This window comes from Achromobacter sp. JCM 18799 (assembly GCF_055395645.1).
Genome location: NZ_AP043866.1, coordinates 5602438 through 5827060 on the forward strand (window position 1 = coordinate 5602438; position 224623 = coordinate 5827060).

Annotated in this window: 208 protein-coding genes, 2 tRNA genes, 1 pseudogene, 1 riboswitch and 1 other annotated feature (2 of these 213 running past the window's edge); of the genes and pseudogenes, 99 read left to right on the forward strand and 112 right to left on the reverse strand. The window is 66.5% G+C overall.

Annotation, left to right across the window (positions count from 1 at the left end; translation table 11 throughout):
• Together ACZ5YA_RS26435 and ACZ5YA_RS26440 are read left to right on the forward strand one after the other, a co-directional pair.
• Positions 1-30, forward strand: partial view of a VOC family protein gene (locus ACZ5YA_RS26435; RefSeq protein WP_251877913.1) — the 3' portion only. Its footprint begins 513 nt before the window's first position; the window shows 30 of its 543 coding nt (coding positions 514-543); its start codon lies beyond the left edge, outside the window; it ends in the stop codon at positions 28-30.
• Entirely contained in the window at positions 27-1046 is a 1020-nt protein-coding gene (locus ACZ5YA_RS26440) for a fumarylacetoacetate hydrolase family protein (RefSeq protein WP_464091436.1), read from the forward strand. Before ACZ5YA_RS26435 ends, ACZ5YA_RS26440 begins: the two co-directional genes overlap by 4 nt.
• A gap of 12 nt (positions 1047-1058) precedes the next feature.
• Here the strand turns inward: ACZ5YA_RS26440 and ACZ5YA_RS26445 are convergent, their stop codons facing one another.
• The 3 genes from ACZ5YA_RS26445 to ACZ5YA_RS26455 form a co-directional block, all read right to left on the reverse strand.
• The gene (locus ACZ5YA_RS26445; protein WP_059373689.1) at positions 1059-1346 is read right to left on the reverse strand and encodes a hypothetical protein; all 288 of its coding nucleotides are present in this window, start codon (positions 1344-1346) and stop codon (positions 1059-1061) included.
• A 109-nt stretch (positions 1347-1455) separates the two neighbouring features.
• Entirely contained in the window at positions 1456-1875 is a 420-nt protein-coding gene (locus ACZ5YA_RS26450) for a hypothetical protein (RefSeq protein WP_059373688.1), read from the reverse strand.
• Positions 1872-2312: a Fur family transcriptional regulator gene (locus ACZ5YA_RS26455; protein ID WP_054457561.1), complete on the reverse strand. Its 441-nt coding sequence runs from the start codon at positions 2310-2312 to the stop codon at positions 1872-1874. Before ACZ5YA_RS26455 ends, ACZ5YA_RS26450 begins: the two co-directional genes overlap by 4 nt.
• Positions 2313-2416: 104 nt before the next feature.
• On the opposite strand from ACZ5YA_RS26455, the gene ACZ5YA_RS26460 reads away from it, so the two are divergent.
• Together ACZ5YA_RS26460 and ACZ5YA_RS26465 are read left to right on the forward strand one after the other, a co-directional pair.
• Positions 2417-3199 (forward strand): helix-turn-helix domain-containing protein, encoded by a 783-nt coding sequence (locus ACZ5YA_RS26460; RefSeq protein ID WP_118932622.1) that lies wholly within the window; start codon positions 2417-2419, stop codon positions 3197-3199.
• A 187-nt stretch (positions 3200-3386) separates the two neighbouring features.
• Entirely contained in the window at positions 3387-4250 is an 864-nt protein-coding gene (locus tag ACZ5YA_RS26465) for an alpha/beta hydrolase (protein WP_419342237.1), read from the forward strand.
• A gap of 12 nt (positions 4251-4262) precedes the next feature.
• Here the strand turns inward: ACZ5YA_RS26465 and ACZ5YA_RS26470 are convergent, their stop codons facing one another.
• Positions 4263-4724 carry a YkgJ family cysteine cluster protein gene (locus tag ACZ5YA_RS26470; protein ID WP_059373686.1) on the reverse strand — a complete coding sequence of 154 codons (462 nt, stop codon included), beginning with the start codon at positions 4722-4724 and terminating at the stop codon, positions 4263-4265.
• Positions 4725-4964: 240 nt separating this feature from the next.
• Between ACZ5YA_RS26470 and ACZ5YA_RS26475 the strand changes: the two genes are divergently transcribed.
• Complete coding sequence (locus ACZ5YA_RS26475) at positions 4965-5570, forward strand: DNA-3-methyladenine glycosylase I (RefSeq protein WP_054457558.1); 606 nt, start codon at positions 4965-4967, stop codon at positions 5568-5570.
• A gap of 19 nt (positions 5571-5589) precedes the next feature.
• Here the strand turns inward: ACZ5YA_RS26475 and ACZ5YA_RS26480 are convergent, their stop codons facing one another.
• The gene (locus ACZ5YA_RS26480; protein WP_464091437.1) at positions 5590-7512 is read right to left on the reverse strand and encodes an LTA synthase family protein; all 1923 of its coding nucleotides are present in this window, start codon (positions 7510-7512) and stop codon (positions 5590-5592) included.
• Positions 7513-7858: 346 nt separating this feature from the next.
• Between ACZ5YA_RS26480 and ACZ5YA_RS26485 the strand changes: the two genes are divergently transcribed.
• Positions 7859-9946 (forward strand): AsmA family protein, encoded by a 2088-nt coding sequence (locus ACZ5YA_RS26485; RefSeq protein WP_464091438.1) that lies wholly within the window; start codon positions 7859-7861, stop codon positions 9944-9946.
• 3 nt (positions 9947-9949) lie between these two features.
• Here ACZ5YA_RS26485 and ACZ5YA_RS26490 read toward each other — a convergent pair whose 3' ends face one another.
• Both ACZ5YA_RS26490 and ACZ5YA_RS26495 read right to left on the reverse strand, forming a co-directional pair.
• Complete coding sequence (locus tag ACZ5YA_RS26490) at positions 9950-11539, reverse strand: sensor domain-containing diguanylate cyclase (RefSeq protein WP_251877901.1); 1590 nt, start codon at positions 11537-11539, stop codon at positions 9950-9952.
• A gap of 4 nt (positions 11540-11543) precedes the next feature.
• The gene (locus ACZ5YA_RS26495) at positions 11544-12161 is read right to left on the reverse strand and encodes a TetR/AcrR family transcriptional regulator (RefSeq protein ID WP_464091439.1); all 618 of its coding nucleotides are present in this window, start codon (positions 12159-12161) and stop codon (positions 11544-11546) included.
• A gap of 115 nt (positions 12162-12276) precedes the next feature.
• Between ACZ5YA_RS26495 and ACZ5YA_RS26500 the strand changes: the two genes are divergently transcribed.
• Together ACZ5YA_RS26500 and ACZ5YA_RS26505 are read left to right on the forward strand one after the other, a co-directional pair.
• A complete protein-coding gene (locus ACZ5YA_RS26500) occupies positions 12277-13023 on the forward strand; it encodes a 3-oxoacyl-ACP reductase family protein (protein WP_251877899.1) in 747 nt (248 codons plus the stop codon).
• A 152-nt stretch (positions 13024-13175) separates the two neighbouring features.
• Positions 13176-13251, forward strand: a tRNA-Lys gene (locus tag ACZ5YA_RS26505).
• Positions 13252-13557: 306 nt separating this feature from the next.
• On the opposite strand, the gene ACZ5YA_RS26510 is transcribed toward ACZ5YA_RS26505, so the two are convergent.
• From ACZ5YA_RS26510 to ACZ5YA_RS26535, 6 genes are all read right to left on the reverse strand, one after another.
• A complete protein-coding gene (locus ACZ5YA_RS26510) occupies positions 13558-14586 on the reverse strand; it encodes a M14 family metallopeptidase (RefSeq protein ID WP_223283375.1) in 1029 nt (342 codons plus the stop codon).
• On the reverse strand, positions 14567-15355 hold the full coding sequence (locus tag ACZ5YA_RS26515; RefSeq protein WP_251877897.1) for a maleate cis-trans isomerase family protein: 789 nt from the start codon (positions 15353-15355) through the stop codon (positions 14567-14569). Before ACZ5YA_RS26515 ends, ACZ5YA_RS26510 begins: the two co-directional genes overlap by 20 nt.
• A 14-nt stretch (positions 15356-15369) precedes the next feature.
• Complete coding sequence (locus ACZ5YA_RS26520) at positions 15370-16353, reverse strand: Bug family tripartite tricarboxylate transporter substrate binding protein (RefSeq protein ID WP_464091440.1); 984 nt, start codon at positions 16351-16353, stop codon at positions 15370-15372.
• An 84-nt stretch (positions 16354-16437) separates the two neighbouring features.
• Positions 16438-17643, reverse strand: a complete 1206-nt coding sequence (gene metC / locus ACZ5YA_RS26525) for a cystathionine beta-lyase (protein WP_118932633.1) — start codon at positions 17641-17643, stop codon at positions 16438-16440.
• Between the two features lie 105 nt (positions 17644-17748).
• Complete coding sequence (locus ACZ5YA_RS26530; protein WP_464091441.1) at positions 17749-19320, reverse strand: rhodanese-like domain-containing protein; 1572 nt, start codon at positions 19318-19320, stop codon at positions 17749-17751.
• A gap of 72 nt (positions 19321-19392) precedes the next feature.
• Positions 19393-19929, reverse strand: coding sequence for a cysteine dioxygenase family protein (locus ACZ5YA_RS26535; protein ID WP_410469190.1), 537 nt, complete (start codon positions 19927-19929; stop codon positions 19393-19395).
• A gap of 150 nt (positions 19930-20079) precedes the next feature.
• Here ACZ5YA_RS26535 and ACZ5YA_RS26540 point away from each other — a divergent pair, with 150 nt between their 5' ends.
• The 10 genes from ACZ5YA_RS26540 (at position 20080) to ACZ5YA_RS26585 (ending at position 29862) form a co-directional block, all read left to right on the forward strand.
• The gene (locus ACZ5YA_RS26540; RefSeq protein WP_118932635.1) at positions 20080-20940 is read left to right on the forward strand and encodes a LysR substrate-binding domain-containing protein; all 861 of its coding nucleotides are present in this window, start codon (positions 20080-20082) and stop codon (positions 20938-20940) included.
• A gap of 552 nt (positions 20941-21492) precedes the next feature.
• On the forward strand, positions 21493-22083 hold the full coding sequence (locus tag ACZ5YA_RS26545) for a cysteine dioxygenase family protein (protein WP_276310543.1): 591 nt from the start codon (positions 21493-21495) through the stop codon (positions 22081-22083).
• A gap of 8 nt (positions 22084-22091) precedes the next feature.
• Positions 22092-23282, forward strand: a complete 1191-nt coding sequence (gene metC, locus ACZ5YA_RS26550) for a cystathionine beta-lyase (protein WP_464091442.1) — start codon at positions 22092-22094, stop codon at positions 23280-23282.
• A gap of 45 nt (positions 23283-23327) precedes the next feature.
• Positions 23328-24890 (forward strand): rhodanese-like domain-containing protein, encoded by a 1563-nt coding sequence (locus tag ACZ5YA_RS26555; RefSeq protein WP_464091443.1) that lies wholly within the window; start codon positions 23328-23330, stop codon positions 24888-24890.
• Between the two features lie 65 nt (positions 24891-24955).
• Positions 24956-25768, forward strand: a complete 813-nt coding sequence (locus ACZ5YA_RS26560) for a transporter substrate-binding domain-containing protein (RefSeq protein WP_118932638.1) — start codon at positions 24956-24958, stop codon at positions 25766-25768.
• 39 nt (positions 25769-25807) lie between these two features.
• On the forward strand, positions 25808-26503 hold the full coding sequence (locus ACZ5YA_RS26565; RefSeq protein WP_464091444.1) for an amino acid ABC transporter permease: 696 nt from the start codon (positions 25808-25810) through the stop codon (positions 26501-26503).
• Positions 26504-26506: 3 nt separating this feature from the next.
• Positions 26507-27199, forward strand: a complete 693-nt coding sequence (locus ACZ5YA_RS26570; protein ID WP_118932640.1) for an amino acid ABC transporter permease — start codon at positions 26507-26509, stop codon at positions 27197-27199.
• A gap of 21 nt (positions 27200-27220) precedes the next feature.
• Positions 27221-27946, forward strand: a complete 726-nt coding sequence (locus ACZ5YA_RS26575) for an amino acid ABC transporter ATP-binding protein (protein WP_118932641.1) — start codon at positions 27221-27223, stop codon at positions 27944-27946.
• Between the two features lie 51 nt (positions 27947-27997).
• Positions 27998-28876: a LysR substrate-binding domain-containing protein gene (locus tag ACZ5YA_RS26580; RefSeq protein WP_118932642.1), complete on the forward strand. Its 879-nt coding sequence runs from the start codon at positions 27998-28000 to the stop codon at positions 28874-28876.
• Between the two features lie 329 nt (positions 28877-29205).
• Positions 29206-29862 carry an HAD family hydrolase gene (locus tag ACZ5YA_RS26585; protein WP_118932643.1) on the forward strand — a complete coding sequence of 219 codons (657 nt, stop codon included), beginning with the start codon at positions 29206-29208 and terminating at the stop codon, positions 29860-29862.
• Positions 29863-29904: 42 nt separating this feature from the next.
• Here the strand turns inward: ACZ5YA_RS26585 and ACZ5YA_RS26590 are convergent, their stop codons facing one another.
• On the reverse strand, positions 29905-30384 hold the full coding sequence (locus ACZ5YA_RS26590; RefSeq protein ID WP_118932644.1) for an Lrp/AsnC family transcriptional regulator: 480 nt from the start codon (positions 30382-30384) through the stop codon (positions 29905-29907).
• Positions 30385-30549: 165 nt separating this feature from the next.
• Between ACZ5YA_RS26590 and ACZ5YA_RS26595 the strand changes: the two genes are divergently transcribed.
• From ACZ5YA_RS26595 to ACZ5YA_RS26620, 6 genes are all read left to right on the forward strand, one after another.
• Positions 30550-31344, forward strand: coding sequence for an HpcH/HpaI aldolase family protein (locus tag ACZ5YA_RS26595; RefSeq protein ID WP_464091445.1), 795 nt, complete (start codon positions 30550-30552; stop codon positions 31342-31344).
• 43 nt (positions 31345-31387) lie between these two features.
• Entirely contained in the window at positions 31388-32590 is a 1203-nt protein-coding gene (locus tag ACZ5YA_RS26600; RefSeq protein ID WP_118932646.1) for a pyridoxal phosphate-dependent aminotransferase, read from the forward strand.
• A 30-nt stretch (positions 32591-32620) separates the two neighbouring features.
• Positions 32621-33805: an acetylornithine deacetylase gene (gene argE, locus ACZ5YA_RS26605; protein ID WP_464091446.1), complete on the forward strand. Its 1185-nt coding sequence runs from the start codon at positions 32621-32623 to the stop codon at positions 33803-33805.
• A gap of 41 nt (positions 33806-33846) precedes the next feature.
• Positions 33847-35163: an MFS transporter gene (locus tag ACZ5YA_RS26610; RefSeq protein WP_191295198.1), complete on the forward strand. Its 1317-nt coding sequence runs from the start codon at positions 33847-33849 to the stop codon at positions 35161-35163.
• A gap of 221 nt (positions 35164-35384) precedes the next feature.
• A complete protein-coding gene (locus ACZ5YA_RS26615; RefSeq protein ID WP_059371515.1) occupies positions 35385-36032 on the forward strand; it encodes a YiaD family glycine zipper/OmpA-like lipoprotein in 648 nt (215 codons plus the stop codon).
• A gap of 68 nt (positions 36033-36100) precedes the next feature.
• On the forward strand, positions 36101-36421 hold the full coding sequence (locus ACZ5YA_RS26620) for a 4a-hydroxytetrahydrobiopterin dehydratase (RefSeq protein ID WP_059371723.1): 321 nt from the start codon (positions 36101-36103) through the stop codon (positions 36419-36421).
• Here ACZ5YA_RS26620 and ACZ5YA_RS26625 read toward each other — a convergent pair.
• From ACZ5YA_RS26625 to ACZ5YA_RS26650, 6 genes are all read right to left on the reverse strand, one after another.
• Positions 36418-36906 (reverse strand): MarR family winged helix-turn-helix transcriptional regulator, encoded by a 489-nt coding sequence (locus tag ACZ5YA_RS26625; RefSeq protein WP_251877869.1) that lies wholly within the window; start codon positions 36904-36906, stop codon positions 36418-36420. The genes ACZ5YA_RS26620 and ACZ5YA_RS26625 overlap by 4 nt on opposite strands.
• Entirely contained in the window at positions 36903-37130 is a 228-nt protein-coding gene (locus ACZ5YA_RS26630) for a hypothetical protein (protein ID WP_059371517.1), read from the reverse strand. The genes ACZ5YA_RS26625 and ACZ5YA_RS26630 overlap by 4 nt, the downstream gene beginning before the upstream one ends.
• Complete coding sequence (locus ACZ5YA_RS26635) at positions 37127-38752, reverse strand: FAD-dependent oxidoreductase (RefSeq protein ID WP_464091447.1); 1626 nt, start codon at positions 38750-38752, stop codon at positions 37127-37129. Before ACZ5YA_RS26635 ends, ACZ5YA_RS26630 begins: the two co-directional genes overlap by 4 nt.
• A 126-nt stretch (positions 38753-38878) precedes the next feature.
• Entirely contained in the window at positions 38879-39577 is a 699-nt protein-coding gene (locus ACZ5YA_RS26640; protein ID WP_059371519.1) for a DUF6776 family protein, read from the reverse strand.
• A gap of 147 nt (positions 39578-39724) precedes the next feature.
• Complete coding sequence (murU, locus tag ACZ5YA_RS26645; protein ID WP_280015420.1) at positions 39725-40411, reverse strand: N-acetylmuramate alpha-1-phosphate uridylyltransferase MurU; 687 nt, start codon at positions 40409-40411, stop codon at positions 39725-39727.
• Complete coding sequence (locus tag ACZ5YA_RS26650; RefSeq protein ID WP_059371521.1) at positions 40411-41451, reverse strand: aminoglycoside phosphotransferase family protein; 1041 nt, start codon at positions 41449-41451, stop codon at positions 40411-40413. The genes murU and ACZ5YA_RS26650 overlap by 1 nt, the downstream gene beginning before the upstream one ends.
• Before the next feature lie 169 nt (positions 41452-41620).
• Between ACZ5YA_RS26650 and ACZ5YA_RS26655 the strand changes: the two genes are divergently transcribed.
• The 3 genes from ACZ5YA_RS26655 to rsmA are packed head-to-tail and all read left to right on the forward strand — an operon-like array spanning position 41621 to position 46374.
• The gene (locus ACZ5YA_RS26655) at positions 41621-43981 is read left to right on the forward strand and encodes an LPS-assembly protein LptD (RefSeq protein WP_464091448.1); all 2361 of its coding nucleotides are present in this window, start codon (positions 41621-41623) and stop codon (positions 43979-43981) included.
• Positions 43978-45564: a peptidylprolyl isomerase gene (locus ACZ5YA_RS26660; RefSeq protein WP_464091449.1), complete on the forward strand. Its 1587-nt coding sequence runs from the start codon at positions 43978-43980 to the stop codon at positions 45562-45564. The genes ACZ5YA_RS26655 and ACZ5YA_RS26660 overlap by 4 nt, the downstream gene beginning before the upstream one ends.
• A gap of 18 nt (positions 45565-45582) precedes the next feature.
• Positions 45583-46374 (forward strand): 16S rRNA (adenine(1518)-N(6)/adenine(1519)-N(6))-dimethyltransferase RsmA, encoded by a 792-nt coding sequence (rsmA, locus tag ACZ5YA_RS26665; RefSeq protein WP_118932411.1) that lies wholly within the window; start codon positions 45583-45585, stop codon positions 46372-46374.
• A 54-nt stretch (positions 46375-46428) separates the two neighbouring features.
• On the opposite strand, the gene ACZ5YA_RS26670 is transcribed toward rsmA, so the two are convergent.
• Complete coding sequence (locus ACZ5YA_RS26670; RefSeq protein ID WP_464091450.1) at positions 46429-47571, reverse strand: glycerate kinase; 1143 nt, start codon at positions 47569-47571, stop codon at positions 46429-46431.
• Positions 47572-47677: 106 nt separating this feature from the next.
• Between ACZ5YA_RS26670 and pyk the strand changes: the two genes are divergently transcribed.
• Positions 47678-49120 (forward strand): pyruvate kinase, encoded by a 1443-nt coding sequence (gene pyk, locus ACZ5YA_RS26675; RefSeq protein ID WP_054457531.1) that lies wholly within the window; start codon positions 47678-47680, stop codon positions 49118-49120.
• A gap of 54 nt (positions 49121-49174) precedes the next feature.
• Here the strand turns inward: pyk and ACZ5YA_RS26680 are convergent, their stop codons facing one another.
• A complete protein-coding gene (locus tag ACZ5YA_RS26680) occupies positions 49175-50404 on the reverse strand; it encodes a nucleoside recognition domain-containing protein (RefSeq protein ID WP_280015423.1) in 1230 nt (409 codons plus the stop codon).
• A gap of 153 nt (positions 50405-50557) precedes the next feature.
• Between ACZ5YA_RS26680 and ACZ5YA_RS26685 the strand changes: the two genes are divergently transcribed.
• On the forward strand, positions 50558-52804 hold the full coding sequence (locus ACZ5YA_RS26685) for an acyl-CoA dehydrogenase (protein WP_464091451.1): 2247 nt from the start codon (positions 50558-50560) through the stop codon (positions 52802-52804).
• Positions 52805-52842: 38 nt separating this feature from the next.
• Here the strand turns inward: ACZ5YA_RS26685 and def are convergent, their stop codons facing one another.
• From def to glyQ, 8 genes are read right to left on the reverse strand one after another with little or no spacing between them, the layout of a single operon-like run.
• Positions 52843-53376 (reverse strand): peptide deformylase, encoded by a 534-nt coding sequence (gene def, locus ACZ5YA_RS26690; protein WP_059371527.1) that lies wholly within the window; start codon positions 53374-53376, stop codon positions 52843-52845.
• Between the two features lie 33 nt (positions 53377-53409).
• Positions 53410-53805, reverse strand: a complete 396-nt coding sequence (gene gloA, locus ACZ5YA_RS26695; protein ID WP_054457526.1) for a lactoylglutathione lyase — start codon at positions 53803-53805, stop codon at positions 53410-53412.
• A gap of 12 nt (positions 53806-53817) precedes the next feature.
• Positions 53818-54960: a 2-aminoethylphosphonate--pyruvate transaminase gene (locus ACZ5YA_RS26700; protein ID WP_251877857.1), complete on the reverse strand. Its 1143-nt coding sequence runs from the start codon at positions 54958-54960 to the stop codon at positions 53818-53820.
• Positions 54961-54980: 20 nt separating this feature from the next.
• On the reverse strand, positions 54981-55976 hold the full coding sequence (locus ACZ5YA_RS26705; RefSeq protein WP_118932408.1) for a M48 family metallopeptidase: 996 nt from the start codon (positions 55974-55976) through the stop codon (positions 54981-54983).
• Positions 55963-56691: a lysophospholipid acyltransferase family protein gene (locus tag ACZ5YA_RS26710; protein WP_059371529.1), complete on the reverse strand. Its 729-nt coding sequence runs from the start codon at positions 56689-56691 to the stop codon at positions 55963-55965. The genes ACZ5YA_RS26705 and ACZ5YA_RS26710 overlap by 14 nt, the downstream gene beginning before the upstream one ends.
• A gap of 4 nt (positions 56692-56695) precedes the next feature.
• Positions 56696-57235: a D-glycero-beta-D-manno-heptose 1,7-bisphosphate 7-phosphatase gene (gene gmhB, locus ACZ5YA_RS26715; RefSeq protein WP_118932407.1), complete on the reverse strand. Its 540-nt coding sequence runs from the start codon at positions 57233-57235 to the stop codon at positions 56696-56698.
• Positions 57232-59370, reverse strand: coding sequence for a glycine--tRNA ligase subunit beta (glyS, locus tag ACZ5YA_RS26720; protein ID WP_118932406.1), 2139 nt, complete (start codon positions 59368-59370; stop codon positions 57232-57234). The genes gmhB and glyS overlap by 4 nt, the downstream gene beginning before the upstream one ends.
• Positions 59371-60282: a glycine--tRNA ligase subunit alpha gene (gene glyQ, locus ACZ5YA_RS26725; RefSeq protein ID WP_059371532.1), complete on the reverse strand. Its 912-nt coding sequence runs from the start codon at positions 60280-60282 to the stop codon at positions 59371-59373. It lies immediately after the preceding gene.
• Between the two features lie 277 nt (positions 60283-60559).
• Here glyQ and ACZ5YA_RS26730 point away from each other — a divergent pair, with 277 nt between their 5' ends.
• Positions 60560-61327, forward strand: coding sequence for a crotonase/enoyl-CoA hydratase family protein (locus tag ACZ5YA_RS26730; RefSeq protein WP_059371533.1), 768 nt, complete (start codon positions 60560-60562; stop codon positions 61325-61327).
• 78 nt (positions 61328-61405) lie between these two features.
• Positions 61406-62929, forward strand: coding sequence for a fumarate hydratase (locus ACZ5YA_RS26735; RefSeq protein ID WP_054457515.1), 1524 nt, complete (start codon positions 61406-61408; stop codon positions 62927-62929).
• Between the two features lie 210 nt (positions 62930-63139).
• Here ACZ5YA_RS26735 and ACZ5YA_RS26740 read toward each other — a convergent pair whose 3' ends face one another.
• Genes ACZ5YA_RS26740 through ACZ5YA_RS26750 form a run of 3 tightly spaced genes read right to left on the reverse strand, consistent with a single transcriptional unit; the run spans position 63140 to position 66154 of the window.
• Positions 63140-64375, reverse strand: a complete 1236-nt coding sequence (locus tag ACZ5YA_RS26740) for a CaiB/BaiF CoA transferase family protein (protein ID WP_118932404.1) — start codon at positions 64373-64375, stop codon at positions 63140-63142.
• Complete coding sequence (locus ACZ5YA_RS26745) at positions 64372-65232, reverse strand: MaoC/PaaZ C-terminal domain-containing protein (protein ID WP_464091452.1); 861 nt, start codon at positions 65230-65232, stop codon at positions 64372-64374. Before ACZ5YA_RS26745 ends, ACZ5YA_RS26740 begins: the two co-directional genes overlap by 4 nt.
• A 7-nt stretch (positions 65233-65239) precedes the next feature.
• A complete protein-coding gene (locus tag ACZ5YA_RS26750; RefSeq protein WP_464091453.1) occupies positions 65240-66154 on the reverse strand; it encodes an SDR family NAD(P)-dependent oxidoreductase in 915 nt (304 codons plus the stop codon).
• A 149-nt stretch (positions 66155-66303) separates the two neighbouring features.
• Between ACZ5YA_RS26750 and ACZ5YA_RS26755 the strand changes: the two genes are divergently transcribed.
• The gene (locus tag ACZ5YA_RS26755; protein WP_059371537.1) at positions 66304-67203 is read left to right on the forward strand and encodes a LysR family transcriptional regulator; all 900 of its coding nucleotides are present in this window, start codon (positions 66304-66306) and stop codon (positions 67201-67203) included.
• A gap of 128 nt (positions 67204-67331) precedes the next feature.
• Complete coding sequence (locus tag ACZ5YA_RS26760) at positions 67332-68327, forward strand: tripartite tricarboxylate transporter substrate binding protein (protein WP_118932417.1); 996 nt, start codon at positions 67332-67334, stop codon at positions 68325-68327.
• On the opposite strand, the gene ACZ5YA_RS26765 is transcribed toward ACZ5YA_RS26760, so the two are convergent.
• The 5 genes from ACZ5YA_RS26765 to ACZ5YA_RS26785 are packed head-to-tail and all read right to left on the reverse strand — an operon-like array spanning position 68324 to position 73443.
• Positions 68324-69286: an NAD(P)H-dependent flavin oxidoreductase gene (locus ACZ5YA_RS26765; protein WP_464091454.1), complete on the reverse strand. Its 963-nt coding sequence runs from the start codon at positions 69284-69286 to the stop codon at positions 68324-68326. The two genes, ACZ5YA_RS26760 and ACZ5YA_RS26765, sit on opposite strands and share 4 nt — an antisense overlap.
• A gap of 19 nt (positions 69287-69305) precedes the next feature.
• Positions 69306-70280, reverse strand: coding sequence for a Bug family tripartite tricarboxylate transporter substrate binding protein (locus tag ACZ5YA_RS26770; RefSeq protein ID WP_059371540.1), 975 nt, complete (start codon positions 70278-70280; stop codon positions 69306-69308).
• Positions 70281-70337: 57 nt separating this feature from the next.
• Complete coding sequence (locus ACZ5YA_RS26775; protein ID WP_464091455.1) at positions 70338-71858, reverse strand: class I adenylate-forming enzyme family protein; 1521 nt, start codon at positions 71856-71858, stop codon at positions 70338-70340.
• 11 nt (positions 71859-71869) lie between these two features.
• Positions 71870-73042 carry a thiolase gene (locus tag ACZ5YA_RS26780; RefSeq protein WP_251877841.1) on the reverse strand — a complete coding sequence of 391 codons (1173 nt, stop codon included), beginning with the start codon at positions 73040-73042 and terminating at the stop codon, positions 71870-71872.
• The gene (locus ACZ5YA_RS26785; protein WP_464091456.1) at positions 73039-73443 is read right to left on the reverse strand and encodes a Zn-ribbon domain-containing OB-fold protein; all 405 of its coding nucleotides are present in this window, start codon (positions 73441-73443) and stop codon (positions 73039-73041) included. The genes ACZ5YA_RS26780 and ACZ5YA_RS26785 overlap by 4 nt, the downstream gene beginning before the upstream one ends.
• Before the next feature lie 196 nt (positions 73444-73639).
• On the opposite strand from ACZ5YA_RS26785, the gene ACZ5YA_RS26790 reads away from it, so the two are divergent.
• From ACZ5YA_RS26790 to paaG, 3 genes are read left to right on the forward strand one after another with little or no spacing between them, the layout of a single operon-like run.
• Positions 73640-74830 (forward strand): acyl-CoA dehydrogenase family protein, encoded by a 1191-nt coding sequence (locus ACZ5YA_RS26790; RefSeq protein ID WP_464091457.1) that lies wholly within the window; start codon positions 73640-73642, stop codon positions 74828-74830.
• A 35-nt stretch (positions 74831-74865) separates the two neighbouring features.
• Positions 74866-75978: an acyl-CoA dehydrogenase family protein gene (locus tag ACZ5YA_RS26795; protein WP_251877835.1), complete on the forward strand. Its 1113-nt coding sequence runs from the start codon at positions 74866-74868 to the stop codon at positions 75976-75978.
• On the forward strand, positions 75975-76796 hold the full coding sequence (gene paaG / locus ACZ5YA_RS26800; RefSeq protein ID WP_464091458.1) for a 2-(1,2-epoxy-1,2-dihydrophenyl)acetyl-CoA isomerase PaaG: 822 nt from the start codon (positions 75975-75977) through the stop codon (positions 76794-76796). The genes ACZ5YA_RS26795 and paaG overlap by 4 nt, the downstream gene beginning before the upstream one ends.
• Before the next feature lie 16 nt (positions 76797-76812).
• On the opposite strand, the gene ACZ5YA_RS26805 is transcribed toward paaG, so the two are convergent.
• The gene (locus tag ACZ5YA_RS26805) at positions 76813-77706 is read right to left on the reverse strand and encodes a LysR family transcriptional regulator (RefSeq protein ID WP_059371546.1); all 894 of its coding nucleotides are present in this window, start codon (positions 77704-77706) and stop codon (positions 76813-76815) included.
• 150 nt (positions 77707-77856) lie between these two features.
• Between ACZ5YA_RS26805 and ACZ5YA_RS26810 the strand changes: the two genes are divergently transcribed.
• From ACZ5YA_RS26810 to ACZ5YA_RS26825, 4 genes are read left to right on the forward strand one after another with little or no spacing between them, the layout of a single operon-like run.
• A complete protein-coding gene (locus ACZ5YA_RS26810; protein ID WP_059371547.1) occupies positions 77857-78687 on the forward strand; it encodes an HTD2 family dehydratase in 831 nt (276 codons plus the stop codon).
• The gene (locus ACZ5YA_RS26815; RefSeq protein ID WP_118932395.1) at positions 78684-79877 is read left to right on the forward strand and encodes a CaiB/BaiF CoA transferase family protein; all 1194 of its coding nucleotides are present in this window, start codon (positions 78684-78686) and stop codon (positions 79875-79877) included. The genes ACZ5YA_RS26810 and ACZ5YA_RS26815 overlap by 4 nt, the downstream gene beginning before the upstream one ends.
• The gene (locus ACZ5YA_RS26820; protein ID WP_059371549.1) at positions 79874-80707 is read left to right on the forward strand and encodes an HpcH/HpaI aldolase/citrate lyase family protein; all 834 of its coding nucleotides are present in this window, start codon (positions 79874-79876) and stop codon (positions 80705-80707) included. The genes ACZ5YA_RS26815 and ACZ5YA_RS26820 overlap by 4 nt, the downstream gene beginning before the upstream one ends.
• Positions 80708-80739: 32 nt before the next feature.
• On the forward strand, positions 80740-81636 hold the full coding sequence (locus tag ACZ5YA_RS26825; protein ID WP_059371550.1) for a sugar kinase: 897 nt from the start codon (positions 80740-80742) through the stop codon (positions 81634-81636).
• Positions 81637-81640: 4 nt separating this feature from the next.
• Here the strand turns inward: ACZ5YA_RS26825 and ACZ5YA_RS26830 are convergent, their stop codons facing one another.
• Genes ACZ5YA_RS26830 through hda form a run of 4 tightly spaced genes read right to left on the reverse strand, consistent with a single transcriptional unit; the run spans position 81641 to position 84891 of the window.
• A complete protein-coding gene (locus tag ACZ5YA_RS26830; RefSeq protein ID WP_280015437.1) occupies positions 81641-82126 on the reverse strand; it encodes a 2-amino-4-hydroxy-6-hydroxymethyldihydropteridine diphosphokinase in 486 nt (161 codons plus the stop codon).
• A 3-nt stretch (positions 82127-82129) separates the two neighbouring features.
• Positions 82130-83494, reverse strand: coding sequence for a polynucleotide adenylyltransferase PcnB (gene pcnB / locus ACZ5YA_RS26835; RefSeq protein WP_059371552.1), 1365 nt, complete (start codon positions 83492-83494; stop codon positions 82130-82132).
• Complete coding sequence (locus tag ACZ5YA_RS26840; protein WP_059371553.1) at positions 83495-84193, reverse strand: HAD family hydrolase; 699 nt, start codon at positions 84191-84193, stop codon at positions 83495-83497. It abuts the gene before it with no gap.
• Positions 84190-84891: a DnaA regulatory inactivator Hda gene (hda, locus tag ACZ5YA_RS26845; protein ID WP_059371554.1), complete on the reverse strand. Its 702-nt coding sequence runs from the start codon at positions 84889-84891 to the stop codon at positions 84190-84192. The genes ACZ5YA_RS26840 and hda overlap by 4 nt, the downstream gene beginning before the upstream one ends.
• Before the next feature lie 357 nt (positions 84892-85248).
• Here hda and purM point away from each other — a divergent pair, with 357 nt between their 5' ends.
• The gene (gene purM, locus ACZ5YA_RS26850) at positions 85249-86298 is read left to right on the forward strand and encodes a phosphoribosylformylglycinamidine cyclo-ligase (RefSeq protein WP_054457472.1); all 1050 of its coding nucleotides are present in this window, start codon (positions 85249-85251) and stop codon (positions 86296-86298) included.
• A gap of 60 nt (positions 86299-86358) precedes the next feature.
• Here the strand turns inward: purM and miaA are convergent, their stop codons facing one another.
• Positions 86359-87327, reverse strand: a complete 969-nt coding sequence (miaA, locus tag ACZ5YA_RS26855; RefSeq protein WP_464091459.1) for a tRNA (adenosine(37)-N6)-dimethylallyltransferase MiaA — start codon at positions 87325-87327, stop codon at positions 86359-86361.
• 2 nt (positions 87328-87329) lie between these two features.
• Positions 87330-89288, reverse strand: coding sequence for a DNA mismatch repair endonuclease MutL (gene mutL, locus ACZ5YA_RS26860; protein WP_059371556.1), 1959 nt, complete (start codon positions 89286-89288; stop codon positions 87330-87332).
• Between the two features lie 102 nt (positions 89289-89390).
• Between mutL and ACZ5YA_RS26865 the strand changes: the two genes are divergently transcribed.
• Positions 89391-90029 carry a VTT domain-containing protein gene (locus ACZ5YA_RS26865; RefSeq protein ID WP_118932392.1) on the forward strand — a complete coding sequence of 213 codons (639 nt, stop codon included), beginning with the start codon at positions 89391-89393 and terminating at the stop codon, positions 90027-90029.
• 100 nt (positions 90030-90129) lie between these two features.
• Here ACZ5YA_RS26865 and ACZ5YA_RS26870 read toward each other — a convergent pair whose 3' ends face one another.
• Positions 90130-91515, reverse strand: a complete 1386-nt coding sequence (locus tag ACZ5YA_RS26870; protein WP_464091460.1) for an N-acetylmuramoyl-L-alanine amidase — start codon at positions 91513-91515, stop codon at positions 90130-90132.
• On the reverse strand, positions 91443-91982 hold the full coding sequence (gene tsaE, locus ACZ5YA_RS26875; protein WP_118932391.1) for a tRNA (adenosine(37)-N6)-threonylcarbamoyltransferase complex ATPase subunit type 1 TsaE: 540 nt from the start codon (positions 91980-91982) through the stop codon (positions 91443-91445). The genes ACZ5YA_RS26870 and tsaE overlap by 73 nt, the downstream gene beginning before the upstream one ends.
• Before the next feature lie 163 nt (positions 91983-92145).
• Between tsaE and fumC the strand changes: the two genes are divergently transcribed.
• Positions 92146-93543, forward strand: a complete 1398-nt coding sequence (fumC, locus tag ACZ5YA_RS26880; RefSeq protein ID WP_059371558.1) for a class II fumarate hydratase — start codon at positions 92146-92148, stop codon at positions 93541-93543.
• A 65-nt stretch (positions 93544-93608) separates the two neighbouring features.
• On the opposite strand, the gene ACZ5YA_RS26885 is transcribed toward fumC, so the two are convergent.
• Positions 93609-94508 carry an AEC family transporter gene (locus ACZ5YA_RS26885; RefSeq protein ID WP_118932390.1) on the reverse strand — a complete coding sequence of 300 codons (900 nt, stop codon included), beginning with the start codon at positions 94506-94508 and terminating at the stop codon, positions 93609-93611.
• 240 nt (positions 94509-94748) lie between these two features.
• On the opposite strand from ACZ5YA_RS26885, the gene ACZ5YA_RS26890 reads away from it, so the two are divergent.
• A complete protein-coding gene (locus ACZ5YA_RS26890; RefSeq protein WP_059371560.1) occupies positions 94749-95741 on the forward strand; it encodes a tripartite tricarboxylate transporter substrate binding protein BugE in 993 nt (330 codons plus the stop codon).
• An 86-nt stretch (positions 95742-95827) separates the two neighbouring features.
• Here ACZ5YA_RS26890 and ACZ5YA_RS26895 read toward each other — a convergent pair whose 3' ends face one another.
• Positions 95828-96733, reverse strand: coding sequence for a LysR family transcriptional regulator (locus ACZ5YA_RS26895; protein ID WP_118932389.1), 906 nt, complete (start codon positions 96731-96733; stop codon positions 95828-95830).
• 125 nt (positions 96734-96858) lie between these two features.
• Between ACZ5YA_RS26895 and ggt the strand changes: the two genes are divergently transcribed.
• On the forward strand, positions 96859-98616 hold the full coding sequence (gene ggt, locus ACZ5YA_RS26900) for a gamma-glutamyltransferase (RefSeq protein WP_464091461.1): 1758 nt from the start codon (positions 96859-96861) through the stop codon (positions 98614-98616).
• Between the two features lie 12 nt (positions 98617-98628).
• Here ggt and ACZ5YA_RS26905 read toward each other — a convergent pair whose 3' ends face one another.
• Genes ACZ5YA_RS26905 through ACZ5YA_RS26915 form a run of 3 tightly spaced genes read right to left on the reverse strand, consistent with a single transcriptional unit; the run spans position 98629 to position 102499 of the window.
• Positions 98629-99756: a CaiB/BaiF CoA transferase family protein gene (locus tag ACZ5YA_RS26905; RefSeq protein WP_464091462.1), complete on the reverse strand. Its 1128-nt coding sequence runs from the start codon at positions 99754-99756 to the stop codon at positions 98629-98631.
• Between the two features lie 11 nt (positions 99757-99767).
• The gene (locus ACZ5YA_RS26910) at positions 99768-100751 is read right to left on the reverse strand and encodes a Bug family tripartite tricarboxylate transporter substrate binding protein (RefSeq protein ID WP_059371564.1); all 984 of its coding nucleotides are present in this window, start codon (positions 100749-100751) and stop codon (positions 99768-99770) included.
• Positions 100752-100798: 47 nt separating this feature from the next.
• Positions 100799-102499, reverse strand: coding sequence for an acyl-CoA dehydrogenase family protein (locus tag ACZ5YA_RS26915; RefSeq protein ID WP_118932386.1), 1701 nt, complete (start codon positions 102497-102499; stop codon positions 100799-100801).
• Between the two features lie 125 nt (positions 102500-102624).
• On the opposite strand from ACZ5YA_RS26915, the gene ACZ5YA_RS26920 reads away from it, so the two are divergent.
• Together ACZ5YA_RS26920 and ACZ5YA_RS26925 are read left to right on the forward strand one after the other, a co-directional pair.
• Complete coding sequence (locus ACZ5YA_RS26920; RefSeq protein WP_059371566.1) at positions 102625-103527, forward strand: LysR family transcriptional regulator; 903 nt, start codon at positions 102625-102627, stop codon at positions 103525-103527.
• Between the two features lie 253 nt (positions 103528-103780).
• Positions 103781-105448, forward strand: coding sequence for a SulP family inorganic anion transporter (locus ACZ5YA_RS26925; RefSeq protein WP_059371567.1), 1668 nt, complete (start codon positions 103781-103783; stop codon positions 105446-105448).
• A gap of 33 nt (positions 105449-105481) precedes the next feature.
• Here the strand turns inward: ACZ5YA_RS26925 and purU are convergent, their stop codons facing one another.
• From purU to ACZ5YA_RS26955, 6 genes are all read right to left on the reverse strand, one after another.
• Positions 105482-106336, reverse strand: a complete 855-nt coding sequence (gene purU, locus ACZ5YA_RS26930; protein WP_059371568.1) for a formyltetrahydrofolate deformylase — start codon at positions 106334-106336, stop codon at positions 105482-105484.
• A gap of 79 nt (positions 106337-106415) precedes the next feature.
• Positions 106416-107525, reverse strand: a complete 1110-nt coding sequence (locus ACZ5YA_RS26935) for an NAD(P)/FAD-dependent oxidoreductase (RefSeq protein WP_251877812.1) — start codon at positions 107523-107525, stop codon at positions 106416-106418.
• A complete protein-coding gene (locus ACZ5YA_RS26940; RefSeq protein ID WP_059371570.1) occupies positions 107522-108046 on the reverse strand; it encodes a flavin reductase family protein in 525 nt (174 codons plus the stop codon). Before ACZ5YA_RS26940 ends, ACZ5YA_RS26935 begins: the two co-directional genes overlap by 4 nt.
• 38 nt (positions 108047-108084) lie before the next feature.
• Entirely contained in the window at positions 108085-108714 is a 630-nt protein-coding gene (pdxH, locus tag ACZ5YA_RS26945) for a pyridoxamine 5'-phosphate oxidase (protein WP_059371571.1), read from the reverse strand.
• Positions 108715-108819: 105 nt separating this feature from the next.
• Entirely contained in the window at positions 108820-109482 is a 663-nt protein-coding gene (locus ACZ5YA_RS26950; protein WP_059371572.1) for a gamma-glutamylcyclotransferase, read from the reverse strand.
• 2 nt (positions 109483-109484) lie between these two features.
• Complete coding sequence (locus ACZ5YA_RS26955) at positions 109485-110693, reverse strand: MFS transporter (protein ID WP_118932384.1); 1209 nt, start codon at positions 110691-110693, stop codon at positions 109485-109487.
• 409 nt (positions 110694-111102) lie between these two features.
• Here ACZ5YA_RS26955 and ACZ5YA_RS26960 point away from each other — a divergent pair, with 409 nt between their 5' ends.
• From ACZ5YA_RS26960 to ACZ5YA_RS26975, 4 genes are all read left to right on the forward strand, one after another.
• A complete protein-coding gene (locus ACZ5YA_RS26960; protein ID WP_464091463.1) occupies positions 111103-112287 on the forward strand; it encodes an efflux RND transporter periplasmic adaptor subunit in 1185 nt (394 codons plus the stop codon).
• 1 nt (position 112288) lies between these two features.
• A complete protein-coding gene (locus tag ACZ5YA_RS26965; RefSeq protein WP_251877789.1) occupies positions 112289-114247 on the forward strand; it encodes a MacB family efflux pump subunit in 1959 nt (652 codons plus the stop codon).
• Between the two features lie 5 nt (positions 114248-114252).
• Positions 114253-115674: an efflux transporter outer membrane subunit gene (locus ACZ5YA_RS26970; protein WP_464091464.1), complete on the forward strand. Its 1422-nt coding sequence runs from the start codon at positions 114253-114255 to the stop codon at positions 115672-115674.
• Between the two features lie 432 nt (positions 115675-116106).
• On the forward strand, positions 116107-116937 hold the full coding sequence (locus ACZ5YA_RS26975; RefSeq protein ID WP_059371576.1) for a tRNA threonylcarbamoyladenosine dehydratase: 831 nt from the start codon (positions 116107-116109) through the stop codon (positions 116935-116937).
• An 8-nt stretch (positions 116938-116945) separates the two neighbouring features.
• On the opposite strand, the gene ACZ5YA_RS26980 is transcribed toward ACZ5YA_RS26975, so the two are convergent.
• The 3 genes from ACZ5YA_RS26980 to ACZ5YA_RS26990 are packed head-to-tail and all read right to left on the reverse strand — an operon-like array spanning position 116946 to position 119010.
• The gene (locus ACZ5YA_RS26980; protein WP_059371577.1) at positions 116946-117257 is read right to left on the reverse strand and encodes a non-heme iron oxygenase ferredoxin subunit; all 312 of its coding nucleotides are present in this window, start codon (positions 117255-117257) and stop codon (positions 116946-116948) included.
• A gap of 17 nt (positions 117258-117274) precedes the next feature.
• Positions 117275-117748, reverse strand: a complete 474-nt coding sequence (locus ACZ5YA_RS26985; protein ID WP_059371578.1) for an aromatic-ring-hydroxylating dioxygenase subunit beta — start codon at positions 117746-117748, stop codon at positions 117275-117277.
• A 2-nt stretch (positions 117749-117750) separates the two neighbouring features.
• Positions 117751-119010, reverse strand: coding sequence for an aromatic ring-hydroxylating dioxygenase subunit alpha (locus tag ACZ5YA_RS26990; RefSeq protein WP_464091465.1), 1260 nt, complete (start codon positions 119008-119010; stop codon positions 117751-117753).
• 210 nt (positions 119011-119220) lie between these two features.
• Here ACZ5YA_RS26990 and ACZ5YA_RS26995 point away from each other — a divergent pair, with 210 nt between their 5' ends.
• Entirely contained in the window at positions 119221-120123 is a 903-nt protein-coding gene (locus tag ACZ5YA_RS26995) for a LysR family transcriptional regulator (protein WP_059371580.1), read from the forward strand.
• Here the strand turns inward: ACZ5YA_RS26995 and ACZ5YA_RS27000 are convergent.
• The 3 genes from ACZ5YA_RS27000 to uvrA all read right to left on the reverse strand — a co-directional run bounded on the left by ACZ5YA_RS27000 (position 120120) and on the right by uvrA (position 127753).
• The gene (locus ACZ5YA_RS27000; RefSeq protein ID WP_059371581.1) at positions 120120-120752 is read right to left on the reverse strand and encodes an aminotransferase class IV family protein; all 633 of its coding nucleotides are present in this window, start codon (positions 120750-120752) and stop codon (positions 120120-120122) included. The two genes, ACZ5YA_RS26995 and ACZ5YA_RS27000, sit on opposite strands and share 4 nt — an antisense overlap.
• A gap of 96 nt (positions 120753-120848) precedes the next feature.
• A complete protein-coding gene (locus tag ACZ5YA_RS27005) occupies positions 120849-121985 on the reverse strand; it encodes an aminodeoxychorismate synthase component I (protein ID WP_464091466.1) in 1137 nt (378 codons plus the stop codon).
• Between the two features lie 5 nt (positions 121986-121990).
• A complete protein-coding gene (gene uvrA / locus ACZ5YA_RS27010; RefSeq protein ID WP_464091467.1) occupies positions 121991-127753 on the reverse strand; it encodes an excinuclease ABC subunit UvrA in 5763 nt (1920 codons plus the stop codon).
• A 242-nt stretch (positions 127754-127995) separates the two neighbouring features.
• Here uvrA and ACZ5YA_RS27015 point away from each other — a divergent pair, with 242 nt between their 5' ends.
• The 4 genes from ACZ5YA_RS27015 to ACZ5YA_RS27030 all read left to right on the forward strand — a co-directional run bounded on the left by ACZ5YA_RS27015 (position 127996) and on the right by ACZ5YA_RS27030 (position 130734).
• On the forward strand, positions 127996-128781 hold the full coding sequence (locus ACZ5YA_RS27015; protein WP_059371584.1) for an IclR family transcriptional regulator: 786 nt from the start codon (positions 127996-127998) through the stop codon (positions 128779-128781).
• A gap of 22 nt (positions 128782-128803) precedes the next feature.
• Complete coding sequence (locus ACZ5YA_RS27020) at positions 128804-129454, forward strand: bifunctional 4-hydroxy-2-oxoglutarate aldolase/2-dehydro-3-deoxy-phosphogluconate aldolase (protein WP_464091468.1); 651 nt, start codon at positions 128804-128806, stop codon at positions 129452-129454.
• Complete coding sequence (locus ACZ5YA_RS27025) at positions 129447-130379, forward strand: sugar kinase (protein ID WP_118932378.1); 933 nt, start codon at positions 129447-129449, stop codon at positions 130377-130379. The genes ACZ5YA_RS27020 and ACZ5YA_RS27025 overlap by 8 nt, the downstream gene beginning before the upstream one ends.
• Before the next feature lie 226 nt (positions 130380-130605).
• The gene (locus ACZ5YA_RS27030) at positions 130606-130734 is read left to right on the forward strand and encodes a hypothetical protein (RefSeq protein WP_006226408.1); all 129 of its coding nucleotides are present in this window, start codon (positions 130606-130608) and stop codon (positions 130732-130734) included.
• Between the two features lie 92 nt (positions 130735-130826).
• Here ACZ5YA_RS27030 and ACZ5YA_RS27035 read toward each other — a convergent pair whose 3' ends face one another.
• Positions 130827-131795, reverse strand: a complete 969-nt coding sequence (locus tag ACZ5YA_RS27035) for a LysR family transcriptional regulator (RefSeq protein WP_464091469.1) — start codon at positions 131793-131795, stop codon at positions 130827-130829.
• 223 nt (positions 131796-132018) lie between these two features.
• Between ACZ5YA_RS27035 and ACZ5YA_RS27040 the strand changes: the two genes are divergently transcribed.
• Positions 132019-132954, forward strand: a complete 936-nt coding sequence (locus tag ACZ5YA_RS27040) for a glycosyltransferase family 2 protein (protein ID WP_280016754.1) — start codon at positions 132019-132021, stop codon at positions 132952-132954.
• Positions 132955-132987: 33 nt separating this feature from the next.
• On the opposite strand, the gene ACZ5YA_RS27045 is transcribed toward ACZ5YA_RS27040, so the two are convergent.
• The 14 genes from ACZ5YA_RS27045 to ACZ5YA_RS27110 form a co-directional block, all read right to left on the reverse strand.
• Complete coding sequence (locus tag ACZ5YA_RS27045; RefSeq protein WP_059371589.1) at positions 132988-133740, reverse strand: ABC transporter ATP-binding protein; 753 nt, start codon at positions 133738-133740, stop codon at positions 132988-132990.
• Positions 133740-135533 carry a branched-chain amino acid ABC transporter ATP-binding protein/permease gene (locus tag ACZ5YA_RS27050; RefSeq protein ID WP_059371590.1) on the reverse strand — a complete coding sequence of 598 codons (1794 nt, stop codon included), beginning with the start codon at positions 135531-135533 and terminating at the stop codon, positions 133740-133742. Before ACZ5YA_RS27050 ends, ACZ5YA_RS27045 begins: the two co-directional genes overlap by 1 nt.
• A complete protein-coding gene (locus tag ACZ5YA_RS27055; RefSeq protein ID WP_059371591.1) occupies positions 135530-136570 on the reverse strand; it encodes a branched-chain amino acid ABC transporter permease in 1041 nt (346 codons plus the stop codon). The genes ACZ5YA_RS27050 and ACZ5YA_RS27055 overlap by 4 nt, the downstream gene beginning before the upstream one ends.
• A 311-nt stretch (positions 136571-136881) precedes the next feature.
• Complete coding sequence (locus ACZ5YA_RS27060; RefSeq protein ID WP_118932375.1) at positions 136882-138033, reverse strand: ABC transporter substrate-binding protein; 1152 nt, start codon at positions 138031-138033, stop codon at positions 136882-136884.
• Positions 138034-138221: 188 nt separating this feature from the next.
• Positions 138222-138950 (reverse strand): SDR family NAD(P)-dependent oxidoreductase, encoded by a 729-nt coding sequence (locus ACZ5YA_RS27065; protein ID WP_464091470.1) that lies wholly within the window; start codon positions 138948-138950, stop codon positions 138222-138224.
• Between the two features lie 62 nt (positions 138951-139012).
• Positions 139013-139798 (reverse strand): cyclase family protein, encoded by a 786-nt coding sequence (locus tag ACZ5YA_RS27070; RefSeq protein WP_059371594.1) that lies wholly within the window; start codon positions 139796-139798, stop codon positions 139013-139015.
• Positions 139799-139841: 43 nt separating this feature from the next.
• A complete protein-coding gene (locus tag ACZ5YA_RS27075) occupies positions 139842-141083 on the reverse strand; it encodes an SDR family NAD(P)-dependent oxidoreductase (RefSeq protein WP_464091471.1) in 1242 nt (413 codons plus the stop codon).
• Positions 141080-142246, reverse strand: a complete 1167-nt coding sequence (locus tag ACZ5YA_RS27080; protein WP_059371596.1) for a thiolase family protein — start codon at positions 142244-142246, stop codon at positions 141080-141082. Before ACZ5YA_RS27080 ends, ACZ5YA_RS27075 begins: the two co-directional genes overlap by 4 nt.
• Positions 142243-143877, reverse strand: a complete 1635-nt coding sequence (locus tag ACZ5YA_RS27085; RefSeq protein WP_306634077.1) for an AMP-binding protein — start codon at positions 143875-143877, stop codon at positions 142243-142245. Before ACZ5YA_RS27085 ends, ACZ5YA_RS27080 begins: the two co-directional genes overlap by 4 nt.
• A gap of 9 nt (positions 143878-143886) precedes the next feature.
• Complete coding sequence (locus ACZ5YA_RS27090) at positions 143887-144378, reverse strand: aromatic-ring-hydroxylating dioxygenase subunit beta (RefSeq protein ID WP_059371598.1); 492 nt, start codon at positions 144376-144378, stop codon at positions 143887-143889.
• The gene (locus ACZ5YA_RS27095) at positions 144375-145694 is read right to left on the reverse strand and encodes an aromatic ring-hydroxylating dioxygenase subunit alpha (protein WP_059371599.1); all 1320 of its coding nucleotides are present in this window, start codon (positions 145692-145694) and stop codon (positions 144375-144377) included. The genes ACZ5YA_RS27090 and ACZ5YA_RS27095 overlap by 4 nt, the downstream gene beginning before the upstream one ends.
• A gap of 23 nt (positions 145695-145717) precedes the next feature.
• Entirely contained in the window at positions 145718-146695 is a 978-nt protein-coding gene (locus tag ACZ5YA_RS27100; protein WP_059371600.1) for a PDR/VanB family oxidoreductase, read from the reverse strand.
• 26 nt (positions 146696-146721) lie between these two features.
• Positions 146722-148266 carry an indolepyruvate oxidoreductase subunit beta family protein gene (locus ACZ5YA_RS27105; protein ID WP_464091472.1) on the reverse strand — a complete coding sequence of 515 codons (1545 nt, stop codon included), beginning with the start codon at positions 148264-148266 and terminating at the stop codon, positions 146722-146724.
• A 13-nt stretch (positions 148267-148279) separates the two neighbouring features.
• Entirely contained in the window at positions 148280-150502 is a 2223-nt protein-coding gene (locus ACZ5YA_RS27110; protein ID WP_464091473.1) for a thiamine pyrophosphate-dependent enzyme, read from the reverse strand.
• A 369-nt stretch (positions 150503-150871) separates the two neighbouring features.
• On the opposite strand from ACZ5YA_RS27110, the gene ACZ5YA_RS27115 reads away from it, so the two are divergent.
• The 6 genes from ACZ5YA_RS27115 to ACZ5YA_RS27140 all read left to right on the forward strand — a co-directional run bounded on the left by ACZ5YA_RS27115 (position 150872) and on the right by ACZ5YA_RS27140 (position 157098).
• Positions 150872-151369 (forward strand): MarR family winged helix-turn-helix transcriptional regulator, encoded by a 498-nt coding sequence (locus tag ACZ5YA_RS27115; protein WP_054457381.1) that lies wholly within the window; start codon positions 150872-150874, stop codon positions 151367-151369.
• 189 nt (positions 151370-151558) lie between these two features.
• Positions 151559-153130, forward strand: a complete 1572-nt coding sequence (locus ACZ5YA_RS27120; RefSeq protein ID WP_059371603.1) for an ABC transporter substrate-binding protein — start codon at positions 151559-151561, stop codon at positions 153128-153130.
• 84 nt (positions 153131-153214) lie between these two features.
• Complete coding sequence (locus ACZ5YA_RS27125; protein WP_059371604.1) at positions 153215-154204, forward strand: ABC transporter permease; 990 nt, start codon at positions 153215-153217, stop codon at positions 154202-154204.
• The gene (locus tag ACZ5YA_RS27130; RefSeq protein WP_059371605.1) at positions 154204-155118 is read left to right on the forward strand and encodes an ABC transporter permease; all 915 of its coding nucleotides are present in this window, start codon (positions 154204-154206) and stop codon (positions 155116-155118) included. Before ACZ5YA_RS27125 ends, ACZ5YA_RS27130 begins: the two co-directional genes overlap by 1 nt.
• Positions 155119-155125: 7 nt before the next feature.
• The gene (locus ACZ5YA_RS27135) at positions 155126-156106 is read left to right on the forward strand and encodes an ABC transporter ATP-binding protein (RefSeq protein ID WP_464091474.1); all 981 of its coding nucleotides are present in this window, start codon (positions 155126-155128) and stop codon (positions 156104-156106) included.
• A complete protein-coding gene (locus ACZ5YA_RS27140; RefSeq protein WP_118932369.1) occupies positions 156103-157098 on the forward strand; it encodes an ABC transporter ATP-binding protein in 996 nt (331 codons plus the stop codon). Before ACZ5YA_RS27135 ends, ACZ5YA_RS27140 begins: the two co-directional genes overlap by 4 nt.
• 58 nt (positions 157099-157156) lie before the next feature.
• Here ACZ5YA_RS27140 and ACZ5YA_RS27145 read toward each other — a convergent pair whose 3' ends face one another.
• Both ACZ5YA_RS27145 and ACZ5YA_RS27150 read right to left on the reverse strand, forming a co-directional pair.
• Positions 157157-157714 carry a hypothetical protein gene (locus tag ACZ5YA_RS27145; RefSeq protein WP_464091475.1) on the reverse strand — a complete coding sequence of 186 codons (558 nt, stop codon included), beginning with the start codon at positions 157712-157714 and terminating at the stop codon, positions 157157-157159.
• 137 nt (positions 157715-157851) lie between these two features.
• Positions 157852-158649 (reverse strand): AraC family transcriptional regulator, encoded by a 798-nt coding sequence (locus ACZ5YA_RS27150; protein WP_251877767.1) that lies wholly within the window; start codon positions 158647-158649, stop codon positions 157852-157854.
• Positions 158650-158749: 100 nt separating this feature from the next.
• Between ACZ5YA_RS27150 and ACZ5YA_RS27155 the strand changes: the two genes are divergently transcribed.
• From ACZ5YA_RS27155 to ACZ5YA_RS27170, 4 genes are all read left to right on the forward strand, one after another.
• The gene (locus tag ACZ5YA_RS27155) at positions 158750-159670 is read left to right on the forward strand and encodes a DMT family transporter (protein ID WP_251877765.1); all 921 of its coding nucleotides are present in this window, start codon (positions 158750-158752) and stop codon (positions 159668-159670) included.
• A gap of 108 nt (positions 159671-159778) precedes the next feature.
• Positions 159779-161452: an energy-dependent translational throttle protein EttA gene (ettA, locus tag ACZ5YA_RS27160; RefSeq protein WP_059371610.1), complete on the forward strand. Its 1674-nt coding sequence runs from the start codon at positions 159779-159781 to the stop codon at positions 161450-161452.
• A gap of 123 nt (positions 161453-161575) precedes the next feature.
• Positions 161576-162109: an isochorismatase family protein gene (locus ACZ5YA_RS27165; protein WP_059371611.1), complete on the forward strand. Its 534-nt coding sequence runs from the start codon at positions 161576-161578 to the stop codon at positions 162107-162109.
• Between the two features lie 191 nt (positions 162110-162300).
• Positions 162301-162525 (forward strand): glycine zipper 2TM domain-containing protein, encoded by a 225-nt coding sequence (locus ACZ5YA_RS27170; RefSeq protein ID WP_059371612.1) that lies wholly within the window; start codon positions 162301-162303, stop codon positions 162523-162525.
• Between the two features lie 98 nt (positions 162526-162623).
• Here ACZ5YA_RS27170 and minE read toward each other — a convergent pair whose 3' ends face one another.
• The 4 genes from minE to ACZ5YA_RS27190 form a co-directional block, all read right to left on the reverse strand.
• The gene (minE, locus tag ACZ5YA_RS27175) at positions 162624-162881 is read right to left on the reverse strand and encodes a cell division topological specificity factor MinE (RefSeq protein WP_006217654.1); all 258 of its coding nucleotides are present in this window, start codon (positions 162879-162881) and stop codon (positions 162624-162626) included.
• A 3-nt stretch (positions 162882-162884) separates the two neighbouring features.
• Positions 162885-163700 carry a septum site-determining protein MinD gene (minD, locus tag ACZ5YA_RS27180; RefSeq protein ID WP_041652327.1) on the reverse strand — a complete coding sequence of 272 codons (816 nt, stop codon included), beginning with the start codon at positions 163698-163700 and terminating at the stop codon, positions 162885-162887.
• Positions 163701-163841: 141 nt separating this feature from the next.
• A complete protein-coding gene (minC, locus tag ACZ5YA_RS27185; RefSeq protein WP_118932365.1) occupies positions 163842-164717 on the reverse strand; it encodes a septum site-determining protein MinC in 876 nt (291 codons plus the stop codon).
• A 160-nt stretch (positions 164718-164877) separates the two neighbouring features.
• Positions 164878-166644: a glutamine--tRNA ligase/YqeY domain fusion protein gene (locus tag ACZ5YA_RS27190; RefSeq protein ID WP_059371614.1), complete on the reverse strand. Its 1767-nt coding sequence runs from the start codon at positions 166642-166644 to the stop codon at positions 164878-164880.
• A 136-nt stretch (positions 166645-166780) separates the two neighbouring features.
• Here ACZ5YA_RS27190 and ACZ5YA_RS27195 point away from each other — a divergent pair, with 136 nt between their 5' ends.
• Together ACZ5YA_RS27195 and ACZ5YA_RS27200 are read left to right on the forward strand one after the other, a co-directional pair.
• Positions 166781-168124: a cytochrome ubiquinol oxidase subunit I gene (locus tag ACZ5YA_RS27195; protein ID WP_059371615.1), complete on the forward strand. Its 1344-nt coding sequence runs from the start codon at positions 166781-166783 to the stop codon at positions 168122-168124.
• Positions 168121-169173 carry a cytochrome d ubiquinol oxidase subunit II gene (locus ACZ5YA_RS27200; RefSeq protein WP_059371616.1) on the forward strand — a complete coding sequence of 351 codons (1053 nt, stop codon included), beginning with the start codon at positions 168121-168123 and terminating at the stop codon, positions 169171-169173. The genes ACZ5YA_RS27195 and ACZ5YA_RS27200 overlap by 4 nt, the downstream gene beginning before the upstream one ends.
• 30 nt (positions 169174-169203) lie before the next feature.
• Here the strand turns inward: ACZ5YA_RS27200 and recQ are convergent, their stop codons facing one another.
• Together recQ and ACZ5YA_RS27210 are read right to left on the reverse strand one after the other, a co-directional pair.
• Entirely contained in the window at positions 169204-171033 is a 1830-nt protein-coding gene (gene recQ / locus ACZ5YA_RS27205) for a DNA helicase RecQ (RefSeq protein ID WP_464091476.1), read from the reverse strand.
• A gap of 94 nt (positions 171034-171127) precedes the next feature.
• Positions 171128-172432, reverse strand: a complete 1305-nt coding sequence (locus ACZ5YA_RS27210; RefSeq protein ID WP_059371618.1) for a fimbria/pilus outer membrane usher protein — start codon at positions 172430-172432, stop codon at positions 171128-171130.
• 217 nt (positions 172433-172649) lie between these two features.
• On the opposite strand from ACZ5YA_RS27210, the gene ACZ5YA_RS27215 reads away from it, so the two are divergent.
• The 5 genes from ACZ5YA_RS27215 to ACZ5YA_RS27235 all read left to right on the forward strand — a co-directional run bounded on the left by ACZ5YA_RS27215 (position 172650) and on the right by ACZ5YA_RS27235 (position 178181).
• Positions 172650-173351, forward strand: coding sequence for a response regulator (locus ACZ5YA_RS27215; RefSeq protein WP_054457345.1), 702 nt, complete (start codon positions 172650-172652; stop codon positions 173349-173351).
• Positions 173351-174931, forward strand: a complete 1581-nt coding sequence (locus tag ACZ5YA_RS27220; protein WP_464091477.1) for a sensor histidine kinase — start codon at positions 173351-173353, stop codon at positions 174929-174931. Before ACZ5YA_RS27215 ends, ACZ5YA_RS27220 begins: the two co-directional genes overlap by 1 nt.
• An 88-nt stretch (positions 174932-175019) precedes the next feature.
• Positions 175020-176093: a Holliday junction branch migration DNA helicase RuvB gene (ruvB, locus tag ACZ5YA_RS27225; RefSeq protein ID WP_054457342.1), complete on the forward strand. Its 1074-nt coding sequence runs from the start codon at positions 175020-175022 to the stop codon at positions 176091-176093.
• A 109-nt stretch (positions 176094-176202) separates the two neighbouring features.
• Positions 176203-177168, forward strand: coding sequence for a threo-3-hydroxy-L-aspartate ammonia-lyase (locus ACZ5YA_RS27230; RefSeq protein ID WP_059371621.1), 966 nt, complete (start codon positions 176203-176205; stop codon positions 177166-177168).
• A 104-nt stretch (positions 177169-177272) separates the two neighbouring features.
• On the forward strand, positions 177273-178181 hold the full coding sequence (locus tag ACZ5YA_RS27235) for a complex I NDUFA9 subunit family protein (protein ID WP_251877763.1): 909 nt from the start codon (positions 177273-177275) through the stop codon (positions 178179-178181).
• Between the two features lie 7 nt (positions 178182-178188).
• Here the strand turns inward: ACZ5YA_RS27235 and ruvA are convergent, their stop codons facing one another.
• The 6 genes from ruvA to ACZ5YA_RS27265 all read right to left on the reverse strand — a co-directional run bounded on the left by ruvA (position 178189) and on the right by ACZ5YA_RS27265 (position 183711).
• On the reverse strand, positions 178189-178761 hold the full coding sequence (ruvA, locus tag ACZ5YA_RS27240; RefSeq protein WP_013391723.1) for a Holliday junction branch migration protein RuvA: 573 nt from the start codon (positions 178759-178761) through the stop codon (positions 178189-178191).
• Positions 178762-178886: 125 nt separating this feature from the next.
• Entirely contained in the window at positions 178887-179435 is a 549-nt protein-coding gene (gene ruvC / locus ACZ5YA_RS27245; RefSeq protein WP_054457336.1) for a crossover junction endodeoxyribonuclease RuvC, read from the reverse strand.
• Complete coding sequence (purH, locus tag ACZ5YA_RS27250) at positions 179435-181024, reverse strand: bifunctional phosphoribosylaminoimidazolecarboxamide formyltransferase/IMP cyclohydrolase (RefSeq protein WP_251877761.1); 1590 nt, start codon at positions 181022-181024, stop codon at positions 179435-179437. The genes ruvC and purH overlap by 1 nt, the downstream gene beginning before the upstream one ends.
• Positions 181025-181125: 101 nt before the next feature.
• On the reverse strand, positions 181126-181365 hold the full coding sequence (locus ACZ5YA_RS27255; RefSeq protein WP_006217670.1) for a helix-turn-helix domain-containing protein: 240 nt from the start codon (positions 181363-181365) through the stop codon (positions 181126-181128).
• Positions 181366-181401: 36 nt separating this feature from the next.
• The gene (gene dusB / locus ACZ5YA_RS27260) at positions 181402-182427 is read right to left on the reverse strand and encodes a tRNA dihydrouridine synthase DusB (RefSeq protein WP_054457331.1); all 1026 of its coding nucleotides are present in this window, start codon (positions 182425-182427) and stop codon (positions 181402-181404) included.
• A 114-nt stretch (positions 182428-182541) separates the two neighbouring features.
• The gene (locus tag ACZ5YA_RS27265) at positions 182542-183711 is read right to left on the reverse strand and encodes a UbiH/UbiF/VisC/COQ6 family ubiquinone biosynthesis hydroxylase (protein WP_464091478.1); all 1170 of its coding nucleotides are present in this window, start codon (positions 183709-183711) and stop codon (positions 182542-182544) included.
• A 79-nt stretch (positions 183712-183790) separates the two neighbouring features.
• Between ACZ5YA_RS27265 and ACZ5YA_RS27270 the strand changes: the two genes are divergently transcribed.
• Positions 183791-184264 carry a TM2 domain-containing protein gene (locus tag ACZ5YA_RS27270; protein ID WP_059371627.1) on the forward strand — a complete coding sequence of 158 codons (474 nt, stop codon included), beginning with the start codon at positions 183791-183793 and terminating at the stop codon, positions 184262-184264.
• A 16-nt stretch (positions 184265-184280) separates the two neighbouring features.
• On the opposite strand, the gene ACZ5YA_RS27275 is transcribed toward ACZ5YA_RS27270, so the two are convergent.
• Entirely contained in the window at positions 184281-185624 is a 1344-nt protein-coding gene (locus tag ACZ5YA_RS27275; RefSeq protein ID WP_464091479.1) for an aminopeptidase P N-terminal domain-containing protein, read from the reverse strand.
• Between the two features lie 121 nt (positions 185625-185745).
• A riboswitch (yybP-ykoY riboswitch) is annotated at positions 185746-185939 on the forward strand.
• 52 nt (positions 185940-185991) lie between these two features.
• Between ACZ5YA_RS27275 and ACZ5YA_RS27280 the strand changes: the two genes are divergently transcribed.
• Positions 185992-186996 carry a sodium:calcium antiporter gene (locus tag ACZ5YA_RS27280; protein WP_118932898.1) on the forward strand — a complete coding sequence of 335 codons (1005 nt, stop codon included), beginning with the start codon at positions 185992-185994 and terminating at the stop codon, positions 186994-186996.
• A gap of 109 nt (positions 186997-187105) precedes the next feature.
• On the opposite strand, the gene ACZ5YA_RS27285 is transcribed toward ACZ5YA_RS27280, so the two are convergent.
• On the reverse strand, positions 187106-187405 hold the full coding sequence (locus ACZ5YA_RS27285; RefSeq protein WP_124260367.1) for a hypothetical protein: 300 nt from the start codon (positions 187403-187405) through the stop codon (positions 187106-187108).
• Positions 187406-187433: 28 nt separating this feature from the next.
• Between ACZ5YA_RS27285 and ACZ5YA_RS27290 the strand changes: the two genes are divergently transcribed.
• The 4 genes from ACZ5YA_RS27290 (at position 187434) to ACZ5YA_RS27305 (ending at position 193123) form a co-directional block, all read left to right on the forward strand.
• Positions 187434-187784, forward strand: coding sequence for a hypothetical protein (locus ACZ5YA_RS27290; RefSeq protein ID WP_280016535.1), 351 nt, complete (start codon positions 187434-187436; stop codon positions 187782-187784).
• A gap of 421 nt (positions 187785-188205) precedes the next feature.
• Positions 188206-191004 carry a magnesium-translocating P-type ATPase gene (gene mgtA, locus ACZ5YA_RS27295; protein WP_464091480.1) on the forward strand — a complete coding sequence of 933 codons (2799 nt, stop codon included), beginning with the start codon at positions 188206-188208 and terminating at the stop codon, positions 191002-191004.
• 52 nt (positions 191005-191056) lie between these two features.
• Positions 191057-192160: a porin gene (locus tag ACZ5YA_RS27300; RefSeq protein ID WP_059371633.1), complete on the forward strand. Its 1104-nt coding sequence runs from the start codon at positions 191057-191059 to the stop codon at positions 192158-192160.
• Positions 192161-192247: 87 nt separating this feature from the next.
• Positions 192248-193123: a cytochrome c oxidase assembly protein gene (locus tag ACZ5YA_RS27305; RefSeq protein ID WP_118932896.1), complete on the forward strand. Its 876-nt coding sequence runs from the start codon at positions 192248-192250 to the stop codon at positions 193121-193123.
• A 31-nt stretch (positions 193124-193154) separates the two neighbouring features.
• On the opposite strand, the gene ACZ5YA_RS27310 is transcribed toward ACZ5YA_RS27305, so the two are convergent.
• Positions 193155-194003 carry a MerR family transcriptional regulator gene (locus ACZ5YA_RS27310; protein WP_059371635.1) on the reverse strand — a complete coding sequence of 283 codons (849 nt, stop codon included), beginning with the start codon at positions 194001-194003 and terminating at the stop codon, positions 193155-193157.
• A 221-nt stretch (positions 194004-194224) separates the two neighbouring features.
• On the opposite strand from ACZ5YA_RS27310, the gene ACZ5YA_RS27315 reads away from it, so the two are divergent.
• Both ACZ5YA_RS27315 and ACZ5YA_RS27320 read left to right on the forward strand, forming a co-directional pair.
• On the forward strand, positions 194225-195640 hold the full coding sequence (locus ACZ5YA_RS27315) for an NAD(P)/FAD-dependent oxidoreductase (RefSeq protein WP_464091481.1): 1416 nt from the start codon (positions 194225-194227) through the stop codon (positions 195638-195640).
• An 84-nt stretch (positions 195641-195724) separates the two neighbouring features.
• Positions 195725-197170, forward strand: a complete 1446-nt coding sequence (locus ACZ5YA_RS27320; protein ID WP_059371637.1) for an amino acid permease — start codon at positions 195725-195727, stop codon at positions 197168-197170.
• A gap of 28 nt (positions 197171-197198) precedes the next feature.
• Here ACZ5YA_RS27320 and galU read toward each other — a convergent pair whose 3' ends face one another.
• A complete protein-coding gene (gene galU, locus ACZ5YA_RS27325; RefSeq protein ID WP_059371638.1) occupies positions 197199-198050 on the reverse strand; it encodes a UTP--glucose-1-phosphate uridylyltransferase GalU in 852 nt (283 codons plus the stop codon).
• Positions 198051-198107: 57 nt separating this feature from the next.
• Between galU and ACZ5YA_RS27330 the strand changes: the two genes are divergently transcribed.
• The gene (locus tag ACZ5YA_RS27330; RefSeq protein ID WP_059371639.1) at positions 198108-199634 is read left to right on the forward strand and encodes a M48 family metalloprotease; all 1527 of its coding nucleotides are present in this window, start codon (positions 198108-198110) and stop codon (positions 199632-199634) included.
• Between the two features lie 25 nt (positions 199635-199659).
• On the opposite strand, the gene ACZ5YA_RS27335 is transcribed toward ACZ5YA_RS27330, so the two are convergent.
• The 4 genes from ACZ5YA_RS27335 to ACZ5YA_RS27350 form a co-directional block, all read right to left on the reverse strand.
• Positions 199660-200760 carry a YheT family hydrolase gene (locus tag ACZ5YA_RS27335; RefSeq protein ID WP_118932892.1) on the reverse strand — a complete coding sequence of 367 codons (1101 nt, stop codon included), beginning with the start codon at positions 200758-200760 and terminating at the stop codon, positions 199660-199662.
• 17 nt (positions 200761-200777) lie between these two features.
• A complete protein-coding gene (locus tag ACZ5YA_RS27340; protein WP_054449940.1) occupies positions 200778-201200 on the reverse strand; it encodes a YybH family protein in 423 nt (140 codons plus the stop codon).
• Positions 201201-201237: 37 nt separating this feature from the next.
• Positions 201238-201459, reverse strand: coding sequence for a zinc-finger domain-containing protein (locus ACZ5YA_RS27345; RefSeq protein WP_059371641.1), 222 nt, complete (start codon positions 201457-201459; stop codon positions 201238-201240).
• Positions 201460-201536: 77 nt separating this feature from the next.
• Positions 201537-202457, reverse strand: coding sequence for a branched-chain amino acid transaminase (locus ACZ5YA_RS27350; RefSeq protein ID WP_059371642.1), 921 nt, complete (start codon positions 202455-202457; stop codon positions 201537-201539).
• 196 nt (positions 202458-202653) lie between these two features.
• Between ACZ5YA_RS27350 and ACZ5YA_RS27355 the strand changes: the two genes are divergently transcribed.
• The 3 genes and pseudogenes from ACZ5YA_RS27355 to ACZ5YA_RS27365 all read left to right on the forward strand — a co-directional run bounded on the left by ACZ5YA_RS27355 (position 202654) and on the right by ACZ5YA_RS27365 (position 205531).
• Complete coding sequence (locus tag ACZ5YA_RS27355; protein WP_059371643.1) at positions 202654-203403, forward strand: AzlC family ABC transporter permease; 750 nt, start codon at positions 202654-202656, stop codon at positions 203401-203403.
• Positions 203400-203736 (forward strand): annotated as a pseudogene (locus ACZ5YA_RS27360) (AzlD domain-containing protein). The gene ACZ5YA_RS27355 and the pseudogene ACZ5YA_RS27360 overlap by 4 nt, the downstream one beginning before the upstream one ends.
• A gap of 322 nt (positions 203737-204058) precedes the next feature.
• Complete coding sequence (locus tag ACZ5YA_RS27365) at positions 204059-205531, forward strand: DEAD/DEAH box helicase (protein ID WP_464091482.1); 1473 nt, start codon at positions 204059-204061, stop codon at positions 205529-205531.
• A gap of 81 nt (positions 205532-205612) precedes the next feature.
• On the opposite strand, the gene ACZ5YA_RS27370 is transcribed toward ACZ5YA_RS27365, so the two are convergent.
• Positions 205613-205996, reverse strand: coding sequence for a thioredoxin family protein (locus tag ACZ5YA_RS27370; protein WP_059371644.1), 384 nt, complete (start codon positions 205994-205996; stop codon positions 205613-205615).
• A 63-nt stretch (positions 205997-206059) separates the two neighbouring features.
• Here ACZ5YA_RS27370 and ACZ5YA_RS27375 point away from each other — a divergent pair, with 63 nt between their 5' ends.
• The 3 genes from ACZ5YA_RS27375 (at position 206060) to ACZ5YA_RS27385 (ending at position 208748) form a co-directional block, all read left to right on the forward strand.
• Positions 206060-206869, forward strand: a complete 810-nt coding sequence (locus ACZ5YA_RS27375; RefSeq protein ID WP_054449954.1) for an EI24 domain-containing protein — start codon at positions 206060-206062, stop codon at positions 206867-206869.
• A gap of 34 nt (positions 206870-206903) precedes the next feature.
• Positions 206904-207719, forward strand: a complete 816-nt coding sequence (locus ACZ5YA_RS27380; protein ID WP_059371645.1) for a competence/damage-inducible protein A — start codon at positions 206904-206906, stop codon at positions 207717-207719.
• A gap of 168 nt (positions 207720-207887) precedes the next feature.
• Entirely contained in the window at positions 207888-208748 is an 861-nt protein-coding gene (locus ACZ5YA_RS27385; RefSeq protein ID WP_059371646.1) for an IclR family transcriptional regulator, read from the forward strand.
• Between the two features lie 80 nt (positions 208749-208828).
• Here ACZ5YA_RS27385 and ACZ5YA_RS27390 read toward each other — a convergent pair whose 3' ends face one another.
• On the reverse strand, positions 208829-209806 hold the full coding sequence (locus tag ACZ5YA_RS27390) for a tripartite tricarboxylate transporter substrate binding protein BugD (protein ID WP_059371647.1): 978 nt from the start codon (positions 209804-209806) through the stop codon (positions 208829-208831).
• A gap of 381 nt (positions 209807-210187) precedes the next feature.
• On the opposite strand from ACZ5YA_RS27390, the gene phaP reads away from it, so the two are divergent.
• Positions 210188-210766 (forward strand): TIGR01841 family phasin, encoded by a 579-nt coding sequence (phaP, locus tag ACZ5YA_RS27395; protein ID WP_059371648.1) that lies wholly within the window; start codon positions 210188-210190, stop codon positions 210764-210766.
• Between the two features lie 148 nt (positions 210767-210914).
• Here phaP and ACZ5YA_RS27400 read toward each other — a convergent pair whose 3' ends face one another.
• From ACZ5YA_RS27400 to ACZ5YA_RS27420, 5 genes are all read right to left on the reverse strand, one after another.
• Positions 210915-211955, reverse strand: coding sequence for a quinone-dependent dihydroorotate dehydrogenase (locus ACZ5YA_RS27400; RefSeq protein ID WP_059371649.1), 1041 nt, complete (start codon positions 211953-211955; stop codon positions 210915-210917).
• Positions 211956-212022: 67 nt separating this feature from the next.
• Positions 212023-212760, reverse strand: coding sequence for an arginyltransferase (locus tag ACZ5YA_RS27405; RefSeq protein WP_059371650.1), 738 nt, complete (start codon positions 212758-212760; stop codon positions 212023-212025).
• A gap of 42 nt (positions 212761-212802) precedes the next feature.
• Entirely contained in the window at positions 212803-213576 is a 774-nt protein-coding gene (aat, locus tag ACZ5YA_RS27410) for a leucyl/phenylalanyl-tRNA--protein transferase (RefSeq protein ID WP_464091483.1), read from the reverse strand.
• Positions 213573-214154: an NUDIX hydrolase gene (locus ACZ5YA_RS27415; RefSeq protein WP_059371652.1), complete on the reverse strand. Its 582-nt coding sequence runs from the start codon at positions 214152-214154 to the stop codon at positions 213573-213575. Before ACZ5YA_RS27415 ends, aat begins: the two co-directional genes overlap by 4 nt.
• A gap of 10 nt (positions 214155-214164) precedes the next feature.
• Positions 214165-215097 (reverse strand): LysR family transcriptional regulator, encoded by a 933-nt coding sequence (locus ACZ5YA_RS27420; RefSeq protein ID WP_464091484.1) that lies wholly within the window; start codon positions 215095-215097, stop codon positions 214165-214167.
• Between the two features lie 130 nt (positions 215098-215227).
• On the opposite strand from ACZ5YA_RS27420, the gene ACZ5YA_RS27425 reads away from it, so the two are divergent.
• Together ACZ5YA_RS27425 and ACZ5YA_RS27430 are read left to right on the forward strand one after the other, a co-directional pair.
• Positions 215228-215629, forward strand: a complete 402-nt coding sequence (locus ACZ5YA_RS27425; RefSeq protein WP_059371654.1) for a DoxX family protein — start codon at positions 215228-215230, stop codon at positions 215627-215629.
• Between the two features lie 96 nt (positions 215630-215725).
• A complete protein-coding gene (locus ACZ5YA_RS27430) occupies positions 215726-216190 on the forward strand; it encodes a nuclear transport factor 2 family protein (RefSeq protein ID WP_059371655.1) in 465 nt (154 codons plus the stop codon).
• A 9-nt stretch (positions 216191-216199) separates the two neighbouring features.
• Here the strand turns inward: ACZ5YA_RS27430 and ACZ5YA_RS27435 are convergent, their stop codons facing one another.
• Both ACZ5YA_RS27435 and ACZ5YA_RS27440 read right to left on the reverse strand, forming a co-directional pair.
• On the reverse strand, positions 216200-216790 hold the full coding sequence (locus ACZ5YA_RS27435; protein WP_118932886.1) for a DUF2946 family protein: 591 nt from the start codon (positions 216788-216790) through the stop codon (positions 216200-216202).
• Between the two features lie 2 nt (positions 216791-216792).
• Positions 216793-217116 (reverse strand): hypothetical protein, encoded by a 324-nt coding sequence (locus ACZ5YA_RS27440; protein WP_054451291.1) that lies wholly within the window; start codon positions 217114-217116, stop codon positions 216793-216795.
• Between the two features lie 240 nt (positions 217117-217356).
• On the opposite strand from ACZ5YA_RS27440, the gene ACZ5YA_RS27445 reads away from it, so the two are divergent.
• Positions 217357-218331: a D-2-hydroxyacid dehydrogenase family protein gene (locus ACZ5YA_RS27445; protein ID WP_251877746.1), complete on the forward strand. Its 975-nt coding sequence runs from the start codon at positions 217357-217359 to the stop codon at positions 218329-218331.
• A complete protein-coding gene (locus ACZ5YA_RS27450; RefSeq protein ID WP_251877744.1) occupies positions 218328-218786 on the forward strand; it encodes a hypothetical protein in 459 nt (152 codons plus the stop codon). Before ACZ5YA_RS27445 ends, ACZ5YA_RS27450 begins: the two co-directional genes overlap by 4 nt.
• 107 nt (positions 218787-218893) lie before the next feature.
• Here ACZ5YA_RS27450 and ACZ5YA_RS27455 read toward each other — a convergent pair.
• Positions 218894-218967 (reverse strand) — tRNA-Cys (locus ACZ5YA_RS27455).
• Between the two features lie 315 nt (positions 218968-219282).
• Here ACZ5YA_RS27455 and ACZ5YA_RS27460 point away from each other — a divergent pair.
• Both ACZ5YA_RS27460 and ACZ5YA_RS27465 read left to right on the forward strand, forming a co-directional pair.
• Positions 219283-220640, forward strand: a protein-coding gene (locus ACZ5YA_RS27460) for an IS3 family transposase (RefSeq protein ID WP_115282932.1) whose coding sequence is annotated in 2 segments (ribosomal slippage) — positions 219283-219784 and positions 219784-220640 — 1359 coding nt in all. Because the reading frame shifts where the segments join, the coding sequence is not laid out codon by codon here.
• A 78-nt stretch (positions 220641-220718) separates the two neighbouring features.
• Positions 220719-221944, forward strand: a protein-coding gene (locus ACZ5YA_RS27465) for an IS3 family transposase (protein ID WP_109842673.1) whose coding sequence is annotated in 2 segments (ribosomal slippage) — positions 220719-221004 and positions 221004-221944 — 1227 coding nt in all. Because the reading frame shifts where the segments join, the coding sequence is not laid out codon by codon here.
• Positions 220997-221113 (forward strand) — a sequence feature (AL1L pseudoknot). It overlaps the preceding gene by 117 nt.
• Before the next feature lie 245 nt (positions 221945-222189).
• Here ACZ5YA_RS27465 and ACZ5YA_RS27470 read toward each other — a convergent pair.
• Entirely contained in the window at positions 222190-222690 is a 501-nt protein-coding gene (locus tag ACZ5YA_RS27470) for a DUF305 domain-containing protein (protein WP_003098996.1), read from the reverse strand.
• Between the two features lie 450 nt (positions 222691-223140).
• On the opposite strand from ACZ5YA_RS27470, the gene ACZ5YA_RS27475 reads away from it, so the two are divergent.
• From ACZ5YA_RS27475 to ACZ5YA_RS27485, 3 genes are all read left to right on the forward strand, one after another.
• Complete coding sequence (locus ACZ5YA_RS27475; RefSeq protein ID WP_003120040.1) at positions 223141-223887, forward strand: hypothetical protein; 747 nt, start codon at positions 223141-223143, stop codon at positions 223885-223887.
• Positions 223888-224005: 118 nt separating this feature from the next.
• Positions 224006-224218: an AlpA family transcriptional regulator gene (locus ACZ5YA_RS27480; RefSeq protein ID WP_042992898.1), complete on the forward strand. Its 213-nt coding sequence runs from the start codon at positions 224006-224008 to the stop codon at positions 224216-224218.
• A gap of 42 nt (positions 224219-224260) precedes the next feature.
• Positions 224261-224623 carry the beginning of a ParA family protein gene (locus ACZ5YA_RS27485; RefSeq protein ID WP_042992897.1) on the forward strand. The gene runs 513 nt beyond the window's last position, so only the first 363 of its 876 coding nucleotides appear in the window; the start codon lies at positions 224261-224263; its stop codon lies beyond the right edge, outside the window.

The following is a 224623-nucleotide window of genomic DNA, read 5'->3' on the forward strand; positions in this document are numbered from 1 at the left end:
GTCGCGGCGGCGCCGGGGAGGCTGGCATGAGCAAGCTTGCTTTGCCATTGCGCGTGGCAACGCGCAGGAACGGCACGCGTGACGGCGAGCTGATGCTGGTGAGCCCGTCGGGCCTGCGATGGATATCCGCGGGGAGCTGCGCCGCTACGCTGCAAACCCTGCTGGATGATTGGGACGCGCTGGCGCCGCAGCTCGCCCGCCACGCGCAGGAGCTCGACGCCGCCGAGTGGGCGGGAGCGGGCGCGTTCGACGCCAGCCAGTGCATGGCCCCGTTGCCACGGGCCTATCAGTGGGCGGATGCCTCCGTCTACCGCAATCATGCGCGCTTGATCTACCAGTGGCGCCGGGAGCCCATCCCGCCGCGCTACGAAGAGGAGCCGCTGGTGTACCAGGGCGGGTCGGACGTGATGATCGGGCCGCAGGACGCCATCGTGGCGATCGACGAGGCCCATCAGGTCGACCTGGAAGCCGAGGTCGCCGTGATCACCAAGGATGTGCCCATGGGCACCGATGCCGCCCGGGCCGCCGATTTGATCGCGCTGGTGGTCCTGCTCAATGACGTGTCCCTGCGCGGGCTGATTCCGGGTGAGCTCTCCAAGGGCTTCGGCTTCTACCAGAGCAAGCCGGCGACCAGCTTCGCGCCTATTGCGGTGACGCCGGACGCGCTGGGCGCCGCCTGGAAGGATTGCATGCTGGACCTGCCCGTGCGCATCGAAATCAACGGCGAGCGCTTCGGCGAGCCCCACGCCAATAGCGAAATCGTCTTCAACTTCGCCCAGATCATCGCGCACCTTGCCAGAACGCGCAGCCTGGCGGCGGGCAGCATCGTCGGCGCGGGGACCATCAGCAATGCGGATCCGGGCGCGGGCAGCGCCTGCATTACCGAGGCGCGGGTTCGTGCCCAACTCGACGGTGTGCCCGAAGCGCAGCTGCCGCCCTATCTGCGGCATGGCGACCGCGTCCGCATCTTGGCGCGCGGACCAGATGGCGAGGCGCCGTTCGGCGCCATCGACCAGCGTGTGGAAATCGCGGGAAGCGGGCGCTGACGGTTGGGGATTTCAGGACAGGGTGCGCGCCGGCATGGCCGACAGATCATGCAGATTGAGGCCGCAGCTGCGGGCGCGCTCCGCCATCAATTCACTGTGCGCCAGGGCGCGCCGGCTTTCCTCCAGCAACACGTCGAGCTGTTCCTGCAGGGTGGCCGCCATGGTCCAGGAGCGTTCTGCGAACCGGGCCGAGAAGCTGTCGGCACAGGTCTTGCAGATGGCTGCGCCGTTTTGTTCAAGCAGCGGGGCGCCTTGCGCAAGCGTCGATTGGCAAAAAATGCAGGCGAGTGCGCGGTTCATGCTGGGCGGCCGGTCCTGGGTTGAGGGGGCGCGCTACCCGGCGGGTACCAGCGCCTTGACATCAATGGACAACGGCGCTGGCGGCCAACTCTTAAATCGACGGAGCCTTCTAGTCCACGATAAAGCCCCCCGGGCCGGACTGGCCGAGCAGTTCACGGGCGCATTGCGCCGCCTGGCCGGCGGTGGCCACGGCCAGGAATGGCACGCCGAAGGCGCGGGTCATTTTTTCGCCGCGTTTGCGGATCTTGTCCAGCGCTTCGGCATTGCCCTCCACGGCGATGAAGGCCCGGCAACGGGCCTTCAGGCGCGGCATGTTGGCGGTCTGCCATTCGATCATGGCCTTGCGGTCGGCCTGGCCGGCTTCCTGCCGCATGTCGGGCACGACCATGACGAAGCTCTGGGGGTTGTCCACCAGCATCTCCATTTCGCGTATCCAGCTGGCGGAATAGCCGTCGGGCGCGCCGCCATGCCTGGACGTGACGATGGGAAACTGGGATAGGTCGTGGAAGAAAAACTGTTCGTGGTTCATTCGAATTCTCCGTGAGGAAGGGCGGCGGCGTTCTTGCCGCAGCCGCAGTGGCCGTAAAGCACCAGGCTGTAGGAGTCCAGCAGGAAGCCGCTGCGCTTGGCGATCTTCCGGACCAGCTGGCCCATGGCCGGGTCGCTGGACTCCAGGATCCGTCCGCAATCGGTGCAGACCAGATGGTCGTGGTGTCCCTTGTCGTTGAGCTCGTACACGGTGGTGTGGGCGTCGAGCTGAGTTCGTTTGAGCAGGCCGGCGCCTTCAAGTTGCGTGATGACGCGATAAACCGTGGCCAGGCCGATGTTGCTGCTGTCCGAGAGCAGGTTGCGGTAGATGTCGGCGGGACTCATGTGCAGGCCGGCATGTTGATAGAAGAGATCCAGGATCTTCATGCGCGGGAAGGTGGCCTTGATGCCGGCATGGCGCAGTCTTGAGTGGTCCATGGGAGGTTTTCCTTGCGTGGCTGATATCCAGGTGAGAATGATGTACATTTCCAACTGGGCCCGCTCACCGGAAACCGTCAACCTGTAGCTCAAACCTGCCAACCATGCTTCACGTGGCCGTGGCGCCTCCCCTGCCGGACGTATTGCTGACGCCGTTCAGCGTCCAGGGACGGCGTGAATCCAAAGGCATTGCCGTACCTTCTCATGTCCATGACGAGGGCATGCTAGTGCTCGTGCACGAAGGGCTGGTACTGGTGCAGGCGGGCGCCCAGGTTTGGACGGTGATGCCGGGCAGCCTGGGCTGGATTCCGCCGGGCGTGCAGCACGGCGCACGCTGGTTCGGCGAAGCGCGCGGGTCCTTCCTGTATGTGCGCCGCGATGCCTGCGACCGCCTGCCGGACCGCTGCCGCTCCTGGCCCGCGTCCAGGCTGATCGAAGCCCTGATGGACCGCTTTACCTCGGTCCAGCCGAACACGACGTTGTCTCCCGCCTACCAGGAACAGTTGTTCGACGTGCTGCTGGAAGAACTCAAGCAGCGCGAGCATGAACCCGTGCTGTTGCCCATGCCTGCCGATCCGCGTTTGCAAGATCTGGCCAATACGCTGCTGGACCGGCCCGATGACACCGCCGGCATCGATGAGTGGGCGCAGCGCCTGAGCATGTCCTCGCGCACATTGATGCGCCGCTTCCGCCAGGAAACGGGCGTCACGCTGGGGCAATGGCGCCAGCAGGCGCGCTTGTTGCGCGCCTTGGAGCTGCTTTGCCGCGGCGGCTCCGTCACCGAGGCCGGCCTCTCTGTGGGTTACGAGAGCACCAGCGCCTTCATCGGCAGCTTCCGCGCCGCCTTCGGCGTGACGCCCACGCGCTATCTGGCTGAACGCGAGTAGCGCGGCCCCGGCCCGCGGGCTTTACGGATTTTCACGGTTCTCCGACAGTTTTGCCGATCTTCCCGGACACCCCCTGCCTAGTATGACGCCAGGGTCGGACAGGCCTTTTCGTCCTGCCCGCCATGCTTCAGGGGTGTTTCATGAATGACTTGTTTTTATTGGCGTTGCCGCCGGCCAGGAGCGCGCCGTGAGCCAGCAACGCGTTGGCGCGCTGCTTATCCACGGCTTGGGCGGCACCGAATTCGACATGGGCGCCATGCACAAGGTGCTGGCGCGCGCCGGGGTCGAACCCCACGGCGTGACCTTGCCCGGCCATGCCGGTTGTCCGGAAGATCTGCTTGATGTGACGGTCGAGGACTGGATGGCGGTGGTCACGCAGCGCTATCGCGAACTATGCGCGCAATACGAGGTGCTGCACGTGATCGGCATGTGCCTGGGCGCCTTGCTGGCGGTGGAGCTTTGCAAGCGCGAATCGCACGCGCGCGGCGCGCTGGTATCGCTGTCCGCGCCAGTGTTCCTGGATGGGTGGAGCACCCCCTGGTACCGGGCCGTGCGCTATCTGGCGTACCGTCTGCCGGGCCTGCGGCGGCGGATCCGGGTGCGCGAGGAAGATCCATATGGCGTCAAAAGTGAACTGGTGCGCGCCTTCATCAAGGCAGGCTTTGCGCGCGGCGACGGGTTCCATTACCAATGGGTGCCGCTGGCCTGCGTGCGCCAGGTGGACCGGCTGCGCGCCATGGTCCGGCGCGGGCTGGAGCGCATGCGCTGCCCGACCCTGATCATGCACGCGGAAGAGGATGAACTGACCAGCCCGCGCTCAGCCCGCTTTCTGGAGCAGCGTATTGCCCAGTCGACGGTGGTGATGCTGCAGGACAGCTATCACATGATCTGCGTGGACCAGGAGCGCGAACGGGTGATGCGCAATGTGCTGGGCTTTCTGGGCAAGGATCCGGACATCGTCCGCATGCGCAAGCGGGTTCCGGCGCCCGCCGCCGACGTTTGCTCCGGGCAGGCGATGCTGGCGCAGGCCAGCCATTCCTGCGCCGGCTGAAAACCCGCTGCCTCAGGCCGCGGCGGGCTGGTTGGGGTGCAGGGGGCCTTGCGGATCGTTCTCGGCGTCCGGCCGGGGCGGCACCGGGGCCAGGCCCAGCGCCAGGCGCAGGCGCTGGCAATCCGGATTGGGCGAGCCGTCCGGCATCCAGATGTCGAATTCCCGGCATGGCGTGGGGCGATTTTCATAGATGGCGCAATGAATGCCGGGCTGGCCGAGTTCGCCACGCAGCGAGATGCAGCGGCCGCCGCCGGTTTCCGTACCCTTCATGCAGGCGCGCAGCGGGCTCATCTGGGTCACCAGTTCCACCGGCACATGGCCGCCGTTCTCGCCGGCCAGTTCGCCGCAATAGAACGACACCCTGAAATGCGCACAGCATGCCCCGCAGTCCAGACAGGGGTTGGCGGCCGGGTCATCGCCAGCCAGGACGGCAGGCGAGACGAAGGAAATGAGAGAGGACTCTAGCAGGGACATGGCGCGCGGAAGGCTGAAAACCTGTCCAGGCCCCGGCTGGCTCGCAAAACGGGCCCGCATGACGCAGACCCCCCGTACAGCGCCGGGACGCGCGCGGACAGGGCCGGCGCGGGATCAGGGCTGCAAATAGTAGCGGGATATGATCGGCGGCCGCCATGCTTTTTTTGCGCATGGGCGGACTTTTATCGGGGACGTTGCTGCGGTAGCATCGGTAGCCCCGATAGCGCCCAGGAGCCTGCCTTGAACGCCAATACCGAATCCCCCGACGGTCTGATCCGTTGCGGCTGGGTGGACACCTCCGCCGAGTACATGGCCTACCACGACACCGAATGGGGCTACCCCGAGGGCGACGACCGGGCGCTGTTCGAGCAGCTTTGCCTGGAGGGATTCCAGTCGGGGTTGAGCTGGCGCACCATCCTGTCCAAGCGCGACGCGTTTCGGCGCGGCTTCGCCAACTTCGAGCCCGCGAAAGTGGCGCGCTTCGGCGAAAAAGAGGTGCTGAGGCTGCTGGACGACGCCGGCATCGTGCGCCATCGCGGCAAGATCGAAGCCGTGATCAACAATGCCGCCCGCGCGCTGGAAATGATCGAGCGCGAAGGCTCGCTGGGCGCCTACCTGTGGCGTTTCGAAGCCCCGAAGGGGGCGCCGTCGACCCGCGGCGCCTCGACGTCGGCGCAATCCGAGGCCTTGTCCAAGGCGCTGAAGAAACTGGGCTGGAAGTTCGTCGGGCCCACCACCGTCTATGCATTCATGCAGTCGGTGGGCATGGTGAATGACCACAGCCCTGATTGCCATTGCCACGCCGCCAGCGAGAAAGCCCGCAAGGCATTCAAGCGGCCGGCGTAGCGGCCGCGGGGCAGGGAGCTCAGGCGGCAGGCTTGTCGCCGGGGGCGGATGATGCGCCAGCCTGTTCCGGCAGGCTGTAGCGGCCTTCGCGATAGGCCCAGCTGGGCCACAGCGCGTGCGCAAGCGCCTCGGCGGCGAGCTCCGGGTCCAGCGGCACGGGCGCGTATTCCTCGGGTGCCGTGTAGCGATATTGCAGCGGCGTCTTGTTGGGCGCCATCACCAGCAGCTCGTCTTCCTTCAGATAGCCGTAGGTGTTGTCGTACTGCATGATCGCCCGGCCCGGCGTGCTGCGGGTGAGGTCGTGGCCGATCATGGGGTGCTCGGTGTCCACGCCTATCAGCGACAGCAGGGTCGGCGCCAGGTCGATCTGGCTGATCAGGCGGTCGTCGCGGCGCGGCTCGATGCCGGCGCCCAGGATCACGGCCGGAATATGGAAGTGGCGCACGGGCACCAGGCTGGCGCCGAAGACGCGGGAATCATGATCCGCCGCTATCAGGAACACGGTGTTTTCCCAGTACGGCGAGGCCTTGGCGCGTTCGAAGAAGCGGCCCAGCGCCCAGTCGGCGTAGCGCACGGTGTTTTCCACGGTGGCCGGGTTGCCGTCGGTCTGGATGCGGCCTGCCGGGTACTCCCAGGGCGAATGGTTGGACACGCTGAAGGCCAGCGTGAAGGTGGGCTGGTCGCCATCTTCGCGCAGCAGCCGGTCCAGCTGATTGAACATGTCTTCGTCCGACGCGCCCCAGGTGCCGACAAAGGCCGGGTCCACGAAATCGGGCCGATCCACGATCTGCTTGAAGCCGTTGCCCAGGAAGAAGCCCTTCATATTGTCGAAGTGCGATTCGCCGCCGTAGATGAAGCGCGAATGGTAGCCATGGCGTCCGAGCAGATCGGCCAGCGAGAAGAAGCCGCGCTGCGAGCGCGGCAGCTTCAGTACCGCCTGGGCGGGAGTGGGCAGAAAGCCAGTGACCACCGCTTCGAGCCCGCGCACCGAGCGGGTGCCGGTGGCATAGGCGCGGGTGAAGGTCCAGGCCTCGCGCGCGAGGGCGTCCAGTTCCGGCGTCAGGTCGGCGCCGCCCAGGCCGGCGCAATATTGCGCGCCCAGGCTTTCTTCCAGGATGATCACAAGGTTCAGCGGCCGCGCCGTCTTGCGCGTGGCCACCTGGCGGTGCAGGCTGGGGTAGTCGGGGTTGGCGGGCGGGTTGGGCAGGCCGGCTTGGGCCAGCACCGTCCCGTGCATCTTGTCGTCGTCCATGCCGCCATATACGGCCGAGGCGGACTTTTCGTTCTTCATGCTGTAAATGGCGTAGAACACGTTGTAGAGCGAGTTCAGCGCCAGCGTGTTGAGCATGCCGTCCGAGCTGTAGGCGACCGAGGACGGGTTGATCGGGCGGTGGCCCAGCGTGCCGCGGATGGCCAGGATGACGATGGCGAGAATGGCCAGGCTGGCCAGCGGCATCTGCCACCAGCTCAGTTGCGCGTCGGGCTGGGCGTGGCCGAACAGGCCGTAGGCGCCCCAGCCGATGAGGGCCACCACGGCAAGGCCGCCCACCAGCGCGCCCTTGTAGCCGCGCCAGAGCATGCCGGAGACTTCGCGCGGATGCTTCAGGTATTCGACGAACAGGCGGTTGGGGCGGGAGTCGTATTCCAGGATGAAGGGCGGAGTGGCGACTTCCAGAAAGGCCAGCAGGATGAAGGCGACCAAGTACCAGTAGCCGGCCAGCGTGGCGGCCAGCGGGATGTGGCCGAACAAGGGCGACAGCACGGCCGGCAGCGCCGCCAGCACGGCGATCTGGTGCGCATCGATGCGCAGCCCTCCCAGCAGCAGGGGGATCAGCCCCCCGGCATCACGCACGCGCTTGGACTGCCAAGCGGCGAGAGCCAGGCGACTGAGCGTCAGCAGCGCAAATGCCGCCACCACGAAAATCAAGGTCGAATGCCGCATCGGGCCTCCAGGTTGTTCTGCTGCCCGGTCCGAGGGGCCGGGGTCTGTCGTTCAGGCATTTGAGCGTTGCCGGCGTCGAAAATTCGGTAGGCGCCGATGCCTGGGTCACATTTCGCCGCGCGAAGCTATTTCGTTTTGTAACCGGCCGCCACGGGGCCAGGCACGCGCCATGCTGGGCAAACCCCGGCTGGCGCGTGCCGGGTGGCGCTGCCTGGAGAGCCTGGCGAGGAAAAATCCGCACACATTATGGGGCCGGAAAGCCTGGCCGGCGCCGCAGGCCGCGATACCCTTGACGGTAACGAGGGCCGGCAGCGGTACGCCGGCCGCAATGCCAAGGATAATAACCATGACGCGCTCAGGAAAAATAGCGATCGGGATTGTAGGGGGAGCGGCGCTCCTCGTGGCGGTACTGGTGGCCGTGATCGCCACCTTCGACTGGAATCGCGCCAAGCCTTTCATCAATGAGCGGGCCAGCGCCGCGGTCGGGCGCTCCTTCGCCATCAACGGCGATCTCAGCGTCAAATGGACGCGCGAACCCGACGAGGGCGGCTGGCGGGCCTGGGTGCCATGGCCGCATGTCATTGCCAACGATATCTCCGTGGCCAATGCGCCCTGGGCCAAGGCGCCCCAGTTCGCAACCCTCAAGCGCGGCGAGTTCAGCCTGGCGCTCCTGCCGCTGCTGCGCCAGCGCGTGGTCATCCGCCGCATCCAGCTGACCGAACCCGCCGCCGATCTGCAGCGCCTGGCCGACGGCCGCGCCAACTGGGAGTTCACGCTGCCAGAAACCGGCGAGCCTTCGCCCTGGGTGCTGGACATCAATGAGATTGGCTTTGACAAGGGCCGGGTGGCGCTGATGGACGAAGTTCTCAAGGCGGACCTGACCGTGCTGGTCGATCCCCTGGGCAAGCCGGTGCCGTTCGCCGACGTGGCCGGGGCAGCCTTTGCAGCGGAAGAGGGCGGGGCCGCACCGTCGCCGCGCGACTACGTATTCGGCTGGAAGCTGGACGGCAAGTTCAAGGGCCTGGCCACCAAGGGCGAAGGCAAGGTCGGCGGCATGCTGGCCCTGCAGGACGCCAGGCAGCCTTTTCCTGTGCAGGCGGACGTAACCATCGGCGGTACCCGGGCTTCAATCGTGGGAACCTTGACCGATCCGGTCAACCTCGGCTCGCTGGATCTGCGTTTGAAGTTGTCGGGCGCGTCCATGGCGCAGCTATATCCGCTGACGGGCGTCACGCTGCCGGACACGCCGCCGTATTCCACCGACGGCCACTTGGTGGCCAAGCTGCGTAATCCCGGCGGGGCGGTGTTCGACTACAAGGATTTCAACGGCAAGGTGGGTAACAGCGATCTGCATGGCGACATCAGTTTCGCATTGGGCATGCCCCGGCCCAAGCTGACCGGCAAGCTTTCCTCCAAACAGTTGCGCATGGAGGACCTGGGGCCGCTGATCGGCGTGCCATCGGGCAAGGTTGCGGGCGCCGAAACGGACAAGGCCAAGGACGCGCCGGCCAAGCCGAAGGGGGGCAAGGTGCTGCCCACGCAGGCATTCCGTACCGACCGCTGGCGTGACATGGATGCCGACGTTGCGCTGGATGCCGGCCGCATCGTGCATGACAGCAAGCTGCCGCTGTCGGACCTGTCCGTGCACCTGGTGCTGCAGGATGGCAAGCTCACGCTGGAACCGTTGCGCTTCGGCATGGCTGGCGGCAATATCAATTCGACCATACGGCTGGATGGCTCCGGCTCGACCCTGACCGGGCGTGTGGACATCAGCGCGCGCCGCTTGCGGCTCAAGCAACTCTTCCCCTCCACCGCCGCCATGCAGAAAACGCTGGGCGAGCTGAATGGCGACATGGCGCTGAGCGGCGCGGGGAACTCGGTCGCAGCCCTGCTGGGCACCGCGACGGGCGATGTGAAGATGCTGGTCAACGATGGCGTCATCAGCCGCAGCCTGATGGAGATCGCGGGACTCAACGTGGGCAACTACGTCGTCTCCAAGCTGTTCGGCGACGACGAGGTGAAGATCAATTGCGGCGCGGCCGACCTGGAAATGAAGAACGGCGTGATGACGCCGCGCGTGTTCGTGTTCGACACCGAGAACGCGCTGATCAGCATCACCGGCACGGCTGACTTCAAGAACGAGAAGATGGACCTGGACATCACTCCGGACAGCAAGGGCTTCCGCATCTTCTCGCTGCGCTCTCCCTTGTATGTACGGGGCACCTTCGGCTCGCCGGACGTGGGGGTACATGTGCTGCCCCTGGCGGCGCGCGGCGCGGGCATGGTGGCCCTGGGCGTACTGCTGACGCCGGCCGCCGGGTTGCTGGCGCTGGTTGCGCCCAGCACCACCGACGACAATGCCTGCGGTCCCTTGCTGAAGCAGATGCGCGTGCCGCCCAAGGCGCCGCCGCCCGCTCCGTCCAAAGGCAAATAGAGCTCAGGCCGGCGAGGCCCGGCGCGCTCCGGCCTGGGCGTCGTCGTCCGCGACGCAGACGGCGTCGCGGCCGTGGTTCTTGGCGTAGTAGAGCGCCTGGTCGGCGCGTTGCAGTACGGCGTCCAGCGTCGCGCCATGCGCGGGGTAGGCCGCTACTCCCGCCGAAATGGTGAAGGGCGTGGCGACGGCGCCCGGCTCGGTGGCAATGCGCTGACGCAGCCGCTCCACCAGGGCGATGGCGGCTTCCAGGGGGGCGCCGGGCAGCAGCATGACGAACTCCTCGCCGCCGGCGCGCGCCACGGTGTCGCCGCTGCGCGAACCGTCGCTCATCAGCTTGGCCAGGGATTGCAGCGCGCGATCGCCTTCCGCGTGGCCGTAGCGGTCATTGATGTGCTTGAAGTGGTCAATGTCGATGACTACGGCCGCCACCGGCTGTTTCTCGGCTTGCAGCAGCGCCAGCGCCTCGTCCATTCCCCGCCGGTTCAAGAGGCCTGTCAAGGTATCGGTAGTGGTTTCACGGCGCAGGTCGCGGATTTTGTGGTGGATCGAGGACAGCCCCGCCAGCAGCGCGCGCTTGAGTTGCGCGGCTTCAAAGTACCAGGAGCGCACGTTGCGGATGCGATCCGCTGAATCCGCGTTCTGCATGTGCTTGGCGATGCCGGCCAGTTCGCCTAGCGGCCGGGCGATCCAGCGCGACAGCAGCCAGATGGAGGCCACTGAAAGCAGCAGCAGCGGCAAGGTATGGAGAGCGGTGGTCAGAAGCAGATCGCCCAGAGGTTGCAAGGTCGCGTCGACGTGGCGTTGCGCGATGATGCTCCAGCCCATGCTGGGCACTGGCGCATAGCCCGTCAGCAACGCGTGGCCGTCGTCGTCGGTGAAGCGCATTTCGCCGGTTTCGCCTCGCAAGGCGGGGGCGAACGCGTCGGATTTGGAGACGCTCTGTCCCAAGCGGCCGGGGTCGGGGTGATAGATCAGGGTGCCGTTGCGATCGATGACGTAAAGAGAGGAGTCGCCGCGGTAGAAGTGCTGGCTCAGCAGGTGATCCAGCATGTTGTGCTCATGCAGGTAGAGCGTGCCGCCGAGAAACCCCAGATAGCGGTGGTCGGCCGAGAAAATCGGGTGGGTGTACAGGATCAGCCAGCGGTTCTTGAGGTCCATGAACGGGGCGCTGACCGTCGGGTGCAAGGTCGCCTGCGCGCGGCTGACGGCCTCGCTGTTCAGTTGCTGGCCCAGCAACGCGCGGTCCGAGGTCGATGCCGCCAGTACCGTGCCTTGTGGCGACACGACAAACGTGGAGTTGAACTGGCCGAGCTGCCGTTCCTGGCGCTGCGTCTCGGCCGCCATGTGTTCGGGATGCACTTCCATGTCGGCCAGCATCTCCGCGCTATACGACAGATAGTTCCTGAGGTCGGTCAGGAACACGTCGGTCACGGAAGCCAGCTTGGAGGCGTAGGCCTGGTTGAGTTCCAGCGCGGTGCGCAGCAGAAGATCACGCTGCACCAGGTAACTGGCATGCAGGCTGCCCATCAGCGCGAGCAGAACCGACAGCAAGCTGATCCACAGGATGAGATGCCGCAGGTTGATCCGGAACATGGCGTTATCCGTTAGGTATGCTTTCGGTCAGCGCGTCCCAGGCTCTCATCGCCTGTCTGGCCACGGCTTGCAAGGTCTTGCGGCTGGCGCCGTCGCGCGCCTGGATCGACATGCCATGCAGCATGGTGGTGTAGAAGGCGGCCAGGCTCTTGAGATCGACGCCGGCGGGCAGTTCGCCATCGGATGCGCCAGCATTGAGGCGGGCCAGGATGCGGCTTTGCATGTCGCGGCGGTTGTCGCCCAGGAAGTCGCCCACGCCGGCCTGATTCACGCAGCCTGCCGGCGCGCTCAGCACGATCATGCAGCCCGACGGCGTACCCGGTGCGGTGAAGCGTTCTGCGGAAGCCAGCAGCATGGATTGGATGGCTTCGCGCGCCGTGGGCGCTTCTTGCAGCGCGCGTCGCGCCGAGCTGCCCTCGGTTTCGCGGTAGAGCTCCACCGCTTCGCGGAATAGTCCTTCCTTTGAGCCGAATGCGCCGTAAAGGCTGGGCGAATTGATGCCCATCGCCGCCGTGAGGTCGGTCAGCGATGCTCCGTCATATCCCTTCGACCAGAAGACGTCCATGGCCTTGCGCAAGGCCTGGGCACGATCGAAGTTCCTGGGGCGCCCACGTTCTGCCATGGGCGTGATTTTACTCGTCAGAGAATTTTGTGGTGGTCGATAAAAAAATAGTTGACGGACGTCAATGCGCTCGGCGAATATATTTGTACTGATCACTACAAATATGGATATCGCAATGCCGAATCTGACTGGAAAAATTGCCTTCGTCACCGGCGGCAGCCGGGGGATCGGGGCCGCCATCGTGCGCCGCCTCGCGGCCGATGGCGCCGACGTGGCTTTCACTTATGTGAGCGCTTCCTCGGCCGCCGGCGCGCAGGCGCTGGTACGCGAACTGTCGGTGGACGGGCGCCGCGCGCTCGCCATCCAGGCAGATGCGGCGGACGCGTCCGCGGTTCGCGGCGCGGTCGACCGGGCCGTCGCCGAACTGGGACCGATAGACGTGCTGGTCAACAACGCCGGCATCTTCCTGACCGGCACGATCGGCGAAACCAGCCTCGACGACTACGAGCGCACCATGGACGTCAACGTTCGCGCGCCGTTCGTCGCCATTCAAACGGCACAGGCGTCCATGCCGGACGGCGGACGCATCATCAACATCGGCAGCTGCCTGGCAGGCCGCGCGGGCCGCGCAGGCGTTGCGCTGTATGCCGCCAGCAAGTCCGCGCTGGTCGGCCTGACCCAGGGCCTGGCGCGCGACCTGGGCGCACGCGGCATTACCGCCAATGTGGTGCACCCCGGCCCGATCGACACCGACATGAATCCCGCCGACGGCGCGCATGCGGCGGACCTGGTGGCGGTACTGTCCCTGCCGCACTACGGCGAGGCGCGTGATATCGCCGGCATGGTGGCGTTCCTGGCCGGGCCGGAAGGGCGCTACGTCACGGGCGCGAGCCTGTCGGTGGATGGCGGATTTGCGGCTTGAGGCAGGCCTGGGAAAAGTTTTTTCCCAGGTGACTTGCACAAACCCAAAAAGCTGCATATAATCTTTCTTCTTCGCACTACACACATAACGAAACGCAGCGGCAGCGAACTAAAAAACGCGCAGCAAAGCGGACGAAACTGAGTGAAGTTGCAGGGCTGTTAGCTCAGTTGGTAGAGCAGCGGACTCTTAATCCGTAGGTCGAGTGTTCGAGCCACTCACAGCCCACCAGAATTCATAATGAAATCAACGCCCTAGTCGCTAAGCGACTAGGGCGTTTTTCATTACCCCGCCGAGTTTGACCAAAACTTGACCATGGCGCATGAGCTGCAAGGAGGCTTGGCGCCAGGCGTGCATGGCGCTTCACCATATCGATGGTTTCCCAGCCCCAAGTTCTTTCAGCATCAGGAGCGGGATGCCATGGGAATAGGCGAGAGCCGGCCCGATGCGAAGAATGGTCAGTAGTACAGGCAGCTCTTGGCGGAATGCGGCCGGTGACCGCAAACGCATCCGTGCCATCAAGATGAAGCGTGGCGCTTATCGTGCAATATTAGTTTCGACTTCCTCCCATTCTCGCGCGACAAACGCGGCGCGCTCGCCCGTGTGCACGACGGGATCACGGCGCAAGCCGATGACCACGGCATCATGCGCAAGCTCGATTCTCTCGAGTGGATTGCCGTGCAGATCCATGGTCGCGCCAAGCAGGCTGCCGGCCGGCAGCGTGACGCCGGCTTCGACCGCCGGCATGAACAGGCCGCCATGCGCAAAGGTCAACCAGCCGCGCCGGGTCACGCGTCGCACGCGCTTTGCGACGAAGTCGTCGGCCTGACCGTCAAGGATTCCCAGGCGTGCAGCCAGCCGGGCGAAACCGCGCTCGGCCTGGTCGACGTTGGCGATCTCGCAGCGGCTGCCTCCTCCCAGTTCCAGCATGAATGCGGGTATACCCAACGCCAGGCACTGATAGTCGAGTGCGCCGGCGATATTGCCCGGCAGTTCACCCTTGCCACCCACATCCATGCGGCAGGCGACGTTGGGTTCGAACAGCGCAATCAGATCCAGTAGCGCCTCTTCAGACAATGGACTGTCCGGATGCACCTTGTAGACTGCGTAGACCCGTGAATCGAATAGCGCGTTCATGGTGTGCAGGTTGATCAGCAGGTCGGCGGTGCCGCGGATCTCCTGCATCAGTGCATGTGCCAGCCGCTCGGAGATCAGGCCGCCGGGGTTGCCGGGATAGCATTGGTCGAGATCGAGATCGTCATATGGATTGCGTTTCCGACGGCTGTCCAGTGCGTGGGGATTGGCCGTGGGAGTGACCACCACATTGCCGCTCATGGTGGCTGGGTCCAGGCTGCGCGCGAAGCGCAGGGCCGCCAGGATGCCGTTGATCTCATCGCCATGGACCTGCCCATTGAGCCATAGCGTTTTGCCTGGTCGGGCACCACGAATGGCTACGAAAGGCAGCTCCACGGCCATGCCGGATGCCATGGTCCCCACGTCGATCGCGCCCTGCTTGAGCGCGGGGCCCGAAAAATCAGAAAGAAAATCACGGATGACGCCCATCATGGTTCCTTGTATCGAAAGTGGTAGAAAAGTGCGCGCGCTCGGGCAGTGCCTGCCGGCCGAGCACGCCAATCGCTGGGGTATCGCCGGCGACGCCCGCCAGTCGTAGGCCCGCCCAGGCCGTGGCGGTATTCGACGAAAAAACGGGCACGCCCAGATCGGCTTCTAGTGCTTCGATCAGACCTAGCGTTGGCATATTGGTGCAACTCAGGAAGACAGCGTCAGCGCGACGCGCGTCGTCGGCGCGTGCCATCAGACGCTGGTACACCGTGCTCTCGTCCAATCCGCGTATGGCATTGCCGTCGCGACATTCCAGGGTGTCGTAGTGGCTGGCGTCGACGCCGTGAAATGCCAGGAATTCGGCCTCCTGGCGAGTGATCGCGTCGGGATATGGCGCCAGCATGTGGAGTCGACGCACGGTCAGGGCGCTGCATGCCTGTAATAGCGCGCTGGCGGTCGTGATGGCCGGGCACCCGGTGGCTGCGCGGATCCGCGCAGCGGCATCGTCATGCCTGTCATGTCCTGCCAGGAAGGTCCCGGACGTGCACGCAAACACATACGCCCGCGGGCTCGTGTCGCGCAACGCGGCCAGCGCCGCGTCGACACCGCGATGCAGCGTCAGCAGAGACTCGGCCGATAGCGCCGCGCCGTCGCGATGCAACCGCTGGAAATGGAAGCTGGCATCGGACTGCCCCAACCGGGGATACTCGACTTCACAGGTGATATTGCCTTCCGGCAGTAGCACGCCGATGCGCGCGACGGGACGAATCATGCGAGCCTCCGCCCTTAATCCAGCTTCAGGTTCATTGCCTTGATCAGCTGCGACCACTTGGCTGTATCGCCGGCAACGAATTGGGCAAAGGCGGCGCTGTCCATGGCGGGCGGTAGCTCGACCATCTGGCTCTTGAGCTTATTCACCAAGGCTGGCTCGGCCAGGGCTGCCTGTATCTTGTCGTGCAGCCACTGCACCGCTTCGGGAGGTGTGCCGGCGGGCGCGAAGAAACCATACCAATTGATGGCTTCGTAGCCCGGTAGCCCCGATTCCGCGACCGTCGGTGTATCCGGCAGCAAAGTCGAACGCTTGCCGCTGGTGACTGCCAGCAGCTTGATCTTTCCTGCGTTCACATTCGCCATCGCAGACGTGTCGACAAACATATAGTCGACGCGCCCGCCCATCAAGTCGATTAATGCCGGGGTCGAGCCTTTATACGGCACGTGCAGGGCGTTAATTCCAGCCATCTGGGCGAACATGGCGCCCGCGAGGTGCAGCGAGGTCCCCGTGCCCCCGGAACCATAGGTGAGCTTGCCCGGATTCTGCTTGCTGTAGCTGATCAGTTCGGCCACTGTGGTGAACGGCGCATCCGGCCTGGCCACCAGCAGGATGGGCATCTGCACGCCCATGGCCACGGCCTGCAGGTCTTTCGCGGGATCGTAGCTGAGCGAGCGGTAGGCGCTCGGGGCAATACTGATATTGCCCGGACTGCCCATCACGAACTGGTATCCGTCCGCCTTCGAACGAGCGATCGCACCTACGCCGATGATGCCGCCCGAGCCGGCACGGTTCTCCACGACGATGCTCGCCCCTGTGCTCTCGGTGATCTGCTGCGCGTAGAGCCGGCCGACCACGTCCACGCCGCCTCCGGCGGGGAACGGTACGGTGATGGTGATCGGCTTTTCCGGATAGGCGGCGCGGACCTGGGCTGCGCCTCCGAAGTAGGCTGCTACAGCGCAAGCGGACACGGCGAGCAGTCTGGAATAGGCATTTCTCATGGTTTTCTCCTTGTGTGTGTATGCGCTCGCCGTATGCGAGTGCTTGTCGCGACCGGACGGACGCTCGGCAGCCGTGGACGCGCGCTATTTCGCCAGAGCCGCCTGTTCGAAGCCCTGTGCGAGATCCTCGATGAGATCGGCCGGATTCTCGAGGCCGATGTGCAAGCGCACCACCGGCCCGTGGCCGCTCCAGTCTGTGACGCTACGCGCCTGGGTGAGGTGCGCGCCTGTGACCAGGCTCTCGTAGCCTCCCCAGGATGCACCCAAGCCGAACAGCCGCAGGCTGTCGATGAAGCGGTCAACGTTGGCTTGAGGTGTGCCTTCGGGCAATTCGAAAGACACCAGTCCATTGGTGCCTTGGCAATCGCGCAGCCACAATTCATGTCCGGGATGCGACGGCAGGGCTGGGCAGAATACCGTCCGCACCGCCGGCTGCTCCAGCAACCACTTCGCCACCGTCAGCGCGTGCTGTTCATGCATTTGGAGACGCGCTGCCAGGGTACGCATGCCGCGCAGCACCAGCCACGCATCGTCGGGGCTGACAGTCATGCCGAAGGCATCGCAGCGCTCGGCTAGCGCGCCCCAGGCTGCTTCGGTCGTAGCCACGGTTCCCATCATCACGTCCGAATGGCCGGATAGGTACTTGGTCGCGGCCATCACCGAAACGTCCGCGCCCAGCAGCAACGGCCGGTACTGGTAGCCCGATCCCCAAGTGTTGTCTGCCACCACGATCGCGCCGCGTTCGTGCGCCATGGCGGCGAGTGCGGGCAAGTCGCACATTTCGTAGACCAGCGAGCCGGGGCACTCGGCGTAGAGCATGCGGGTGTTGGGACGCATCTTCGCCTCGGCATCGCTGCCGTCGGCTGCGAAGAAGGTGTACTCGATACCGTAGGGCTGCAGGAACTGCTGCGCCATGTGCCGCACCGGTTGATAGGCGCTGTCGGTCAGCAGCACGTGATCGCCGGGCCGCAGGTAACTCAGCAGCGTCATGCCGATGGCCGCCAGTCCGGTCGGGAGCAGGCGGGTGCGGTAGGCACCCTCCAGTTCGCTGACTGCGTCCTCCAGCGCGAAGGTGGTGGGCGTGCCGCGGGCGCCGTAGCTGAAGATGCGTTCCTGGCCCCGCCGCTCGCGCATTTCGCGCTGGTGAGCGGTATTTTCGAAGACGACCGTGCTGGCACGCACGATCGACGGGTTGACGGCCGTGCCACCGATGTACGCCGGGGCCTTTCCAGTGTGGGACAGGCGGGTTTGCGTACTCCATTTCCTGGACAGAGAGTGTTCGTCTTTCATCGTGAAACCATCTGGACTGACGGGGTTGACAGAGATCGGATCGGGAAGAAGATCGTGCGCATGATGTTGCTACCTGCCGGTTATGGCAGCCATGCGTGGCGTGGGTTAGTTGGCGGCGGGTGGCAGGCGGAAGGCCGCCAATTCCCGCTCGTCGAGCAGGGGTACCAGACCGGTTTCCCAGGCCAGGTATTGGCGGGCCGCCTCCTTGTTGCCATCGTGCCGGTCGTGCACAAAGAACAGGTAATCAAGGCATGCTTCATCCGATGGGCGATCAGGGCTCGATTCGACCGGCATGGCCGCCTGCTGCCAGGCGCCCATGCCGCCCTCGAGCAGCAGCGGTGCCTGGGGAAGTTCCAGCGAAGCCCATTGCGCCAGCGCGGCCTCGTCCGCGACCAGCACGATCTGGCGGGGTTCGGCTACGAGGTCGCGCGCCAGGTTTGGGCGGATCGACCAGCGCGCGCCGGGTATGTGCGCGGCCCGGTAGCGCATGCCTGGGCGCAGGTCCACCACCGCCACGTCCTGCCGTTGCAGGCGCCGCGCCAATTCCGGAACCGAGATGCTGGCCAGCGCCGGAGCGGGCGGGCTTGCTTCGACATCCAGCGCCAGGCCGCTGTTCAGCCCGCCGGCCAGCACGCAGGCGTCATGGCCCATCTGGCGCAGCCAGCTCGCAACTACGGGCGCGCGCACACCGTCGCTGTCGAAGAGCACCAGGCGCGCGCCGCGCACGCCGACATACTGGTCGCTCGCCTGCATCAATTGGCCGCCCGGCGTATGCTGCGCGCCCTGTAGCGATCCGGCCTTGAACTCTTCCGGCGTGCGCACGTCGCAGAGAAAGAGGGAACGTCCGACGTCCTGGAACCAGGTCCTTACGGTTGGCGCGTCCACGTAGGGCACGTCGAAGCGCGCCGCCAGGGCCCGGGCCTGCGTCTGCAGGGACTGTCCGCCGGAGTCGTCGGCATAGCGCCGGGTTCCACCATGCTCGAGCGGCAGGTCTGCCAGATACCAGCCCTGCGTGCCGTTTTCCAGCGCGTAGATTGGGTTGGGAACACCTAGGTTGATCAAGGTCTGCGCGCCGATGATCGAGCGCGTCCGGCCGGCGCAATTGATGACGATAGGCGTCGACTCGTCGGGCGCCAGGTTGCGGATGCGATAGGCCAGCTCGCCGTTTGGGCAGCAGATGGCGCCAGGAATATTCATCTTGCCGAACTCCGACACGGGACGCCCATCCAGCACCACCAACGGCGCTCCCTCGGCCTGTTTCTGCGCCAACTGCCGCGCGGTGATACGGGGTGTCCGATAGACGTGTTCTGCGAGCTCGCCGAAAGTCTTGGATGGCAGGTTCACGCCGGCGAACAATTGATAGCCCGCCCCGCGCCAGGCGCGGGTGCCGCCTTCCAGAATGGCGACCTGCGTGTAGCCCAGCGCCTCCAGGCGCAGGCGCGCGCGCTCGGCCACGCCCGCGCTGCCGCCTTCGCCTCCGTCATACACCACGACGCGAGCCTGCTTGCGCGGCACCAGGCGTGCAATCTCCAGCTCCAGCCGGCTATAGGGCAGCGAGGTCGCATAGAACAGGTGCGATTCGCCGTATTGGCCATGCTCGCGCACATCGAGCAAGGCGATCTCCCTGCCATCGTGCAGCCAGGATTTGAGGGTGGAAGCGGAAACGGAAATAGGCATGAAGGGAGTCGGTAGATGGAGGCAGAGTGATGCACTGACGCGCACGCACGCGGTGGAGATCCGGTGCTGCGCTCAGCGGCGTGTCTGTACGCCGATCGGCATGGTCCGGTAGGTGCCAGTTTCCAGGTCGTAACTGACGCGCTCGTTCAGGGTTTCCAGCGCTCGGCCATACACGTGTAAATGGCGAATGATTTGCGCGCCGCGGATTTCCACCGAATGGATATCGTTGGGCATCAGCGCGATGCCCTGTCCCGGCGTCACCATCACCATCTCGGTCTCGCGCAGCGTTCCGACGCCGGGCACCGTACCGTCGTCGGAGCGTTCATAGACGCGGTTGTGCTCGCTACCCTCCACGGCGGCGATACAGGCCCAGGTCGTGTGATTGTGTGGCGCGATGCGTTTGACGGGGCGCATCACATTGAGATACAGCGCGTAGCTATGGTCTGGATCCTCGGCGATCAGATAGCGTGCCTGGTGCTCGCGGGCCTCGGGAGCTGGGTAATCGGCGGGTTGCCACAGATCTCGCCGTGCCGCGAGATCCAGCAACTGGTGCAATACCGCGTCCAGGTTTTCGCGCGTGGCTGGACCGGCGCCGATGGCACTCCTCATGGCGGAAACAGCCGAGGCCACGGCTTGTTCTCGTCGCTCAGCAATGTTGTTCAAGACGGGCTCCTTCTGGTCGTTGAAGGCCAATTTAGTCCCGCGCCCGATGTCAAACAATCTGGGGAGTTCAAGTTAATACTTCAATATAATTAAAGTATGGACATGCTTGATCTGGAACTTCTGCGGACTTTGGCGACCATCGCGAACAAAGGCAGCTTCGCCGCGGCTGCGTTGCAGCTCGGGCGCACGCAGTCCACCATCACGCAGCAGATGCAGCGCCTGGAAGACAAGGTTGGTCATGAACTATTCGAGAAACAAGGGCGGCAGAAGCGCCTGACCGATCATGGCCGGCGTCTGCTGGGCTATGCGCTGCATATGCTCGCGATCCATGACGAGGCGCTTAGAAATTTGCAGCACCGGCAGGTTCAGGGCCTGGTGCGCATCGGCGCGCCCCACGACACGGCCGACACCATGCTGCCACCCGTGCTGCAGGAAATTGCATTGAATTTTCCCGGCATGCAGTTCGATCTCCATGTCGGGCGCAGCCCGTTCCTGATGGAATCGCTCAAGCAGGGCGAGATGGACATGGTGATCTCCAACCGCGAGGACGAGGCCTTCGAGGGCTTTGTCCTGCGCTCCAGCCCCACCGTCTGGTTGTGCGGCGCCAACTATGCGCACGATCCGTTCAAGCCCATACCGCTGGTGATGGCGGACGGCCCGAGCATCTTTCGCCGGCTGGCCTGCGAAGCCCTGGACACCGCCGGCATTCCCTGGACGCCCAGCCATACCTCGACCAGCCTGGTCGGCATCCGCGCGGCGCTGCGCGCCGGACTGGGCGTCACGGCCCGCGGTGTGGAGCAGCTCGATCCGGGTCTGCGCGTGCTGGGTGCAGGCGACAACATGCCGCCGCTGCCGGACCTGGTCTATAGGCTCTACATTCGCAGCCACGTAGTCAATCCGGTGATCCGGCAGGTCTTCGAGAGCCTCCAGGCCCGCGTGCGCTTCAGCGGCGCGTAGTGGCTCACGCAGCTCAAAGAACAGCGGCGGGCCTCAAATCTCAGGCGCAATAGCGCGTCGCTGCGGCTACATCACGGGCCGCGTTCGATACCGCGCCGGAAATGTACTGCTCTCGGTTCTTCGCCAAACAACAGAGCGCTTGTCTGGCAGACAGCATCGAGATGTCGGCGCAGTACCAGTACAGAGCGTTGCTTCCACCAGTTCAGCAAAAATCAGCACGCTTACTGATTTAGAGCGAATTTCAACTAGTTCAACCTTCGCTGGAGATCGTCCGATTTCCCTGTACGTCCACTGCAAAGCCCCACCTCAAAATCCATTACGGTTCCTGCACAATCACAGGGCTGTCATCGGTGGCAAATTCGCTGTCAACGATCTAGTACTTACCCTTACCGAAAGAAATCAAGCGCTCGCGGCGCTGGCTCTCTCACTCTATGACGACAGGCAATCCATTAGCTTTTTCAATACATTTTCCTGCAACATTAATTTGAATGGCTGGGCATGGCTCTTTAAGATCGGCTGCAACTCATACGCCGTTCTACAAGGAGATTCGCAATGCCGCAGCAAAAAAACCCGGGATCGGAACAGATCGGCACCACCATCGAACAGGTCAAGACGCTGTTCAGCCAAGAAGGTGAAAACCGGGCGACGTTGGAAAAAACGCTGTCCAAACTGATCGGTCTGGCCGCAAACAAAGACTGGTGGGACGAGTCGCACTACCCGGCGCCTGAAGCCGGTGAGCTGCAGGCCCGCTACCTGATCCAGGAAGATGCCGACAAGTCGTATGCGCTGTACCTGAACGTCATGCGCCCGGGCAAAAAAATCGTGCCGCATAACCATACGACCTGGGCATGTATCGCCGCGGTCGAAGGCGTGGAGCTGAACTACACCTATGATCGCAAGGATGACGGCAGCGAGCCCGGACGCGCGCAGCTGGAAAAGACCGGCACCGTGGTAGTCGAGCCAGGAAGCGGCATTGCGCTGATGGCCGATGACATCCATGCCGTACATATCGAAGGCCAGGACGTGATCCGTCATCTGCACTTCTACGGCCGCGCGCTGGAAACGCTGGATCGCCGCATCTCCTTCGATTTGGAGAATGGCACTTGCCAGCAAATGGCTATCGGCGTGCAAACCCGCAAGTGAGGCGCGCCATGCTCAAGGATCAGACCACGCCTGCGCAAGAAGATGGCTTCAACACTCGTCTGCTGCGCGCGGGCCGTCCCCATCAAGGCTGGGTCAACACGCCCGTCACGCGTGCGAGCACCTATGTGTTTAACAGCGTGGGCGAATGGCGCGACACGCGTCAGCGGCGCGACCAGGAACGCCTGGCCTCGTACGGCGCACGCGGCACGGACAGCACCTATGCGCTGGAAGATGCCCTGGTCCTGTTGGAAGGCGGCTATCGCGCCAAGGTCTTCCCGACCGGTCTGGCGGCCATCGCCATGGTATTCCTGGCCTATCTAAAGTCCGGCGACCACGTGCTGATCACCGACGGCGTCTACGAGCCGGCACGCGCACTGTGTGCGCAAAGCCTGTCTCGCCTGGGCATCACGCACAGCTTCTATCGTCCGGATGGCAGTGATCTGGCCGAGAAGATTCAGCCCAATACGCGCATGATCTATGCCGAGAATCCCAGCTCGTTGATCTATGAGCTGATGGATTTGCGCAAGGTGTCGGCGCTGGCCAGGCAGCATGGCTGCCTGCTGGTTGTCGACAACACGTGGGGCTCTGGCATTCTGCATCAACCGCTGGCGCTGGGAGCAGACATCTCGCTGATGGCGGCCACCAAGTACCTTAGCGGCCATGCCGACATCATGATGGGTACCGTGGTCACTACCAAGGAAGTCTGGCAGGAGATGGAGACGGTGCAGGTCAACTATGGCCAGACTGTCGGCGCCGATGACGCCTGGCTGATGCTGCGCGGCCTGCGCACACTGCCAGTACGCATGCGCACTCACCAGGAAAACATGCTGCGGGTGGCCGATTGGCTGCGCAATGATCCACGCGTCGCCCGCGTCTACGCCGCAGGCTTGGCCGAGGGCGAGCAGGCCGGGATCTTCCAGCGCGATTTCAAGGGCAGCAATGGCCTGGTATCGGTGGAATTCAAGGCGGATATCACCGCACGGCAGATGGAGGCCATGATCGACGCGCTGCGCCTTTTTGGCATTGGCGCATCCTGGGGCGGATTCGAGAGCCTTGTTGTTCCCATGAATATGGTGTCGGCGCGCAGTCTGTCGGACTGGAAGGCGCGCGGGGCCATGTGCCGCTTTCACATCGGCCTAGAGGAACCGGCGGACATCATCGCGGACCTGCAACAAGCCTTCGACGCCCACCTTTCCTAGCTGTGTCGCCAGCTGCGGCCGGCATCCTTCCTTTCTGTAGAACCCATGGCAACCAACCACACTATTCGCGCACGCGAAGACGCCGCCACGCTCAAAGACTGGCTGCATGACGGTCAGGAAATCGCCTTGCTGGACGTGCGCGAACACGGTCAGTACGGCGAAGCCCATCTTTTTTACGCTGTCAACGCTCCCTATAGCCGCCTGGAATTCGAAGTGGCCCGCCTCGTACCGCGCAAGACCACCCGTGTTGTCGTCTACGACAACAATGACGGTGTCGCCGAGCGCGCCGCCCAGGCGTTGCGTCAGCAGGGCTATACCCAGGTAGGCGTCCTCGATGGCGGCGTGCAGGCCTGGGACGCGGCGGGCTACGCCCTCTTTGCGGGCGTCAACCTGCCCAGTAAGACCTTTGGCGAACTCGCCGAGCACGAGCTGCACACGCCGGCCATCGGCGCTGAAGAATTGAACCGCCGTATCGCCGCTGGCGAAAACCTGGTGGTGTTGGACGGACGGCCGTTCACCGAATACCAGAAGATGAGCATTCCAACGGCGACCTGCTGCCCGAACGGGGAGCTTGCCCTGCATATCGATACGCTCGTGCCGGATGAGAGCACCACCATCGTTATCAATTGCGCCGGCCGGACGCGCAGCATCATCGGCGCGCAGACACTGATCAATCTGGGCGTGAAGAACCCGATCTACGCGCTGGAAAACGGCACGCAGGGCTGGTATCTGAAAGACTATCCGCTGGATCAAGGTCAGAGCCGCCGCCACGCGATCGACGCCGCGCCGCTGACACTGGACCGGGCGCGCGCGCGCGCGCAAGCACTGGCCGCCCGTCACGGCATACCCAACATCAAGCCCGAAAAGCTTGCTTCCTTGCTAGCCGATCCCGAGCGCAGTACCTACGTCTTTGATGTGCGTACGCCGGAAGAATATGCCCAGGGTACCTATGCCGGCGCAGCTCATGCCGCAGGCGGCCAGTTGATCCAGGCCACCGACCAATACGTGGGCACGCGCAATGCGCGGTTGGTTCTGGTCGACAGCGAAGGCGTGCGCGCTCCCGCCGTCGCCAGCTGGTTGCGCCAACTGGGCTGGGAAGTCTATGTGCTAGACGCAGTTGCCGGTGGCGCGCCGGTATCGGCCGACGCGCAGGTCGAAAATCGACTTGCTCGAGTGGACAGCAAGACAGCAGCTCGTCTGCGCGATGAAGGCGCGGCATTGGTCGATGTGCGGCCCAGCATGAGCTATCGAGCAAGCCATATCGACGGCGCTCGCTGGAGCATACGCAGCCGCGCCGAGGCGCTGAATGGCGTCACCGTGCTTGTGGCCGACGATGCCCGCGTGGCTGAGCTGTATGCCCGCGAGCTGGCCGGCAGCGGCCCGCTCTACTTCTTGCTGGATACGCCGGCGCAATGGCAGGCCGCAGGCCTGCCGCTGGCCGAGACGCCGAATCTTCCGTCCGACGCAGAGTGCATTGATTTCCTGTTCTTCGTGCATGACCGCCATCACGGCAACAAGGCCGCGGCTATCAAGTATCTGGAATGGGAAACCAATCTAGTCAACCAGATCGACGCGCGCGAACGTGCGGCATATCGCTTTCAACCCTGACGTTTCCATCCCTCGGCGCGGGACACGATTCTCGCGCCGTTACGCATAAACCAAGGAGAAAACCCATGAAACCCGTCGTCGCCATCGCTCTTGCACTGTTGGCCACCGCCGCTCACGCCGGTGACTTGAATGATGTGAAGAGCAAGAAACAGTTGGTCTGCGGCACGCAAAGCGCCAGCGAACCCTATGCCTACCAAGACCCGGCCACGCGCAAGTTTGTAGGCTACGACGTTGATATATGCCAGGCGCTGGCCAAAGGCCTGGGCGTGGAGCTGGTGCATAAGCCGCTGTCTACCGAAGCCCGAATTCCGGAGCTGAAGATGGGCCGCGTCGATGTGGTGGCGGGCTCCATGGCCTATTTGCCAGAACGCGCCGCGCAGGTGGACTACAGCGTCCAGTATCTGCAAGGCAATATCAAAGTGTTGGTGCGCAAGGACGACAAGCTCGGCACGCTGGCGCAGCTGGAAGGAAAACGCATCTGCGCCAGCAAGGGATCGTCGTCGGCCGCCATTGCCGGGCGCGTGCTGGCAAAGTCGCAGATCGTGACGTATCAGGATCTGGCCACCTGCTATCTGGGCCTGCAGAACGGCAAGGTGGACGGCATCTCGGCCGGCGAACTGACGCTCAAGCGATTTGAAATCGAGTCGGCGAAATCTGGCAGCGCCGCGACGCTGATCGATGAACCGCTGTTCACCGAGCGCATGGGCGTAGTGGCTTCCAAGGGCAATACCGCACTGATCGAGGCCATCAATAAAGTCATCAGCAAGATGGATGGCGATGGCGAACTCGACGCCATCTATGCCAAGTGGCTGGGCAAAGACTCGATTTACCAGTTGACTCGCAAGTTCAAGGTCGAACCTGTTGCTCTTGCCAATTGAGGATGAATCGGCGGCTCGCGAGAGCCGCCATCGCTGCATATGGATCTGAACATCTCTTTCTTGTTGCATGGGCAATATGGCGCCCTGCTGCTGTCAGGGCTCATGACCACGTTGCTGGTATTTGCCCTCGCCTGGGTGCTCGGCATGACGCTGGCGATCGCTATCGTGCTGTTGCGCGCCATCCCCTTCAAACCGCTCGACGCACTGATGTCGCTGTTCGTCGAATACCACCGCAATGTGCCCACCGTGGTGCAGATTATGGTGTGGTACTTCGGCATTCCGCAACTGCTGCCGCCCGACATCCGCGCCTTCGTCAATGCCAGCAACACCGAGATCCTGTTTGCGGTGGTGGCCTTGTCGCTCAATGTCAGCGCCTATATGTCGGAGGATCTTCGTTCCGGTCTCAAGGCCATCCCGGCCGCGCAGATCGAAGCCGGACGATCCATTGGCTTGAGTTTTCTGCAGGCCATGCGTTACGTCGTGCTGCCACAGGCCTTGCGCATCGGTCTGCCGCCGCTGGTCAACCGATCGCTGATCCTGTTCAAAGACACCAGCCTGACTATGGTCATCGGTGTGGCTGAGCTGACCTATCAGGCCAAGAACATCGACAACCTGACCTTCCGCACCTTCGATGTCTTCGCCGTCACCACGCTGATTTACCTGCTGTGCTCGATCACCATCATGCTCATCGGCAGCCGGGTCGAGAAGGCCTATCCATCGGCTTACCAGGGGTAAAGCATGCTGGAACTACTGCATAAATACGGCACGATGTTCATGGTGGGATCCTGGCCCAATGGCCCCCTGGGCGGTTTTGCAGCCACGCTGCTGCTGGCCGTTCTGGGCCTGGCGCTGGCCTTCCCGATTGCGGTGCTGCTTGGTTTTGCCCGTATCGGACCCTACCGCGTGCTGCGTATTCTGGCGACCTGCTGGGTCACGGCGTTTCGCGGCGTCCCGCTCATCATGATCATCTTCTGGGCCTATTTCGCCGTGCCGATGGTCACAGGCATGACGATCTCGCCGTTCAAGACCGCCCTGGTGGCCATCGTGCTGTACGAAAGCGCTTTTCTGGCGGAAATCGTGCGCGCCGGCCTGCAGGGCCTGCCGCGCGGCCAGACCGAAGCGGCGCGTTCGGCCGGCCTGTCGTACTGGCAAAGCATGCGATTTGTCATCCTGCCGCAGGCGCTTGTCAACATGATTCCGTCGCTGGTAAGCCAGTTTGTATCGACCATCAAGGCGACCTCCATTGTCTATGTCATCGGTGTCGAGGAAGTCACGTTCGTCGGCCAGCAGATCAACAGCATCGAACTGACGTCTGCGTTGCAAACCTATCTGATCCTGGCGGGCATCTACTTTGTCATCTGCCTGGCCTTGTCCAAGCTGGCCAAGCGCATCGAATCACGCATACAACGCCGCCGCCTGGGTCTGGCGTAAGCAGCGATAAGGGGAAAAGACATGATCGAAATGAAGAACGTCAACAAATGGTATGGCGACTATCACGCTCTCAATGACGTCAACGGCCGTATCGAGAAAGGCGAGGTGCTGGTGGTTTGTGGGCCGTCCGGCTCGGGCAAGTCCACCATGATCCGCACGCTCAATCGTCTGGAGTCGATTCAGAAAGGCGACATCACCATCAATGGCGCCAGCATCTACGACCGCGAGTCGGATCTGAACAAGCTGCGTGCCTCCATTGGCTTTGTGTTCCAGCAGTTCAATCTCTTTCCGCACTATTCGGTGCGCGAGAACATCACGCTGTCGGCGCGCAAGGTGTTTGGCATGCCGACGCGCGAGGCCGACCAGATGGCCGAAGCGCTGCTGGCCAAGGTTGGCTTGGCGCACAAGATAGACGCCATGCCCATCAATCTGTCGGGCGGCCAGCAGCAACGCGTTGCGATTGCGCGCGCGCTGGCACAACGCCCGCCAGTCATACTGTTTGACGAGCCGACTAGCGCGCTGGACCCCGAAATGGTGTCCGAAGTGCTCAATGTCATGAAGACTCTGGCTTCCGAGGGCATGACCATGGTGATCGTCACCCATGAAATGGATTTTGCGCGCGAGGTCGCTGATCGCATCTGGTTCATGGATGCCGGGACCATTCTGGAAGACAGCACACCCGAGGCCTTCTTCACGGCACCCAGGCATCCGCGTGCCTGCAAGTTCCTGGAGGATGTGCGTCATTGATCCAGATGAGGCAGGCGCGCCATATTCCGGCTGTCACGTCAAGGAAAGTCCATGCGCAATCTGGATCTGGAGCTGCTGCGCACTCTGGTGGCTATCGCCGAACACGATTCATTCTCCGCTGCGGCGGAAAGTCTGCACAAGACCCAATCTGCTGTTACGCAGCAGATGCTGCGCTTGGAGAGCCTGGTCGATCTACCGCTGTTTGAAAAGCGCGGCCGCAATAAGCGGCTGTCCAGCCATGGCGAAAAGCTGGTCACGTATGCACGCCATATGCTGGCCATGAATGATGAAGCTCTGCGCTCGTTGCAAGACAGTCTGCTCGAAGGCGAGTTGCGTCTGGGGTCGCCGCACGATGTGGCCGACAGCATTCTGCCCAGCCTCTTGATCCATGTGGTGCGCACCTTCCCTCGCATCAAGCTGGAAATCCGGGTGGACCGCAGCCCCAATCTGATGACGGCCTTGCGTAAGGGTGAGGTGGATCTGGCAGTGTCGACTCGCTTTGATCAGGAGTTCGAAGGCGTGGTCTTGCGCACTTCCCCCACGGTATGGCTGTGCTCGGCAGACTACGTGCACGACATCAACGCTCCCTTGCCGCTGGTGCTTGCCGATGAGCCGAGCATTTTTCGCCGCATTGCGCTCAATGCGCTGGAGCAATCACAGCTACGCTCGCAAACCAATTATGTTGCGCCCAATCTGGTGGCCATCAAGGCCGCCTTGCGTGCGCGCCTTGGCATCACTGCGCGCAGCGTGGAACTGCTGGGCTCGGATATGCGGGTGCTGGGAGAGAAAGAGGGGTTGCCCCGGCTGCCCGATGTCAATTACTACCTTTGGATACGGCGGGATCACATCAACCCCTTGACCCGCCACGTCTACAACATGCTGAAGTCCAATCTGCGGCTGTCGTCCAATAGCGACGAGCAGAGCGGCTAGTACTCGTTGGCGCGTAGCGCCATCTCCACAGTTTCGGCCGGCTTGCCCAGACGCTGCGCAAAGACCGGCTACAGACCTGCGCCATCGCCCGCTTGGAAATGGCCGCTGTCGACCGGATCGCGGGCAGAGACAAGGCCTCCTTGAACCCCGCCATGGGCAGATACAGGCCCGCGATACGGTCGCCAATGAACAGATTGCCAATGGGGCTGTCAGTAAACCAGGTAGGCGGATCGCTTAAGTCACGGCTTAACACAGGGTAAACGTCCGCTGAATCACGGCGGAGTTGATGTTCTTTATAGTGGACTCGTTTCCAACCGAGAGAGCCACGCATGTCCAGTCCCGCTGCCATACCCGCCTATCCCCGGGCTGTGTTGTTCGACCTGCTGACCGCCTTGCTCGACTCCTGGACCATATGGAATCGCGCCGCCGGTTCCGAGGCCGCCGGGCGGGCGTGGCGCGCGGAATATCTGCGGCGCACGTATGGCTGCGGCGCTTATCAGCCCTACGAACAGCTGCTGCGGGAGGCCGCGTCCGCGGTTGGTTTACCCGCGACGGCGCCGGACGCGCTGGAGGCTGGCTGGGACGAGTTGCCCGCCTGGGATGGCGCTCGCGAATTGCTGCAGGCCTTGCGGCCGCATTGCCGCCTGGCCGTGGTTACCAATTGCTCTGCGCGTCTCGGGCGCCGAGCCGCGAGCCTGCTGGGCGTGGACTGGGACGTGGTGGTGACGTCGGAGGAGGCGGGCTACTACAAGCCCGATCCGCGTCCTTATGAACTGGCGTTGGCGCAGTTGCAGGTGCAGCCCGCCCAAGCCGCGTTCATTGCAGGTTCTGGCTACGACATGTTCGGCACCAGCAAGGTCGGCCTGCGCACGTATTGGCACAATCGCGTGGGGCTGGCGTTGCCGGAAGGCGCGGCGCGGCCGGAACTGGAGTCCGCGCGGCTGGAAGCGGCGCTGCCGTGGCTGGAGCGATTCAACGCCGCCTGACGGCAAGCCACTGCGCACCGCACTGCCCGCCAGTTGCGCGCCTCAAGCCGCTGGCAAGGAAATCGCATCCCCCAGCCCCTTGACCTCCTTCAGCACGAACGAGGTGTAGACCTCCTTCACGCCTGGCAGCGCACCCAGCACGTAGCGCGCCAGGTCGCCGAAGGCGTCGAGGTCGCGGGCGATGACGGTCAGCTGATGGTCGTAGCGGCCCGAGACGCAGTGGCAGGAGAGCACTTCCGGTACCTGCCTGACGGCGTCCTCGAACGCCTTGACGTGTTCAGCGCCCTTCATGTCCAGGGAAATCCAGACGAACGCCGTCACGCCGAAGCCGAGCTTCTTGACGTCGACTTCGGCCCGATAGCCGCGGATCACGCCTTCGTCTTCCAGGCGCTTGACCCGGCGCCAGCAGGGCGAGGGCGTGAGCGATACGCGCTCGGCCAGGTCGGCGCTGGACAGGCGTCCGTCGGCCTGCAGGGCGGCCAGGATTTGCAGGTCGGTGGGGTCGAAATTCTTGCTTTGCACGATTCTTCCAAGAAATTGAAGGTTTCGCTAATTTCAATCCAAAATATTACACATTAGCGTCGAAATTTCGGAAATCTTCGCGATTCCGCTCCGGTATCTTTGTTTGGCTGTTGGAGGGGGCGTCGACACCAGGAATGCTCCCCGTTTGAACACTATGGAGCAGACATGAAAGATCCGAATCCGATCCGCAAGGCGCTGTTGGCCCTGGAGCCTTCCGAGGGCTGCTGGCTGACCCTGGCGAGCCCGGCGGTGGCCGAGGCGATTGCGCATTGCGGCTTCGACTGGCTGGTCGTCGACATGGAGCATGCGCCCAATGATGTGGCGGGCCTGACGGCGCAACTACAGGCCATCGACTCGGCGCGCGCGCATGGCGCCACCGCGTATCCGGTCGTGCGGGTGACGGTGAACGATGCGGCGCTGGTCAAGCGCGCCATGGATTGCGGCGCCCGGACGGTCATATTCCCGAACATCGACACGGCCGACGACGCTTGCAACGCCATCGCCTCGATGCGTTTCCCGTCGGCAGGCAATGGCGGCGTGCGTGGCGTGGCCGGCCTGGTGCGGGCGGGCATGTACGGACAGGACCCCACCTACGTCAAGCTGGCCAATGAACAGGCCTGCGCGATCCTGCAGATCGAGTCGGCGCAGGCGGTGCGCAACGTCGAAGCCATCGCCGCGCTGCCGGGGGCGGACTGCTTGTTCGTGGGCACGGCCGACCTGGCGGCCAGTCTCGGTCGCCTGGGCGACATGACCCACGTCGAAGTCCGCGAGGCCGTCGACCGCGTGATCGCGGCCGGCAAGGCGGCGGGCAAGGCCGTCGGCATCTTCGCCAACGATCCCGAGGAAGCGGCGCGCTACCGCAAGCTGGGCGTGCAATTCATCGCCTTGCATTCCGATGTGGCCTGGCTGGCCCGGGGCGCCCGCCAGGCGCGCGCGCAGTTCGACGCCGCATGCCGCTGAGCCGGCGGCGCGATCACTTTCATCTGGTACGACAGGAACAGGCATGAATACAGCAGTATCTTCCGGCGGCTTCAGCTCGACGGCGCGCGCCAGCGTGCAGACTTTGCGTTCGTCGCAGATCCGCGAGGTCGCCAATGCAGGCATGGGCCGCGCCGACGTGCTGCCGTTCTGGTTCGGCGAGCCCGACGAGCAGACCCCGCCCGCGTTTCGCGATGCGGCCATCGCCCACATTGCGTCGGGGCAGACGTTCTATGTGCAGACCCTGGGCGTGCCCGCGCTGCGCGAGCGCCTGGCGGCCTACGTCAGCGGCCTGCATGGCCGGCGCGAAGTCGACAATATCGCGGTGACCAGTTCGGGCACGTCGGCGCTGATGACCGCGGTGCAGGCCATCGTGGGCGCGGGCGATCACGTGGTGGCCGTGACGCCCCTGTGGCCCAATCTGGTGGAAATGCCCAAGGTGCTGGGGGCGAGCGTGACGACCGTGCCGCTGTCGTTTTCCGAGAGCGGCTGGCGCCTGGACCTGGATGCCTTGCTCGCCGCGTTGACGCCGGACGTGCGGGCGCTGCTGGTGAACTCGCCGAACAATCCGACGGGTTGGGTGATGAATGCGGAGCAGCAGCGTGTCGTGCTGGAGCACTGCCGCAAGCACGGCATCTGGATCATCGCCGACGATGTCTACGAACGCTATTACTACGAAGGCGCCGTGGCGCCCACCTTCCTGGACATCGCGGCTCCAGACGACCGCGTGGTCAGCTGCAATTCGTTTTCCAAGGCCTGGCTGATGACGGGCTGGCGCGTGGGCTGGGTGGTGGTGCCGCGCGGCCTGCTGCCGGAAATCGGCAAGCTGATCGAATACAGCAACACCTGCACGCCGGGTTTCGTGCAGACCGCCGCCTTGTGCGCGCTTGAACAGGGCGAGCCCGTCATCGCGCGCACGGTGCAGCGGCTGCGGCTGGCGCGCGACCACCTGGCATCGAAGCTGTCGCAGGTGCCCGGGGTTGAACTGGCCGGCGCGGCGCCGGGAGCGATGTACACCTTCTTCCGCATCCGCGGCGTGTCTGACAGCCTGGCGTTCTGCAAGGACCTGGTCGTGCGCGGCGGGCTGGGCCTGGCGCCGGGCATGGCGTTCGGACCCGAGGGCGAGGGCTATCTGCGCTGGTGCTATGCCAGCGCGCATGAGCGGCTGGATGAAGGCGTGGCTAGACTAGCGCGCTTTCTGGATGCGGCGCGGGGCAAGGCTGCCTGAGCGCCAGGCCTCAACCTTAGGGTGCGACCCATGAATACTGCAGAGCTTCCCCGTTCCCTGGAATGGATAGAACGGCTGGTGCGTTTCGACACGACCAGCCGCCTGTCCAATCTGGGTCTGATCGAAACGGTGCGCGACCACCTGGCCGCGGCCGGGCTGGCTCCCAGGCTGATCTACAACGCCGACGGCAAGAAGGCGAATCTCTTCGTGACTGTGCCTGCCGCGGACGGCGGCACCCAGGGCGGGGTGGTGCTGTCCGGCCATACCGATGTGGTGCCGGTGGACGGCCAGGCCTGGAGCAGCGATCCGTTCGCGCCTGAAGTGCGCGACGGCCGCCTGTACGGCCGTGGCACCTGCGACATGAAGGGCTTCATCGGCGTGGCGCTGGCCATGCTGCCGTCGTTCACGTCGCGGCGGCTGCGCGTGCCGCTGCACCTGGCGCTGAGTTATGACGAGGAGGTGGGCTGTCTGGGGGCGGACGCCATGCTGCGTGAATTGGCCAAGCTGGATATCCGCCCGGATAGCTGCATCGTGGGCGAGCCCACCGAGATGCGCGTCATCTCCGCCCACAAGAGCAGCAACCTGTACCGCTGCACCGTGCATGGGCACGCCGCGCATTCTTCGCTGACGCCGCGCGGCGTCAACGCGATCGAATATGCGGCGCGCGCCATCTGCCACATCCGCGACATGGCCGACGGCCATCGCCAGAACGGCCCCTTCGATCAGGATTTCGAGGTGCCGTACACGACTGCCAACACCGGCACGATCTCGGGCGGCCTGTCCGTCAACACGATTCCGGACCGCTGCCAGTTCGAGTTCGAATTCCGCACCATCCCGGGCGTGCTGGCGCCAGACGTGATCGGCGGCCTGCGTCGCTACATCACCGGCGAACTGCGCGACCGCATCAAGGCGGAGAACCCGCAGGCCGATATCGAACTGGAAGCGCTGGCCGAGGTGCCCGGTTTCGATACCGCCGCGACCGCCGAGATTGCGCAGCTGGCGCAGGCGCTGACCGGCGCGCGCGGCACCGAGAAGGTGGCGTACTGCACGGAGGCCGGCCTGTTCCAGCGGGCCGGCATGACGGCGGTCATCTGCGGCCCCGGCAACCTGCAGCAGGCGCACCGGCCGGACGAGTATGTCGCGTTGTCGCAGATCAGCCTGTGCGAACAGTTCATGGAAAAGCTGGCGGGCCATCTCGAGATGGCCCGGCAATGAGTTGAATCGATAGTTACTCTTCAAAAAAAACAGAGGGAAAAATGGCTTATTCGGAGAAGACAACCTGGAATGCGGCGGCCGCCGGCCGTAGCAAGGCGGCGCCGGCGGGCGACCGGCGCGCCCAGGCGCGGCGCGCGGTGATTGCCGCATCCATCGGCAATGCGCTGGAGTGGTTCGACATGATCGCGTATGGCACGTTCGCGCTGATCATTGCCAAGCTGTACTTTCCGTCCGCCAGCGAGAGTTCCTCGCTGCTGCTGGCGCTGGCCACCTTCGGCGTGTCGTTCCTGATGCGGCCGCTGGGCGCCATCGTGCTGGGCAGCTATGCCGACCGGGCGGGCCGCAAGGCGGCGCTGACGGCGTCCATTTTCCTGATGATGATAGGCACGCTGATCATCGTGGTGGTGCCCACGCATGCGCAGATCGGCGTGGCAGCATCGATCATCATCCTGGTCGCGCGCCTGATCCAGGGCTTTTCGGCGGGCGGGGAATTCGGCAGCGCGACGGCCTTCCTCATCGAGTATGCGCCGGACCGGCGCGCCTACTACGCCAGCTGGCAGGTCGCCAGCCAGGGCGCGGCGATCCTGCTGGCCGCCTTGTTCGGCGCGGTGCTCAATGCGACGCTGACCCAGGCCCAGCTGGAAAGCTGGGGCTGGCGCATTCCGTTCGTGTTCGGCCTGCTGATCGCGCCGGTGGGCTACTACATCCGCCATCACATGGATGAAACACCGGAGTTCAGCGCGGCAGAGGCGTCGGCCTCGCCGCTGAGCGACATGTTCGCGGGGCAGAAACTGCGCCTGCTCGTTACCGTCGGCTTCGTGGCGCTGGGCTCGGTGGGCAATTACCTGGCCCTGTACATGCCCACGTACTCGATCCGCCAGCTGGGTCTGCCGCCTACCATCGGCTTTCTGGCGACGCTGGTCACGGGCGTCATCATGACGGTCGGCGCGCCTTTCGTCGGCACCCTGGCAGACCGGATCGGGCCCGCGCGCATCATGACGGCCGCGGCCCTGGCGACCGCGCTGCTGTGCTACCCCTTGTTCTATTTGCTGGTGTCGTATCCGACCGTGGGCGTGCTGATGATCGTGCAGGTCATCCTGGGCGTCCTGGCGACGGCGTACTTTGCGCCCATGCCAGCGCTGATGTCCGCCATCTTCCCGGTGCAGGTGCGCACCACCGGCCTGTCCCTGGGCTACAACATTGCCGTGACGATCTTTGGCGGCTTTGCGCCGTTCATCCTGACCTGGCTGATCGCGACCACCGATTCCAAGCTGTCGCCCAGCTACTACCTGCTGGCCATTGCGCTCATGGCCATGGTGTCGCTGAACGTGGCGCGCCGGACTTTCCAGCAGCGCTAGGCGGCCAGCGCCGGCCTGCTCACCGGAGGCCGGCTCCGCTGCGAGCGGAATGTAGCCTATTGTTGCGCGGCGCGGCGCGGCCGCTAGCTGTCACGGCTGGCGGCCGCGCCATTTTTGCCATCCTCCGGGCAATACAAAATGTTGCCTGTCTCCCGCCCCGCGCTTGCTAGCATGATCTGGCCGGAATGATCCGGCGCACCGACGGGATAGTGGAGGTTTCCATGAACTCAAGAACAATATTCAACCGGATCGCCGTGGTCGCGGCGTCGGGGGCTTTGCTGGCGGGTTGCGCCACGCAGCAGCAGACCAATACCGCAGTGGGCACGGGCGCCGGCGCGGCGATCGGCGCCGGTATTGGAGCCCTGGTGGGCCATGGCACGGGCGCGGCCATCGGCGCCGGCATCGGCGCGGTGGCGGGCGGCCTGGTCGGCTACAACTGGAAGGTCGTCAAGGAAGACGTGCAGAAGTCGGGCGCTTCGTCGCTGGGCATCGACGTGGTCGAAATGCCCGATGGCAGCCTCAAGGTCAACATTCCCAGCGGCGTGTCGTTCGATACCGACAAGACGCAGCTCAAACCCGCGTTGCTGCCGGTGTTGGACAGCGTCGCGCGCTCGCTCAACCAGCATCCTGAACTGCGGGCCAAGGTGGTCGGCCATACGGACAGCACGGGCGCCCTGGCGCACAACCAGACGCTGTCGGTCAATCGCGCCAAGAGCGTGACCGACTACCTCAGCAAGCAGGGCGTGGCCGCGGGCCGCCTGACTGTCGAGGGCCGCGGGCCGAACGATCCGATCGGCGACAATGCGACCGCCGAAGGCCGTGCGCTGAACCGCCGCGTGGAGATCTACCTGTACGCGGTCCAGCAGTAAGCCTGGGCCAGCCCAGTGTCCGAGGCGGCTGGCGCGATGCGCCGCCGCCTGTTTTTTTGGAGTCCGTCATGAGCATGTTCCCTCCCGCCCGCATCGGCACCGATATCGCCGTGGCCGCCTTGTCTGGCTGGCAGGCCGTGGCGATGCGCGACGCCATCGAAAAGCGCTTCCGCTTCCCCAATTTCAATACGGCATTCGGCTTCATGACGCGCGTCGCCATGTTCGCGGAGAAGCTGAACCATCATCCGGAATGGACCAACGTCTACAACCGCGTGGACGTGACCTTGACCACGCACGACGCCGGCGGCGTGACCGAGCTGGATGTGCGCATGGCGCAGTTCATGGACGAGGCGGCAGCGCAATTGGGCGCCACCGCGCCCAAGGCTTAGGGCGCGTTTTGCGGCGGCGTGGGCGGGAGCGGGTCTTCCGCGCTGTCCGCGTCAGGCTGCAAATGGCTGTTCACGCGGTCCAGCATGTCGCCCAGCAGGCGCTGCTCGTCGGCGCTGAGGCAGCCGAAGATTTCTTCATTGCGGCGGGCGATCAGGTCGATGACGCGCTGATATTGCGCCAGGCCGTCCGGGGTGGGCGCCAGCACCACGCCGCGCCCGTCGGAGGCGGACATGGTTTTTTCCACCAGGCCGCGGTCCACCAGGGCCTGCGCCGAGCGACTGGCTTGGCCTTTGTTCAGATTGGCCGCCCGCGCCAGGTCGTTGACCGACAAGGGCGCGTAGCGGCCGATGGCCGCCAGGCAGCGGGCCTCGCCCAGAGGAATCCCGCAAGCTTCCAGATAGGCGCGATTCGTGTCCCTGTCCGTGATCTTGTTGAGCACGTGCAGGCGGTAGGTCAGGAATCGTTCGAGGGCGGGCGGGTTCACGTCGGGCGGGCAGGTTCGGAGGCGGAGTAGTGTGCCACAGGGCCGTTGGCCAGGCAGGCGGCTTCCGCCTGGGCCAAAAGCGTGGCGGCGTCGCGCGTATCGCTCAAGCGGGCCAGTAGCGACAGGCTCAGGATCGACAGGAAGAGCGATGCCTGTTCCTCGCCGACGCGCGTCAGGGTCTGCGCCATGGCGGTATAGATCTGGTCCAGTTCATCGTTGTTCATGCTAGCTCTTCCTTGTGCGCGTCGCGTGCGATCGAGGGGTAGTAGGGCTTGAGCGCGGCGCGCAGGGTGGCGGCCGACGGGGCGGTCCAGCGTCCCAGCACGTAGCCGTCAGGCCGCAGCAGGTAGACGGTGCCGGCTTGCGCGCCGTAGCGCTGGCTTAGCTGTCCGTGCGGGTCCTGCAAGGCGTCATCGCCCGTCTTCAGCACGCGCAGCGGCTGGGGGGCATCGCGGGTGGCGGCAGCCAGGGCGTCCAGTTCGGCCGCCAGCCGGGCGTCGGGAGCCAGCGACAGCGCGACGAAGCCGGCGCCAAAGCATGCGCTGAGGTGCAGCGGCGCGCCGTGATCGTGCAGCAGCGCTTCGGGCGCAGGCTGGCCGGGCGCGGCGGCCGTGCCGGCTTGCGGCGCGCCGTCATTCAGGTTCAGCGGCGAGGCATCGTAGGAGATGGGCGCCGACTGCCGCGGGTTGATCAGCTGACGCACCCGCTCATCCGACAGCGCCAGGCGCAGGGCGGCCTCGCGCATCAGGCGAAAGCCGAAGTCCGGCGGGGCCATGAACTCGGTGCTCTTCGCGCCGTAGGCCAGGTTCTGGCGGGTGGCGTGGATGCGCTCCACGCTGTAGCTGTCCAGCAGGCTGTCGGAGGCCTGGCCTCGCAGCACCCAGGCCAGCTTCCAGGCCAGGTTGCCGGCGTCGTCCAGCCCCGAGTTCAGGCCCCGTACACCGAAGATAGGCACCAGGTGGGCGGCATCGCCGGCGAACAGCACGCGTCCGTGGCGGTAGCTGTCCAGCGTCAGGCACTTGGCGTTATAGATCGAGATCCACAAGGGCTTCCAGGGTGCGGTCTCGCCGATCATGTCCAGATGGCTTTGCACGCGCGGCAGCACGTTCTCCGGCTTGACGGCCTCTTCGGGGTCTTCGTCGTCGCGGATCTGGTAATCCACCCGCCACACATTGCCGGGCTGGCGGTGCATGAGCAGGGTGGAGCCGGGATTGGAGGGCGGATCGAACCAGGCCAGGCGCTCCACGGGGCGGCTGGACTCCTGTTCGATGTCGACGATGACGTAGCGTCCTTCGTACTGCATGCCTTCCAGCTTCAGGCCCATGGCCTCGCGCACGGTGCTGCGGCCGCCGTCGCAGGCGATCAGCCAGTCGGCGCGCACGGTCTGACGGCCGCCTTCGATGTCCACTTCGGCCGTGACGCCGTCCGCGTCGGCGCGCAGGCCGGCAAGCCGCGCCGACCAGCGCAGTTCGGCCAGTGCCGGATGGCGCTGCATGGCCTGATGCGCGTACTCCTCGACGGCGTACTGCTGGATGTTGACCATGGGCGCATAGCGCTGCAGCGGATCGTGCGGCATCTCGAAATGCAGGACCTCGCTGTTGCGGAAGTAGCTGCGGCCGCCGGTCCAGGCCAGGCCGGTGGCCGTCAGGGGCCGGTCGGCGCCGACCCAGCCCATGATTTCCTGCGACCGCCGCGAGATGCAGATGGCGCGGCTGCCGCTGCAATAGTCGTCGTCCGCCTCCAGCGTCAGCGAGGCGATGCCGTATTCGGCCAGCAGGGCGGCCAGCGTCAGGCCGACGGGGCCGCCGCCGGCGATCAGGACGGGAACGTGCGCGGGGAGCGGCATGTTGTCTCCAGGGATTGGTTGTTTGCGCAACTATATTATTAAGAGGTTGCGTGCGCAACTATATTTTTTGGGCAAGAAAAAACCCGCCGGATCAGGGCGGGTCTTGGTGATTGCGCGGCGTATCTATCAGTTGCGCACGTAGTAGATGCGCATCGCCTGCTGCTTCTGGGCGCCGTCCATTACGCGCAGCACCACGACCTTGGCCGTGAAGCCGTCGGGCAGCTTCAGCTGGCCCAGCGCGTAGTCGTAACGGTCGACGTTCAGGGCGGGGCCTTCCGGCGTGACGGTGGCGGCGCGGCCGTTGGGGTAGGTACCGTCGATGGAGAAGGTCAGCGTGCCCTTGAACGGCGCGCCCTGGCGGTCCTCGCGCATGACCAGCACCTGGTAGTCCAGCAGGCCGGGCGCGCGCTTGAAGGTGGCAGAGCGGATGCCCAGGTTGCCGCCGCGCGGATCGGCCGGCATGGCGTCCTGGAACAGCACCAGTTCCTTGTTCAGCGTTTCGATCTTGCTGCGGGCTTCAGCAAGGTCGGAAGTCAGCTTTTCATGGCCGGACTTGTTGGCGTCGCGTTGTTGCGTGGCTTCCTCGAGCTGGCTTTGCAGGCGCTGGCGTTCCAGGTTGGCGGTGCTCAGTTCGCTGTGCAGCTGCTCGGACTGTTCCACGGTCAGGCGTTGCGGGCCGTAGTTGGTCTGCAGGAAGAGCACGCCGCCGGCGCCCAGGGCGATGCCCACCAGCAGCAGGACCAGCCAGCGCGGCATGCGGCGCGTGCGTTGGCCGGGCTGGTACACGGAGGGCTTGAATACAGCCCGTTGCGATCTTCCAAACATCCCCATTCCTAGAAAACTTCCTGTGTGTTTGCTCGCCCGCGCGCTGCGCGCGCAGGTCAAAGCGCTAGAGAATACCCCGTTAGCCGGGACCGTTGGGTGCGCGGACAAGCCTGGTTGCGCACCTTGATATTGTGAAATATGTGGGTGTCAGCGGACCCGGCGGTTGAGCTCGGCGTCCAGGTCCGCCAGCCGCTGCGGCGTGCCGACATCCGTCCATTCGCCTGCGTGGCGCGCGCCGCGCGCCAGGCCGCGGGCCATGGCCTGCCGGAGCAAGGGCGCCAGAGGCGCCGCCGCGCCCCGGGGGACGTCGGCGAACAACGAGGGATGGTAGACGCCGATACCCGCAAAGGTCAAACGAGGTTCGCCCTGGGCATGCACGCTGCCGTCGGCAGCCAGGCGGAAATCGCCGGCCGGATGCTGGGGCGGGTTGTCCACCAGCAGCAGCCAGGCGCCACTCCCGGGCAGGGCGCGCGCCAGGCCGGTGGCCGCGGCGGGATCCCAGTCGCACCAGACGTCGCCGTTGACGACCAGGAAGGGCTCGTCGCCGAGCAGCGGCAGCGCCTGGACGATGCCGCCCGCGGTTTCCAGCGCGGAGACTTCGGCCGAATAGCGGATCCGCACGCCATGCGCGCTGCCGTCGCCCAACGCCCGTTCGATTTCGTGGCCGAGCCAGGCGTGGTTGATGACGATGTCGCGGATGCCTGCGGCCGCCAGCCGCCGCAGGTGCCAGACGATCAGCGGCTGGCCGCCCACGGACAGCAGGGGCTTGGGCAAGCGGTCGGTGAGGGGGCGCATGCGTTCGCCGCGTCCCGCGGCGAGGATCATGGCCCGCATCAGAACGTGTACCCGACACTGACCTGGCGGTTTTCCAGCTGGTCCAGCAGGCGCAGCAGGGGCGTGAAGACGCCATAGCGCTGGGCCACCTGGCGGACATAGCCGCTGACGCGCGGCATGTGGGCCTGGTAGTGCGCCTTGCCGTCGCGATGATGCAGCCGGGCGAACACGCCCAGGATGCGCAGGTTGCGCTGCAGGCCCATCCACTCGTAGGCGCGGTGGAATTCGGCGAAATCCGAGTCCACCGGCAGGCCGGCCGCCCGCGCCATTTCCCAGTAGCGGATGGCCCAGTCCAATTGCTGGGGTTCTTCCCAGGTCGTGCGGGCATCCGTCACCAGGGAGGCCAGGTCATAAGTGATGGGGCCGGCCAACGCATCCTGGAAGTCGATGATGCCCGGGTTGGGGCCGTACTGCGGCCGGTCGCAGACCATCAGGTTGGGCGAATGGTAGTCGCGGTGCACCAGCACCTGGGCCTGTCCGCCGTTGCTGGCGGACAGCAAGGCAAAGATCTTTTCCAGCGCGTTTGCGGTCTTGTCGTCCAGCGTCACGCCGTGATGCTTCTGCACGTACCACTCGGGGAAAAGCTTGAGCTCGTCGGCCAGGCGGGCGGTGTCATAAGCGCCCAGGCCGGCAGTGGAGGCCTGCTGCAGGCGGACCAGGGCGGCCAGGGCCTCGCGATACAACGTCTGCAGTTCGCTGTCCGGCAGTCCGGCCTGAATGCGCTGGTAATAGGTCTGTTCACCCAGGTCGGACAACAGCAGCAGGCCCTGGTCCAGATCCTGTTCCAGCACGGCGGGCACGTTCAGGCCGACATCCGCCAGCAAACGGTCCACGTGCAGGAAGGGGCGGCAATCCTCGTGCGCGGGCGGGGCGTCCATGACTATCAAGGTGCGTACGCCGGCGTCCAGCCTGAAATAGCGGCGGAAGCTGGCGTCGGCGGACGCCGGGCGCAGCGTGTCGATGGCCAGGTTCAGGCTGGCGGGCAGGCCGCCCAGCCAGTGGCGGATCTGCTCCAGGCGGGGGTCGTGATCGTTTTTCAAGGAAGATCCGTGTCAGAAAGGCAATATTGCTGAGAATTGTGTCCCGGGCACATAAGTCTGGGCCTATGGCGCGGCTTCTCTATAATACCGGCTCGTTTCCGTTAGCATTGGCCCTTCGTGGGTGCCGGTGTCGCGTTCCCACCATCGTCAAAAAGGGCTGTTTTCACTCGTGCGCAAGGTTCGATGGTTGATCCTCTCTGCTGTCAGTGTCGCCGCCGGAGCCGTCCAGGCCCAAGGCAGCCAGGGCAGCGCTCCCGCCGCGTCGTCGACCTCGGCGACTCCCGTGTTGCGCACTTCGCCGGGCTTGCGGATCCACCGCTTGCCGGACGACAGCATTCCCGCCTTCATGGAGGCGGACACCATCGATGGCGATCCTGATTCGGATCTGACCCTGACCGGCAACGCCCAGGTGCGCCGCATCGACAGCGTGATCAAGGGCGACCGCATCAACTACCGCAAGGACACCGGCGAAGTCGACGTCCAGGGTAGCGCGCGCATGATGCGCGACGGCACCCTGGTGATCGGGCCGAGCGCCAAGTTCAACGTCGACAAGTCCTCGGGTGAGGTCGAAAAGCCCAATTTCTGGATGGGCGCCAACGGCGGCTTTGCCGTCGCCGAGCATGCGGACATCTTCAGCCGGTCGCAGATGCGGCTGCAAACCGTGACATACAGCGGCTGCGCCTGCGAAACGCCGTCCTGGTACATCAAGGCCAAGACCGTCGACATCGACTTCGACGAAAACGAAGGCGTGGCGCGCAGCGGCGTGCTGTATTTCAAGGACGTGCCCATCCTGGCGTCGCCTTATATGACCTTTCCGGTCAAGAAGGAGCGCAAGTCGGGCTTCCTGATGCCGACGTATGGCACGACCAGCCAGGGCGGTCTCGATTTTTCGATTCCGTATTACCTGAATCTGGCGCCGAACTATGACCTGACCGTGCAGCCGCGCTACTTCTCCAAGCGCGGGCTGCAGATGGGTGGGGAGTTCCGCTACCTCGGCAATTCTTACAGCGGCATCCTGGACGGCGCCTACCTGCCCAACGACAAGCTGACCGACAGCGACCGTTGGATGTACTGGTGGCGCCACATGCAGATTCTGCCCAACGGCTTCTATGCCGACTGGGACATCGCGAAGGTGTCGGATGACAACTATTTTCGCGATATTTCCCAACTGGGTCTGAATCAGGCTTCGACAACATACCTGCCACAACGCGCACGCGTGGGCTGGTCGTCCGCGTCCGGCTACTGGAGCGGGTACGCTCAGGTCTACAAATACCAGACGCTGCAAGATCCCGATGCGCCGCTTGCGCCGCCGTACGACAAGGAGCCGGAACTCTTCTTCCGAGGCGCCCGCTATGACTGGGGCGGTTTTGACGTCGATTGGAGTTCCACCGCGGTGCGCTTCCGCAGGTCGCTCTTCGAAGGACAACGACTCGGACCGAACGGCGACCGCTTCCAGACCTATCCGACAGTTTCATACCCCATCGTCAAGCCTGGCTGGTTCATCGTTCCCAAGGCAGGCGTCAATTACACCCAGTACAACACCGACTGGTACAACCTCAGCCCGGGGACGCCGCGTTCGCAATCCCGTTCGGTGCCGATCCTGTCCCTGGATTCGGGGTTGGTCTTCGAACGCGACACCTCGCTGTTCGGCAAGGCATCCACGCAGACCCTGGAGCCGCGTCTGTACTACCTGTACGTGCCGTACCGCGACCAGTCCAAACTGCCTGTCTACGACACCTCTTTGGCTGATTTCAGCTTTTCGCAGGCGTTCGAAGAGAACATCTATACCGGCGGCTGGGACCGCATCGCCAACGCCAACCAACTAACCGCGGCGTTGACGACGCGCTGGCTGGACGCCAACACCGGTTTCGAGCGCATGTCGCTGGGCATCGCGCAGCGGCTGTACTTTGCAGACCAGAAGGTCACGTTGCCTGGCGAGGTACCGCGCGAGAATGTGCGTTCAGATTTCCTTCTGGGCGCGAGTGCGGCCCTGACCGATACGCTAAGCACCGAGATCGCCGCGCAATACAACCCCTACGACAGCAACTGGTCGCGCGGCCTGGTCAGCGCGCGCTGGTCGCCGCAGCGCTTGACGACGGTGGCCGTGTCGTACCGCTACCAACGCGATCCTCAACCCGGCGTCCAGTATCAGGCGCAGGGGCAGAACCAGGTGAGCCTGGCCATGCAGTGGCCGTTCTCCAAGCGCTGGTACGGCGTCGGGCGGGTGGACTACTCGCTGCGCAACGGTCCGTCCAGCACGGTGGCCGGCACAACGGATTCGCCACGTGTCACGCAGGCCATCGCCGGCCTGGAGTACAAGGGAGATTGCTGCTGGGTGGGCCGCATGGTCTACCAGCGATATGCGGTCTCCGCCACGGACGCCAACTCGGCACTATTCTTCCAGCTTGAGCTGACCGGTCTGGGTTCCCTGGGAACCGACCCGATGAATCTGCTGAACAGAAGTATCCCCGGCTACTCGCGCATTACGCCGCCTGTGCCCACCGGGACCACATTTGAAAGGTATGAATGATGCGTAGGTTGCACTCTTTGCGCCGCCTCTCCGGCAATGCGCTGCTATTGGCCGTGTGCGCCGGCTTGCCCCTGGCCCATGCGGCCGAGCAGGGCGGCAAGGCCGCGAACAATGGCGCCAAGCCGAATTCCGCTGCGCAAAAAAACGCCGCGCCCGCGCCGCAGCGCGAGCAGTTCGTCGACGGGATTGCCGCAGTCGTGGACAAGGACGTGATCACGCTGCGCGAACTGCGCGATGCGTCCTTGCGCATTTCAGGCGAATTGAAGTCCCGCGGCATCCAGGTGCCCGATGACCAGACCCTGCAACACCAGGTGTTGCAACGTCTGATCATGGAGCGCGTGCAGCGCCATGAGGCGGATCGCCTGGGCATACGCGTGGATGACGCGCAAATCGACCAAGCGATCCAGACCATTGCGTCCCGCAATAAGATCAGCGTGGCTCAGTTGCGCCAGGAAATCGAAAAGTCCGGCACCAGCTGGGACGGCTACCGCAAGGCGCTGCGCGATGAGATCCGCACGGATCGCCTGCGCCAACGCGCGGTGGATTCCACCATCGTGATTTCGGATGCCGAAGTCGACGCCTTCCTGAAGGATCAGCGCCGCAATCCGGCATTCGGCGCGGCGCCGCAGGCGGCCCCGCAACCGCAGGCTCAGCCGCAGCCAGAACCGCAGCAGGCAGCCGCGCCCTCGGGCCCGATGCTCTATGCCCTGGCCCAGATCCTGGTGCGCGTGCCTGAAGGTTCGTCGCCCGAGCAACTGGCCGCGCTGCGCAAGAAGGCCGAAGGCCTGCTGGCGCAAGCCAAGCGCGGCGACGACTTCGCCAGCCTGGCTGCCGCGGCCTCGGACGGCCCCGAAGCCCTGCAAGGCGGCGTCATGGGCGTGCGCCCGCTGGACGGCTGGCCCGACCTGTTCGTACAGGCCGTCGGCAACTTGCAGAAAGGCCAGGTCAGCGGCCTGATCCAGAGCGGCAACGGTTTCCACATCATCAAGGTGATGGACCGCGGCACCGCCCAGCCGGCGCCCGCCCGCACTGCCCGCGCCCCGGCGCCGGCCCAGGCGCCGCAACCCGCAGCCGCGCCGGCGCAGGCGCCTGCGCATCAAGGTCCGGTGGAAGTGATGCAGACCCGCGCACGCCACATCCTGATCAAGACCTCCACCGTCATGAGCGACGAAATGGCGCGTCAGCGCCTGGAGCAGGTGCGCCAGCGCCTGGTGAGCGGCGGCGCCAAGTTCGAGGACATGGCGCGCCAGTATTCGCAGGATGCGACCGCTCCGCAAGGTGGCGAGCTGGGCTGGTTGAACCCGGGCGAAACCGTGCCGCCGTTCGAGGCCGCCATGAATGCCCTGAAGCCGGGTGAAATCAGCCAGCCGGTGCAATCGCCTTTCGGCTGGCACCTGATCGAAGTGGAAGAGCGCCGCCAGCATGACGCCACCGACGACATGGCCCGCATGAAGGCGCGCCAGATTCTGTTCGAACGCCGTGCCCAGCCCGCTTTCGAGGATTGGCTGGAGCAGCTGCGTGCCCAGGCGTACATCGACAATCGTCTGGAAAAGCAGCAGAAGATCCAGCAGAACAACCGCTAAACGCATTACAGGCTTTACATGTCCCAGCACCAGGCGCGCAAGCGCTTTGGCCAGAACTTCCTGACCGACGAGAGCGTGGTCGAGTCCATCGTCCGGGCGGTTTCGCCCGCCCGCGACGATACCGTAGTCGAGATCGGCCCGGGCTTGTCCGCGCTTACCCGGCCGTTGCTCGAACGCCTGGATCACTTGACGGCGGTCGAGATCGACCGCGACCTGGCGGCGCGCCTGCGCAAGCAGTTCGACGCCAGCCGCCTGACCGTGGTCGAGGCCGACGCGCTGACGGTGGATTTTTCCCAGTTCGGACCCGCGCTGCGCGTGGTGGGAAACCTGCCCTACAACATCTCCAGCCCGCTGCTGTTCCATCTGATGACCTGGGCCGATCACGTCCGCGACCAGCATTTCATGCTGCAGCGGGAAGTGATCGACCGGATGGTCGCGCAGCCCGGTTCGGGCGACTTCAGCCGCCTGTCGGTGATGCTGCAGTCGCGCTACCGTATGCACAAGCTGTTCGACGTGCCGCCGGAAGCCTTCGATCCACCGCCCAAGGTGGTGTCGGCGATCGTGCGCATGGTGCCCTTGCCGGCGGATCGTTTGCGTCCGGTCAGCGAGCGGGCCTTCGAAACGGTGGTGGCGCGGGCATTCTCGCAGCGGCGCAAGATGCTGCGCCGGGTGCTGGCGGACTGGGCGCCGCAAGTGCCCTGGGAAGCGCTGGACATCGCGCCCACGGCGCGCGCCGAGGATATTTCGGTGGACCGGTATATCCGCCTGGCCGATGCGCTGGTGGCGGCCGGCGTGCTACAGGCCGAGTGACGTCGGACCCCGAAATCAAAAAGCCCGCGCAAGCGGGCTTTTTTACGCGGATGCCTATAGCATGCGTTTCTGCGCGCTCATCCATAGCTGCATGACGTCGCGGGCGCGGTCGGCCAGCAATTTCTCGGCGTCGGTGAGCGCCTGCTGCAGCGTGATGGGGCCCGGCGCCAGGCTGAAGGCGGCGCTGATGCCGCAGGCGTGCAGCGCTTCGTAGCCTTCGCCGAGCGAGCCGGCCAGCGCCACCACGGGCACGCCGGCGCGCTGCGCGATTTTTGCCACGCCGGCAGGGGTCTTGCCGCGCAGGGTCTGCGCGTCCATGCGGCCTTCGCCCGTGAACACCAGGGTCGCACCCTCGACCGCCTGGGCCAGGCCGCCCAGTTCCGCCACGATCTCAACGCCGGGCCGGAATTGCGCATTGAGGAAAGCCTTGGCCGCGAATCCCAGGCCGCCCGCCGCGCCCGCGCCCGGGTGGTCGCGGTGATCGGCCCCCAGGTGCTTGGCGCACACGTCGGCGAAATTCGTCAGCATCTGATCCAGGACCAGCACCTGTTCAGGCGTCGCGCCCTTTTGCGGGCCGAATACATGCGAGGCGCCCTGCGGACCGCACAAAGGGTTGTCCACGTCGGAGGCGATGTCGATGCGGATCCCGGTCAGGCGCGGGTCGAGGCCGCGGGTGTCGATGCTGGCCAGCTTGCCCAGGGCGCCGCCGCCGGGCGGCAGGCTGCGGCCATCCGCGTCCAGCAGGCGCACGCCCAGGGCCGTCAGCATGCCCGCGCCCGCGTCGTTGGTGGCAGAGCCGCCCAGGCCCAGGATGATGCGCGTGGCGCCCGCGTTCAGGGCGGCCAGCATCAGTTCGCCCACGCCGTGGCTGCTGGCGCGCATGGGATCGCGCTTGGAAGGCGCGATCAGTTCCAGACCCGCTGCCGCAGCCATCTCGATCACCGCCGTGCCGTCCTCCAGCAAGCCCCAGACGGCGTCGACCTTGTAGCCCAAGGCATCGTTCACCGTCAGCTGGCATTCCTTGCCGCCGGTCGCAGCGAGCACGGCTTCGACCGTGCCTTCGCCGCCGTCGGCCATCGGAATGCATACCGTGTGGGCGCCGGGAACAGCGGCCTTCACGCCGCGGGCAATCGCTGCTGCGGCATCGGGAGCGGACACGCTTTCTTTGAAAGAGTCGGGGGCGATGACGATTTTCACGGGTTCAGTCGAGCTCGTTTTTCGGTTGAGGTGATGCCCATGATACCTGCGCGGGCGCGGCCGGCGTACCATAGCGTTTTTGTTGTTTTAGCGAGAGTGGATCGTCATGCCCGTATTGCGCCGCACCAAAATTGTCGCCACCCTGGGACCTTCGACTTCGACGCCTGAACGCATAGAAGCGCTGATCCGCGCGGGCCTGGACGTGGCCCGCCTGAACTTCTCGCACGGCAGCGCGGACGACCATCGCGAGCGCGCCCGCATGGTGCGCGAGATCGCCGCCAAGCAGGGCCGCTTCGTCGCCATCATGGGCGACCTGCAAGGCCCCAAGATCCGTATCGCGCGCTTCAAGGACAAACTGGTCCAGCTGCAGATCGGCCAGCCGTTCACGCTGTCGCGCGTGCATCCCAAGGAAGAGGGCACGGCCAGCATCGTGGGCATCGATTACCCCGAACTGGTGCAGGACTGCCGCGTTGGCGACGAGCTGCTGCTGGATGACGGCCGCGTGGTGCTGGTGGTGGACAGCGTCGAAGGCGACGAGGTCCACACCACCGTGACGGTGGGCGGTCCACTGTCGAACAACAAGGGCATCAACCGCCGCGGCGGCGGCCTGTCCGCGCCCAGCCTGACCGACAAGGACCGTGTTGACATCAAGCTGGCCGCCGAGATGGAACTTGACTACGTGGCCGTGTCGTTTCCGCGCTATGGCAGCGATATCGACGAGGCGCGCACGCTGCTGGCGGCCGCCGGCAGCCAGGCCTGGATCATCGCCAAGATCGAACGCGCCGAAGCCGTGGCCGACGACGAAGCGCTGGACGCGCTGATCCGCGCCAGCGACGGCGTGATGGTGGCGCGCGGCGACCTGGGCGTGGAAGTGGGCGATGCCGAACTCGTCGGCATCCAGAAGCGCATCATCCAGCACGCGCGCACCCTGAACAAGGTCGTCATCACCGCGACGCAGATGATGGAGTCGATGATCTCCAGCCCCATGCCCACGCGCGCCGAAGTGTCCGACGTGGCCAACGCGGTGCTGGACTACACCGACGCCGTCATGCTGTCGGCGGAAAGCGCGTCGGGCCAGTATCCCGTGGAAACCGTGCAGGCCATGGCCCGCGTTTGCCTGGGCGCGGAAAAGCACCCGACCTCGACCAAGTCGCATCACCGCCTGGGCGAGACCTTCACGCGCTGCGACGAGACCATCGCGCTGGCGGCCATGTACGCGGCCAATCATTTCCCCGGCGTCAAGGCCATCATCTCGCTGACCGAAAGCGGCCACACGCCGCTGATCATGTCGCGCATCCGCTCGGGCGTGCCGATCTACTGCTACAGCCCGCACAGCATCACACAAAACCGCGTGGCCATGTTCCGCGGCGTCTACACGATTCCGTTCGCGCCGTCGGACTACGAGCCTGCCGATTTGAGCAACGCCGCCATCGATGAACTGCGCAAGCGCAACCTGGTGCAGACCGGCGACTGGGTGATCCTGACCAAGGGCGACTTCTACCGCGACAGCGGCGGCACCAACGGCATGAAGATCCTGCTGGTGGATTGATACGGCGGGGCGGGGAGCGCCACCCTGGCGCTTCCCGCCGCCGCGCGGCGGCTTTCAGCCGAAGAACCAGTAGCACACGCCGATGGCCGCCAGCACGCCGGCCAGATCGGCGATCAGGGCGCAGCCCACCGCGTGGCGCGCCCGCAATATGCCCACCGATCCGAAATACACCGCCAGCACGTAGAAGGTGGTTTCGGTGCTGCCTTGCACCACCGCGGCCAGCAGCGCGGGGAAGCTGTCCACGCCGAAATGCGTCATGGTTTCCAGCATCATGGCGCGCGCCGCGCTGCCCGAGAAGGGCTTGACCAGGGCCGTCGGCAAGGCGTCCACGAAGCGCGTGTCCCAGCCGGCCTGCACCGCCAGCCAGCGGATGCCGTCCAGCAGGAAATCCAGCGCGCCCGAGGCGCGCAGCACGCCCACCGCGCACAGCATCGCGACCAGATAGGGCAGCAGGCTCTTGGCAATGTCGAAGCCTTCCTTGGCGCCTTCGATGAAGGCCTCGTAGACCGGCACCTTCTTCCAGGCGCCCGCCACCAGGAAGGCGATCAGGATGCCGAACAGGACCAGGTTGCCCAGCAGCGACGACAGCGAGGCGATGGCCGCCGCCGACATGCTGGCCAGCAAGGCCATGAATCCGCCCATGAGCAGCGCCGCGCCGCCCAGCCAAAGCATGACCACGGGATCGATGAGGCGCAGCCGCTGGCAGGCCGCCACGGCCAGGAACCCGGCCAGGGTCGATGCGCTGGTGGCCAGCAGAATGGGCAGGAACACCAGCGTCGGGTCCGGCGCGCCTTGCTGCGCGCGGAACATGAACAGCGTCACCGGTAGCAGGGTCAGCGATGAGGCATTCAGCACCAGGAACAGGATCTGCGCATTGCTGGCGGTTTCGGGCGTGGGATTGAGCGACTGCAATTCGCGCATGGCGCGCAGCCCGATGGGCGTGGCGGCATTGTCCAGCCCCAGGCCGTTGGCGGCGAAGTTCAGCGTGATCAAGCCGATGGCCGGATGGTTGCGCGGCACCCCGGGCATCAGGCGCGCGAACAGCGGACCCAGCAGGCGCGCCAGCTTTTCCACCAGCCCGGCGCCCTCGGCGATGCGCAGAAAGCCCAGCCACAGCGTCAGCGTGCCGAACAGCAGCACCATCACTTCCACCGACACGCGGGCCATGTCGAACAGGCTGGCGACCATCATGCGGAAGACTTCGGGGTCGCCGATGACCAGCCAGCGGTACAGCGCCGCCGCGGCCGCGGTAAGGAAAAAGCCCAGCCAGAGTTTGTTCAGCATGCGGAGACTGCCCGGATAGCGATGGATTGCGCGCTGCGCGCCGAGGCCCATTGTCGCAGAGTCGGCAGGCCGCAGCTTGGCCCGGCGCCGCCAATTCTGGTACTTTGACCTGATACGCCCTGGGGCCTGGGGCCATAACAGTGAGGAACACTCATGGACTTCAATGCGTGGCGCCGGCGCCGCATCTCGGAACCCGCTTACCGCTGGGCGCGCAACGCGCTGCCCGCCATGTCGGCGACGGAGCGCGAAGCCATCGAGGCCGGGGACACCTGGTGGGATGCGGATCTGTTCACCGGCAATCCCGACTGGCGCAAGCTGCTGGACGTGCCGGCAGCCACGTTGACCGCGGACGAGCAGCGCTTCATAGATGGCCCGCTGGCACGGCTTTGCGCCATGCTGGACGAATGGGACATCACCTGGAACCGGCGCGACCTGCCGCCCGAGGTATGGGACTTCCTGAAGGCCGAACGCTTCTTCGGCATGATCATTCCGCGGCGTTACGGCGGCCTGGGCTTTTCACCCTACGCGCACTCCGAGGTCGTGCGGCGCATCTCGGCCTATTCCATTACCGCGGGCGTGACCGTGATGGTGCCCAACTCGCTGGGGCCGGGCGAACTGCTGATGCAGTTCGGCACCCCGGCGCAGCGCGACTACTGGCTGCCGCGGCTGGCGGACGGGCGCGAGGTGCCTTGCTTCGGCCTGACCAGCCCCGAGGCCGGCTCGGACGCCGCGTCCATGGTGGACACGGGCGTGGTCTGCCGCCAGGTGGTCGACGGGCGCGAACTGATCGGCATCCGGCTCAACTGGCACAAGCGCTACATCACGCTGGGGCCGGTGGCGACCGTGCTGGGCCTGGCTTTCAAGCTGTCGGACCCCGACGGCATCCTGGGCGGCGCCAAGGACATCGGCATATCGGTCGCGCTGGTGCCGACCGAAGCGCCCGGCGTGGAGATCGGGCGCCGCCACCTGCCCGCCATGCAGGTCTTCCAGAACGGCCCCAACCGCGGACGCGACGTGTTCGTGCCGCTGGATGCGCTGATCGGCGGCGCAGAACGCGCCGGCCATGGCTGGCAGATGCTGATGAGCGCGCTGGCGGCGGGGCGGGGCATTTCCCTGCCTTCGCTATCGGCCGCCGCCGCCGCGATGTGCGCGCACACCACGGGCATGTATGCCCGAGTGCGCGAACAGTTCGGCATTCCCGTGGGCAAGTTCGAAGGCGTGCAGGAAGGGCTGGCCCGGCTGGCTGGCAATGCCTATCTGGTCGAAGCCGCCCGGCGCCTGACCTGCGCCGCGCTGAACCAGGGCGTCAAGCCGGCGGTGGTCTCGGGCATCATGAAGTACCACGCCACCGAGCGCATGCGCGGCTCGGTCAACGACGCGATGGACATCCATGCCGGCCGCGCCGTCATCGACGGTCCCAGCAACTACCTGGGCGCGCTGTACCGCGCCGTGCCCATCGCCATCACGGTCGAGGGCGCCAACATCCTGACGCGCAACCTGATCATCTTCGGCCAGGGCGCGATCCGCGCCCACCCTTACCTGATGCCGGAAATCCTGGCGCTGGGCAACCCCGACGAAGACCGCGGCATGGAGGTCTTCCACGACGTGTTCTGGCGCCATCTGCGCCACACGGGCATCAACGCGCTGCGGGCCATCGGCCGCGCCTGGACTGGCGGAGTGCTGGCGCCTGCGCCTTCATCCGGCCCCGTGGCCGGCCACTACCGGCGGCTGGGCCGCTATGCCTCGGGCTTCGCGCTGCTGGCCGATGCCACGCTGGCGCAACTGGGCGGGGGGCTGAAGCGCCGCGAGATGATCTCCGCCCGTCTGGGCGACATTCTGTCCGAGCTGTATCTGCAGTCGGCGGTGCTCAAACGCTGGGAAGACGAGGGCCGCAAGCACGACGACCTGCCGCTGGTGCATTGGTGCCTGGAGCAGGGCTACGCCAGCATCGAGAAAAGCATGGACCAGGTCTTGCGCAACCTGCCGGGCCGCGTGTTGTCATGGGGGCTGCGCGCCGCCATCCTGCCGTTGCGCCTGGCCAAGGGGCCGAGCGACGCCTTGACGCGGGAATGCGCGGAACTGCTGCTCAAGCCTTCGCCCACGCATGTGCGCCTGGCGGCCGACCTGCATCGCGAGGCCGGCGCCGCCGGCGACGATCCGGTGGGTCTCCTGACCCGCGCCTTCGCGTTGGCGGACGCGGTGCAGCCGCTGCGCGACCGCCTGCGCCAGTCCGGCGTGCGCGATTGGCGTGAAGCCCACCAGCGCGGCGCCATTACCGACGCGCAGGCGGCCTCGCTGCAAGAGGCCGAAGCGCTGGTGTCGCGGGTGTTGCAGGTGGACGATTTCGCGCCTGAAGAGCTGTCGCCGCAGGCCGCCAAGGCGGGTTCGGGAGAGGCGTAGGGAAGAGACGCAAGCTCCCGCAAGGCGGGAGCAAGGTCTTAGTCGTCCTGGTTCGGATCCATGTCGGGGAACAGGATTTCAGTGAACCCGAATTTGCTGAAGTCCTGGATGCGCGACGGGTAGAGCCGGCCGATCAGGTGGTCGCATTCGTGCTGCACCACCCGGGCGTGAAACCCCTCGGCCTCGCGCTCGATGAGCTGGCCGTAGGGATCGCGCCCGCTGTAGCGGATGTGGCGGTAGCGCGGCACCACGCCGCGCAGGCCCGGCACCGACAGGCAGCCTTCCCAGCCGTCTTCCATTTCGTCAGACAGCGGCGTGATGACCGGATTGCACAGAATGGTCTGCGGGACGGCGGGCGCGTCCGGATAGCGCTCGTTGCGGTCGAAGCCGAAGATCACCAGCTGCAGGTCCACGCCGATCTGCGGCGCGGCCAGGCCCACCCCTTGCGCGGCGGCCATGGTTTCGAACATGTCGTCGATCAGCGCGTGCAGTTCGGGCGTGTCGTAGCGTTCCACGGGCGCGGCCACGCGCAACAGCCGCGGATCGCCCATTTTCAGGATGGTGTGGATCATGGAATGTCTTCCTGGCGTCGGCCGCGCGGGGGCTCAGTCCTGGCGGCCCTTTTTCTGGATGAACTCGATCTTGTAGCCATCGGGGTCTTCGACAAAGGCGATGACGGTCTTGCCGTGCTTCATCGGGCCGGCTTCGCGCGTGACCTTGCCGCCTTTTTCCTTAACCTTGTCACAGGCCTCGTAGGCGTTGTCGACTTCCAGGGCGATGTGGCCGTAGCCGGTGCCCAGGTCGTACTTGTCCGTGTCCCAGTTGTGGGTCAGTTCGATGACGGCGCCTTCGGATTCGTCCTGGTAGCCGACGAAGGCCAGCGTGAACTTGCCCTCGGGGTAGTCATTGCGGCGCAGCACGCGCATGCCGAGCACGTTGGTGTAGAAGTCGATGGACTTGTCGAGGTTGCCGACTCGCAGCATGGTGTGGAGCATACGCATGGGATGTTTTCCTTAAGCGGTGAGGGGGAGCGGGAAGAATCCGCCGCTGCCGGCGGCTTCCCGGGTGATGCCGATGTCGCGCAGCGCGCCGCCCATGGCGTCGACTGCCTGCCGCATCTGGTCGGGCCCGAAGGCGCCGATGCAGCCGACCCGGAACGAAGGTTGTTCGGTGTTGTAGAAGTTGCTGAGCACGTAGCCGCGGCGCTTGAGGGCGTCCACGAACAATTGCAGGTTCCAGGTCGGCGCGTCAGGGGCGCGGACGTTGACGACGATGGGGCCCTGCAGGGCAGGCGTCAGGTAAGGCGCCAGGCCCAGCTCCCTGACGCCATCATATAGCGTGCGCATGTTGGCTGTGTAGCGTGCCAGGCGGGCCTCGCGGCCTTCTTCGCGGTGCAGTTCCAGCGCCACGGCCAGCGCCGCCAGCGTGGGGGCGGGCGGCGTGAAACGCGGGCCGGCATTGGGCTGCAGGCTTTGCTGGTAGATGTCGGCCAGGTCCAGCGACCAGCTGCCGGCGACGCCGCGCGCCGCTTCCAGGCTGTCGCGCCGCGCCACCACGAAGGCGGCGCCGGGCATGCCTTCCAGGCACTTGTTGGCGGTCAGCACCACCGCTTCCACGGCGGGCAGGGCGCGCAGCTCCAGGGGCAGCGCGCCGAAGGCGGACACGGCGTCGACGATGACGCGGCGGCCGAGCCCGTGCGCGATGCGCGCGAGTTCAGGCACGTCATGGCAGATGCCGCTGCCGGTTTCGCTGTAGACCAGCGCCAGGTGCGTGAGCGTGGGATCCTGTTCCAGGGCGTGGGCGACCGCCAGCGGATCGATCCGCTCGGTGGGGCCGACGGGCAGCGGCACGGCGACGCGGCCGGCATCGCCGGCCAGCTTTTGCAGGCGGGCGGCGTAGGCGCCGGTGGAGGGGGCCAGCAGGCGACCGCCGGCGGGGATGAAGCTGCGGATCGCGGCTTCCACCGCGAAGTGGCCGCAGCCCGGCAGCGCCAGCGCGGCATGCTCGTCGGGCGACGCCAGCGCCGCGCGCAGCACGCCATCGCAGACCTGCCGGTAGGTCTGGCGGAAATCGTTGTCCCACGGCGCATAGTCTTGCGCCATGGCGGCCTTCACCCGCGCGTCGGTCGTGACCGGGCCCGGAATCAGCAGCAACATTTTCGTGTCTCCAGAATGCCTCAGAACTGAGGCAAGGATGCGGGGTCGTGACGCCGCAGGATGTTCTTGGCGTCTTCGAAGTCGGGCAGGATCTGCCCCACTTCGCGCCAGAAGTCCTGACTGTGGTTCATTTCGCGCAAATGGGCAAGCTCGTGCGCGATGACGTAGTCGATGATGGCGGGCGCGAAATGGATCAGGCGCCAGTTCAGCATGATGTTGCCGTCGCTGGTGCAGGAGCCCCAGCGGGTGGCGGCCGAGGATAGGCGCCAGCGTTGGATCTTCAGGCCGCTGACCTGCAGGAAGTGGGCCAGGCGCGCGCCGAACCAGGCGCCGGCGCGCTGTTGCAGCCAGGCCTGGGCCGAATCGCGGATGCGGCCCTGGTCCGCCGAGGATGGCAGCGCCAGCCACAAGGTGTCGCCATCCTGCGGGGCGTCGGCGTCGCCCGACAGGTTGGCCTGGCGGCTGTCGCCGCCTACGCCGATCACAATGCGCTTGCCCAGGTAGGGCAGTTCGCCGCCCGCCTGCCAGCGCGTGTGCGCCATGGCAAGCTGCTGCTTGCGGGCGTGCCATTCGCGCAGCTTGGTGAGGATCCAGCGGGCTTTCTCGCGCACGGCGTCGTCCACCTGCGTCAGCGTGACCCAGTTCGGGGCGGTGACGCGCAAGCCGTCGTCGGTGATCACGAAGCCGATGCTGCGGCGGCGCGAGCGCAGCAGCACGAAGCCGATGGGCTGCTGCTCGGTCGAGACTTCGCGCCAGCGCGCGCCGGGCGGCAGCGGGTCGGGGCAGGGCGTGGGGACGAGCGAGGCCGCGTTGGGCGACAGCGTCAGCAGCGGTTCGCCCGCAGGGGCGGCAGCCGGGGGCAGATCGGGGAAGAGGGGCTTGGGCGCGGCCGGCTTGGGCGCGGCCGGCTTAGGTGCGGCCGGAGCCTTCGGCGCGGCGTTCAGCGGCGGCGCGCCCGTGGGCGCGTCGTGCTGCTGTTCGTCGAACAGGAGTTCGAGCTGATCAGTGCTGGCCATACCTTTCTGGATTGAGACGCCGCATTTCCCCTTCGATCCAGTCCTGAACCTTTTTGTTCAGTTCCTCGGGGGAGAGTCCCTTGGATTCTATCGCGGGACCGATGGACACGGTAACCATGCCCGGATACTTCACAAAGGCGTTGCGGCGCCAGCATTCGCCGGCATTGTGCGCCACCGGGATGACGGCGGCGCCGGTGCGCGAGGCCAGCAGCGCGCCGCCCATCTTGAAGCGGCCGGTCTTGCCGGGCGGCACGCGGGTGCCCTCGGGAAACAGCAGGGGCCAGCGGCCTTCGTCCAGGCGCGTCTGGCCTTGCTTGACCACCTGGTCGAAGGCATCGCGACCCTTGGCGCGGTCGATCGGGATCATGCGCAGCAGCGCCAGGCCCCAGCCGAAGAACGGCACCATGTGCAGTTCCTTCTTGTAGACGAAGCAGACTTCGCGCGGCATGTGGGCGGGGAAGAACAGCGTTTCCCAGGCCGATTGATGCTTGGACAGCAGCACCGCCGGGCCGTCGGGCAGATTTTCCCAGCCCTTGACCTGCCAGCGGATGCCGCAGAAGAAGCGCGCGCCCCAGATGGCCAGGCGCGGCCAGCCCACGGTCAACTTATAGCGCCAGTGCAGCGGCAGCGGCGCCCACAGGATGCAAGCGAACGCGTAGGGGATGACCGTGACGGCCAGGAACAGGAAGTACAGCAGCGAACGTAGGCGGGCCATCGGATCAATGGTCCTGCAGCAGCGCGTCGACCACGGCCGACAGATCGTCGCAGACGCGGGTATTGTCCGGCAAGCCGCCCTTGGCCAGCGTCTTCTTGCCATTGCCGCTCAGCACCAGCCAGGGCGAGCAGCCGACCGACGACGAGGCCTGCAGGTCGCGCAGCGAATCGCCCACCGCCGGCACGCCGGCCAGGTCGACGTCGTAGCGGTGCCCGATCTGTTCGAACATGCCGGGCTTGGGCTTGCGGCAGGCGCAGTTGTCATCGGGGCCGTGCGGGCACATGAAGACCGCGTCGATACTGCCGCCTGCGGCGGCCAGTTCGCGGCGCATCTTGGTATGGATGGCCGTCAGCGTGTCCATGTCGAACAGGCCGCGCGCCAGACCCGACTGGTTGGTGGCGACCACCACCTTCCAGCCCGCCTGCGTCAGCCGGGCGATGGCGTGCAGGCTGCCGGGCAGGGCGATCCATTCGTCGGGATTCTTGACGAACGAATCGCTGTCCTGGTTGATGACGCCGTCGCGGTCTAGGATGATGAGCTTCACTGTGCCAGCCTGGAGATGTCAGCGACCTGGTTCATCAGGCCATGCAACTGGCCCAGCAGGGCCAGCCGGTTGGCGCGCACGGCCGGGTCCTCGGCCATGACCATGACGTCGGCAAAGAAGGCGTCCACGGGTTCGCGGACCTGGGCCAGCGTGCTCAGGCTGCCGGCGAAGTCGCCCGCGGCCAGTTGCGCCTCGGCCTTGGGGCGCAGCGCGGACACGGCGGCGGCCAGCGCCTTTTCGGCCGGTTCCACCAGCGCGGCGTCGTTCACCGCGCCGATCTCGCCTTCGGCCTTCTTGAGCAGGTTGCCGATGCGCTTGTTGGCGGCGGCCAGGCTGGCGGCCTCGGGCAGCAGCGCGAAGGCGGCGGCAGCGCGCACGCGCTCGGCCACCTGGTGCAGCGGCGGGGTCAGCGCGATCACGGCTTCGACGGCGTTGCGGTCGAAGTCGTTGATCAGCTGGTTACGGTAGCGTTCGTAGATGAAGGCGCGGACCTCGGCCAGCGTGTCGGCGGGAATCTTGCCGGCGGGGAAGGTCCCTGCGGCCAGTTGCAGCAGGCCGTCCAGCGACAGGGGGCCGGCCGAGCTGATCTTGAGCCAGCCGCCTGCGGCCAATTGCTCGAACGCGCTGATCAGGCCCAGCGCGGCGCGGCGCAGGCCGAAGGGGTCGCGTTCGCCGGTGGGCGCCAGGCCGATGGCCCAGATGCCGACCATGGTTTCCACGCGCTCGGCGATGAACAGGATGGCGGCGGTCAGCGATTCAGCGGTGACGGGCGCGTCGTAGCGGTTGCGGTACTGCGTGCGCAGAGCCTGCACCACGCTGTCGGGCTCGCCGTCGCCGGCCGCGTAGTAGGCGCCCATGACGCCTTGCAGCTCGGGGAATTCGCCCACCATGTTCGAGCCCAGGTCGGCCTTGGCCAGCATGGCTGCGCGGTCGGCGGCGGATACGTCGCCGCCCAGTTGTTCGGCCACGCCGCGGGCGATGGCGCGCACGCGCTCCACGCGTTCGAGCTGGGTGCCCAGCTTGTTGTGGTAGACGATCGAGCCCAGTTGTTCGACGCGCGCCGCCAGCGGGGTCTTGCGGTCGGTTTCAAAGAAGAACTGCGCGTCCGCCAGGCGCGGGCGCACCACGCGCTGGTTGCCTTCGACGATGTTCACCGGATTGTCGGTGCGCATGTTGCTGACGATCAGGAAGCGGTGCGTCAGGCGGCCGCTGGCCGGATCGAACAGCGGGAAGTACTTCTGGTTCAGCCGCATGGTCAGGATCAGGCATTCCTGCGGCACTTGCAGGAACTGCTCTTCGAACTGGCCCACGTAGACGGTGGGGTGTTCGACCAGGGCCGTGACTTCGTCCAGCAGCGCGGCCACTTCGGGATCATCGCCCAGGGTGGCGTTCAGGCGGCCGGCATGGTCGAGCAGCTGGCGCTGGATCTCGTCGCGGCGGCCTTCGAACGAGGCCATCACGCGGCCCTTTTCGGCCAGGGTGGCGGCATAGGCGTCGGCGTCGGCGATGGACACGGGACCCGCGCTCATGAAGCGGTGGCCCAGCGTGTCGCGGCCGGCGGCCAGGCCCAGCGCGGATACCGGCACCACGTCGGCGCCGAACAGCGCGACCAGGCCGTGCGCCGGACGCACGAACTTGACGGTGGTGACGCCGTCGGCCAATTGGTAGCGCATGACCTTGGGAATGGGCAGGCCGTTGATGGCGGCGTCGATGCCTTCCTGCAGGCCGGCTGCCAGTTGGGCGCCGGGAGCGGTGCCGCGGGCGACCAGGTAGTCCTGCTTGCCGTCGGATTCGCGTTCCAGGGTAGCCAGATCGATGTTTTCCAGGCCCTTGGCGGCCAGCTTTTTCTGCAGCGCGGGGGTAGCCTTGCCGTCTTCGGTCAGGCCGATCTTTACCGGCATCAGCTTTTCGGCATAGGGCTGGTCGGGCGCCTGCGCCAGCACGGCGGACAGGTGCACGGCCAGGCGCCGCGGCGTGGAATACGCGGTGGCGGCGCAGCCGGCGGCCAGCAGGCCGTGGCGCTCCAGCGTGGCGCGCACGCCTTCGGCGAAGGCCTGGCCCAGCTTCTGCAGGGCCTTGGGCGGAAGTTCTTCGGTCAGCAGTTCGACCAGCAGCGGGCGGATGTTCGTCGTCATTTATGCAGCCTCCCCGGCGGCCTTGTCGCGGCCCAGCATGGGAAAGCCCAGTCGTTCGCGGGAATCGTAATAGGCCTGCGCGACGGCGCGCGACAGGTTGCGGATGCGGCCGATGTAGGCGGCGCGCTCGGTGACGCTGATCGCGCCGCGCGCGTCCAGCATGTTGAACGTATGCGCGGCCTTCAGCGCGGCCTCGTAGGCGGGCAGCGCCAGCGGCACGTCCATCAGGCGCTTGGCCTCGGCTTCATAGTCGTTGAAGTGCGAGAACAGCATCTCGGCCGACGAATGCTCGAAGTTGTAGGTCGACTGCTCCACCTCGTTCTGGTGAAACACGTCGCGATACAGCACGCGGTTGCCGTTGGCGCCTTCGGTCCAGACCAGGTCGTACACGCTTTGCACGTCCTGCAGGTACATGGCCAGGCGCTCCAGGCCGTAGGTGATTTCGCCGGTGGTCGGCGTGCAGTCCAGGCCGCCCACTTGCTGGAAGTAGGTGAACTGGGTGACTTCCATGCCGTTCAGCCAGACTTCCCAGCCCAGGCCCCAGGCGCCGAGGGTGGGGTTTTCCCAGTCGTCCTCGACGAAGCGGATGTCATGCTGGGCCGGGTCGATGCCCAGCGCCTTGAGCGAGCCGATGTACAGGTCCAGAATTTCTGGGGGCGCGGGCTTCAGCACCACCTGGTATTGGTAGTAGTGCTGCAGGCGGTTGGGGTTTTCGCCGTAGCGGCCGTCCTTGGGGCGGCGCGAGGGCTGCACGTAGGCGGCGCGCCAGGGCTCCGGACCGATCGCGCGCAGGAATGTGGCGGTATGCGAGGTGCCGGCGCCGACTTCCATGTCGTAGGGCTGCAGCAGGGCGCAACCCTGCTTGTCCCAGTATTCCTGGAGCGTAAGGATGATTTGCTGAAAGGTGAGCATAGGATTCTTGGAATTCGGCCGCCGGGCAAGGCTTGCCCTGGGCGTGGGAAACCCGACATTTTAACTGGCCCGGGGCGGTCCGGTTCCCGAATGCCGGGCGGACGGTTACATCTAGGACTTCTGGGCGGTTCACAAGGGGGACAGTGTGCCGCTGGTGGACGCCGCGCGGGCCTGTCGCTGCGCCTGGAAACCAATGATCGTATGATTCCAGGTTGCGTACCAAGTCTTATATAAAACCCGGAACCCGATTCCGAGAATTCCCGGAAGGAGCAGTCCCATGTCAGACCTGATCAAGGTAGAAGTCACCGACGGCATCCAGATCATCACGATCAACCGTCCCGAGGCCAAGAACGCCATCAACCTGGAAACCGCGCAGGCCATGGCCGCGGCGCTGGACCAGCTGGACAGCCGCGACGACATCCGCATCGGCATCCTGACGGGCGGCGGCGGCACGTTCTCCTCGGGCATGGACCTGAAGGCCTTCGCCAAGTCGGGGCAGCGTCCCTACGTGGAAGGCCGCGGCTTCGCCGGCCTGAACGAGCGGCCCCCCAAGAAGCCGCTGATCGCGGCGGTGGAAGGCTACGCACTGGCTGGCGGCTGCGAAATGGCGCTGGCTTCCGACCTGATCGTGGCCGCCAGCAACGCCAAGTTCGGCCTGCCTGAAGTCAAGCGCGGCCTGGTGGCCGGCGCCGGCGGCATGCTGCGCCTGCCGCGCCGTCTGCCGTACCACATCGCCATGGAAGTGATCCTGACGGGCGAAATGTTGACGGCCGAGCGCGCCTACTCCTTCGGCCTGGTCAACCGCATCACCGAGCCGGGCGCCGCCCTGGCTGGCGCGCTGGAACTGGCCCGCGCCATCGTCGAGAACGGCCCGCTGGCGGTACAGACCGCCAAGAGCATCGTGGCGCAGTCGGGCGATTGGGACCAGGCCAGCATGTTCGACCAGCAGCGTCCGCTGATCGCCCACATCTTTTCGTCGGCCGACGCGAAGGAAGGCGCGACCGCCTTCGCCGAGAAGCGCAAGCCCGTGTGGCAAGGCAAATAAAATAGGCATCAAGCACCCGCGCGCGGCCGGTCCTGCCGGCCGCGTTTTCACGTTACCCATCTATACCCGCATATCGCCATGTCAGTCATCATTAAAGAAGAAGACTTCATCCAGTCGATAGCCGATGGCATCCAGTTCATCAGCTACTACCATCCCGTCGACTACATCCGCCACCTGGCCCGCGCCTATGAGCGCGAGGAAAGCCCCGCCGCGCGCGACGCGATGGCGCAGATCCTGACCAACTCGCGCATGTGCGCCGAGGGTAAGCGTCCGCTGTGCCAGGACACGGGCATTGTCAACGTCTTCCTGAAGGTCGGCATGGGCGTGCGCTTCGAGACCAAGCGCACCCTGCAGGAACTCTGTGACGAAGGCGTGCGCCGCGGTTATCTGAACCCGGACAATCCGCTGCGCGCTTCGGTGCTGGACGATCCGCTGTTCGCGCGCAAGAACACGCGCGACAACACGCCCTGTATCCTGCACGTCGAGCTTGTCCCGGGCGACAAGGTCGACGTGCAAGTCGCTTCGAAGGGCGGCGGTTCGGAAAACAAGTCGAAGTTCGCGATGCTGAATCCGAGCGATTCGCTGGTGGACTGGGTGCTCAAGACGGTGCCGACGATGGGCGCGGGCTGGTGCCCGCCGGGCATGCTGGGCATTGGCGTCGGCGGCACGGCCGAGAAGGCCATGCTGATGGCCAAGCAGTCGTTGATGGAAGACATCGACATGTACGAGCTGCTGGCCCGCGGTCCGCAGAACAAGCTGGAAGAGCTGCGTATCGAGCTGTATGAGAAGGTCAATGCGCTGGGTATCGGCGCGCAGGGCCTGGGCGGCCTGACGACGGTGCTGGACGTGAAGATCAGCACGTTCCCCACGCACGCGGCTTCCAAGCCGGTGGCGATGATCCCGAACTGCGCGGCGACGCGTCATGCGCACTTCGAGCTGGACGGCTCGGGTCCGGCGCGCCTGGATCCGCCGTCGCTGTCGGAGTGGCCGGAAGTGCATTGGGCGCCGGACTACAACAAGTCCAAGCAGGTGGACCTGAATACGCTGACCAAGGAAGAAGTGGCCAGCTGGAAGCCGGGTCAGACGCTGCTGCTGTCGGGCAAGATGTTGACGGGCCGCGATGCGGCGCACAAGCGCATCCAGGACATGCTGGCCAAGGGCGAGCCGCTGCCGGTGGATTTCAAGAATCGCGTCATTTACTACGTGGGTCCGGTGGATCCGGTGCGCGACGAAGTGGTCGGCCCGGCGGGTCCCACGACCGCTACGCGCATGGACAAGTTCACCGACATGATGCTGGAGCAGACGGGCTTGATCGCGATGATCGGCAAGTCGGAACGCGGTCCGGTGGCGATCGAATCCATCAAGAAGCACAACTCGGCTTACCTGATGGCGGTGGGCGGCGCGGCCTACCTGGTGTCGAAGGCTATCCGTGGCGCCAAGGTGCTGGGTTTTGCGGACCTGGGCATGGAAGCCATCTATGAGTTCGACGTGAAGGACATGCCGGTGACCGTGGCGGTTGATGCTCAGGGTACCTCTGTCCATACCACGGGGCCCAAGGAATGGCAGGCCAAGATCGGGAAGATTCCTGTCGCTGTGGCTTGATTCCGTAGGTTGTGAGAAAAACGGCTGCCAGGGGACTGGCGGCCGTTTTTTTTTGGCTTTAGTGCCTGGTGCTTCGTAGGCCGCCCGGGCGGCCGATAAAGACATACGTGATTTATTTGATTGTGATGGTGTTCGCTTGCGCGAACGCCCACATCTCCAGCCTCCGCTACACGGCAGCCAAACCTCCGCCTCACCCCGCGCGCAACCTGCTCATCCCTCCTTCCTCAATCCCGCGCAAAACGCCGCAATCGCTTCTGGCGTCTTCCCCAACACCTCCCGCAGCACTTCCTCCGTATGCTCCCCAAGCAGCGGCGGCGCGCGGCGGTACTCGACCGGCGAGGCCGACAGCCGCAGCGGGCTTGCCGTCACCGCCGCCACGCCGCCCGCCGGATGCGGCATGTCGCGGCGCAGCTGCCGCGCCTGCGCTTGCGGATGCGCCTGGGCCTGCGCGATATCGTTGATCGGCCCGCAAGGCACGCCCACGGCCTCCAGCCTGGCGATCCAGTCGTCGCGTTTGCCCTGGCGCATGATCTCGGTCAGCAGGCCGACCAGCAGTTCGCGGTTGGCCAGGCGCATGCGGTTGGTGGCGAAGCGCGGGTCGTCGCCCAGTTCGGGTGCGCCGATGGCACGGCAGTATGCGCGGTACTGCGATTCATTGCCCGTGGCCACGATCAGGTGGCCGTCGCTGGCGGCGAACACCTGGTAGGGCACGACGTTCTGGTGGGCGTTGCCGGCGCGCTGGGGTGCCACGCCGGAGTTGAAGTAGTTCGAGTTCTGGTTGGCCAGCAGGGCGACGTGGCTGTCCAGCAGGGCGATGTCCAGGTGTTGGCCCAGGCCGCTGTTGTGGCGTTCCTGCAAGGCGGCCAGGATCGCGACGGTGGCGTACATGCCGGTGATGATGTCGGTCACCGCCACGCCGGCCTTCTGTGGCCCGCCGCCGGGCAGGTCGTCGCGTTCCCCGGTGATGCTCATGAGGCCGCCCATGCCCTGGATCATGAAGTCGTAGCCAGGATGCTGCGCGTAGGGGCCGTCCTGGCCGAAGCCGGTGACCGAGCAATAGATCAGGCGCGGATTGATCTGCTTCAGGCTGTCGTAGTCCAGGCCGTACTTGGCCAGCCCGCCGACCTTGAAGTTCTCGACCAGGATGTCGCTGGCGGCCGCCAGTTCGCGGATCAGCGCGGCGCCTGCGGGCGTGGCCATATCGGCTTCCACCGAGCGCTTGTTGCGGTTGGCGCTGAGGTAATAGGCGGATTCCTCGGTGTCCTGGCCGTTGCCGTCCTTGAGGAACGGCGGACCCCAGGCGCGGGTGTCGTCGCCCACGCGGGGGCGTTCGATCTTGATGACGTCGGCGCCCAGGTCGGCCAGGTTCTGCGTGCACCAGGGGCCGGCCAGGATGCGCGATAGATCCAGTACGCGGATGCCGGTCAATGCGGGCGCGCGGGTCATGGCTTCAGCTCCGCGGTGCCGTGGCTCATGACCACCACGCCGCGTTCTTGCGCGCGGGCCTGGAAGCGGAGCTGGCCGCCGGGCAGGCGCCAGATGTCGCACTGCAGGGTTTCGCCGGGATACGCCGGCGCCGAGAAGCGCGTGTTCAGGCTGACCAGGCGCGAGGCGTCGTAGCCGCAGCAGCTTTTGACGATGGCGTGCGCCGCCACGCCGTAGGAGCACAGACCGTGCAGGATGGGTTTGGGGTAGCCGGCCTGGCGCGCGACCTCCGGGTCCGCGTGCAGGGGATTACGGTCTGCATTCAGGCGGTACAGCAGCGCGGCATCGGGCGGAATGCGTAGCTCGCAGCGCAGGTCCGGTTCGCCGTCGGGCGCGGCGGGTAGGGGCTCTGGGCTGCTGTCTCCCTGGCCGAAGCCGCCGTCGCCGCGGCAGAAGGTGCTTTGGCGCAAGGTGGCGAGGCAGGCGCCGTCTTCGCCATGCAGGGTGCGCTCGGTGATGATGATGGCGCCCTTGTCGGCGCCCTTGTCGATCACGTGCGTGTTGCGGCTCCTGCCGGTGACCACGCCGGCTGCGGGCAGGGGCGCATGCATGGTCAGCCGCTGCTCGCCGTGGACCACGCGTACCCAGTCGATGCCGGCGCGCGGGTCCTGGACCCAGAAGCCCGGATAGCCCAGCACCACGCTCATGGTGGGAAAGGACTGCAAGCCCTTTTCGTACACGTAGCGCAACTGTCCGGTGTCTTCGGGGTCCTGCCCCAGGCCTATGCCCAGGGCGTACAGCATGGTGTCTTTTTCGTCGTAGCGCTGACGCACCTCGTCGAAGCGCCAATTCTTCACGGTTGCGTAGTCCAGGGGCATGGCGGCCTCAGATGGGATCCCAGTCGATGACGTCGGGCGAGCGCTCCAACGCGTAGAAGTGCTTGCGCATGGCGGGCACGGCGATCTCGGCGATGCGCTCGGGCGTCCAGCCTTCGCCGTGGTGCACGGTGCGCAGCGGGCGCGGTTGGCTCATCAGCATGATCTCGTTGGCGCGCACCGCGAAGATCTGCGCGGTGACCTCGCTGGCGGCGTCGCTGGCCAGGTAGACGGCCATGGGCGCAACCTTGCCGGCTTCCATTTTCTTCAGCTTTTCGACGCGGGCCTTTTCTTCGTCGGTCTCGGCGGGAATGGGGCTGGTCATGCGGCTCCATGCGAACGGCGCGATGCAGTTGGAGCGCACGTTGTAGCGCGCCATGTCCAGGGCGATGGATTTCGACAAGGCCACGATGCCGAGCTTGGCCGCCGCGTAGTTGGCCTGCCCAAAGTTTCCGATCAGTCCGGACGTGGAGGTCATGTGCACGAAGGCGCCGGACTCCTGTTCGCGGAAGTAGGGCGCAGCCGCGCGGCTCATGAAGAAGGAGCCGTTGAGGTGCACGCCCAGCACCTGGCTCCATTCCTCTTCGCTCATCTTGTGGAAAACCCGGTCGCGCAGATTCCCGGCGTTGTTGACCACGGCATCGATGCGGCCGAACGCGTCTATCGCCGTCTGCACGCAGCGGCTGGCGCTGTCGTACGCGGCCACGCTGTCGGTGTTGGCGACGGCCTGGCCGCCGGCCGCGACGATCTCCTTGACGACCGCTTGCGCGGGACCCTCCGCGCCGCCTTCGCCGGTGAGCGAGACGCCGATGTCGTTCACCACCACCTTGGCGCCAGCCTGCGCCATGGCCAGCGCAATGCTGCGGCCGATGCCGCCGCCCGCGCCCGTCACGATCACCACTTTTCCGGAAACTATGCCGCTCATTGAAGCTGACTCCTGTGCTGCGGCGCGCGCGCCGTGTGGAAAACAGTTCCGCATCAAACGCCCTGGTTTGAGGGGATGCACCATGGTAGATTCGACGAGGCATGCGAAGAATTCAAAATTAGATATGCCCCCCTTCTGCGTGGTGGAACATGAGACACGATCTGACGGACCTGCGTTTGTTTCTGAACGTGGGGGAAACACTCAATCTGACCCGGGCTGCGGAACGCACCTTCCTGTCCCTGCCGGCGGCAAGCGCGCGGGTGAAGAACATGGAAGAGGCCTTCAAGGCCAGGCTGTTGGTGCGCATGGCCACGGGCGTGGCGCTGACGCCGGCGGGTGAAGTGCTGCTCAAGCATGCGAACGCCGTGTTCCGGCAGCTGGAATGCTTGAATGCGGACCTGCAACCCTACGCCAGCGGCTTGAAGGGCCGCTTGCGCCTATTGGCCAACACCACGGCCACCAATTCCTTTCTGGCCGACGCGCTGTCCACGTTTCTTGCGGAAAACCCGGATGTGGATGTGGAGCTGGAAGAAAAGATTTCCGGCGATATCGTCATTGCCATACGCGCAGGTCAGGGAGACCTGGGGCTGGTGGCGGGCAACATCGACGTGTCGGGCCTGGACGTCACGCCGTTGTTCCGCGATGAACTCACCGTGGTGACGTCGCTGGACCATCCGCTGGCCGCGTCGGAGTCCGCGCATTTCGCCGACCTGCTGGACGCGTATCAGTTCGTCGGCATCCATCCGGACAGCGCCATCCAGACCTTCCTGGAAGACATCGCCAGCGGCCTGGGCAAGCGCATCTGCCAGCGCGTGCACGTGGGCAGCTTCGAAGCCGTGTGCCGCATGGTGGAGGCGGGCGCGGGGATCGCGGTGGTGCCGCGCGCCTGCGCGGCGCGCTACAGCCGTCCGGACGCGCTGCATGTGCTCAAGCTGGACGATCCCTGGGCGTTGCGCGACCGCCTGCTGTGCCGTCAGCGTGGACGCGATCTGCCCAGTTTCGCGGAGTGCTTCATCGAACACGTGCAGCGCGCGGCGCGCGGCCTGTAGCGCCTCCCGAAGAGGGGCTTTTGCAAATGTGTAGCGGCGGCTCCGCAGGTTCGGCAAATAATAAAAAAGGCGTCAGGCAGCAGTCCTAGAGCTTGGCCGCCCATAAAACCGAGAACCAGGAGACTGCCGTGACCGATCTACTACGCCGCCGCGCCGTTGCGCGGCTGGGCGCCGCATGCGCTGCCGCCGCGGTGCCCGCGCTGTTCCCCAGGCTGGCCCGCGCCGCCGCCTGGCCTGCGCATGCCGTGAATTTCATCGTGCCGTTTCCTGCGGGCGGTCCCGTGGACACGACCGCGCGCTTCACCACGCAGCCGCTGGGACAGCTGTGGTCGGTGCCCACGGTGGTGGACAACAAGTCGGGCGCCGGCGGCATCGTGGGCGCGCAGTTCGCGGCCAAGTCCGAGCCCGACGGCTACAACTATTTTTTCGCCTCCATCCACCATGCGGTGCTGCCCAGCCTGCGCGGCAATCTGAGCTACGACATTACGCGGGACTTCGTGCCGGTCGGCATGGCGGCGGTGTTTCCCATCGTGCTGGTGGTGAACGCGACGCTGCCCGTGAATTCGGTCAGCGAGCTGATCGCCTATGCCAAGGCCAACCCGGGCAAGCTGTCGTTCAGCTCGTCAGGCACGGGCGGCGGCACGCACCTGGCCGGCGAATTGTTCAACGCCATGGCCGGCGTGCGCATCCAGCACGTACCCTACCGCGGCAGCGCGCCCGCCATGCAGGACCTGCTGGGCGGACAGGTGCAGGTGATGTTCGCCGATGGGCCTTCCGCCGTGCCGCATCTGAAGGGCGGCAAGGTGCGAGCGCTGGGCGTGGGAAACCCCACGCGTTCCAGCATGCTGCCCGACGTGGCGACGATCGCCGAGTCCGGCCTGCCGGGCTACGAGGCGTACTCGTGGAGCGGCGTGATGGCGCCCAAAGGAACGCCGCCCGACATCGTCAAACGCGTGAATGCGGATTTGGTGAAGGTGCTGTCGGATCAGGCCACCGCGCAGAGCATGATCGCAGCGGGCGCCGAACCCAAGCCCGGCACTCCAGAGCAATTCGGCGAGTTCGTGCGTGATGAAATCGCCAAATGGCGCGACGTCATCAAGACGGCCAATATCAAGCTGGACTAGAACCGGCGCAGGGCGTCGCGCGCGGCGAGATACTCGGATTCCAGCTGATCCACCAGCATCGCGGCGGGCAGGATCTCCTGCGCCGCGCCCACGCCCTGGCCTGCGCTCCACACATCCTTCCAGGCCTTGGGACGCGAGCTCTTGTCCATGTTCGCGGGCGGGGCCACGCCGTTCCTGGCAAGTTCCAACGGATCCAGCCCCGCCGCCTGGATGCTGGCCGACAGGTAGTTCGCGGGCACGCCCGAGAAATAAGGCGTGTAGGTCACGTCCGCCGCCTGCGCCTGCAGCACCATTTCGCGATAGGCGTCGCCGGCCAGCGATTCCCGCGTGGCGATGAAGCGCGTACCCATGTAGGCGAAGTCGCAGCCCAGCACCTGCGCGGCCAGGATGTCCTTGCCGTGGCTGATACAGCCGGACAGCGCCAGCGGGCCGTCGTAGAAGGCGCGGATCTCGTTGATCAGCGCGAATGGACTTAGCTGTCCCGCATGGCCGCCCGCGCCTGCCGCCACCAGGATAAGGCCGTCAACGCCGGCGTCCAGCGCGCGCTTGGCATGCCGCACGTTGGTGACGTCGTGGAACACCAGCCCGCCGTAGCCGTGCACGGCGGCCACCACGGCTTCGGGGGCATGCAGCGAGGTGATGATTAGCGGCACGCGCCGCTCGGCGCAGATGGCCAGGTCGCCCTGCCAGCGCGGATTGCTGGGGTGGACGATCAGGTTGACGCCGTAGGGCGCGATCGTGGCGTCTGGCGCAGCCTGGCGTTTCGCGGCCAGGCCAAGTTCGATGCGTGTGAGCCAATCGTGCAGCTGTTCCTGCGGGCGGGCGTTGAGCGATGGAAAGGTGCCGATGATCCCCGCCGCGCATTGCGCCACCACCAGGTCCGGTCCGGAGACCAGGAACATGGGGGCGCCGATGACGGGCAGGCGGGTCTGGGCGTGCAGCGCGAGCGGGGGATTCATCTGGATGCTCCGGTAGTACTCAATTGGCCTGGATGTTGGCGCTCTGGATGACGTCGGACCACAAGGCGTATTCACGGTCGATGCGTGATTGCAGCGCCTTGGAGTCGCCGGTGTTGATGGTGTAGCCGCCATCGGTCATGGCCTGGCGGAAGGCCGGATCGCTGGAGACTTCGTTCAACGCGCGGGTCAGGCGGGCCGCGACGGCGTCGGGCAGCTTCTTCGGCCCCACCAGCGCGTACCAGCCGACCACCTCGTAGTCCTTCATGCCGGCTTCGACCATGGTGGGCACGTCGGGCAGTTCGGGGTTGCGGGTCTTGGAGGTGACCGCCAGGGCGCGCGCCTTGCCGCTCTTGACGAAGGGGATGGCGGTGCTGGTGATGTCGAACATGAAGGTGATCTTGCCGCTGATCACGTCGACCATGGCGGGCGAGTTGCCGCGGTAGGGCACGTGCAGCATGGGTACGCCCGCCTGCTTCTTCAGCAGCTCGGCCGACAGGTGGTTGGACGCGCCGATGCCGGCGGAGCCGAAGGACACGGCGTCGGGATGGGCGCGGGCGTAGGTGACCAGTTCGCCGACGTTCTTGGCGGGGATCTGCGGGCCGATCAGCAAAACGTTGGCGTAGTCCACCACCAGTCCGATCAGCGAGAAGTCCTTGCGCGGATCGAACAGCGTGCTGCGCTGGACCAGCGGCGACATGGTGAGGGTGGGGCTGGCGGCGAAGCCCAGCATGTAGCCGTCGGGCGCAGCCTTGGCGGTGGCGTCAGAGGCGATCATGCCGCTGGCGCCGGCGCGGTTTTCCACCACCACGGACTGGCCCAGCTTGTCGCCCAGGTACTTGGCGAAGACGCGGGCGGTGGTGTCGACGGGGCCGCCGGGGGCGTAGCCGACCAGCAGCCGGATGGGGCGTTCGGGATAGGCGTCGGCCCAGGCGTTAGAAGCCGTGGCGAGCGTCGCCGTGGCGGCGGCCGCGGCGAGCAGGGTCTTGATGTTCACGCTGTAGTCTCCTTGTGGGTAAGTGGCGGGTCGTGCAGCGGAACAGCGGGTCCGCGGCTACGCCAGCCTTTCTTTCAGCGGCTGCTTGAGGATCTTGCCGCTGACGGTGGTGGGAATGGTGTCGATGGGGATGATGCGGGCGGGCCGCTTGTACGGCGCCAGCTGCGCGCGCAGATGCAGCATCAGCAGGTTGGTGTCCACGGTGGCGCCGGGCAAGGGCTCGACGAAGGCGATGACTTCTTCGTTTTGATCGGCGGTGGGGCGGCCGACCACGGCCGACAGGCGCACGCCGGGGAACGCGTTGATGACGGACTCGACTTCCAGCGGATAGACGTTGAAGCCGGAGCGGATGATCAGGTCCTTGGAACGGCCCGCGATGTACAGCGCGCCCTGTTCGTCGACGTAGCCGATGTCGCCGGTGTTGAGCCAGCCGCCGGGCAGCAGCGCCTGCGCGGTTTGTTCGGGATTGCGGTAGTAGCCCAGCATGACGCCCGGACCGCGGATCAGGATGTCGCCGCGCTCTCCCGGCGCGGGCTTGCCGCCGTCGGGGCTGCCGATGCGCATTTCCACGCCTTCGACGGCGTGGCCGGCCGAGCAGTCGCTGCGCGGCGCATCGATGCGGGTGACGAACATGGATCCCGCGTATTCGGTGATGCCGTAGCCGTGATGCATGGCGACGCCGAAATAGCGCTCGGCATCGCGCTTGAGCGTGGGGTCCAGCGCCGCGCCGCCCGTGTACAGGTAGCGCAGGGCCGGCGCTCGCAGTTCCGCGCGTGGGGGCGCCACCGCCATCATGCGGCTGAACATGGTGGGCACGCCCTGCAGGATGCTGACGCCCGGATGCGCCAGGGCCTTGAAGGCGTCGGCGGCGTCGAAGCGGCTGCGCAGCACCAGGCTGGCGCCGGCGTGCACCGTGGCCATCAGCACGGTGGCGATGCCGAAGATGTGCGACATGGGCAGCGCGGCGTAGCCGATGTCCTGCGGCGTCAGGCGGCGCGAGGCGGCTGACACGCGGGCAAAATGCAGCAGGCCGCGATGCGGCACGAGGACCCCCTTGGGGGCGCCCGTGGTGCCGGACGTATAGATCACGGTGGCCACTAAGGCGGCTGAATCGCCGGTCTCGGCTTGCGTGGGGCTGTCCGCACGCGCAGCCTGCACGCCGGGTCCCCAGACGTCGGGATCGGCGTCGGTGGCGCCGGCATGCTCGGCATGGGCTGCGGCGGCGTGCGAGACGCCGCTGGTGTAGAGCAGCAGTTCGGGTTGCGCATGAAGACGGATGGCGTCGATCTCGCGCGTGGACAGGCGTGCGTTCACGCCCACGGGCCAGGCCCCGGCCGCGCTGCAGGCAAACAGCGCTGCGATCATGGCCGCGCAGTTTTCACCCGCGATCAGCACGCGATGCCCTGGACGCACGCCCTGTTCTTCGAGCCATGCGGCCGCGGCCTGTACGCGCCGCCAGAACTGCGCGTAGCTCAGTCTGCCGCCGCCCTCCTCGTATAGAAAGGTGGCGTCGGGCCGCTGGTCGGCTTGCTGCGCCAGCAATTGATGGATGCGGGTAAGAGGGGCTGCCGGGGACATGGTTGCGTCGTTCAAAGCGTGGCCTGGGTTCCCAGGATGGCGGTGGATTGGCTGGACAGGGTGCCGCCGTTGCCGTGCACCAGGGCCAGGTGCGCGTCGGCGATCTGGCGCACGCCGCATTCGCCGCGCAGCTGGCGGACGGCTTCGATCATGATGAAGACGCCGTACATGCCGGGATGTACGCAGCACAGCCCGCCGCCGTTGGTGTTGACTGGCAGCGTGCCGCCCGGCGCGATGGCGCCATTGGCGATGAAGTCCTTGCTTTCGCCCTTGGCGCAGAAACCCAGGTCTTCCAGGAACAGCAGGGTGTTGATGGTGAAGGCGTCGTACAGCTCCACCACGTCGATGTCCCGGGGCGCAACACCCGCCATCTCGAAGGCCCGCTTGCCGGATTCGGCCGCGGCGGTCACGGTCAGGTCTTCCATGGATGAGATCTGCCGGTTCCAGACCGCGGTGGCGTTGCCCAGCACATAGACGGGCGGGCGCGGCAGGTCGCGGGCGCGCTCGGCGCGCACCAGCACGTAGGCGCCGGCGCCATCGGTGACCAGGCAGCAGTCGCGCACGCTCAAGGGGTCGGACACCATGCGCGCCGAGAGGATCTGCTCCAGCGTGGCGGGTTCGCGCAACTGCGCTTCGGGATTGAGCTGGGCCCATTGGTTGGCGGCCAGCGCCACCTGCGCCAGGTGTTCGCGGCGCGTGCCGTACTGATGCATGTGGCGCGCGGCCGCCAGCGCGTAGGACGACAGGGGGCTCAGCGGCTCGTAGGGCGTTTCGTACGGCTGCGGATCGAACTGCTTGCGCACCCGGCCGATCTCGGCGCGGCTCAAGCTGGAGGTGCGTTGCGTGCTGCCATAGCAGACCAGCACCGCGTTGCACTGGCCGGAAGCCAGCGCGTGCAGCGCCGGCAGCAGGTGCGCGACGAAGCTGGAGCCGCCCAGCATGGTGCTGTCGATGAAGCTGGGGCGGATGCCCAGGTGTTCGATCACCGGCATGGCCCACATCGGCGCGGCCACGCTGGCGGTGCAGATGCCGTCGATGTCGCGCATGGTGAGGCCGGCGTCCGCCACCGCGCGCTGCGCCGCCTGCACCAGGATTTCCATTTCGGTGTAGCCCGCGGCCTGGCCCAGGCCCGCGTGGCCCACGCCGGCCACCGCCACGGCGCCGCGCAGATCGTTCAGCGTCATTGCGCCTCCTTGTTGGGTACGAAGACCAGGAGGCCGCGGCCATCCTGCTGCGCCACCTGCGCGCGCACCGCCATGCCGATGCGCACGGCATCGGGCGCGACGCCCTCCACCCGGCTCATCAGCCTGACGCCCTCCCGCAGATCGATCAGCGCCACGTTGTAGTCGCCGCCCGCCTCGGGCTTGCGGCGCACCACGGTGGTGGAATAGACCTCGCCGCGCCCGTCGGGCGCGGTCCAGCCGAGTTTGTCCGCGCCGCAATGCGGGCAGATCATGCGGGGGTAGAACACGGCGCGGTCGCAGCCGGCGCAATGCTGGATGAGGAAGCGGCCTTGGTCCAGCGCCTGGCGGTACTGCGCCTCTACGCCTTGCGGCGCGCCGGCCTGCAGATCGGGAACGGTCATGATGCCTACGGGTTCCAGTGGATGACGCTTGCAAGTGTCCGCACTGGCGGCGGCTTCGGCCATTCTTCATTGCTGAAGCTGGCCTTCCGCCGGCCCGTAGTGGGACGCCCTATGTCCTGCGCGAAGCCCGTCTTCGGAAGAGGCAGATTGTCCGGCGTGCCGGACCGTGGCTAGATACCGCAAAAGGAGCCCGACCATGAACCTGACCTGGACGCCGCAGGAGCGGCTATTCCGCGAAGAAGTGCGCGCCTTCGCCACGGACAAGCTGCCGCAGGACATACGCGGCAAGGTGTTGCGCCACCAGCGGCTGGAGCGCGAGGACTACGTGCGCTGGCACAACATCCTGGCCGACCAGGGCTGGGGCGCGCCGAACTGGCCGGTCGAGCACGGCGGCACCGGCTGGAACGCACTGCAGCGGCTGATCTTCGAGGTGGAATGCTTCAAGGCCGGCGCCCCGCGCCTGTTGCCTTTTGGCCTGTCCATGATCGGCCCGGTCCTGATGAAGTACGGCAGCGCCGAGCAGCAGGCGCGCCTCCTGCCGCGCATCGTCCGCGTGGAGGACTGGTGGTGCCAGGGCTACTCCGAGCCGGGTTCGGGGTCCGACCTGGCTTCGCTGTCGACCCGCGCGGTGCGCGATGGCGACGAGTACGTCGTCAACGGCCAGAAGACCTGGACCACGCTGGCCCAGTACGCCGACTGGATGTTCTGCCTGGTCCGCACCGACCCCGAGGCCCGCGCGCAGCGCGGCATTTCGATGCTGCTGCTGGACATGCGCTCGCCAGGCGTGACCGTGCGTCCCATCCGCACGCTGGACGGCGGGCACGACGTGAATGAGGTCTGGCTGGAAAACGTGCGCGTGCCCGTGGCCAACCTGGTAGGCGTGGAGAACCAGGGCTGGACCTATGCCAAGTACCTGCTGGGCCACGAGCGCACCGGCATCGCCGGCCTGGGCCATTGCCACCGCGAATTGGGCGTGCTCAAGCACATGGCGGTGCAGGCGCGGTCCCGGGGCAGGCCCCTGTTGGAGGACAGCCGGTACCGCGACCGCATTTCGCGCATCGAGGTGGACATCATGGCGCTGGAGATGCTGCTGCTGCGCGTGGCCTCCAGCAACGACGGCACGCCCGGGCCGGAAGCCTCCGTGCTGAAGATCCGCGGCTCCGAGATCCAGCAGGACCTGGCGATGCTGCAGATGGAGGTGGCGGGACCGGACGCCTGGCCCTATGACCCCGATTGGCTGCAGGCTGACAAGGGATATTGCGGGCCAGGGCCGGAATTGGCGGCTGCGGCCGGCGCCGGCTATGCCGACATGCGCAAGACCTCGATCTACGGCGGCACCACCGAAGTGCAGAAGGGCATCATCGCCCGCCTGGTGCTGGGCCTGTAGGCCCGGCCTCGCGCAACCCGACAGGAAGACGACGCATGGATTTCATCTATACCGAAGAACAGCGCATGCTGGCCGACAGCCTGCGGCGCCTGGTGGACCAGGAATGGACGCACGCGCGCCGCCGCGCCCGCCAGGCGGCGGGCAAGCTGGATGCGGATGCCTGGGCCGCATTGGCCGAACTGGGCGTTTTGGGTCTGACCATCCCGCAGGATTTTGGCGGTTTCGGCGAAGTGCCGGCCAGCCTGCTGCCGGTGCATGTGGAGCTGGGCCGAGGGCTGGTGTCCGAGCCTGTCATCCCCAGCGCGGTCATGGGCGCGGCGCTGCTCGACGCCTGCGGCGGCGAAGCGCGCGGCCTGTGGCTGCCGGCCATCGCCTCGGGCGACGCCATCGTCAGCGTGGCGTACCAGGAGCCCGGGCGCCGCTACGACACCGATCCGCGCGATTGCCGCGCCAGCAAGGCCGCCGATGGCTGGCGGCTGGACGGCGTCAAACATCTGGTCTGGCACGGCGCGGCGGCCACCGCCTGGCTGGTCAGCGCGCGCGGCGAGGAGGGCGAGACCCTGTTGCTGGCCGTGCCGGCCGATACGGCGGGCGTGCGGATCACGGATACGCCCACGCTGGACGGCGCGCGCTGCGCCCGGCTGGACCTGAACGCGGTCAGCCTGCCGCGCGCAGCCCTGCTGGCGCAAGGGGCCGCCGCCGACCAGGCCCTGGCGCAGTCCCTGCAGTGGGGCACGGCCGCGCTTTGCGCGCATGCCGCGGGCGCAATGGAGCGGTTGCTGGAAATCACCGTCGACTACCTTAAGGCGCGCAAGCAGTTCGGCCAGCCGCTGGCCTCGTTCCAGGCCTTGCAGCATCGCCTCGCGGAAATGCTGGTGGCCAAGGAACTGGCTTTGTCCATGGCTTACGTGGCGGTGGCGGCCCTGACCGAAACCGACGCCGCGCAGCGCCGCCGCATGATCGCCTCGGCCAAGCTGGAAGCCGCGCGCGCCGGACGCCTGGTGGCGCAACTGGCGGTGCAGCTGCATGGCGGCATGGGCATGACCGACGAGCTGGACGTGGGCGATTACTTCAAACGGCTGACCGTCGTCGACCAGCTGCTGGGCGATACGGCCGAACAACTGGCAGTGTTGGAGGAACTGGCATGAGCGCGGCGTCGACGACCCAGGGCGAAGGCGGCTACACACAAATCCGATTTACGTTGGAGCGGGGCGTGGGCCTCATCACGCTGAACCGGCCCGACCGGCTGAACAGCTTCACGGAAGTCATGCATGCCGAGCTGGCGCGGGCGCTGGATGCCGTGGAGGCCGACAGCAGCCTGCGCGGACTGATCATCACCGGCGCGGGGCGGGGCTTTTGCGCGGGCCAGGACCTCGGCGAACGCAAGCCCGCGGAGGACGGCGCGCGCCGCGACCTGAGCCTGATCCTGGAGCAATGCTACCGGCCGCTGATCACCCGGCTGCGCAACCTGCCGGTGCCGGTGGTGTGCGTGATGAACGGCGTCGCGGCCGGCGCGGGCGCCAGCCTGGCGCTGGCTTGCGACGTGGTATTCGCGGTGGAGTCGGCGCGCTTCATTCAGGCCTTCAGCAAGATCGGCCTGCTGCCGGATGCCGGCGGCACCTGGTTCCTGCCGCGGCTGGTGGGTTCCGCGCGGGCCATGGGCGCCGCGCTGTTCGGCGAAGCGCTCAGCGCCAGGCAGGCGGAAACCTGGGGCCTGATCTGGCGCGTGGTGCCAGACGAGGCGCTGACGGATACGCTGGCCGAAGTCGCCGATACCTTGGCGGCGGGCCCCACGCGCGCCTATGCGGCCACCAAGGCCGCGCTGCACGCCTCCAGCGGCAACACGCTGGCGCAGCAATTCGATCTGGAATGCCGCTTGCAGCGCGAACTGGGCTACACCGACGACTACCTGGAAGGCATGCGGGCGTTCGCGCAGAAGCGTCCGCCGGCATTCACCGGTACCTGAGAGTGGCGGCTCGCTGTCAGGGCGTCCGCGCCGCCTGGATCTGCTCGATGAGTTCGCGCGCGCAGCCCGGCAGGGCGTCGATGTCGCGCACCAGCAGCTTGCGTTCGCGCACCACCCAGGGCTCGTCCAGCTCGACCACGCGCAGCTTCATGTCGGCGCCGTAGCGCCGCGCGGCGGAGTCGGGGATGACGCCGATGCCCACGCCCGCCTGCACCATCCGGCAGATGGAGTCGAAGCTGTAGAGCTGGATGCGCTGGGGCAGGCGCTGGCCCACCTGTTCCAGCTGGTCGCGCAGGAAGGCGACCAGGGTGGAACCTTCGTGCATGGTGATGAAGGGATAGCGCACCGCCTCGGCCAGCTTGATCTTTTCCTGATCCTGCAAGGGATGGCCGTTGGGCACCACCAGCACCAGCTTGTCGGTGCTGAAGTGGACGGTCTGCAATTCGGGCGCATCCACCGGGCCGGCCACGATGCCCAGGTCGGTGGTGCCGTCCAGCACGCCGCGCACGATGTCGCGGGTCAGGCGTTCCTGCAGGTCCACGGTGACGCCGGGGTGGCCGGACAGGAACTGCGCCAGGATGTCCGGCATGAATTCCGTGACCGCCGTGGTGTTGGCGAAGATGCGGATGTGGCCGGCGTCGCCGTCGGCCTGCTCCTGGAAGTCATGTTTCAGGTGGTCCACCTGGCGCATGATGACCCGCGCATGCTGCAGCAGCTTCTGGCCCGCGGGCGTGATTTCGACGCCGCGGCTGTCGCGGTACAGGAGACGGGTATTGAGCTGGTTCTCCAGCGCCTTGATGCGCACGCTGACGGCCGCCAGGGACAGGTGGGCCCGCTTGGCAGCCTGGGTCAGGCTGGGGGATTCGGCGATGTGGATGAACAGGCGTAGGTCGGCGAGGTCGAAGTGCATGGGCCATATATTACGGCGCGAGGCGTCGGGCCGGGAGGCGGGCGTGCGATTCAGGCAGCGCAAACCCCGCCTTGAGCAAAAACGAATTCACAAGCGGGACGGCTTGCGGGCATGCTTCAGTCTGTAAAAACCCCAGCAGAGGATATCGGCATGACATCTACAGATCCGGCCGCCTGGATCGGCAGCGGCGAGCGCAAGGCGGACGCCATGGATCCCGGCCACGCCGCGCGCATCGCGGCCACCCTGGGCGGCCCGGCGCCGGTCCAGGGCGATGCCTTGCCGCCGCTGTGGCAATGGGCGTTCTTCATTTCCACGGTGGGCATGGACGGGCTGGGGACGGATGGCCATCCGGCGCGCGGCGGCTTTTTGCCGCCGGCCCAGGACCGCAACCGCATGTGGGCAGGCGGCCGGGTCGAGTTCCGCCGGCCGCTGTTGGTCGGCGTGCCCGCCGAGCGCGAGTCCACGGTGGTCGACGTCAAGGAAAAGGCGGGGCGCACCGGCGCGCTGTTGTTCGTGACCGTGCGCCACGAGTTCCGCCAGGAAGGCGAAGTCGCCATCCACGAAGAGCAGGACATCGTCTACCGCCAGCCGACCCCGCCCAAGCTCACGGGCAGCGAGCCCGCGCCGCAGGCGCAGTGGCGCGATACCGTCGAGCCGTCGCCGGTGCTGCTGTTCCGCTATTCGGCGGTGACCTTCAACGGCCACCGCATCCACTACGACCATCCCTACGTCACTGGCACCGAGGGCTATCCCGGATTGGTGGTGCACGGCCCGCTCATCGCCACCGAGATGGTCGCCGCCTTCACCCGCGCTCATCCGCAGGCGCGCCTGACCCATCTGTCGTATCGCGGCCTGCGCCCGCTGATTGCGCCTGCTCCCTTCCAGGTGGCCGGCCGCTTGACCGAGCCGGGCGTGGCCCAGCTCTGGGCCGAGCAGGACGGCACGCTGGCCCACCAAGCTGAACTGAGGTTTACAGAATGAGCATAGAGGCCCCCCGTCCCCTGGACGGCATCACCGTCGTCAGCCTGGAGCACGCGATCGCCGCGCCGTTCTGCACCCGCCAGCTGGCGGACATGGGCGCGCGCGTCATCAAGATCGAACGTCCCGGTGGCGGGGATTTCGCCCGCGGCTACGACGAACGCGTGCGCGGCCTGTCCTCGCATTTCGTCTGGACCAACCGGTCCAAGGAAAGCCTGACGCTGGACCTCAAGCGCGAGGAGGCAGGCGGCGTCATGGAGCGCCTGCTGGAAACGGCCGACGTGCTGGTGCAGAACCTGGCGCCCGGCGCCGCCGCGCGTCTGGGCCTGTCGTTTGATGCCCTGCACAAGAAGTATCCGCGGCTCATTGTCTGCGACATCTCGGGCTACGGCGAAGGCGGACCCTACCAGGACAAGAAGGCCTACGACCTGCTGATCCAGAGCGAAAGCGGCTTCCTGTCGGTGACCGGCACCAAGGACGATCCGGTCAAGGCCGGCTGCTCCATCGCCGACATCGCCGCCGGCATGTACGCCTATTCCGCGATCCTCAACGCACTGCTGCTGCGGCAGAAAACGGGCCTGGGCAGCCGCCTGGACGTTTCCATGCTGGAGAGCATGGTGGAGTGGATGGGCTTTCCCATGTACTACGCCTTCGACGGCGCCGCGCCGCCCGTGCGCGCGGGCGCGGCCCACGCCTCCATCTATCCCTACGGTCCGTTCCCGGTGGGCGACGGCGCCACCATCATGCTGGGCCTGCAGAACGAGCGCGAATGGCGCGTGTTCTGCGCCCAGGTGCTGCGGCAGGCGGAGCTCGCGGAAGACCCGCGTTTCATCTCCAATTCGCTGCGCACCGCCAATCGCGACGACCTGCGCGCGCTGATCGTGGCCGCCTTTGCCGACCTGTCCATCGAACAGGTGACGCAACGGCTGGAGGACGCGCAGATCGCCAATGCACGCGTCAACGACATGGCCGGCGTCTGGGCTCATCCGCAGTTGCAGGCCCGCGGCCGCTGGAGCCAGGTGGACAGTCCCGCAGGCGAACTGCCCGCGCTGCTGCCTCCGGCCAGCAGCAACGCCTTCGCGCCGCGCATGGCCGCGGTGCCCGCGGTGGGCCAAAACACCGATGCGGTGCTAGCATCATTGGGATACGCGCCCGATCAGGTGGCGCAGTTCCATGCATCGGAGGTCGTGTGACGCATCCCGTTGTCCGTAGCGCGCTGTTCGTGCCGGCGTCGCGCCCCGAGCGCATCCCCAAGGCGCTGGCCGCGGGGGCCGATGCCGTCATTGTCGATCTGGAAGACGCGGTGGAGCATCTGGCCAAGGCGGCCGCGCGGGAAGCGCTGTGCGATTTCCTGGGGACGAATCCGCGTGCGCGGCTGTGGGTGCGGATCAACGATGCCTCCACCTCCTGGCACGACGACGACCTCAAGGCCTGCCGCGGCAAGCCCGGGGTCGCCGGCGTGCTGCTGCCCAAGGCCGAGAGCCTGGCGCAGGTGCGCCACGTGGTTCAGGCGGGCCTGCGGGTGATTCCCATCCTGGAGACCGCCCAGGGCATCCTCAACGCCGCGGAAGTCGCCGCCACGCCCGGCGTGGAGCGCCTGGCATTCGGCAGTCTGGACTACGGCCTGGACATGGGGTTGACGCCCGATACGCCGGGAGCGCAAACCGTGCTGGACCAGGCGCGCGTGCAGGTGCTGCTGCACAGCCGCGCGGCCGGGCTGGCGCCCGCGCTGGACGGCGTGTTTCCGGGCATCCAGGACCAGGCCGGGCTGGCGCATGCCGCCGCCCGCGCCCAGCAGATGGGCTTTGGCGGGATGCTGTGCATCCACCCCAGCCAAGTGCCGGTGATCCACGCCGCCTTCGTGCCCGCGGCGCAGGAGCTGGCCTGGGCGCGCCGCGTCATCGCCACGCACCGCGATACCGCGGCCGGCACCTTCATGCTGGACGGCAAGATGGTCGACGCCCCGGTCATCGCGCGCGCGCGGCTGGTGCTGGCGCAGGCGGGCGAAACCTCCGGCTTCTAGGCCGGATCCGATCACTCCTTTCCGGCAGGTCTATGAGCGAAGCGCTCTTCATCGGACACACTTATATCGACGTCACCGTGCTGGCGGACGAATGGCCCACGGGCGATGAAAAAAGCGTGGCGCGCGATTACGCCGTGTCCTTCGGCGGCAATGCGGTGACGGCCGCGTTCGCCTGCGCGCGGCTGGGGACGCCGCCAGATCTGATCTGTTCGTTGGCATCGGACTGGCTGGGCCACATGTACACGGACATGGCGGCGGCGCACGGGGTGTCGCTGCATGCGCGCAAGGTGGGCCGCTCGTCCCTGTCCTTCATCATGCCCAATCACGGCAAGCGCGCCATCGTGCGCGCGCGCGACGTGGACTACCTGAACGACTTTCCGCGGCTGGATATCGGCGGCTACCGCGTCCTGCACCTGGACGGCCATCAGCCCGACGCCGCCTTGCATTACGCGCAGGCCTGCCGGCAGGCGGGCGTGCTGACCTCGCTGGATGGCGGCGGCGTGCGCGAGAACACCGACGAGCTGCTGCGTCACATCGACGTGGCGGTCTGCGCGGAGCGCATGTGCGAGCAATTGGGGCTTGCGCCGTCAGGCCTGCTGGAACTGCTGAAGGCGCGCGGCTGCCGTATTGGCGCGGTCACCATGGGCGAACGCGGCATGCTCTGGTATGACGAGACCGGAACGGTGGATGTCCTGCCTGCGCTGGACGTGCCGGCCGCCAGCATCGTCGACACTTCGGGGGCCGGGGATGTGTTCCACGGCGCCTACGTCTGGTCCTATCTGAACCGGCCGGAGCTGCCCTGGGTAGAGCATTTCACCTTCGCGCGCGCGGCTTCGGCCCACAAGATCCAGCATCTGGGCAATGAAGCGGGCCTGCCGCAGGTCGAGGACGTGGAGCGCGCGTTGATGGCCTACGCGCCGAAGGATTGAACGCCTAGCTGGCGATGCGCGCTATCGGCTGGTCGTGGATCGCGGCGATCCAGTCGTCGATGGGCTTGCCTTGCAGCGTCAGGCCGGGGGCCAGGTCGCGCAAGGGCAGCAGCACGAAGGCGCGCAGGTGCATGCGGGGGTGGGGCAGCGTCAGCCGCTCATGGTCCAGCACGGTGTCGCCATACAGCAGCAGGTCCAGGTCCAGCGTGCGCGGCGCATTCTTGTAGGGGCGCTCGCGGCCATGCCGGTTTTCCAGCGCCTGCAGCGCGTCCAGCAGCTCTAGCGGGGCCAGATGCGTGTCCAGCGCCGCCACGGCGTTGACGAAGTCGGGGCCGGAGGCTTCGACCGGCGCGCTGCGGTAGAACGGCGATGCCGTCACCGCCGCGATGCCGCCGGTTTCCTGCAATTCAGCCAGGACACTGCGCAGCGTGGCTGCGCCGTCGCCCAGATTGGCGCCCAGCGCGACGTAGGCGCGCACAGGAGCGGTCATGACTCAACCCGCTGCGGGCGGCGTGCCACGCGACGGCGAACGGCGCGGACGGCGGCGCTTGCGCGGGGCGGAGGGGGCGTCCCCGGCATCGCGCGGCTGGCGAGACACCTCTTCGATCATCTCGCTGCGGATGACGTCGTCGGCGTTGGCCAGGTCCATCCACCATTGCGCCAGCACGCTGTCGAACTCGCCGGCCGCGGCGCGCAGCTGCAGGAAGTCGCAGGCGGCACGGAAGCGCGGCTGTTCGATCATGCGGTAGATGGTCTTGCCCATGCGGCGCTCGAAGCGCGGCTGCATGAACCAGATCTCGCGCATGTCCGACGAGAAACGGCGCTGGATGGCGAGCTTTTCGGTCTGTTCGTCCAGCACCGAATCGGCGGCTTGCGACAGCGCGGGAATGGTGTGCTCGCCTTGGGCGCGCAATTGCTTCCAGCGCGCTTCCACTTGCTGCCACAGCAGCGCGGCGAACAGGAAGCTGGGGCTGATGGTCTTGCCCGAGCGCACGCGCGCGTCGGTGCGTTCCAGCGCAAGCTCCACGAAATGCTCGCCGCCGGGCTGTTCCAGCACCACGTCCAGCAAAGGCAAGAGCCCTTTGTGCAGGCCGTCGGCGCGCAGTTGGCGCAGGCAGTCCATGGCATGGCCGCAGGTCAGCAGCTTGAGCATTTCGTCGAACAGGCGCGAGGCCGGCACGTTTTCGATGAGCTCGGCCATGGTGCTGATGGGCTGGCGCGTGGCCGGGTCGATGGTGCCGTTCAGCTTGGCGGCGAAGCGCACGGCGCGCAGCATGCGCACCGGGTCTTCGCGGTAGCGTTTGACCGGGTCGCCGATGATGCGGACCTGGCGCTTTTTCAGGTCGGCCACGCCGTTGTGGAAGTCGATGACTTCCTCGTTGTGCGGGTCGTAGTAGAGCGCGTTCATGGTGAAGTCGCGGCGCGCCGCGTCTTCTTCGTGCGAGCCGAACACGTTGTCGCGCAGGATGCGGCCGTGCTCGTCGGTCTCCTGATCTTCCGAGGCGGGTGCGCGGAAGGTGGAGGTTTCGATGATTTCCTGGCCGAAGACCACGTGCACCAGCTGGAAGCGGCGGCCGATGATGCGGGCGCGGCGGAACAGCGGACGGATCTGTTCGGGCGTGGCGTTGGTGGCCACGTCGAAGTCCTTGGGCTCCAGGCCCACGATCAGGTCGCGCACGGCGCCGCCGACGATGTAGGCGTCATAGCCGTGCTGGCGCAGCACCTCGCAGACCTTGATCGCGTGGCGCGATACGTTGCGGCGGTCGATGCCGTGCTTGTCGCGCGCGATGCGCAACGGCCCCCGGGCTGCCGGCGCGAATAGTCGGCCGACGAATTTTTTTATGGTTTCAGTGATCATTTAGGACTTCGAATCTTCCATGTGGTCGAACAAGTCGATCACCTGCCAGCCGCGCTCCTGGGCGATGCCGCGCAGGGTGGGGCTGGGGTTGGCTGCGATCGGGCGGGTCACTTTCTCCAGCAGGGGCACATCGTTGACCGAATCGCTATAGAAAAACGATTCCGAAAAATCCGCAAGCCCCAATCCCATGCCGGCCAGCCAGTCGTTGACGCGCACCACCTTGCCTTCCTTGAAGCTGGGCGTGCCCAGGATGCGGCCGGTGTAGCGGCCGCGCAGGTATTCCGCGTCGGTCGCCACGAGGTGGGGCACGCCGAAGGCGCGGGCGATGGGCGCGGTGACGAAGCTGTTGGTGGCCGTGACCACGGCGCACAGGTCGCCGGCTTCCAGGTGCGATTGCACCAGGTCGCGCGCGGCGGGCGTCATGGATGGGCGGATCACTTCTTCCATGAAGGTTTCGTGCCAGGCCGCCAGGTCGTAAGGCGTGTGCGCGGCCAGCAGGCCGAGCATGAATTCGGCGGCCTGCTCGGCGGTGAGCTCGCCGCGGTTGTAGCGATCCATCAGATCGTCGTTCTGGCGGCGGGCTTCGGCGGGATCCCCGGCGCGGCCCGTGCGAGCCAGGTAGTCGGCCCATTGATAGTCGCTATCCAGCGGCAACAGGGTGTGATCCAGGTCGAACAGGGCGAGACGTCGGGAGGTCATGTGCGTTGTGAATCAGGATCTGCGAGCATGGCCCGCAGTAGAGGCAGGGTGATGGGACGGCCGGTGGCCAGGGAATAGCGGTCCAGCGCGTCGATCAGCGCCGCCAGCTTGCGGATGTCGCGCTCATGGTGCGTGAGCATCCAATTGATGATTTCAGGCGCCAGGTGCATGCCGCGGTCGGCCGCCTGGGCCGACAGGGCGGCCAGCTTGTCGGCGTCGGACAGCGGATCCAGGCGGAAAACCAGGTCCCAGCCCAGGCGCGTGCGCAAGTCCTCGCGCAGCGGCATCGACAGCGGGGCGCGGTCGCCGGCCAGCGCCAGCGCGAAGGCGCGGCCGGTGGCGGCGGATTCGCGCCAGCGGTTGTAGAGCGCGAACAGGGCGGCCTGGCGGCTGTCGTTCATGCGGTGTACGTCGTCGACCGCCACGAACTTGGGCATGGGCGACTTGGAATCGGCTTCGGCCAGGCGGCGCAGCATGTTTTCGCCATTGTTGGCGTCGATATAGACGGCGTCGGGGCGGGCGGTCAGCGCGCGCAGCAAATGGCTGCGGCCGCAGCCCGCGGCGCCCCAGATATACAGGGCGCGGCCGGGAAGCAGCGCGCGCACTGCCGCCAGCGCTTCCCCGTTGGGGCCGGCGATATAGTTGTTCAGCGATGGCGCTGGCGCGGGGAGAACGTCAAGCAGCAGCTGGCGGTTCATGGGAGCTTACAGGGTGCCGAAACGAGGCGGGTAGTACGGGTCAATACGGCTACAGGTCAAAACAACAGGTCAAAACGTCACTGGCCCCGGGGTTTCCACCACGGGAACCGGCAAAATCAATACCGGCCAACCCTACACTTTAAACCACCTGGGGCCAGGGTGTCGCGTCGACGGGCCTGGACTGGCTTGGGTTTGCGCCGACCCGGCCCCGCTTGCCCGCCCTGGCCGGGCGAGCCGGCGCGGTCCCTGTCCGGAGCGCTTTGGCGGCGCCGATCCCTGCTAGTCCCCGCAACATCGTAAAATGCAGGGCGTTCCACCAAAATCCCAGCAATTGTTACATACCCCACGGCATTTCTCATGACGAATCAACCTACCGCCCCTATGACCTACCGCGATGCCGGTGTCGACATCGACGCAGGCGACGCCCTGGTCGACCGTATCAAACCGCTTGCGGCGCGCACCATGCGTCCCGGGGTGCTGGCCGGTATCGGCGGCTTTGGCGGCTTGTTCGAAGTGCCGAAGTCGTACAAGGAACCCGTGCTGGTCTCGGGCACCGACGGCGTGGGCACCAAGCTGCGCCTGGCGTTCGACTGGAACCGCCACGACACCGTGGGTATCGACCTGGTCGCCATGAGCGTCAACGACATCCTGGTGCAGGGCGCGGAGCCGCTGTTCTTCCTGGACTATTTCGGCTGCGGCAAGCTTTCGGTGGATACGGCGGCGGCCGTGGTGGGCGGCATCGCCAAGGGCTGCGAATTGTCGGGCTGCGCGCTGATCGGCGGTGAAACCGCAGAAATGCCGGGCATGTATCCGGACGGCGAGTACGACCTGGCCGGTTTCGCGGTGGGCGCGGTGGAAAAGTCCGCCATCATCACGGGCCAGTCGATCAAGACCGGCGACGTGGTGCTGGGCCTGGCTTCCAGCGGCGCGCACTCCAACGGCTATTCGCTGCTGCGCAAGATCCTCGAACGCGCCAACGCCAAGCCCGACGACGATTTCCACGGCCAGCCGATGGTCGACGTGGTCATGGCGCCGACGCGCATCTACGTGAAGCAGGTGCTGGCCGCCCTGGCCAAGCATGGCACCAGCATCAAGGGCCTGGCCCACATCACGGGCGGCGGCTTGCTGGACAACGTGCCGCGCATCCTGCAGCCCGGCCTGTCGGCCAAGCTGCACCGCGCCAACTGGGAAATGCCCAAGCTGTTCCAGTGGCTGCAAGAGCAGGGCCAGGTCGAGGACACCGAGATGTACCGCGTCTTCAACTGCGGCATCGGCATGGTGCTGGTGGTGGACCCGGCGCAGGCCGAAGCCATCGCCGCGACGCTGCGCGAGCAGGGCGAGACCGTCAGCACGCTGGGCGAGATCGTCGAGCAAAAGGAAGGCATGGCGCAGACCTTCGTGGTGTAAGCCTGGCCGTCTGCAATGAAAACCGCGCCTCGGCGCGGTTTTTTTTGTGCCTGCGTCCGCCTAGCCGCGTCCCGCCAGCGCCACGGCCATCGCGTCGATGGTCTGCGCCACGGCATCCGCCGCCAGGCAGTCCGCGATGACGCGCTCGGGCTGCGCGCGCAGCCAGGTGATCTGGCGCTTGGCCAGTTGGCGCGTGGCGGCGATGCCTTGTTCGCGCGCGGTGGCCAGGTCAACCTCGCCGTCCAGGTGCGCCCACATCTGCCGGTAGCCCACGCAACGGACCGAGGGCAGGCCAGTGTGCAGGTCGCCTCGGGCGCGCAGGGCGCGGACTTCGTCGAGCAGGCCGCGCTCCAGCATGGCGTCGAAGCGTTGTTCGATGCGGGCATGCAGCGCGGCGCGGTCGGAAGGTTCCAGGCTGATGGTGAGGTACTGGTTACCCGTCGCGTCGCGCGGACGCTGGCTGCGCAGCAGCAGGGCGGACATGGGCTGGCCGGACAGCATGCAGATCTCCAGCGCGCGCTGGATGCGCTGGCTGTCGTTGGGCGCCAGGCGCGCGGCGGTGACGGGATCCAGCTGCGCCAGTTCGGCATGCAGCGCGGGCCAGCCCTGAACGGCGGCGCGCGCTTCCAGTTCGGCGCGTAGCGCCGGATCGGCCTGCGGCAGATCGTCCAGGCCGTCGCGCAGCGCCTTGTAGTACATCATGGTGCCGCCCGCCAGCAGCGGGATGCGGCCGCGCGCGCGGATCTCGTCTATCAGGCGCAGCGCGTCGGCAACGAAGTCGGCGGCGGAGTACGACTGGATGGGGTCGAGGATGTCCAGCAGATGCTGCGGCACCAGCGCCTGTTCCTCGGGCGAGGGCTTGGCCGTGCCGATGTCCATGCCGCGATAGATCGTGGCCGAATCGACGTTGACGATTTCCAGCGGCCAGCGCTCGGCCAGCGCCAGGGTGGAAGCGCTTTTGCCGGCCGCGGTGGGGCCGGCCAGGCAGATGACCAGCGGCGCCGCGGTGGGGAAGGAGGACGGCGACAAGCTTATTGCCCACGCAGGAAGAGCTTGTCCAGGTCGGACACCGACCACTGGATCCAGGTGGGGCGGCCGTGATTGCACTGGTCGGCGCGTTCGGTGGCTTCCATCTGGCGCAGCAGCCCGTTCATTTCTTCGATGGTGAGCTTGCGGTTGGCGCGCACGGAACCGTGGCAGGCCATGGTGGACAGCAGTTCGTTGCGCTGTTCGGTCAGCAGGCGCGAAACGCCCACGGCGCCCAGGTCGCGCAGCACGGCGCGGGCTAGCGTTTCGATGTCGCCGCGGGCCAGGATGGCCGGCACCGAACGCACCGCGATCGAGGTGGGGCCGGAGGGACGCATTTCGAAGCCGAGTTCGTTCAGCTGTTCTTCGTATTCCTCGACCAGCGCCACGTCTTTTTCCTGGGCATGGAACACCACGGGCACGAGTAGATCCTGGCGCGGCAGGCTGCGCGCGTCCAGGGCTTGCTTGAGCTGTTCGTAGACCACCCGCTCGTGCGCGGCATGCATATCCACCAGCACGATGCCGCGGCGGGTCTGCGCCAGGATGTAGATGCCGTGCAGCTGCGCCAGCGCCATGCCCAGCGGATGTTCTTCGTCCGCGGGCAGGACGGCGGCGGGAGCCGGCGCGGGTTCGCGCAGCGGCGCGGTCTTGGCGGCTGAGTCGTCATCCAGCGGGCGGTAGAGCGATTGCCAGTCCGCGGCCGGAATGCCGGCGGGTTCGGCATGCAGGCGGAACGGCACCTGGGTGTGCGGGCGCTGTGGCGCGGGCGATGGACGCAAGCCGTAGGACGATGGTGAGCTGGCGCCGTTGTAGGCGGGCCGGGGCGCGTCCGCCATGGGCCGGGGGCTGGCGGCTGGCGTGTAAGGCGTCGCTTGCGCGGCGGCGTCAGACGTTGCGGCGGCGGGCCGGGCCACGGTTTCGAAGCCGGCATCGTCCGCGTCGTCGTTTTGCGCGGCGGGCGTCGCGGCGGACGCGCCGCCGGTCTGCGCCAGCGTCTGGCCGACCGCATGCGAGACGAAGCGATGCACCGCGCCGCTGTCGCGGAAGCGGACCTCGTGCTTGGCAGGGTGCACGTTCACGTCCACGGCGGCCGGGTCGATGTCCAGGAACAGCACGTAGGCGGGCTGGCGGTCGCCATGCAGCACGTCGGCGTAGGCGGCGCGCAGGGCGTGGCTGACGGTGCGGTCGCGCACGTAGCGGCCGTTCACGTAGAGATACTGGCGGTCCGCGCGGGCGCGGGCCGCGGTGGGGCGGGTGATCATGCCCGCCAGGCTGACCGTGCCGACGGAATGCGACAGCAGCAGGCCGTGTTCGGCGAATTCCGCGCCCAGCACGTCGCGGATGCGCTGCGGCGGTTCGGCGGGCAGCCATTGGCGCTGCGCGCGGTCGTGATGGAACAGGCGGAAGGCGATCTGCGGATGCGCCAGCGCGATGCGCTCCATGGCATCGACGCAATGGCCGAACTCGGTGGCCTCGGAGCGCAGGAATTTGCGGCGGGCCGGCACGGCGTCGAACAGCTGGCGCACGTCCACCGTGGTGCCCGGAGGACCCGAGGCGGGGCTGACCTGCATGCTGCCGGCATCGATCTGCCAGGCATGCTCGCCGTCGCGGGTGCGGGAAATGATGGTGACCTGGGCCACGGACGCGATGGAGGCCAGCGCTTCGCCGCGGAACCCCATGGATGCCACCGATTCCAGCTCGTTCAAGGAGCGGATCTTGCTGGTGGCGTGGCGCGCCAGCGCCAGCGGCAGCTCTTCGGGCGGAATGCCGCCGCCGTCGTCGGTCACGGCGATGCGGCGTATGCCGCCGCCTTCCAGGCGCACTTCAATGGCGCGTCCGCCGGCGTCGATGGCGTTTTCGAGGATTTCCTTGAGCACGGATGCCGGCCGCTCGATCACCTCGCCGGCGGCGATCTGGCTGATCAGCAGGTCGGGAAGCGCAAGAATGGAGCGGCGTTCGGTCATGTGGCTGGCGTTCAGGTATGGCTATGTGGACGATTTTAGCGTCATGGGCGGGTGGGCTATAGTCGCGGACTGATATCCCATTCCGCTGGCAGGGTTGCTTCAATGCTCGAATTTTTCAATATGGTGCTCCACATCGACAAGACGCTCGGCGTCTGGGTCGCGCAGTATGGCGTGTGGGTGTACCTGGTGCTGTTCCTGATCGTTTTTGCGGAGACGGGGCTGGTCGTGCTGCCCTTTCTGCCGGGGGACTCGCTGCTGTTCATCGCGGGCGCGTTCGGCGCCACCGGGCATATCGATCCGATCCTGATGGGAGGGCTGCTGATTGTCGCCGCCATCACCGGCAATACGGTGAACTACTTCATCGGACGCTATATCGGGCCGCGCGTGTTTTCGATGAATCTGCGCTTTCTGGACCGCGGCGCGTTGATGCGCACGCACGCGTTCTATGAAAAGCACGGCGGCAAGACCATCGTGATGTCGCGCTTCATTCCGGTCGTCCGCACCTTCGCGCCCTTTGTCGCGGGCGTGGCCGACATGCCGCAGTCCCGCTTCCAGCTGTTCAACATCCTGGGCGCGCTGCTGTGGGTGGTGAGCCTGGTGGCCGCGGGCTACTTCTTCGGCAACATCCCGCTGGTGCGCGAACACCTGAACACCATCGTGCTGCTGGGCCTGGCCGCCGCCATCGTGCCGGTGATCGGGGCGGGCCTGTTCAAGCTGATCAAGGCCAAACGCGGCGCGTGAAGCGCCGCGGCGTACGCTGCGGCACACGCGTCAAACCAGTGAAAAGGGCGTTGCGCCGTGAAGCGCAACGCCCTTTTTTATGCGGCGGCAGCCGTCGCCGTCAGCTCACATCGCCCAGCCGCGCCAGCGGCGGATTGGCGGTGAAGTAACGCTGGATGCCCGTCATCATGGCCTGCGCCAGCTTGTCCTGATGCGAGGTGCTGCGCAGCAGGGCTTCTTCCTGCGGGTTGCTGATGAAGGCGGTTTCGACCAGCACCGAAGGAATGTCCGGCGCTTTCAGGACCGCGAAGCCGGCCTGCTCGACGCTGTTCTTGTGCAGGCGGTTGATCTTCTTGATTTCGTCCAGGAAGGCGCTGCCGACCTTGAGCGAATCGTTGATCTGGGCAGTGGTGGACAGGTCCAGCAGCACCTTGGTCACCTGGCGGTCGTGGCTGCCGAGGTTGACGCCGCCGATCAGGTCGGCCGCGTTTTCCTTGTCCGCCATCCAGCGCGCCTGGGCGCTGGTGGCGCCGCGCTGCGACAGCGCGAACACCGACGAGCCGTTGGCCGAAGGCTTGATCCAGGCGTCCGCGTGGATCGAGATGAACAGGTCCGCGTGCACACGGCGCGCCTTCTGCACGCGCACGTGCAGGGGCACGAAGTAGTCGTCGTCGCGCGTGAGATAGGCGCGCATGTAGGGCTGGCTGTCGATCAGCGCCTTCAGGCGCCGGGCGATGCGCAGCACCACGTCTTTCTCGCGCAGGCCGCTGCTGCCGATGGCGCCCGGGTCTTCGCCGCCATGGCCGGGGTCCAGCGCGATGGTGACCATGCGCTGCTTGCCGCGGCCGGCGGTGGCGGGCGGAGGCTTGGGCGCGGTGGGCAGCGGAGGCGCCGGCTGCTGGCCGCGCACGCGCGGCGGCTCGGGCGGATCGGCGCGGGTCACCGGGTTGCGCTGGATGTCTTCCAGGATGCGGGCCAGCGGGTCGTCCACATCGGGGCCGGTCTGCTTGTTCAGGATCGCGACCAGCGGATCCTGGGCGATCTTCGGGTACAGGTCCAGCACCAGGCGGTACTGGTAGTCGGCCACGGGCTTGAGCGTGAACACCTGGGGCGCCACGGGCTGCTTCAGGTCGAACACCAGGCGCACCACGTTGGGGCGGTTCTGCGCCACACGCAGACTCTGGATGTAGGGGTCGTCGGGCCGGACCTTGGAAACCAGGTCGTTCAGGGCCGCGCTGATGGTCAGTCCCTCAATGTCCACCACCAGGCGGTGGGGGTTTTCAAGCGTGAACTGCTCAGCCTTGAGCTCGCTGTCGAGCTCCAGCGTGACGCGGGTGTATTCGTCGGCCGGCCAGGTGCGCACAGCCAGGATGGTCGCCGCCTGCGCCAGGCGCGGCAGGACCGGCAGGACGAGCAGGGTGGCGGCGACGCTGATCAGGCGGCGCCGGGTGGCGCCTGCCGAGGGGAGGGCGCCGACTGGGGCGGGGGGACAATCGCGTTCAACCATGTTTGTCCTCGAGCGGTGTACGCGGTCAGGGTGGCGTCGCGTCCGTCGCCTGCATAGGCTAGGGAAATCAGCAGGTCGGGAGGGGGCAAAAGACCCCCGGCCCGCTCCGGCCATTCGATCAAAACGACTGCGTCGTCACGCAGTAAATCCCGGAATCCTGCGTCCAACCATTCTCGCGTATCACTAAATCTATAAAAATCAAGGTGATAGAAGTATAAGTTAGAAACTTTATAGGATTCAAGCAGCGCGTAGCTGGGACTTTTGATCCGTCCCGTGATGCCGCATTCCCGCAACAGGGCCCGTGTGAAGGCGGTTTTCCCCGCGCCCAGGTCCCCTTGGAGGTGGATGTGTCCCCCTGCCGGACCGGCCTGGCCGCCGGAAACCAGGGGGGCGAGCCGACGCGCCAGCGCTTCCGTGGCGGCTTCGTCGGGCAGGTGCAAGGTCAGGCTGCAAAGAGGGGCGGACATGGCGCGGGGCGAGTGGTAAAAACGGTGGAGGGAGCACGGATGTTTGCGCAATTATAGGAATGCGGGTTTCTGCTAACCTATAACTGATTGTCATTCTCAACACTATCGTGGTTGGCGCGCCGCCGCCAGCCGCAATCGACGTCGCCACGGAGTAGCACGCGCCATGAAGACCCGCATTGAAAAAGACACGTTTGGTCCCATCGAAGTCCCTGAGGATCATCTCTGGGGCGCCCAGACCCAGCGTTCGCTGCATTTTTTCGCGATTTCCACCGAAAAGATGCCGGTCCCGCTGGTCGAGGCGATGGCGCGGCTCAAGCGCGCGGCGGCCAAGGTCAATGCCGATCTGGGCGAACTGGATCCGAAGATCGCCGATGGCATCGTCCGCGCCGCCGATGAAGTGATCGCCGGCAAATGGCCCAACGAGTTTCCGCTGTCGGTCTGGCAGACCGGCTCGGGCACGCAAAGCAACATGAACATGAACGAGGTGCTGGCCAACCGCGCCTCGGAACTGATGGGCGGCGTGCGCGGCGAAGAGCGCAAGGTGCACCCCAACGACCACGTCAACCGCGGGCAGTCGTCCAACGACACCTTCCCGACCGCCATGCACGTGGCGGCGGCGGTGCAGGTCGAGCATCATCTGCTGCCGTCGCTGAAGGCCCTGCGCGCCACGCTGGCGGCCAAGAGCGCCGAGTTCTACGACATCGTCAAGATCGGCCGCACCCACCTGCAGGATGCCACGCCGTTGACGCTGGGCCAGGAGCTGTCGGGCTACGTGGCCCAGCTGGACCTGGCCGAGCAGCAGATCCGCGCCACCCTGCCGGGTCTGCACCAGCTGGCCATCGGCGGCACGGCCGTGGGCACGGGCCTGAACGCGCACCCGCAGTTCAGCGCCAAGGTCTCGGCCGAACTGGCGCATGCCACCGGCACCGCCTTCGTGTCGGCGCCCAACAAGTTCCAGGGCCTGGCCTCGCACGAAGCGCTACTGTTCGCGCACGGCGCGCTGAAGTCGCTGGCCGCCGGCCTGATGAAGATCGCCAACGACGTGCGCTGGCTGTCCAGCGGTCCGCGTTCGGGCCTGGGCGAAATCAGCATTCCCGAGAACGAGCCGGGCAGCTCGATCATGCCGGGCAAGGTCAACCCGACGCAATGCGAAGCCATCACGATGCTGGCCGCGCAGGTGTTGGGCAACGACGTGGCCATCAATATCGGCGGCGCCAGCGGCAACTTCGAACTCAACGTGTTCAAGCCGCTGGTGATCCACAACTTCCTGCAATCGGTGCGCCTCCTGACCGACGGCATGGCCAGCTTCAACGAGCATTGCGCCGCCGGCATCGAGCCCAATCGCGAGCGCATCGCCGAACTGGTCGACCGTTCGCTGATGCTGGTGACGGCGTTGAATCCGCATATCGGCTACGACAAGGCCGCGCAGATCGCCAAGAAAGCGCACAAGGAAGGCCTGTCGCTGAAGGAGTCGGCGTTGGCGCTGGGCTACGTGACCGAAGCGCAGTTCGCCGAATGGGTGGTGCCGGCTTCCATGACCAACGCGCACAAGTCTTCGTAAGCAGGCTGTGCGCGCATGAAAAAGACCGCCGCGGCGGTCTTTTTTCGTTGCCGGCGCATTGCCGCTCAGCCTGCGCCGGTGAGCATCAGCCACAGAGGAATCGTCAACGCCGACAGCAGCGTGCCCAGCGAAATCAGCACGGCCACCATGCGGCCGTCGCCGCCCATGCGCATGGCCAGCACATAGGCCGCGGACGCGGTGGGCAGGGCCGCGAACAACAGCAGCATCTGCGATTCCAGCGGCGGCAGCGCCAGCAGATGCGCGATCAGCAGGGCGGCCGCGGGCAGCGCCAGCAGCTTGACCCCGAGCATCCAGGCGATCAGCGCGCCATGGCCCTTGCCGCCTTCCCAGGAGAGGCTGGCGCCCACGCAGATGATGCCCAGCGCAAGCGCCGCCGCGCCCAGGCGCCCCAACGCCGTGTCCAGCGGGCCAGGCAGATGCACGCCGGCCAGATTGCAGGCCAGGCCGGCCAGCGTGGAAATGACCAGCGGGTTGCGCGCCAGTTCGCGCAGCAGGTTGCCGCCGCTGTGGCGCGCCAGGCCGTAGACCGCCGCCATATTGGCCATCGGCACGGCGAAGCCCACGATCAGCGCCATGACCGTCTGGCCCTGGACGCCGCCCAGGCTGGCCGACAAGGCCAGGCCGAGATAGGTGTTGAAGCGGTAGCCGCATTGCGCGGACGAGGCCAGGCTGAGCGGCGACGGCCGCAGCACCCAGCGCGCCAGCCACGTCAGCGCGACGCCGGCTGCGATCACGGCTGCGCAGGCCTGCAGCAGCATGGCGGCGTTGCCGGCGGTGATGGGGGTGCGCAGGATGGACTGGAACAACAGCGCGGGCAGCAGGACGAAGTAGACCAGGCGCTCGGTGCCGGCGAAGAATTCGCGCGAGAAATTCAGTTTGTGACGCAGCGCCCAACCCAGCGCGACCAGCATGAAATCAGGGAAAACCAGAAGGGCAACGGACATGTGAGAACACGTATTTGATGCGCGTCAGAGGGGGACCGCTGCGCTATGCGTCTGTAAGTATTTGCTGCTATTCTCCGTCATTCTGGCGGGCGCGTGTGCCACAAGCAACGTATAAAAGCAGTGCTCACCCTGCGCACAGAGCATGCGCCCACCACCGTTAATTGCGGACCTGCCCACAGGCAGGCGCATCACACAACGGTCCGTATACACACGGGCTCGCATATTGGAGGAAACACACCTATGAATAAAGTCCGCTCCCTGGCCGTGGCCATCGCCCTGGCCTCCGGCGTTGCCGGCACCTTCGGCGCCTCCGCCGCCTTTGCTGCCGACAAGTACCCGAGCAAGCCTATCCGCGTGATCGTGCCCTTCGCGCCTGGCGGCTCGACCGACATCATCGCGCGCCTGGTGACGCAGCGCATGAGCCAGGAACTGGGCCAGCCCATGGTTGTGGAAAACAAGGGCGGCGCCGGCGGCGCCATCGGCGCGTCCGAAGCCGCGCGCGCCGATGCCGACGGCTACACGCTGTCCATCGCCACCGTGTCGACGATGGCCGTGAACCCTGCTTGCCGTCCCAATGACCTGCCGTACGATCCGATCAAGGACTTCCAGCCGGTCACCAACTTCGCCAACACCGCCAACGTGGTGGCCGTGAACCCGAAGTTCCCCGCCAAGGACTTCAAGGGCTTCCTGGAAGAGCTGAAGAAGAATCCGGGCAAGTACTCCTACGGCAGCTCGGGCACCTGCGGCGTGCTGCACCTGATGGGCGAATCGTTCAAGATGGCCACCGGCACGGACATCGTGCACGTGCCGTACAAGGGTTCGGGCCCGGCCGTGGCTGACGCCGTCGGCGGCCAGATCGAAATCCTGTTCGACAACCTGCCGTCGTCGATGCCGCAGATCCAGGCGGGCAAGCTGCGCGCCATGGCCATCGCGTGGCCGACCAACATCGACTCCATCAAGGACGTGCCCACGTTCAAGGACGCCGGCTTCCCGGTGCTGAACCAGCCGGTCTGGTACGGCCTGCTGGCGCCCAAGGGCACGCCGATGGAAGTCGTGAACAAGCTGCGCGACGCTGCCGTCGTGGCCCTGAAGGACCCCAAGGTCATCAAGGCGCTGGACGACCAGGGCTCGGCGCCGTCGGGCAATACGCCGGAAGAATTCGCCAAGGAAATCAAAGAGCAGTATGACTGGGCGAAGGACGTCGTGAAGAAGCAGAACATCAAGCTGGACTGATGCCGCGCGGGGCGGGCGCTGCCTGCCCCGGTCTGCAAGCCATGACGGGCGCCTTCGGGCGCCCGTTTTTTTTGCGCGCAGGCCGCTCAGGCCGTGGCGTCGAGCCCCGCCTGCAGCGCTTCGCAAGCGGCGCGCAGGCGCTCGATGAAGTCGCGGTGCAGCGCCGACAGCGGATCCTGGTTGCGCACCATGATGCTGATCGGCACGCGCAGCGCCGGGTCCAGCCGGCGCAGGTTCATGCCGGGACGCAGCATCGCCTGCGCGGTGATGGCGTCCACGATGGCGTCGCCGCAGCCTGCGTCGACCAGCGCGCAGGCCACGTAGTGCGTCTGTACCTGGATCGCCACTTGCGGGTCCAGGCCCTGCGCGTCCAGCGCCATCTGCAAAAGGGCGCCGGAGGCGTCGGCCGCGTCCAGCACGATCAGCGTGTCGCCGGCCATGGACGTCAGCTCCGCCAGCGGCAGCGGCCCCGCGCCATCCTTGCGGCTCAGGTGCACCAGTTCCGTGTGGCCCAGCCCCATGCGGGTCAGGCCGGGATAGTCGTTGGTGTCGAAGGTGATGGCCAGGTCCAGCTCGCGCGTCAGCAGCCCCTGCACGAGTTCGGTGCTGTGATGCGTGTGGATGTCGAAGGTGATGCCGGGCTGCGCTTCGCGGCTGTCGCGCACCACGCCGGGCAGCAGCCCCAGGCCCAGCGCGGGCGCGCAGCCCAGCCGCAGGTGGCCGTTGGGATGGTCGCGCAGGCTGGCGGCCAGCCTGCGCACGCTGTTGAGGTCCTGGTTCAGGCGCGCGACTTCGGGCGTCAGTATCTCGGCCTCGCGCGTGGCGACGAGCCGGCCCTTGACGCGCTCGAACAGCTTGAAGCCCAGCTGCGCCTCGGCGTGCGCCAAGAGCTTGCTGGCCGCGGGCTGCGAGATATGCAGCGCGGCAGCAGCCTCGGTCAGGGATCCGGTACGGCGGATCGCTTCGAAAATCTCGATGTGGCGCAAACGCATGGCACGGTGGGGACGGTGGGCGGAAACCGCGATTCTAAGCCGGATGCGGCCCGTGTCGCGACAGCCGCCTGCGCCTTGACTATCATGAACCCCTGCCGGAACGCCGGCGCACACCGGAGCTTCCCATGCGCGCACCCCGCCACGCCGTCGCCCTCATGCTTGCCGCCGCGCTTGCCGCCATGCCTGCGGCCTGGGCGCGCACACCGCAGGCCGCCGAGGATCTGAACCCCGAGGCCGCCAGCGGCATGCAGACGCGCCAGCTGGTGCGCGCGCCGCATTTCATGATGGCATCGGCCAATCCGCTGGCGACGCAGGCCGGCGACGAGATGCTGCGCCGGGGCGGCAGCGCCGTGGACGCCGCCATCGCCGCTCAGCTCGTGCTGAATCTGGTGGAGCCGCAATCGTCGGGCATCGGCGGGGGCGCCTTCATGGTGGTGTATTCGGCCAAGAGCGGCCGCATCCAGACGTACGACAGCCGTGAGACCGCGCCCGCCGCGGCCCAGCCGCAGCGTTTCCTGGATGCGGACGGCAAGCCGGTGTCCTTCGCCCGCGCGGTGAACAGTGGCCTGGCAGTGGGCGTGCCGGGCTTGCTGCGAGGCTTGGAGCTGGCGCACAAGGAACAGGGCGTGCTGCCCTGGGTCGACCTGTTCCAGCCCGCTATCCGCCTGGCCGAACAAGGCTTTGCCGTGTCGCCGCGCCTGCACAAGCTCCTGGCCGGCAACAAGGAGCTGCGCACGCAAGCCGCGGCCGCGGCCTATTTCTATGCGCCCGACGGCGCGCCCTGGCCGGTGGGCCACGTGTTGAAGAACCCCGAGTTCGCGCGCACGCTGCGCGCGGTGGCGGAGCAAGGCGCGGACGCGTTCTACCAGGGCGATATCGCCCGGGATATCGTCGCCGCCGTGCGCGGCCACGCCGTGCCTGGCGACCTGACCCTGGCCGACCTGGCGGGCTATCGCGCCAAGACGCGCGATCCCGTCTGCGGCGCCTATCGCGGCTACCAGCTGTGCGGCATGGGGCCGCCCAGCAGCGGCCCGATCGCGGTGCTGCAGATGTTGGGCGAGCTGGAGCAGTTTCCCCTTGGCCGCTACAAGCCGGGCAGCCTGGAGGCGGTGCATTACTTTTCCGAAGCCGGCCGGCTGGCGTTCGCCGACCGCGATTTCTACGTGGCCGATCCGGATTTCGTGCGGGTGCCGGTGCGCGCCATGCTGAACCCGGCCTATCTGCGCGCGCGTGGCGCGCTGATCCAGCCAGACCGCAGCATGAAGGTGGCGCTGCCCGGCGATCCGGAAGGCAAGCTGCTGTCGCTGGGCAAGGACGACGCCCTGGCTCTGCCCTCGACCAGCCATCTGGTGGCCGTGGACGCCCAGGGCAATGCCTTGAGCATGACGACCACCATCGAGAACGAATTCGGCAGCAAGATCTTCGTGCGCGGTTTCCTGCTGAACAACGAGATGACGGATTTTTCCTCGTCCTACAAGGATCCCGAGGGCCGCCTCGTCGCCAACCGCATCGAACCAGGCAAGCGCCCGCGCAGCTCGATGGCGCCGATGATCGTGCTGCGCGACGGCAAGCCCTATCTGCTGGTGGGTTCGCCGGGCGGCAGCGCCATCATCAACTACGTGGCCAAGACCATTGTGGGCGTGCTGGACTGGGGCCTGGACATCCAGGCGGCCATCGACCTGCCCAACATGGGCAGCCGCAACAAGGACACCGAGCTGGAGAAGGGCACCGCGCTGGAGGCGCTGGCGCCAGAGCTTGAGCGCATGGGGCATCCGGTGCGCATCACCGAATTCCCCAGCGGCATCCACGGCATCGTGATCGAGGCGGGCGGGCTGCAGGGCGGCGCCGATCCGCGCCGCGAAGGCGTGGCCCAGGGCGGCTGAGGCCGCGCGGGCTTATTCGCCGGCGTCGGCGGGACGCAGCGCCGGCGGCAGCTTGCGCAGCGTGGCCGGCGTGCGCGACAGCTTGATCGGCGAACCCACGCCCCGGTAGTCGCCTTGTTCCAGCACCATGCCGCGATGGCGGGTGTGCGGATGCGCCAGCGCCTGGTCCACGGTCTGCACGGCGGCCGCGGGCACGCCGCAACGCAGCAGGCGGTCGGCGAGCGCGGCGGCGTCGTGGTCCGCCAGCAGCGCGGACAGGTCGCCGCGCAGGGCCTGGCGGTTGCGCAGGCGGTCGGCGTTGGTGGCGTAGCGTGCATCGTCCGCCAACCCCGGCGCGTCCAGCGTCTGCGCCAGCTGCGCGAACTGGCGGTTGTTGCCGACCGCCAGGAAGATCGGGCCGCTGGCGGTGGGCAGCGTTTCGTAGGGGGCGATGTTCGGGTGTGCGTTGCCGCTGCGCGCGGGTACTTTGCCACTGTAGAAGTAGTTGGGCGCGTGCGGATGCAGCAGCGACAGGGCGCAGTCATACAGCGTGATGTCCAGGAACTGGCCCAGGCCGCTGCGGGCACGCTCATTGAGCGCCAGCAGGATCGCCACGGCCGCGTTCAGGCCGGTCACCATGTCCACCACCGGCAGGCCGACGCGGGTGGCTTCGCCGTCCGCGTCGCCGTTCACGCTCATCAGGCCGCACATGGCCTGGGCGCAGGCGTCGTAGCCGGGCAGGCCGCCCAGCGGACCGTCCGCGCCGAAGCCGCTGACGCGGCAATGGATCAGCGCGGGGAAGTCGCGGCTCAGCGTGTCGTATCCCAAGCCCCATTTCTCCAGCGTGCCGGGCTTGAAGTTTTCCACCAGCACGTCGGCGTCGGTCAGCAGATGGCGCAGCAATTCCTGCCCTGCGGGCTGCGACAGGTCCAGCGTCATGCCGTCCTTGTTGCGGTTCACGCCGATGAAATAGGACGCGGTATCGCCCAGGAAGGGCGGCCCCCAGCCGCGCGTCTCGTCGCCGCCGGGCGGCTCGATCTTCAGCACGTCGGCGCCGTGGTCGGCCAGGATCTGCGTGCAATAGGGGCCGCCCAGCACGCGCGACAGGTCTATCACTTTGCAGCCGGCGAGCGCGCCGGCGTTGGGCAGGGTTGCAGCCATGTGGGGTCCGTTCAGTCGATGGAAACGTGGGCGCTCTTGATGAGGTCGCGCCATTTGGGCACTTCGGCCGAGATGAAGGTTGCCAGGCCCTGCGGCGTCTGGTCCTGGGCTTCAACGATGCCCTGGCTGCGCAGCGTCTGCGCGACCTCGGGATCGGACAGCGCGGTCTTGAAGGCGCGGTTCAGCGTGTCCACCACGTCGGGCGGCGTGCCCTTGGGCGCGACGATGCCGAAGAACACGCTGACGTCGTAGCCCTTGAGCCCCTGCTCCGAAAGCGTGGGCAGGTCGGGCAGCGCGTCCGAGCGCTGGGCGCTGGCCAGGCCGATGGCGCGCAGCTTGCCCGCCTTGATGTAGGGCAGCGCGGTAAGGATGTCGGTGAACGACATCGACACCTGCCCGCCCAGCAGGTCATTGAGCGCCGGTCCCGTGCCCTTGTAGGGGATGTGCATGATCTGGGTGCCGGCCATGTTGTTGAAGAGTATGCCGGCCAGGTGCGACGAGGCGCCGTTGCCCGACGAGGCGTAGCTCAGCTTTTCCGGGTTCTTCTTGGCGTAGGCGATGAGTTCCTGCGCGTTGTTGGCGGGCACCGACGGGTTCACCACCAGGATATTGGGCAGGTGGCCGATGCGGATGATGGGCGCGAAGCTGGTCTCGGGGTTGTAGCCCTGCTTCTTGTACAGGCTGACGTTGATCGCCAGCGGCCCCGAGGTGCCGAACAGCAGGGTGTAGCCGTCCGGCTTGGCCGTCGCCACGTATTCCGAGCCGATGTTGCCGCCGGCGCCCGCGCGGTTTTCGACGATGACGTTCTGGTTCAGCGGCTGCCGCAGCTTGTCGGCCAGCCTGCGCGCCAGGGCGTCGGTGGGACCGCCCGGCGGGAACGGCACGATCAGCGTCACGGGCCGGGCCGAGGGATAGGCGTCCGCGGCCAGTGCGGGCGCGGCGGCGGGGGCGATGGCGGCGGCCGCCAGCAGCAAAGAGGCGAGGGTTCGGTTCATGCTTGTCTCCAGTGGTTGCGCGCCGGCTGTGCCGCCGGCGTCGGTGCTTACAGCGCGTACTGCAGGATGGCCCGGCACGCCGCGCTTTCGTCGGCCGGGATGGCATAAGGATCGCGCGGACCCAGGCGGTGCTGCAGCACCTGGTCGGCCAGCAGCGCGCGGCTTTCCAGGCCGGGTTCGGTGGCTTCCCAGCGCAGGGCGGCCATCGACACCGCGTGGTACAGCAGCGAAGCCGCCTGGCGTGCCAATTCGGGGCGGTCGGCCTGCGCGGCGTGTTCGGCCAGCGCATAGGTCTGCTCCAGCGCGCGCGCCTGCATGTCGGCCAGTTCGGGCGGGCAGGGGCGGCCTGCGGCCAGCAGGCCGTCGATATGGCTGCGCAGCGCCGGCAGTGAATTTTCGCGGGTGATGGCGCGCAGCACGTCCAGCGCCACGATGTTGCTGGTGCCTTCCCAGATGGAGCCCAGATGGGCGTCGCGCACCAGTCGCGGTTCGGTCCATTCCTCGATGTAGCCGCAGCCGCCGCGCACTTCCATGGCGTCGCCGGTCACCTTGCGGGCATCGCGGCAGGCGCGGAACTTGATCAACGGCGTGAGGATGCGCGCCAGCGCCGGATCGGCCGCGCCCCGGTCCGCGTCGGCCAGCGCGCGCGCCGTCTGGAACATCACGCTGCGGGCCTGTTCGGCCCAGACCGTCATTTTGACCAACTGGCGCTGCATCAGCGGCATGTCGATCAGGCGCTTGCCGAAGGCGCGCCGGTGCTGCGAGACATAGACCGCTTCGGTCACGGCGCGGCGCATCAGGCCGGCGGCGCGCATGCCATTGGACAGGCGCGAGTTGTTGATCATGTCGGCCATGTGCTTGAAGCCGCGGCCGCGCTCGCCCACCAGCCAGGCCACCGCGCCTTCCAGGCGGATCTCGCCGCTGGCCATCGAGCGCGTGCCCAGCTTGTCCTTCAGGCGCAGGATGCGGTAGTGGTTGTGGGTGCCGTCGGCCAGGTCGCGCGGCAGCAGGAACAGCGATACGCCCTTCAGGCCGGGCTGGGCTTCGCTGCGCGCCAGCACCATGGCGTAGCCCGCGTCCGGATTGGAGCAGAACCATTTGTCGCCGTGGATGAGCCAGGTGCCGTCGTCCTGTGCGGTGGCGGTCACTTCGGTGGCGCTGACATCGGACCCGGCGCCCTGTTCGGTCATGAACATGGCGCCCTGGCGCAGCGCATCGAAATCCTGCGAGGTCACTTCGGGCAGGACCCGCTCTACCAGTTCCGGGGAGCCGAACTTGCGCAGGGTGCGCGCCAGCGAGTCGGTCATGCTGACCGGGCAGCACAGGCCGAACTCCGCCTGCACGAACAGGTGGCTGAGCGCGTACTTGGCGGCCGCGGGCATGGGTTCGGGCCAGCCCAGCACGCCGCCGCGGTGCGACAGCGCAGCCAGGCCGAATTCGCTGTAGGCCAGGCGTTCCAGTTCGACGTAGGCCGGATGCTTGTCGATGCGCGATTCGTCGGCGCCGGCGCGGCTGCGCACGGACAGCGTGGGCGGATGCTTGTCGGCGGTGGCGGCCAGCTCGTCCATGACGCCGCCGGCCAGCGCGCCCAGCCGTTCAAGGTGGGGCAGCAGATGGGCGTGCAGCGCGGGCGGCAGGTAACGCCGGCTGAGCGCCTCGGCGTAAGGGTCCGCGCTGAACAGGTTCTGCCCGCGCGAATCCGGAACGGGCGTGGCGGCGGTGGGCGCGGTCTTGACGGGGGTATCCATGGCGGCATCCTGCTGAAGACGGGAACGATGCCTGTGATGGTGCTTGCATGGATTAATCTATACAAATACTGTTTGTGTGTAGAACAATCCAAAAAAAGTATGGATTGCAGTCCCAGGGGAGACAAATGGACCTGGATCCGCGCCTGTTGCGCTATTTCATCGCCGTGGCCGAAGAACGCCACTTCAGCCGCGCGGCCACGCGGCTGCACATTTCCCAGCCGCCGCTCAGCTACGCCATCCGCCAACTGGAGGACAACGTCGGCGCGCGCCTGCTGACCCGCACCAGCCGCCATGTCGAACTGACCGACGCCGGCCAGGTGCTGTACCGGGAAGCCCTGACGCTGCTGCGCCAGGCGGAAGAGGTGCGCACGCTGGTGCAGCGCGTGGACGCGGGCCTGCGCGGGCGGCTGCGCATCGGCTTCGTGGGTTCCATGCTGTACCGCGGCCTGCCGGCGCTGCTCAACGCCATGCGCGCCGGGCTGCCGGACGTGGAACACGTGCTGACCGAATTGAATTCCCATGACCAGATCGAGGCCGTGCGCCGCGGCGAGCAGGACCTGGGCTTCATCCACGCCAATCCGGTGCCGCCAGGCGTGCTGGCGCGCGACTTGATGGCCGAGCCTTTCGTGGTGTGCCTGCCGCAGGCGCATCCGTTGGCCAGCCGGGAATCCCTGCGGCTGGCGGAATTGGCCGCGGACGATTTCGTGTTCTTCGCCCGGGCCGCTTCGCCCAGTTATTACGAGACGGTGCTGTCCATGTGCGTGTCGGCCGGCTTCATGCCCGTGATCCGGCACGAGGTCCGGCACTGGCTGAGCGTGGCGTCGCTGGTGTCGCAGGGGCTGGGCGTGTCCATCGTGCCGGCCTGCCTGTCGCGCAGCGGGCTGGCGGGGACGCGCTTCATCGCCTTCGAGCACGCGGCCCGCTCGGTCAGCCAGATGATCTGGCCCGAGGCCGGACGTACGCCGCTGCAGGAAAAAGCGGTGGAAATGGCGGGGAGGCATGGCTGGGAGTCCCCGGAAACCCCGTGAAATCCGCCGCCGGCTAGGCAGAGCCCGCCCGAAGGCTTATCGTTAGCGGTATCCCCGCGCCGCCAGTCCGGCGGCCAGGGAGGGAACCGTTTGCATACGAACGCGAATTCCGGGTATCAGCCATGTCCTACCGTCCAGTCCTGCCGCTCACGCGCCGCAGGCGTTTCATCACCAGGCTGCGCCATTGCGGCCCTCCGGCGAAGTACTGAACCCCACTGCAGGGTTTTTCGGTTCCGCTTCTCCGGAGTCTTTCGTGGAAATTCCTTTTTCGTTTCATCCGCGTCTTTTCGACGCGTTGCGCGATTACGACCGTGTCCGCTTCGCCCAGGACCTGGGCGCGGGCCTCACCGTGGCCGTGGTCGCGCTGCCCCTGGCCATGGCCTTCGCCATCGGGTCGGGCCTCAAGCCCGAGGCCGGGCTGTTCACTTCCATCATCGCGGGCTTCCTGATCGCCCTGCTGGGTGGCAGCCGGGTGCAGATCGGCGGACCGGCGGGCGCCTTCATCGTCATCGTTTACGACATCGTGCAGCAGTACGGCGTGGCCAATCTGATCATCGCCACGGCGCTGTCCGGCGTGCTGCTGTTCGTGATGGGGCTGCTCAGGCTGGGCACGCTGGTGCGTTTCATCCCGGTGGCGGTGATCATCGGCTTCACCAACGGCATCGCGGTGCTGATCGCGCTGTCGCAGGTCAAGGATTTCCTGGGCCTGGCGATCCCCAAGATGCCAGGCGACTTCTTCGGCATCCTGGGCGCGCTGGGCAGCCATCTGTCCTCGCTGAATCCCTGGGCGGCCGGCATCGCGCTGCTGTCGCTGGCGGTGATCGTCGGCTGGCAGCGCTGGCTGCCTAAATGGGGCGGCCAGCGGGCGGCCAGGCTGGCCCGCGTGCCGGGCTCGATCATCGCGCTGGTGCTGGCGACCGCGGCGGTGGCAGTGTTCGGCCTGCCCGTGGAAACCATCGGCAGCCGCTTCGGCGGCATTCCGGCCGCGCTGCCGGATTTCACGTTGCCTGCGTTCAGTTGGGAGTCGGCCCGCTTCCTGCTCATGCCCACCATCACGCTTGCGGCGCTGGGCGCCATCGAGTCGCTGCTGTGCGCGCGGGTGGCCGACGGCATGATAGGCGACCGGCACGACCCCAACCAGGAGCTGATGGCCCAGGGCGTCGCCAACTTCGTCACGCCGTTCTTCGGTGGCATGCCGGCCACGGGCACGATTGCGCGCACCGTGACCAATGTGAAAAGCGGCGCCACCAGCCCCGTCGCGGGCATGGTGCACGCGCTGGTGCTCCTCGTGGTGATGCTGGCGGCGGCGCCCCTGGCGGCCTCGATACCGCTGGCCACCCTGGCGGCCATCCTGATGTTCGTGGCCTGGAACATGGGCGAATGGCGCGAGTTCGCGCGGCTCAAGAGCTACCGGCTGCCGTACCGGATCACGCTGGTGTCGGTGTTCGTGCTGACGGTGGTCTTCGACCTGACGGTCGCGGTCGAATTCGGCATTTTCGCCGCCTGCCTGACCTTCATTTACCGCATCTCCAGCCTGTCGCGCGCCGAGCGCATCACGGCCGCCGAGCAGCCCTTGCTGGCTGGCATGGATGGAAAGATCGAGGTCTGGCGCCTGTACGGCACCGTCTTCTTCGGCGCGACCAAGCTGGTGGAATCGCTGGAAGACCGCCTGCCGGCCCGCGCGCTGGTGCTGGACCTGAAGAACGTGATCTACGTGGATTCGACCGGCGCCGAAGCGCTCGAAGCACTGAGCAAGGCGTGCGAGACGCGTGGCGTGGCGCTGATCGTCTCGGGCCTGATGGGGCAGCCGCAGGACATCGTGCGCCGCGTCGGCCTGTACAAGCGGCTGCAAGGTCATCTGCAGCCCGACGTGGCGAGCGCCACGGCTGCCGCCCTGGCGCTGGAGGCCGAGGGCGGTTAGACGGTTGGTGGGGGCCTGGGAGCCCCCATCTCCCTAGCGGAAGACGACGGTCTTGTTGCGGTTGAGCAGGATGCGGTGCTCGACGTGGCTGCGCACGGCGCGCGACAGCACCAGGGATTCGATGTCGCTGCCGACCTGGGTCAGGTCCTGGGCGGTCATCGTGTGGTCCACGCGTTCGATGTCCTGGTCGATGATGGGGCCTTCGTCCAGGTCCGAGGTCACGTAGTGGGCGGTGGCGCCGATGATCTTGACGCCGCGCGCATGCGCCTGGTGGTAGGGACGGGCGCCCTTGAAGCTGGGCAGGAAGCTGTGGTGGATGTTGATGGCGCGGCCGTTCAGCGCGCGGCACATGTCTTCCGACAGGATCTGCATGTAGCGGGCCAGCACCACCAGGTCGATGCCTTCCTGATCGACCAGGGCCAGCACCTGCTTTTCCTGTTCCGCCTTGGTGTCGGCGGTGACCGGCAGGTAGTGGAACGGGATGCCGTAGGAAGCGGCCAGGCTGGCGTAGTCGTTGTGATTCGAGACGATGGCGGCTACTTCGGCATGCAGATGGCCGCTATGCACGCGGAACAGCAGGTCGTTCAGGCAGTGCCCCTGCTTGCTGACCATGATCAGCAGGCGTTCCTTGCGGCGGGCGTCATGCAGCTTCAGCTCCATGCCGTACTCGGCGGACATGCCGTCCAGCCGCGCCCGCAAATCATCCACGGACACGCCCGCCGGCACGTCGAAGTGCACGCGCAGGAAGAAGCGGCCGGTCTCTTCGTCGCCGAACTGCTGCGAATCCAGGATGTTGCAGCCCAATTCGAACAACAGGCCGCTGACGCGGTACACGATGCCCGTGCGGTCGGGGCAGGACAGGGTCAGGATGTAGTCGTTGTGCTGCATGGTTCAGGGACAGGAGAAAAAGGAGAAAAGGTGACAGTATTTATTGATGGCGCCACGCGCGGCATGCACGGCGCGGAGATCATCCGTTCAGACGGGCCAGGGTCTCTTCGGCCAGGGCCAGGCTGGAGGTCAGCCCCGGGGATTCTATGCCGAACAGGTTCACCAGGCCGGGCACGCCATGCGCGGCCGGGCCGGCGATGACGAAATCGGCCGCGGGCTCGTGCGGGCCGGAAATCTTGGGGCGGATGCCGGTGTAGCCGGGCGCCAGCGCGTCATCGGGCAGGGCCGGCCAATAGCTGCGCACGGCCTCGTAGAAGACTTCGGCGCGGGCGGGGTCCAGCGTGTAGTCCTCGGTTTCGACCCATTCGGTGTCGGGGCCGAACTTGGCCTGGCCGCCCAGATCCAGCGTCAGGTGCACGCCCAGGCCGGCATGCTGCGGCACCGGGTAGATCAGGCGCGAGAACGGCGCGCGGCCAGACAGTGTGAAATAGCTGCCCTTGCACAGGTAATCCTGGGGGATGCTGGACGCGGGCAGACCCTCGATGCGGCGCGCCAGCGCCGGCGCGTGCAGGCCGGCGGAATTGATCAGCACGTTGCAGCTCAGGGTCATGGCGTCGTCGCCGCCGAATTGCAGCTCGAAGCCGCCCTCGGGACGGACGCGGGCCGACTCCAGCGGCGTGTGGAAGACGCACTGGGCGCCCGCGTTTTCGGCGTCGCCCTGGAACGAGAGCATCAACGCATGGCTGTCGACGATGCCGGTGGACGGCGAGGACAGCGCCGCGGCGCAGCGCAGCGCAGGCTCCAGGCGCATGGCGTCCTCGCCGGAGATGAATTGCAGATCGTCGACGCCGTTGGCGCGGGCGCGCTGGGCGATGCCTTCGAGTTGCGCGGCCTGCTCGGTGTCGGTGGCGACGATGAGCTTGCCCAGGCGTTTATAGGGCACGCCGCGCTCGGCGCAATAGGAATAAAGCAGGTGCTTGCCGCGCACGCAGAGGCGCGCCTTGAGGCTGCCTGCCGGGTAGTAGATGCCGGCGTGTATGACTTCGGAGTTGCGCGAGCTGGTGCCGGTGCCGATGGCCTCGGTGGCTTCCGCCACCAACACCTCGCGTCCGGACTGGGCCAGCGCGCGCGCGATCGCCAGGCCCACCACGCCCGCGCCGATGACGACGCAATCCACATCCACGCTCATGGCGTTTTCCTTTCCGAACGGGCGCCTGCCGGGGTCAGGTCGAAACCGCCGGCATGGAAGACCAGCGGCGGCTCGCCGCTATGGCCGCAGCGCTCCACTTCGCCCACCATGATGACGTGGTCGCCCTCGACGTAGCGGCTGCGGTTGTGGCATTCGAACCAGGCGGCGCAATGGCCGTCCAGCATGGGCGTGCCGCCCGGCGCGTGGTGCACCGTCAGCCCGGCGTAGCGGTCCGGCGTCTTGCCGGTGGCGAAGCGGCGCGCCAGCGCGATCTGCTCCGCGCCCAGTACGTTGACGACGTAGCGCTCGCACTGCTCGAAGGCCGCCAGCGACGACGAACTGCGCGACAGGCTCCACAGCACCAGCGGCGGGTTCAGCGACACGGAATTGAAGGAGCTGACCGTCAGGCCGATGGGCGCGCCATCGGGGTCGGCGGTCGTCACGACCGTCACGCCCGTGGCGTAACGGCCCAGCGCGGTGCGGAAAAAGGCGGCGTCAAAATCAGGGGAGGAGGCGGTCATGCAATCGTTAATTGGGGGCGGGCGCGAGGCGCCCGGCATCAAGGCGACAGGCGTTCGATCTTCCAGGCCTGGCCGTCGGCGACATAGCGCAGGCGGTCATGCAGGCGCGAAGGCCGGCCTTGCCAGAATTCGAAGGCGGTGGGCTTCAGGCGGTAGCCGCCCCAGTGCGGCGGGCGCGGCGGCTGTTCGCCGAAGCGCTCGCGGAATTCCTGTTCGCGGGCTTCCAGCTCTTCACGGGTGATGGGCTGGCTCTGGCGCGAGGCCCAGGCGCCGATGCGCGAACCGGCGGGCCGGCTGTGGTAGTAGGCGTCCGACTCGTCGCCGGCCACTTTTTCGACCACGCCTTCGATGCGGACCTGGCGCTCCAGCGGCTGCCAGAAGAACAGCAGGCTGGCGCGCGGCTCGGCCTGCAGGTCCAGGCCCTTGCGGGATTCGTAATTGGTGAAGAACGTGAACCCGCGCTCATCGAAGCCCTTGATCAGGACGATGCGCGCGCTGGGCTGGCCGCTGGCGTCCACCGTGGCCAGGGTCATGGCGTTGGGTTCGGGGACCTTGGCGGCCAGGGCCTCGTCGAACCAGCGGGTGAACTGCTCGAACGGGGAGGCGGCAGCCTGGCCTTCGAGCAGCACGTTCTTGTCGTAGCTTTGACGCAGATCAGAGACGGACATGGGGCTAGTAGTTCAGCGTTGATAACAAGGAGTTTATACCGCCTGGAAGGCGGTACCCTTATTGACCCCGCTCAGGGCGCAGGCAAGATTTCCCGAGGCCGGGCCTCAGGCGCCTTCCGGCAGCGTGTGCGCGTCCAGCTCCAGCCGGCGCGCGATGGCGTCCAGGCGGGCGTCATGGATGCCGGCGGCGCGCAGCGCCTGGGCGGTCTGCACCACATATTCGGTGCAGGGGCCATAGCGGCCGGCGGCGCGGCGCACGATGGCCAGCAGCTCGGGCTCGGGCAGGGCGCGGATGTAGGCCGGATTGTCCCGGTTCATGATGAAGACCAGCGCCCGCACGGTGCCGGTATCGGTGGCGCAGTTGATCCAGCGGGGCAGATAGGCGCCGGTGGACATCTCGCGCTCCCAGAGCGCGGGGAAATAGGTCGGCACCTGGTCGCCCGCCAGGCGGTAGACCACGCCGCGGCAGGAGCCTCCCCGGTCCAGGCCGAATACCAAACCCGGGCATTCCGGGGTGCCGCGGTTGACCCGCGACCACAGGCATAGCGCCCGGTGGTGGCCGCGCAGGGTCGCCAGCCGGCGCTCGACGAAATCGAAGTCGGGCCGCCAGATCAGGGAACCGTAGCCGTAGACCCACACGTCTTCGCCCGATTGCCAGTGGCGCAGGGCCTCGTCCAGCGATTCCTGCCGCTCTTGCGCAGTCCAAAGACGAAAGGGCAGGCTGGCGCCGGAATTGCCGGCGGCGGGAGGTGAGGACAGCATGTTCACGGCTACGCTTTGCGTTCAGATTCGATCGGGGGATTGCGGTTGGCCCAGCCTCCGGCCATCAGGGCCACGGAGTACGCCCAGAAGAGGGGGGCAACGCCAATTACCGCACCGAGCGCGCCGAAGGTCAACGGCAGGGACACCTGCGAGCCGTTGATCAGGGCCATCCGCAGGCCCACGGCCTCGGCGGCGCGGCCTGGCGGAGAATGCTGGTGCAGCAGCGAGAGCATGCTCGGCTGGCAGCAGCCCAAGGCCAGACCGAGGATGAAAGACAACACGATCAGGACGTTAACGTCGGTGAACAGCGGGTAAAGCATGAAATCGATGGCTGCTGTCGCCATCGCTACCCGCACCAGCGTCCAGGACCGCACGCGGCGCTGGATGAAGGGCAATATCAGGCGGATAACGAAAGTAGCCGCCGCGAAGGACGCAAGAATGATGCCGATCGTGGTCGCTGACAGGCCGATGGCGACGCCGAAAATGGGCACGACGAACAAATGGGTGTCCCACGCGCCGGACAAAATCGTGTTGACCATCAATATGCGGCGCAATGCCGGCACTTCCAGCAATTCGGTAACGCGCCGCTTTTCGGCCTCTTTTTTGCCTGACAGCTGCGAATCCACTGCCTTCAATTGGTGGCGCAACACATAAAGCCCGCCCGCCGAAATCAGCGGACCCAAGGTCAGCAGGCCGAAGGCCAGGCGCGTGCCCAGATGGTCGATGGCCAGCCCGGCGATCAGCGGGCCCGAGAATCCGGACCCCGCCAGCGCCAGCGACATGAAGGAAAAATTGCGCAGCCGCTGCGCCGGTTCGGCGTGGCCCAGCAGATCCTGCGTGGCGACCTGATGCAACATGAAGCCGATACCGATGCAACAGGAGGCAATCAGCAGGGCGAACTGGGTCTGGGAGATGAAGGGCAGCGCGGTGCCGGAGGCGACCAGGGCCGTGCCGATGACCAGCGGCCGCACGATGCCGACCCGGTCGACCCAGCGGCCGGCGCGCACCGAGAACAGCATGGGCAGTACCGCGAACACCGCAACCAGCGTGCCCACCTTGAAGGTCGACAGCCCCATCTGCAGCGCGGTGAGTGAGACGGTGATCCGTCCCCCTGTGAGCGCCACGTGGTTCATCATGGCCAGGAGGCACAAAAGCACCGCCCCGGAAAACTCTGGGGAACTGGGTGACGAAGAGGGGGATCTATGAGAAGTGGACACGGATACGGCTTAACTGCGTTCATTCTGGCCATATCGTCGCCCTATGTCGAGGCGTGGCTGTTTTGCAGCGCCGCAAACGCATATTGGCGCCAATCGCATGATGGCGGCTATCTAGGGGCGAACTCGCATGCTTATGGCGCAAGATGGCGGCACGTTCGCCGCATCTACGGGCAAGGGCTTTCGCGAGTGACGGACAAAGCGTTGTATCGTTCATGCAACGGAACAATCACGCGGACCTTGACGTTCCGGCCCGCTTTACTGTTTTTCACCGTTTTGCCACAGATCGTCGATGGTTCCGGCGGACGACACGTTTAGGATGAGCAAGCATCGTGGGCAAGGTCGCTTGCCTGGTCCGCAATTCGCAATACCGGCGCCGGCCCGATAGCCGGCGCTACATCCGGCAGGTTCAATGAAAAAGTCCCGCAGCAAGTTCAAGCGCTACTCCCTGATCGCCGTTTTGCTCCTGTTAGCCGTGTTCGGCGTGCGCGCCGCGTTCTTCTCCGCGACGCCGCCGCCCACTTTCGCGGTGGCCGAGGTCACGCGCGCCGATCTTGAAGACAGCGTGCTGGCCAGCGGCACCATCGACGCCATCGAACGCGTCAGCGTCGGCGCCCAGGCCACCGGCCAGCTGAAGTCCCTGAAGGTGGCGCTGGGCGACCGCGTCAAAAAGGGCCAGCTGGTGGCCGAGATCGACGACATGACCCAGCAGAACGAGCTGCGCAACGCCGAGGCCGCCCTGCAGACCCGCCGCGCCGAGCGGGCCGCCAAGGTCGCCACGCTGAAGCAGGCCGAGCTGGCCTTCCGCCGCCAGCGGCAGATGCTGGCGGCCGACGCCAGTTCGCGCGAGGCCTACGAGAGCGCCGAGGCGACGCTGGGCGTGACCCGCGCCGAGATCGCCTCGCTGGACGCGCAGATCGCGCAGGCCGAGATCCAGGTCGACACCGCCCGCGTCAACCTGGGCTACACCCGCATCGTCTCGCCCATCGACGGCATGGTGGTCGCGGTGGTGACCAAGGAAGGCCAGACCGTCAACTCCATCCAGAGCGCGCCCACCATCATCAAAGTGGCTCAGGTCGACACCATGACCATCAAGGCGCAGATCTCGGAAGCCGACGTCACCCGCGTGAAGCCGGGCTTGCCGGTGTACTTCACCATCCTGGGCGAGCCCGACGAGCGCTACCGCGCCCAGCTGCGCGCGGTGGAACCGGCGCCGGATTCGGTGCAGAAGGACGACGCGACGTCTTCCCTGACCGGATCGGCCAGCGGCAGCTCCACCACCGCCGCCGTCTACTACAACGGCCTGTTCGACGTGCCCAACCCGGACGAGAAGCTGCGCATCTCCATGACCGCCCAGGTCTTCATCGTGCTGGGCGAGGCCAAGGACACGGTGGTGGTGCCGGCCTCGGCGCTGGGCAAGCGCGGCCAGGACGGCCGCTACGCCGTGCGCGTGGTCCTGAAGGACAACAAGACCGAAACGCGCCAGGTCAGGATAGGCATGAACAACAACGTCCAGGCGCAGGTGCTGGAAGGGCTGGAGGTGGGCGAGCGCGTCGTGTCGGCGGATGCCGCGCCGGCCGCCGCGCCGGGAGCCTGACATGAGCGGGCCTCTGATCTCGCTTAAGGGCGTGCGCCGCGAGTTTCCCGCGGGCGAGCAGACCATCGCGGTCCTGAAGGACATCAACCTGGCCATCGAGTCCGGCGAGATGGTGGCGATCGTGGGCGCGTCCGGGTCGGGCAAGTCCACGCTCATGAACATCCTGGGCTGCCTGGACCGTCCCACCCGCGGCGAGTATCGGGTCGACGGGCGCAGCACGGGCGAGCTGGACCCGGACGAACTGGCCGAACTGCGCCGCGAGCACTTCGGCTTCATCTTCCAGCGTTACCACCTGCTGTCGGACCTGACCGCGCAGGGCAACGTCGAGGTGCCGGCCGTCTACGCCGGCAAGCGGCGCGAGGCGCGCCTGGCGCGTGCCGACGAACTGCTGCGGCGGCTGGGCCTGGGCGACAGGACCGGGCATCGGCCCGGGCAGCTGTCCGGCGGCCAGCAGCAGCGCGTCAGCATCGCGCGCGCGCTGATGAATGGCGGTGACATCATCCTGGCCGACGAGCCGACCGGCGCGCTGGACACGCACACCGGCCAGGAGGTGCTGCGCATCCTGGAAGAACTGAACGCGGCCGGCCATACCATCATCATCGTCACGCACGACATGAACGTGGCGCGCCACGCCCAGCGCATCATCGAGATCAGCGACGGCGAGATCGTCGCCGACAAGCGCAATCCCGACGCGCCGCGGACCGAGCGCATCAAGGAAGACGCGCCGGCGCTGGCCGCGCGGCCCGTCTGGCAGGCTTACCTGGACCGTTGCCGCGAGGCGCTGCGCATGGCGCTATTGGCCATGAACGCGCACCGGCTGCGCACCTCGCTGACGATGCTGGGCATCATCATCGGCATCGCGGCCGTGGTGTCGGTGGTGGCGCTGGGCGAAGGCTCGCGCCGCAAGATCCTGGACGACATCAGCGAAATCGGCACCAACACGGTGGAGATATTTCCGGGCAAGGACTTCGGCGACGAGAAGGCCGTGAATATCCGCACCCTGGTGCCGGCCGACGCCGACGCCCTGGCGCGCGAGTCCTACGTGGACAGCGTCACGCCGGAGGTCTCGACCAGCAACACGCTGCGCTATCGCAACGTGTCGGTGACCGGCGTGATCCAGGGCGTGGGCGAGCAATATTTCCGCGTGCGCGCCATCAAGCTGGCCCAGGGCAAGTTCTTCGACGAAACCAGTGTGTTGCGGCGCGCGCAGGAAGTGGTGATCGATGACGCCACCCGGCGCAAGCTGTTCGGTTCGCATACCGAGCCCATCGGGCAAGTGGTATTTCTGGGATCGATGCCGGCGCGCGTCATCGGGGTGACGCAAAAGAAGGAAACCGTCTTCGGCAGCAACGACTCGTTGAACGTCTGGGTTCCCTACACCACGGCGCTGTCGCGCGTGCTGGGCCAGCAGCATCTGAAGAGCATCACGGTGCGCGTCAATGACGCCTCGCCGCCCGCCGCGGCGGAACAGGCCATCGTCCGCGTGCTGACGCGGCGCCACGTGACCAAGGATTTCTTCGTGTTCAACACGGACGCGATCCGCAAGACCATCGAACGCACCACCGCGACCATGACGCTGCTGGTTTCCATGATTGCGCTCATCTCGCTGATGGTGGGCGGCATCGGGGTCATGAACATCATGCTGGTTTCCGTGACCGAGCGTACCCGCGAGATCGGCGTGCGCATGGCGGTGGGGGCGCGGCGCAGCGACATCATGCAGCAGTTCCTGATTGAAGCGGTGCTGGTGTGCCTGATAGGCGGCGCCATCGGCATCGTGCTGTCGCTGGGGCTGGGCGTGCTGGTTTCCAAGGCGACGCGCGGGTCGTTCCAGATGATCTATTCCACGACATCGATGGTGGCGGCGTTCAGCTGCTCGACCTTGATCGGTGTGCTTTTTGGCTATTTGCCGGCGCGCAATGCGGCGCGTCTGGATCCCGTCGAGGCCCTGGCCCGGGAATGAGGAAGATGAAAGCGGTTTCCCTGATTTGCAAACCCGCCGCCCTGGCGTTGCTGCTGGCCCTGGCCGGCTGCGGCAGCGTGCTGCATACGGACTACGAACGGCCGCTGACGTCCACCCCCGCGGCCTGGACCCATGCGCCTGCCGGCGATTTCCAGGCCGGGCCGCTGGCCGATGGCGGCGAGTGGTGGCGCAATTTCAACGACCCGACGCTCAACGGCCTGGTCGACGCCGCGCTGGCGCGCAACAACGACCTGGCCGCCGCCGCGATCCGCGTGCGCCGGGCGCAGTACCAGGCTGGAATCACCGAGGACAAGCTGCTGCCGCAACTGGGCGGCAATGCCGATGTGACGCGCAACCGCAACCTGTACGGCGACCGCGCCATTACCCGGACCAACGCCGTGCAGTTGACCGTCAGCTACGAAGCGGATCTGTGGGGCAAGCTGTCCAGCCAGCGCGACGCGGCGCAATGGGACGCTCTGGCGACCGAGCAGGACCGGCAGAGCGCCGCGCTGTCCCTGGTGGGCACTACCGCCACGCTGTACTGGCAGACCGCCTTCATCAACCAGCGCATCGCCAGCAGCGCCGAGAGCATCGCCTACGCGCGCAAGACGCAGGATCTGGTGCGGGCGCAGTACGCGGCGGGCGGCGCGTCGGCGCTGGAAATGGCCGAGGCCGAACAGACCGTGGCCAGCCAGGAAGCCGCTCATACGCTGCTGGTGCAGCAGCGTGTGGAGTACGCCAACGCGCTGACCATCCTGTTCGACGGCCCGCCGGACCGCATGATGGCCGACCCGGCGCGGTTGCCGGGCTATCCCTTGCCGCAAGCGCGCGCCGGCGTGCCGGCCGACCTGCTGGGCCGCCGTCCCGACCTGCGCGCCGCCGAACTGCGCCTGCGCCAGTCCCTGTCCACCGTCGACGCGACCCGCGCCAGCTTCTATCCGCCATTGACGCTGACCGGCGCCTTGGGAAGCTCGAGTCCATCGCTGTCCGACGTTCTGAAGAACCCGGTAGGCTCGCTGGGGGCGGCGCTGACGCTGCCGTTCCTGCAATGGAACCAGATGCAGCTCAACATCAAGATCTCCAAGGCCGACTACGAAGAGCGTGTGGTGAATTTCCGGCAGGCGCTGTACCAGGCGATGGCGGACGTGGAGAACGCGTTGTCCAATCGCACGCAACTGCGCTTGCAGGCGGAACAGCTGGACGCATCTCTGCGCGCGGCGCGCGAGGCCGAGCGGCTGTACGAAGTGCGCTACCGGGCGGGGGCCGTGCCGCTGAAGGATTGGCTGGATGCGCAGGAGAAGCGGCGGGTGGCTGAGGTTTCGCGGGATGAGAATATGTTGAATCGCTTGGTGAATCAGGTGGCGGTTTATCAGGCGCTCGGTGGGGATGATGCTGAGTCTGCTGGCGGTGCGGCGGCGGGTTCTTAAGGCGCCAGGCTCCGCTTTGGAAACTTGACGTCAGCTGGGGTGACCGGACTTCGTAGGGTTCTCGCGGACGGTGGGGGTGGGCGAAGGTCTTACGATGCTCGCCCCAATAGGCCGCCCGCGCGGCCGTCTTTGGCGTCCCTGCAAGATCTTTCTCTCTTCCTCGTCGGGGAGAAGAACGTCAAGCACACCACCCGTCCCAGCGGCCGGCAAGATTCAATAAGCGGAGCCTGGCGCGGCGGCGGCCGGGGTGGCGCGGGGCGTCGATAAGCCCGAGGGAATCCGAAGGAACCGCCGGAGGCGGTGACGAGGATGACGACGGGGAAGTCCGGAGCGAAGGCTCCGGACCGCAATCGTTGCCCCGCGCCACCCCGGCCGCCGCCGCGCCAGGCGTCTTAAGAACCCAACCATCCGCCTGCAATAAAATACGCCCTCATGAACACCCCCGACCCCACCGCCGACCTCGACCGCCGCTTCGGCAGCCTCTCCCGCCTCTACGGCCCCGAAGCCCCGACCCGCCTGCGCAACGCCCATGTGGCGGTCGCCGGCCTGGGCGGCGTAGGTTCCTGGACCGTCGAGGCCCTGGCGCGCTGCGGGGTAGGGGCGTTGACGCTCATCGACCTGGACCACATTGCCGAATCCAACGTCAACCGCCAGATCCATGCGCTGACCGAGACGCTGGGCCAGTCCAAGGTCGATGCCATGGCCGAACGCGTGCTGGCGATCAATCCGGAGTGCCGGCTGACGCGGGTGGATGATTTCGTTTCGCCCGAGAACGTCGCCCAGGTCCTGCCCGGCCCGTACTCCGTCATCATCGACTGCACCGATCAGGCCGCCGCCAAGATCGCGATGATCCTGCATGCGCGCGAAATCGGCGTGCCCATGCTGTTGTGCGGCGGCGCGGGCGGCAAGACCGATCCGCTGGCCCTGCGCGCCGGCGACCTGTCGGCCGCGGTCAACGACGCGCTGCTGTCCAAGTTGCGCAACAAGCTGCGCCGCGAGCATGGCTTTCCGCGGGCTTCCGACCAGAACGGCAAGGCCTTGAAGCGTGTGCCGAAAATGGGTATCCACGCCCTGTGGTTCGACCAGCCCGCCATCCTGCCCGACGCCTGGACCCGCCCCACCGAAGGCGAGGACGACATGGGCGCCTCTGGAGAAACCCTGGCGCCGCAGGGCCTGTCCTGCGCCGGCTACGGCTCGGTCGTGACCGTCACGGCCGCCATGGGCATGGCGGCGGCGAACGAGGCGCTGCGCCTCGCGGTCTGACAAAGGCGCTACAGCGCCACGAATACCACGCCATCCTCGATCCTGACCGGATAGGTGGCAATGTTCTCGCGCAGCGGCGAACAGAGCGCGCGCCCGTCACGCACGTCGAAGCGCCCCTGATGCAGCGGGCATTCGATCTCATGCCCCATCAGAAAGCCGTCGCACAGCCGCGCATTGCCGTGCGTACAGAGGTTGGCGGTGGCGTAGACCTCGCCGTCCACGCCATACAGCGCGATCTCGCGGCCGCCGGCCTGCACCGCGATGACGTCGTCTTCAGGCACCTCGTCCCGCGCGATGGCCTTGATCCATTGCGTGCTCATTGCTGTCGTTTCCTTGTTCAGATGGGATAGATAAGCGAATTCGGCACCAGCTCGCTGTCGAAGATGCAGAGCCGCGATTCGAATTTGAGCCCGTCCGGACCGAGCCGGACCACATCCAGGTAGCGGCCCACGTTGAATACCGTGGTCAACTGGCTGGGCTTGGTGCGGAACACGGCGTAGTTGGCCTCGGACTCGATGCGGTCGCCCTGCACCGACAGCACGCGCGGCGCGCCCACCACATGGCGCTGGTAGTAGGGGTCGTGGAAGATGGTGTCGGTGGCGCCGTAGATGCGGTCCTTCAGCATGCCGCGGCTTTCGAAGGACATGGTCGCCAGCGGATAGCCGCGCTCGTGGTTCTCGCGCGGCAGCACCTTGTACACGCAGTCTTCCAGGAAGAAATCGGGCCACTTTTCCCATTCCTCAGCGTCCAGCGCGGCGGCGTAGTCGTTGTACAGGCAGGTCAGTTGGTAGTAGAGGTGAAAGTCCAGCATCGTCAGGCCTCCATGACCCGGCGCCAATACGCGTACATGCCGCGGATCAGCGTTTCCGTGACCATGTGGTCGGTGTTTTCGGCGGTCTTGCCGCCCAGTTCCGCCACGCTGCGGTGCCAGGGCTTCTGCTCGAAGCCCGATTGCGAGAACTCGATGACCTCGCCGTCGTCCGCCGACACGAAGCCCGCTGGGCCGAACAGATTGGCCTGGCGCAGCCGGCGGCGCGTCATCTCGGGCGTATCGTCGGCGAAGCCGAAATGCGTCCACACGAAATCGAAGGCGTCGTGGCCCACGGGCTGGATGTGGCGCGTGGACAGCGAGTTCACCTGCTGCTGGATGATGACGCTGGGGAACAGCGTCATCAGCACGGCGGTGGGGCCGTTCCACCAGGGCTCCGGCACGATATCGAGGAAGCGGTCGTCGTTCAGCGACATCTGTTCCTTGAAGCTGGACACGCCGCTGGTCACGCTGCCCTTGCCGCCTTGGCCGCGCGTCGAGATCATGGCGGCGTGGCGCAAGTGCCGGTCCATCTTCAGCTCGGAGCGGTTGTCGGCCCGCCACAGGCCGAAGGTGACGAACCAGGTGTGCAGCAGGCCCGGATGGTAGGGATCCTTGATGTTCTCCTGCATCAGCTTCCAGTTGCCGGGGATGCGCTGGCGGCTGTAGCCGTGGATCACCAGTTTGCGGCCGTCGAAGACGCGGTCGAAGTAGTGCAGGATGTCCGGCCCCAGATAGTCCTCCAGCGGTTCGACATCGTGATCGAACGAGGCGAACACCACGCCGTTGCGGCAGGCCACGGCCAGCTTGGTCAGGCCATGTTCTTCCGGCTTGAAATCGGGCGGCATGCCGCCGTTGACCTTGCCGTCCTGCTTGACGCCGCGGCGGAACGGCACGCCGATCAGGTTGCCCTGCAGGTCGTAGTTCCACTGGTGGTACGGACAGACGAATTCGCTGCGGTTGCCGGAACGTTCGCGGCAGAACTGCACGCCGCGGTGGGCGCACACGTTTTCCACCACGCGCACCTGGCCGTCGTTGTCGCGCAGCAGGATGACGGAGCGTTCGCCCACCGCGGTGCGCTTGAAGTCGCCCGGGTTGGGGATCTCGGCCTCCAGGCCCACGTAGCTCCAGTGCGCGCGGTAGAAGAAGTGCTCCATTTCCCGCTGATGCAGGGCGGCATCGGTATAGACGCCGAAGGGGATGCGGTGGGATCCGTCGTCCTGCCAGCGCGGGGCGAATTGGATGGGCTGCTCGGGGGCGTTCATGATCCGCTCCGGCGACAGGGCGCGGCGGCGGACAGCGTACAGGTACGCATGGCGTGTCTCCTTGGTTCGGCGGACCGCGGGCGCGATCCTGCAGAGCCGGCGCTGCATGGGCGCTGGCGTTTTTCGCATCATCGGGCAGAAAGTGAAATAAATAAATAGAATCTGCTTGATGAGATAAATCACCAAAATCAATATTGGTGGAGGCAGCCCATGAACCTGCAAGACCTGGACCTGAACCTGCTGGTCGTCTTCAATGAACTGCGCAAGCACGGCCGGGTGTCGGCCGTGGCCGAGAGCCTGGGCATTTCGCAGCCCGGCGTCAGCAACGCGCTGGGCCGGTTGCGCAAGCTGTTGGGCGATGAGCTTTTCCTGCGCACCTCGCGCGGCATGGTGCCCACGCCCTACGCGCAGGATTTGGCGCAGCCCATCGCCGCCGCGCTGGAGGCGCTGCACAGCACTCTGAACGCGCGCGCCGCGTTCGACCCCGCGCATAGCGGCCGCGCCTTCGTGATCGGCGTGAACGACGTGGGCGAGACCTATTTCCTGCCGCGGCTGATGCGCGCGCTGGACCGCGCCGCGCCCGGCGTCACGGTGCGCACCGTGCGCACCACCTCGATCGACGTGAAGGACGAGATGGAGCGCGGCCGCATCGACCTGGCCATGGGCTTCCTGCCCGATCTGAAGAGCGGCTTCTTCCAGCGCCTGCTGTTCCGCCAGCCCTATGTGTGCATCTTCCGCCGCGACCATCCGCTGGCGCGCACCGGGGTCTCGGCGCGGCAGTTCCGCGCGGCCGAGCACGTGGCCATCGCCTCGGAAGGCACGGGCCACGGCGTGGTCGACCAGGTGATCGGGCAGGCCGGCATCCAGCGGCGCCTGCGCCTGACCGTGCCGCACTTCATTGCGGTGGGGCCGGTGCTTGCCGCCACCGACATGATCGCCGTGGTGCCGCAGCGCTTCGCTGACTGCGCCTGCGGTCCGTTCGGCTTGGCGACCGCGCCCTGTCCGGTGAAGATCCCGGAGTCGGTCATCAATGTGTTCTGGCACGCCCGCAACCACCGCGAGCCGGCCAACCAGTGGCTGCGGCAGGTGGTGGTGGACGAGTTCGCGGATTAGGCGTCGCGCAGCGTCACCGGAAACCAGCCGCGCAGCGCATTGGACAGGCGGATTTCCTCGGCCGCGTGCAGGTCGGCCAGGGTCAGGACGCGTTCTGCCACCTTGCCCGTTTCGAGCAGTTCGGCGCGCTGCACGCCGGGCAGGCAGCCGCTGTCCACGGGCGGCGTGTACCAGTCGCCATCCAGGCGCAGATAGACGTTGCTGCGGCTGCCTTCGCAGAGTTCGCCGCGCTCATTCAGGTAGAGCAGATCGAAGATGTGCGGATGCGAGGGCAGCCATTCGATGGTCTTGGTGTACCAGGGGCGGTAGGTGGTCTTGTAGCGCAGCAGCGGTTCGGATGAACGCAGCGCTTCGGGCGCCAGCATGGCTTCCTGCGCGGGGTGCAGGGGCGGCAGCGGCGCGGTCTGGATGTTGCGGCTGCCGTCGCGCGCCACCAGCAGGCGCAGCCGGTGCGGCCCGGGCGTGGCCAGGCCCAGCGCGGTGATCATGATGTCGGCCTCGACGGCCCGGCCGCCCCAGCCGTAGCCCAGGGCCTTGCAGGACGCTTCCAGGCGCTTGAGATGGCGCGCCAGCAGCGGCACGCGTCGTTCGGCATCGACCAGGATGGTCTCGATCAGTTCGGGTTGCATGGGACTCTCCTGGGGTAAAGGTGCGCTGCGGCCGCGCTCTATCCTACTACCGATGGCTGCAGGCGCGCAGGGACGCCGGACATCCGGACTGCGGCCTCAGGCCCGCAGGATCCGGGCCTTCCAGTGGCATTCCTGCCATTCCTCGGCCGGGTCTGAATCGTGCACGATGCCGCCGCCCACGCTATAGACGCCGTGGCCGGCCTGGTCCAGCACCAGGGTGCGGATGGCGACGTTCAGCGAAAAGTCGCCGTCCGGCGCCAGCCAGCCGATGCTGCCGCAATACAGGCCGCGCCGCGCCGTTTCCATCTGGCGGATGCGGCGCATGGCCGCGACCTTGGGGGCGCCGGTGATGGAGCCGCAGGGAAACAGCGCACGCAGCACGTCTTCCAGCGAGGCGTGCGGCGCCAGCGCCGACACCGTGGACGTCATGGTCCAGACGGTGGGATAGCGCTCCAGCGAGAACAGCGCGTCGACCCGCACCGAGCCCGGCTCGGCCAGCCGGCCTAGATCGTTGCGCAGCAGATCCACGATCATCAGGTTCTCGGCGCGGTTCTTTTCGCTGGCCAGGAGCGCCTGGCCCAGCCGTTCGTCCTCGGCCGGATCGGGGTGGCGCGGGGCCGTGCCCTTCATCGGGCGCGTGGTCAGGCGCGGGCCGTCGCGGCGCACGAACAGTTCGGGCGAAAACGACAACACCGTGCGCTCGCCGTCCTCGATGAACGCGCCGTGCGCCACCGGGTTGCGGGCGGCGATGCGCCGGTACAGCGTGGCCGCGTCGCCCTGGAATTGCAGGTCCAGCGGCTGGGTGTAGTTCACCTGATACAGCTCGCCGTCACCGATCAGGCCGCGGATGGCTTCGATCTGGCGTACGTAGTCGGCCTCGGTCATGCGCGGCGCGGGCAGGCTGATGGCGGCGGGGGCAGCGCCTGCGTCCGGTGCGTCCCAGGGCGTTTCCTCCTGCCGGCGTTCGAACGCCAGCGCGGTCAGGCGCGGTTTGCCGTCGTCGCGCGGCGGCGTCCAGGGGCCGGCGGGCGGCGCCATGGCGGCTTCGGGCAACAGCCACTCGCCCAGTTCGTAGTCCAGCAACAGGGCGATCCAGCGCCCCTGCCGCCGCTGCGCTTCGATGGCGGCGAGCGCGGGGACGACCTCGGCGGCGGAGCGCGCCTCGATCCGCGAGCACAAGCCCTCGAACCGCAGCGCGCGGCCGGCCAGCCGGTCTTCAAAACGACATTCCATGCTGCCTACTGCTGTTGATGTGCCAGGAATTCCTTCAGGACCCGTCCGGTATGGGAATGGTCGCTCAGGGTCATGACGTGTTCGGGCGAGCCTTCGCCCACCAGCTTGCCGCCGCCCGTGCCGCCTTCGGGGCCCAGGTCCAGCAGCCAGTCGGCTTCGGCGATCACGTCCAGGTTGTGCTCGATCACCACCACCGTATTGCCGGCTTCCACCAGGCGGTGCAGCACGTGGATCAGCTTTTCCACGTCGGCCATCGACAGGCCCACGGTGGGTTCGTCCAGCACGTACAGCGTATGCGGAATGCGCGAGGCGCGGCCGGTCTTGATCAGGCCGTCGGTGAGGCGGGCCTTGGACAGCTCGGTCACCAGCTTGATGCGCTGCGCTTCGCCGCCCGACAGCGTGGGCGAAGGTTGTCCCAGCGTCAGATAGCCCAGGCCCACGTCCTGCATCAGCTGCAGCGGGCGGTGGATCTTGGGGTGCGCGGCGAAGTAGCCGATGGCGTCGTCCACTTCCATGGCCAGCAGTTCGCCGGCGTTCTTGCCGCGCATCTGCACGCTCAGCGTGTCGTTGTTGAAGCGCGCGCCGTTGCAGGCGTCGCAAGGCACCTTCACGTCCGGCAGGAAGTTCATCTCGATGGTGCGCATGCCCTGGCCTTCGCAGATCGGGCAGCGGCCGTCGCCGGTGTTGAACGAGAAGCGCGCCGCGGTCCAGCCGCGCATGCGCGATTCGCGGGTGTCGGCGAACTGCTTGCGCACGTCGTCCCAGAAGCCCACGTAGGTGGCCGGGCAGGAGCGCGGCGTCTTGCCGATGGGCGTCTGGTCTACTTCCAGCACGCGGTCGATGGCTTCCCAACCCTTGATGCTGTCGCAGCCCGCCCAGCCCGGCGCCTTGCCTTGCGACACGGCCTGCATCAGGTTGTCCAGCAGCACTTCGCGCGCCAGGGTGGATTTGCCCGAACCCGACACGCCGGTCACCACGCTCAGGCGGCCCACCGGAATCTTCGCGTCGACGCTGCGCAGGTTGTGCAGGCGCGCGCCCTTGATTTCGATCATGGGCGTATCGGCCTCGACCGGGCGGCGGCCTTGCAACGGGTGCTGCAAGGGTTTGGCCAGATAGCGGCCGGTGACCGATTCGGGCGCTTCGATCAGGTCCTGCGCGCTGCCCTGGGCCACCACGCGGCCGCCGCGGATGCCCGCGCCCGGTCCGATGTCGATGATGTGCGAGGCGCGGCGGATGGTGTCGTCGTCGTGTTCCACCACCACCAGCGTGTTGCCGTTGCCTTCCAGGCGCGCCAGCGCGTCCAGCAGGATGCGGTTGTCGCGCGGGTGCAGGCCGATGGTCGGTTCGTCCAGCACGTAGCAGACGCCCTGCAGGTTGGAACCCAGCTGCGCGGCCAGGCGGATGCGCTGCGCTTCGCCGCCGGACAGCGTGGGCGCGGCCCGGTCCAGCGCCAGGTAGTTCAGCCCGACTTCCTGCATGAAGTTCAGGCGTCCGCGGATTTCCGTAAGGATGTCGCGGGCGATCTCGCCTTCGCGGCCGCGCGCCACCAGCCCGGTGAAGAAGGTATGCGCGTCCGACACCGGCAGCGAGGCGAGTTCGGCGATGGACTTGTCGCGCCAGCGCACGGCGCGGGCCACGCGGTTCAGGCGCTGTCCGTCGCATTGCGTGCAGGGCTTGGCCTCGCCTTCGTACCAGGCGTTCCAGGCGGTTTCCTCGCCGGTCTGCTCTTCGTCGAAGCCTTGCAGCTGCAGGCCGGTGCCGTAGCAGCCGGTGCACCAGCCGTGCTTGGAGTTGTACGAGAACAGGCGCGGATCCGGTTCGGGGAAGCTGGTGCCGCAAGACGGGCAGGCGCGCTTGACCGAGAAGTGCTGCTGCTGCAGGTCGCTGTCCAGCGCCTCGTGCAGCTTGTTCACGGGCCACACCACGGACATCACGCCCTGGCCGTTTTCCAGCGCGTTCTTGACCGCGGCGCGCAGCTCGGCTTCATTGGCCGGGTCCACCACCACGTCCGCGATCGGCAGCTCGATGGTGTGTTCCTTGTAGCGGTCCAGCCGCGGCCACGGGGCCACGGGAATGAACTCGCCGTCCACGCGCAGGTGCGAATGGCCCTTGGAGCCGGCCCATTTGGCCAGGTCCGTGTAATAGCCCTTGCGGGCGGTGACCAGCGGCGCCAGCAGGCCGATGTGCTCGCCCTTGTGCTCGCGCAGCAGGCGCGCCACGATCTGGTCCGTATTCTGCGGCTCCACCGCGACATTGCAGTCTGGGCAGTATTGCGTGCCCAGCTTGACGTACAGCAGGCGCAGGAAATGGTGGATTTCCGTCATCGTGGCCACGGTGGACTTGCGTCCGCCGCGGCTGGTGCGCTGCTCGATGGCGACCGTGGGCGGGATGCCGAAGATGGCGTCCACGTCCGGCTTGCCGGCTGGCTGCACGATGGCGCGGGCGTAGGCGTTGAGCGATTCCAGATAGCGCCGCTGCCCTTCGTTGAACAGTATGTCGAAGGCCAGCGTGGACTTGCCCGAGCCGGACACGCCGGTGATGACGGTGAACTTGTCGCGCGGGATTTCCACGCTGACGTTCTTCAGGTTGTGTTCGCGCGCGTTGCGGATTTCGATCGCCATATTGGCCTGGCGCCGCTCGCGCATCAGCGACTGCAACGGGCGGCCCACGTCTGCGCCGTAGGCTTCGCCGGGCTCGGCGATGCGGGCGGTCAGTCCGGCCTGCTCGACTTCCTGCGCGTCGGCGTCGGTGCTTACGACCACGTCTGCCGGCAGGATGCTGACTTCGTAGTCGCGCAGGGCGGCGCCCGTGTGCGATTTGGGGTTGTCCATCAGGTCCTGCGGCGTGCCGGTGCCGATGACCAGGCCGCCGGCGTCGCCGCCTTCGGGGCCCAGGTCGATCAGCCAGTCGGCCGCGCGGATCACGTCCAGGTTGTGCTCGATCACCAGCAGCGTGTGGCCGGCGGCCAGCAGCTTGCGGAACGCGCGCATCAGCCGCGCCACGTCGTCGAAGTGCAGGCCGGTGGTGGGTTCGTCGAACAGGAACAGGCTGCCCTTCTTGGCGACCTTGGCGGTGGAGATGCCGCTGCGCGCGGCTTCGGCCAGGTGGCCGGCCAGCTTCAGGCGCTGCGCCTCGCCGCCCGACAGAGTGGGCACGGGCTGGCCCAGCCGCACGTATTCCAGGCCTACGTCGGCCAGCGGCGCCAGGCCCGTCTGCACGTCGCGCAGGCCCTTGAAGAAGTCCAGCGCCTCGCTGACCGTCATCTCCAGCACTTCGTCGATGGACGCGCTCTTGCCCAGGTGTTCGACGCGCACTTCCAGCACTTCGGGGCGGAAGCGCTTGCCGTCGCAATCCGGGCAGCGCAGGTAGACGTCGGACAGGAACTGCATTTCCACGTGTTCGAAGCCGGTGCCGCCGCAAGTGGGGCAGCGGCCGTCGCCGCCGTTGAAGCTGAAGGTGCCGGCCGTGTAGGCGCGCTCGCGCGCCAGCGGCGCTTGCGCGAACAGCTTGCGGATCGCGTCGAACGCGCCCACGTAGCTGGCCGGGTTGGAGCGCGCCGTCTTGCCGATGGGGGTCTGGTCCACCATGACCACATCGGCGATCTGTTCGGCGCCCAGCAGGCGTTCGAAGGCGCCGGGCGCTTCCGAGGGCTTGCCCTTCTGCTTGAGCAGGGCGGGGTAGAGCACGTCCTGTACCAGCGTGGACTTGCCGGAGCCGGATACGCCTGTCACGCAGACCAGGCGGCCCAGCGGCAGTTCGACGGAGACGTTCTTCAGATTGTGCGCGCTGACGCCTTCCAGCAGCAGGCGCGGCGTGTTCGCCGCCACCGGCATGGGGCGCGGCGCTTCCACGCGCTGGCGGCCGCCCAGGTAGTCGCCCGTCAGCGTGCGCGCCGCGCGCAATTGGGACGGCGTGCCGTCGAAGACGATCTGGCCGCCGCGTTCGCCGGGGCCGGGACCGATGTCGATGATGCGGTCCGCGGCCACCATGACCTGCGGGTCGTGCTCCACCACCACCAGCGTGTTGCCGGCGTTGCGCAGGCGGTGCATGACTTCGACCACGCGGTGCATGTCGCGCGGGTGCAGGCCGATGGAAGGCTCGTCCAGCACGAAAAGCGTGTTCACCAGCGAGGTGCCCAGCGCCGTGGTCAGGTTGATGCGCTGCACTTCGCCGCCCGACAAGGTGCGGCTCTGGCGGTCCAGCGTCAGGTAGCCCAGGCCCGCGTCGCACAGGAACTTGAGGCGCGCGCGCACTTCTGTCATGAGCAGGTCGGTGGCGGCGTCCAGCGCGCCGGAGAACGACAGCGTGTCGAAGAAGATCCGCACGCGTTCGATCGGCAGCAGCATCACGTCATGGATGGACAGGCCGCCCAGGTTGTCGAGCTGTTCGCGGCTCCAGTTGGCGCTCACCGGCATGAAGCGCTTGTAGCGGCCGTCGTCAGGCGGCAGCACGGTGTCGGCTTCTTCCTTGGTGCCCAGGCGCCAGAGCAGCGCGTCGGGCTTGAGGCGCGCGCCATTGCAGGTGGGGCAGGGCGTGTAGCTGCGGTATTTCGACAGCAGCACGCGCACGTGCATCTTGTAGGCCTTGGTTTCCAGCCAGTCGAAGAAGCGCTGCACGCCGTACCACTGGTGCTTCCAGGCGTCGTTGCCGCCCTTCCAGTCGGGCGTGCCGTAGAGCACCCAGCGCTTGTGTTCTTCGCTCAGCTTCTTCCAGGGTACGCCCAGCGGCACGCCGGCCTTGGGCGCGTACTTCTGCAGCTCGTCCTGGCATTCCTTGTATGAAGGGGTCGTCCAGGGCTTGATGGCGCCTTCCAGCAGGGTCTTGTTTTCGTCCGGGATGACCAGGCCGAAGTCGATGCCGATCACGCGGCCGAAGCCGCGGCAGGCTTCGCAGGCGCCCAGCGGCGAGTTGAACGAAAAGCTGCTGGGCAGCGGATCGGTGTATTCGATGTCGCAGTCGGCGCAGTGCAGGCGGTCGCTGTACTTCCAGATGTGGGCATTGCCGCCCTCGGCGTCCATGACGTACACGGCCAGGTGGCCGGCGCCCATGCGCAACGCCGTGTCCAGCGCTTCCATGATGCGTTCGCGTTCGGTGCCGGCAAAGCGGAAGCGGTCCTGGACCACGTGCAGGATGCGGCGCGATTCGGTGCTGCCTTTTGCTGCCTTGGCTTTCTTGGCACCCTTGGCCGGGGCGGCTGCGCGCGGCGCCGCGTTTTCCTCGGCGTGCACGCGGGTGTAGCCCTGCTGCTCCAGGAAGCCGCGCACTTCCTCTTCGGTGAAGTTGGCGGGAACCGCAATGGGGAAGGTCACCACCAGCCGCGGATCGCCAGCGGCGGCGGCGCGTTCGGCCAGCGAGTGGTAGACGGAATCAGGGGTGTCGCGCCGCACCACCTTGCCGCAGCCGCGGCAATACAGTTTGGCGCCGCGCGCGAACAGCAGCTTCAGGTGGTCGTTCAGTTCCGTCATCGTGCCGACCGTGCTGCGCGAGCTGCGCACCGGATTGGTCTGGTCGATGGCGATGGCGGGCAGGATGCCTTCGATGCGGTCTACCTGCGGCTTGTCCATGCGGTCCAGGAACTGGCGCGCATAGGGCGAGAAGGTTTCCACATAACGCCGCTGCCCCTCGGCGTACAGGGTGTCAAAGGCCAGCGAACTTTTGCCGGACCCCGACACGCCGGTCACGACGACCAGTTCGCCGGTGGCGATGGTCAGGTCCAGGTTCTTGAGATTGTTCTGGCGGGCGCCAACGATGCGAATTTGGGAGCTCATGGACGGTATCGTAGCCTGAGGGGAGAGGCCTGCCCGAGCGACAACCCATCGCTGGTTCCGAGCGCGGCGATATGGAATAATTGACTATATTGTGAGTCACTTGTCCATTATGTGGACAGAACGGACGCTCACTAGCTGTACAAATAAACAGTATCGCAGATTCGTCTGAATTTCGCGCTGTCGGCGTTGCGCATTCTGTAGATTCATTGCTAAAGGCATGCAGCCATTAGCTGGAGACAACATTGCTGGAAACCAAGGTCCCGGGCGCCGCGGCGTTCGCCAAATTCATGACGGTGCTGCAGGCGGTGGCGGATGCGCCCCAGCCGCCCACGGCCGCGTCATTGGCGCGCAGCTGCGGCTATCCCCGGCCCACCGTCTACCGCATCGTCGCGGCGCTGGCCGAACAGGGCATGGTGGCCGAAACCGGCGGCGCCTACCGCCTGGGACCGCGCCTGATGTCGCTGGCCAGCCGGGCCTGGTCGCAGTTCGACCTGCGCGCGGCGCTGGCGCCCGACCTGCAGGCCTTGCGCGATGAAACCGGCGAAACCGTGCACCTGGCCGTGCCTGCAGGGCACGAGATGACCTATATCGACAAGCTGGAAAGCCCCGGTCCGGTGCGCATGGCCTCGCGTGTCGGGGCCAGCGTGGCGCTGCATTCCAGCGCGGTCGGCAAGGCCTATCTGGCGGCGCTGGACCCGGCGTCGCGCGAGCGCCTGCTGCGCGAACTGCCGCTGACGGCCCGCATGCCCGGCACCGTGACCAGCCTGCCCGAACTCCGCGCCGTGCTGGATGCGGCCGCCGCCCGCGGCTACGCCACCGACGACGAGGAAAACGAAGCCGGCATCGTCTGCTATGGCGTGGCCGTGTGCGACGCGGCCGGACGGCCCGTCGCGGGCGTCAGCGTCAGTACCTTGCTGTTCCGGCGCCGCGAAGACCCGCAAGCCGCCTATATCGAACCCTTGCTGCGGCTGCGCGATGCCGCCGCGGCCAAACTCGCCGTCCTGCCGGTATCGCCCGGCGGCGCCTGACCGCCTGCCTCCAAGGAATGCCATGACCGCAACCGCTGCCCCTCTCGCCTCCAAGCTCTCCACCCTGCTGGCCTCCCGGGTCGTCCCCGTGCTGCGCTACACGGACGCCGCCACCGCCGCCTATGCGGCCGAAGTCGCGGTGGCCGCAGGCTGCACCACGCTGGAACTGACCTGGACCATTCCCGGCGTCACCGACCTGCTGCGGGCGCTGCGCGACAAGCACGGCAGCACGCTGCTGCTGGGCGTGGGCACGGTGCTGGACGAGCACCAGGCGCGGGAGGCCTTGGTCGCCGGCGCGGACTTCCTGGTGTCGCCGGCGCTGGCCACCGACATCGTCGACCTGGCGCATGCGGCCGACGCGCTCTGCCTGCTGGGCGCCTTCACGCCCACGGAAGTGTTGGCGGCGCGCCGCGCGGGCGTGGACGTGGTGAAGATCTTCCCCGCGGACACCGGCGGCCCCAAGCACCTGGCCGCGCTCAAGTCGGTGTATCCGGACACCATTTTCTGCCCCACGGGCGGCGTTACCCAGGACAACATGGGCTCGTACTTCGCCGCCGGCGCCGCCATCGTCGGCATCGGCAGCAATCTCTATGACAAGGCGGCCTTCGCTGCCCGCGACACCGCTGCGCTGGTGGCGCAGATCATCCGCACCCGGGAGGCCGCCCATGGCTGATTTCGATATCGTCGCGCTGGGCGAGCCTCTGGTCGAACTGAACCAGACGCACCAGGACCAGCGCCAGTATCTGCAGGGCTTTGGCGGCGACACCTCCAACGCCGTCATCGCAGCCGCGCGGCAGGGCGCAAGCTGCGCCTATCTGACGCGGGTCGGCAACGACGCCTTCGGCCAGCAGTTCCTGGACTTGTGGCGGGCCGAAGGCGTGGATACGTCCGGCGTGCAGGTGGATGAGCAGGCCCACACCGGCTTGTACTTCGTGCAGCATGGCCCGGACGGCCATGCCTTCAGCTATCTGCGCCGCGGCTCGGCCGCCAGCCTGATGACGCCGGCCAGCCTGGATTCGGGCCTGATCGAACGCGCCCGCTACCTGCACGTGTCGGGCATCAGCCTGGCCATCAGCACCAGCGCCTGCGATACCGTGTTCGCCGCCATCGAGCGCGCGCACGCGGCCGGCGTCCAGGTCAGCCTGGACTCGAACTTGCGGTTGCGCCTGTGGCCGGTGGACCGCGCCCGCGCCGTGCTGCGCGAAACCATGCGCACGGCCGACCTGTTCCTGCCCAGCATGGACGATATGCAGCATCTGACCGGCAACGACGATCCGGAACGCACGCTGGACTGGATCCGCGACGCCGGCGCCACCGGCGTGGTGGTGCTGAAGCTGGGCAAGGACGGCTCCATCATCGACGACGGCCAGCGCCGCGTACCCGTGGCCGCCTTGCGCGTGGATGCGGTGGACGCGACCGGGGCGGGCGACTGCTTTGCTGGCAGCCTGCTGGCGCGCCGCTGCCAGGGAGACTCCTGGGAGGATGCCGTGCGTTACGCCAATGCCGCGGCGGCCTTGTCCACGCTGGGCTACGGCGCGGTCGATCCGCTGCCGCGCAAGGAACAGGTGCTGGAGCGGCTGAAGAGCCTTTCCTGCTGATCGCCGGGGGGGCTGGACAGGCGAGGGCGACCGTCCAGGCTGATTGGGCCATGTTCCGTCCCGCATTTGACTGCTCCTGGCGCGAACGTGGCGGAAACGCCGCATTTTCGCGTCATTGGCGCCGTCAGGGCATTTCAGGCTAAAATGCCAAGTTACCCGAATTTTCCGCCAGCCCAGTATCCGGTTGTGCGGGCAACATTTCCGCAAATTCAACAGGAGAATCAACATGGCTGAACGCAAACGCGTGCGTCGCAACACCCTGGAACGCCGTTGCCTGGGCAAGGCTTTCAAGCGCTTGTTCGTCAAGTCGCCCAAGGGCGTTTTCAAGATGCTGGAAAAGATCAAGCGCGTCTAATTGACGTGTCCGGCCGCAGCCCAGGCTCGGCCAGATCAAAAAAAACCCGCTCGGCGCGCCGGCGGGTTTTTTTTCGTCCTGCGCGGACCGGCTTATGCCTGGTCCTGGGGCGGACCGAGCTTGGGCAGAATGAAATCCATGAAGGCGCGGGTCTTGGCCGGCTGGATGCTGGACGGATACACCACGTAGATCGAGATCGGATCCACCGACCACCCTGGCAGCACGCGCTTGAGCGAATTGCGCTTGATGATGGGCTCCAGCGCCAGGCAGTGCGGCATGCGCGTGATCGCCAGGTCCAGGCCTGCCAGGGTGCCCGCGATGCTCATATTGTTGGCCGCCAGGTGGCCGCTGACCGGCACGCGTTCACTGACCGCGCCGCGGCGCAGCGTCCAGTGCGAATGCGCCTCGTCGATGGTGGTGCGCAGGCACTGATGCCGGCTGAGATCCGCCGGCGTCTCGGGCTCGCCGTGGCGTTCCAGGTAGCGGTCGGAGGCATACAGGTAGTTGTCCAGGGAGACCAGCTCCTGCACGACCGCGCCGCCATGCACGCCGCCGTTGCCGTTGATGTCGGCGGCGCTGGCCGCTGCCAGCGGGTAGTCGGCGTTGCTGCCGAAGCGCAGCACGATGTCGAACGGCGTGCCCTGCGCGTCGGAGGCCGTCAGCATGCTCAGGTCGAACTCGCATTCCACTTCCGGATAGCGGTCGGTGAAATCGTTGATGGTTTCTGGCAGCAGCCACATCGCCAGGCTGTAGGGCATGGATACCCGCAGGTTGCCAGAAGGGCCGCCGGACAGGGATTGCAGCTGCTCATGCGCCAACCTGGCTTCGTCGATCAGGCCCTGGCAGCGCCGCATGTAGGCCGCGCCGGCTTCGGTGAGATCCAGGCGGCGCGTGTTGCGGTTGATCAAGCGCAGGCCGATGGCGCGTTCCAGCTCGTTGATGCGGCGCGATAAAGTCGAGGTCGGCATGTTCAGCGCGCGCGCCGCCATGCTGAAGCTTTTGCGCTTGGCAACCTCCACGAACAAGGCGATGTCATTGAGCTGGACGGTCGAAGCTTCCATAGGCATTCCGGTTTTGGCCGCCCGAGTGTACGCCACTAAGGAGTGCGTCCAAGGCAGATAAAGTGCCGAGACGGCCTGTCAACTGTCGTTTTTGTCAGATTTGATTGCAAATTTGAGTCTTACAGGGCCGGAACGCGCGTGCATATCCCCTAAACTTCAGGCGAAAACACCAAAACCAAGACCGCAGCGCTTGCTCGACGCATCGCAAAGGGGCTCAGTGGGCATGACCGACACACCAACTTTTTTCACTGTTTTGACGCCCACCTACAATCGGGCGGGCACGCTGCACCGGGTATATGAATCGCTTTCCCGGCAGACTTTCCGGGATTTCGAATGGGTCGTGGTGGACGACGGTTCCACCGACAACACCCACGAATCCATCCTGGACTGGCAGGCGCGCGCCGATTTTCCGATCCGCTACTTCTGGCAGAACAACCGCCACAAGAAAACCGCCTTCAACCGCGGCGTGCGCGAGGCGCGCGGCGAACTCATCGTCGCCCTGGACAGCGACGACGAAATGCCGTCCGACGCCCTGGCCACGTTCAAGGAGGTCTGGGACGGCATTCCGCCGGCGCGGCGCGAATCCTACGTGGCCGTGACCGGGCTGTGCGCGCGTCCCGATGGCAGTATCGTCGGCGACCGCTATCCGCAGGACGTGTTCGACAGCACGGCGGTGGACGTCTATTTCCGCTATCGCATCAAAGGCGAGAAATTCGGCTGTATGCGCACCGACATCCTCAGGAAGTATCCCTTCCCCGAGGATGTCGCAGGCTTTGTGCCCGAAAGCCTGGTGTGGTGGGCGATTGCGCGGGCGGGTTATCTCAGCCGCTTCATCAACCGTGTGGTGCGGACTTATCACGACACGCCCGGCGCCCTGAGCCAGGGCGCCGTTTCCGTGAGCAACAACGCGCAAGGCCTGTACCTGCTGGCTTGGGACATGCTGCAGCATCACCTGGAATTCTTCCGCTACCGCCCGCGCGAATTCATCATGGCCGCGGCGCGCTACACACGCTTTCGGCTGCATCTGAAGCACTCCGGCGTGCCGACGGCGGTGCAAGCCTACAAGCTGACCAATCCCATGGCGAAGTTCATGGTCGCGGCCCTGTGGCCGCTGGGCTACGCCATGTACCGCCGCGACAGGCGCCGCGGCGTGGCCTGAAGCCTGCCGCGCACGCAGGCCCCTGCCGGTGCTTCAGGCGGCGGGCGCCGAGGCAGGGGCTCCGTGCCCCAGCCCCAGATACACCTCGACCACGCGCGGGTCCTCCGCCACCTGGGCGGCCGGGCCTTCCAGCGTGACGGCGCCGGTTTCCAACACGTAGGCATAGTCCGCCACCTGCAGCGCGGCGCGGGCGTTCTGTTCGATCAGCAGGATGGACACGCCCATCTCGCGCAGGCGCGTGACGATGCGGAACACCTCGCGCACGATGCGCGGCGCCAGCCCCAGGCTGGGTTCGTCCAGCATCAGCAGCTTGGGCTTGGCCATCAGCGCGCGGCCCACCGCCAGCATCTGGCGTTCGCCGCCGGACAGCGTGCCGGAGAGCTGGAGGCGGCGCTCCTTCAAGCGCGGAAACAGTTCATAGACCTCGGCCAGCGTCTGGTCCTGGTCGCGCAGGCCGCTGCGGAAACGGTGGAACGCGCCCAGCATCAGGTTGTCTTCCACCGTCATCTCGGCGAACAGCTCGCGCTTTTCAGGCACCAGGTTCATGCCGGCCGCCACCATTTCCTCGATCTCGGCATGTTCCTGCACCTTGCCGCCGAAGACGATCCGGCCGCTGGACGGCAGCACGCCCATGATGGCCGACAGCAGCGTGGTCTTGCCGGCGCCGTTGGGGCCGATCACGGTCACGATCTGGCCTTCGCCCACTTCCAGGCTGACGCCCGAGACGGCCTCGATCTTGTCGTAGGCCACGCGCAGGTCGCGCACTTCCAGCAATTTCGCGCTCATCATTCCACTCCGCCCAGATAGGCTTCAAGCACCGCGGGGTTGTGCTGGATCTCGGCGGGCAGGCCTTCGGCGATCTTCTCGCCGAAGTCCATGACCACCACGCGGTCCACCAGCCCCATCACGAAGTCCATGTCGTGCTCCACCAGCAGGATGGCCATGCCTTCGGCGCGCAGCTTCTTCAGCAATTCGGCCAGTTCGCATTTTTCCTGGTAGCGCAGGCCGGCGGCGGGTTCGTCCAGCAGCAGGATGCAGGGATCGGACGCCAGCGCGCGGGCGATTTCCAGAATGCGCTGTTGCCCCAGGGCCAGCGAGCCGGCCTCGTCGTGCAGATGCTTGCCCAGGCCCACGCGTTCGACCTGGCGCGCGGCTTCGGCCAGCAGGCGCGCTTCTTCGGCGCGGTCCAGCCGCCAGGCGGCCGGCAGTACGCCGCGATGGCCGCGCAGGTGGGCGCCGATGGCCACGTTTTCCAGCACGCTCATGCGGCCCAGCAGGCGCACGTGCTGGAAGGTGCGCGACAGTCCCAGCCGCGCAATGCGGCGCGCGCCGGCGCCGGCCACGGAATGGCCCAGCAGCGTTACCGTGCCGGAAGTCGGCGTGTCCACGCCCGAGATCTGGTTGAACATGGTGCTCTTGCCCGCGCCGTTGGGACCGATCAGCGCCAGGACTTCGCCGGCGCGGATTTCCAGGTTCATGGCGTTGTTGGCGACCAGGCCGCCGAACTTGCGGGTCACGTCCACGGCCTTCAACACCACCTCGCCGCGCGGCGGCATGGGCTTGCGCGGCAGCGGCTCGGCATTCATGTCCAGCTTGCGCTGCTGCTTCTTCACCGGCACGCAGCGCGTCAGCACCGGCCACAGGCCGCTGCGGGCGCGGTGCAGCAGCAGCACCATGCCGAAGCCGAACACGATTACCTCGAAGTTGCCGGTCTGGCCCAGCAGCCTGGGCATCCAGTCCTGCAGCCATTGCTTGAGCACGGTGAAGACGCCCGCGCCGACCAGCGCGCCCCACACCTGCCCCGCGCCGCCGATGACGGTCATGAACAGGTATTCGATGCCCATCTGCAGGCCGAAGGGGTTGGGGTTCACGAAGCGCTGCATGTGCGCGTACAGCCAGCCCGAGGCGCAGGCCTGCAGCGCCGCGATGATGAAGATCACCATGCGCGAGCGCGCCGTGTCGACGCCCATCGATTCAGCCATCACGCGGCCGCCCTTGAGCGCCCGGATGGCGCGGCCTTCGCGCGAATCCAGCAGATTCTGGGTGGACCACACCGCCACCAGCAGGAAGGCCCAGATCAGGTAGTAGATGTTGTCGCCCTGGTTCAGCGTCCAGCCGAACAGGTTGATGGCGGGAATGTCCGGGATGCCGGTGTGGCCGCCCAGGCCTTCGACCGAGCCGAAGACGAAATACAGCGACAGGCCCCAGGCGATGGTGCCCAGCGGCAGGAAATGCCCCGACAGCTTCAGCGTGATCGCGCCCAGCAGATAGGCGATGACCAGCGTCAGCAGCAGCCCCGCCAGCAGGGTCAGCCAGGGCGATGCGCCCAGCCATGCCAGCCAGGACGGCAGCGTGTCCGCGCGGGTGGTCAGCAGCGCCGTGGTGTAGGCGCCCACGCCGACGAACGCGGCCTGCCCGAAGCTCGTCAGGCCGCCGACGCCGGTCAGCAGCACCAGGCCCAGCGCCACCATGGCGTACAGGCCGATGTAGTTCAGCAGCGTCACATAGAACGGCGGCAGCACCAGCGGGCCCAGCGCCAGCAGCGCCAGGAATGCGAGGAGGATGTGGCGCGGGTTCATTCGTCTTCTTCCTCGACGTGATGGCTTTTCAGTGAACGCCAGAGCAGCACGGGGATGATCAGCGTGAACACAATGATTTCTTTGTAGGCGCTGGCCCAGAACGAGGAGAAGGCTTCGATCAGGCCGACCAGGATGGCGCCGGCCGCGGCCAGCGGATAGCTCACCAGGCCGCCGATGATGGCGCCCACGAAGCCCTTCAGGCTGACCATGAAGCCGGAGTCGAAGTACATGGTGGTGATCGGAGCGATCAGGATGCCCGACACCGTTCCGATCAGCGCGGCCAGGAAGAACGTGGCCTTGCCGGCGAAGATCGGCGAAATGCCCATCAGCCGCGCGCCCAGCCGGTTGAAGGCGGCTGCGCGCAGCGCCTTGCCGTACATCGAGCGTTCAAAGAATTGGTAGAGCACGACGATGAGCAGGGCCGACACCGCCACCACCCAAAGCGCCTGGCTGTTGACGTTCAACGGTCCCAGCGCCAGGCTGGCGTCGCTGAACGGCGCCGTGCGCGCGCCTTCCGCGCCGAAGGCCAGCAGCCCCAGGCCGACCAGCGCCAGGTGCACGGCAATGGAGACGATCAGCAGCACCAGCGTCGAGGCCGACGCGATGGGCTGGTAGAACAAGCGGTACAGCTGCGGTCCCATCGGCACCAGCAGCAGCAGCGTCAGCAGCGCCTGCGCGGCCATCGGCAGCTGGGCCAGCGGCAGGTTGTAGAACAGCGCGGCCAGCACCAGCGGATAGGCCAGCTTGACCGCCATGCGCCAGGCGCCGCGGTTGCGCCCGGGGCGCTTGCGCCGCGCCAGCAGATCGGCGCCGACTTCGGCCAGCGCGAAGGCAAACAGCAGCCACACCAGCAGCACCGGCTTGCCGGCCTGCAGCGCGGCCATGGTGAGCGCGCCGAACGCGACGAACTCGCCTTGCGGGATGAACAGCACGCGGGTGACGGTAAAGACCAGCAGGATGGACAAGGCCAGCAGCGCATAGATGGCGCCGTTGGTGATGCCGTCCTGCCCGAGTATCAGGGCAATCTGAGCATTCATGCGAAATTCCGGGTAAGACAGACAAGCAAGCCAGGCACCTCATTCCCCATCCGCGCGCCTACGGAGCAAACTCTGCGCATCCTCGGGATGCCGCGGAGCCGGCTTTGCCGGTCCGCAGGCATGCCCCCTGGGGGGAAGCGCGGAGCGCTTCGGGGGGAGCCCACCTTGCGGAGCCGGCTCTGCCGGTCCGCAGGCATGCCCCCTGGGGGGAAGCGCGCAGCGCTTCGGGGGGAGCCCACCTCGCGGAGCCGGGCTCTGCCGGTCCGCTGGCATGCCCCCCTGGGGGGGAAGCGCGCAGCGCTTCGGGGGGGTTACTTCACTAGTGTCCAGGCGCCGTCCTTGACGGTGATGAGCTCGCGGCCGCGATCGTCAAAGCCGCTGTGGTCGGCAGCCGTCATGTTGTAGACGCCTTGCGTGCCGACCAGCTCCTTGGTCTGTTCCAGGGCATCGCGCAGCGCGCTACGGAACTCCTTGGTGCCCGGCTTGCCGGCCTTTTCAGCCAGCGGCACGGCCTTTTCCAGCAGCAGGCCGGCGTCGTAGACGTTGGCGCCGAAGGTGGCGGGCTTGGATCCGTTGAGCTTTTCGTAGGCGGCGATGTAGTCCGCAGCGACCTTCTTGGACGGGTTGCTGTCCGGCATTTCCGGCAGCACCAGCATCAGGCTGGCGGCCAGCACCGTGCCTTCAACCTTCTTGCCGCCCAGCTTCAGGAAGTCGGGCAGGGCCGCGCCGTGGGTCTGGTAGAACTTGCCCTTGTAACCCTGATCGAACAGGGTGGTCTGCGGCAGCACGCTGGCGGCGCCGGGGGCGGCCACCAACACGGCGTCCGGCTTGGCGGCCAGGATCTTCAGCGCCTGGCCGGTGACCGAGCTGTCAAAGCGCAGATAACGTTCGTTGGCGGCGATCTTGATGCCCTTTTCGGCGGCCAGGCCCGAGAAGACCTTGTACCAGTTCTCGCCGTAGGGATCGTTCAGGCCGATGAAGCCGACGGTCTTGATGCCGGTCTTGGCCATGTGGTCGACCAGCGCGCGCGCAATGATGTCGTCGTTCTGGGTGGTCTTGAAGACCCACTTCTTCTGGTCGTTCATGGGCAGCACGACGGCGGCGGTGCCCACCGGCGCCAGCATCGGCACGCCGGCCTCGGCCGCGAACTGGATCACGCCCATGGCGTTGGGCGAACCCGACGGGCCGATCAGCGCGTCCACGTTCTGCTCCGAAATCAGCTTCTTGAAGGCCGTCACCGAGTTGGTGGAATCGCTGGCGTCATCCAGCGAGATGTATTCCACGGTCAGGTCGCCGATCTTCTTCGGCAGCAGCGGCACGGTGTTCTTCTGGGGAATCCCCACCAGGGCCGTCGGGCCGGTGGATGAGGTAACGACGCCGACCTTGACTTGGGCCAGGGCGGGCAGGGCGAACAGCGCGGCTACCGCGGCGGCAGCGGCCAGGGGGAGTTTCTTCGACAGCATGGCAAAACCTCCGGATAGGGAGCAGGGTGGGGGTGCGGCTGGAAAACGGAGAAAACGGTACTTCTGTGCTTGCTTGGTTTGCTTTAATACTTGTTGCTTAAACTTTCTGTGCGCAGGCTCGCACTGTAGACCTGGTCCGCAGTGCTTACCTATCCGTCAAAACCCGAAGCAGCGCGCGCGATGCGCGTTCAGATGGTGATGGAGCTGACGCTGGCGCCGCCGCAGACGAACAGCGTCTGGCCGGTGACGAAGCTGTTGGCGGGATCCGAGAAGAACATGACGGCGCGCGCCACGTCGTCGGAGCGGCCCAGGCGCTTGACCGGTATGCCGGCTGCCAGCTGTTTCTCGCGTTCGCTGCCGGGCTCGATCACCTCGTAGAACATGTCGGTCTGGATCGGGCCGGGAGCCACCACGTTGACCGTGATGCCATAGGGCGCCAGCTCCAGCGACCAGGTGCGCGCCATGCCCACCATGCCGGCCTTGGTGGCCGAATAGGCGGTGCGGGTCGGCAGGCCCAGCGCGCCGCGCGAGGACATCATCACGATGCGGCCGAACTTGCGCTCCTGCATGCCGGGCAGGGCGGCCTGCACCAGGCTGATGGCCGCGCCCAGGTGGATCTGGGTCAGGCCGTGCAGTTCTTCCTGCGTGACCTGCGGCAGCAGGTTGGGCCAGATGACGCCGGCGTTGTGGATGACGTGGCTGATGGGAAACCGGGCGGCGGCTTCGGCGCCCGCTTGCGCGGTGGCCTCGGCGTCCAGCAGGTCCACCTGCACGTTGTGCAGGCGCGGGTGGCTGAAGTCGGTGGCGCGGCGCGCCATGGAAATCACTTCGTAGCCTGCGTCCAGCATGCTGCGGCAGATTTCGGCGCCGATGCCGGCGCTGCCGCCGGTGACGATGGCGACGTTGGTGTGCGTCATGGATATCCCCCTGTTGTTGTCGTGAGACCGGCTCAGGCGCGGCCGGCTCAGGTGCGGCCGGCTTAGGCCTTGGGCGCCAGCGCCAGCACGCGCAGCGGGCTGCCCGAGCCGCTGCGGATCTTGAGCGGCGCCGAGAAGATCACCGCGCCGGTGGGCGGCAGCTGGTCCAGGTTGGTCATGCATTGCAGGCCGTAGCGGTTGTTGCCGTGCATGTAGTAGTGGCAGGGATAGGGCGGATTCAGGTGATGGGCCTGGCCGGTATCCGTGCCGATCGACTCGGTGCCGAAACCGTGCACGTCGCGCTCCTTGATCAGCCATGGCACCACTTCGGCGTCCGGGCCGGGCGAGTGCGCGCCGTCTTCCTGCAGGTTCAGGTAGTCGGCGGGCTTGGCGCGCTTGGACCAGTCGGTGCGCATCAGCACCCAGGAGCGCGCGGGGATGCGGCCGTGTTGCTCTTCCCACTTTTTCACGAAGTCGATGGTCAGCAGGAAGTCCGGGTTGTCGCGGGACTCCGCCGAGCAGTCGATGACGCAGGCGCTGGCGATGAAGGCCTCGATGGGAATCGTGTCCACCGTGTTGTCGGGCAGGTCCTTGCCCGTGACCCAGTGGGCCGGCGCGTCGAAGTGGGTGCCGGTGTGCTCGGAACACGAGAAGTTGTTCCAGTACCAGGCGGGGCCGCGCTCGTCGTAGCGCGAGATCTCCTCGATGCGGAACGGCCAGGCCTGGCCGAACTCCGGCGGCAGCACGATGGTCGGGAATTCCGGCGTCAGCGTCTCGGTCAGGTCCACCACGCGGATGCGGCCGGACACCAGTTCGGCCATGAATTGGGCAAGAATGTTTTGGCTCATGTGCTGTTCCTTTAGGTTCGTGCGTTGTCGGGGCGGCGGGCCGTCAGGCTCCCAGTTCCCGTTCCAGTCCCTTGGGGTTCTCCGCCAGCCGGGCGCGGAATTCCTGCGCGACATCGCCGACATAGACGTCCTCGATGCCATCCTTCAACGCGCGCACGATGGCGGTGGCGATCGCCGCAGGCGCCACGCGCGGGGGCGGCGTGCGCTGCTCCCATTCGTGATCCACCGGCCCGGGGAACACGTTCACCACCCGCACGCCCGCGCCGCGCATCTCGGCGCGCAGGCATTGCGCCAGGGACAGCGCGGCCGCCTTGGACGCCGACCACATGCCGCGCGACGGCAGGTTCATGTGGGCGTAGATCGACAGCACGTTGACCCAGGCCGTGGCGCTGTTCACGCCGTCCGCGGCGCGTCCGCACAGGGCCGGGCCGAAGCTTTGCGCCAGCCGCATCAGCCCCAGCACGTTCACATCCATGGCGTCGCGCGCCGTATTCACGTCCTTGCGGTTCAGCAGCCCGCCTTCGCGTTCCAGGTCGGCGGTATTCACCAGGATCTCGACCTTGCCGCCGATGGAGGCGGCGACGCGTTCGACCGAATCGGTATCGGTCACGTCCAGCACCACCGCCTGCACGCGCGGGTCGGCCGCCAGCGCGTCGTAGGCGGCGTCGCGCTTCCAGGCCTGCGGGTCGCCCAGGAACACGGTCGGGCAGCCAGCGTCCAGCAGGGCGCGTGCCACCGCCTGGCCCACCGCCGACTTGCCGTCGGTGACGAGCGCGCGGCGGAACTTCGGATCGCACGAGGTTTCGCGCAGGGTCTTGTCGTCTTCCATGTTGGGCGTATTCCTTTCAGGCAGGGCGATCATCACGGCCTGGCCGCTGCGGTCCAGCTTCAGCGCCAGGCGCACGCGGTCGCCGTCGGCGCAGTCCTGGTGCACGTGCGCCACCACCGAGGGCCCGGCCGTCATGCGCACCGTGCCCACGCGCCAGGGCAGGCGTTCGCGGAAATACAGGTCGTTGCTGTGATGCAGGATGGTGCTGACCAGCAGCACGCCGCTGGGATCGGCCGGACGCCAGGGCAGATGCTCGGACAGGCATTGGCCGCAGACCTCGCGGGGCGGGTACTGGACCGCGCCGCAGTCGGCGCAGGTCTGCAGGTCGAAGCGGCCCTCGGCGGCGGCGGCGGTCAGCCCAAGCGCGCTGCGGCTGCGCCAGCCCGGCGGCAGCGTCGGCTGGCGGGTGCGGGCGATCGGATTCTTGCGGGGCGGCTTGGCCAAGGGTTCGGTCATGCGTGGCTCCCCAGGATGGCCGCGGCGGTGCACAGCCCGCGGTCGTAATTGATCATGCCGAAGCCGCTCACCATGCCGAGGCGGGCGTCGGCTACCTGCGTGCCGCCGGCCGTGCCGCTCAGCTGGCGCAGCGCCTCGACCATGCCCAGATAGCCGCCGGCCGCGCCGGCCTGGCCTACCGACAGCTGGCCGCCATTGGTGTTGAAGGGAAAGCTGCCGTCCACGGTGAAGCTGTGGCGGCGCACGAAGTCCGGCGCCTCGCCTTTGGGGCAGAAGCCCAGGTCTTCGATCTGCATCAGGTTGATGACGGGGTAGTCGTCGTAGGCCTGCAGGAAATCCATGTCGCCGGGTTGAACGCCAGCCTGGCCGTAGAGCTCGTCCAGGTCCACGGTCCAGCCGCCGCGCGTCTGGATCGGGTCCTCGATCCAGGCGTTGTGGCGTTCGATGGTCGACAGGATGCGGGCGTAGGGCAGGTTCAGCGCGCGCGCCCGGTCTTCGCTCATGACCAGGAAGCCGTCGGCGCCGGCGCAAGGCATCACGCAATCGAACAGGTGTATCGGGTCGGTGATGACGCGGGCGTCCAGATACTGGGCCAGCGTCAGCGGCTTTTTCATCAGCGCGTGCGGATAGCGCAGGGCGTTGTCGCGCTGCGCCACGCACAGCTTGCCGAAGTCCTCGCGGGTGGCGCCGGTCGTGCGCATGTAGTTGGCGGTCAGCAGCGCGAAGCTGGCGTTGGGTCCGCCCGCGCCATAGGGATAGACGGCGTCCTGCGCGAAGCGCGAGAACTGGCTGACCGTGTTGCGGAACGAGTCCACGTGGTTGGTGTCGCCGGCGATGCAGGCGACGATGCTGGCGTCGCCTGCCTGCACGGCGCGGGCCGCGCGGCGCAAGGCGGCCACGCCGCTGGCGCCGCCCATGGGGATGTGGTCCAGCCAACGCGGGCTCATGCCCAGGTGCTGCACCAGGCCGACGGCAGTGTCGGGGGCCAGCGTGAAGCTGGACACGCACAGTCCGTCCACCTCGGTCTTGGCGATGCCGGCCTGGCGGATCAGCGCGCCCAGCGCCCGCCCCAGCCACCAGTGGGCGGCATGGGTGGAATAGCGTTCGTACGGAATCGTGACGGGCAGGGCCGCCACCACGCCGTCATAGCCCAGGCGGCTCATCGCGCGGGCTCCTGGCGTTTCTTCATGTGGCCGGTGTCCACGCAGCGGGCCGTGCCGGGCAGCGTGGGCGCCAGGGCTTTCATTTCGCCGCGCTGGATCTTGTTGGTGGTGGTCAGCGGCAGGCTGTCGACGAAGGCGACGTAGCCGGGGGCCTTGTAATAGGCCAGTTGTTCCAGGCTCCATTGCACGATGCTGCGCGCGGCCTCGGCCATTGCGGCGCCCTCGGCCGGCAGGCTCTCGGGCACCACGCAGGCCAGCACTTCGTCGCCGCGCACCGCGTCGGGCACGGCGGCGACCGCCACGGCCTTCACCAGCGGATGCTGCAGCAGCACGCTTTCCACTTCCACGGCGGAGATGTTCTCGCCGCTGCGGCGGATCACGTTCTTCTTGCGGTCCACGAAGCGCAGCGCGCCATCGGCGTCGCGGCGCACGATGTCGCCGGTATGGAACCAGCCGTCTTCCCAGGCCTGGGAGGTCGCGTCCTCGTCCTTGAGGTAGCCGGCGAAGAAGCCGTAGCGCGGGTCGTCGCCGGCGTGGCGCACCAGCAGTTCGCCCGGTTCGCCGGCGGCGGCCTCCAAGCCGGAGTCGGCGACGATGCGCACCAGCACGTCGTCTTCCTCGCGGCCGAAGCAGCTGCTGCCGATGTGGCGCGGCTCATGGTTGGCGATGATGACGGCGCCCGCGCCGGTCTCTGTCATGGCCCAGGCTTCCAGCAGCGGAAAGCCGAAGCGCTCTTCAAAGGGCTGGTGCAGCTTGCGGTCCACGCCCGCGCCGAAGCCGAAGCGGATGGCAGGCTGCTTGTCGCGGGCCGAAGGTTCGGCCTTCATCAGGATGGCGGGCATGACGCCCAGGTAGTGCAGCACCGTCGCGCCCGAGTCGCGCACGCTGTCCCACCAGGTCTTCGGGTGGAAGCGGTCCAGCGGGATCAGGCAGCCGCCGGTCAGCAGCATGGCCATGGCCGAATACGCCATGGCGTTCATGTGGACCAGGGGCAGCGGCGTCAGCATGCGTTCCTGTCCCGGGCGCAGCTCGCACAAGCCGCCGATGCGGGCGTACCAGCCTCCGGCGTGCAGGAAATAGCGGTTGGGCAGGATGCAACCCTTGGGCCGCCCGGTAGTGCCGGACGTGTAGAGCAGGGCGCATTCGGTCAGGACATCGGGCTCGCGGCCCGCCAGCGGCGCGGCGAACGGTGCGGCGGGAGGGGCATCATCGGGACCCATCACGCGCAGTTCGCGGCCGGCGCGCGTTGCGGCGGCCAGCAGGTCGGCGTGGCGCTCGGGCAGCGCCACGGCCAGCGCGATCTCGGAGTGGCCCGTCAGGTATTCCAGTTCCGCTGCGCGCAGGTCGGGGTTGATGGGCACCACCGACACGCCCAACGCGTTCAGCGCGAACCAGTGCAGGAAGAAGGCAGGGCGGTTTTCCAGCAGCAGGCCGGCGCGGTGGCCGTGGCCGTAGCCGGCGCGGGCATAGGCCGTGCGCAGGGCTTCGATGGCCTCGGCGGCCTGGGCGTAGCTCAGTTCGCCCGCGGCGATGCCGTAGGCCTGCGCCGTTTCCGGCAGGATGCACAGGAAGGGCTGGGCGCCGTAGCGGGCCGCGGTGTCGCGGAATGCCTGATGGACCGTGGTGCTCACAAGCCGCTCCTACATGAACAATTGGATATTGCCGAAGGCCGCGTCGCAGTTGACGAGGTCCACGCGCTTGAGCCGGATGCGCAGCGCGCCGTCCCGCTCCACCAGATGGTGGGTGGCCCAGCCCGCGTACAGCGTCTGCGCGTCCTGCCGCGTCTCGACGTAATGAAAGGCGGTGCGCACCACGTGGCGGCCTTCGGCGGGGGCGGCATCGGGATGGCCGTGTTCCACCGTGGGCGCCTGCAGCAGGTGATGGCAGCGGCTCTTGGGCTGTTGCGAGAACGTGCGCTGGCCGGCCAGGCGCTCGACGCGCACGCGCAGCAGCAGCTTGTCTTCGTACATGAGCGAGGCGTGCAGCTTGGGATCGGTCTGGCCATGGGCCAGCGGCATCCAGTAATAGCCGTCTTCGGTGTACAGGTTCAGCCAGTCCTCGAAGCGCAGCTCGTCCAGCATGCGCGCCTCGGCGTAGACAAAATCGATCAACTCGCGGTCGCTTGCGCTCATACCGACTCCGCTCCGGTCATGTAGCGGCCCCATGCGCGGTACTGGTTGCGCATCTGCCATTCATTGGTGCCATTGGTGGCGACGTTCTTCTGGCCGACCTCGTCGGGCGAGTACAGTCGGCCCACGTTGACCCAGTCCCGCGCCCGCGATTGCAGGCCGTCCTGGGCGCGCTCGTACATTTCCAGGTCGTCGTGCCCGACCACCGAGGTCGGCGCGTTGATGAGGCGGTTGTACATGAGCGTGCGCTCCAGCAGCAGGTCGGGCGCGCCCACCAGGCGGAAGGTCCAGGACTCCACCAACGTGCGGTCGGCGGCGATCGGCTTGAACACGCGCAGCGTCTGGATCGGGCCCTTGACCATGATGTTGGGGAAATACACGGTGTTGTGGCGCACGTCGCCCAGGATCTGCTTGGCGCGGTCCTCGCCGTAGGCCGCCACCATGGAGTCCCAGTAGCCCGGAATGCCGGAATACGAGGCATGGATGGAGTCCGACACGCCGGTATGGCCGTGGCCGTTCTCCCACACGCGGATGCCCATGTTCTCGAAGAACTCGTAAGGCGAGATGAAGGGCGCGAACAACTCGACGGCCATGGGTTTGGGCGTGCCTTCCGGCGCCTGTTCCCAGACCTTCACGGCGGTGCCTGCCGAGGACTCGTGCGCCACCATCGGGTGGCAGGTGTCGGTCTGGTTGTCGACCAGCATCTTCCAGTTGCAGCGGTGCATGTAGCGCAGCACGCCGCCGGCGACTTCCAGCCGGCCTTCGGGCGAGCGGTCCACCATGTTGTCCAGGGTGGACAGGGACTCGCCAAAGAAGTCCTCGAAGGACTGGCCTTCCGGGTTCAGGCGGCAGAACACGAAGCCGCGATGGTTCTTCACGTCCTTCACGGCGGCCATGCCCTGGCTCGCTTCGCAGTTTTCCAGGCCGGTGTTCTCGTAGCCCTTCTTCAGCGGGATGGACAGCAGGCTGCCGTCGGTCTTGAAGGTCCAGGCGTGATAGGGGCAGCGGAAGAACTTGCCGGTGTTGCCGCAGGCGTCGCCCGCCACCATGGTGCCCTTGTGCGGGCAGCGGTTGTGCAGCACCCGCACCGTGCGGTCGCTGTGGCGCACCATCACCACCGGCTGGTTGCCCACCGTGGTGGTGATGTAGTCGCCCGGATTGGGAACCTGGCTGTCGTGGCCGACGTAGACCCAGGTGTTGGCGTACAGGCGCTCCATCTCCAGCTCGAACAGCTCCTGGTCGATGAACAGGTCCTTGTGCACCTCGGTGTCGCGCAGCAGGGCGCGGATGGCGTCGGGGTTGTCGCGGTATTTGGCCATGATGGCGCTTCCTTGCGTCGGGGCTACAGGTCCAGCACCAGGCGCGCCGATTTCGCGCGCGAGATGCAGATCTGGATGATCTTGCCGCTGGCCTTCTCGGTGTCCGAGAGGTAGTAGTCGCGGTGGTCGGGTTCGCCTTCCAGCACGGTGGCCTGGCAGACGCCGCATTCGCCGCGCTTGCAGTCGTACATCGGGTCGCAGCCTTCTTCTTCCATGACGTCGATGATGGTCTTGTCGGCGGGGATGGTCAGCACCCGGCCGGACTGGCGCAGCTCGACTTCGAAGGGCTGGTCGCCGGCCTGCGGCGCGGCGGTGGCGAAGAGTTCGAAATGGATATGGGCGTCGGGCCAGTGGCGCGCGTGCGCGCCCTGGATGACCGCGTCGATCAGGCCCTTGGGGCCGCAGACGTACAGGTGTTGGCGCGGCGATGACGCGGCCAGCAGAGCCTGCAGGTCGAAGCGGCAGGACGGATCGTCGTCGGCGTGCAGGCTCAGGTCATCGCCGGCCAGGGCCTGCAGTTCGGGCAGGAAGGCCAGCTGGTCCTTGCTGCGGCCGCAGTAATGCAAATGGAAGGCGCGGCCCGCGGCCTTGAGCGCGGCGGCCATGGAGGCCACCGGTGTGATGCCGATGCCGCCCGCGATCAGCACCACGGGTTCGTCGCCGGCAGGCGATTCGTGCAGCGGGAAATCGTTCTTCGGGCCTTCGACCGTGAGCGTGTCGCCCTCGGCCAGCGCATGCATGTGGCGCGAGCCGCCCTGGCTGGTTTCCTCCAGGCGCACGCCGAGCCGGTATTCCGCGGGCTGGGCGAACTTGCCGGCTTCCGGCGCCAACTGCACCAGCGAATAGCAGCGCGGCTCGCGCAGGCCCGGCACCGTCACCTTCAGGTGCGCGCCCGGTCCGAAGGCGGGCAGGGGGCCGGCGTCCTCGCGCGCCAGCCGGAACGAGCGGATCAGCGGCGATTCCTGCCGGACTTCCCGGACGATGAGTTTCAGTGTCTGCACGGCGTTTGTCCCTATCTTTGCTTGTCTCAGGCCGCCAGCTTTTCAGCCAGCTGGCGTTCCATGGGGCCGCATTTTTCGTTGGCCAGCGCGGTTTCGCGCAGCGAACGCAGCGTCTCGGCGGCGTCGGGCCGGCCGGCCAGTTGTTCCGCCGCGGCGATCAGCTGGCGGTACTTGCCGCCGCCGCGCACGTGGGTGTCGCTATAGCCCTTGACCAGGCGGCGGCAATTGACGGTTTCGACGGCCAGCGCGTAGTCGCGCGGGGCCAGGCGGGCGATCAGGTCCAGCCATTGCGCGAGGCCGGCGGCCTCGGTCTGATGGCGCAGCGTGCTGCGGCGGAAGCGCCGCATGCCCGCCAGGGTGTAAAGCATCAGGAATCCGCCCAGCGTGCCGCTCTGCATGCGGCGGCCGTGGCCCAGGCGGCGTTCGACGAAGCCGCCGAAGGCCTTGGAGCCTTCGAGCCAGCGGCCCAGGCCCGCCGGCAACGTGCCGCAGATTTCTTCCAGGCGCGGGTGCATGAATTCCGTGGTGTAGACCAGCTGGTCCGGGCGCGCGCCGACTTCCTGGCGCACGCGGTCGAAACGCGTGGCGCGGGTCTTCAGGTCGGCGACGCGGATCACGTCGTCGTAGGCCATGGCCGTGGCCACGTAGCGCGCGGCGGCACAGGTCAGCGCCCATTGCCGGGCCTCGCCGCCATGCGCGGCGTCCAGGTCGCGGATGGCCTTCATGTGGCGCAGGTACTCGGCGGCATAGGCCAGGTCCTGGAATTCGATCTGGCGGCGCGTGCCCGCGGCCAGCATGGGCTGCGCACAGGCGGGAAAGTCGCGCTTGATCGTGTCCAGCAGGGCCTGCGCCTTGGGGCTGGCGGCGCGTTCCGGCACGGTCGGCACCGGCCGCGCCAGATCGATGGGAGCCGGCTGCGCGGGCGCCTGGTCGGCGGACTCGTAGCCCAGCGCGAAGGCGCGCAGGCTGGCTTCCACGCCCAGGCCGGCGCGCCGCACCGTGGCTTCGAAGTCGTCGCGCGAGAAGGGCAGGGCGCCGCTGCCGGCCACCGCGCCGAACAGGCTGGCGCTGATGACGCTGCCGGCGCGGTCGGCCAGGTCCTGCAGGTCGAAGCAGAGGAAGCGTTTGGCCGCGGCGCGGCCCGCTTCCAGCACCTTGTTGGGATCGGCGATGCCGTTGCCGGGCGCGGATTTTTCGCTGACGGCGTAGCTGCGGTGCGAAGAAGTCAGCAGCACGGTGCGTTCCGGCGTGACCAGTCCGCGCTGGATGGCGCGGCCGCCTTCCATCAGTTCTGCGGCGACCACCAGGTCGACGTCGCCCGGGGTGGGCATCAGCGCCAGCGCGGGTTGCCGTCCGGCGCGCTGCACTTCGGCTTCGGGCAGCAGTTCCAGGTAGTAGATGGTGGCGCCGGTGCGCTGGGCCACGCCCGGCACCGAGGTGGTCTGGGCCCACCAGCCGGCGTGCTCGGCCATGTCGACGATCCAGTCGGCCAGCACGCCGCCGCCCTGGCCGCCCATGGCCAGGATGGCGATCTTGATCGGATTGGCTTGTTGCATAGCGGCCGGGTTCATGGAACTGGAATCCTCAGAGGGCGTGGTGGGCCAGGCGCGCGGCGCGGCGCCGTTGCAGGAAGCCGATGACGGCGGTGCGCATGCGCGCCAGGAAACGGTCGCGGCCGGTCGGGTTGTGGACGATGTCGGCGCGGTAGAAGGAGGGGCAGAGCACCGCGGCATGGGCGACTTCGCCGCAGTTGCCGCAGCCCACGCAGCTGCTTTCCACGTGCGCCACCGGATCTTCCTTCAAGGGGTCGCCGCTGTCCTTGACCGTCAACGACGGACAGCCCGACAGGCGGATGCAGGCGTGGTCGCCGGTGCAGACGTCGGGGTCCACGCCGAAGCGTTCCTTCACCACCCGCTTGCCTTCCTTCACCGCCTTGTTGAACAGCGGCTTGATGCGGCGCTGCTTGTTCAGCATGCATTCCGATTGCGCGATGATGACCTTGGGACCCTTGATGTCGGTGGTCAGCGCCTCTTCGATGGTGGCGCGCACCTTGGCCACGTCATAGGTGCGGTCCAGCGTGCGCACCCACTTCACGCCCACGCCGCGCACGGCCTGGTCGATGGGGTTGTTGGTGGAGCGGTCCGGATTTTCGGCGCGCGAGGACAGGATGTCCTGCCCGCCCGTGGCCGAGGCGTAGAAGTTGTCGACGATGACGATGACGCCGTCGTACTTGTTGAACACCGCGTTGCCGATGCCGGAGGACAGTCCGTTATGCCAGAAGCCGCCGTCGCCCATGATGGAGATGGGGCGCTTGGCGGCCGGCACGTTGAAGGCCGCCGCGCTGGAGGCGCCCAGGCCGTAGCCCATGGTGGTGGCGCCCAGGTTGAACGGCGGCAGGATCGAGAACAGGTGGCAGCCGATGTCGCAGGAGATGTGGTGCTGGCCCAGCGTTTCCTGCGCCAGGGTCAGGGCCGAGAAGATCGGCCTTTCCGGACAGCCCGTACAGAAGCCCGCGGGCCGCGGCGGCACCACGGCCGCCAGGCCTTCGACGTGCTTGTGGAAGGTGATGGGCTGCTCGGCCGGACGCGCGGGCTTGGGCCGCGCCACTTCGGTGATCTGGAGCTGGCTTGCCGCGGCCTGGGCGTCGGCGGTGGCGGCGGGGTGCGTCTGCAGCGATTCCGGGCGCTGCCGCTTGAGGAATTCGCGCAGACCGTCGCGCATGACCTGGGTGGTGTATTCGCCCGCCATCGGCAGCACGTCCTTGCCGGACAGCTTGGTGTCGATGCCGGCGCGGCGCAGCACGGCGTGCAGGTTCTGTTCGATGTAGTCCGGCTGGCCTTCTTCCAGCAGCAGCACGGCGCGCTTGCCGCGGCAGAAATCGATGACCTCGTCCTCGATCACCGGGTACGTCACGTTCATGACGTACAGCGGGATGCGGCTGTTGCCGAAATTGTCGGCCAGGCCCAGCAGTTGCAAGGCGCGGATGACGCCGTTGTAGAGGCCGCCTTGCAGGATCAGTCCGATATCGTCCTGGTCGCCGTCGAAGTGCTCGTTGAGCTTGTGCTCCTTGATGTAGCGGATGGCGGCGGGCCAGCGTTCCTTGATCTTTTCCTGCTCATGCAGGAAGGAGGCAGGCGGCAGCACGATGCGGCTGGTGTCGCGCGCCGGGCTTTCCAGCGCCTGCGCCAGCGAGAAGGCGGGACGCTTGTTTTCCTTGGCGATGAAGCGGCCGTGCACGTGGCAGCCGCGGATGCGCAGCTGCAGCATCACGGGCGTCTTGCTGGCTTCGGACAGTTCGAAGCCGTCTTCCACCGCCTTGACCATGCTTTCCAGATTGGGGCGCGGATCCAGCAGCCAGATCTGCGACTTCATGGCGAACGCGTGCGAGCGTTCCTGCATGATGGAAGAACCTTCGCCGTAATCCTCGCCCACGATGACCAGCGAGCCGCCGGTGACGCCGCCGGAAGCCAGGTTGGCCAGCGCGTCGGACGCGACGTTGGTGCCCACGGTGGACTTCCAGGTGACCGCGCCGCGGATCGGATACATGACCGAGGCGGCCAGCGTGGCCGCCGCGGTGGCTTCGGAGGCGCTGGCCTCGAAGTGCACGCCCAGTTCCTGGAGGATGTCGTTGGCGTCGGCCAGCACGTCCATCAGATGCGAGATCGGCGAACCCTGATAGCCCGCGACGTAGCCCACGCCGGACTGCAGCAAGGCCTTGGTGACCGCAAGAATGCCTTCTCCGCGGAACTCTTCGCCCGCGCCGATGCGCAACTGCTGGACTTCTTTCTTGAAAGACCTTTCAGCCATCTGGCACTCCTTCGCGGCCCGGCCTGCGGGTCCTCAATGGTTGCTGCTTTGCAGCATCGTCACGTCAGGGAAATCTCGTCTTAAAAATACTTTAGGAGTCAACGTTTTAGCTGTCAATAAAAAAGATGAAATTTCATGGAAAACAAAAAATATCACGCTAAAACAATGACGTATATACTCGTTGTTCTCTAGTTTGCAGCGCTGTTCCGGCGCTGTAGTGGTGCAAAAACGGGTTGCGATTCCGGGTATACCCTGTGCTGCGCAACAGCATTGCGGCACATCATGGCGCGCGTTTGCGCCAGCGTGGTGCAATGCGCATTTCGTCGGGCCGCGTCGGCCCTGGTTTCCGGTGCGTGGGAGCAAAGCAACATGCGGTTGGACAAGCAGCGGGACACGGACGCGGCGGCGCACAAAGGTCGCTTCGTCGATGGCTATCTGGCCTATCTGCTGGCGCAGGCCAGCCAGCGCATTTCGGCGGAATTCCATCTCCAGGTAAAGGCGGCCGGCCTGTCGGTGACCGAATGGCGGGTGCTGGCCAGCCTGGAGGGCAGTCCCGGTGAAACCATAGGCACGCTGGCGGTGCTGGCGATTACCAAGCAGCCCACCTTGAGCAAGGTGGTGCAGCGCATGGAGGCCGAAGGGCTGGTGGCGCGCACGGGCGTGCGGGCGGACCGGCGCCAGACCCGGGTCTGCATCACGACCAAGGGCACCAACCTGATCGCCGCGCTGTGCGAACAGGCCTTGCAGCACCAGAAGGCAGTGCTCGCCCCGTTCGGCGAGGAAAAGGCCGCGATGCTGATCGACATGCTGGAAGTGCTGATGACCGAGCACGTGCCGCTGGAATTGTCGGCGCCGGACGAGGAATAGACGGGGGACAGGGGCGGGCCGCATGCCCAACACTGTTTACTTCGATTATTTTGTTACAAGCTTATGTGTCCCCTATTGGTTCTCCCTCTGTGAAAACCGTCTACGGTACGCATAAACCCTCAATTGACGGAGGTCTTGCGGCTAGGTAATATCGCGCCGGTATTCAGACTACAGTCAGGAGTTGAACCTATGCGCCGCACTTTGATTGCTATCGCGATCGCCGCCGCCGTTGCCGTGCCCACGATCGGGCAGGCCAAGACCTTCCGCTGGGCCGCCCAGGGCGACATCCTCACCTTCGATCCGCACTCGCAGAACGAAGGCATGACCATCGCCGCCAACAGCTATGTCTACGAACCGCTGGTGGACTACGACAAGTCCTTCAAGGTCAACCCGCGCCTGGCGACGGAATGGGAGCAGGTTTCGCCCACGCTGTACCGCTTCAAGCTGCGCCCCGGCGTGAAGTTCCACGACGGCGCCGCCTTCACCGCCGACGACGTGGTGTTCTCGATCCACCGCGCCATGGCGCCCACCTCGAACTACAAGGCCTACACCACCGGTATCAAGGAAGCGCGCAAGATCGACGACCTGACGGTCGAGATCGAAACCTCGGCGCCCAATCCGGTGCTGCTGCGCCAGCTGACCAACGTGTTCATCATGAACAAGGCCTGGTCGGAAAAGAACAACGTCGCCAAGCCGCAGGACTACGTCAACAAGGAAGAGACCTACGCCGCGCGCAATACCAACGGCACCGGCCCCTACAAGCTGAAGTCGCGCGAAGTGGACGTGCGCACGGTGTTCGAGGAAAACAAGGACTGGTGGAACAAGGGCGGCAAGGTCGGCAACGTGACCGAGGTCGTGTTCACGCCGATCAAGCAGAACGCCACGCGCACCGCGGCGCTGCTGTCGGGCGAAATCGACTTCGTGCTGGATCCCGCCGCCCAGGACCTGGACCGCCTGCGCCAGTCGGCCAAGGTCGTGGAAGGCAACGAGTACCGCACCATCTACCTGGGCCTGGACCAGAAGCGTCCGGAACTCCAGTACTCCAACATCAAGGGCAAGAACCCGTTCCAGGACATCCGCGTGCGCGAGGCGCTGTACCGCGCCATCGACGTGGACGCCATCAAGCGCGCCGTGATGCGCGGCCTGTCCGCGCCCACCGGCACGATGATCGCGCCGCAGGTGCACGGTTGGGCCCAGCAGCTGCAAGCGCGCGTGCCTTATGATCCGGAAAAGTCCCGCGCCCTGCTGAAGGAAGCCGGCTACGACGGCACGCTGAACTTCACGCTGGACTGCCCGAACAACCGCTACATCAACGACGAGGCCATCTGTCAGGCGGTCGTCGGCATGTGGGCCAAGGTCGGCGTCAAGGCCACCATGAACGCCATGCCGCGTTCCACCTATTTCCCCAAGGTGCAGTCGTTCGACACCAGCGCCTACCTGTTCGGCTGGGGCGTGCCCACGTTCGACGCCATGTACACGCTGCAGAACCTGATCCGCACCAAGGGCGAGGGCGCTGACGGCATGTACAACCTGGGCAACTACAGCAACAAGGAACTGGACGTCATCATCGACCGGATCAAGACGGAAACCGATCCGGCCAAGCGCGATGCCGACATCATCACCGTGCTGCAAGGGCACGCCAAGGACTTCGGCCACATCCCGCTGCACGACCAGGTCATTCCCTGGGCCATGCGCAAGAACGTCACGGTCATCCACCGTGCCGACAATCGCCTCGTTGCCGATTGGGTCAAGGTTGACTGATCCAGGCTAATCAAACGGCGCAGCCCGTCGGCCTGTTCATGGTGAACAGGCCGACGGGTTTTCGCTGTTACGCCTTTTCCGCCTATGTTTGCTTTCATACTGCGTCGCCTGTTGCAGGCCGTAGCGGTGATGCTCACCGTCGCGCTACTGGCCTTTGTGCTTTTTCAATACGTCGGCGACCCTGTCACCATCATGCTGGGGCAGGACGCCACCGATGCCGAGCGCATCGAACTACGTGAGCGCCTGGGGCTGAACGAGCCCGCCATCGTCCAATTCGGCCATTTCGTGGCCAACGCCCTGCAGGGCAATTTCGGCATATCCCTGCGTCAGAGCGAACCCGTTTCCACCCTGCTGAAATCCCGCCTGCCGGCCACGCTGGAGCTGTCCATGGTGGCCGCCTTGCTGGCGCTGCTGGTGGGCGTGCCGTTGGGCGTGTACACGGCGCTCAAGCGCAACAGCCTGCTGTCCCAGCTGCTGCTGGCCGGTTCGCTGCTGGGCGTGTCGCTGCCTACCTTCCTGATCGGCATCCTGCTGATCCTGGTGTTCTCCGTGCAACTGGGCTGGCTGCCCAGCTACGGGCGGGGCGACACCGTGAGCGTGGGCTGGTGGTCCTCGGGCCTGTTCACCGCCACTGGCTGGAAGCATCTCATCCTGCCGTCCATCACCCTGTCGCTGTTCCAGATGACCCTGGTGCTACGCCTGGTGCGTTCAGAGATGCTGGAGGTGCTGCGTTCGGACTACATCAAGTTCGCCCGCGCCCGCGGCCTGAAGCGCCGCGCCATCCACTTCGGCCACGCGCTGAAGAACACCATGGTGCCGGTCATCACCATCACCGGCCTGCAGCTGGGCGGCATCATCGCCTTTGCCATCGTCACGGAAACCGTGTTCCAGTGGCCGGGCATGGGCCTACTGTTCATCCAGGCGGTGCAATTCGCCGACGTGCCGGTCATGGCGGCCTACCTGTGCCTGATTGCGCTGGTGTTCGTGGTGATCAACCTGATCGTCGATCTTTTGTATTTTGTCGTGGACCCGCGCCTGCGTTCCGGGCTGACCCGCGGCGGGGGGGCTCACTGATGCGCGCCGTACTGAAACGCTGGTGGGACAGCGACATCGCCTGGGCCTGGCGCCGGGCGCCCGTGGCCATCGTCGCCACCGTGATGCTGGCGCTCCTGCTGATCGGCTCCTTCGGGGCCGGTTGGGTGGCGCCGCACAACCCGTTCGACCTGACCAAGGTGGAACTGCTGGATGCCTTGCTGCCGCCCGCCTGGGAGGCCAATGGCCTGCCCACCTATCTGCTGGGCACCGATAGCCAGGGCCGCGACCTGTACTCGGCCATCCTGTACGGCACGCGCGTGTCGCTGCTGATCGGCCTGGCCTCGGTGCTGCTGTCCATGGTGATCGGCATCGTGCTGGGGCTGATCTCGGGCTACGCGGGCGGGCGCATCGACGCCTTCATCATGCGTATCGCCGATGTGCAGCTGTCGTTCCCCGCCATTCTGATCGCGCTGCTGATCGACGGCGTGGCGCGGGCGGCGGTGCCGCGCGATCTGCACGAGCTGATCGCCTTCCCGGTGCTGATCGGCGCGATCGCGCTGGCGGGCTGGCCGCAGTATGCGCGCACGGTGCGCGGCTCCACCCTGGTGGAGAAGAACCGCGAATACGTGCAGGCGGCGCGCGTGATCGGCGTGGCCTCGCCCGTCATCATGTTCCGCCACGTGTTGCCCAATGTGCTGGGTCCGGTGCTGGTGCTGGCCACGGTGCATCTGGCCACGGCCATCATCACGGAAGCCACGCTGTCGTTCCTGGGCGTAGGCGTACCGCCGACCGCGCCGTCGCTGGGCACGCTGATCCGCATCGGCAACGACTTCCTGTTTTCAGGGGAATGGTGGATCACCATCTTCCCCGGCGCGGCGTTGGTGCTGCTGGTGCTGTCGGTCAACTTGCTAGGCGACTGGCTGCGCGATGCGCTCAACCCCCGGCTGAATTGAGGTTTACATGAGCGCACTTCTAGAAGTCCGCAATCTGCGCGTGGAATTCCCCACGCGCCGCGGCACGCTGCGCGCCCTGGACGACGTGTCCTTTTCCATCCAGGCTGGCGAAGTACTGGGCGTAGTGGGCGAATCCGGCGCCGGCAAATCCTTGACCGGCGCATCCATCATCGGCCTCCTGGAACCGCCAGGGCGCATCGCCGCGGGCGAGATCCTGCTGGCGGGCCGCCGCATCGACAACCTCCCCGACGAGCAGATGCGCCGCGTGCGCGGCCGCGAGATCGGGGCAGTGTTCCAGGATCCGCTGACCTCGCTGAACCCGCTGTACACGGTGGGCCGGCAATTGGCGGAAACCATCGTGACGCACCTGGACTTGAGCTGGTCCCAGGCGCGCGAACGGGCGGTGGAGCTGCTGGCATCGACTGGCATTCCGGCCGCGCGGGAACGCATCGACCATTACCCGCACCAGTTTTCCGGCGGCATGCGCCAGCGCGTGGTGATCGCGCTGGCCCTGGCGGCCGAACCCAAGCTGGTGGTGGCGGACGAGCCCACGACCGCGCTGGACGTGTCGATCCAGGCGCAGATCATCGAACTGCTCAAGCGCCTGTGCCGCGAAAACGGCACGGCGGTGATGCTGATCACGCACGACATGGGCGTGATCGCCGAGACCGCCGACCGCGTCGCGGTGATGTACGCGGGCCGCGTGGCCGAGATCGGCCCGGTGGCCGACGTGATTCACAAGCCGCGCCATCCCTACACGACGGGGCTGATGGGATCGATTCCGTCGCTGGAAGGGCATTCCGAACGGCTGGTGCAGATCGACGGCAGCATGCCGCGCCTGAACGCCATTCCGCCAGGCTGCGCCTTCAATCCGCGCTGCGGCCAGCGCCTGCCGCGCTGCGGCGTGGAGCGTCCGGAGCTGATGGTGGCCGGCACGTCCCGCGCGGCCTGTTGGCTGCACGACAACAACGATAAGGTGGCCGCATGACGACGCCCTTGGTGGAAGTAAAGGACGCCGCGCGCTGGTTCGATGTGTCGCCGCCGTGGCTGGAACGCAAGCTGGCGGGCAAGCCGCGCGTGATGCTGCGCGCCGTCGATGGGGTGTCGTTCGAGATCGCGCGCGGCGAAACGCTGGCGCTGGTGGGCGAATCGGGCTGCGGCAAGTCGACCGTGGCGCGCATGCTGGTGGGGTTGTACGGCCTGACCCGCGGCGATATCCGCTTTGACGGCCAACCGCTGTCGCGCATGTCGGAGCCGGGCGGCCGCGCCTTGCGCAAGCGCCTGCAGATGATCTTCCAGGATCCCTATGCCAGCCTGAATCCGCGCTGGCGCGTGGGCCGCATCATCGCCGAACCCATGCTGACCCATACCGCCATGACGCCTGACGAGCGCAGCGCGCGCGTGGGCGAGCTGCTCAAGCAGGTGGGCCTGGACCCGGCCGACCAAGGCCGTTATCCGCACCAGTTTTCAGGCGGCCAGCGCCAGCGCATCTCGATCGCGCGGGCGTTGGCGGTGAATCCGGAATTCCTGGTGTGCGACGAGCCGACCTCGGCGCTGGACGTGTCGGTGCAGGCGCAGGTGCTGAACCTGATGAAGGATCTGCAGCGCAACCTGGGGCTGACCTATCTGTTCATTTCCCACAACCTGGCGGTGGTGCACCACGTGGCCGACCGGGTGGGGGTGATGTACCTGGGCCGCATGGTGGAGGTGGCGCCGCGCGACGAGCTGTTCGCGCGGCCGCGGCATCCGTACACGCGCATGCTGCTGGAGGCCATTCCCGACATCAATGGCGCGGGCAAGCCGCGTACCGCGGTGGCGGGCGAGGTGCCCAATCCGCTGAACCCGCCGTCGGGCTGCACTTTTCATCCGCGCTGCCCGCATGCGAACGAGCGCTGCAAGTCCGAGGCGCCGGTGGCGATGGCTGCGGGAGTGTCGGTGGTGGCCTGCCACGCCGTGCAGGAAGGGCGGATCTCGGTCTGACCCGCGGACGGCGCGGTTGCGCGGCCATGCCGGCCGCAACCCGCCGTCCGGCGCTGGCTCAGTGGCGGTGGTTGTGGTCGTGAGGATGATCGTGGCCGTGGCCGTCCGCATCATCCTCATCGTCCTCGTCCGCTTCGTCCTCGTCGTCTTCGTCCTCGTCGTCTTCGTCGTCCTCCGCGTCCGGATCTTCCGGCACGGGTTCTTCCGACAGGGCGAACGGCAGCACGTCTTCCAGACTGTCGGACCAGGCCGATTCTTCGCCGTCGTGGTCCAGCTTGATGAAGCGCTCGCCCTCGTTCAGCGAGATCTCGATGGCCCAGAGATAGAGGCAGTCGTAGGTGTCGTCGTCGGACTGGGGCAGGCCGCCGCGGTTGCCCAGCAGGCGGGCGCCGGCGCCGCCCAGCTGCACGTGGGTCTGGTCCTCGTCGGGCTTGGCGTTTTCATCCATGGGCACGCCATAGGTCACCCATTCGGTGCCGTCATCGCCCAGCACCACTTCGGCCAGCACGGGCTTGCCCAGGTACGCGCTCAGCGCGTCGGCGGTCTTGGCCAGCATGTCCAGTTCAGCGGCGCTGAAGTGGGTCAAGGAGGCGGGGGGAGTGGCGGAGGCAGACATGAAGGGGTTCCTGGGCGCGATGAAGCCGCGACGGCACGGCAAGATACGGGCCTGCTGGCAGACCCTGGCTACAGCCGTATTGTCTCGCGATCGGCCGCGTCTTGCATCAGGCGCTTGGATTACGCGGTTCTCCGGGGTCATGGCGCGGGTGCGCCGCCCTGGCTGCGCCTGCGCGCGTTGTCCGGCGACTCGCCGGTGAGCCGCTGGAACATGGCGATGAAGGCCGAGGGCGTGCTGTAGCCGAGCTCGCGCGCCACGGACTGGACCGGCCGGCCGGCATCCAGCATGCCCAGGGCGCTGACCACGCGCAGCCGCAGACGCCATTCATTGAACGACATGCCCAGGTGCAGCTGGCAATGGCGCAGCAGCGTGCGTTCGGTAATGCCCGCCGTGGCGGCCCAGTGCGCGGCGCCGCGCTTGTCGCCGGGACTGTGCTGCAGCGCCGACAGGATGGGCGCCAGCAAAGGATCGGAGGTGGACGGCAGGTAGCTGGCGTAAGCCCGCGCCTGGCGCGCCTGGTCGATGACGATCTGCGCCATGCGCCGGTCTTCCGGCGTATCCGGATAGCTGATGCCGCGCCGTTCGAAGTCGGCCAGGATCGCGCGCATGACCGGGCTGATCTCGAGCGTGCACGGTTCCGCGGGCAGGCCGGCGCAGGCCGCGGCCGGGATGTCGATGCAGGCGTAGTGCACCTCGCCTTCGTTCTGGCAGCAGTGCTCGACATGCGGTGGAATCCAGATGGCGTACTGCGGCGGCGACAGGTAGGTGACGCCGCGGATGCCGATTTCCATGATGCCGGAGATCGCGAAGTTCAGTTCCGCCCAGGGCGAGCTGTGGCGCTTCATGCGCGAGTTCGGCGTGAAATGCAGGATGCGGCAGGCCAGCGGATAGGGCAGGTGGCTGGCCAGGGCAGGCGCGGTATCGATGCCAGGCATGTCGGAACTTCGTCTGGTTTTGTCTGTTTTTCATTATATACATCAGGTCGGACAGATCCTACACTGGCCCTGTCTCATCTACGCCTGTGCATTGCCCCTCATGACCCGTGCTTCTTCTCCCCATGTTCCCGCCCGTTATCTGCTTTATCCGCTGCTGGCGGCCCTGATCTGGTCGGTCAACATGATCGTCACCAAGATGGCGGCCAGCGCCATCGCGCCGGCCGCCATCGGTTTCTACCGCTGGGCCCTGGCCGGCGTGGTGCTGACGCCGTTCGTGCTGCCGGGCGTCTGGGCGCAGCGCCGCCAGATCCTGCCCCACCTGCCCAAACTGGCGGTGCTGGGGGGCTTGGGCATGGCCCTGTACCAGGGCCTGGCCTATGTGGCGGCCGCCAGCACCACCGCGACCAATATGGGCATCATCACGGCGATGATTCCGCTGATGACCATCGCGGTGGTGGCGCTGCTGCTGCGCGAACTGCCCTCGGTCATGGCCATGCTGGGCGGCCTGCTGTCGCTGGCGGGCCTGGCCCTGCTGATCGGCGAGGGCGATCCCGCCCGGCTGCTGGAAGTGGGCGCCAACCGCGGCGACCTGCTGATGGGTGTGGGCGCGTTGGCCTATGCGCTGTACGGCGTGCTGCTGCGCCGCTGGGCATTGCCGGTGGGGCCGTGGCAGTCGCTGTATGTGCAGGTGGCTTTCGGCGTGCTGTTCCAGCTGCCGGCTTTCCTGATGGCGCCGCCTTCGCCGCTCAACGGCGACAACCTGCCGCTGGTGCTGTATGCGGCGGTGTTCCCGTCGCTGTTCGCGCCCTTCCTGTGGATGCAGGGCGTCAAGCACCTGGGCCCCAACCGCGCCAGCATTTTCCTCAACCTCATGCCGGTAGCCACGGTGGCGATCGCGGCCGTGTTCCTGGATGAAAAACCCCATCTGTTCCACATCGTCGGCGGGGCGATGGCGCTGGCCGGCGTGATGCTGGCGCAGATGCGCGCCGGCGGCCGGGCGGCGCGGCCCAAGGCCGCCTGAAGGGGCGGTTGCGCGGCGTGGGCCGGCCATTTGGCGGTGGACATACGCGGGTCAGGGTTCCGGCCTACAATCGACGATTCATCAGCTATATCTCCTATATACGAGCCCATGGCCCAATACGTCTACACCATGAACCGCGTCGGCAAGATCGTGCCGCCCAAGCGGCAGATCCTGCGCGACATTTCGCTTTCGTTTTTTCCTGGCGCCAAGATCGGCGTGCTGGGCCTGAACGGCTCGGGCAAGTCGACGCTGCTGAAGATCATGGCCGGCGTCGATCGCGAAATCGAAGGCGAAGCCATTCCCATGCCGGGCCTGAACATCGGCTACCTGCCGCAGGAACCGCAGCTCAACCCCGAGCACACGGTGCGCCAGTCGGTGGAAGAGGGCCTGGGCGCCGTCGTCACGGCCAAGAAGCGCCTGGACGAGGTCTATGCCGCCTACGCCGAGCCGGACGCCGATTTCGACGCGCTGGCCGCCGAGCAGGCCGAGCTTGAAGCCATCATCGCCGCCGCCGCCTCCAGCGGCGCCGACGACATCGAGCACCAGATGGAAATCGCCGCCGACGCGCTGCGCCTGCCGCCCTGGGACGCCATCGTCGGCAAGCTCTCCGGCGGTGAAAAGCGCCGCGTCGCGCTGTGCCGCCTGCTGCTGTCCAAGCCCGACATGCTGCTGCTGGACGAGCCCACCAACCACCTGGATGCCGAGAGCGTGGAATGGCTGGAGCAGTTCCTGCACAAGTTCCCGGGCACCGTGGTCGGCGTGACCCACGATCGCTACTTCCTGGACAACGCGGCCGAATGGATCCTGGAACTGGATCGCGGCTATGGCATTCCCTGGAAGGGCAACTACAGCTCGTGGCTGGAGCAGAAGGAAGACCGCCTGAAGCAGGAAGAGGCGTCGGAATCCGCCCGCCAGAAGACCATCAAGAAGGAACTGGAGTGGGTGCGCCAGAACCCGAAGGGCCGCCAGGCCAAGGCCAAGGCGCGTCTGGCCCGCTTCGAGGAACTCTCGTCCTACGAATACCAGAAGCGCAATGAAACCCAGGAAATCTTCATTCCCGTGGGCGAGCGCCTGGGCAACGAAGTCATCGAATTCAACAACGTCAGCAAGGCCTACGGCGACCGTCTGCTGATCGACAACCTCAGCTTCAAGGTGCCGCCCGGCGCCATCGTCGGCATCATCGGCGCCAACGGCGCCGGTAAGTCCACGCTGTTCCGCATGATCGCGGGCCGCGAGCAGCCGGATTCGGGCGAGGTCAACATCGGCCAGACCGTCAAGCTGGCCTATGTCGACCAGTCGCGCGATGCGCTGGAAGACAAGAAGACCGTGTTCGACGCGGTGGCCGACGGCGCCGACCTGCTCACGGTGGGCAAGTTCGAAATGTCGTCGCGCGCCTACCTGGGCCGCTTCAACTTCAAGGGTGGCGACCAGAACAAGGTCGTGGGCCAGCTGTCGGGCGGTGAACGCGGCCGCCTGCACATGGCCAAGACGCTGATCGCCGGCGGCAACGTGCTGCTGCTGGACGAACCGTCCAACGACCTCGACGTCGAAACCCTGCGCGCGCTGGAAGACGCGTTGCTGGAGTTCCCCGGCAGCGTCATGGTCATCAGCCACGATCGCTGGTTCCTGGACCGGATCGCCACGCACATCCTGGCCTTCGAAGGCGACTCGCAAGTGGTGTTCTTCGACGGCAACTACCAGGAATATGAAGCCGACAAGAAGCGCCGCCTGGGCGAAGAGGGCGCCAAGCCCAAGCGCCTGCGCTACAAGGCCCTGAAGTAATCGGCGCCTGCAAGAATCCCGGCCTCGCGCCGGGATTTTTTTTGCCAGAGGTATGCTTAGGGCTGTTCAAGGCTTCGTTCTGTGTGAACCGGCCTTGGGGGCTATTTCCTGGAGCACCGCGCAATGTTGTTGTCCGCTACCGATTCCACCCTGCTGATCGTCGACATGCAGGGGCGTCTGATGCCCGTCATCCACGACAACGAGGCGGTGCTCAACGCCGCGCACAAGCTGGCGCAGGCTGCGCGCCTGCTGGACGTGCCGGTAGTGGCCACCGAGCACCACGCCAAGATGCTGGGGGCCACCGTGGAACCGTTGCGCGAGCAGGTCCAGAGCGCCTTCCAGAAAATGCACTTCTCTTCGGCGCTGGAGCCGGGCTTCGAGGCCTGGTTGCCGGCCGCACGCAAGACCATCCTGGTGGCGGGCTGCGAAGCGCACATCTGCGTGCTGCAAACCGTGATCGGTTTGATCGACCTGGGCTACCACGCGGTGCTGGTGGCGGATGCGGCGGGCTCGCGCAAGCCTGCCGATCATCACGCGGCGCTGCGCCGCGCGCGTGCGCATGGCGCGGAAATCGTCACGTCCGAAATGGCGATCTTTGAATGGATGCGGACTTGTGAACACCCGCGTTTCCGCGAGGTGTTACGTCTGGTCAAATAGCGGCCGACCGCTGCAACAATGTCCCTGGGGCGCGCAAAGATTAACTCGCCCTTTGACACAATTCATGGGCAAACTTCACAGCCAGGGCAAGAATATTTTGCGATCCTGAAGGTTCCAGGCCCTCATGGGCGCCGCGCGCTCGCATCCAGTTTCATGCGCGGCTCCCGGGTACGAGAATAGGAACCACAAATATGAAAATCGCATCTCTCTCCAAAATCTGTGTTGCGCTGGCGCTGACCGCCGCCATGGCTGGCTGCTCGTCCTGGGACGGCATGAGCCATCGCCAGAAGAGCACGGTCGGCGGCGCTGCCCTGGGCGGCGTGGCAGGCGCCGTGATCACCAACGGCGGCATCCTCGGAACGGTGGGCGGAGCGGCGATCGGCGGCGTCATCGGCGATCAGGTCGGCAAGCGTTAAGCGTTCACCGCCCCAAAGCAAATGCCCGGCAATGCCGGGCATTTTTTTGACCTGGGCTGTGCGCGGCGGCAAGTATGCCCCTGCGCCGCGCAGCCGCATCAGGTCTCGTTCTGAGGCATTTCGATCTTGACCTCCAGGACCTCCAGCGTGTCCTGGCGTTCCAGGTGCACCTTGATGTCCTCGGGGTTGATCTTCACGTATTTCGAAATGACGGCGATAAGCTCCTGCTGCAACTGCGGCAGGTAATCGGGCGAGTCGCCGCGGCCCCGCTCGTGGGCCAGGATGATCTGCAACCGTTCCTTGGCGACGGATGCGGAGGTCTTCTTTTGACCAAGCAGAAACGACAGGAAGGACATTGCTTACTTGCCTCCGAACAGGCGTTTCAGGAAACCGGGCTTTTCGTAGTCGGTAAAGCGCAGGGCCTTGTCTTCGCCAAGATAACGGGCCACGACGTCCTTGTAGGCTTCGGAAACGTCGGTGTCTCTGAGGTGGATGGCCGGCAGGCCCTGGTTCGACGCTTGCAGCACCGCTTCGGATTCGGGGATCACGCCGATCAGCTTGATGCGCAGGATGTCCTCGATGTCGCCCAGCGACAGCATTTCGCCGTCGACCACGCGCTTGGGGCTGTAGCGCGTCAGCAGCAGGTATTCCTTGACGGGCTCGTCGCCTTCCACGGCGCGCTTGGACTTGGCGGCCAGGATGCCCAGGATGCGGTCGGAGTCGCGCACCGACGAGACTTCCGGGTTGGTCACGACCAGTGCGTCGTCGGCGAAGTAGGCGGCCATCAGCGCGCCGGTTTCGATGCCGGCGGGCGAATCGCAGACGATGTAGTCAAAGCCCATGCCCTTGAGGTCGTTGATGACCTTTTCCACGCCTTCCTGCGTCAGCGCGTCTTTGTCGCGCGTCTGCGAGGCGGGCAGGATGAACAGGTTTTCGAGCTGCTTGTCCTTGATGAGGGCCTGGTTGAGCGTGGCTTCGCCCTGGATCACGTTGACGAAGTCGTACACGACGCGACGTTCGCAGCCCATGATCAGGTCGAGGTTGCGCAGGCCGACATCGAAGTCGATGACAGCGGTCTTGTGGCCCCGCATCGCGAGTCCCGCAGAAAAACTGGCGCTGGTCGTGGTTTTGCCCACGCCGCCTTTGCCGGAAGTCACCACAACAATGCGTGTCATGACGATCAAACCCTTATGTTCGAATAAATCGCGTTATCGTAAAGCAAAAAGCCCTTGTAAGGCTTCTTACAGGATGTGTTGAAATTTGCGCGGGTGTCTGCGCGTGCGCCTCGGCCGCTGCTGGCGGCCAGATTCCGGATATCAAGCCTTGAGGGCTTCGATGCGCAGCGTGTCGCCGTCCAGGCGGACCAGCGCGGGCTGGTTCTGCAGCGTGCGGTCGAGCTTGTCCTCGACCACGCGGTACACGCCGGCCACGGCCAGCAGTTCAGCGTCCAGGTGGGTCGTGAAAATGCGCGCCGAAGTGTCGCCGCGCGCGCCCGCCATCGCTTTGCCGCGCAAGGGACCGTAGACATGGACGTTGCCGTCGGCGATGACTTCCGCGCCTTGGCTCACCATGCCGATCACCACCAGGTCCGTATGGCGTGCGTAGACGCGCTGGCCGGAACGCAGCGGCTTGGTGATGACCAGCGCCGACGACGAGTGCGGCGCGGCCGGGGTGGGGCTGGGGGCCGAGGTGGTGTTGCTGGCCGCGCGGGCGGGCAGCGGCTCGTCCGCGGTCTTGCCGGCGGGCGCGTCGGGCTCGGCGGCTTCGGCGGCGACTTCTGTGGGCGCGGCTGCGGTTTCGACCGCGGCGGCCGGCACCGAGGGTACCGGAGTGGAGACATCGTTGGGCGGCGCGGTGTCGATCACCGGCGCGGGCCGGGCCGCGGGCGTGGACAGTTCCACCGGCGTCAGGCCCGCCGCGCGCGCGGCTTCCAGGTTGGCGCCTTCGGCGACCACGCCGATGGGAGGCAGGTTATGGCCGCGCAATGCCGCCACCAGGGCGGTCCAATCGATTTTTTCCTCGACGCGGCTGGCGTCGATGACCACGGGTTCGTTTTCGAAGAAACTGCCGGCATCGGCCATGCGCTTGGCCAGGGCGGCGTTCAGGCGTTCAGGGTCGGCGCTGTGCAGGACCACCCGGATGGCATAGAGGGTGGCGCTTTTGAAGTCCAGGGCTAGGGATTCAGTGTTCATCTTGATTGTGGCTGGCGGTTCCGGCGCCGGGAAACGGCGCGCTCGACCGGCTGCGGGGTTCGGGGGATGATAACCCGCCCCGGGGCGGCATGCGCAGGGGGCGAGCCCAAAGAAAAAGGCGCCTTTCAGCGCCTATTTCCTGCAATGCGGACGCGGCGCGTCAGCCTTGCGCCCAGGAGTCGCGCAGGGTCACGATGCGGTTGAGCACCGGCGCCTCGGGGCTGGATTCCTTCAGGTCGGCCGTGAAGTAGCCCAGGCGTTCGAACTGCCAGGTGGCGCCCGGCGTGGCGACGGTGCCCGGCTCCAGCCAGGCCGTGACGGTCAGCTTGGAATTCGGGTTCAGGCAGGCCAGGAAGTCCTTGTCGCCGCCATCGGGACGCGCGTCGGCGAACAGGCGGTCGTACAGGTGGATCTGGGCGGGCACCGCATGGGCCGCGCTGACCCAGGTGATGTTGCCCTTGACCTTGACGCTGTCCGCGCCCGGCGTGCCGCTCTTGGTTTCCGGCAGGTATTCCGCCTGGACCTCGATGATCTCGCCGGCTTCGTTCTTGGTGAAGCCGGTGCAGCGCACCACGTAGCCGTATTTCAGGCGCACGGTATTGCCCGGGAACAGGCGGAAGTACTTCTTGGGCGCTTCTTCGCGGAAGTCGTCGCGTTCGATCCAGAGTTCGCGCGACAGCGGGAACTCGCGCACGCCGGCTTCGGGATCGTGCGGGTTGCGCGGCGCGGTGCAGATCTCGGTCTGGCCTTCCGGGTAGTTGGTGATGACCAGCTTGAGCGGATCCAGCACGGCCACCGAGCGCGGGGCGACCGGGTCCAGGTCGTCGCGCACCGCTTGTTCCAGCAGGCTGTAGTCGATGCGCGAGTCGGACTTGGACACGGCGGTGCGGTCGCAGAACAGGCGGATCGAGGAGGGCGTGTAGCCGCGCCGGCGCAGGCCGAAGATGGTCGGCATGCGGGGATCGTCCCAGCCGTCCACGTGGCCTTCGCGCACCAGCTGCAGCAGCTTGCGCTTGCTGGTGACGACGTAGCTCACGTTCAGGCGCGCGAATTCGTACTGGTGCGGCAGCGGCTGCGCCAGCTTGCCGAGTTCGGCCAGGCGCGCCAGGATCCAGTCGTAGAACGGGCGCTGGTCTTCGAATTCCAGCGTGCAGACGCTGTGCGTGATGCCTTCCAGCGCGTCTTCGACCGGGTGCGCCCAGCTGTACATCGGGTAGATGCACCACTGGTCGCCGGTGCGGTGGTGATGGGCGTGGCGCACGCGGTACATGACCGGGTCGCGCAGGTTGATGTTGGGCGACGCCATGTTGATCTTCGCGCGCAGCACCAGGCTGCCGTCCGGGTGCTTGCCGTCGCGCATTTCGCGCAGCAGCGTCAGCGATTCGGCCGCCGGGCGGTTGCGCCAGGGCGAGTCGGTGCCGGGTTCGGTCAGCGTGCCGCGGTTGGCGCGGATTTCTTCGGGGCTCTGCTCGTCGACGTAGGCGTGGCCGGCCTCGACCAGCGCTTCGGCGAACTCGTACATGTAGCCGAAGTAGTCGCTGGCGAAGTACAGGTTGTCGTTGCCGTCGGCCTTCCAGTCAAAGCCCAGCCAGTGCACGGCCTCGATGATGGCGTCGACGTATTCCTGGTCTTCCTTTTCCGGATTGGTGTCGTCAAAGCGCAGGTGGCAGACGCCGCCGAAATCGCGGGCCAGCCCGAAGTTCACGCAGATGCTCTTGGCGTGGCCGAGGTGCAGGTAGCCGTTGGGCTCCGGCGGAAAGCGCGTGCGGATGCGGGCCGAATCCAGTCCGCCTTGTTGTTGCAAGGCCGCCGGGCCAGGCTTGCCCGCCCAACGCTTGCCTGCGAAGCGCTGGGCTTCGAGGTCGTCTTGAACGATGTTGAGCAGGAAATTTGATGCGGCAGGGGTCGGCGTCGTGGCGGAGGTCATTCTTGAAAGAATAGGAAAAAGCAGCGACAAAGAGTCAATTTTGCCACGTTCCGCAGGCGAGGCCTTTTTGCTGCCGGTGCAACCGGTTTCAAACTGTCCCCACAGTCATGTAACTGGCTCTACACTACGGGCCATCATGGACATATCCACGTTATCCCTGGCCCGCACGCAGTTCGTGGCCAGCCTGAGCTTTCTGGCGTTTTTCCTGGCCTTCTCCCTGGCGCTCGCCTGGGTGCTGCTGTTCTTCAAGATCAGGGCGCGCTGGTCCGGCCAGGGCGGCTGGACAGCCGCCTACCGCTTCTGGGTGCGGATTTTCGCCTTGGCCTTCGTGCTGACGCTGGCGGCCAGCGTGCCGGTGCTGATCCAGCTGGGCAGCCTGTGGGCCGGCCTCATGGACAAGATCGGCAACGTCGCCGGGCCCTTGCTGGGCTACGCCATACTTTCGGTCTTCATTCTCAAGTCCTGTTTCCTGGGCGTCATGCTGTTCGGTCAGCGCCGCGTGTCGGATGGCGCCCATACGCTGGCCGTGCTGATGGTGGCGGTGGGGCAACTGGTGGCGGTGTTCTGGGTGCTGGCGCTGCAATCCTGGATGCAGACGCCGGATGGCGCGCTGCTGGTCGATGGACGCTACCAGGTCTATGACTGGATGGCCGTGGTGCTGAATCCCTCCGTGGGATGGCGCATGGCGGTGGTGATGGTGGGCGCGGCCCTGGCCGCCGCGTTCCTGATGATGGGCGTGACCGCGCTGCAGGCGCTGCGGCGTCCGCTGGGCGACGGCGAGCGCAACGCGTTCAAGACCGCGCTGGTGGTCGCCGTGGTGGGGGCGTTCATGCAGTTGCCGGTGGCGACCGGCGCCGGGCAGATGATCGCCAAGCTGCAGCCCGCCAAGGCCGCCGCCGCCGCGGGCTACTGGGAAAGCGGCGCAGAGCCGCAACTGGTGCTGTTCGGCTGGCCCGATGCGCGTGCCCATACCAATGTGGCCGACGTGACCCTGCGCAACATGGGCGGGATGTGGCTGCACCGTAACCAGGACGGCACCTACCGCGGCCTGGACAAGTATTCGGGCATGCTGCCGCCGGTGGCGCTGACCTTCTGGTCGCTGCGCGTGGCGGCAGGGCTGGGCTTGCTGATGCTGGCAGTGGCCTGCGTGACCTTCCTGTGGACGTTCCGGCGCGGGCTGGACCCGTCCACGCTGCCGCATTGGTGGCAGCGGGTGCTGTGCGGCATGATGTTCTCCGGCGCCATCGCCGTCGTGGCCGGGTGGTGGGTATCCATCCTGGGCTTGCAGCCGTTCGCGGTGAACGGCACCGTCACGCAGTCCGAGGTGCTGGGCATCGTGGCCTCCAGCACCGTGCTGTACGGATTGATCGGCTATGGCGTGCTGTACCTGCTGCTGCTTGCGGCGTTCGTCGGCATGCTGTTCCACGCGGCGCGCTATGGCGTCGTGCCCGTGCGCAAACTGGCTGGAGGCACGCCATGATCGCCATGCTGGCCGCCTCCCAGGGCCTCAACCCCGACGATCCCTCTTTCTGGATGCCGCTGGCCTTCATGGCCCTGCTGTTCGTGGTGATTGCCGCGGGCATGGTGCTGGACGGCTTCGACCTGGGCGTGGGCATCCTGCTGCAACTGGCGCCGGAACACGAGCGCGGCCGCATGATGAGCCTGCTGAGCCCGTGGCGCGACGCCAATGAATTCTGGCTGCTGCTGGGCATGGGCCTGTTCGCGGCGGCGTTCCCGTTCGCCTGGGGCGCGGTGCTGGGCAAGCTCTACGGACCGCTCACCTGCATGGTGCTGGGCGTGGTGCTGCGCAGCGTCTCGTTCGAGTTCCGCATCCGTGCGCGCAACGAAATGAAGCCGCGCTGGATTTTCGGCTTCTGGGCGGGGTCGCTGATCACCGCTTTCGGCCAGGGCATGCTGCTGGGCCGCATCGCCACCGGCTACCAGTCCGATGCCGGCTACGGCTGGTTCTCCATGTTCGTGGGCCTGTGCGCGGTGGCGGCCTATGTGCTGCTGGGCGCGTCCTGGCTGGTCATGCGGGTGGACGGCGATCTGCAGCGCCGCGCCGCCAACTGGGCGCGCCACGCCATCCGCTGGACGGCGGTGGGCATGGTGGCGATCGCGGTCACGCTGGGCCTGGCCAATGCGGGCATCTTCTACAAATGGAGCAACATTGCCCACCTGAGCCTGGCGGCAACGGTCTGGGTGCTGATGCTGGCGGGCTTCGTCGCCGCCGAAATGCTGCTGGCGAGGTTGCCGGGCAAGGCCGACCGTTTCAGCTGGCTGCCGTTCGTGCTGTGCGTGGCCCTGTTCCTGCTGATGCTCAGCGGCCTGGCCTACAGCCTGTTCCCCTACCTGATCCTGGACGACATGACGCTGTGGGACGGCGCGGGCGCGCTGGGCTCGATGCGCCTGGTGCTGGCCGGGGCGGTCGTGGGCATTCCGGTGGTGCTGGTGTTCAACATCCTGGCGTACCGCTCGGTGTTCGGCAAGGAACGCGCGCCGGTGCCGCTGCTGCCGCCGCCGGGCTGATCCGGCCGGGAAGTCCGGCCGGGGCTGCCGTCACAAGACCGGCCTGGCGACGCGCTGCAGGATCTCTTCGCCGTAGGCTTCCAGCTTGCGGGCGCCCACGCCGCTGATGTGGCTCAGCTCGTCCATGGATTCGGGCTGGGCCAGCGCGATCTCACGCAGCGTGGCGTCGTGGAAGATGACATAGGCCGGCACGCCATGGCTCTTGGCCACTTCGCCGCGCCAGGCGCGCAGAGCCTCGAATACGGGCTGCAGTTCGGCCGGCAGGTCAATCGCCGCCGCCTTGGGGCGGCCGCTGCCGCTCTTGCCCGAGCGCGGCTTCTTTTCGGATTCGCGGCGCAGCATCAATTGGCGCTCGCCCTTGAGCACGGCGCGGCTGCCTTCGGTCAGGGCCAGGGTGCCGTAGCCTTCGTGGTCCACCGTCAGCAGGCCTTGCGCCAGCAACTGGCGCAGCACGCCGCGCCAGGCGGTATCGCTCAGGTCCGCGCCCACGCCGAATACGCTCAGCGTTTCGTGGCCGTGCTGCTTGGTGCGGTCCGTGACCTTGCCGCGCAGGATGTCGATGATGTGGCCGGCGCCATAGCGCTGGCCGCGCTCCTTCCACAGGCGGTAGACGGCGGACAGCACCTTCTGCGCCGCAACCGTGCCGTCCCAGGCCTGGGGCGGTTCCAGGCAGACGTCGCAATTGCCGCAGGCGGTGATCTGCTGGCCGAAGTAGGCCAGCAGACGCACGCGCCGGCATTCCACGGTTTCACAGAGCCCCAGCATGGCGTCCAGCTGCTGGCCCAGGCGGCGGCGGTAGGACTCTTCGCCCGGCGATTCGTCGATCATGCGGCGCTGCTGCACCACGTCCTGCAGGCCGTAGGCCAGCCAGGCCGTGGCCGGCAGTCCATCGCGGCCGGCGCGGCCGGTTTCCTGGTAATAGCCTTCCACCGACTTGGGCAGGTCGATGTGCGCCACGAAGCGCACGTCGGGCTTGTCGATGCCCATGCCGAAGGCGATGGTGGCCACCATGACCACGGCGTCCTCGCGCAGGAAGCGCGCCTGGTTGGCGGCGCGCACTTGCGCGCTGAGGCCGGCGTGATAGGGCATGGCGTCGATGCCCTGGTTGCACAGGAACTCCGCGGTCTCTTCCACGTGGGCCCGCGACAGGCAATAGACCACGCCGGATTCGCCTTCATGATCGGTCTGGATCATTTCCAGCAATTGCTTGCGCACCTCGTTTTTTTCGATGATGCGGTAGCGGATGTTGGGGCGGTCGAAACTGGAAACGAAGTGGCGCGCATCGTCCAACGACAGGCGCTGGGCGATTTCGCTGCGGGTGTCGGCGGTGGCGGTCGCGGTGAGCGCGATGCGCGGCACGTCCGGCCAGCGCTCGTGCAGCATCGACAGGCCCAGGTATTCCGGGCGGAAGTCGTGGCCCCACTGGGACACGCAGTGGGCCTCGTCGATGGCGAACAGCGCGATGCGGCCGCGTTCCAGCAATTGCAGGCAGCGGTCGGTCAGCAGGCGTTCGGGCGCCACGTACAGCAGATCCAGCTCGCCGGCCAGGAAGGCCTGCTCGACGTCGCGGGCCACCCGCCACTCCTGGGTGGAGTTGAGGAAGGCTGCGCGCACGCCCAGTTCGGTCAGGGCGTCGACCTGGTCCTGCATCAGCGCGATCAGGGGCGACACGACGATGCCGGTGCCTTCGCGGACCAGGGACGGAATCTGGTAACAGAGCGATTTGCCGCCGCCCGTGGGCATGAGGACCAGCGCGTCGCCGCCGTCGATCACCTGTTCGACAATGGCTTGCTGGTCGCCGCGGAAGGATTCGTAACCGAAAACGCGCTGCAACACGCCGAGGGCGCGCGCGTCAGACATGGGGGTAGGCCGGGAGCATCATGGCAGGGATTTTAAGCCGCAATTCCGCCGGACCTTTTCCGGCAGGGAGATTTCTGTCCTTGCCGCGGTCTGCCTACCAGCTCAGCCAGGTGCCGCGCATGAAGGTATCCACGGGCATGCTGAGGTTGGCGCGCCATTCGTAGTTGCCGGAAATGATGTCGCGGTCCGCGCCCACCGCCAGCTTGACCTTGGGTGAGACGAACATGCTGTGCGACAGGCCCACGCGCTGCTCGGCCAGCTCGGAGCCTTCCCGCAGCCCCGAGTAGGTGCCGCTGAGCACGCCCCAGCCGGTGATGGGAACGCCCGCGGACAGCGTGTTGCGGGTGTGCGCCGCCGAAGCTCCGCCGCCCGAGTAGCTGGACAGGTCGCCGTAGCCCGCGCCGACCTGCTCGTTGGAATAGCCCAGGTTGACGGCGTCGGCCACGGCCACGTTGTAGTCGAAGCGGTAGCGCCAGGCGCTGGCCGCGTCGAACGAGCTTTGCGTGGCTCCGGCGCGGAAGGTTCCGTAGTCGCCCGCGGCGTAGGTGGTGCCCATGCCGCGCGTCGTGAGCGACGGCGCGCTTTGCATCTGGCCCTCCAGGGTCAGCGTCGGCGTGAGGCCGTAACGCACGCTGCCGCTGCCCACCGGGTCGCCGTAATCCACGGCTCCGGAACTGGCGGCGGGATCCATGTGGTTCAGGCGGCCCAGCGACGAGGAGTAGCCGAAACTGCCTTCCGGGACCGTGGCGCCGGATCCGGCCCAGTTCGAGATCTGCAGTCCGCCCACCGGCGCGCCGCTGCCCCAGGCCGGCGCCCTGGCGTCGATGTTGCCGACGGCGACGGAGGGGCCCGAGGTATTGCGGTAGACCCAGTTGCGGTTGCCGCCGTAGCGCAGGCCCTCCTGGCTGCTGGCGGAGGCGAACCAGGGCCGGGAAGCGCGCGACACGCCGGAGATCATGACCACGGGTATGCGAGGCAGGTCCCCGTCCTGGAGGGTGAGCGAGTAGTCCGGCGCGGGCTCCTCGGGCGTCGCGAGCACCGTGCAATCCTGTGGAACCGGGGCGGGCTGGGCGTCGCCGGACAGCCCCAGTCCGGTGCCGGGGATCAGGTCAGCGTCGCCCGTGCCGTGCACGCTGGTGTCCAGCGCCGGTTCCATGGTCTGCATGTCGCAAGGGGACGGATCCAGCGGCACGGCGCGCGATGCCATCGACGCCGCGGGGCGCACGGGCATGGGCTGAACCGGGGACAGTATGCCGATGCCGCGCGCCGAGGGCGGGGCGGGCATATAAGGGGACGCCGCAAGCGGATCGGCCGCGGCCGGGGCGATCGGGCAGGCGACTACCGCGGCCAGCGCGGCGCGCAACAGGGTTTTTCGCCAGAGGAGTGCAGGGGCGACCATAGGCACAGTGTAGAAAGGGAGCGCCGCCTTGCCTGTAAACGTTTTTTAGCAAAGCGGACAGAAGGCGGGCCGGGCTCCATTTTAGGGCCAGTCCGCATCGGGCGCTGCGCCGTGGCGGGAAAGCGCTGGTAAACGCGCTCAACATCGTGCAACAGGTATATTTCAGTTGATTTCCCGCCTCTTGCGGCTTGTGGCGGCGGGCCGCACTATGGCATCCATGGACAATCCCCACACCAAGCTGCTGGTCGTCGACGACGATCCGGCCTTACGGCAATTGCTGGCCGACTACCTGAACCGGCACGGCTACGACACCCTGCTGGCGCCGGACGCTACCGACCTGTCGTCCCGCATCACCCGCTACGCGCCCGACCTGCTGGTGCTGGACCGCATGCTGCCCGGCGGCGACGGCGCGGACGCCTGCCGCCGCCTGCGCGAGCAAGGCGAGGACATTCCCGTCATCCTGCTGACCGCGCGCGACGAGGCGGTGGACCGCATCATCGGATTGGAGGCCGGCGCCGACGATTACGTCGGCAAGCCTTTCGATCCGCGCGAACTGCTGGCCCGCATCGAGGCCGTGCTGCGCCGCAAGCGCGGCCCGTCCGCGCTGACCAAGGACGCGCCGGTCTCGTTCGGGCCCTTCGTGTTCGATCCCTCCACCCGCCAACTGTCGCGCGAGGGCACCGTGGTCAAGCTGACCGGCGGCGAAATCAATCTGCTGGAGGCGCTGGTGCGCAACGCGGGCAAGCCGCTGTCGCGCGAACGCCTGCTGGCGCTGGCGCGCGATGACGATGCCGGCGAGCGCAATGACCGCGCCATCGACATCGCCATCCTGCGGCTGCGCCGGGTCATCGAAGACGACCCCAAGCAGCCGCGCTGGATCCAGACCGTCTGGGGCATCGGCTACCGGTTCTCGCCCTGATGCGCTTTGCTCCTGGCTTCCTGGTGCCGCGCTCGCTGCGGGCAAGGCTGATCCTGCTGATCCTGGGCTCGGTCCTGCTGACGCAGGCGGCCACCTTGGTGACGGTCTCGTACTTCCGGCACAAGTTCATGGAAGACGTAGCCATCGGCTATATCGTCACCACCATCCGCACCTTGCGCGCCGCGGTGTCGCAGGTGCCGGCGGAGGAACGCGCCGACTTCGTGCGCACGGCCTCGCAGAACCAGTGGCGGCTGTGGTCGCGGGTGCTGCCCGCCGAGGCCAAGCTGCAGCGTTTCAATGGCCGCCGGCCACCGCCGAAGGCGGCTCCGAAGCCGCCGCCTCCGCCGCCTCCGCCGCCTCCGCCGCCGGCGGACATGCAGATGCACGGCCCGCCGGCGCCGCCGCCCCCGGAAGTGCGCGACGAGGAGCACGGCGATGAACGCGCCAGCGCCAGGGAAGGCGAGCGCGCGCGCGAACGCGACCGCGAAGAACACAGCCGCCGCTACCAGCCCGAACCGGACGACATCCGCCGCGATCTGCGCGTGCTGGTGCAGCAGCTCAATGAACGCCTGAACGACGGCACGCGCGTGGCGCTGTCGCGCGGACCGACGCCGGAAATCTTCATCTCGCTGGCGCCCAATCCCGCCAGCGAGGACGCGCCGCGCCTGCGCGAATGGCTGGTCATCCCGCTGGACCGCCTGGATCCGCCGGTCGCGACGCCGTTCATCGCCGCCTGGCTGGGCGGCCTGGGGTTGCTGCTGTTGCTGGCGGTGGGTTTTTCCTGGCACATCACGCGTCCCATCACCCGGCTGGCCGACGCGGCCGACCGGCTGGCGGCGGGGCAGCCGCAACGGGTCGAGCCGTCGGGCCCGCACGAAACGCGGGTGCTGGGAGAGCGTTTCAACGCCATGCTGGACGCGCTGTCCGAATCCGATTCGGTGCGCCGCACGCTGCTGTCGGGCCTGCCCCACGACCTGAAGGGACCCCTGTCGCGGATGTGGCTGCGCATCGAACTGGCCGACGACTCCAAGCTGAAGGAGGGCCTGCGCGCGGACCTGCAGGACATGCAGCACATGGTCGACCAGTTCATCGGCTTCGTGCGCGGCACCGATCCGGCCGCCTACCGCTACGCCTCGATGCTGCTGTCCGACTGGCTGACCGAGCGCGTGGGCGCCTGGCAGGGCGCCGGCACCGATATCAGCCTGCGGGCCGGCGACGACGTTGCAACCCTGGTGGTGCAGGCGGACGCCGTGGCGCTGGGCCGCCTGCTGGACAACCTGATCGGCAATGCGCTGAACCATGGCGCGCCGCCGGTCCAGGTCAGCCTGCGGCACGAGGGTCGCCACGCGGTGCTGGACGTGGCCGACCACGGTTCCGGCATCGTGCCGGAACGGCGCCAGGAGGCCCTGCGCCCGTTCAGCCGCCTGGACGACGCGCGCACGCGCACCGGCAGCGTGGGCCTGGGCCTGGCGCTGGCCGAGGCCATCGCGCGGGCCCATGGCGGCTCGCTGGAGCTGCTCGAGGCGGAGTCCGGCGGGTTGTGCGTGCGGGTCAAGCTGCCGCTGTCCGAGACGTCCTAGGGGCGCCCGCAAGGGCGCTCGCTTCTCCCCGGGGCGGGTCGCGCTACGGTACGATGCATCCTGCTCAGCATTTTGTCGTTCCCGCACCATGGCCATCCAGTCCGATTCGCTTTCCTCCCGTCCCGACGCCCCCCGTATCGTGGCGCCGCAGCCGGTCTCGCCCAACGAGGAGTCGATCGAACGCGCCCTGCGGCCCAAGGCGCTGGACGAGTATGTCGGCCAGCAACGCGCCCGCGAGCAGCTGGAGATCTTCATCGCCGCGGCCAGGAAGCGCGGCGAGGCCCTGGACCACGTGTTGCTGTTCGGCCCCCCGGGCCTGGGCAAGACCACGCTGGCCCACATCATTGCGCATGAAATGGGCGTGCAGCTGCGCCAGACCTCCGGTCCGGTGCTGGAGCGCCCGGGCGACCTGGCGGCGCTTCTGACCAACCTGGAAAAGAACGACGTCCTGTTCATCGACGAAATCCACCGCCTGTCGCCCGTGGTCGAGGAAATCCTCTATCCGGCGCTGGAGGATTTCCAGATCGACATCCTGATCGGCGAAGGCCCCGCCGCGCGCAGCGTGAAGCTGGACCTGCAGCCCTTCACCCTGGTCGGCGCCACCACCCGCGCCGGCATGCTGACCAACCCCCTGCGGGATCGCTTCGGCATCGTGTCGCGGCTGGAGTTCTACAACGCCGCCGATCTCGGCCACATCGTCACGCGCAGCGCCGGCCTCCTGAACGCCGGCATCACGCCGGACGGCGCGGCGGAAGTCGCGCGCCGCGCCCGCGGCACGCCCCGCATCGCCAACCGGCTGCTGCGCCGGGTACGCGACTACGCCGAGGTCAAGGCCGGCGGCACCATCGATGCGGACGTTGCGGGTCGCGCGCTGGCCATGCTGGAAGTGGACCCGCAGGGCCTGGACCTGATGGACCGCAAGCTGCTCGAAGCCATCATCCACAAGTTCGATGGCGGTCCCGTCGGCGTCGACAGCCTGGCCGCCGCCATCGGCGAAGAGCGCGACACCATCGAGGACGTGATCGAGCCCTATCTCATCCAGCATGGCTATCTGCAGCGCACGCCGCGCGGCCGCACCGCCACGCTGACCACCTGGCGCCACCTGGGGCTGACTCCGCCGGCCGGCGCCACGGCGGGTTCGGGCGATCTCTTCGGGAAGTAGGCTGCCGGCAAATCGGACCGAACCCGGGCGCCGGACGGCGCCCGAAGTCGGCCGCGGGTTTATCATCCGGAGGTTTTGATTATTCTCCGCGATCAAAGGACCCAAGCCCATGCAGCCCGAATTGCCCACCTATGACGACGTCGTGCGCGCCAGCGAGCGCCTGGCCGGCAACGCGCACCGCACGCCCGTACTGACCTCGACCACCGCCGATGCGATCAGCGGCGCGTCGGTCTTCTTCAAGTGCGAGAACTTCCAGCGCATGGGCGCTTTCAAGTTCCGCGGCGGCTACAACGCCATCGCCCGCCTGACCCCGGAACAGCGCGCCGCCGGCGTGGTCACGTTTTCGTCGGGCAACCACGCGCAGGCCATCGCCCTGGCTTCCAAGCTGCAAGGCGTGCAGGCCACCATCATCATGCCGCTGGACGCCCCCGCGGCCAAGCGCGCGGCGACGGAAGGCTATGGCGGCAAGATCGTCACCTACGACCGCTACACCGAGGACCGCGAGGCGATCGCCCGCCGCATCCAGGCCGAAACCGGCGCCACCCTGATCCCGCCCTACGACCATGAAGACGTGATCGCCGGCCAGGGCACCGCCGCCAAGGAACTGTTCGAGGAAGTGGGCGAACTGGACTACCTGTTCGTCTGCCTGGGCGGCGGCGGCCTGCTGTCGGGGTCGGCCCTGTCCGCCTACGCGCTGAGCCCGCGCTGCCTGGTCTACGGCGTCGAGCCCGAGGCCGGCAACGATGGCCAGCAGTCCTTGCGCAAAGGTGAAATCGTCCGAATCCCGGCGCCCAAGACCCTGGCCGACGGCGCCGCCACGACCCACCTGGGCAACCTGACCTTCCCGCTCATCCAGAAGCATGTGCGCGACATCGTCACCGTCACGGACGAACAGCTGGTCACCACCATGCGGTTCTTCGCCGAACGCATGAAGATGGTGGTGGAACCCACAGGCTGCCTGGGCGCGGCCGCGGTCATGCAGAACGTGGTGCCGGTACGCGGCGCGCGGGTCGGCGTCATCATCAGCGGCGGCAACGTCGACCTTCCGGCCTACGCCAAGCTGCTGGCGGGTTGATTCCCCCTCGGGCGGTCCCCACGCGGGGCCGCCGATGCGCGCTTGCGGTTGTAGCGTGTGCAAGGCAGAATCGGAACTGAATCCTGACGAACAGGGGCTGCGGCATGCGTATCCTTGTCATCGGCGGCACCGGTTTCATCGGCCGTCATCTGGTAGCGCGGCTTTCCGCGGATCAGCATCAGATCGTCGTGCCCACCCGGCTTTACAGCCGCGGGCGCGACCTGCAGATTCTTCCCACCGTCACCCTGCTCGAATGCGACGTGCACGACGACGCCACGCTGGACGGCCTGGCGCAGGGTTGCGACGCGGTCATCAACCTGGTGGGCATCCTGCACGGCAACGCCGGCCGTCCCTATGGCTCGGCGTTCGCGCGGGCCCACGTGCTGCTGCCGCAGCGCATCGCGCAAGCGTGTCGCCGCCAGGGCGTGCGCAGGCTGATACACATCAGCGCGCTGGGCGCCGATTCCAACGGCGACAGCATGTACCAGCGTTCCAAGGGCGACGGCGAAGCCGCCATCAAGCAGGAATTCCAGGGCAATCGGGATGGGGGCTGGACCATCTTCCGCCCTTCGGTGGTCTTCGGCCCGGACGACAAATTCACCAATATGTTCGCCGGCCTGGCGCGCTGGCTGCCGGTGCTGCCGCTGGCGGGCGCGCACGTGCGCATGCAGCCGGTCTATGTGGGCGACGTGGTCGCCGCGATCGTTTCGGCGCTGGGCAATACGCACACCTGCGGCAAGACCTATGAACTGGGCGGGCCCCAGGTCTACACGCTGGGCGAGATCGCTCGCCTGTGCGCCGCCTGGAGCGGCCATCCGCGGCCCGTGGTCAGCATGCCCATGGGCGTGGGCCGCATGCAGGCCCGGCTGTTCGAATGCATGCCTGGCACGCCGCTGATGTCGCGCGACAACCTGGACTCCTTGCGCCGCGACAATATCTGCAGCGGACCGATCGCGCCCGAACTGCACGTGGTGCCGACGGGGCTGGAAGCGGTGGCTCCGCGCTACCTGTAAGCCGGTTTCAGCGCACCAGCGCCTTCAACGCCTGCTTGATCCCGTCGGACACGCCCACGCCCTCGGGCAGCGTCTTCAGCGCCGACAGCGATTCCTTTTCCGAGTAGCCCAGCGCCAGCAGCGCATTCAGGATGTCCGACTGGTTGTCCGGCGCCGCGTGCGGCGAGGCGCCGATGTCCGCGCCCAGCTTGCCGCGCATTTCCAGCAGCAGGCGTTCGGCGGTCTTCTTGCCAATGCCGGGCACGCGCGTCAGGCGGCCCGATTCCTGCAGCGTAATGGCCTGCGCCAGGTCCGCCACCGACAGCCCCGACAGTACAGACAGCGCGGTGCGCGCGCCGATGCCGCTGACCTTGATCAGTTCGCGGAAAGCGCTGCGTTCGCCGGCCGAGGCGAAGCCGTACAGGATGTGGGCGTCTTCGCGCACCGTCAGGTGCGTGTAGAGCGTGACGCGCGCGCCCGTGTCGGGTAGCGAGTACAGCGTGCTCATGGGCACGTCGATGTCATAGCCCAGACCGCCCACGTCCACGCAGATGGTGGGCGGGAGTTTCTCGATCAGGGTTCCGGTGATGCGTCCGATCATGGTGATGGTGGCCTGGCAATGGTGAGGCCGCTGAATGCGCGGCGAATGCGGGGATTCTATACGCGCGGGCGCGCATGCGGCGGGAACCGGTCCCGCCTTGCGGAAAATCGCGGCGTGTCGAAGGTTCAGCCGATCAGACGGCCGTTGCGGATGCGGGTCTTGCCGCTCATGCGCAGGGACGCGCCCAGGCGTTCGAGCTTGTCCTGCAGCGGGCCGGCATGGGCATGGCAGATGGCGCAGGCCAGCGCGTCGGCCGAGTCGGGCGCGGGCGCGCCATCCAGCGACAGCAGATGCTGCACCATCATCTGCACCTGCTCCTTGGCGGCGCGGCCGGTGCCGACCACGGCTTTCTTGATCTGCAGCGCGGTGTACTCGTGCACGGGCAGCGAACTGTCGGCCAGCGCGCACAGCGCCGCGCCGCGCGCCTGGCCCAGCAGCAGGGTGGAGGCGGGGTTGGTGTTCAGGAAGATGATTTCCAGCGCGGCCACGTCGGGTTGCGTGTCGCGGGCCACCTGGCGCAGATTGTCCAGGATGACCTTGAGGCGTTCGGACAGCGCCAGCGCCGGCGGGACCACGATGGTCCCGCTGGCCACATAGCGCAGCCGCGGGCCGTCGGCATCGATCACGCCGAAGCCGGTGCGGCGCAGGCCGGGATCGATGCCGAGGACGCGCATCAGTGGCGGAAGTGGCGGGTGCCGGTCAGCACCATGGCGATGCCGTGCTCGTCGGCCGCGGCAATCACTTCGTCGTCGCGCACGCTGCCGCCCGGCTGGATCACGCAGGTCGCGCCAGCGGCCACCACCACGTCCAGGCCGTCGCGGAACGGGAAGAAAGCGTCCGACGCCACGGCCGAACCCTTCAGGGTCAGGCCGGCGTTTTCCGCCTTGATCGAGGCGATGCGGGCCGAGTCGATACGGCTCATCTGGCCGGCGCCCACGCCCAGGGTCATGCCGCCGCCCACGAACACGATGGCGTTGGACTTGACGTACTTGGCGACCTTCCAGGCGAACATCAGGTCGTTCATCTCGGCTTCGGTGGGTTGGCGCTTGGTGACGACCTTGAGCGCGTCGCGCGGCACGTTGTAGGCGTCCGGGCTCTGCACCAGCCAGCCGCCGCCCACGCGCTTGATGTCGAAGGCGTTCTGGCCAGTGCCCATCGGCACTTCCAGCACGCGCACGTTCTTCTTGGCGGCCAGGATGGCCAGCGCCGCGCCGTCATAGGCGGGAGCCAGCAGCACTTCCAGGAACTGCGAGCTCACGGCTTCGGCCGTGGCGGCGTCCACCGGGCGGTTGAAGGCGATGATGCCGCCGAAGGCCGAGGTCGGGTCAGTCTTGAAGGCCTGCTGGTAGGCGCCCAGCGTGTCGGCCGCGACGGCCACGCCGCAGGGGTTGGCATGCTTGACGATGACGCAGGCGGGCGCTTCGAAGCTGCGCGCGCATTCCCAGGCGGCGTCGGCGTCCGCAATGTTGTTGTAGGACAGTTCCTTGCCCTGCAGCTGGCGGTAGTTGCCCAGCAGGCCGGCCGGACGCTGTGCGTCCACGTAGAAGGCGGCGGTCTGGTGCGGGTTCTCGCCGTAGCGCAGGGCCTGTTCCTGCTTGACCTGCAGGGTCAGGGTGCCGGGCCATTCGTTGCGGGCCGGCACGGCTTCCTGCTTGGGCTCGGCTTCGGCCAGGCTGGTCAGGTAGGCGGCGATGGCGCCGTCGTAGGCGGCGGTGTGGGCGTAGACCTTGGAGGCCAGCGCCAGGCGCAGGCCGTAGGAGGTGTTGCCGCCCTTGTCCATTTCGGCCAGCACGCGCGAGTAGTCGACGGGGTCGATCACCACGGTCACGCCGCCGGCTTCGGTGCCGTGGTTCTTGGCCGCCGCGCGCAGCATGGCCGGGCCGCCGATGTCGATGTTTTCGACGGCGTCGGCGAAGGTGCAGTCCGGCTTGGCCACGGTTTCGCGGAACGGGTACAGATTGACCACCAGCATGTCGATGCGGTCGATGCCGGCCGCCTTGATGGTGTCCATGTGCTCGGCGCTGTCGCGGCGCGCCAGCAGGCCGCCGTGGATCTTCGGATGCAGCGTCTTGACGCGGCCATCGAGAATTTCGGGCGAACCCGTGTGGGCCGCCACTTCGGTGACGGTCAGGCCGGAGTCGGCCAGCAGCTTGGCGGTGCCGCCGGTGGACAGCAGGCGCACGCCGCGCGCGGCCAGGGCGCGGGCAAATTCAACGATGCCGGTCTTGTCGGACACCGAAAGCAGGGCGGTTTCGATTTTCATGGTGAGGGACGGAGTGGGGCGGGAGCGCCTTTCTCGTTCAGGTCGGATGGGAAATCTGGGGGAGCGGGCGGCGCGATGCGCCTGCCGCCCGCGCACGAAAGCTATACCTGGATATTGTGCGCCAGCAACTTCTTGCGCAGGGTGTTGCGGGTGATGCCCAGCATTTCGGATGCCCGCGATTGGTTGCCGCCCGACCTTTCCAACGCCACTTCAAGCACCGGGCGCTCCACGCAGCGCATCACCATGTCCCACATGTCGTGGGGTTCGGATTCGCCCAAGTCTTCGAAATAGCGCTCCAGGCTGGCGCGCACGCATTCTTCCAGGACATCTTTCTTGCTCATTTGAGTACAGATATTTTTATGTTGGTGTTGAGGCGGTTATGCCGCCAGCAGGGCTTCTGCGACCGGCGCCGGATGGGATCCGCCGTCGCGCGAGATAAGGTCGAACCAGTCCGACACGGCCCGCCACTGGTCGCGGGTGTTGTCGATCAGATTCATGCGGGCGCAGAACGAATCCGCCCCCGGCAGGCCGTCCAGATACCAGCCTATGTGCTTGCGCGCCGTGCGTACGCCGGTGTGCTCGCCGTAAAACCGGTAGTGGTCGTCGAGATGTTCGAGCAGCAGCTCGCGCATTTCCCCATAGGAGGGAGGGGCCAGTGTTTCGCCCGTGCGCAGGTAGTGGTCGATTTCGCGGAAAATCCAGGGACGGCCTTGAGCCGCCCGGCCGATCATGACCGCGTCGGCGCCAGTGTAATCCAGGACGTGCCGGGCTTTTTCGGGCGTAGTGATATCTCCGTTGGCGACAACGGGGATTTTCAGCTCGGCCTTGACGGCGCGGATAGTGTCATATTCCGCCTCGCCCGTATAGAGGTCGGCGCGGGTGCGGCCATGCAGGGTCAGGGCGGCGATGCCGGCGTTTTCGGCCATTTTCGCCACCCGCAGGGCATTGCGGCTTTCGCGGTCCCAGCCGGTGCGGGTCTTCAGGGTCACCGGCACGTCCAGCGGCGCGCAGGCGGATACCACCGCGTCCAGGATGCGGGCGATCTGGTCTTCATGGCGCAAGAGCGCCGACCCGGAGGCCACGTTGCAGACCTTCTTGACCGGGCAGCCCATGTTGATGTCGATGATCCGGGCGCCCTTGCTGGCGTTGAACACCGCCGCCTCCGCCATCATGGCGGGGTCGGCGCCGGCGATCTGCACCGAAATGGGGGCGATCTCGCCGTCATGGTTCAAGCGGCGGGAGGTTTTGACGCTATCCCACAGCTTGGGGTTGCTCGCGGCCATTTCCGAGACGGCATAGCCCGCCCCCAGCTTCTTGCAAAGCTGGCGGAAAGGACGGTCCGTCACGCCCGCCATGGGCGCGACCAGCACGTTGTTGGGAAGGGTCCATTGACCTATGCGCATGCTCACATTTTAACCGGCTCGCTCGTACCCTCTTTGTCACCTGGAGAACAATTCGTAACAAGGGAAGGCGAAAGCAGACAATCGCCCCATTATCGGGGGCGGATAGGGAAGCGTTCAGGCGCGGAAACCTTGCAGCAGATGCTGCGCCAGTGGCGCGCGCAGCGGAGAGGCCAGATCCATCCCCAATAAGGCCAGGCCGCAGGCATGCTCCACCGGCGCCAGGCCGGTCGAGAAGATGCGAGGCATCAGATCGGTCAGGCCGGCGGTGATGAAGCGGTCCACCTGGCGCGCTCCGGCGAATTCCGCCAGGGCGGAACCGGGATTGACGTCCGGATGGGCCAGCCAGCTGCCCAGCGTCTGGGCCAGGCGGGCCGCGTCGCGCAGGCCCAGGTTCAGGCCCTGGCCTGCGACCGGATGCAGGGTTTGCGCGGCATTGCCGATGGCCGCCACGCGGCCGTGCACCTGGGCGCGGCGGGCGCTCAGCGCCAGCGGGAAGACATGTCGCGGCGCCTGGCTGGAAAGCCGTCCCAGGCGGTCGCCGAAGGCGGCGGACAGCGCCCGCGAAAACGCGGCGTTGTCCAGCGCCGCCAGTTCGGCGGCGCGCTCGGGCGCGCTGCACCAGACCACCGAATAGGCGTCCGGCGTCTGCGGGTGCGGCAGCAGCGCCAGCGGGCCTTCGGCGGTGAAGCGCTCCCAGGCCCAGCCGCGGCGGGGCAGGGTGGCGTGCGCCGTGGTCAGCACCGCATGCTGGTCGTAGTCGCGGCGCACGTCGGTCGCGCCCGCGCCGTCGGATTGCACTGCGACCCGGCACAGCAGTGTCGCGTCGCCTTGTTCGACGCGCACGCCGTCTGCGTCCTGCATGCCGATCCGCGCGGGCGGCCCTTGCAACACGGTGACGCCGCAAGCGGCCACGCATTCGTCCAGCTTGGCGTGCAGGCCGGAATAGGCGACCACGCTGCCCAGCTGCGGCACGCCGAAATCGGTGTTCTGGATCAGGGTGCGGCCCAGCCGGCCGCGCTGCGATACATGGATGTTGCGGATGTCGGCAGAGCGTTCGGGCCAGGCATGCAGCGACTCCAGCAGCACCCGGCTGCCATGGTTCATGGCCAGCACGCGGGGATCCGTGGCGGGGACCGCCGCCGACGGCGCGACCGCGGCGGGCGCGCTGCCGGCAAGCAGCGCGATGCGCGCGGGGTCGGGCGCCACGCGGGCCAGCATCAGGGCCAGCACGCGGCCCACCGGGCCCGCGCCTAGAATCACTATGTCGAAGGCGGATGAAGTCATGCCCGGATTTTAACCGTCCACTACAATCCGCAGCAGCCGGCGCGTCTTGGCGCCGTGGCCCTCTTTCCGGTCGATCGACATGACGCAGCTCCAGGCCTCATCCCCAGTGTCCGCCGTTTCCGCCGCTTCCACCCGCCGCCCGCGCGGAAAGGTCGCGGTCGGATTGCTGGCCTGCCTGTTCGGAGCGGTGGGGGCGCATTGGTGGTATCTGGGACGCCGCCATGCCTGGCTGGTGACCGCATACACGCTGATCAGCCTGTTCTGCGCTATCAGCTTCTACCCCGTCTGGTACGACAACCCCGCCTTCTTCCTGGTGTTCATTCCCATGGTCGACGGGTTCATCGAGAGCGCGGTGTTCTCGCTGATGCCGGACGAGAAATTCGACCGCCTCTACAACGAGGGCCTGGGCCGGCCGACCCGGACCGGCTGGGGTCCGGTGCTGGTCGCGATCCTGGCCTGCCTGGTCGGCGCCATCGTGTCCATGTTCGCCATCGCCATGGTGGTGGTCTACACCTGGATCGCCATGGGCTGGCTGGACGGCTACGTCTTTTAGCGCCAGCCCGGCGCGCCTACTCGCGCATCAGCGCTTCGATCTCGCCGGCCTGCACCGGCACGCCGCGGGTGATGAGTTCACAGCCTTCGTCCGTGACCAGCGCGTCGTCCTCGGTGCGGATGCCGATGTTCCAGTAGGCCTCGGGCACGTCGTCTGCGGGCCGCACGTAGATGCCGGGCTCGATCGTCAGCATCATGCCCGGTTCCAGCTGGCGCCAGGGGCGTTCGGCGCCCTGGGTCGGGCCAGGCTGGCGGTAGTCGCCCACATCGTGCACGTCCAGGCCCAGCCAGTGGCCGGTGCGGTGCATGTAGAAGCGGCTGTAGTCGCCGGATTCCAGCACCCCATCCAGCGAGCCTTTCAAGAGTTTCAGGTCCAGCATGCCTTGCGCCAGCACGCGCAGGGCGGCCTGATGGCCGTCGTTGAAGCTGCGGCCGGGCGCCGTGGCCTGGGCGGCGGTATCCTGCGCGGCCACCGTCAGGTCGTACAGCGCGCGCTGCGGACCGCTGTAGCGGCCGTTCACCGGAAACGTGCGGGTGATGTCGCTGGCGTAGCTGTCGACCTCGCAGCCCGCGTCGATCAGCACCAGGTCGCCGTCGCGCAACACGGCTTCGCCGGCCGGGTAGTGCAGCACGCAGGCGTTGGCGCCGGCGGCCACGATGCTGTTGTAGGCCACCGACTGCGCGCCGTGCCGGCGGAATTCGTACAGCAGTTCGGCCTCGATCTCGTACTCGCGCATGCCGGGGCGGGCGACGCGCATGGCGCGCACGTGGGCGCCGGCCGAGATCTTGGCCGCGCGCCGCATTGCCGCGATTTCCGTGGCGTCCTTGATCAGCCGCATCTCGGCCAGCAGCGGCCGGATGTCCTGTTGGCGCGCAGGCGGCGCATGGCCGCCGCGGCTGGCCTCGCGCGCCGCGGTCAGCCAGCGGTGCAGGCGTCCGTCGCTGCGCTTGTCGCCGGCCAGGGGCGCGTACAAGGTGGCATGGTCCTGCAGCAGCGCGGGCATCAGTTCGTCCAGCGCATCGAGCGGATGGGCGTCGTCGAAACCGAAATGCGCCGCGGCGGCCTCGGGGCCGAAGCGCTTGCCCTCCCAGATTTCATGTTCGATGTGGCGCGGGCGGCAGAAGAGCACGGCGCGGTCGGTCGCGCCCGCGGTCAGCACCAGCCAGGCGCCGGGTTCGGTGAATCCGGTCAGATAGAAGAAATCGCTGTCGTGCCGATAGGGATATTCCGCGTCGCGGTTGCGGGTGGCTTCCTGGGCGGTCGCCAGTATGGCGATGCCGCCGCCTGCGGCGCGCATCTGCGCCATCAGGCGTTGGCGCCGCGCGGCGTAAGGGGCGATGTCGTCGGGAGGCAGGCTCATGGCGGACTGGGCGTGAAGCCCGGCAGGGTGAGGATGCCGTTTACTTTACCTGCCATCCCCGGGTTGCGACAGCCCGCAAGGGGCGCGCGGAATTCGCTGGACCGCGCGGGGCAAGCTGCTACAATCGCGGCTCTGTCATTGGGGAGTAGCCATCCTTTGTCCCCACAAAGGAGCTAGCGTCAACAGACTTGGTGGTTCAGCGCTGCGCAGCAGCCGCTAGAACTCCATGGCGCTAGTAGCGGTATCCATGCACGGCGGCATCGCCGCATGGATCAGCCAGGCGAGACCTTTGGCCGCGTTGCGTTCACCCCAGCCGGGCGAGCCGCGACGTCGCGCCAATTGGTTTCTGCTCGTCCGGCTCGCCTATATGTTTCTCACTCTGTTCCTGTTTTTCCTGTCAGCGGCAGTGATCTACTTCGCCTGCGAGTTCTTCGTGAACGGCGTCGAATGGGTCGGCCATCGCTTCCAGCTGGGCGCCACCGCCACCGGCACCGTGCTCGCCGCGTTCGGCACGGCCTTGCCGGAAAGCGCCGTGACTTTCATGGCCGTCGTGTTCGGCGAAACCCCCGAGCAAAAAGACATAGGCGTAGGCGCCGCCATGGGCGGCCCGCTGGTGCTCGCGACGCTGGCGTATGCGGTGGTCGGCCTGGCTTTGTGGCGCGCGCGCCGCGGACGCGCCACGCAGGCGGACTGTATCAACGCGGACCAGCGCCGGCTGGCCCGCGACCAGGCCTGGTTCATGGGCATCTTCATCTTCAAGGTGGGCCTGGGCCTGTTGGCCTTTGCCTGGAAGCCCTGGTTGGGCATCCTGTTTCTGGCCACCTACGGCCTTTACGTCAAGCGCGAACTCAGCAACGACGAGGAAAGCCTGGCCAGCGAAGACCTCGAGCCACTGAAGCTGCGCCCGCGCGACGAGGATCCGAGCATGTTCTGGGCGGTCACGCAGACGATACTGGCGCTGGTCGTGATCGCCGGGGCATCGCATGTGTTCGTGAACCAGATCGAGCTGCTGGGCGTGGCCATGGGCGCGTCGCCTCATGTGGCCGCGCTGTTGCTGGCGCCGGTGGCGACCGAGCTGCCGGAAATCATGAACGCGCTGATCTGGGTGCGCCAGGGCAAGGAACGGCTGGCGCTGGCCAACATTTCGGGCGCCATGATGATCCAGGCGACCATTCCCAGCGCGCTGGGCATCTTCATGACGCCCTGGCTGCTGGACGCTCCCTTGCTGGCGGCGGGCCTCTTCACGATGCTGTCGATCAGCCTCTTGTGGCTGCGTTTCCGCCGTTCGGTCATGAGCGTGCCGGCGTTGTCGGCGGTGGGCGGACTGTATGCCGTGTTCGCCGCCTATCTGGGCTGGCACTTCTACGCTTGACAGTGCGTTGCGCGCGGGGCCTCGGCCCCCGCGGTTTTTTCCACATTCAGGCCCGATTTGGCCCCAAAAGCCTTGTCCATAAGTGGAAACCCGCGTAAACTTCTGCCCGTTATCCATCCCAGGAGCAGTCTTCGTGAATACCGATTCCGGCGAAAGTTGTCGATCTTGCATCGACGTCGCTGTTTAACAGGTCCACGCAGAACTCCGTCTGCCGCAGCCTGTTGAACAGGTTGCGGTTGTATCCCAAGCTCCAGGCGCAAGCCCGGACAATCGCGCAAGCCAGCGGCTTGCCGGGAAACTCCCCAACGTAAACCGCCAGAACCGCCGCAATCCGCAGCGTCAGCGTTCGTGCACGTTTGTCGTGCCTGTCCGCCGAACGCAGCGCGGGCGCGCGCGTATTCGCGATCACGCTCCCCATTCTTGCAATGGAGGTCGTTATGCGTTTCTTCGACTTGTTCCTACGCCGCGCCGGCGTGGACCGCGCCACCGCCCTGGGCCGCCGCCGCGGCACTTCGCGTCTGACGGTCATCTGTCCGCGCGACGAGCTGGGCGCCTTGCGCAAGCAGATCTGCCTGGACTTCAGCGCCGCCGGCCTGGACGTCTCGCAGGTGCAGATCGACCAGGGTCGGGATCCTGGCATGGCATCCGCCTGCATCACCGTCAATTGTCCCCCGGAATTGCGGGGCGAACTGATGTCGCAGGCGCGCCGCCTGAGCGCCAATCCCGCCGTGCGCCACGTGCACTTCGGCACGCAAGCCACGCCAGTCACGCAGGCTGCGCTGGCCTGAAGCCGCCCTTTCTTCCACAGGAGAGATCATGCCTAGTGCCTTAGACCCCGAGCCTCGATTGCGCCCAGTGCGCGGCGCCGGCATGCCTGTCTGACCTGTCTCCTCGCTGCGAGCCGACAGGCAGGATAGTCATCCTGGCCCGTACGGAGTCCGCAGCCAAGAATCGCCGGCCTGGCCCACGTCGCGTGCGCCTCTGCCGCCGGTACCGATTCCTCCGCTAGCTCCCATCCGTTTTCCGCACCCGGCGCATTTCATGCGATCCGGATACCGGCAACATTGCCCCGGCGCCTGCGCACGCCTGTACGCGACGGTTTGACGGCTTTCTGCGCGAAAGCCGCGGACCGCTGCCGCCTGCGCGCAGCCGCCAGCGGGCAGGGTCGTCCGTGTCTCCAAGAACTACACGTACAACCGGAGCACTCCGATGTTCAAGTTTCTCAAGTCCTTCTTTACGTCGGCGGCGGGCCTGCGCCATAGCGCAAGACATTTCCGCCGTTCGCCCATGCCCGAGCGCGGCGCCACGACGGCCGCCGCGTCCTCCGATACCGCGCGCCATGCCAACCGCCAGATGCTGGACCTGTCGCGCATGGGCTTCGGCGCCTTGTTCGCCCTGTTCGGCAGCAGCCGCGGCGGACTGTCGGAGGCCCAGGCCCAGACCGCGCGCGAACGCTACGGCGCCAACGAGGTCGACCACGAAAAGCCGCTCTCCTGGTACACGCATCTCTGGCTGTCCTATCGCAATCCGTTCAACTTGCTTTTGACCGCGCTGGCGGCGCTGTCCTGGCTCACCGACGTGCGCATGGCCGAACCCGACGACCAGTCCTGGACGGCGGTATTCATCATCGGCGCAATGGTGCTCATCTCCACTGTGTTGCGGTTTGCGCAGGAGCAGCGCTCCAATCGCGCCGCCGAGGCGCTCAAGGCCATGGTGCAGAACACCGCCACGGTGCTGCGCAGCGACCCGGCAGCCGACGCCGAGGGCGACGCCCGCCGATTCTTCGGCGTGGCGCTGCATGTCAGCGGATCGCGCCAGGTCGAGGTGCCGCTGGCGGAGCTGGTGCCGGGCGACGTGGTGCTGCTGTCCGCGGGCGACATGATTCCCGCCGACTGCCGCATCCTGAATGCCAAGGACCTGTTCGTTGCGCAGGCCGCGCTGACGGGCGAATCGCTGCCGGTCGAAAAGTACGCCACGCAGCGCAGCGAGACCGCCAACGCGCTGGAACTTGAGAACATGGCCTTCATGGGCACCAACGTGGTCAGCGGCTCGGGCAGCGCCCTGGTGGTGGCCACCGGCTCGCGCAGCTACTTCGGCCAGTTGGCCGGACGCGTCACGCAGACCAGCCGCGCGCCGACCCAGTTCCAGCAAGGCATCAACCGCGTGAGCTGGGTGCTGATCCGCTTCATGCTGGTCATGGCGCCCATCGTCATGCTGATCAACGGTTTCACCAAGGGCGACTGGATGGAAGCGCTGCTGTTCGCGCTGGCCATCGCCGTGGGCCTGACGCCTGAAATGCTGCCCATGATCGTCACGGCCACCCTGGCCAAGGGCGCCGTGCGCATGTCGCGCCGCAAGGTCGTGGTCAAGCGGCTGGACGCCATCCAGAACCTGGGGGCGATGAACGTGCTGTGCACCGACAAGACCGGCACCCTGACCCAGGACCGCATCGTGCTGGAACGGCACACCGATGTGTACGGCGCCAGCAGCGACGACGTGCTGGCCTACGCCTATCTCAACAGCTACTACCAGACCGGCCTGAAGAACCTGCTGGATGTGGCGGTGCTGCAGCACGCCGAGGTCGAGCGCAAGCTGGATCTGGCGGCGAAGTACCGCAAGGTCGACGAGATTCCCTTCGACTTTTCCCGGCGCCGCATGTCGGTGGTGGTCAACGAGACCGAGAACGGCCGCGAGCATCACGAATTGATCTGCAAGGGCGCGCTGGAAGAGATGCTGGCGGTTTGCACCCGCCTGCGTGTGGGCCACGAAGAGCATCTGCTGACCGCTGCCCGCCGGGCCGACATCCGCCGGGTGACGGCGGACCTGAACCGCGACGGCCTGCGCGTCATCGCGGTCGGCGTCAAGGAAATGCCGCCCACCCAGCAAACCTACGGCGTGGCCGACGAGTCCGATCTGGTGCTGGTCGGGTACATGGCTTTCCTGGATCCTCCCAAGGAATCCACCGCTCCCGCGCTCAAGGCGCTCAAGGATTCCGGCATCGAGGTGAAGGTGCTGACCGGCGACGTGGAGCTGGTGACGCAGAAGGTCTGCCGCGAGGTGGATTTCGAGGTGCGCAAGGTCTATCTGGGCGCCGATATCGAAGCGATGGACGAGGCGCAACTGACCGCCGCGGTGCGCGAGGCCAACGTGTTCGCGCGGCTCACGCCGGCCCACAAGGAGCGCATCGTGCGCAGCCTCCGGGCCCAGGGCAACACCGTGGGCTTCATGGGCGACGGCATCAACGACGCGCCAGCCCTGCGGGCGGCGGACGTGGGCATCTCCGTGGATTCGGCGGTCGATATCTCGAAAGAGGCCGCGGACATCATCCTGCTGGAAAAGAGCCTGATGGTGCTGGAAGACGGCGTCATCGAAGGCCGCAAAACCTTCTGCAACATGCTCAAGTACCTGAAGATGACGGCCAGCTCGAACTTCGGCAATGTCTTCTCGGTGCTGGTGGCCAGCGCCTTCCTGCCGTTCCTGCCGATGCTGCCCATTCATCTGCTGGTGCAGAACCTGATGTACGACATTTCCCAGACCGCCATTCCGTTTGACAACGTCGACGAAGAACTCTTGAAGCAACCCCAGCAATGGGACCCCGATGGCCTGGGCCGTTTCATGGTGTTTTTCGGTCCGATAAGCTCCGTGTTCGATATCGCCACCTATGCGCTCATGTGGTACATCTTCCAGGCCAACTCCGCGGAACACCAGACGCTGTTCCAATCGGGCTGGTTCGTCGAAGGCCTGTTGTCGCAGACGCTCATCGTCCATATGATCCGCACGCGCAAGATCCCGTTCCTGCAAAGCCGCGCCGCGTGGCCGCTGATGGGCATGACCCTGATGGTGGTGACGATGGGGCTGCTGCTGCCGTTTTCGCCCTTGGCCGAGTACCTCCAGCTGCAGCCGCTGCCATGGAGCTACTTCCCCTGGCTGGTCGGCATCCTGTTGGCCTACTGCACGCTGACGCAGTTGCTGAAGGGAATCTGGGTCCGCCGCTACGGTTGGCAATAAGTCGATAAGGCCCGCGGCGGTCGCAAGCCCGCCGCGCAATCAGGAGAAACGCATGAGAATCGCTACTTTTGCCGCGCTGATGGCAGTGGGCCTGGCCCTTCCCCTGGCGGCGCGTAGCGCCGAGACCGGGCAGGGGCTGTCGCTGTACGGCGTGGTGGACGCGGGGGTGGCCGTCACCACGGTCTCGGGGCAGGGCAGCCACAGCGGTCTGCTCAATGGCGGACTGACCGATTCGCTATGGGGAATGACGGGGGCGGAAGACATGGGCGGGGGCTGGAGCGCCAGGTTCCAGCTGGAAAGCGGCTTCGATCCTTCGTCGGGCAAGCGGGCCGACGACGACCGCTTCTTCAATTACGCCGCCTGGGTCGGCCTGGGACATGACAGCTTCGGCGACCTGCGGCTGGGGCGCCAGCACACCATAGGCCAGGTCTACGGCAATTCCCTGGAAATCGCGTCCTGGAAGGAAATGGGCATGGGCGCCACCTTCAAGGCGTCCGACAACTACCAGTTCAGCAACCTGGTCAATTACTACACACCTGTCTGGGGCGGTTTCCAGGCCGGCATCGGTTACTCCTTCGACGCCGACGACCGCAACCAGTTCAAAACGGCCAACAACAACCGCGCGCTCAGCCTCGGCCTGAAATATGAGGACGGACCCTTGCTGGCGATCGCCACCTGGGACCAACTGCGCCTGGCCGACGCCCCGCCGGGCAGCAATGGACGGCCGCAAGCGGTGCAGCTGGGCGCCTCCTATGACTTCGAGGTGCTGAAGCTGTCCCTGGCATGGTCGCGCCAGCGCAACGGCGATGTCGGGCTGGACGGGGGCGATCCGGACGGGCTGGGCATGGGCCTGGGGCCGGCTGCCTTCGTGCGCGGCGGCACGGTCGATGCCTGGCTGGTCGGGGCCAGCGTGCCGGTCGGACCCGGCGCCGTGCTGGTGCAATGGTCGCTGGCGCACCCGGACTGGCATTGGGACAACGGCATGACGGCGCGCAATGCGCAGGTGATGACGCTGGGCTATACCTACAGCCTGTCTGCGCGCACGACGCTCTATGCCTTCGCCGGCTATGCGTCGAACTACACGCTGGACGACCAGTTCGATCCTGCCCGCTCCCACACCACGCGGGTGGGCACGGGCATTTCGCACCGTTTCTGAGCGCCGGGGCAGGGCGGGCCGGGGTCAACTACAATCGGCGGGTGCGGCGCATGGCGCCCGTCCTCGTACAGCCCCGACGTTTTCCGGATGGTTTGCATGGATAGTCTCGAATGGCTCATACCCTGGGAGTTCTCTCCCACGCTGGTGGCCTCCTTCCTGGTGGCCATCGTGCTGTTCGTGCGCGGCCAAAAGGTCCATCGCGTGACCGCCGCCCGCAGCATCCTGTTCTGGACCGGCATGGTGCTGCTGTACCTGTCCATGCATACCCGGCTGGACTATTACGCCGAACGCATGTTCTTCATCCACCGCATCCAGCATCTGGTGCTGCACCATCTGGGGCCGTTGCTGGTGATGGCGGCGTTCCCGGGACAGGTGATGCGGGCGGGCCTGCCCATGCGCTGGCGCATCCGCCTGCGTGACTTCCTGCGCACCGGCGCCGGCCGCGCGACGGTGGCGGTGCTGACCCACAAGATCTTCGTGCCGACGCTGTTCGTCTTCCTGGTGCTGGTCTGGCTGATTCCGTCGGTGCAGTTCTATTCCATGCTGGACTGGCGTCTCTACCGCCTGATGAACTGGTCGGTGGTGATCAGCGGCTTCATGTACTGGAACCTGATCCTGGATCGCCGGCCCGCGCCGCCGGCGGCCATGACGCCGGGCGGCCGGGTCATTTCGCCCGTGCTGACGATGCTGCCGCAGATGGTGGCGGGCGCAGTCATCGCCTTCACCGAAAGCGACATCTATCCGCTGTTCGAACTATGCGGCCGCGCCATCGCCATGTCGGCCCAGACCGACCAGACCATAGGCGGCCTGACCATGTGGATTCCGGCGGCGCTGGTCGAGGTGATCGGCCTGATGGTGGCCCTGGGAACCTTGATGCGGCTATCGGCCAAGGGGCGCTTGCGCAAGGCGGATCGCGAAGCGCTGGCCCGCTCCAAGGCCCGCGCTCGCGCCGCTTCGGCCTGAGAACCGCGGCGGGTGGCGTACGCCGCCGGGCTCAGAAGCTCTTCGGCGTATTGACCCAGAACAGTTCCACGGTTTCCTCGCCGACGACTTTCCACGAATGCGGCCGCCCGCTAAGGAACGAGATGCTGTCTCCGGCGCGCAAGGTCACCGGCGCCGCCAGATCGACCGTAATGCTGAATTCGCCGGCGATGACGTGGATGCACTCTTCTCCATGGTGCGTATAGGCGCCTTCGCTGCGGGCGCCCGGCGCCAGAACCCATTTCTGGCAGTCGAGCGAAGGCAGGCTCGTTGCCAGCTGCAGGATCTGGATGCCCGCGCCGAACGACGGGGCGTGTATTTCCTGACCCTTGCGCACGACCTCTGCCGCGTTGCGCGACGGCTTGGGCGGTACTTCCGACAGGGCCGTCAGCGACGTGCCATAACAGGTGGCTAGCAGCTTCAGGCTTGCGACGGTGGCCCCGCGGCCCGTCCGTTCAAAGGTCGAAATGAAGGACACGGGCAGGCTGGTTTCGTCCGACGCCTCTTTCAGCGACAGATCCGCGCTTCGGCGCGCGGTGCGAAAGCGCAGTCCGAGCGCGGCCGCGTCAGCTATTTCGCGGGCTTGAGATGCCGTGGCGCCCGAGGCGGGCGATGGTGGCGCCGTGGACGCCGATCCGGCCTGCGACTCCTCCAGCACGCGACGGATCGCGGGCATGTTCAGGCCGTTGATCTGCCGCAGACGAACGATATGGGATACCCGGGCCAGATCCGCATCTGAGTAGACGCGCTGTCCCGTTTCGGTGCGCGCCGGAACGAGGAGGCCGTGTTGCTCCCATAGCCGCAGCGTCGAGATGTTCGTGCCTGTGAGGCGCGCGACGTCGCCGATTCGATACTCAGACATGCAAGTGAAGTTCCTGTGCTGGCGCGGTGGACGGTCTGTTCTGGCAGAACATACAGAATATATATAGATAAATTATATAAACACGATCCTTCATGATAGGACCGGAAATATGGGGGAAAGCCCCTATTTTTTCCGAAAATCAGCTTCTATAGGATCGCAACCTACAGAAATTATGTAGATATATTTGATTTCAGGCGCGGACAGATTGGGCCGCTTTGCTCATGATCATTTCACACCATTCAAGCCAGGCCGGACCTTTCCTGCAACGCAGTTTCTGGATGCGGGAGGCGGAACCCGCCTTGCAGGCAAGTGCGCCGCTGACCGGCAGTCAGGCCGCCGACATCGTGATTATCGGTGGAGGCTATGTAGGTCTGTGGACGGCGTTGAGCATCAAGGAACTCAGCCCTCACTCCAAGGTCGTGGTCCTGGAGCGGGACGTCTGCGGCGGAGGCGCTTCAGGGCGCAACGGCGGCATGGCCATGTCCTGGTGGCCGAAAATCGCTTCGCTGCTTGCTTTCGCGGATGTCGACGATGCGCTGTTCCTGGCCCGGGCCTCGGAACGCGCCATCGATGAAATCGCACAGTTCTGCGGCCGCCATCGCATCGATGCGCACTTTCGCTGCGGGGGATGGCTCTGGACGGCCACTTCCGATGCGCAGCAGGAGTCATGGGAGGGCACGCTCCAGGCCTGCGCCCGGGTCGGCGCGCGTCCCTTCGAGCACATGCTGCCGGAGGACGTCGCACGTCGAACCGGGTCTCGCATGCACAGGGCGGGCGTGTTCGAACGCGGCAACGCCACGGTGCAGCCGGCAAGGCTGGTGCGAGGCATGCGCAGGGTGGCCCTGGAGCGCGGCATCGTGATCCACGAAAACACGCCGGTGCTGGAGTTGAGCCACGGCTATCCGGCGGTGATCCGTAGCGCCTCGGGCACGATACTGGCCAAAAGCGTCGTGCTGGCGACGAATGCATGGGCCGCCGCCATTCCTGAAATCTCAAGGCTGATCGTGCCCGTCAACAGTTCCATCGTCGTGACGCAGGCGATTCCCGAGCGCCTGGCCGCGCTGGGTTGGACGGGGGGCGAAGCCATCACCGACTCGCAGTTGATGGTCGGGTACTACCGGACCACGCGGGACGGGCGAATCGCATACGGCAAGGGCACGGGCGCGCTTTCCCGGGGAGGCGTCATCGACGCCACCTTCAGCCGCCACGAAGAAAGCTGCCTGATGGCGGAGCAGGATTTCCGCCGCGCCTACCCGATGCTTGCCGACGTGCGCGTCTCGCATGCGTGGTCGGGTCCGATCGATCGGACCTACGACAGCCTGCCCGTTTTCGGCACCCTGGCCGGTACCGGACACATCCACTACGGAGTGGGTTGGAGCGGCAACGGCGTCGCGCCCAGCCTGTTGGGCGGCAGGATTCTGGCAAGCCTGGCCCTGGATCGCAACGATGTGTGGCGCCGCTGCGCCCTGGTCGACCGCAAGACCAAGCGGTTTCCGCCCGAACCCATCAAGTACTTCGGCGGTTCGCTGGTCCGCAACGCCGTGCGTAGAAAGGAAGAGCGTGAAGCGCGGGATCTTGCGCCGCGCTGGCTTGACGTGCTCCTGGCTGGGTTCGCGCCCGCAGGACTTGAGGACTAGCGTCAAGCGCGCCGTGCATCAGGCCTGCGCGGGATAACCAAAACAAGCGCGTTCCATACCGGGGGCGCGGTAAAAGGAGAAAGCATGTCTAAGGGTGAGGGACTCAAGGGTGGGCTGCAATCGCGCCACATGACGATGATTTCCATTGCGGGGGTCATCGGCGCAGCCTTGTTTGTGGGGTCGGGCAAGCAGATCGCGCTGGCCGGGCCGGCGGTGATCCTGGCCTATCTGGGCGGCGGGATCCTGGTGTTTCTGGTCATGCGCATGCTGGGCGAGATGGCCGTGGCCCAGCCCGATACCGGTTCTTTTTCGACCTACGCGGATCGCGCTATCGGGCGCTGGGCGGGTTTCACCATCGGTTGGCTGTACTGGTACTTCTGGGCGCTGCTGATGGGTTGGGAAGCCTATGTCGCGGGACAGATTCTGCATGGCTGGTTCCCCGTGGCGCCCAATTGGGTCTACGCGCTGCTCCTGACGCTAGGGTTGATAGGCGTCAACTTCATGAACGTCAGGAACTACGGGGAATTCGAGTTTTGGTTCGGCCTGATCAAAGTGGTGGCCATCGTCCTGTTCCTGGTGGTCGGCACGCTGGCGGTTGTGCACCTGTGGCCCTTCGGCGATGCCGGCGGCATGTCCAATCTCACCGATCGGGGATTCATGCCCAATGGACCCGGCGCCGTGGTCACCGCATTGCTGGGCATCATGTTCGCCATGATGGGCGCGGAAGTCGTCACGGTGGCGGCGGGTGAGACCTCCGAGCCCGGCGGCCAAATCGTGAAAGCCATCCGATCGGTGGTCTGGCGGATCTGCCTGTTCTATGTAGGGTCCATCTTTCTGGTGGTTTGCCTGGTGCCCTATGACACCCCCGCCCTGGTCGACCCGACGCGCGGCAGCTACAACGTGGTGCTGGACGCGATGGGCATTCCGTACGCGCAGCTGATCGTCAACGCCATCGTGCTGACCTCGGTCTGCAGCTGCTTCAACTCGGCGCTGTATGTCTCATCGCGCATGCTCTATTCGCTGGCCCGCCGCGGCGACGCGCATCGCATCATGGCTGTCACTGGCGCTTCCTCGGGCGCGCCGTACGTGGGCGTGGTCATATCCAGCGTGTTCGCATTCGTTGCCGTCTACATGATGGCGACGTCCTCGATGGACCTGTACGACGTCCTCATGCAAACCACGGGCTGCGTGGCGCTGTTTGTCTACCTGACCATCGCATGCTGCCAACTGCGCATGCGGCAACGCCTGCAGGCTCAGGGAGTCGAGCTGAAGTTCAAGATGTGGTTGTTTCCCTGGCTGACCTGGGCGGTCATCCTGTTCATCTGCGCAGCCTTGCTGACGATGGTGCTGGAGGGAACGTATCGCCAGGAGGTGGCGTACACCTCCGCGCTGGGCGCTGTAATCGTCCTGATGGGCGTGGCGGCGCAGCGCTTCGGCATTGGCGGGCCGAAGGCCCAGGAGCCCGCGGCGCGGAGGATTCCGGGACAAGGCTTGAACGGCCTGAGCGAGGCCGCGGCGCTCAAGCCTTGACGCGGCATGAATGGCCGCAGGCTTGCGGCTATTCCGGCAGCAGGCCGTGGTACTTCTTGCCCAGCGCCACGGTGGCCTGGAACATGCCGGCCTTGCTGCCGCAGTCGTAGCGCACGCCTTCATAGCGGTGCGCATACACGGCGCGCTCGCGCATCAGCGAGGCGATGCCGTCGGTCAGCTGGATCTCGTTGCCGGCGCCCATCTTGGTCGAGCGCAGGTGGTCGAAGATCGCGGCTTCCAGCACGTAGCGGCCCACCACGGCGAGCGTCGACGGCGCGGCTTCAGGGTCGGGCTTTTCGACGATATGGGTGACGCGTTCCGTGCGGCCGTTGGCGCTGGCATCCCCCTGGCGGGTGGCCACGATGCCGTACTTGCGGGTGTCCACGCGCGGCACGTCCTGCACGCCGAGCACGCTGGCGTTCTGCGCCACGGCCACGTCGATCAGCTGCTTCAGCGCGGGCTGTTCGGCGTCGATCAGGTCGTCGGCGAGCAGCACGGCAAAGGGTTCGTCGCCCACGGCAGGCGCGGCCGACAGCACCGCGTGGCCCAGTCCCAGCGGAGCCGACTGGCGGATATAGAGGCAATTCACATGCGCGGGTAGAATGCCCCGCACCATGGCCAGAAGCTCGTGCTTGCCCTTGCTTTCCAGGTCCGATTCGAGTTCCGGCGCGGAGTCGAAGTGGTCTTCGATGGCGCGCTTGTTGCGCCCCGTCACGAAGATGAGGTCGGTGATCCCGGCGGCCACGGCTTCTTCCACGGCGTATTGGATCAGCGGCTTGTCGACCACGGGCAGCATTTCCTTGGGCATTGCCTTGGTGGCGGGCAGGAAGCGCGTACCCATGCCGGCGACAGGGAAAACAGCTTTACGGACAGGACGCATTGAGACCTCGTTGGGGCTATCGATGAAACATTTTAAGCGCATCGCTATCATAGGCTTATGAACCGCAGGAAAATGCCATCCATTTGCTCGATTGCGAAACGGGGTGCAATCGTCGGGCTGTCCGTGGCCCTGGCCGTGCCCGCCATCCCCATCGCCGCCTGGGCGCAGCCCGTAGGCCTGCCCTCGATGGGCGCGGCCTCCGCCGCTGAACTGTCCCCCGCGCTGGAACGCAGCCTGGGCGAAGCCATCATGGCCCAGGGGCGGCGCGACCCGACCTATGTGGACGATTCCGAACTCAGCCAGTACCTCACCACCATGGGGCGCAAGCTGGCGGCCTTCGCGCCCGGCGCGGTCCCCGAGGTCGAGATGTTCGGCGTGCGCGACCCCGAAATCAACGCCTTCGCCATGCCCGGCGGCTTCATCGGCGTCAATACCGGGCTGATCGTGGCTTCCGCCAGCGAATCCGAGCTGGCGGCGGTGCTGGCGCACGAAATCGGCCACGTCGTGCAACGCCACATCGCCCGCGGCATGACCCAGCAGAACCAGAACAGCATGGTGATGCTGGCCAGCCTGGCGGGGGCGCTGCTGGCGGCCCTGGCCGGGGGCGGCGGCAACCTGGCGATGGGCGTGGCGGCATTCGGCCAGGCTGCGGCCATCAACCGCCAGCTGGGCTTTTCGCGCGACGCGGAACGCGAAGCCGACCGGGCAGGGCTGCAGATGCTGACCAAGGCGGGCTACGACGCCGAAGGCATGGCGCAGATGTTCGGGCGCCTGATGAACGCGTCGCGCCTGAACGAAGGCGCGGGCGGCGGCTCCTGGGCCAGCACCCACCCGCTGTCCATCGAGCGCATGTCGGACGTGCAGAATCGGGTGCGCAACCAGTCTCCCGTGGCGCGCCACGTGGATAGCGACGACTTCTGGTACATACGCGCCAAGATGCGCGTGGTGCAGGGCCGCGACGCGGTCAGCCTGCGTACCGCCGGCCAGCAATTGCAGGACGAGGCCCAGGCGCTGTCGGGCGTGCGCAAGTCGGCCGCCTACTACGGCCTGGCGCTGCAGGCGTTCCAGCGCAACAACCTGGCTGATGCCGAGCGCAACTGGAGCCTGGCGTCGGCGGACGGCCGCAGCTCGGCCCAGCTGGCCAAGCTCAGCGTGGATATTGCCCTGGCCCGCAAGGAGTACCCCAGGGCGCTGGAGCTGGCCCAGGCCGGCACCAAGCGCTGGCCCGGGCATCGGGCCCTGGGCATTGCCTATGCCCAGGCGTTGCAAAGCGTCGGCCGCCACACGGACGCGCAGGAGTACCTGCGGGCCAAGATCAAGCAATGGGGCAGCGACGAACCCAGCCTCTACCAGATGCTGGCGCAGAGCGAAGACCGCAATGGCAAGCCGGTGGCTGCGCGCCGCGACCAGGCGCGCTACTACGTCATGACTGGCGCATACGCCGCCGCGGAGTCGCAGCTGCAGCAGGCGCGCAACATGTCCACCGACTTCTACGAGCAGTCGCAGATCGACGTGCAGATCAAGGAAGTGAAGGACAAGCTGGCCGAAGAGCGCCAGTTGCTGGAACGCTTCAAGTCGGGTTGAGCGCCGGGCAGGGCGCCGCTGCGACCTACTGGCCAGTTTCGAAGAAGCGTCCCAGCCGCTGCGGCAGCCAGTTCAGGTGGGCGGGGAAGCTGCCGGTCGGAAAACCGGCATGTCCCCCATCCGTGGGCTGATGCAGCAGGACGGTGGACGAGCATTCCTCGGGCGTCGGCAGCGAGGCTGCCGGCACGAAGGGATCGTTGCGGGCATTGAGCACCAGTGTCGGCACGGATATCTTCGGCAGCCAGGGCTTGCTGGACGCCCGCGTCCAGTAATCCAGCGCATTGCGAAAACCGTGCATGGGCGCGGTGTAGGTGTCGTCGAACTCGCGCAGATCATGCGCATGGGCGATGCGCATGACGTCCACGGCGCCGGGATAGCGGTGCGCCTTCTCCAGCACCTTGTGCTTGAGCGTCTTCAGGAAGTGGGCGGTGTAGACCCTGCGGTTGAACACGCCGGTGGACAGCGTCTTGCCGCAGGCCACCAGGTCCAGCGGCACGGACACGCCCGCGCAGGCCGTCAGCCAGCCGGTGTCCTCCTGGTGTTCGCCCAGGTACTTGAGCAGGGCGTTGCCCCCCAGCGATACGCCGACCGCATGCCAGCGCGCATGTGGAATGCGTTGGCGCACAGTATTCAGCATGAAGCCGACCTCGGCCGAATCGCCCGAGTAGTAGGCGCGCGCCAGGCGGTTGGGCACGCCCGAACAGCCGCGGAAATGCGCGATCACCACGATCCAGCCGCGCGCACGGAAGTGATGCGCGATGGACTGCGCATAGCGGCTGTTGCTGCCGCCTTCCAGGCCGTGGAACAGGATCAGGGCCGGCGTATCGGGCGTATGCGGCAGGGACTTCCAGTCCGCATCCGTCATCCACCGGGCCGCGGCGGTCTTGCCATTGGCGACCGGACGCTGGCCGCTGACGGGCGCGCCGTCGGCGGACTTGTGCGGGAACAGGCCCGGACCGGTCCAATCGAAGTCGACGAAATCGGTGTCGGGCGTGTCTACCCGTTCGCGCACGAATGCGATGCGGTGATACTGCGCGAACAGGGCGGCGTAAACCGTCTGGCTGTCGCCTCCGGGCAACCAGGAGGGGACGGGGCAGGGCGTTGTATCAAGACGAGCAGCGGCCAACTAAAAATCCACCCGATTCAGTGCAGCATGTCGGGTACGTCGTGCAAGTCGAGCACCCCGGCTTCCGTGGGCGCCGGCGAGGCATGGTGCATGACCATGCGCCAGCCGGTGGGCCCCTTGTGGTAGATGTTGGTGGCGTAGCAATTGGCGAATTGCGTGCCTTCCCGCGTTTGCACCGCCACCTGTTCCACCAGCACGTGCACCGCGCACATCATGCTGAGCATGACCAGCGGACGCAACGGACGCACATGCAGGGGGCCGTTGGCCAGCACCTGCTGCCAGGAATCGTGCACCGCCGAGTGGCCGACGATGCGCAGGCCCCCCGGATGGATGCAGACGACTTCCTCGTCGTCTGCCCACACTTGCATCAGGCGTACGACGTCCGCCTGGTCGAGGGCTTCGTAGAACGCGTGCTCTGCTTCTTCGGGCGTGGCGAACATGGCGGCGGAAACGGGTGGACGTTGTAGAGCGGGTGACTCAGTGCCCGTGGCCGTGCAATACGGTGCCGGGCTTCAAGCGGTACTCGGCGCCACAGTAGGCGCAGCTGGCGGAGCCGGTGCGGGCCACGTCCAGGAACACGCGCGGATGCATGCTCCAGAGCGGCGCCTTGGGGCCCGGACAGAACACGGGCAGGTCGTCGGCGCCGACCTCGATGACTTCGTGGGGGTGGGGGACGGCGGCCGGAGCAGCAGCGGTCATGGATATTCCTGAAAAAAAACCGGTAATCGGCAGGTTGGGGCAATGATGCGGCCAGGTCAGGGACCGGACCGCGCGGATCAGACTTTACTCAGCCAGTGATGGTACTTCGGGTTGCGGCCATTCACCACGTCAAAAAATGCTTTCTGCAGCCTCTCCGTGATCGGGCCGCGCTGGCCGGAGCCGATCTGGCGGTTGTCCACTTCGCGGATGGGCGTCACTTCGGCGGCCGTGCCGGTGAAGAACGCCTCGTCGGCGATGTAGACGTCGTCGCGCGTCAGGCGCTTGGTCACTACGCGCAGGCCCAGGTCGGCGGCCAGCGCATGGATGGTGGAGCGGGTAATGCCAGTCAGGGCGGAGGCGATCTCAGGCTCGCAGAGCACGCCGTCCTTGATGATGAAGAGGTTTTCGCCGGAACCCTCGGCCACGAAGCCTTCCGTGTCCAGCAGCAGGGCTTCGTCGTAGCCGTCCTGCAGGGCCTCGGTATTGGCCAGGATCGAATTGGCGTAGGTAGTTGCCACCTTGGCGCGCGGCATCGTGACGTTCACGTGCTGCCGCGCGAACGACGACACCTTGACGCGGATGCCCGCGGACAGCGCCTCTTCGCCCAGATAGGCGCCCCAGGGCCAGGCCGCGATGGCCACGTGCACCCGGGCGCCCTTGGGCGAGACGCCCATTTTTTCGGGGCCGTAGAACACCAGCGGGCGCAGGTAGCCGGCTTCCAGCTGGTTCTCGCGCACGACCGTCCGCTGCGCCTCGTTGATCGTGTCGCGATCGAAGGGCATGGGGATTTGGTAGATGTGCGCCGAATTGAAGAGGCGGTTGGTATGGTCTTCGAGGCGGAAGATGGCTGTGCCGATCTCGGAGCGGTAGGCGCGCACGCCTTCGAATACCGACAGGCCGTAATGCAGGGAGTGCGTCAGGACGTGCGTGGTCGCGTCTCGCCACGGTACGAGCTTGCCGTCATACCAGATGAAGCCGTCGCGGTCTGCCATCGACATGGTCTACTCCCAAGCGCCCAAGAATCCCGAGGTCCATATTGTATCAAGCGGCGAGGTTACAATACGCGCCTATTCGCGCCCCGGCGCGGCGCCGCCAGGCCCGCGCGTACTGATCCCGGCGGGCGAACGGGTTGTCGTGCGTTCCTTTTCCTTAGAGTTTCCATGTCGTCCTGTCCGAATCGCCAGGGGCCAGCCGTTGTCCTCTGAATCCGCGCTTCCTGAATCCGAAGACCCCGTCGCGGTCCGCCAGGAGCGTATCGCTGCATTCCGGGCTGGCGTGCACGCCATCGTGCCCGCCCTGATCGCCACCGCCACTTGGGGGCTGGTCACCGGCGTGGCCATGGTCAAGTCGGGCTTGACCGAGACCATGGCGCTGGCCATGACCCTGCTGCTTTACGCGGGTTCCGCCCAGCTGACCTCCCTGCCGCTCATCGCCACCGGCGCGCCGCTCTGGCTGATCTTCGCCGCCGGTTGCGTGGTGAACCTGCGTTTCCTCATTTTCGGCGCGGCGCTGCATCCCTATTTCCGCCACCTGTCCTGGCCCAAGCGCCTCGGGTTGGGGTATTTCACGACCGACATGGGCTTCGTGCTGTTCATGCCGCGCTTTGGCGATGCGGCCGTGCGCGGCACCCGCGAGCAGCTCTGGTTCTTCCTGGGCGCCATCGCGCCCGGCTGGTTCGTCTGGCAGACCTCGTCCATTGTCGGCATCTACCTGGGCTCCATGGTGCCCACGGACTGGTCGCTGGACTTTGCCGCGGTGCTGGCGCTGCTGGCCATCACGGTGCCGCTGGCCAACACCAAGCCCATGCTGATTTCCATGCTGGCTGCCGGCGTGGTCGCCTGGACCGGGCAGGTCCTGCCGCTGCGCCTGGGCCTGGCCGCCGCCGTGGTGGCGGGCGTGGTCGCCGGCATTTGGGCCGAACGCTACTTCAAGGCCCGCGCATGACCCTCTGGCCCGCCGAGATCTACGTCTATTCCGCCATTCTGCTGTTGGCGCTGTGCAGCGTGCTGACGCGCGCCGGCTTCATGCTGTTCGGCGATTACATCCCCCCTGCCGGAAGGCGTGCGCCGCGCCTTGCGCTACGCGCCCGCCGCCGCCCTGACCGCCATCATCGTGCCCGACCTGCTGCCGTGGAAGGCCGGCCTGGGGCCGGTGTTCGACTACAAGCTGGTCGCGGGCGTGCTCGCCATCCTGGTATTCCTGCGCACCCGCAGCGCGGTGCTGGTCATCATCGTCGGCATGCTGGCGCTCTGGGGCCTGCGCTGGCTGGCCGGCTGAAGGTCGTTGCCAAAACGTCCATCCAGTGGACGCTGCTGGTATGCCCGGCGGGCGCTTGCTGACAGCCGGCGGAAGGCCTTTGCAACGCCTTTCAGAAGGCGAGTGGACCGTGTGGTAATGCGGCTGCGCTAAAATCATGTTATCCACAGCAATCCGGGCCTGGTACTGCCCTCATAAGTATCGAATCCAGAATGCGCCGCCTGGCCTGCAACGCAGGATGCGGATTGCGCGTGTTCAGACTGTTCCGATGCATATGTAGTGCAGTGCGCGTAGCACTCTCGTTTTGTTCTTTTTCACTGGTCCCGGTATCTGCCTAACCCTGATGACTGAATCCACTCAATCCGTAGCACCTGCCGCTGACGCACCCGCGCCGACGTTCACCGATTTCGGGCTGCACCCTCTGCTGCTGCAGTCCATCGCCGAAACCGGCTACACCACGCCCACGCCGATCCAGGCCCAGGCCATTCCCGTCGTGGTGGAAGGGCGCGATGTCATGGGCGCCGCGCAGACCGGCACCGGCAAGACGGCCGCCTTCACGCTGCCCATCCTGCACCGCTTGATGCCCTTGGCCAACACCAGCGCATCGCCCGCGCGCCATCCGGTGCGCGCGCTGATCCTGACGCCCACGCGCGAACTGGCCGACCAGGTCTATGAAAGCGTCAAGCGCTACAGCAAGCAGACGCCGCTGCGTTCGGCAGTTGTCTTCGGTGGCGTGGATATCGGTCCGCAGAAGGAAGCCCTGCGCCGCGGTTGCGAAGTGCTGGTGGCCACGCCCGGCCGCCTGCTCGACCACGTCGAGCAAAAGAACGTGAACCTGAGCCAGGTCGGCATCCTGGTGCTGGACGAAGCCGACCGCATGCTGGACATGGGCTTCCTGCCCGACCTGGAGCGCATCATCCGCCTGCTGCCCGCGCAGCGCCAGGGCCTGCTGTTCTCCGCCACGTTCAGCAATGAAATCCGCAAGCTGGGCCGCTCGTACCTGAATCAACCGGTCGAAATCGAAGTCGCGGCGCGCAACGCCACCGCCAACACGATCACCCAGATCGCCTACAAGATGCCCAGCGACGCCAAGCGCGCCGCGGTCGTGCATCTGGTGAAGTCGCGCGGCCTGAACCAGGTCATCGTGTTCTCCAACACCAAGATCGGCACGGCGCGGCTGGCCCGCGACCTGGAGCGCGACGGCGTCAAGGCCGAATCCATCCACGGCGACAAGACCCAGGCCGACCGCATGAAGGCGCTGGAAGCCTTCAAGGCCGGCGAACTGGAAGTGCTGGTGGCCACCGACGTGGCCGCGCGCGGCCTGGACGTGGCCGGCGTGCCTTGCGTCATCAACTACGACCTGCCGTACAACGCCGAAGACTACGTGCACCGTATCGGCCGCACAGGCCGCGCCGGCGCATCGGGCGAGGCCATCGCCTTGTTCACGCCCGACGAAGAGCGTTTCCTGCTCGACATCGAAAAACTCATCAAGCGCGAAGTGCCGCGCGGCACGCTGGATGTTCCGGCCGATCTGGTCGCCCGCAGCCACCGCCGCAGCGACGAGCGCCGCGGTTCGTCGTCGCGTGAAGGCCGTGAAGGCCGTGACAGCCGCGGTGACCGCGGCCGCTCGTCCGACCGTCGTTCCAGCTATTCGTCCGGCGCGCCGCGCCAGCCCGTGGATGATTTCTTCCTGAAGCCCTACGAGCCCTCGGCGCCGTCCGCGCCCGCCGAAGAGCCGGCGCCCAGGAACAATGGCGCATCCTCCGGGCCGAAACGCCAGATCGCCGTCCTGCTGGGCGGCAGCCGCAAGCCCTGAAAGGCGCCGGCATGAAAAAACCCGCAAGCCTGAGGGCTCGCGGGTTTTTTTATGGCTGGAGCGCGTGACGCCTGCTGCGGCTCAGGCCGCCAGCAGGCGCGGCAGGTCCGGCAACGCGGTGGCGACCGCAGGGCTGTTTTCATTCAGGCTTTCGAGCAGGCGTTCGAGGTGGCCGATGTGCGGCAGCATGGGGCCGTAGAACACCACCCGCGATCCGATCTGCACCAGCAGCGTGGGGAAATTCTCCACGTCTTCGTCGCCCAGCAGTTCGGCGTGGTCCTCGATGTCGATCCAGGCGAAGACATGCCGCGGCATGGCCTGGGCCAGCGCTTGCAGCTTGGGCTTGTATTGCTCGCAGGTGTCGCACCAGGCCGCGCAGAAGCAGGCTACCAGCCAGGCGTCGGGCGATGAGCCCAACCGCGCGCGCAGCGTGGCCAGGTCGGTATCGGGTACAAGTAGGGACATGTGGGCAGATGAAGGCGTGTTTGACTATCATACCCGGGATGTCTACCCCCTCATTCTTCCTCCATGACTGCTTTGCGCACTGATTCCGCCACGCCCGACAACGGCCGATTTTCCGCTGCCGGGGCCGGCGCCGTCAGCGTCGGCCAGGCGTTCAAGCGCGCCCTGGTGTCCCAATGCCATCCCTCCATGCTGTTCGCGGTGCTGCTGCCGTTCCTCATCGCGCTGGTGGGAGCCCTGTTGCTGCTGTACCTGTTCTGGACGCCGCTCAACGAATGGCTGGCGGCCGAGGCGGCGCGCTGGGACTTCGTCAACCGGGCCGAGGACTGGATGCTGGCGATGGGGCTGTTCTCACTCAAGGTCTACATGATCCCCGTGATCGCGGTGGCCATTCTGTTGCCGGTATCGGGCATCCTGGGCCTGGCGATTGCCGCCGTGTTCGTGATGCCGCTGGTGCTGAACCACGTCGGCAAGCGTGAATATGTGAGCGTCACGCGGCAAGGCAAGCACGCGACCGCGGTCAGCGTGTGGAACGCGATCTGGGTATCGCTGGCCTTTGCCGCGGGCTGGCTGCTTACGCTGCCGCTGTGGCTGGTGCCGCCCATGGCCATCGCGTTGTCGATCTTCTGGTGGGCGTTCGCGTTTTCGCGCATGATGCGCGTGGACGCCATCGTCGAACACGCCAGCCCCGCCGAGCGCAAGCTCATCCTGGAACGCAACAACGGCGGCTTCTGGACCATAGGCCTGATCTGCTCGCTGTTGAACTTGTTGCCGCCCGCGTGGGTCATCCTGCCGGTGTTCTCGGCCCTGGTCTACGCCCACTACGGTCTGGAAGCGCTCAAGCGCTTGCGCGAGGACCGTGTCATCGACGTCTGAACCGCGTCATCCCTCTCAACTTCTGGAATCGGACATGGCCGCAGAATCCGCCGCCCGCCGCATTGGCCTCATCATCGTAGGGGACGAAATCCTCTCGGGCCGCCGTCAGGACAAGCATTTTTCCAAGGTCGTCGAGCTTCTGGGCGCGCGCGGCATGCAGCTGGGCTGGGCCGAAATCGTGCCAGACGACCGCGACACCCTCATCGCCACCTACAAGCGCAGCTTTGCCACCGGCGACGTGGTGTTTTCCTGTGGCGGCATCGGCGGCACGCCCGACGACCACACGCGCCAGGCCGCCGCAGCCGCGCTGGGCCTGCCGCTGGCGCTGCACCCGGAGGCCGAAGAGGCCATCGCGCTGCGCACGGCCGAGATGGCCGCAAAAGGGCAGGGCACGGCCGACATGAGCGCGCCGGAAAACCAGCAGCGGCTGCAGATGGGCGTGTTTCCGGAAGGCTGTGAGATCGTCCCGAACCCCTATAACCGCATTCCCGGCTTCTACATCAAGGACCACACCTTCGTGCCGGGCTTTCCCGTCATGGCCTGGCCCATGCTGGAATGGACGCTGGACACGCGTTATCGTGCACTGCAGCATGTGCACGCCCACGCGGAGCATTCCTTCCTGGTATTCAGCATGCCCGAATCGCGCATCACGCCGGCCATGCAGACCGTGGAAACGCGCTGGCCGGGCGTGCGCGCGTTCAGCCTGCCCAGCGTGGGCGAGGCCGGCGGCACCCCCCACATCGACCTGGGCGTGAAGGGCGAACCGGCCGCAGCGGCCGAAGCATTGGAGTATTTGCGGGCCGAGGTGCTGCGTCTGGGCGGCAAGCTGGCGCCCCCGCCAGCAGCATGAAGACAGGGCCGCACCCGAGGTGCGGCCTTTTTTTTGATACAAAAAGCGGTTGCCAAACGCGCCAGTAAATTTCACAATACGGGAAAGAACTGTTTGCTGCGATGCCGCAAGTCCGGTTCCCGAAGGTGGGGCCCTACAGGCGGCGCAGCTGTCCTCGTCCCCCTTTCCATGTCCCGTCTCCCCACTACCCGCAATGCCCTGGACGCCGAGACCGAAGGCGCCTCCCATCCCATCGCCATCCAGGTGATCGAGCGCGCCATGCGCCTGCTCGACGCCCTGGCTGCGCAGCCGGATCCGGTAACGCTGAAAGAACTGTCCGCGACCACCGGCCTGCATGCGTCCACCGCGCATCGCATCCTGAACGACCTGGTCGTGGGCCGCTACGTCGAACGCGTCGACAACGGCCTGTATCAGCTGGGCATGCGCCTGCTGGAGCTGGGTTCGCTGGTCAAGGGGCGCCTGAACGTGCGCGAGGCGGCCATTTCCGCCATGCGTTCGCTGCACAAGTTGACCGGGCAGACCATCAACCTGTCGGTCCAGCAGGGCGACGAGATCGTCTACATCGAGCGCGCCTGGAGCGAACGCTCCGGCATGCAGGTGGTCCGCGCCATCGGCGGTCGCGCGCCTTTGCACCTGACCTCCACCGGCAAGCTGTTCCTGTCCACCGCCGATGCGCGCCAGGTGCGGGCCTACGCGCTGCGCACCGGCCTGGCCGGCCACACGCGCAACAGCCTGACCGACCTTGACCGCCTGGAGCGTGAACTGGCGCTGGTGCGGCGCCATGGTTATGCGCGCGACAACGAAGAACTGGAACTCGGCGTGCGCTGCATCGCCGCGGGCATTTTCGACGACACCGGCAAGCTGGTCGCCGGCCTGTCCATTTCGGCCCCCGCCGAACGCCTGCAGGACGACTGGATCAAGGCGCTGGTCGATACCGCCGCCAGCATCTCGGAAGCGCTGGGCTACGAGCCCTCCGTTTCGACCGGCTTCAACGGCCTGGGCATGGCCGCGGAAGCTCTGCGCCCGTAATCCCGCGCAGGCCCGCAAAAAAAGAAAAGCCCCGAAAGGGGCTTTTCCTTTGCATGCGCCGCAAGGGCGCATGGTTTGGGTTACTGCTGTTCGACGCCAGCCTTCTTGAACAGTTCGCCCCACTGCGGGACTTGCTGCTTGACCTTGGCTTCCAGGGCTTGCGGGTTCGCTTCGGCCGTCAGCACCGTCGCGCCCAGCTGCTTCATGCGTTCCTGGAACTTGGGGTCGGCCAGACCGGCCTGCAGGCTCTTGACCAGCTTGTCCACGACGGGCTTGGGCGTGCCCTTCGGCACCCACATGCCATGCCAGATGCCCACTTCGAAGCCCTTGTAGCCGGATTCGTCCATGGTCGGCAGGTTCGGCAGCGTGGGGACGCGCTTCAGGCTGGTGACGGCGTAGGCCTTCACCTTGCCGCTGTCGATCTGCTGGGTGGTGTTGGTGGTCTGGTCGCAGAGCAGGTCCACCTGCTTGCCCAGCAGGTCGTTCATGGCGGGCGCGGTGCCCTTGTAGGGGATGGTCAGCAGCTGTACGCCCAGGGCCTCGACCAGCATGGTGCCGCACAGATGGCTGGCGGCGCCGATGCCGGCGTTGGCCAGGGACACCTTGTCCTTGTTCTGTTTGACGTACTCGGCCAGTTCCTTGATGTTGTTGGGCGGGAAGTCCGAACGCGCGATGATGGTCATCGGCACGTCGACCACCAGGCCGATGGGTTCGAAGCTCTTGTAGGGGTCGTACCCCGGATTCTTGTACAGCGAGGGCGCCGTCGAGAAGCCGGCGTGCATCAGCAGGACGGAGTAGCCGTCAGGCTGGGCGCGCGCCACCTGGGTCGTGCCGATGGTGCCACCGGCGCCGCCCTTGTTCTCGACCACGACCGTCTGGCCCAGACTCGGCCGCATGGCTTCCGCGAGCGAACGCGCGACGTTGTCCGTCGGGCCGCCGGCGGCGAACGGCACCACCATGTTGATGGGGCGATCCGGGTATTCGGCTTGGGCGGCGCCGGCTGCGAGCATGGCGCTGGCCGCGAGCAAGGCCGAAAGCGTGCGGGGGATGAGGGTCATGGAGTCTCCAATTGCAGGGTTTTGCTTGCTGCGATTTCGTTGTTGCGCGCTGACTTATGGGTTTATTTGTCTGTCATCAGCGTGAAAGCAGTTTAGAAAACAATTGATACGACGTCACTTCGGGTATTTCCCGAATCCTGGGAAACGTTTGTGCTGGATCAAACCCGGGGCAAAGCATGCACCGTCAAAGTGCAATTCTTTGTTGCGTCGCACAAAAACTCCTTGACAAGGATTTTTCCCGGCCTAGAATGTCAATTGTGCAGTGCATCAAACGGGCCGGCGGTAGCTTGTAGTACCAGTTTCCGCGCACGTTTCTATAGTTCGTCGCAGACAACCATTCCTTACTTGCCGGACAGCCTCCGGCTACCCATGGAGCATCCTATGAGCGCTATCCCGCAACAAGTCCTGGACCGTCAAAAGGCCAGCATCAACACCATCGTGGCCGCCCAGTCGGCCGTGTTCGCCGGCTTCGAAAAGCTGGTCGAACTGAACCTGAAGGTCGTCCGCGCCACCCTGGACGAAGTCGCCCAGAAGTCGCAGCAAGCCGCTGAAGTCAAGGATCCGCAGGAAGCCGCCGCTTTCGCCTCGGGCCTGCTGCAGCCGGGCGCTGAAAAGGCCATGGCTTACACCAAGCATGTGTACGACATCGTTGCCGGCGTGCAGACCAGCCTGGTCAAGCTGACCGAAGACCAGATCGCCGAAGGCCAGCAGCAGCTGAGCGAAGCCGTCGACCAGTTCTCCAAGAACGCCCCGACCGGCTCCGAAAGCGCCGTTGCCCTGATCAAGTCCTCGCTGGCCACCGCGACCAGCGCCTACGATTCGATGACCAAGGCCGCCAAGCAGGCCGCCGAAGTCGCCGAGTCGAACCTGAATGCCGCCGCCAACGCGACCTTCAAGGCTGCCACGGATGCCGCCGACGCAGCGACCAAGGTTGCCAGCCGCAGCCGCCGCAGCGCCTAAGTTTTTGGCGCGCAGGGCTGCGCAAACCGCAGTTATGTAGTACTGTTGAGTGACAGAGCAGAGCTGGAATTAGGGCCACCCACCGGGTGGCCCCTTTTTTTTGCCTGCTTTTTTCGCTGCGGGGCCGGCGGATGCCGGCCGTGCTTGCCTAGCGCGCCACGGCGCGCACGCACTCGCCCACTAGCGCCGGGCCGCGGTAGATCAGGCCGGTGTAGAGCTGCACGGCGTCGGCGCCCGCGTCCATCTTTTCGCGGGCCTGGCGGCCCGACATCACGCCGCCCACGCCGATGATGGCCAGGCTGCCGCCCAGCTTCTCCTTCAGGCGGCGGATGACCGCCAGCGACAATTCATGCACCGGGGCGCCCGACAGGCCGCCTGCTTCCTCGGCATGCGGCTGGCCGGTGACGGCGTCGCGCGAAAGCGTGGTGTTGGTGGCGATGACGCCGTCGATGCCATGGCGCGGCAGCGTCTCCGCGATGGAATCGATCTGCTCGTGCGTCAGGTCCGGGGCGATCTTCACCGCCATGGGTACGCGCCGCTGGTGCTTGTCTTCCAGCATGCGGCGCTTATCCGCCAGTTGCGCCAGCAGGGCCGACAGCTCGTCGCCGCCTTGCAGTGCGCGCAGGTTCTTGGTGTTGGGCGAGGAAATATTCACCGTCACGTAGTCGGCATGCGGATATACGCCTTCCAGCCCGATCAGGTAGTCGTCTGCGGCGCGCTCGATGGGCGTGTCCGCATTCTTGCCGATATTCAGCCCCAGGATGCCGCCTTGCTTGCGCCAGGTGCTGCGCTGCACATTGGCCAGGAACGCTTCCAGGCCCTGGTTGTTGAAGCCCAGCCGGTTGATCAGCGCATTGGCGCGCGGCAGCCGGAACATGCGCGGCTTGGGGTTGCCCGGCTGCGCGCGCGGGGTGACCGTGCCCACCTCGATGAAGCCGAATCCCAGGTTGCCCAGCGCGTCGATATAGGCGCCGTTCTTGTCCAGGCCTGCGGCCAGCCCGATCGGGTTGGCCAGCTGCAAGCCCATCAGCGTGCTCGGCGCCTTCGGCTGCGCGTGCATGAGCTTGCGCGTGGCGCCGCATTCATAGGCGCGCTGCAGGCCCGACAAGGTGACTTCGTGGGCGGTTTCCGCGTCCATGGCGAACAGCGCCGGGCGGGCCAGGGGATAGGCGTGGAAGAGGATAGACATGGGGCGGAATTGTAGAGCGAATTTTGCCGGCCCTGCGCCGCCCCAGGCGCTCCAAAGGAGGGGCGGATCAGGCGGGCGGCAACGCGGGCTGCTCGCCCCACACGCCGTCGACCAGGAACTGGGCCGGGTGGAAGCTGGATTTGTACGACATCTTGCGGCTGTCGGCGATCCAGTAGCCCAGGTACAGCCAGGGCAGGTTCAGCGTCCGGCATTGTTCGATCTGCCACAGGATGCTGTAGGTGCCCAGGCTGCCGGCAATGTCGGGATCGTAGAAGGTGTAGACGGATGAGAGGCCGTCGTCCAGCACGTCGATGATGGACACCATGACCAGCTCGCCCGTCTCGTCGCGGAACTCGACCAGGCGGGTGTTGACGCGGCTGGTAAGCAGGAATTGCGCATATTGTGTGCGGCTGTCCTCATCCATGCCGCCGCCCGGATGGCGGCCCTGCTGATAGCGCGTGTAGAGCCGATAGTGCTCGGGCGACCAGGCCAGCTCGGCCACGAACGACTGCAGACCCTGGTGGTCGCGCCAGGCGCGGCGCTGGCTGCGATTGGGCGCGAAGCCCGCCGTATCCACCCGCACCGGAATACAGGCGTGGCAGTTGTCGCAATGGGGCCGGTAGGTGAACAGCCCGCTGCGCCGAAAGCCTTGCTCCACCAGTTGCGAATACGTGCCTGCGTTGATCAGATGACCGGGCGCGGCGACCTGCGACCGTGCCTGGCGACCCGGCAGATAGCTGCAAGGGTACGGAGCGGTGGCGTAGAACTGCAGGGTGGAGAAGGGGAGTTCTTTGAGCTGGCTCATCGGAGGTCCCGCAATGCGGCGGCAGGCCCGCAAGGGGAGTGGCTACATATTAACGCCGAACCCCGGGCCCGATGCTGTGTCGGGATGCAAGCGGCCGGCGCTGTCCAGCGTGCCCCGGGCCCACGCGACGGCGGGCTGTGCAGTGGCAGTGCGCACATGCTGCAGGAAGGCGGCGCGCGGGATAGGGCGCGCGCCCAGGCTGGCCAGGTGGCGCGTCTGCTGCTGGCAGTCGATGCGTTGCACGCCTTGCGCGGTCAGGTAGCGCACCAGATAGGCCAGCGCAATCTTCGATGCGTTGGGCGCGCGGGTGAACATGGATTCGCCGAAGAACATGCGGCCCAGGCTGATGCCGTAGAGGCCGCCGGCCAGTTCGCCGTCGATCCAGGTTTCGATGCTGTGCACGTAGCCGGCCTCATGCCAGGCGCGATAGGCCTGCTGCATGGCGGCGGTGATCCAGGTGCCGGGCTGACCGTCGCGCGGCGCGGCGCACTGCGCCATCACCTCCGCGAAAGCGGTATCCACGCGCACCTGCACGCGCGGCGCCGCGGACTGCTCCTGGCTGGTGATCTGCCGCAGCAGCTTGCGCAGCGAATGCGAGGGAGCAAAGTCCTTCACGGCCAGCACCATGCGCGGATCGGGGCTCCACCACAGAATGGGCTCGCCCTCGGAGTACCACGGGAATATGCCGTTGGAATAGGCCTCGATCAGCCTGGGCGTGGACAGGTCCGCGCCCGCCGCAAGCAGGCCGTCGGGATCCGCAAGCGCAAACTCCGCGGGCGGAAAAGGGGTGTCGACGGCGAGCCAGGGGAGTTTCAACGGTGCGATTCTAGGGTGTAGTGGTGGGGGGGATACACGCCCAGCTTGCGGTCTTCGAAGTAGTGCCGCAGCGTCGTGGCCACGGTGCGGAACGCCAGGTCGTCCCAGGGGATCTCGGACTCGTCGAAAAAACGGGCCTCGAGGCTTTCGGGACCGGGGTCCAGCGCGTCCGACAGCGCGTCCGCCAGGTAGAACACGTGCACTTGGTCGATCTGCGGCAGGTCGATGATGGTGTAGAGCTCGCCCAGCTTGATGCGCGCGCCGGATTCCTCCAGCGTTTCGCGGGCGGCGCCCTGCGCCGTGCTTTCGCCCAGCTCCATGAAGCCGGCGGGCAGGGTCCAGGTGTTGTAGCGCGGCTCGATCGCGCGCCGGCACAGCAGGACGCGGTTGTTCCAGACCGGCACCGTGCCGACCACCAGCCTTGGGTTCTGGTAGTGGATCGCGCCGCAGTGATCGCAGATGTCGCGTTCGCGGTTGTCGCCTTCGGGAACCCGGCGGCTGATGGGCGAGCCGCATTGGCTGCAGAAATGCGAACGGCGCGGCGCGGGGAAGTATTCGAGGGGCGATTTTGCGGTCATGGGTACGATTCTAACGGCTGCGGCGGGGGCTGGCGCGCCGGCCCGGAACGGCCGGGGAGGGGGCGCCGAAGCGGCCCTCCAGATGCTCCACGAAGGATCGTACCTTGGGCGACAGGAAGCGCCGGTGCGGGTAGACGGCGTACATGGAGATCGGGGTATGGGCGTAATCGGCCAGCAGCGCGACCAGACGGCCGGTACGGATGTCGTCGCCCACCAGGAAATCGGGCTGCAGGATGATGCCGTGCCCGGCCAGCGCGGCGGTCCGCAGCACGTCGCCGTTGTTGGCCCGCAGGGCAGCGTTCACGCGCACCAGATGGGTCACGCCGTCATTCTCGAAATGCCATTCGTTGCCGGTGCTGGCATAGGCGTAATGCAGGCAGCGATGCTGCTTCAGTTCTTCCGGAGTCTGCGGCGTGCCGTGGCGCTGCAGGTAGTCGGGGGCGGCGCAGACCCGCAACTGTTGCGGCGCCAGCGGCCGCGCGACCAGCGAGGAATCCTGCAGCGGACCGATGCGCACCGCCACGTCGTAGCCGTCCTCCACGAGGTCCACCAGACGGTCGTTCAGGTCCAGGTCGATGATCACGTCGGGGTAGCGTTGCAGGTATTCGGCAATGGCGGGTCCCAGGTGCAGGATGCCGAACGACACCGGCGCGCTCACCCGCAGCCGGCCGCTGGGCCGCTGGCCCTCGGCCTGCAGCGACAGTTCCAGGTCCGCCACCTCGGCCAGGATGGGCCGCACGCGTTCGTAGAAGGCGCGTCCGGCGTCTGTCATGCTCAGCTTGCGCGTGGTGCGGTTCAGGAGACGCACGCCGTACTTCTGCTCCAGATAGGCGATCTGGCGCGTGACCACGGAGCGGGCCTGGCCCATCTTGTCGGCCGCGGCCGCAAAAGAGCCCAATTCCACGACCTTGGCATAGGTCTGCATGGCGATGTGCGTGTCCAAGATTGTTTCCTATCGGGGAACAATAATTTGCAATTCTGCATGTTTATCTTTGTTTTTGGAATCGCAAGAATAACGCTCATCAAGAATCTTCCCATCCTGGGCGATTCCCCTACCGCTCTAGGAGAGTGCAATGGTTGATACCCGTACCGCGCCCTATGCCGCGCTGCTGCTGCGCGTGGCGCTCGGCGTCATGTTCCTGGCCCATGGCCTGACCAAGCTGCTAGTGTTCACGCTGCCCGGCACCGCGCAGTTCTTCGCCAAGATCGGCGTGCCTGCTTGGCTGGCGTATCCGGTGACGTTCTTCGAGATCATCGCCGGCATCATGCTGATTCTGGGCGTTCTGCCGCGCTGGGTGGCCATCATCTCCGTGGTGCAATTGTTCGTGGCTGCGACCGTGCATTTCGGCAACGGTTGGGGTTTCAGCAACCCCGGCGGCGGCTGGGAATACCCGATCTTCCTGAGCGTGGCGGCCGCTGTGTTGCTGCTGCTGGGCGATGGCAAGTTTGCGCTGGTCAAAAGCTGGCGCGGCTGATCGCTGCGCGCACCAGTCTGTCTACCGCCACGGACGTGGCCGACAGGACGGCCGGCCCATAGAATGGCCCGGCCGTTTTCCATTTCCGGAGTATCCATGTCCTTCCCGAAGTCATACCTCAAGCGCGCCGCTGCGGCGGCCATGCTGGCCCTGGCCCTGTCTCCCGCCGTCCATGCTTCCGCTGAGCAAGAAGCCGCCAACAAGGCGGCCGTGCTGGCCTTCTACGAGAAGGGCCTGAACCAGAAGGACGCGGATGCGGCGTTGAAGTACGTCGGCGACCGCTATGTGCAGCACAACCCGAATGCCGCGGACGGGCCCGAAGGCTTTCGCAAATTCATCGCTTTCCTGCGCGACAAGTTTCCGCAGTCGCGCAGCGAGATCAAGCGTGTCTTCACCGATGGGGACTATGTGATCCTGCACGTGCACGCGGTGCGCCAGCCCGGCGACCGCGGCAGCGCCATCATCGACATCTTCCGTCTGGAGCAGGGCAAGATCGTGGAGCACTGGGACGCGGTGCAGCCCATTCCCGAGCAGTCCGCCAATCCCAACGGCATGTTCTGAGCGTGCCGTTCAGGCGCGGGGATTCGCTTCGAAGCCCAATTCCCGCGCCACATCCTTTTGCGCGATCAACGCCAGCGGCGCGGCCGCATAGATTCCGGGCAGGACGGCGTGGATTGCGCTGCCGGCCGCAAGGTCTGCCAGCGCGTCCAGCAGCGGCGCGCCGTCCGCCGTGGCCATCTTTTCCAGGAGCGGCTGCAGATCGCGGTCCAGCACGATGCCGGCGCCCAGAGGCGTCATTGCATACAACTGTCCTGCGTCGTCCAGTTTCCAGCCATCGACCGAATCGATCGCCACGTTCGTGTGCGTGAGCAGTCGGCGGTTGTCGTCGCTCAGCCGCAGCACATAGGGCGCGGCGTCCAAGCGCAGGAACACGCGCTGCGGACCATTCTGGAAGAACCAGCGGCCCGCGTCATCGTGTTCATAGTTGCGGTTGATGAATTCCAGGATCTGGGTATTGGTGATGGATTCACCCGGGCCGCCCTTTGCCGCAAGGCCCTGCGGATGCAGGCGCCAGCGGCCGCGCGCGTCCAGCGACAGCCAGCCGTATACCGCCGGCACGTCGGGCCAGCGGGCTAGCGCGTCCTTCACCGATTGATCCATGTTCAGGGGCGGATGATGATGGGAGGCGGGTTGATGACAATGGCGGGCGCCGGCATCACGGCCACCGGCTGCGGCACCTGCACATAGCCGTGGCGGTAGTCATCCCGGCATTTGCGCTTTTCCTGGTAGTCGCCATTGCGTTTCCATTTGCGCTCGACCTTACAGGCGCCGTCCCAATATTGTTCCTTGTACTCGCGGCCGTGGCGATGGCGGTGCTTGTCCGAGTCGGCCTGCGCGGCAAGCGGGGCCAGCGTGAGCAACGCCGCCGTGGACAGCGTCAGCAGCGCGGAGGAGGGACGGGCTCGAGAGTTCGGAATGGTACGCATGGTATCCATCATCAGTTGCAAACGGCGTCACCATAGCAATCATTTGATTGACGGCGCGTAGGGATGCGTAACGAGATGCTGGGGAAAGCCGCCATCGTACCTGAGCGGCCGATTGACGAAGCGGGGCGGTCGTGGCGTACGTCTTTGACGACGGAGGAATGAACGGCATCATTTTGTTTTACGAGAGGCAAGAAGCAGCGTAAAACTTGAACATTCATTTCCACCCGACGAGTCCCGCACATGAAGATTGCGATCCTGGACGACTGGTTCGATACCCTGCGCCGCCTGCCCTGCTACGCGCTGCTGCGCGATCACGAGGTCACGGTCTGGACGGATCACGCGGAAGATGCCGATGTGCTCGCGCAGCGCCTGGCCGATACGGAAGCGCTGGTCCTGATCCGCGAACGCACCACGATACGGCGCGAACTGATAGAGAAGTTGCCCAAGCTGCGCCTGATCAGCCAGCGCAGCGTCTATCCGCATATCGACGTCCCCGCATGCAGCGAGCACGGCGTCCTGGTCTGTTCCGACCTGCACGCCGATACGCCTTCCTATGCCGCCGCCGAGCTGACCTGGGCGCTGGTGCTGGCCGCCATGCGGCAGCTGCCGCAACAGGTCGAGTCCATGCGCCAAGGCCATTGGCAATGCGGCGTGGGTCACACTGTCCGCGGCAAGACCATGGGCATCTTCGGCTATGGGCGCATCGGCCGGGTGGTTGCCGGCTACGCGCGGGCGTTCGGCATGCGCGTGCTGGTCTGCGCCCGCCCCGAGTCGCTGCAGCGCGCGCGCGAGGAAGGCTACGAAGTCGCAAGCTCCCGGCAGGAGTTCTTCGCCTCCTGTGACGTGCTGTCGCTGCATATGCGCCTGGTTCCCGCCACCAAGGGTATCGTCACCGCCGCGGATCTCGCGGCCATGAAAGAGGGATCGCTGTTCGTCAACACCAGCCGCGCCGGACTGGTGGAACCCGGCGCCCTGGTGCAGGCGTTGCGCGCCGGCCGTCCGGCCATGGCGGCGCTGGACGTATTCGAACAGGAGCCCCTGACCGACACGGCGAATCCGCTGCTGCAGATGCCCAACGTCTTGTGCACGCCCCATATCGGGTATGTGACCTATGAGGAATGGGATCTGCAATTCAAGGACGTGTTCAACCAGATCCTTGCCTATGCGGCGGGCAAGCCCGTGAACATGGTGAATCCGCAGGCGGTGTCGCCATGAACGCATCGCTGGAACGCTTGGCCAGGCAGCTCGATCTGGATGATGCGGGCAATGAACGGCTACGCCTGGCTTTCGGCCGCGCCTGTGCGCAACGGGTCGAGCATCTGCTCGAAGAGCAGGAGGCCGTGGATTGCCTGGCGAGCCTCGGCCGTTATCTGGACGGCGCGATCGGCCGTGAACCGCTGCAGCAGGCGGCCGCCGAGGCTGCGCGCCTGGCGAACCGGCATCAGGGATCGAAATCCCTGGACGGCTGCGGCCATGCCGCGGTGTCCGCGACCTATGCGGTCGCCAGCGCACTGGCCGGCAAGGCGTTGCGCGCAGCCGAATACGCGGCCTACGCCGCGGTCTACGGTCAGGGCGGTTACGGCGCCGTGTCGGATCCTGAATCGTTCGAGGCGGAGTTCGCCTGGCAGACGGGATGCCTGGAGTCCTTGGCTGCAGTCAAGGCTGACTAGCCCGTGTTGGGGCAATCGCGCGGCGGCTTGTCGTCCGCAGCCCGTCATTGCTGATCCGGAAAAACAAAAAACCCGCAGAGTTTCATCTGCGGGTTTCAGGAAATCGCTGGAGGCGCAAGCCGGAATCGAACCGACGTACACGGATTTGCAATCCGCTGCATAACCACTCTGCCATTGCGCCAGCACTTGCAAGAAAAAAGGAAGCGCGGTGTTGGCCGTTGCTTCCTTTTTGTATTTGGAGCGGGAAACGAGTCATGCATTAGAGCGCTAAGTCTCTGTTTCCCAATCACTTTCTCCACTGTGGTGATTAGTGAAGAACTCAATTATAGCCTTGTTTTTCGCCCTCGGCAACAAAGTTCATCCAACCACTTCCACCAGCGTCCAAGGATGGTCCATCCACCCGTCGTTACGCCTGATGCGTCGAGCTGCTCAGCGGGTTTGAACCGCCCCGGAAATGAACTGACCCCCAGAAGTTGGACAAACTTCAAGGGGTTTCATGAGGAAGTACGAAACGGAGTTCAAGCTGGAAGTGGTCCTGAGCTTCTTGGCAGGCGAAGGCGGCGCGAAGCTCTTGGCTCGGCGGTGGTCGATTCCCGAGGAGAAGGTCCGCACCTGGGTGAGCCACTACCGTCTGCACGGCATCGACGGCTTGCGCCCCAAGCGCAGCGCGTACAGTGCGCGGTTCAAGCTGCAGGTGCTGGCTCATCAGGATCGCGAACAGCTTTCCAGCCGCCAGGTCGCGGCGATCTATGACATCCGCAATCCCAATCAGGTCGTGGTCTGGCGACGCAATCTCGATCAAGGCCGCCTGCAGGCGCGCGCGAGCGGGAAAGAAGAGCAGCCCAAGATGAAGCCAGAACGACGCTCTGCAACACCGTCAAGCACGGTCGTTGCCGATGCGCAGAAGACCCTGCGGGAAGAGAACGAGCGACTGCGCGCGGAGGTCGCGTACCTAAAAAAATTGCAGGCCTTGATCCAGTCGAAGAGGTCAGCTGCGCCGACAAAGCGCGTCTGATTGCTGGGTTGAGGCATGACCATAAACTGGCGGACCTGCTGCAGGTAGCGGGCCTGGCGCGCAGCACGTTCTACTACCAGTGCCAGGCAACCCAGCGCGCCGACCCGCACAGCACTATGGAGGCGAGCATCCGCACTGTCTATGACGAGCACAAGGGCCGCTATGGATACCGGCGGATCACGGCCGCGCTGTGCAATTCAATGGGAGAGCCGGTCAACCACAAGTGCGTGCAGCGTCTGATGCAGAAGATGGGGCTGCGCGCGTTGATTCGGGTGAAGAAGCGCTCCCGGCATGTCCCAGGCACGAGCGATGCACACGTTCCCAACGTTCTGCAGCGCGACTTCTGTGCGACCGCTCCGAGCCAGAAGTGGGCGACCGACGTCACCGAGTTCAACGTGGGCGGCCACAAGCTCTACCTGTCGGCCTGCATGGACCTGTACAACGGCGAGATCGTCGCGTACCGCATGGCAAGGCGCCCGGTCTTCGAGATGGTTTCCAGCATGCTTGACGCCGCGCTCTCGCAGACCAGTTGCGCGGCCGACCTGATCGTGCACTCCGATCAAGGCTGGCACTACAAGATGCAGCCCTACCGAGCGATGCTCGCGCGACGCGGAGCCAGGCAAAGCATGAGTCGCAAAGGCAACTGCTTCGACAACGCGGCGATTGAAAGCTTCTTCGGCACCCTGAAGGCCGAGTATTTCCATCTTGAAAGGCCCGACAGCATTGATGCACTCGAAGCGGGCGTGCATGATTACGTCCACTACTACAACCACGAGCGCATCAAGCTCGGGCTGCTGGGACTCAGTCCGGTGGAGTACCGATTGAGAAGCACCGCCTGAACGGCGGCATCGTGACCGTCCAACTTCTGGGGGTCAGTTCAAAAATCTGGAGGCTCCATTCCTTGAGAAGATGGAGCTATGAGCAGAGCAAGCAAGTTCTCCCCGGAAGTCCGGGAACGGTCGGTGAAGATGGTGCTGGAGCACCAAGACGAGTACGAGTCGCAGTGGGCGGCGATCGTGTCGGTGGCGGCCAAGGTTGGCTGCACGGCCGAGACGCTGCGAGGCTGGCTTCGCCAGCACGAGCGCGACACGGGCAAGCGTGACGGCGTAACGACGGCCGAGAAGGAGCGCATCAGGGCGCTCGAACGCGAGGTGCGCGAGCTGCGCCAGGCCAACGAGATCCTACGCAAGGCGTCGGCGTATTTTGCCCAGGCGGAGCTCGACCGCCCCTTCAAACGATGAAGCGATTCGTCGATGAGCAGCGAGACGTTCACGGGGTCGAGCCGATCTGCAAGGTGCTGCAGATCGCCCCGTCGACGTACTACGCGCATGCGGCCAGGCAGGCCGATCCGGAGCTGCGATCGCAGCGGGTGAAGACCGACGAGATACTGATACCCGAGGTGCAGCGCGTGTGGGACGACAACTACCAGGTCTACGGGGTACGCAAGGTCTGGCGGCAGCTGCGGCGCGAGCGAGTCGACGTTGCGCGCTGTACCGTGCAGCGGCTGATGAAGCGGCTTGGGCTGAGGGGCGTTGTTCGAGGCAAGGCCGTGCGCACGACGGTGAGCGATCCGAAGGCGCCGTGCCCGCTCGATCACGTGAAGCGGCAATTCAAGGCCGATCGGCCGAACGCGCTGTGGGTCAGCGACTTCACGTACGTCTCGACTTGGCAAGGATGGGTCTACGTCGCTTTCGTCATCGACGTGTTCGCCCGTCGCATCGTGGGCTGGAAGGCCTCCTGCTCGATGCAGACGGACTTCGTGCTCGACGCGCTCGAGCAGGCGTTGTACGCGAGGAAGCCGGTCGGCCCGGATCGCCTGATCCACCACAGCGACCGAGGCGTCCAGTACGTGTCGATCCGATACACCGAGCGGCTGGCCGAGGCGGGCCTGGAGCCCTCTGTGGGCAGCGTGGGCGACTCGTTCGACAACGCACTGGCCGAGACCATCAACGGCCTCTACAAGGCCGAGGTGATCCATCGGAAGTCATCCTGGCGCACGCGCGACGAAGTCGAGTGGGCCACGCTCCATTGGGTCGACTGGTTCAACAACCGCCGATTGCTTGAACCGATCGGTAATATCCCGCCGGCCGAAGCCGAAGCCAACTACTATTCGCAACCCAACGAGTCCGTCATGTCGGCGTGACTCAACCCAAGGAGTCTCCGGGAAACCCGGGGCGGTTCAGGTTCGCTATCGAACTCCAACTTGCGACGATCATGACTTGCGCTCGCTCCGCAGGCAGCGCGGGGTGGTGTCGCGTGGACTGCCTGGCACCTGGACGGCTGTAGGACACGACCGCCGGCATCGGAACACCGCAAGTACTCATCTTTACATCGCTGCGGCTAACTTCGCCGGAGCGCAACGCGGCGCCAGTGTAGTGGCAGCCAGCCTCAACGAAGGCGTGCAGCAATCCGGTTCATCTGCTCGATCTCCGCGCGCTGGCCATCGGAAATCGCTTGGCATAGGTTGACGAGTTCCGGATCTGAGAGCTGCGCCTCGCGGCACATGAGGATAGCTCCCGAATGGTGCGGGACCATAGACGCGATGAACTGTCGATCGCCGATTCCGGTTTGAGCACGGGTAGCGGCAAAAGAACCGAGTGTGAGAACGGCAAACAAGCCGTACAGCACGAGATTGAGCCGCCGGTTTGGAAACATGCCGGGCATTGTCGCTAGCATGAAGATGCCCATTGGCGCCCACATAGTGACCGCCATGTAGAGCATGTTGAGATTGTTTCTGAAGTCCCTAGCGCCGTCGATCATGCTGAACATTACGAAGTACATGACGACGAGTCCCAACACCATGTTCACCCAGAACTTGGCGTATGGTCGGCCGTGCTTACCCATCTGACCGGATGTGTGATGTTGATGTTCATGGGAATGTTCAGCCATCTCCGTCTCCTATTTGCTGGGGCAACCTGGCAGGGTCACTGGTACTGCGGCAGATACTTTGTCGATATATCAGCATGTGGAGCGATGCATCACTAACCGCTGATTTCCAGTCCCCAACTGGACGTAGGGGCGTCGAACGCTTCAACTCGCGGGTCTTGAACCGTCTGGATATCAGACCATACCAAATCGGTCTTGATGGGCTTTGCGCCACCTATGACGCTGGTACCGTGAGCGCCAATATCGAGCTTGCGTCCTCATCGCTCGATGGGCCGGCAACTGATCGATTCTTGCATATCAAGCAAGACAAGGCCACCTGCGGCGGACGCCAATGGCCTCCTCCGCCTTCGCTTAGGGCATCGCCTCAAGCGTCCGTCGCAGGCCATAACGACACAACAGCCCTTGGGCAAGAAAGGAGCCGGTGATGTAGCGCACCCGAAAGGAGACGAAGACATGCACAAGGACATTTCAACATCAAAGGTGTTCTATCGTCCCATCGAGGCGGCCATCCGATGGGCTGGGTTGCTGCGGTATCTGCCGATGATCCTGGCCACGATCGCGTCACCGCGTGTCCTGCCTCGGTCGCTGAACTGCCCTCGATGGAATGAGTGCCGGCTGCACTCGGAACGTATCTATGACGGCATCCTCAACGGAGAGCTGCCCTACGGCAAGAACGGGATCACGCTCAATGATCCGAAGCTGCTCAATTCTCTAGATCTGACTGTTCGCCATGTCGATCTGAAACGCTGGATGCGCACCCACTACCCCGAGCACCGGCCAGGATTTCTGTTCAGCCGTGGCGAACGCATGGCGCATCCTTTCATCACCATGGAAACAGGACAGGCGATCCTCGTGGAGCGGCTGGCCCTTCAGGCCGCGCTTGAACAAGCCCGACGTGAGATGCGAGAACTGCAGGAGCAGCACGACACGCTACTCAAGCAATCCTCGGTGCTGTTGGCATCCAAGCAATGCGAGATCAGCGAACGGGCGGAAACGACCTATCTCAACATCATTGGTGGGATGTTGACGCTGATGCTGAGCCAGTCGCCTTCAGGCGTGCCCTATTCCAGCTTCAAAACGCAGGAGGCCCTTGTCTCTGCATTGGTCGCCCACTACGGCGGCACCATGGGCATCACTGAGCGCACCTTAAACGGAAAGTTCGCCAACGCTAAGAGGTACGTCCGTAGCGCAAGCGCATGAGGTTATCCAGCTTGTATGTGCAATCGCGGAGATTGCATTTGCAATGTCTTTCCGCAGCCAGGTCTATTGAATAGAGGTCACGCCAACAAACGCCACCGAGCGTTCAGGAGTGACCGCCATGTCGCAGACCCCTGTACTCCCGCCGATCGAGCGCCGCATCCTGCGGCTCGATGAAGTCGAAGCCAAGTCCGGCTTCAAACGTGCCCACATCTACAACCTGATGAAGAAGCGCGAGTTCCCCCAGGCGCTGCGCCTGGGCGTGCGCGCTGTCGGCTGGGATTCGATCGAAATCGACCAGTGGATCGCCGAGCGCCTCAACCACCGGACCTGACCCGCTCTCCCGCGGACTTCCCATTCCCAGCCGGAGAGCGCCATGCAGGTCGTATCCATCATTTCAACGAAGGGCGGCGTCGGCAAGACCACGACGGCCGCCAACCTGGGCGGGCTCGCCGCGGACGCGGGCCTGCGCGTGCTGCTGCTCGATCTCGACGTGCAACCCACCTTGTCCTCCTATTACGAGTTGGCGCATCGCGCACCCGGCGGCATCTATGAGCTGTTGGCCTTCAACGAGCGCGACCTCGGCCAGCTCGTGTCCCGCACGGTCGTCGCGGGCCTGGACCTGGTGCTGTCCAACGACCATCGGGGCGAGCTGAACACCTTGCTGCTGCACGCGCCGGACGGGCGCCTGCGGCTGCGGCATCTGTTGCCGGTGCTTGTTCCCCTCTACGACCTGGTG

Coding starts and splice junctions, on each gene's coding strand:
- ACZ5YA_RS26440 (WP_464091436.1), top strand. CDS start 27: ATGAGCAAGCTTGCTTTGCCATTGCGCGTGGCAACGCGCAGGAACGGC.
- ACZ5YA_RS26445 (WP_059373689.1), bottom strand. CDS start 1,346: ATGAACCGCGCACTCGCCTGCATTTTTTGCCAATCGACGCTTGCGCAA.
- ACZ5YA_RS26450 (WP_059373688.1), bottom strand. CDS start 1,875: ATGAACCACGAACAGTTTTTCTTCCACGACCTATCCCAGTTTCCCATC.
- ACZ5YA_RS26455 (WP_054457561.1), bottom strand. CDS start 2,312: ATGGACCACTCAAGACTGCGCCATGCCGGCATCAAGGCCACCTTCCCG.
- ACZ5YA_RS26460 (WP_118932622.1), top strand. CDS start 2,417: ATGCTTCACGTGGCCGTGGCGCCTCCCCTGCCGGACGTATTGCTGACG.
- ACZ5YA_RS26470 (WP_059373686.1), bottom strand. CDS start 4,724: ATGTCCCTGCTAGAGTCCTCTCTCATTTCCTTCGTCTCGCCTGCCGTC.
- ACZ5YA_RS26480 (WP_464091437.1), bottom strand. CDS start 7,512: ATGCGGCATTCGACCTTGATTTTCGTGGTGGCGGCATTTGCGCTGCTG.
- ACZ5YA_RS26485 (WP_464091438.1), top strand. CDS start 7,859: ATGACGCGCTCAGGAAAAATAGCGATCGGGATTGTAGGGGGAGCGGCG.
- ACZ5YA_RS26490 (WP_251877901.1), bottom strand. CDS start 11,539: ATGTTCCGGATCAACCTGCGGCATCTCATCCTGTGGATCAGCTTGCTG.
- ACZ5YA_RS26495 (WP_464091439.1), bottom strand. CDS start 12,161: ATGGCAGAACGTGGGCGCCCCAGGAACTTCGATCGTGCCCAGGCCTTG.
- ACZ5YA_RS26500 (WP_251877899.1), top strand. CDS start 12,277: ATGCCGAATCTGACTGGAAAAATTGCCTTCGTCACCGGCGGCAGCCGG.
- ACZ5YA_RS26510 (WP_223283375.1), bottom strand. CDS start 14,586: ATGATGGGCGTCATCCGTGATTTTCTTTCTGATTTTTCGGGCCCCGCG.
- ACZ5YA_RS26515 (WP_251877897.1), bottom strand. CDS start 15,355: ATGATTCGTCCCGTCGCGCGCATCGGCGTGCTACTGCCGGAAGGCAAT.
- ACZ5YA_RS26520 (WP_464091440.1), bottom strand. CDS start 16,353: ATGAGAAATGCCTATTCCAGACTGCTCGCCGTGTCCGCTTGCGCTGTA.
- metC (WP_118932633.1), bottom strand. CDS start 17,643: ATGAAAGACGAACACTCTCTGTCCAGGAAATGGAGTACGCAAACCCGC.
- ACZ5YA_RS26530 (WP_464091441.1), bottom strand. CDS start 19,320: ATGCCTATTTCCGTTTCCGCTTCCACCCTCAAATCCTGGCTGCACGAT.
- ACZ5YA_RS26535 (WP_410469190.1), bottom strand. CDS start 19,929: ATGAGGAGTGCCATCGGCGCCGGTCCAGCCACGCGCGAAAACCTGGAC.
- ACZ5YA_RS26540 (WP_118932635.1), top strand. CDS start 20,080: ATGGACATGCTTGATCTGGAACTTCTGCGGACTTTGGCGACCATCGCG.
- ACZ5YA_RS26545 (WP_276310543.1), top strand. CDS start 21,493: ATGCCGCAGCAAAAAAACCCGGGATCGGAACAGATCGGCACCACCATC.
- metC (WP_464091442.1), top strand. CDS start 22,092: ATGCTCAAGGATCAGACCACGCCTGCGCAAGAAGATGGCTTCAACACT.
- ACZ5YA_RS26555 (WP_464091443.1), top strand. CDS start 23,328: ATGGCAACCAACCACACTATTCGCGCACGCGAAGACGCCGCCACGCTC.
- ACZ5YA_RS26560 (WP_118932638.1), top strand. CDS start 24,956: ATGAAACCCGTCGTCGCCATCGCTCTTGCACTGTTGGCCACCGCCGCT.
- ACZ5YA_RS26565 (WP_464091444.1), top strand. CDS start 25,808: ATGGATCTGAACATCTCTTTCTTGTTGCATGGGCAATATGGCGCCCTG.
- ACZ5YA_RS26570 (WP_118932640.1), top strand. CDS start 26,507: ATGCTGGAACTACTGCATAAATACGGCACGATGTTCATGGTGGGATCC.
- ACZ5YA_RS26575 (WP_118932641.1), top strand. CDS start 27,221: ATGATCGAAATGAAGAACGTCAACAAATGGTATGGCGACTATCACGCT.
- ACZ5YA_RS26580 (WP_118932642.1), top strand. CDS start 27,998: ATGCGCAATCTGGATCTGGAGCTGCTGCGCACTCTGGTGGCTATCGCC.
- ACZ5YA_RS26585 (WP_118932643.1), top strand. CDS start 29,206: ATGTCCAGTCCCGCTGCCATACCCGCCTATCCCCGGGCTGTGTTGTTC.
- ACZ5YA_RS26595 (WP_464091445.1), top strand. CDS start 30,550: ATGAAAGATCCGAATCCGATCCGCAAGGCGCTGTTGGCCCTGGAGCCT.
- ACZ5YA_RS26600 (WP_118932646.1), top strand. CDS start 31,388: ATGAATACAGCAGTATCTTCCGGCGGCTTCAGCTCGACGGCGCGCGCC.
- argE (WP_464091446.1), top strand. CDS start 32,621: ATGAATACTGCAGAGCTTCCCCGTTCCCTGGAATGGATAGAACGGCTG.
- ACZ5YA_RS26610 (WP_191295198.1), top strand. CDS start 33,847: ATGGCTTATTCGGAGAAGACAACCTGGAATGCGGCGGCCGCCGGCCGT.
- ACZ5YA_RS26615 (WP_059371515.1), top strand. CDS start 35,385: ATGAACTCAAGAACAATATTCAACCGGATCGCCGTGGTCGCGGCGTCG.
- ACZ5YA_RS26620 (WP_059371723.1), top strand. CDS start 36,101: ATGAGCATGTTCCCTCCCGCCCGCATCGGCACCGATATCGCCGTGGCC.
- ACZ5YA_RS26630 (WP_059371517.1), bottom strand. CDS start 37,130: ATGAACAACGATGAACTGGACCAGATCTATACCGCCATGGCGCAGACC.
- ACZ5YA_RS26635 (WP_464091447.1), bottom strand. CDS start 38,752: ATGCCGCTCCCCGCGCACGTTCCCGTCCTGATCGCCGGCGGCGGCCCC.
- ACZ5YA_RS26640 (WP_059371519.1), bottom strand. CDS start 39,577: ATGTTTGGAAGATCGCAACGGGCTGTATTCAAGCCCTCCGTGTACCAG.
- murU (WP_280015420.1), bottom strand. CDS start 40,411: ATGCGGGCCATGATCCTCGCCGCGGGACGCGGCGAACGCATGCGCCCC.
- ACZ5YA_RS26660 (WP_464091449.1), top strand. CDS start 43,978: ATGATGCGTAGGTTGCACTCTTTGCGCCGCCTCTCCGGCAATGCGCTG.
- rsmA (WP_118932411.1), top strand. CDS start 45,583: ATGTCCCAGCACCAGGCGCGCAAGCGCTTTGGCCAGAACTTCCTGACC.
- pyk (WP_054457531.1), top strand. CDS start 47,678: ATGCCCGTATTGCGCCGCACCAAAATTGTCGCCACCCTGGGACCTTCG.
- ACZ5YA_RS26680 (WP_280015423.1), bottom strand. CDS start 50,404: ATGCTGAACAAACTCTGGCTGGGCTTTTTCCTTACCGCGGCCGCGGCG.
- ACZ5YA_RS26685 (WP_464091451.1), top strand. CDS start 50,558: ATGGACTTCAATGCGTGGCGCCGGCGCCGCATCTCGGAACCCGCTTAC.
- def (WP_059371527.1), bottom strand. CDS start 53,376: ATGATCCACACCATCCTGAAAATGGGCGATCCGCGGCTGTTGCGCGTG.
- gloA (WP_054457526.1), bottom strand. CDS start 53,805: ATGCGTATGCTCCACACCATGCTGCGAGTCGGCAACCTCGACAAGTCC.
- ACZ5YA_RS26700 (WP_251877857.1), bottom strand. CDS start 54,960: ATGTTGCTGCTGATTCCGGGCCCGGTCACGACCGACGCGCGGGTGAAG.
- ACZ5YA_RS26705 (WP_118932408.1), bottom strand. CDS start 55,976: ATGGCCAGCACTGATCAGCTCGAACTCCTGTTCGACGAACAGCAGCAC.
- ACZ5YA_RS26710 (WP_059371529.1), bottom strand. CDS start 56,691: ATGGCCCGCCTACGTTCGCTGCTGTACTTCCTGTTCCTGGCCGTCACG.
- glyS (WP_118932406.1), bottom strand. CDS start 59,370: ATGACGACGAACATCCGCCCGCTGCTGGTCGAACTGCTGACCGAAGAA.
- glyQ (WP_059371532.1), bottom strand. CDS start 60,282: ATGCTCACCTTTCAGCAAATCATCCTTACGCTCCAGGAATACTGGGAC.
- ACZ5YA_RS26730 (WP_059371533.1), top strand. CDS start 60,560: ATGTCAGACCTGATCAAGGTAGAAGTCACCGACGGCATCCAGATCATC.
- ACZ5YA_RS26735 (WP_054457515.1), top strand. CDS start 61,406: ATGTCAGTCATCATTAAAGAAGAAGACTTCATCCAGTCGATAGCCGAT.
- ACZ5YA_RS26740 (WP_118932404.1), bottom strand. CDS start 64,375: ATGACCCGCGCGCCCGCATTGACCGGCATCCGCGTACTGGATCTATCG.
- ACZ5YA_RS26745 (WP_464091452.1), bottom strand. CDS start 65,232: ATGCCCCTGGACTACGCAACCGTGAAGAATTGGCGCTTCGACGAGGTG.
- ACZ5YA_RS26750 (WP_464091453.1), bottom strand. CDS start 66,154: ATGAGCGGCATAGTTTCCGGAAAAGTGGTGATCGTGACGGGCGCGGGC.
- ACZ5YA_RS26755 (WP_059371537.1), top strand. CDS start 66,304: ATGAGACACGATCTGACGGACCTGCGTTTGTTTCTGAACGTGGGGGAA.
- ACZ5YA_RS26765 (WP_464091454.1), bottom strand. CDS start 69,286: ATGAATCCCCCGCTCGCGCTGCACGCCCAGACCCGCCTGCCCGTCATC.
- ACZ5YA_RS26775 (WP_464091455.1), bottom strand. CDS start 71,858: ATGTCCCCGGCAGCCCCTCTTACCCGCATCCATCAATTGCTGGCGCAG.
- ACZ5YA_RS26780 (WP_251877841.1), bottom strand. CDS start 73,042: ATGACGCTGAACGATCTGCGCGGCGCCGTGGCGGTGGCCGGCGTGGGC.
- ACZ5YA_RS26785 (WP_464091456.1), bottom strand. CDS start 73,443: ATGACCGTTCCCGATCTGCAGGCCGGCGCGCCGCAAGGCGTAGAGGCG.
- ACZ5YA_RS26790 (WP_464091457.1), top strand. CDS start 73,640: ATGAACCTGACCTGGACGCCGCAGGAGCGGCTATTCCGCGAAGAAGTG.
- ACZ5YA_RS26795 (WP_251877835.1), top strand. CDS start 74,866: ATGGATTTCATCTATACCGAAGAACAGCGCATGCTGGCCGACAGCCTG.
- paaG (WP_464091458.1), top strand. CDS start 75,975: ATGAGCGCGGCGTCGACGACCCAGGGCGAAGGCGGCTACACACAAATC.
- ACZ5YA_RS26805 (WP_059371546.1), bottom strand. CDS start 77,706: ATGCACTTCGACCTCGCCGACCTACGCCTGTTCATCCACATCGCCGAA.
- ACZ5YA_RS26810 (WP_059371547.1), top strand. CDS start 77,857: ATGACATCTACAGATCCGGCCGCCTGGATCGGCAGCGGCGAGCGCAAG.
- ACZ5YA_RS26815 (WP_118932395.1), top strand. CDS start 78,684: ATGAGCATAGAGGCCCCCCGTCCCCTGGACGGCATCACCGTCGTCAGC.
- ACZ5YA_RS26825 (WP_059371550.1), top strand. CDS start 80,740: ATGAGCGAAGCGCTCTTCATCGGACACACTTATATCGACGTCACCGTG.
- ACZ5YA_RS26830 (WP_280015437.1), bottom strand. CDS start 82,126: ATGACCGCTCCTGTGCGCGCCTACGTCGCGCTGGGCGCCAATCTGGGC.
- pcnB (WP_059371552.1), bottom strand. CDS start 83,494: ATGATCACTGAAACCATAAAAAAATTCGTCGGCCGACTATTCGCGCCG.
- ACZ5YA_RS26840 (WP_059371553.1), bottom strand. CDS start 84,193: ATGACCTCCCGACGTCTCGCCCTGTTCGACCTGGATCACACCCTGTTG.
- hda (WP_059371554.1), bottom strand. CDS start 84,891: ATGAACCGCCAGCTGCTGCTTGACGTTCTCCCCGCGCCAGCGCCATCG.
- purM (WP_054457472.1), top strand. CDS start 85,249: ATGACGAATCAACCTACCGCCCCTATGACCTACCGCGATGCCGGTGTC.
- mutL (WP_059371556.1), bottom strand. CDS start 89,288: ATGACCGAACGCCGCTCCATTCTTGCGCTTCCCGACCTGCTGATCAGC.
- ACZ5YA_RS26865 (WP_118932392.1), top strand. CDS start 89,391: ATGCTCGAATTTTTCAATATGGTGCTCCACATCGACAAGACGCTCGGC.
- ACZ5YA_RS26870 (WP_464091460.1), bottom strand. CDS start 91,515: ATGGTTGAACGCGATTGTCCCCCCGCCCCAGTCGGCGCCCTCCCCTCG.
- tsaE (WP_118932391.1), bottom strand. CDS start 91,982: ATGTCCGCCCCTCTTTGCAGCCTGACCTTGCACCTGCCCGACGAAGCC.
- fumC (WP_059371558.1), top strand. CDS start 92,146: ATGAAGACCCGCATTGAAAAAGACACGTTTGGTCCCATCGAAGTCCCT.
- ACZ5YA_RS26885 (WP_118932390.1), bottom strand. CDS start 94,508: ATGTCCGTTGCCCTTCTGGTTTTCCCTGATTTCATGCTGGTCGCGCTG.
- ACZ5YA_RS26890 (WP_059371560.1), top strand. CDS start 94,749: ATGAATAAAGTCCGCTCCCTGGCCGTGGCCATCGCCCTGGCCTCCGGC.
- ACZ5YA_RS26895 (WP_118932389.1), bottom strand. CDS start 96,733: ATGCGTTTGCGCCACATCGAGATTTTCGAAGCGATCCGCCGTACCGGA.
- ggt (WP_464091461.1), top strand. CDS start 96,859: ATGCGCGCACCCCGCCACGCCGTCGCCCTCATGCTTGCCGCCGCGCTT.
- ACZ5YA_RS26905 (WP_464091462.1), bottom strand. CDS start 99,756: ATGGCTGCAACCCTGCCCAACGCCGGCGCGCTCGCCGGCTGCAAAGTG.
- ACZ5YA_RS26910 (WP_059371564.1), bottom strand. CDS start 100,751: ATGAACCGAACCCTCGCCTCTTTGCTGCTGGCGGCCGCCGCCATCGCC.
- ACZ5YA_RS26915 (WP_118932386.1), bottom strand. CDS start 102,499: ATGGATACCCCCGTCAAGACCGCGCCCACCGCCGCCACGCCCGTTCCG.
- ACZ5YA_RS26920 (WP_059371566.1), top strand. CDS start 102,625: ATGGACCTGGATCCGCGCCTGTTGCGCTATTTCATCGCCGTGGCCGAA.
- purU (WP_059371568.1), bottom strand. CDS start 106,336: ATGCAGCACAACGACTACATCCTGACCCTGTCCTGCCCCGACCGCACG.
- ACZ5YA_RS26935 (WP_251877812.1), bottom strand. CDS start 107,525: ATGAGCGTGGATGTGGATTGCGTCGTCATCGGCGCGGGCGTGGTGGGC.
- ACZ5YA_RS26940 (WP_059371570.1), bottom strand. CDS start 108,046: ATGACCGCCTCCTCCCCTGATTTTGACGCCGCCTTTTTCCGCACCGCG.
- pdxH (WP_059371571.1), bottom strand. CDS start 108,714: ATGTCCGTCTCTGATCTGCGTCAAAGCTACGACAAGAACGTGCTGCTC.
- ACZ5YA_RS26960 (WP_464091463.1), top strand. CDS start 111,103: ATGAAAAAGTCCCGCAGCAAGTTCAAGCGCTACTCCCTGATCGCCGTT.
- ACZ5YA_RS26965 (WP_251877789.1), top strand. CDS start 112,289: ATGAGCGGGCCTCTGATCTCGCTTAAGGGCGTGCGCCGCGAGTTTCCC.
- ACZ5YA_RS26970 (WP_464091464.1), top strand. CDS start 114,253: ATGAAAGCGGTTTCCCTGATTTGCAAACCCGCCGCCCTGGCGTTGCTG.
- ACZ5YA_RS26975 (WP_059371576.1), top strand. CDS start 116,107: ATGAACACCCCCGACCCCACCGCCGACCTCGACCGCCGCTTCGGCAGC.
- ACZ5YA_RS26980 (WP_059371577.1), bottom strand. CDS start 117,257: ATGAGCACGCAATGGATCAAGGCCATCGCGCGGGACGAGGTGCCTGAA.
- ACZ5YA_RS26985 (WP_059371578.1), bottom strand. CDS start 117,748: ATGCTGGACTTTCACCTCTACTACCAACTGACCTGCCTGTACAACGAC.
- ACZ5YA_RS26990 (WP_464091465.1), bottom strand. CDS start 119,010: ATGAACGCCCCCGAGCAGCCCATCCAATTCGCCCCGCGCTGGCAGGAC.
- ACZ5YA_RS26995 (WP_059371580.1), top strand. CDS start 119,221: ATGAACCTGCAAGACCTGGACCTGAACCTGCTGGTCGTCTTCAATGAA.
- ACZ5YA_RS27000 (WP_059371581.1), bottom strand. CDS start 120,752: ATGCAACCCGAACTGATCGAGACCATCCTGGTCGATGCCGAACGACGC.
- ACZ5YA_RS27005 (WP_464091466.1), bottom strand. CDS start 121,985: ATGGAATGTCGTTTTGAAGACCGGCTGGCCGGCCGCGCGCTGCGGTTC.
- uvrA (WP_464091467.1), bottom strand. CDS start 127,753: ATGAGCTCCCAAATTCGCATCGTTGGCGCCCGCCAGAACAATCTCAAG.
- ACZ5YA_RS27020 (WP_464091468.1), top strand. CDS start 128,804: ATGACCGCAACCGCTGCCCCTCTCGCCTCCAAGCTCTCCACCCTGCTG.
- ACZ5YA_RS27025 (WP_118932378.1), top strand. CDS start 129,447: ATGGCTGATTTCGATATCGTCGCGCTGGGCGAGCCTCTGGTCGAACTG.
- ACZ5YA_RS27030 (WP_006226408.1), top strand. CDS start 130,606: ATGGCTGAACGCAAACGCGTGCGTCGCAACACCCTGGAACGCCGTTGC.
- ACZ5YA_RS27035 (WP_464091469.1), bottom strand. CDS start 131,795: ATGGAAGCTTCGACCGTCCAGCTCAATGACATCGCCTTGTTCGTGGAG.
- ACZ5YA_RS27040 (WP_280016754.1), top strand. CDS start 132,019: ATGACCGACACACCAACTTTTTTCACTGTTTTGACGCCCACCTACAAT.
- ACZ5YA_RS27045 (WP_059371589.1), bottom strand. CDS start 133,740: ATGAGCGCGAAATTGCTGGAAGTGCGCGACCTGCGCGTGGCCTACGAC.
- ACZ5YA_RS27050 (WP_059371590.1), bottom strand. CDS start 135,533: ATGAACCCGCGCCACATCCTCCTCGCATTCCTGGCGCTGCTGGCGCTG.
- ACZ5YA_RS27055 (WP_059371591.1), bottom strand. CDS start 136,570: ATGAATGCTCAGATTGCCCTGATACTCGGGCAGGACGGCATCACCAAC.
- ACZ5YA_RS27060 (WP_118932375.1), bottom strand. CDS start 138,033: ATGCTGTCGAAGAAACTCCCCCTGGCCGCTGCCGCCGCGGTAGCCGCG.
- ACZ5YA_RS27065 (WP_464091470.1), bottom strand. CDS start 138,950: ATGACGCACACCAACGTCGCCATCGTCACCGGCGGCAGCGCCGGCATC.
- ACZ5YA_RS27070 (WP_059371594.1), bottom strand. CDS start 139,798: ATGAGCCAAAACATTCTTGCCCAATTCATGGCCGAACTGGTGTCCGGC.
- ACZ5YA_RS27075 (WP_464091471.1), bottom strand. CDS start 141,083: ATGACCGAACCCTTGGCCAAGCCGCCCCGCAAGAATCCGATCGCCCGC.
- ACZ5YA_RS27080 (WP_059371596.1), bottom strand. CDS start 142,246: ATGAGCCGCCTGGGCTATGACGGCGTGGTGGCGGCCCTGCCCGTCACG.
- ACZ5YA_RS27090 (WP_059371598.1), bottom strand. CDS start 144,378: ATGAGCGCAAGCGACCGCGAGTTGATCGATTTTGTCTACGCCGAGGCG.
- ACZ5YA_RS27095 (WP_059371599.1), bottom strand. CDS start 145,694: ATGGCCAAATACCGCGACAACCCCGACGCCATCCGCGCCCTGCTGCGC.
- ACZ5YA_RS27105 (WP_464091472.1), bottom strand. CDS start 148,266: ATGAACCCGGCCGCTATGCAACAAGCCAATCCGATCAAGATCGCCATC.
- ACZ5YA_RS27110 (WP_464091473.1), bottom strand. CDS start 150,502: ATGGCTGAAAGGTCTTTCAAGAAAGAAGTCCAGCAGTTGCGCATCGGC.
- ACZ5YA_RS27115 (WP_054457381.1), top strand. CDS start 150,872: ATGCGGTTGGACAAGCAGCGGGACACGGACGCGGCGGCGCACAAAGGT.
- ACZ5YA_RS27120 (WP_059371603.1), top strand. CDS start 151,559: ATGCGCCGCACTTTGATTGCTATCGCGATCGCCGCCGCCGTTGCCGTG.
- ACZ5YA_RS27125 (WP_059371604.1), top strand. CDS start 153,215: ATGTTTGCTTTCATACTGCGTCGCCTGTTGCAGGCCGTAGCGGTGATG.
- ACZ5YA_RS27130 (WP_059371605.1), top strand. CDS start 154,204: ATGCGCGCCGTACTGAAACGCTGGTGGGACAGCGACATCGCCTGGGCC.
- ACZ5YA_RS27135 (WP_464091474.1), top strand. CDS start 155,126: ATGAGCGCACTTCTAGAAGTCCGCAATCTGCGCGTGGAATTCCCCACG.
- ACZ5YA_RS27140 (WP_118932369.1), top strand. CDS start 156,103: ATGACGACGCCCTTGGTGGAAGTAAAGGACGCCGCGCGCTGGTTCGAT.
- ACZ5YA_RS27145 (WP_464091475.1), bottom strand. CDS start 157,714: ATGTCTGCCTCCGCCACTCCCCCCGCCTCCTTGACCCACTTCAGCGCC.
- ACZ5YA_RS27150 (WP_251877767.1), bottom strand. CDS start 158,649: ATGCCTGGCATCGATACCGCGCCTGCCCTGGCCAGCCACCTGCCCTAT.
- ACZ5YA_RS27155 (WP_251877765.1), top strand. CDS start 158,750: ATGACCCGTGCTTCTTCTCCCCATGTTCCCGCCCGTTATCTGCTTTAT.
- ettA (WP_059371610.1), top strand. CDS start 159,779: ATGGCCCAATACGTCTACACCATGAACCGCGTCGGCAAGATCGTGCCG.
- ACZ5YA_RS27165 (WP_059371611.1), top strand. CDS start 161,576: ATGTTGTTGTCCGCTACCGATTCCACCCTGCTGATCGTCGACATGCAG.
- ACZ5YA_RS27170 (WP_059371612.1), top strand. CDS start 162,301: ATGAAAATCGCATCTCTCTCCAAAATCTGTGTTGCGCTGGCGCTGACC.
- minE (WP_006217654.1), bottom strand. CDS start 162,881: ATGTCCTTCCTGTCGTTTCTGCTTGGTCAAAAGAAGACCTCCGCATCC.
- minD (WP_041652327.1), bottom strand. CDS start 163,700: ATGACACGCATTGTTGTGGTGACTTCCGGCAAAGGCGGCGTGGGCAAA.
- minC (WP_118932365.1), bottom strand. CDS start 164,717: ATGAACACTGAATCCCTAGCCCTGGACTTCAAAAGCGCCACCCTCTAT.
- ACZ5YA_RS27190 (WP_059371614.1), bottom strand. CDS start 166,644: ATGACCTCCGCCACGACGCCGACCCCTGCCGCATCAAATTTCCTGCTC.
- ACZ5YA_RS27195 (WP_059371615.1), top strand. CDS start 166,781: ATGGACATATCCACGTTATCCCTGGCCCGCACGCAGTTCGTGGCCAGC.
- ACZ5YA_RS27200 (WP_059371616.1), top strand. CDS start 168,121: ATGATCGCCATGCTGGCCGCCTCCCAGGGCCTCAACCCCGACGATCCC.
- recQ (WP_464091476.1), bottom strand. CDS start 171,033: ATGTCTGACGCGCGCGCCCTCGGCGTGTTGCAGCGCGTTTTCGGTTAC.
- ACZ5YA_RS27210 (WP_059371618.1), bottom strand. CDS start 172,432: ATGGTCGCCCCTGCACTCCTCTGGCGAAAAACCCTGTTGCGCGCCGCG.
- ACZ5YA_RS27215 (WP_054457345.1), top strand. CDS start 172,650: ATGGACAATCCCCACACCAAGCTGCTGGTCGTCGACGACGATCCGGCC.
- ACZ5YA_RS27220 (WP_464091477.1), top strand. CDS start 173,351: ATGCGCTTTGCTCCTGGCTTCCTGGTGCCGCGCTCGCTGCGGGCAAGG.
- ruvB (WP_054457342.1), top strand. CDS start 175,020: ATGGCCATCCAGTCCGATTCGCTTTCCTCCCGTCCCGACGCCCCCCGT.
- ACZ5YA_RS27230 (WP_059371621.1), top strand. CDS start 176,203: ATGCAGCCCGAATTGCCCACCTATGACGACGTCGTGCGCGCCAGCGAG.
- ACZ5YA_RS27235 (WP_251877763.1), top strand. CDS start 177,273: ATGCGTATCCTTGTCATCGGCGGCACCGGTTTCATCGGCCGTCATCTG.
- ruvA (WP_013391723.1), bottom strand. CDS start 178,761: ATGATCGGACGCATCACCGGAACCCTGATCGAGAAACTCCCGCCCACC.
- ruvC (WP_054457336.1), bottom strand. CDS start 179,435: ATGCGCGTCCTCGGCATCGATCCCGGCCTGCGCCGCACCGGCTTCGGC.
- purH (WP_251877761.1), bottom strand. CDS start 181,024: ATGAAAATCGAAACCGCCCTGCTTTCGGTGTCCGACAAGACCGGCATC.
- ACZ5YA_RS27255 (WP_006217670.1), bottom strand. CDS start 181,365: ATGAGCAAGAAAGATGTCCTGGAAGAATGCGTGCGCGCCAGCCTGGAG.
- dusB (WP_054457331.1), bottom strand. CDS start 182,427: ATGCGCATAGGTCAATGGACCCTTCCCAACAACGTGCTGGTCGCGCCC.
- ACZ5YA_RS27265 (WP_464091478.1), bottom strand. CDS start 183,711: ATGACTTCATCCGCCTTCGACATAGTGATTCTAGGCGCGGGCCCGGTG.
- ACZ5YA_RS27270 (WP_059371627.1), top strand. CDS start 183,791: ATGACGCAGCTCCAGGCCTCATCCCCAGTGTCCGCCGTTTCCGCCGCT.
- ACZ5YA_RS27275 (WP_464091479.1), bottom strand. CDS start 185,624: ATGAGCCTGCCTCCCGACGACATCGCCCCTTACGCCGCGCGGCGCCAA.
- ACZ5YA_RS27280 (WP_118932898.1), top strand. CDS start 185,992: ATGTTTCTCACTCTGTTCCTGTTTTTCCTGTCAGCGGCAGTGATCTAC.
- ACZ5YA_RS27290 (WP_280016535.1), top strand. CDS start 187,434: ATGCGTTTCTTCGACTTGTTCCTACGCCGCGCCGGCGTGGACCGCGCC.
- mgtA (WP_464091480.1), top strand. CDS start 188,206: ATGTTCAAGTTTCTCAAGTCCTTCTTTACGTCGGCGGCGGGCCTGCGC.
- ACZ5YA_RS27300 (WP_059371633.1), top strand. CDS start 191,057: ATGAGAATCGCTACTTTTGCCGCGCTGATGGCAGTGGGCCTGGCCCTT.
- ACZ5YA_RS27305 (WP_118932896.1), top strand. CDS start 192,248: ATGGTTTGCATGGATAGTCTCGAATGGCTCATACCCTGGGAGTTCTCT.
- ACZ5YA_RS27310 (WP_059371635.1), bottom strand. CDS start 194,003: ATGTCTGAGTATCGAATCGGCGACGTCGCGCGCCTCACAGGCACGAAC.
- ACZ5YA_RS27315 (WP_464091481.1), top strand. CDS start 194,225: ATGATCATTTCACACCATTCAAGCCAGGCCGGACCTTTCCTGCAACGC.
- ACZ5YA_RS27320 (WP_059371637.1), top strand. CDS start 195,725: ATGTCTAAGGGTGAGGGACTCAAGGGTGGGCTGCAATCGCGCCACATG.
- galU (WP_059371638.1), bottom strand. CDS start 198,050: ATGCGTCCTGTCCGTAAAGCTGTTTTCCCTGTCGCCGGCATGGGTACG.
- ACZ5YA_RS27330 (WP_059371639.1), top strand. CDS start 198,108: ATGAACCGCAGGAAAATGCCATCCATTTGCTCGATTGCGAAACGGGGT.
- ACZ5YA_RS27340 (WP_054449940.1), bottom strand. CDS start 201,200: ATGTTCGCCACGCCCGAAGAAGCAGAGCACGCGTTCTACGAAGCCCTC.
- ACZ5YA_RS27345 (WP_059371641.1), bottom strand. CDS start 201,459: ATGACCGCTGCTGCTCCGGCCGCCGTCCCCCACCCCCACGAAGTCATC.
- ACZ5YA_RS27350 (WP_059371642.1), bottom strand. CDS start 202,457: ATGTCGATGGCAGACCGCGACGGCTTCATCTGGTATGACGGCAAGCTC.
- ACZ5YA_RS27365 (WP_464091482.1), top strand. CDS start 204,059: ATGACTGAATCCACTCAATCCGTAGCACCTGCCGCTGACGCACCCGCG.
- ACZ5YA_RS27370 (WP_059371644.1), bottom strand. CDS start 205,996: ATGTCCCTACTTGTACCCGATACCGACCTGGCCACGCTGCGCGCGCGG.
- ACZ5YA_RS27375 (WP_054449954.1), top strand. CDS start 206,060: ATGACTGCTTTGCGCACTGATTCCGCCACGCCCGACAACGGCCGATTT.
- ACZ5YA_RS27380 (WP_059371645.1), top strand. CDS start 206,904: ATGGCCGCAGAATCCGCCGCCCGCCGCATTGGCCTCATCATCGTAGGG.
- ACZ5YA_RS27385 (WP_059371646.1), top strand. CDS start 207,888: ATGTCCCGTCTCCCCACTACCCGCAATGCCCTGGACGCCGAGACCGAA.
- ACZ5YA_RS27390 (WP_059371647.1), bottom strand. CDS start 209,806: ATGACCCTCATCCCCCGCACGCTTTCGGCCTTGCTCGCGGCCAGCGCC.
- phaP (WP_059371648.1), top strand. CDS start 210,188: ATGAGCGCTATCCCGCAACAAGTCCTGGACCGTCAAAAGGCCAGCATC.
- ACZ5YA_RS27400 (WP_059371649.1), bottom strand. CDS start 211,955: ATGTCTATCCTCTTCCACGCCTATCCCCTGGCCCGCCCGGCGCTGTTC.
- ACZ5YA_RS27405 (WP_059371650.1), bottom strand. CDS start 212,760: ATGAGCCAGCTCAAAGAACTCCCCTTCTCCACCCTGCAGTTCTACGCC.
- ACZ5YA_RS27415 (WP_059371652.1), bottom strand. CDS start 214,154: ATGACCGCAAAATCGCCCCTCGAATACTTCCCCGCGCCGCGCCGTTCG.
- ACZ5YA_RS27425 (WP_059371654.1), top strand. CDS start 215,228: ATGGTTGATACCCGTACCGCGCCCTATGCCGCGCTGCTGCTGCGCGTG.
- ACZ5YA_RS27430 (WP_059371655.1), top strand. CDS start 215,726: ATGTCCTTCCCGAAGTCATACCTCAAGCGCGCCGCTGCGGCGGCCATG.
- ACZ5YA_RS27435 (WP_118932886.1), bottom strand. CDS start 216,790: ATGGATCAATCGGTGAAGGACGCGCTAGCCCGCTGGCCCGACGTGCCG.
- ACZ5YA_RS27440 (WP_054451291.1), bottom strand. CDS start 217,116: ATGCGTACCATTCCGAACTCTCGAGCCCGTCCCTCCTCCGCGCTGCTG.
- ACZ5YA_RS27445 (WP_251877746.1), top strand. CDS start 217,357: ATGAAGATTGCGATCCTGGACGACTGGTTCGATACCCTGCGCCGCCTG.
- ACZ5YA_RS27450 (WP_251877744.1), top strand. CDS start 218,328: ATGAACGCATCGCTGGAACGCTTGGCCAGGCAGCTCGATCTGGATGAT.
- ACZ5YA_RS27470 (WP_003098996.1), bottom strand. CDS start 222,690: ATGGCTGAACATTCCCATGAACATCAACATCACACATCCGGTCAGATG.
- ACZ5YA_RS27475 (WP_003120040.1), top strand. CDS start 223,141: ATGCACAAGGACATTTCAACATCAAAGGTGTTCTATCGTCCCATCGAG.
- ACZ5YA_RS27480 (WP_042992898.1), top strand. CDS start 224,006: ATGTCGCAGACCCCTGTACTCCCGCCGATCGAGCGCCGCATCCTGCGG.